The following is a 230,686-nucleotide window of genomic DNA, read 5'->3' as shown; positions in this document are numbered from 1 at the left end:
GCACGTCGTCGCGCCCCCCGCGGACGGTGAGCACCAACTCGGCCCGCGGCCCGCGCACCGGATCCGCGACCATCGCCGTCGGGTCGGCCATCGGCGCGACGGACATGCCCAGCGTGGCGTACCTCACCAAGCCGTCCGCGTCGGGGCCGAAGCGCAGCACCTCGATCCGGTCGGTACCGAGGAAGGTGACCGCCGCCCGGCCACTGGTCTCGCCGAAAGTCGCCAGCAAGCGGGCCTCGACGGCCGCCAGAACGGCCTCGCGGGAGAGCTCGGCGGAACTGCCGGAGGAACCGTCCGAGGGGTCACCGAAGATCGGGAAGTCGTGCGCCATGGCCCGACCATAACCCCCGCCGCCGCCCGGCTCGCGAACACCCCAGCGGTGGTACCCCGTCAGCTGTTAGTGTGTACAGCTGGCCACTGGGGATCCTTACCCTCGGGGCAGCGGCATGAAGGAGGTGGTTGCGGTGGATACCAGCCGACCATGCAGTACCGGCAGCTCTTCCCGGCCGCGTCACCTTCTCCGCACCCTCCTCTGAATCCTCCGCTGACGATTCCGACGAGGTAGCTGAGGCAGCGTCACACCCGGCCGGGAGAGCACCTTCCCCGGAGCCGCGTCGTCCAAACCGCGCCCCAGCAAGGCACTGGACCGAGCGCAGGCACCGGAATCCACTCGGTGTTCCCTGCCGTCGCATCACGGCCTCTCACCGCGCTGCCGTGCGACGGCTCCTGCCCAAGGAGCCCTGCCATGTCGATGATCAACAACCTGCGTGCCGCCGTCCGGCCACACCTCCGCCGCTCCGACGAAGGCCCGTACGACACGCTGCGCCCCGGGCACGGCCCGTCCGCCGTGGTCGACTGCGCCGTCTACCAGGGCGGCAAGCGGCACGGCGAGAGCTGCAGCCCGCGGGAGGCGGCCCAGCGGGTCAAGCGTGCCCGCGAGACGGACGCAGGATCGTTCAGCTGGATCGGCCTGCACGAGCCGACCGAGGCGGAGTTCGAGGGCATCGCCCAGCGCTTCGGCCTGCACCCGCTGGCCGTCGAGGACGCGGTGCACGCGCACCAGCGCCCCAAGGTCGAGCGGTACGACGACGTGCTCTTCGCCGTCTTCAAGACCATCCGCTACGTCGAGCACGACCAGCTGACCCCGACCAGCGAGGTGGTCGAGACGGGCGAGCTGATGGTCTTCGCCGGGCAGGACTTCGTGATCACCGTCCGGCACGGCGGGCACAGCTCCCTGCAGGAGCTCCGGCACCGCCTGGAGGCGGACATCGACGGCACCGGGCTGCTCGCCAAGGGCCCGTCCGCCGTGCTGCACGCGATCGCCGACCAGGTCGTGGACAACTACCTGCTGGTCGCCGACCGGCTGCAGACCGACGTGGACGAGATCGAGTTCGACGTCTTCGCCAACAAGGGCGGCCGGGGCACCGACGTGGGCCGGGTGTACCAGCTCAAGCGCGAGGTGCTGGAGTTCAAGCGCGCGGTGGCACCGCTGCTGCGGCCGATGCAGCAGCTCTCGGAGCCGATGCAGCGCCTGGTCGACCCGGACATCCAGAAGTACTTCCGGGACGTCGCCGACCACCTGGCGAGAGTCACCGAGCAGGTGCATGGCTTCGACGAGCTGCTGAACTCGCTGCTTCAGGCCAACCTGGCGCAGGTCTCGGTGGCGCAGAACGAGGACATGCGCAAGATCACCGCATGGGCGGCCATCTTCGCCGTGCCCACCATGATCACCGGCATCTACGGCATGAACTTCGACTACATGCCGGAGCTGCACCACAAGTACGGCTACCCGATGGTTCTCGGCGGCATCGTGGTCATCTGTATCGGGATGTACCGCGGCTTCCGTCGCAACGGCTGGCTCTGACCGGCCTCAGCGAGGTCCGGGCTCAGCGGGGTCCGGGCTCAGCGGGGTCCGGGCTCCGTCGCGTCCGGGCCCAGCGGCGACGGCCTCAGCGGCGTCCGCCGCGAGCCACCAGCACCAGCCCCAGCAGGATCAGCGCGACCGCCGGGTACGCGGCCACCGGCGGCCACTGCCCCAGCCAGACCGCCGCGATCAGGGCCGCGCCCGGGGTCTCCAGCAGGATCGCCGTCGAAGTGACCGAGGGCCCCAAGGTGCGGACCACCCGGTTGCTCAGCGAGTGCCCGAGCAGCTGAGCCGCCACCATCAGCAGCGCGATCTGCCACCACACACCCGCCGGCCAGCCGGAGAGCCGGGTGCCCGCCACCAGGCAGACACCCAGCAGCGCCACGGCCGTGGTGGCGTAGCAGACCAGCGTGTACGCCGTGGTGCTGACGGTTCGTCGGACCTCGGCGCCCAGCAGCATGTACCCGGCGGCGGCCAGGCCGGCCCCGAGGGCCAGCAGGTCACCGAGCAGCGCCTGCGGGGAGAGCGACATGTCCACCCCGGTCAGCACCAGCACACCGGCGAAAGCCACGATCGTCCCGATCCAGACCGCGCGCGGCGCCCGCTTGCCGAAGAGCCGCATCAGCAGGATCGTCCAGAGCGGCGTGGTGGTGACCAGCGCGGTCGCCGAGGCCACCGAGGTCATCCGCAGGCTGGGCATCCAGAGCGCGAAGTGCACCGCGAGCAGCACACCCGCCGCCATCGCCAGCAGCAGCGCCCGGCGGCCGATCCCGCGCAGCTCGGCGCGGTGCCTGAGCAGCGCGTACGGGCCGAGCACGCCCACCGACATGGTGTTGCGCCAGAACGCGATCGCCAGCGCGGGCGCCGCCGTGGCGCTGATCAGCGGCGCGGAGAGCGAGATGCCCGAGATGGAGACGGCCAGCAGGACCAGGTCGAGCTTGGGGAGGCTGTGCGGGGTGGGCTCGACTGCCACCCGGGCGGGGGCGGCGGTGTCGGGCCGGGCGGCGGTGGGCACAGCTCTCCTCAGGGGGGTCTCGAGGCGATGGGGCGGTACAACGGTAAGGCCTGTTCCACCGTGACGGCACTGTCGTCCTGAGCGGTGAGACACCGCGCGGACGGCATCCGGTGCCGAAGCCGTACGCTGTGGGCCATGGAGCCTACGACGACCGACGCCGCCGACTTCTTCGACCGTGCCCTGCTGGAGGAGGCCGCGAAGAAGTCGGGTCTGCTCTGGGTGCTGGCCGAGGGTCAGCAGCAGAGCCGGGCGCTCTGGCACGCGTGGCACGACGGCGCGGTGGTGGTCGTCGGCGACGGCGCCGAGCAGCCGCTGCACGGGCTGACGGCGGGCTCCACCGCCACGGTGACGGTGCGCAGCAAGGACAAGTGGGGGCGGCTGACCGCCTGGCCCGCACGGGTCGTAGAGCTGACCCCGCAGAGCGGGGCCTGGCTCGGCGCCGTCGAGGAGCTCAAGGGCAAGCGGCTGAACGCGCCCGACACCGACACCATCGGCGACCGCTGGGCACGCGAGTGCCGGGTCCTCCGGCTCGAGCCGGCCGGCCCGCTCACCGAGCAGCCCGGCGCGATGCCGGACGGCTCGCACGCCACCACCCCGATGCCCACCTCGGTGACCACCCGCAAGCCGATCCCGGCCGGGCTGCCGAAGCTCCTGCTGAAGCGCCGCAGGACTCGCTGAGACCACCGCTTGACCATGACACCGTGTCAGGCCTTCGACTGGGACGCATCATGTTCAACATCGGTGACTTCGCCAAGCACGGCCGCGTGTCCGTCCGGATGCTGCGCCACTACGACGCCATCGGGCTGCTGCACCCCGCCCGGGTCGACCCCGTCAGCGGCTACCGCTGCTACGAGGCCGGCCAGCTCGCCCGGCTCAACCGCATCATCGCCCTGAAGGATCTCGGCTTCACGCTCCAGCAGGTGCAGTCGATCCTCGACGAGCAGGTGAACGCGGACGAGCTGCGCGGGATGCTCAGGCTGCGGCACGCGGAGCTGGCGGCGGCGATGGCCGACGCGGCCACCCGGCTGGCCCGGGTCGAGGCGAGGCTCCGGACGATCGAGAGCGAGGGACAGATGCCTTCCGACGACGTGGTGGTCAAGCGCATTCCGGCGGTCCGGGTGGCCGAGCTGACCGGCATCGCCGCCGGCTTCGAGCCGGAGCACATCACCCCGGTGATCGGGCCGCTGTACGAAGAGCTGTGCCGCAAGCTCGCGGAGGCGGGCGTGACCGCGGCCGGCCCGAGCATCGCCTACTACGAGGACTCCCCCGAGGGCGAGGACTCCGTCATCGTCCACGCCGCCGTCACGGTCGCCACGGCACCTCGGGGCGAGTACGGCTTCACGGTCGTGGACCTGCCCGCGATCGAGACCGCCGCGACCATCGTGCACCGCGGCGCCATGGACGACGTCCTGTCCACCGTCCAGACCCTGGCCCACTGGATCGACACCAACGGCCACCGCTCCACCGGCTACGCCCGCGAGCTCTACCTGGAGTGCGAGGGCGACCCCTCCACCTGGGTGACCGAACTCCAGGAGCCGGTCGCCCAGGTCTGACGCTCAGCGGCCCGCCACCGCGGAGGGCACCGCCCCGAGGTCGACCACCTGTGCGGGCGGCGGCGCGGTGACCTTCACGGCCTTGCCGAAGTCGGAGAGGTCCAGGCTCCCCCCGGCGGGCCGGTCGACCCGGACGGGGTACGGCGTGCCCTGCAGGGCGACCTGCAGGGTGCCCCCGCCGGGGCCGCTGACCGCGACCGTACGGCTGTCGCCGACCTCGCCGTAGCCGTCCTTGCGCGGCGGGCCGGCGAGGTCGGTGACGGTGCCCAGCAGGGCCCGGCGGTCCGTCAGCTCCTCCAGGCCCTGGTACGCCGGGTCGTCCGGCGGGACCACCACGTACTTGTCGCGCAGGGTCTCGGCGGCCTCCCGGGAGGTCCCGGTGGTGTCGTACAAGCCCGCCTCGCCCTTGACGTAGAGCCGGCCGTCCACCCGCAGCACCTCGAAGTCCCGTCCGCCGCCGGTCACCCGGCCGACTCCCGCGCCGTCGGTCAGCCGGACGTCCAGGTGGTACAGGGTGCCCCGGCCGGCCACCGTGCCGCTGAGGTGGACGGAGCGGGCGGCCAGCGCGGCCGCCCGGGACTTCGCGGCGATCGCCTCCGGGGTCTGCCGGCCGACGCCGTTGGTCCCGGCATCCGGGTCGGCGGCGCAGCCGGCCGCACCGCCGGTGAGGGCGAGGCCCGCGCCGAGCGCGAGCAGGGTACGGAGCATTGGTCAGCACCGTAGTCCCGTCCGGCCGCCCGGACGGCGTCCTGGCCCGCCCCGCCCGGCGCGTGGCGGACCGTCACACGCCCCGAGCGCGGGCTCGCCCGCTCGTCCCCTTCGCCCCCGCCGCGCCTGCTCCGCCCGGGGCGCCGCTCGGCGGGCTCCGCCGCACCGGCCCAGGTAGCCTTGGCCCCGGAAAGTCGGGAGAGAGAGGGAGTCCATGCCAGGGCCAGGCAGCCGGGTCTTCATCTCGCACCTCGCGGGCGTCGCCGTCTTCGACCCCAACGGCGACCAGGTCGGGCGGGTGCGCGATGTGGTGGTCTCGCTGCGGATCGGCGGCCGCCCGCCGCGCGTACTCGGCATGGTGGTCGAGGTGGTCGGCCGGCGCCGGATCTTCCTTCCGATGACCAGGGTGACCAGCCTGGAATCCGGCCAGGTGCTCACCACCGGCGTGATCAACATGCGGCGCTTCGAGCAGCGCCCGTCCGAGACGCTGGTCCTCGCCGAGCTGCTGGACCGCACCGTCACCCGGGTGAAGACCGGCGAGGAGCTCACCGTCCTGGACGTCGCCATGGTGCAGACCCGGGTCCGCGAGTGGGAGATCAGCAAGGTCTTCGTCCAGATCGGCAGGGTCGGCCGGCTGCGCAAGGCCAAGGGCGAGACGATGACGCTCGACTGGTCGGAGCTCACCGGTTTCTCCCTCACCGAGGAGGGCCAGGGCGCGGCCAACCTGCTGGCCACGTTCGAGCAGCTGCGTCCGGCCGACCTGGCCAACGTGATGCACCACCTCTCCGCCAAGCGCCGCGCCGAGGTGGCCGCCGCGCTGGACGACGACCGGCTCGCCGACGTCCTGGAGGAGCTGCCCGAGGACGACCAGGTGGAGATCATCGGCAAGCTGAAGGAGGAGCGCGCGGCCGACGTCCTGGAGGCGATGGACCCGGACGACGCCGCCGACCTGCTCTCCGACCTCCCCGAGGAGGACGCCGAGCGGCTGCTGCGCCTGATGGAGCCCGACGACGCCGCCTCGGTGCGCCGGCTGCTCTCCTACGAGGAGGACACCGCCGGCGGTCTGATGACCACCGAGCCGCTCGTCCTGGAGCCGGACGCGACGGTGGCCGAGGCCCTGGCCCGGGTCCGGATCGCCGACAACAAGCCGGCGCTCGCCGCCCAGGTGTACGTCTGCCGGCCGCCGAACGAGACGCCGACCGGCAAGTACCTGGGCACCGTCCACTTCCAGCGGCTGCTGCGCGAACCCCCGTACACGCTGGTCGGCTCTATCGTGGACGACGACCTCGACCCGCTGCCGCCGAACACCCCGCTGCCGCTGATCACCAGCTACCTGGCGACGTACAACATGGTCGCCGCCCCCGTGGTCGACGAGGCGGATCACCTGCTCGGCGCGGTCACGGTCGACGACGTGCTCGACCACCTGCTGCCGGAGGACTGGCGCGAGGCCGCGCTGCACGGCGTCGACACACAGGAGAGCGAGACGGCCCGTGGACGCTGACCGCAAGGGCAGGCGGGAGGACACGCCCCGCCAGCGGCTCCAGGGCGAGCTTCGCGAACTCCGGCAGCTGCGCGAACTGCGCGCGCGCGAGGGCAGCCGCATGCAGCGCACCGAGAGCGCGAGCAGCGGCCCCACCCGGTCCCGGCTGGACCAGCCCCGCACCGCCAGGCCCGGGTTCATCACCCTGCCCACGTACGACCCCGAGGCCTTCGGCAAGCTGTCCGAGAAGATCGCGCGCTTCCTCGGCACCGGGCGGTTCATCGTCTGGATGACGGTGGTGGTGATCGTCTGGGTGGGCTGGAACACCCTGCTGCCGTCCGACTGGCGGTTCGACAACTACCCCTTCATCTTCCTGACCCTGATGCTCTCGCTGCAGGCCTCGTACGCCGCGCCGCTGATCCTGCTCGCGCAGAACCGCCAGGACGACCGGGACCGGGTCAACATGGAGCAGGACCGGGCCCGCAGCGACCGCAACATCGCCGACACCGAGTACCTGACCCGCGAGGTGGCCGCCCTGCGGCAGGGCCTGGGCGAGGTCGCCACCCGTGACTTCATCCGCTCCGAACTGCAGGCCCTGCTCAAGGACCTGGACGGCCATCGGGAGACCTCCGACCTGCTGTGACCGGCAGCACGCTACCGACCAGTCCGGGGTCGTTCCGCAGCGCCGTACCATCAAGGCATGGCCAACGAGACAGAGGTTGCGGTCGGCGTGACGGAGGAGTCCGTACGCAAGGCGCTGGCGACCGTCAACGACCCGGAGATCAACCGTCCGATCACCGAGATCGGCATGGTGAAATCGGTCGAGATCGCCGAGGACGGCGCGGTACGCGTCGCGGTCTACCTGACCGTCTCCGGCTGTCCGATGCGCGAGACCATCACCAGCCGGGTAACCGAGGCGGTCGCCAAGGTCCCCGGTGTGACCGGCGTCGAGGTCGAGCTCGACGTGATGAGCGACGAGCAGCGCAAGGAGCTCTCGCAGCTGCTGCGCGGCGGCGCGCCCGAGCGGGAGATCCCGTTCGCCAAGCCCGGCACGCTGACCCGGGTGTACGCGGTCGCCTCCGGCAAGGGCGGCGTCGGCAAGTCCTCCGTGACGGTGAACCTGGCCGCCGCGATGGCCGCCGACGGCCTGAAGGTCGCGGTGGTGGACGCCGACATCTACGGCCACAGCGTGCCGCGGATGCTGGGCGTCGAGGGCCGTCCGACCCAGGTCCAGGACATGATCATGCCGCCGTCCGCGAACGGCGTGAAGGTGATCTCCATCGGCATGTTCACCCCGGGCAACGCCCCCGTGGTGTGGCGCGGGCCCATGCTTCACCGCGCGCTGCAGCAGTTCCTGGCCGACGTCTACTGGGGCGACCTGGACGTGCTGCTGCTCGACCTGCCGCCCGGCACCGGCGACATCGCGATCTCGGTGGCCCAACTGGTGCCGAACGCGGAGATCCTGATCGTCACCACCCCGCAGATGGCCGCCGCCGAGGTGGCCGAGCGCGCGGGCACCATCGCGCTGCAGACCCACCAGAAGATCGTCGGCGTGATCGAGAACATGTCCGGCATGCCGTGCCCGCACTGCGACGAGCTGATCGACGTCTTCGGCACCGGTGGCGGCCAGACCGTCGCCGACGCGCTCACCCGCTCGGTCGGCGCGACCGTGCCGGTGCTCGGCAGCATCCCGATCGACGTCCGCCTCCGCGAGGGCGGCGACGACGGCCGGCCGGTCGTCCTCACCGACCCCGAGTCCCCGGCGGGTTCCGCCCTGCGGACCATCGCCGGCAAGCTCGGCGGCCGCCAGCGCGGCCTCTCGGGGCTCTCCTTGGGCCTCACGCCCAAGAACAAGTTCTGACGGACCCCTCCGGGGCATCCCTGGAGCAAGGGGCAACCACGAGGGGCGCGGGAAACTGCGCGAGGCGGAAGGGCACACGGTGTCGTCTCCCGGATTCGCGCCGTTCCTCGCGCCCCTTGGGGTTGGCCCTGTCCCCAGATCCAGCCGTGGTCAGTGGGCGGTGTAGGCCGTGAGGTCGGGGATGGTGCTGAAGCCCACCCCGTACGCGCTCACGCCGCGTCCGTACGCGCCGAGCAGGACGCCGGGGGCCTCGCCGGCCAGCACCCAGCCGTACTCGGACTCGCGGTAGCGGAAGGGCTGTGGGAGGCCGTTCACCGGGAGGGTGAGCGAGGACCAGCCGGGGCCGTCCAGGTCGTCGGCGAGGTCCCAGGCCAGGGCGGTCTGCTGGTCCATCCAGTCCTGGCGCAGCGCGCGGTCGAGCTGGCCGGGCCAGGTCGCGGCGAGGAGGCCGGAGCCGGCCAGCCAGGCGGCGGAGGAGGCCGAGGTGGCCTCCAGCGTCCCGGTGTTGTCGGCGCTGCGCCGGACGTCACGGCGGGCCATGGTGACCACCACCGCGAAGCGCCGGGCGTCCCGGGCCTCGTAGTGCTTGGCAGGCTCCTCGCCGTGCCCCAGCGTGCCGTAGTCCACGGTGCCGCTCTGGCCCGACCGTCCGGTGCCCGCACCGGCCTGCATCAGCCAGCGGCGGCCCGTCCAGCCGTCGTCCAGGCCGTACCAGGGGAAGTCCGCCGCCAGGTACGGCGTCAGCGGGTCGGCCGGCGGCCCGGCCTGGGCACCGACCGTGGCACCTGCAGCTGCACCCGCTCCTGCCCCGCCCCCGGCCGGCTGCCCCGCCGTGGCCGTTCCCGTCGCACCACTCGTCGCATCCATCCCCGGGCCTCCTCAACGCGCTGTCGCCTGCCAGCACAATAGCGGCGCACATGCCGACGCCCCGCTCAGCCGACCGGGCCGGGCGGGGCGTCGCGCGAAAAAGCTCAGGTCGCGTCGGGGTCGAACGGGGGTCGCTCGCCCGCGCTCAACGGCGCGCCGCCGCCCGTGGCGGGCGCGGGAGCGGTCTTGGTCAGGCTGGTGGGCGCGGCCGGGACCGGGTCGTCGTTCAGCGCGGCCTTGATGTCCAGGCCGTCCCTGATCTCCTTGAAGCCGAGCGGGTCCTCGTCGCCGCCGAGCAGCTGCTTGCGGACGAAGGTCTTCGGGTGCAGGTCCTCGAACTCGAAGTCCTTGAACTCCGGGCCGAGCTCGCTGCGGATGTCCTGCTTGGCGCTGTCCGCGAAGGTCCTGACCTTGCGGACGAAGCCCATCACGTCCTGGATGAGCTTGGGGAGCTTGTCCGGCCCGAAGATCACAATGGCCATGATGACCAGCGTCACGACCTCGAGTGGGCCTATGTCTGTGAACACGTAAGCTCCCAGCTCCTGATGGACGAACCCGATGAGCTCTGCGGACAACGGTCAGTACAGCGTAATGGCCACCGGCCGGTCCATGGCCAACAGCCTGATGAAGCCGTGGCAAAGACCGCCCGGTGGCGTGACCGGATCGCCCTGTCAGCGGAGCTGGTGCTGCAGAGCCGTCGGGCTGTACGTCGTCTCCGGGACCGTGCCCGCGCCGTGTGAGGCCCGGACGGGGTAGACCGGGAAGTCCACCGGCAGCTGGGCCGTCATCGGCACCACCGCATTGCCGCCAGGGCCCCGGACCGGGGTGACCGCGGTGCCGTGCTGGTCCTCACCCGTCACCGAGGAGACGCCGCCGACGCCGCCGAGGGTGACGGCGGCCACCGAGAAGGCACCGGCCGCGGCGAACACGAAGCGCCGGCCGCGCGGCGCGGCCGGGCGGACCGCCGGAGCCTCCGTGAGGGCCGCGAGCGGGCGGGGCATCAGGCTGCGGGGGGCCGTGGTGCGCCGACTGGAGAGGAAGCCCGTGTCCGGCCGCCCGGCCCGCGGGTCGACCCCGGGCAGCGGCGTGTCGGCGCCGAGCGCCCCGCCACCGAACGAGGCCCCGGCCCCGCGGCCGAAGGAGCCGCCGGTCAGCCGGCTGCCGCCGATGGTGCCGGCCACCGCCGTGGCTCCGCCGCCCGGGCCGCCGCTCTGCTCCTCGTCGTCCGGCAGTGCGGCGACGGCGAGCAGCCTGGCCATCAGGGTGGAGGAGGGCGCGGGGGTGCCGGTGTGGGTCAGCAGGTGCTTGACCGCACGGCCCTCGTCGGCCTCGGCGAGGCACTCCGGGCAGGTCGCCAGATGGGACTGGACGCGATCACGCGAGTCGTGGCCGAGTTCGCCGTCGACGAAGGCGGAGAGCCGGTCTCCCAGGTGGTGCTCCTCGGCGGGCGGCTCGGTGCCGCGTACGGCGACGGCCCGCAGCTCGGCGTCGCCCTGCGGCGCGGCCTCGGCGGGCTCACCCCGGCGGCCGAGCTGTGCCCAGCCGGGCCCGCGACGGGCTTTCCCCGCGGACTCCAGCCTGCTTGCTCCCGCCGGACGGCCCGAGCCCGATGGCCGGCCCGATCCCGAAAGGTTGGCGCCGCTCACGAGCGCCCCCGTTCACTCCCGCCGGAGGGGCCGGCCCCTCCACCGGCGGCCTGCGCGGCGACTGCCACCGGCTCCGTGCTGCCACCACGGCGGACCCGCCCGGGGGCGGAGCCGGGGGCACGGTGCTTCAGGGCGGCCCGCAGGTGCGAGCGGCCGCGGTGGATGCGGCTGCGCACCGTGCCGAGCTTGACGCCCAGGGTGGCGGCGATCTCCTCGTACGAGAGGCCCTCGATGTCGCACAGCACCACGGCTGCGCGGAACTCGGGGGCGAGGGTGTCCAGCGCCTGCTGGACGTCGGCGTCGAAGTGGGTGTCGCTGAAGTGCTGGGCGGGACTCGGCTCACGGCTGGGCAGGCGCTCGGCGGCGTCCTCGCCCAGGGCGTCGAAGCGGATCCGCTGGCGGCGGCGGACCATGTCCAGGAAGAGGTTGGTGGTGATCCGGTGCAGCCAGCCCTCGAAGGTGCCGGGGCTGTAGGTGGAGAGCGAGCGGAACACCCGGACGAAGACCTCCTGGGTCAGGTCCTCGGCGTCGTGCTGATTTCCCGTCAGGCGGTAGGCCAGGCGGTAGACACGGGCGCTGTGCGCCTCGACGATCTCCTCCCAGGAGGGAGGCGTCCAGGTCTGCGCGTCGGGGCCCTCGGCGAAGGTCGCGAGCGCGGCGGGGGCCTCGGCCATCGCGGTGTCGGCTGCGGTCGACTTGTCCAGGGGAGAGTGCGCAGGCTGGTTCATCACGGGCTTCGGCGTACGGGCCGACGAGGTGCCGCGGAGTTGCCGCAGCACAGGGACGTCGCCCTCGGCCACACCTCCTCGGTCGGCTCTTCTGCCCAGCAGGGCCACCACCATATCCACCTCACCCGTCAGATCTGGATAAAAGTGCTAGACAGCCACTCCAGGACGGCTACCGCGAGCTCCGCGGAAGCCGTACGTGGGCCGACCGCCCTTTCCCTTACAGAGCAACGGCCGGTCTTCGAACGCGGTTCCCGGTCGGCCAGTAATCTGTGGCTGGAAATATCGACATCAGGTCGCCATCCGGCCGACAGCCGGCGCTCCGAAAGAGGCAGCCATCACCGAGTTCGGGCCCGCGCGTGCGGCCCTCGCCGACACCTACGTCGGCGAGGACGCGGTGCTGACCTACGCCCGGGCCCAGTCCGCGCGGACGGGCATCCGGGCGATCGGGCCGAGCGGCGGGGCCTGCCTGCGGCTGCTGGCGGCGGCGCTGGACGCCAAGGCGGTGGCCGAGATCGGTACCGGGACGGGTGTCTCCGGCGTCTACCTGCTGCGCGGGATGCGCCCGGACGGCGTACTGACCACCGTGGACGCCGAGCCGGTGCACCAGCAGTTCGCCCGCGAGGCGTACCACGCGGCCGGCTTCGCCTCGAACCGCGCACGCTTCATTCCCGGCCAGGCGCTGGACGTGCTGCCTCGGCTCGCCGACGGCCAGTACGACCTGGTCTTCTGCGACGGTGACCCGGCCGAGTCGCAGCAGTACCTTGCAGAATCGTTGCGCCTGCTGCGGCCCGGCGGGATGGTCTGCTTCGAGGGCGTGTTCCAGGAGGGCCGGCTCGCCGAGCCCGAGCACCGGGATCCGCAGACCCACGCCGTACGGGAGCTGGTCCGGGACGTACGGGAGAGCGACCTGCTGCTGCCCGCGCTGATTCCGGTCAGCGACGGGCTGCTCTGCGCCGTCAAGCGGTAGGCGCCGGGAAGGTCGATCAGGTTCGGGCACCCCGGGGCCGTTCGGCTGCCTGATCTGCCGGCGGAGGCTCCGAGCGCGCCCGGATGACACAGAGCCCGGGTCCGGTGTGTCCGGACCCGGGCTCTGCGCGCATCTCCAGGGAGATGGAGGGGAGCACCCGCTGCGTCAGCCGCAGGCCTGCTTCAGGGCCTCGCCCAGGGCGTTGGCCTCATCGGGCGTGAGCTCCACCACGAGGCGCCCGCCGCCCTCGAGCGGAACTCGCATGATGATGCCCCGCCCCTCTTTGGTGACCTCGAGCGGGCCGTCACCCGTCCGCGGCTTCATGGCCGCCATGCTCGTTCCCCTTCCTGCAACCGCTCAGCTACGTACCGGCAGTCCGTCCACCGCCGGTATCGAACGCATTGATCGGAAGCCATTATCCCGCATGCGAAGGCCCGATGACCAACATCACTCTCTCCGCATCCGCGGCCGCACCCGCCCAGACCGCCTCATTACGTGCCAGAAGCCCCATACGTTCGGCACTTCGGACGGCACGGAAAGGTGCCACACCTCACACTCCCCAGCGGACGCGGCACTCGGGCATGCTGACACCGTCCCACCCGACGACACCTCGGATCCACCGAAACCCCCGGGAGCCCTCGCCCATGTCAGATTCCGTGCTGTACGAGCTGGACGGCGGCCTCGCCGTCATCACCATCAACCGGCCCGACGCGATGAACGCCCTGGACACCGCCACCAAGGCGGCCCTGCGCGACACCGTGATCGCGGCGGCGGAGGACACCGCCGTCCGGGCGGTGCTGCTCACCGGCGCCGGGGAGAAGGCGTTCTGTGTCGGCCAGGACCTGAAGGAGCACCTGGGCCTGCTGCAGCGCGCCGAGGAGACCGGTGAGGGGGCGCTGAAGACCGTCGCCGAGCACTACAACCCGCTGGTGCGGGCGCTCGCCGGGATGCGCAAGCCGACCGTCGCCGCGGTCGGCGGAGTCGCTGCGGGCGCGGGCGCGTCGCTGGCCTTCGCCTGCGACTTCCGGATCGTCGCCGACACGGCCGGCTTCAACACCTCTTTCGCCGGGGTCGCACTCACCGCCGACTCGGGCGCGTCGTGGACGCTGCCCCGGCTGGTCGGACACGCCAGGGCGACGGAGCTGCTGATGCTCCCCCGTACCGTCAAGGCGCCCGAGGCACTCACCCTGGGCCTGGCCACCCAGGTCGTCCCGGCCGCCGAACTGGCCGCCACCGCCCGCGCGTTCGCCAAGCAGCTGGCCGAGGGCCCGACGGTCGCGTTCGGCGCCATCAAGGAGTCGCTGGCGTACGGCGCCTCGCACTCGCTGAGCGAGCTGCTCGACAAGGAGGACGAGCTGCAGACCCTCGCCGGGGCGAGCGAGGACCACAGGATCGCGGTCCGCGCCTTCATCGCCAAGGAGAAGCCGGCCTACGTGGGCCGCTGACCCCGCACGTGGCACTCCGCCAGGTGATCGTTGACCAGGCCGCAGGCCTGCATCAGCGCGTACGCCGTAGTGGGGCCGACGAAGCGGAAGCCCTGCTTCTTGAGCTCCTTGGCCAGCGCCGTCGACTCGGGCGTGACGGCCGGTACCTCCTCCAGCGTGCGGGGTGCCGGCCGGTCCGGATCGCCCGCGAAGCGCCAGACCAGCGCGTCCAGACCGCCGGTCAGCTCGAGCGCCGCGCGGGCGTTGGCGATGGTCGCCTCGATCTTGGCGCGGTTGCGGATGATGCCGGTGTCCAGCAGCAGCCGCTCGGCCTCCGCGGGCCCGTACGCGGCCACCTTCGCGATCTCGAAGCCCGCGAAGGCCGCCCGGAAGCCCTCCCGCCTGCGCAGGATGGTGATCCAGGACAGGCCGGACTGGAACGCCTCCAGGGAGATCCGCTCGAACAGGGCGTCGTCGCCGTGCACGGGCCGGCCCCACTCGGTGTCGTGGTAGACGCGGTAGTCGTCCGTCGACTCGCCCCACGCGCAGCGGCGCAGGCCGTCCGGGCCGAGAACCGGACCGGTCACTTCTCCGCCGCCGACCCGTTCGCGGGCTTCTTCTCCACGCTGACGACCTTGGCGAAGTCCTCCAGGCCCGGCAGCGGCTCCTCGCCCTTCACCTCGCCCGGGGTCGCCTCCACCGCGCCGCGGACGGCCGCCGCGGCCTCCAGCTCGGCGATCTTCGAGTCGCGGTACGCCAGTTCGGCACCGAGGCGGTCCAGGACGTCGTCCACCTCGTCCATCCGGTAGCCGCGCACGGCCATCGGCAGCCGGATCTCGTCCACGTCGTGCCTGCTCAGCGGGCGGTCCTGCGGGAGCCGGGCCGCGATCCGGTCGTGCACCGCCTCGGGCAGTACACCGCCTCCACCCAGTGCCACCAGCGCGGCGCCGCCGACCACCACGGCCATCGCCGCCACGATCACCCAGAACACGAGCTGTCCTCCGAACTCCCGGCCGACCCCGGCATTAGTGGGATCATGGTCCGTGAATAGGCCGGGGCCCATCATTGCACCCGGGGAAGCTCTGGAGGAGATACCGGTGGCACTGCGCCTGGGCCCACGCGAGTTCGGCGACGACGAGCTGGTGATCATGGCCATCGTCAACCGCACCCCCGACTCCTTCTTCGACCGGGGCGCCACCTTCGCCGACGAGGCCGCCTTCGCCGCCGCCGACCGCGCGGTGGCCGAGGGAGCCGCGATCCTGGACATCGGCGGGGTCAAGGCGGGCCCGGGCGAGGAGGTCACGGCCGAGGAGGAGCTGCGGCGTACCGTGCCCTTCGTGGCCGAGCTGCGCAAGCGCCACCCCGAAGCCGTGATCAGCGTGGACACCTGGCGCCACGAGGTCGGCGAGGCGGTCTGCGAGGTCGGCGCCGACCTGCTCAACGACGCCTGGGGCGGGGTGGACCCGAAGCTCGCCGAGGTCGCCGCCCGGTACGACGTCGGGCTGGTCTGCACCCACGCGGGCGGCGCCGAGCCGCGCACCCGGCCGCACCGGGTCGGCTACCAGGACGTGATGGCCGACATCCTGCGGGTCACGGTCGGCCTCGCCGAGCGGGCCGCCGGGCTCGGCGTCCGCCGGGACGCCCTGATCATCGACCCGGGCCATGACTTCGGCAAGAACACCCGGCACTCGCTGGAGGCCACCCGCAGGCTGCCCGAGATGACGGCTACGGGCTTCCCGGTGCTGGTCTCGCTCTCCAACAAGGACTTCGTCGGCGAGACGCTCGACAAGCCGGTGGACGAGCGGCTGCTCGGCACCCTGGCGACCACCGCCGTCTCCGCCTGGCTGGGCGCCCAGGTCTACCGGGTGCACCAGGTGGCGGAGACGCGGCAGGTGCTGGACATGGTCGCCTCGATCCGGGGCATCCGCCCCCCGGCGGTCGCCCGCCGAGGCCTGGCCTAGCGGCCCGCACGCGTGTGGGTCCCCCCGGGGCGCGGTGCACCATACGCGTTCGGGTCCCCCCAGGGGCGCGGGGAACTGCGCGACCAGGGCACAACGAAGGTGCACGGTTGCGCGCGCAGTTCCCCGCGCCCCTGTTGTGGTTGCCCTGGCGGTCACGTGCCCCGACGTACCGGGTCAGATCTCGCCGTTGGGGCGGCGGCTCTCCTCGAGGATCTTGAGCACCTCTTCGATCTCGTCCGTGACGTGGAAGAGCTCCAGGTCCGGCGGGGAGGCCTTGCCCTCGGCGACGAGGGTGTTCTTCAGCCACTCGACCAGGCCGCCCCAGTAGGCGCTGCCGAAGAGGATCACCGGGAACCGGGTCACCTTCTTGGTCTGAACCAGCGTCAGCGCCTCGAAGAGCTCGTCCAGCGTGCCGAGCCCGCCCGGCAGCACCACGAACCCCTGGGCGTACTTCACGAACATCGTCTTGCGGACGAAGAAGTAACGGAAGTTCAGCCCGAGGTCGACGAACTCGTTGAGCCCCTGCTCGAAGGGCAGCTCGATGCCGAGACCGACCGAGAGGCCCCCCGCGTCCGAGGCGCCCCGGTTGGCCGCCTCCATCGCACCGGGCCCGCCACCGGTGATGACCGCGTACCCGGCCTCGGCGAGTGCCCGGCCGATCGCCACGCCCGCCTTGTACTCGTCCGAGTCGACGGGAGTCCTGGCGGAGCCGAAGACGCTGATCGCAGCGGGGAGCTCGGCCAGCGCGCCGAAGCCCTCGACGAACTCCGAGGTGATCCGCCAGACCCGCCACGGGTCGGTGTGCAGCCAGTCGGTCGGGCCGGTGGTGTCCAGCAGCCGCTGGTCGGTGGTGCTCGACTCCACCTGATCCCGGCGCAGCAGCACCGGGCCCTTGCGCTTCTCCGGCCAGGCCCTCTTCCGTGCGGGCGCGTCGACCTGCTCGGGACCGTGCCCGTAGTGCTTTTCGTCTCCAGTGCCTGTCATGACGAAACCCTACGCCCGCGATGGCCTTATTTCCGGGAATAGCCGGGGGAACGCCAGGTGACGGTCAGGCGCCGGTCAGCCAGGCCCGCATCCGCTCCTCGACCTCGGCGATCGCACTCAGCGAGCAGTGCTCCTCGCGCTTGTGGGCCAGGTTCGGATCCCCCGGTCCGTAGTTGACCGCGGGCACGCCGAGGGCGCTGAACCGGGCGACGTCCGTCCAGCCGAACTTGGCACGGGCCTGGCCGCCGGTGGCGGCCAGGAAGGCCTGTGCGGCGGGCTGGCCCAGACCGGGCAGGGCACCCGGGGCGGAGTCGGTGACCACGACGTCGTACCCGGCGAAGACCTCGCGCACATGCGCTGCGGCCTCGGCCTCGCTGCGGTCCGGCGCGTAGCGGAAGTTGACGGTCACCACGCACTCGTCCGGGATGACGTTGCCGGCCACCCCGCCGTCGATGCGCACCGCGTTGAGGCCCTCGCGGTACTCCAGGCCGTCGATCTCCACCCGTCGCGGCTCGTACGCGGCGAGCCGGCCGAGCACCTCGGCGGCGTGGTGGATGGCGTTGTCGCCGAGCCAGCTGCGGGCGGAGTGCGCCCGGGTGCCGGTGAGCGTGACCTGCACCCGCAGGGTGCCCTGGCAGCCGCCCTCGACCATGGCGCCGCTGGGCTCCATCAGGACGGCGAAGTCGGCGGCCAGCCACTCCGGGTGCTGGGCGGCGAGGTGTCCGAGGCCGTTGCGGGAGGCCTCGATCTCCTCGCAGTCGTAGAAGACGAAGGTGAGGTCGCGGTTGGGCTCGGGCAGTGTCGCGGCGAGGCGCAGCTGCACGGCGACGCCGGACTTCATGTCGGAGGTGCCGCAGCCGTAGAGCAGGTCGCCTTCGACGTACGAGGGCAGGTTGTCGGCGATCGGCACGGTGTCCAGGTGGCCGGCGATCAGCACCCGCTCCGCCCGGCCGAGCTCGGTGCGGGCGACGACGTTGTTGCCGTACCGGTCGACGGTGAGGTGGGGGTACGCCCGCAGCGCGGTCTCGACGGCGTCGGCGAGCGCCTGCTCGTCGCCGCTGACGGAGGGGAAGTCGACTAGCCGGGCGGTCAGCGCGCCGCCGTCGAGGGTCAGGTCGAGAGGCGTGTCGGGGTTGTTCATGGTCGCCAAGCGTATCGGTGCACCCCGGTTCACCCGCACGTGTCGGAGCGCACCCGCAACCGTCCTCCCCGTACAACCGTCCGACTGGGTACGGTGTGCGAGCGAGAACGCGAGGCGAGAGGGGTTGCTGGTGGCCGGGATGGCAGAGGACGGGCTGGGCGGCTCCGAGTCGACGGGCCGCCGCCGGCGGCGGCCCCTGCGCCTGGTGCTGATCGGTCTGGTGGCGCTCTCCGTCATCGCGGGCGGGGTGCTGTACTTCAACCGCGAGAAGCTGACCGTCCCGCCCGAGGGCTGCAAGATCACCACGGCGGGCGGCAAGGGCACGCTGGATCTCGCCCAGGCGGCCAACGCCGCGACCATCACCGCCGTCGCGCTCTCCCGCGGTCTTCCCGAGCGGGCGGTGACCATCGCCCTGGCCACCGCGATGCAGGAATCCAAGATCCACAACCTGACGGGCGGCGACCGCGACTCCGTCGGCCTGTTCCAGCAGCGCCCCTCGCAGGGGTGGGGCACCGCCCAGCAGATCAGCGACCCGGTGTACGCCACCAACAAGTTCCTGGACGGCCTGGTGAAGGTCCCCGGGTACGCCCGGATGCCGCTCACCGACGCGGCCCAGCAGGTGCAGAAGAGCGGTTACCCGCAGGCGTACGCCAAGCACGAGACCAACGCGACGCTCCTCTCCGCCGTGCTCACCGGCCGCGAGCCCGCCGCGCTGAACTGCGTGGTCCACGAGCTGGCCGCGCCCGCCGCCGACCCGTCCGCCGCATCCACGGCTCCCACCGCCTCCTCCTCACCCGTCTCCGCCGACGGGCAGCAGCCGCCGGACGTCTCCGAGCGGGTGCGCCGCGAGTTCGGCCGTACCGTCTCCGCAGCCCCCGCCGCAAAGGCCGCCAAGGACCCCCGGGCAGTGCTGGCGCTCACGCCGCAGCTGTCCGCCAGCACCGACTCGGGTCCGGGCGCGCAGCGGCAGAGCGGCTGGGCGGTGGCGCAGTGGGCGGTGGCCCAGGCGCAGGAGCTGGGCATCGGTGCGGTGGCGTACGACGGCAAGGTGTGGCGGTTCGACAAGCCGTCGGACGGCTGGCAGCCGAAGGCCGACGGCACCGCGGCGGACCGGGTGCTGGTCACCCTGGGTGCACCGGCCAAGCACTGACGGACCATGACCCTCCGGCGGCGCACACCCGGTTGACGCACTGGTGAGCGAGTGACCGCCCTACGGGTGATTCCCGTCAACGACGGTGGACGGCACCGGACCCCTGCACGGCCGCCCAGGCACAGGATGACGCCCCACCGGGATCCCCTTGCACGCCAAGAGATGTGACGTTTCTTCGGCGAGCTCCGCATTGGGCGAAATGCCCGGAATGTCGGAAAAAAGATCGTCTGATCTTTAGGAACCCTTTACCTTCGCCGCCCGAAACCTTCCAGCTGCTCCAGCGGTAAACACGACGTCCGCCCGGCGGACCGTCTCAACCTCACCTCTTAGGAGCACCATGTCTCTCCCCCTCACGCGCCGGATCGCACAGGTCGCGCTGCTCGTCGCGGCTGGTGCGACTCCCCTGGTCGCGGCCGGGTCTGCGTCCGCCGCCGATCTGGTGCCGAAGACCGACCTGGGGGCCGGCCTGACCCAGCTCGACGCGCCGGACTCGGCCTCGACGGTGCAGGGAGCGACCCACCAGCTCGGCGAGGCCGCCGGTGCCACCGGTGCCGCCACCGTCGCGACGGGCGTACCGGCCGCCTCCGACGCCCTGGGCGGTGCCGTGGCGAACGCCCTGCCGGACGCCAACAAGGCCCTCGGCAAGGCCACCTCGCCCGTCGCCAAGACCGCCGCCACCACCGGCGCGCTCTCCACCGTCGCGGGCAAGGCCGCCCCGGCCCTGGCCGAGCGGCTCGCCCCGGTCGTCACCGACAAGATCCCGGCCCTCCCGGGCACCCGCAGCGTGCCGGCCGCCTCGCCGCTCGGTGCCTCCCCGCTCGGCGGAACCCCGCTCGGCGGCCTGACCCAGGGCCTGCCCACCAGCACCCTCACCAGCGCCCTGCCCACCGGCGGCCTGCCCAACACCGGCGCCGTGACCGGTGCGCTGCCCGGCGGCCTCGGCAAGAGCCTGCCCGGCGCGGACGCCCTCCCGCTCGACTCGGTGACCGGCCACGCCGACGCCCACCGCCTGGGCGGCACCGACGCGCTGGGCGGCCTGCCGCTCGGCCAGGTGACCGGCCTCCTCGGCGGCGTCGGTGGCGGCGGCCTCGGCGGCCTGCCGATCTGACGCACCAACGCCTGACGCACCGCCGTCGGACGACGAAGGGGCCGGGGAGCTCAACAGCTCCCCGGCCCCTTCGTCTGCTTCGTCTGCTTCGTCCGCGCAGCCTCAGCCGCCGAGCCGCTCCACCGCCGCCTGCACCCGCTCGTCGGTCGCCGTGAACGCCACCCGGACGAACCGCTCACCCGCCGGGCCGTAGAAGTCGCCGGGTGCCACCAGGATGCCCAGCTCGGCGAGCTCGGCCACGGTCTCCCAGCACGGCCGGTCCTGGGTCGCCCACAGGTAGAGGCTCGCCTCCGAGTGCTCGATCCGGAAGCCGTACGCCTCAAGAGCCGCCCGCAGCGCGCCGCGCCGCGCCGCGTACCGCGCGCGCTGCTCGGCCACGTGCGCGTCGTCCCCGAGCGCGGCGATGGTCGCCGCCTGCACCGGAGCCGGCACGATCATGCCGCCGTGCTTGCGGATCTCCAGCAGCTCCCGGATCACCACCCGGTCGCCCGCCACGAAGGAGGCCCGGTAGCCCGCCAGGTTGGAGCGCTTGGAGAGCGAGTGCACCACGAGCAGGCCCTCGTGATCGCCACCGCAGACCTCCGGGTGCAGCACCGACGCCGGGTCGGCCTCCCAGCCGAGCTCCAGGTAGCACTCGTCGCTGACCAGCAGCACCCGGTGCTCACGCGCCCACTCCACGGCCCGGCGCAGCTCGGCGACGGACAGCACCCGACCGGTCGGGTTGGAGGGCGAGTTGAGCCAGAGCAGCCGTACCCGCGAAGGGTCCAGCTCGTCCACGGAGTCGTACTCGACCGGCTCGGCGCCGCACAGCCGCGCCCCGACCTCGTACGTGGGGTAGGCCAGGCGCGGGTACGCGACCTGGTCCCCCGGGCCCAGCCCGAGCTGGGTCGGCAGCCAGGCCACCAGCTCCTTGGAGCCGATCGTCGGCAGGATCGCCTCGGGGCCGATCTCGGCGCCGACCCGGCGGCGCAGCCAGCCGGCGATCGCCTCGCGCAGCTCCACCGGCCCCCAGACGGTCGGGTAGCCGGGCGTGTCGGTCGAGGCCGCCAGCGCCTTCTGGATCAGCTCGGGGACCGGGTCCACCGGAGTGCCGACCGAGAAGTCGCAGAGCCCGCCGGGATGAGCCAGCGCGGTCTTCTTGTACGGCTCCAGCTTGTCCCACGGGAAGACCGGAAGAAGGTCCGATACGCGGCGCGCCGCCCCCGGGTGACCCGGGAGCGGCGCGTACGGAGTGTCAGTCGTGCTCACAGCTCAGCTGCCACCGATCAGTGGTCGGCGTTCTGCGGCGGGAGGGCCGCGATGAACGGGTGGTCCTTCTCGATCAGGCCGAGCTTCGAGGCACCACCGGGCGAACCGAGGTCGTCGAAGAACTCGACGTTCGCCTTGTAGTAGTCCTTCCACTCCTCCGGAGTGTCGTCCTCGTAGAAGATCGCCTCGACCGGGCAGACCGGCTCGCACGCGCCACAGTCGACACACTCATCCGGGTGGATGTAGAGGGAACGCTCGCCCTCGTAGATGCAGTCAACCGGGCACTCTTCGATGCACGCCTTGTCCTTGACGTCGACACAAGGCTGCGCGATGACGTAGGTCACGCTGTCGTTCCTCCTCGGAAGGGCTGGCCGCCCAAACTATTTGCTTGCGTGCGCGGGTGAGCGCGGCGTCGTCGATGCCCGCCCCTAGTATCGCGGGTCAGAGACCGCAAATGCACAGGAGGTGCCCTAGATGACGGCTGGAGCCCCCGTCGGCAGCCGCCCCGAGGTGCGGATAGACCGCTCTGACGTGGGAAGACGGGTGTCGGTACGGCGGATCACGGAGATCACGGACGGCCGTCCCGTGTTCCGCGATGTGATCGGCGTGCTCGTATCCTGGGACGATCATGGCCTGACCGTGGTGCCCCGCAGTCTCGAACCGGTCTCGTTCCCCGAGAAGCTGCTGGTCGCGGGCAAGACCGTGCCGCTCTTCCCGGCCCGTCCCGCGCCGATGCCCGGGACCACGCCGGCCGAGCTCCAGCGGATCGCCGCCCGCGGGTGGCCGGCCGTCGAACAGGAGCCGCTCGGCGAGTGGACGCTGCGCGCCTCGTCCGGCTTCACCCGCCGGGCCAACTCCGTCCAGGCCCTCGGCGACCCCGGCCGGCCGCTGCCCGAGGCGCTCGCAGCCGTCCGGGACTGGTACGCCGCCCGCGGTCTGCCCGCCTACGTCGAGGTGATCCGGCCGGGCTCTCCCGAGGACCTCACCGCCGAACTCGACAGGCTCGGCGCCGGTTTCGCCCCCACCCTCGTCCGGACCGCCCCGCTGGCACCGCTGGCCAGGCTCGGCTCCGGGCACGAGCTGGTCCGGCTCTCCCGTACCGCCGACGCGTCCTGGATGTCCGCCTACCGCCGGGTCGGCGACGACCCCGAGCTCGAGCGCGCCGCCGCCCGGGTGCTGCACGGCGGGCCCTCCGTCTGGTTCGCCACCGTGCCCGCACCGGAGGCCGGCCCGCCCCTCGCCATCGGCCGCTGCGTGATCGACGGCCGCTGGGCCTGCTTCGGCGCCATCGAGGTAGTCCCGTACGCGCGCCGCACCGGGCTGGCCACCACCGTGATGGCCGTCCTCGCCGCCCGAGCCGCCGAGGAGGGCGCCACCGGCGCGTACCTGCAGGTCGAGGCCGGGAACACCGGCGCGATCGCCCTCTATGACGGACTCGGCTTCACGACCAGTCACACTTACCACTACGCCCGCCTTCCCCAGCGGTAGTGACCACCCCGGACAGACGAAGGCTGCTGTGACCGAGCAGAGCAGATCACGTTTCCGTACCGAGGCCAGGGCCGAGCACCCCGACCCGGTGCTGCTCTGTGTGCTCGCGGCCGCCGAGCACACCCTGGGCGTGCCCCTGACCGGCGAGGACGCGGAGGAGCCGCCCACCCTGGAGGCCCTGGTGGCGGCCTGCCAGGCGGCGCTGGACCGGCATGCGGCCGCCGTCCGGCTGGCGGTGGCCGAGCGGGCCCCGGCCAACCCGGAGGAGACGGCCGCCCTGCTCGCCGCCGTGCTCGGCGGGCGGGAGCGCTTCCACGGGCGACCCGCGGACTACCGCAGGCTGGAGTCCTCGCTGCTGCCGGACGTGCTGCGGCGCCGGCGCGGGCTGCCGATCATGCTCTCGCTGGTCTGGGAGGCGGTCGCCGCCAGAGCGGGGCTGACCGTCCACGGCGTGGCCCTGCCGGGGCACTTCATCGTCGCGGTCGGCGGCCCCACCGGCGGGAACGAGTACGTGCTCGCCGACCCGTACCACGGCGGCCGACTGCTCGACCTGGACGACGCGGCCCAGCTGGTGACCGCCACCGGCCACCACTTCTCCCCCGAACTCCTCACCCCGGCCCAGCCGTTGGAGATCGTTCTACGGGTGCTCGGCAACATCCGCAGCTGGGCGGCCGACCGCCCCGAGCAGGCCCGGACCCAGCTCTGGGCCACCGAGCTCTCCCTGCTGCTGCCCCGCCACCCGGCCCAACTGCGCCTGGAGCGGGCCGAACTGCTGGTCCGCACCGGGGACTTCCTGCGCGGGGCAGCCGAGATGGAGGCGTACGCGGAGATCCTGGACGCCTTCGACCGCGAGGCCGCGGCCCGGGTCCGCCACGACGCGAGGGCCGCAAGGCATCGCCTCAACTGAGGCGTCGCACCGGGGCGCGCCACCTGCCTAGAGCCAGCCCTTCTCCTTGGCGACCCGTACGGCCTCGGTGCGGTTCCTGGCGGAGGTCTTCTGGATCGCCATCGAGAGGTAGTTGCGCACCGTCCCCTCCGAGAGGTGCAGCCGCCTGGCGATCTCGGCGTTGACCGAGCCGTCGGCCGCCGCCGCGAGCACGTCCCGCTCCCGGACGGTCAGCGGGTTGGCCCCGTCCGCCAGGGCCGCGGCGGCCAGGGTCGGGTCGATCACCCGCTCCCCGCGCAGCACCTGGCGGATCGCCTCGGCGAGTTCGGAGGCCGGGGCGTCCTTGACCAGGAAGGCGTCCGCCCCGGCCTCCATCGCCCGGCGCAGATAGCCGGGGCGGCCGAAGGTGGTGGCGATCACGATCTTCGTCGTGGGCCGTCGCCTGCGCAGCTCGGCGGCCGCCTCGATGCCCGTCAGGCCGGGCATCTCGATGTCGAGCACGGCCACTTCGACCTCGTGCTCGACGGCCGCGTCGGCGACCTCGTCCCCGCGCGAGACCTGCGCGACCACGTCGATGTCGCCTTCCAGCCCGAGCAGCGCGGCAAGCGCCTCCCGGACCATTCCCTGATCCTCGGCCAGCAGAACTCTGATCACTCGTTCACACTATCGGCCGCAACCACCGGGACCGCGCGCAACGGCACCAACGCCCGCAGGCAGAAGCCCTTTCCGCGCAGGCCGCTGCCGGTCTCCAGCCGCCCGCCGACCAGCGCGAGGCGTTCCCCCAGGCCCGAAAGGCCGTTCCCGGGGCCGGACTTACCCGCTCCACGGCCGTTGTCGGCCACCTCCAGGACGGCGTAGCGCTCGCCCTCGCCCTCCCAGGTCTCGTCGATCGACACCCGGCAGACGGTGGCTCCCTCGCCGTGGCGGACGACGTTGGTGACGGCCTCGCGCAGGGCCCAGGCGAGCGCGCCGGCCTCCTCGTTGCCCAGGCCGGGGTGACCGTCGGCCACCGAGGCGTCGGCCACCAGGACGACCTGAGCGGCCGTCAGTGCGGTACGGGCCGCCGCCAGCTCGACCGGGAGGGTGGGCCTGCGGTAGCCGCCGACGGCCTCGCGCACATCGGTCAGCGACTGCCGGGCTACGTTCTCGATATCGGCGACCTGGGCGCGGGCGGCCTCCTGCTTGTCCTGGTCCATCAGGCGGCCGGCCAGCTCGCTCTTGATGGTGATCAGCGAGAGCGAGTGCCCGAGCAGGTCGTGCAGGTCGCGGGCGAGCCGCAGGCGCTCCTCGGCCGCCGCCAGGTGCGCCACGGTGGCCCGAGCCTCGCGCAGCTCCCGCATGGTGGAGACCAGCCGCTGCAGGCCGGTCATCGCCGCCCCGCCGAGGAAGCAGGGCAGCAGGATGCCCCACATGGTGTCCCTGCTCGCATCGATCAGCAGCCCCGCGGCCGCGGCCACCACCGTGACCGCCGCAACCCCGCCCAGTGCCAGTCGCGGCGGCAGCACGGCGCCCACGCAGACCGAGGCGTACGTGAACAGGGTCAGCCACGACTCGCCCAGCCCGGCCGAGGTGGCCATCGCGATCGCCAGCATCACCGCAGGGAGCGGGTACCCGCCCCACCGCCAGTTCTGGTACCTGGAGCGGAAGATGATCAGGCTCAGGTAGGCGCCCAGGAAGACCACCAACGCCACCCAGCCCGCCACCGTCACCACGAGCGAGTGGTGGCCACCCGTCAGATCCTTGGCGGGGTAGACCAGATACAGCATCCACAGCGTCATCCAGCAGAGCTTGACCAGCAACTCCCGCCGGTTCTCGATCGGCGCACCGGGCACGTTGGTGAACGAAACCGGCCCCTGCCACTCCTCCCCGGACTCGTCGGGGCGGTTGGGCAGGAGCGGCTTCGGCATGATCGCCATCATGCCGTCTTGGTGTCCTTGCGGTACAGGTAGGCGGCCGCAGCCACGAAGGCCACCAGGAATCCCGCCATCCCGGCCACCGCTGCGGTGTTGAGGGAGTGGCCCGGCTGAACGAAGGTGGCCAGCTGGTTGTACAGGTAGACCGGGTTGAACTGGGCGAAGTTCTTGAGCGAGCCGCTCACCGGGAACCAGGTGCCGCCGAAGAGGGCCATCAGCATGTAGACGATCATCACGATCGGCTGCACCGCGTCCGGCTGCGCGGCGTACCCGAGGGCGACACCCAGCGCGGCGAAGACGAAGCTGCCGAGCCAGAGCGCACCCGCAAGACCCAGCCACTGCGCGGCGCTGAGCGAGACGCCCTCGATGGCACCGATCGCGAAGACGATCAGGATCGCGGGCAGCGTGGTCACCGCACACGAGGCGATCTTGGCGACGGTGTACGCCCTGCCGGGCAGCGCCGTCAGCCGCAGCTGGCGGACCCAGCCGCTCTTGCGCTCCAGCGAGATCCGCTGCGCACTGCCGGTCAGTACGGCGCCGACCGCGCCGAAGGTGGCCATCGAGACCATGAAGTACGACTTCGCCGGGATGCCGCCCGCCACGTTGCCGCCGTCGTAGGCGCTGATGAAGAAGACGTAAAGCAGGGCCGGGTAGAGGACCGTGAAGAGGAGGTACCGCTTGTTGCGCAGGGTGCGCATGATCTCCAGCTGGATCAGGGTGGTCATCGCGCGCTCTCCTCTTCGGTGTCGGTCTCGTCGTCGGCTTCGCCGGTGATGGTCAGGAAGGCCTGCTCCAGGCCCAGGCTGGTGACCTCCAGGCCGCGCGGGTACAGCCCGGCCTTGTAGAGGCCCGCGACGCCCGCGTCGGCGTCGGTGCTGCGGATCCGTACCGTCCGTACGCCGTCGGCGTGGCCGGTGACGTCCAGGCTCACGGTGCCGGGGAGGGCCCGCAGGGCGGCCTCCTCGAAGAGGCCGTCGGAGGCGTGCAGCTCGAAGGTGATCCGGCGGGCGCCCGCCTTGGCCTTGATCTCGGCGGAGGTACCGTCGGCGATCAGCCGGCCCTTGTGCAGGACGAGGACCCGGTCGGCGATCGAGTCCGCCTCCTCCAGGTAGTGGGTGGCGAAGAGGACCGTGCGTCCCGCGTCGGCCTGGGCGCGCATGGTGGCCCAGAACTGCCGGCGGACGGAGACGTCCATGCCGGTGGTCGGCTCGTCGAGGACGATCAGGTCGTTGGCCCCGGCGATGGCGAGGGCGAAGCGGACCCGCTGTTCCTGGCCGCCGGAGAGCTTGTCGACCTTGCGGTCGGCGATCTCGGTGATGCCGGCGTTGCGCAGCACCTCCTCGACCCGGTGGCCGCGCGGGTGGATGGCGCAGGCGAACTTCACCAGTTCGCGGACCTTGACGTCGCCCATCAGACCGCCGCTCTGCAGCATCGCGCCGACCCGGCCGGCCTCGATGGCCGCGCGCGGGGCGCCGCCGAAGAGCGAGACGCTGCCCCGGTCGGGCTCGCGCAGGCCGAGCAGCAGGTCGAGGCTGCTCGACTTCCCTGCCCCGTTGGGCCCCAGCAGCGCCACCGTCTCGCCGGGGCGCAGCACCAGGTCGAGGCCGTTCACCGCCTTGACCCGGCCGTAGCTCTTGCTGACGTTCCTGAAGGCGGCGACCTCACCGCCCTCGCTCACCCGTGTGCTCATCCGTCCGCGTCCTCTCCTGATCGGCTGATGGCTCAAGATTCCCGCGATCAGGGGGAGCGTCGGCAGTGTGCGCCGTCCCGTCCTCCGTATGACAGATGTCATGCGGGGGACGGGACGACGACGCTCAGAGAGAGCTCTTCAAGAAGTCCACCTGGAGCAGCAGCAGGTTCTCCGCGACCTGCTCCTGCGGGGTCATGTGCGTGACGCCGGAGAGCGGCAGCACGGTGTGCGGGCGGCCGGCTGCGAGCAGGGCGGAGGAGAGGCGCAGGGTGTGCGCGGCCACCACGTTGTCGTCGGCGAGCCCGTGAATGATCATCAGGGGCCGCTCCAGCTTGGGTGCGTCCTCGATCAGCGAGTTGGCGGCGTACACCTCCGGGCGCTCGGCGGGGTGGCCGAGGTAGCGCTCGGTGTAGTGGGTGTCGTAGAGCTGCCAGTCCGTCACGGGTGCGCCGGAGACGGCCGCGTGGAAGACGTCGGGGCGGCGCAGCACCGCTAGCGCGGAGAGGTAGCCGCCGTACGACCAGCCGCGGATGGCGACCCGGCCGAGGTCCAGCGGGAACTCCTCGGCGAGCGCCTGCAGCGCCTCCACCTGGTCGTCCAGGGTGGCCCCGGCGAAGTCGAAGGCGATGGCCTTCTCCCACTCCGGGCTGCGTCCGGGGGTGCCGCGCCCGTCGGCGACGATCACGGCGAAGCCCTGGTCGGCGAACCACTGCGAGGTCAGGTGCGGGTTGTGCGCCTGGACGACCCGCTGGCCGTGCGGCCCGCCGTACGGGTCCATCAGCACCGGCAGTGCCCCGTCGCGCTCGCGGTCGTAGCCGGTGGGCAGGAACACGGCCGTCGGGATCCGTCGCGCGCCCGCGAAGCGGAAGGCCGGCCTGGCGGTGATCAGCGGGGTCTCGGCGCCCGAGGCGATGGTGGCGATCGCCTTGCCGTCGCGGAGCACCTGGACGGTGCTGCCCGCCTGCTCGGCGGAGGTGGTGGAGAGCACCGTGACGCCGCCGGCGTGGACGGCCGAGGCGGCGCCGTCGCCGTTGGGGGCGAACGGGCTGACGCCGTCCCGGTCCGCCTGGAAGAGGCCGGTCCAGCCGGGCGGCAGCTCGGTGTCGGCGGGCCCGGCGGAGGCGGAGAAGAGCACCGCGTCATCGGTGACGGCGAAGACCGACCGGACGTGCAGCGCGTCGCCGGTGACGGCGCGGTCGCCGATCACCAGCGCCCGCACGCCGCCCTCGTCGCTGATCCGGACCAGCTGCCCGTCCGGGGTCCAGGCCGGGACGCCCGGGAAGAGGTCGAGCCAGATCTCGTCCTGCTCCTCCAGCAGCAGCTCGGTGGCCCCCGAGGCGAGGTCGACGGTCCGGATCTGCTGGCTGCGCTGGTCGCGGGCCTGCACCAGCAGCAGCGGCGGGCCACCGGCCGACCAGTGCACCCGGGCCAGGTACGGGAACGCCTCGCGGTCCCACCGCACCTCGGCCCGCGAGCCGTCCAGGCCGAGCAGCCAGAGGCCGACCTCGGCGTTGGGGGTGCCGGCCGCCGGGTACGCGACCTCGGCCGGGGTGCTGCCGGGATTGGCCGGGTCGGCGATCCACCAGCGCTGCACGGGGGCGTCGTCGGCGCGGGCGGCGAGCAGCCGGTCGCTGTCGGGGGACCACCAGTAGCCGCGGTCGCGGTCCATCTCCTCCTGGGCGATGAACTCGGCCTGACCCCACGTCACCCCTTCCTTCTCCGGCTCCGCCAGCGCCCGGTCCTCGCTCCCGTCGGTGCGGCTGAGCCGCAGTTCGCCGGAGGTGGTCGCGTAGGCCACGTACGCGCCGTCGGGCGAGGGCCGCGGGTCCACCAGGGGCCCGGCGGCGGGCAGCTCGCGCGCGGTGCCGGCGACCAGGTCGGCGGTGAAGAGGCGGCCGGAGAGCGCGAAGGCGGCGAGAGCGCCGGCGCCGTCCAGGGCGAAGCCGACGATGCCGGCCGATCCTTCGCGGCTGCGCTCGCGGCGGGCCTTCTCGGCCGGGGAGAGGTCCTCCTCGCCGCCGCCGAGGAGGGCGAGGGGATCGGCCGCGATGCGCTCCCGGCCGGTCCCGGTGTCGAGGGTCCACAGCAGGTTGGCGCGGTCGCTGCCCGAGCGGGAGCGCAGGAAGGCGACCCGGGAGCCGTCGGGTGCGACGGCGAAGGACCGGGGCGCGCCGACGGTGTAGCGCAGGGTGCGCGCGTACTGCCGGGGGAAGGTGTCCGAGGGTGTGTCGGTGCTCATGGCACCAGACCCTAAGGCTTGTGCGCGGCGCCGCTCACTCGTTCGGCGCATCCGCCGGAACTCGCCCCGCAGAGCCCCGGGACCCCCTCCCACCGGGGAATGCGCCCGTCGGACGCCCCCGTGCCCGGGATGTGCGACCTCACGGAAAGTAATGCAATCCTCACCGATCGGGTATCTCTTGAGTCATCGATGCGGAGCCGGAGCGTCCCGTTCATCCGGTGCCGGATCGAGAGCTTGTCCCGCACGTCCCGACCGCCGCCCTCCCCCGAGGGTGGCGCACCCGAGAAGGGGTGCCGTCATGCCTTTGTCCATCTCCGCAGCCGTGCTGATGCTGGTCATCGTGGTGGTGATGATCCGTCGTTCCGGCCTGAAGCTGTCGCACGCGATCGTGTGCGCGCTGCTCGGCTTCTACCTCGCGTCCAGCTCGATCGCGCCGTCGATCCAGCAGGTGACCAGCAACGTGGCAGGGATGATCAATGGCCTGAAGCTCTAGCCCGGCGCCGGTCGCTAGGCTGCTGTCCATGACCGCTGCCGCCGACCAGCCGACCCGCCGCCTGCTGCTGGTGCACGCCCACCCCGACGACGAGTCGATCGGCAACGGCGCCACCATGGCCCGGTACGCCGCCGAGGGCGCCTCGGTCACCCTGGTGACCTGCACCCTCGGCGAGGGCGGCGAGGTGATCCCGCCCGAGCTGGCCCATCTGACGGCCGATCGGGAGGACGCCCTGGGCGAGTACCGGATCGGCGAGCTGGCCTCCGCGATGCGCGAGGTCGGCGTCGCCGATTTCCGCTTTCTGGGCGGGGCCGGGCGCTACCGGGACTCGGGGATGATGGGCGTGCCCGACAACGACGTCCGCCACTGCTTCTGGCAGGCCGACCCGGACGAGGCGGCCGGCCACCTGGTGGCCGTCGTCCGCGAGGTGCGGCCGCAGGTGCTGGCGACGTACGACGAGCAGGGCGGCTACGGCCACCCCGACCACATCCAGGCGCACCGGGTCGCGCTGCGGGCGTACGAGTTGGCCGCCGACGCGGGCTTCCGGCCCGAGCTGGGCGCGCCCTGGCGGATCGCCAAGGTCTACTACAACCGGATGCCGCGCTCGGTGATCGAGCAGGGGCTGGCCGAGACGGCCGCCAAGGCGCCGTTCCCCGGGGTGGCCCAAGTCGGGGACGTGCCGGGGGTGGTGGACGACGAGGTGGTCACCACGGTGATCGACGGTGCGGCGTACGCTGGCGCCAAGGCGGCCGCGATGCGGGCGCACGCCACCCAGATCACCGTCGACGGCGACTTCTTCGCCCTCAGCAACGACCTCGGACAGCCCCTGGTGGCGACCGAGTACTACCAGCTCGTCCACGGTGCTCCCGGGCCCGAGCGGCCCGAGACCGACCTCTTCGCGGGCCTCGGCGCGGAGGTGGTGGCCCGATGAGCCGCAGCCTCCCCGCCAAGGTGCTGGGCAGCCGCAGTGAGCGGCTCTCCGAGCCCCAGCCCCCGCTCGGCGCGCGGATCGCCGCGTATGTGCTGCTCTTCGTGCTCGGTGCGCTGGTGTCGCTGTGCGGATGTTTCGTGCAGGCACTGTGGGCACCGGCCGGGCTGCTGCTGGCCCTGGCCGCGACGGCCGCGGTCTTCTACGGCGGCCTGCGGCTGACCGGGACCAAGCTGGGCGCCGGGGTGCCGATGATCGGCTGGTTCGCGATGCTGCTGGTGCTGATGGCCCCGCGCCCGGAGGGCGACTTCGTCCTGGCAGCCGATCTGACCTCGTACGCCTACATCTTCCTGGGTGCGGTCAGCGGAGTGATCTGCGCCACCCTGCCGACCAGGTACGGCTTCGGATTCGGTGCGCCGGGACCCAAGCGGTGAGCCGTCGGCGACGAGCAGTCAGAGGCCGTCGCCCGTAGTCTCATACCGGAGGAACCCGGACGTATCAGGTTCTATCCGAACCAGTTCGCCCTGCACGTCTTCCCAGTAAGGTGGTGCCGCAGCAGGTCGGCCCCGGTGGGTGCGGACGGAGGACGAGCAGGTACCTTCGCCCAATCGCGAGGCGGGCGGCGTGCCGCAAGCCCACACGTAAAGAAGCTGGTGTCGGAGGGGTTGTCCGGTTCATCGCGCGGCGGCAGTCGCCGCACGACAGCGCTGGCGCCCCACAACCCGCGGTCGCCCGTCCGACGGCGCGGCCGCGAACCCGGAGCAGAGCAGCATTGAGCAGCCGCGAATCTGACAGCGCGTACCCGCCGCCCCGTCGTAAGGGCCCGGACGCCTACCCGTCAGGCACCCCGCCGTACGGCACGGGTGTCCCGAACGGCTTCGGCGCCGACCCCTTCGGTCCGGCCGGTCAGCCCGCGGCGGCCCAGCCAGGGGCGGCCGACGGCGACGACGTACCGAAGACCGAGACCACGCTGACCACCAGGGTCCGGATCAACATCCCCGGCTCCCGGCCGATCCCGCCGGTCGTGGTGCGCAGCACGGTCAAGAACGAGGACGCGCCGGCCGCGCCGGCCGAACCGTCTGGTCCCCGGCACCGCTCGGGAGCTTCGTCCTCGCCCGTGCTCGGGGTGGTCGACGCCGGTTCCCAGAGCTCGACGCCGCCGAACCTGCCGCCCGAGTGGCAGGAGGGCAAGCAGCCCGAGGGCGGCTCCTCGGAGGGCACCGGCGAGTGGTTCCGGCCCCGGCAGAAGACCGGCTCCGGGCCGGCCCCGGTGCCCGCGGGTGCCGGCGCGCCCCGGACGGCTGCCGCGGCCCAGCCCGCACCGACCTCCCGCCCCGCCCAGGAACAGCCGGCTCAGGAGCGCCCCGCTCAGAACCGCCAGGCCTCCGCTCCGCGGCCTTCCGGCGCACCGGCCTCCCCGTTCGCCGCGGGCCGGCAGCCCGGGACGGCCGAGGACCCGTTCGCCGGCAACCCCGGTGCCGGCCGTCGGCCCGGCTTCGGCGCGGGCCCGAGCGGCCCCGGCCCCGGCGGCCCGTCGGGGGATCCGTTCGCGGCCGACCCGTTCGCCACCTCCGGCCCGGGCGCGGCCGACCCGTTCGCCGCCCCCTCGGGTGCGGGCGACCCGTTCCGGCCCGCCGGCGGCGGCGCGGCGCGTCGTCAGCCCGGCCCCCGGCAGCCCCAGCCGCCGCAGGTGGCGGGCGAGCCCGAGGACACCCAGATCGGCGGCTTCGATCCCGTCGGGGACGACTTCCCGCCGGCTGCCATACCCGGCGGCCCGCCCAACGGGAACCTCTTCGGCTCGGCTCCCCCGGCGGCCTCCGGCGCCGACCCGTTCGCGCCGAACCGGCCGGGCGCCGCACAGGACCCCTTCGCCGCCGCCCAGCCGGGCCCCGGCCGCTTCGCCGACGGTCCGTACGAGGCCGCCGCGCCGCTGCGCGAGCCGACCCCGCCGGGCACCGTGCGCCCGGGCCACGTCCGCCCCGACCCCGAGAACGAGATCCTCGACCCCGAGGAGAAGCCCGCCAAGGCCCGTAAGAAGGGCCGCGGGTCCAAGCTGGCCGTGTACGCGGTGGGCGGCCTGCTCTTCGCCGGCGCGGCCGCGTACGGCACCGGTCTGATGCTCAACCAGGCCGACATCCCCAAGGGCACCACGGTGCTCGGCACCGACATCGGCGGTGACACCCGCGACCAGGCGGTCAGCGCGCTGGACGGCTCCGTCGGCAAGGCCGGGCAGCAGCCGGTCAAGCTCAAGATCGGCGAGCAGACGGTCGACCTCGACCCGGCCACGGCTGGTCTGAGCTTCGACACCACGGCCACCGTGGACGCCCTGACCAAGCACAGCTACAACCCGGTCGAGGTGATCGGTTCGCTGGCCGGCGGCAGCAAGGCGGTCGCGCCCGAGGTGAAGGTGGACCGGGCCAAGCTCAAGGCCGCGCTGGACGCGCTGGGTGCCAAGTCCGGCCAGGGCCTGCAGGAGGGCTTCGTCCGCTTCACCGCCGACGGGAAGACCGAGGTGGTACCGGGCAAGGCCGGCCAGGCCGTGGACACCGCCGCCGCCGTGGATCAGGTCGAGCAGGCCTACCGCAGCCGCGCCGCCGGCGAGCAGGACGCCGTACTGACGCTGCCGGTGACCGCCGCTCAGCCCAAGATCTCCGAGGACGCCCTGAAGGCCGCGGCCGACGAGCTCGGCAAGCAGGTGCTCAACGGCAGTGTGATGGTCTGGGCGGGCACCAAGAAGTTCGAGTTCGGCAAGGTCACCGCGAGCAAGGTGCTCACCCTGGTGCCGGACGACTCCGGCAAGGTCGTCCTGAAGTGGGACCTGGACAAGCTGAACGACGCTCTGAACGGCGTGTTCGACAAGTCCAAGTTCAAGAAGAACGGCGCACAGGTCGCGATCACCCCGCAGGACGTCGCGGACGGCATCGCCTCCGTGCTCGACAAGACCGGGACGAAGGACCGCGTGTTCAAGTTCAGCTGATCCGCCGTCAGCTCTCCCGAGGCCGGGGCCTGTTCGCAGGCCCCGGCCTCGTGCGTCCGGGCTCGGCCCGGCTCTGGCGAGTCCTCGCCAATGGCGGTAGATAACCGGACATTCCACCCCGCCCGGCCACCCCCGCCCCCGCGTTACCAATCCTTGATCCGGTGCCCGTCGACAAGCCCGTTTCCCGGTCAGCAAGATGTGCCACCAAGCGAGCCTGGCCCGCTGCCACCCTCGCCTCCGGTCGGGGGCCCCTCATGCCTCTCCTGTAACCCTCGACAGGGAGACCCCCCTTTGAACCAGCCCCGGATCCCGCTCGCCCGCGCCGTCTCGGCCGCGGCCGCCGCGCTCCTGCTCTGCTCCTGCGCCGGCACCGGCGGCGCGGGCGACGGCACCACCGCACCCGCCGTGAACAACGGCGCCCCCAAGATGACCCAGCTGGCCGTCAACGCCAAGGCCCGCAGCCAGCTGAAGCAGGGCGGCACCCTCAACTGGGCGATCGACCAGCTCTCCGCGCAGTGGAACCCGCTGCAGGCGGACGGCTCCGAGGCGTCCACCAACGACGTCATGAAGGCGCTGCTGCCCACCTTCTGGCGCTCGGACGCCGGGGGCACCCAGACCCCCAACAAGGCCTATCTGCTGGACGTCACGGCCGAGACCAGGCGCGGCAAGCAGGTGGTCACCTGGACCCTCAACCCGAAGGCCCACTGGTCCGACGGCAAGCCGATCACCTGGCGGGACGTCGAGGCCACCTGGAAGGCCCTGAACGGTACCGAGAAGGGCTTCAGGACGGCCTCCACCACCGGCTTCGACCAGGTGGAGAGCGTCACCATGGGCGTGGACGACCGCCAGGCCGTGATGACCTTCGCGACCCCCTTCTCGGAGTGGCAGGCGATGTTCAACAACGCCGCCAACGCGCCGCTGCTCCCGGCCGACTACATCGCCACCCCCGAGCTCTTCAACACCTCCTTCCTCGACCGGATCCCGGTCAGTGCGGGGCCGTTCAAGGTGGCGGGTATCGACCGGGACGCGCGGACGGTGACCGTGGTCGCCGACCCCGGCTGGTGGGGGGACAGACCGATGCTGGACCGGATCGTCTTCAAGGCGATCGACACCGGCGCAATGCCCGAGGCCTTCGCCAAGGGCGAGGTCGACTTCTTCAACAACGGCCCCAACGCCGCCGGTTACCGCCGGATCCAGTCCTTGCCGGACGGCGAGGTACGCAAGGCCGGCGGCCCCAACCTGCGCCACCTGCTGCTGAACGGCAAGAGCCCGCAGCTCACCGACGCCAAGGTCCGGCAGGCCCTCTTCCAGGCGATCGACCGCGAGGCGATCACCCGGACCGACCTGGCCGGCCTGGACTGGCCGTACACGCCGATGAACAACCACTTCCTGGTGCCGAACCAGAACGGCTACCGGGACAACTCCGGCGGCCTGAGCCGCTACGATCCCCAGGCGGCTGCGCAGGCCCTGGACGCAGCCGGCTGGAGGCTCGACGGCGACGTCCGCCGCAAGGGCGGCAAGGACCTCGCGCTGCGCTTCGTCATCCCGGCCGGCAACTCCATCGCGCTCAACGAGAGCACGCTGGTCACCCAGCAGCTCGGGAAGGTCGGCATCCGGGTCACGGTCGCGCCCGTGAAGGCGGGCGACTTCTTCGAGCAGTACGTCTACAAGCACGACTTCGACCTGACCGCCTTCGCCTTGCTGGGGACGCCCTTCCCGGCGACCAGCTCGACCGGGAGCTTCCAGCAGGGAGCGGGTTCCAACTACTCCCAGGTGGGCAGTGATGCCCTGGACAGCGCGATGGCCGAGGCCGCCGTGGCCACCAGCGTCGACGGCGAGGACGAGGCCATCAACCGGGCCGATGCCGAGGCCTGGCAGGTGGCGGGACTCGTCCCGCTCTACCAGCGCCCGGCGATCTACGGCGCCCGAAAGAGCGTCGCCAATCTCGGCGCTCCCGGCCTGTCCGACTTCGTCTACGAGAACATCGGCTTCTTGAAGTAGGAGCCGGAAGTAGTCGAGAACGCGGCGAATACTCGCCAGTGGCGTGAAATTGCCAGCAACGGTGGGTGACAACCGATGCGCTTGAATTGGCGCAAGGCGCCCCAAATTCCCGCCGCGCGCCCCCAAAACGGTGCTGTCCGATTATCGGACACACAATTACACCGGACAACTTCGCATGGAACACCCAAATCGGACATCGCGTCTACGCGCGTCACCCGGCCGAACGCCCGAACGGTCTGTCCTGATAGCGGAGTTGCCAAGCTCGAGTTACGGACGCGTGAATCAACTTCGCACGCTTATGTCCGCTTTTGACCGTCTCGCTGACACGCTGTCAAGGAGTGTAGAACTACGAAGTGGTTGACATTCCAACACGAAGCAAGAAATGCACGGCCAGCAACTGAGGAACTCTTGACGTTCGATAAACGACTTGCAAGAGTCCGTGCGATCACCTTTTTGCAGCCGCTACACCCCGGGCGGGAGCTCCAGCACCATGACTAACCCCACTCAGGCCCCGACCGAGGCCGACACTCTCGGGACGGCCGACACCATCAGGCCGACCGACGACGCGTCAGCCCCGGTCTTCCGTGGGCTCTCCCCCGGCCAGCTCATGTGGCGCCGCTTCATGCGCGACCGGACGGGCGTCGTCAGTGCCGTGGTCGTGCTGTTCTTCGTCCTGATCGCCATCGCTGCGCCGCTGATCTCCGTGATCTACGGCAAGGACCCGACGACGACGTACGGGCAGAACAGCCCGGAGCTGCTCACCGACTCGGGGCTGCCGGTCGGCCCCAACGGTGGGATGGACGGCGACTTCTGGTTCGGCCTGGAGCCCGGCCTCGGCCGCGACGTGTTCATGCTGCTGATCTACGGCATCCGCACCTCGCTGCTGATCGCCGTCGTCACCTCGCTGGCCACCACCGTGCTGGGCGTGGCCATCGGTGTCGCGGCCGGCTACCTCGGCGGCAAGACCGACTACTTCGTCGGCCGCGTCATCGACATCCTGATGTCGTTCCCGTCGCAGATCTTCCTGATCGCCACCATGCCGGTGGTCAGCAGCCTGCTGGTGGCCAACAACGAGAAGCAGCCGACCTGGCTGTCGTTCACCGCCGTCACCATCGTCCTGTCGCTGCTCGGCTGGATGGGCCTGGCCCGCATCCTGCGCGCGACCACGCTGTCGCTGCGCGAGCGGGAGTTCATCGAGGCGGCCAAGGTGACCGGGGCCTCGCCGGCCCGCATCATCTTCAAGGAGCTGCTGCCCAACCTGTGGACCCCGATCCTGGTGCAGTCCACCCTGGCGCTCCCGGCCTTCGTGACCGCCGAGGCCGGCCTCTCCTACCTCGGCGTCGGTGTCACCGAGCCCACCCCGGACTGGGGCCGCATGATCGCGGACGCCGCCACGTACCTGCGGACCGACGTCACCTTCCTGCTCTTCCCGGGCCTGGCGATGGTGCTGTTCGTCCTCGCCTTCAACCTGCTCGGCGACTCCGTCCGCGACGCCTTCGACCCGAAGACCAAGCGCTGACGGCCGGCCTTCCTGGTCGAGGCAACCCAGCAGGACCCACAGACTCCGGGGGGATCGGCACGCCCGCCCCGGGCAACCCACCGAATAATCAGGCATCTTCCACACAGGCAGGATGAACATGAACGCTCGTAAGTCACGGCGGCTCGCCGCCGCCGTCATGGTTGTCGGGGCACTGACCGTCACCACGGCCTGCTCCAGCGGCCACTCCAACAGCGACGGCAAGCCGGAGGCGTCGAAGACCAAGGTCGAGGCCACCACCATCACGGTCGGCACCGCCGCCGACTCGACCGGTCCGGCCGTCGCCGAGCCGGGCGCGAAGAAGGGCGGCACGGTCAACATGATCGACCGCGACGACTTCTCGCACCTGGACCCCGCCCAGGTCTACATGAACTACAACAGCGAGGTCTCGCTGCTGCTCACCCGTCAGCTGACGGGCTACAAGTACCTGCCGGACGGCAGCCAGAAGCTGGTCGGCGACCTCGCCACCGACACCGGCACCACCACCGACGGTGGCAAGACCTGGAAGTTCACCCTGAAGGACGGGGTGAAGTGGCAGGACGGCACCCCGATCACCTCGGCGGACGTCAAGTACTCGGTCGAGCGCACCTTCGCGCCGTTCATCAAGTCCGGCCCGACGTACGTCCAGACCTGGCTGACCAACGACAAGTACCGCGACGCGTACCCCGGCCCGTACGAGGGCAAGGAGCTGGACGCGATCAAGACCCCCGACGCCAAGACGGTCGTCTTCACCTTCGCGGACGTCCACCCGGACGCCAACTTCACCCTGGCCATGACCGGTTACGGCGTGGTGCCGAAGGCGCAGGACACCAAGGAGGCGTACGACAAGAAGCCGTTCTCCTCGGGCCCGTACCAGGTCGTCGAGCACGTCACCGACAAGTCGCTGGACCTCGTCCGCAACCCGAACTGGGACGCTGCCACCGACCCGATCCGGAACGCGTACCCGGACAAGTGGCACATGGAGTTCGGCGTCCAGTCGCAGCAGTCGACCGAGCGCTTCATGGCCGACAACGGTGCCGACAAGCTGGCCTTCAGCTTCCACAACCAGGTCCACCCCAGCTTCATCGACCAGGTGAAGGCCGACGAGAAGCTCAAGCCCCGCACGCTCCAGGGCCTGACGCCGTACGTGGACTACTACTACATCAACAACACCCGCATCAAGGACCAGAAGGTCCGCGAGGCCCTGATCCGTGCCTTCCCGCACCAGCAGACCCGTCAGCTGCAGGGTGGCACCAGCTACGGCGACTACGCCACCTCGTACACCAGCCCGACCGTCCTGGGCTACGAGGCGAACGACCAGTACGACATCCTGAAGAAGCCCGAGGGTGACCCGGAGGCGGCCAAGAAGCTGCTCACCGAGGCCAACGCTGTCGGCCAGACGATCGTCTACGCCTACAACAACACCCCGCTCCAGCAGAAGGTCACCGAGGCGATCCGTATCGGCCTCGAGAAGGCCGGCTTCAAGTTCGTCCCGAAGCCGCTCGACGCGAAGACCTACTACGACGCCATCGGCCTCGTGAACAACGAGTACGACCTGTACTGGGGCGGCTGGGGCGCCGACTGGCCGACCGGCTACACCTCGCTGCAGCCGGTGTGGGACGGTGGCGCCATCGCCGACGGTGCGTCCAACTACGCGCACTTCAACGACCCGGCCATCAACCAGGCGATGAAGGACGCGGTCAAGATCGCCGACCCGGTCGCGCAGGGCAAGGCCTGGGCCGCCATCGACAAGCAGGTGCAGGCGAAGGCCGCGTCCATCCCGGACGTGTACCAGCGCTCGCTCAGCCTGTACGGCTCGGGCCTCGGCGGTGTCAAGTTCGACACCCTGTTCGGCCTGCAGTCGCCGCTGAACATCTACGTCAAGTAGTAGTCACCGGCACACCGCAGTAGCCCGCGGTGGGGCACCGGCCTCGACATCCACAGAGGCCGGTGCCCCACCGACCCGGTCCCCTCTGCCCCACCCGCCCTGCTCCGCCCACAGCACTCGCAGCCGGCGCGCCTCGACCAGGAGAGCCCGACCCCATGCTCCGTTTCCTCGTCCGCCGATCCCTCGGCGCACTCGTCATCCTGCTGATCATCAGCATGGTCACCTTCGCGCTGTTCTTCGCCATTCCGGCGGACCCGGCGCGCCTCTCCTGCGGCAAGGTGTGTTCCCCCGACAACCTGGCCCTGATCCGGCACAGCATGGGGCTCGACGAGTCGGTCGCCATGCAGTTCTGGCACTGGTTCAGCGGGATCTTCACCGGCCGTGACTTCGCCGCCGGCCACTGCGACGCCCCCTGCTTCGGGTACTCCTTCGTCAAGCAGGAGATGATCACCGACGTCCTGCTCGACCGGTTCCCGACCACGCTCTCGCTCACCGTCGGCTCGGCAGTGGTCTTCCTGCTCTTCGGTATCGGCACCGGCATGCTGGCCGCCCACAAGCAGGGCAAGGCCCTCGACAAGGTCGCCAGCTCCGCCTCGCTGATCGCCACCTCGATGCAGATCTACGTCGCCGGCCCGCTCGCACTGTGGGCCCTCGTCTACAGCACCGACTGGCTGGACCAGCCCACCTACGTCCCGATCACCGAGGACCCGGTCGGCTGGTTCACCGGCCTGCTCGTCCCGTGGATCGTGCTCTCGCTGATCTGGACCGCCAACTACACCCGTATGACGCGCTCCTCGATGGTCGAGCAGCTCTCCGAGGACTTCGTCCGGACGGCGCGGGCCAAGGGCATGTCCGGCCGCTCGGTCTTCCTCCGCTACGCCTGGCGCGGCGCGATGGGCACCATCGTCACGGTCTTCGGCATCGACCTGGGTGTCCTGCTCGGCGGCGCGATCATCACCGAGACCACCTTCAGCCTGCACGGCCTGGGCCAGCTCGCCATCGGCTCGTACGTCGACTCGGACCTGTCGATGCTGGTCGGCGTCACCATGGTGGCCGCCACCCTGATCGTCGTCTTCAACATCATCGTTGACGCCGCCTACGCTCTGATCGACCCGCGCATCCGCCTGGCCTGACCCGGCCGCCACCCCAGGCCGCCCCAGCCGTTCCGACCTCACGTACCACACCGAGGAGCCCCGTCCATGACCACCCTGGCCAAGTCCGAGGAGGCGGCCGCCCCCAACGGCGGCGACAGCTCGCCCTTCCTCTCAGTCCGCGACCTCTCGGTCCGTTTCAGCACCGAGGACGGCGTGGTCCGGGCCGTGGACAACCTCTCCTTCGAGGTCGAGCAGGGCACCACCCTCGGCATCGTGGGCGAGTCCGGCTCCGGCAAGTCGGTGACCAACCTGGCGATCCTGGGGCTGCACAACCCGGAGAGCACCGACATCACCGGCTCGATCAAGCTGGCCGGCCAGGAGCTGGTCGGCGCGCCGGCCAAGGAGCTGGAGAAGCTCCGCGGCAACACCATGTCGATGATCTTCCAGGACCCGCTGACCGCGCTCTCGCCGTTCCACACCATCGGCAAGCAGATCGGCGAGACCTTCCGCAAGCACACCGGTGCGAGCAAGAAGGAAGCCCGCGACCGCGCGATCGAGATGCTGACCAAGGTCGGCATCCCGCAGCCGACGGTGCGCGTGGACGACTACCCGCACCAGTTCTCCGGCGGTATGCGGCAGCGCGCGATGATCGCCATGTCGCTGGTCTGCAACCCCGCCCTGGTGATCGCGGACGAGCCCACCACGGCCCTGGACGTCACCGTCCAGGCGCAGATCCTCGACCTGCTGAAGGATCTCCAGCAGGAGATGGGCACCGCGATCATCCTGATCACCCACGACCTCGGGGTGGTCGCCAACACCGCCCAGAACATCATGGTGATGTACGCCGGGCGGGCGGTCGAGCGCGGCACCGTGCGCGAGGTGCTGAAGGCTCCTCAGCACCCCTACACCTGGGGCCTGCTCTCCTCGATGCCCAACCTGACCGGCCCGGTCGACGTACCGCTGCGGCCGGTGCGCGGCACCCCGCCGAGCCTGATCAACCTGCCGACCGGCTGCCCGTTCAACCCTCGCTGCGACCACCGCGAGAAGGTCATCGGCGACAAGTGCACCACCGAGCGTCCGCCGCTCTCCCCCGCGACCGGGCACGCCACCGCCTGCCACCTGACCGTCGGGCAGAAGCAGGACATCTTCATCGACCAGATCCAGCCGCGGCTCGGCTGAGAGGGACCGGCGACACACCATGAGCAACGAACTGACCCTCGACAAGCCCAGCAGCCCCGCCCCGGCCGCCGGTGAGCCGCTGCTCCAGCTCTCCGGGCTGCAGAAGCACTTCCCGGTGATGGACGGCTTCCTGTTCAAGCGCCAGGTCGGCGCCGTGCACGCGGTGGACGGCATCGACCTGACCGTGCGCGCCAACGAGTCGGTGGGCCTGGTCGGCGAGTCCGGCTGCGGCAAGTCCACCACCGGCCGTCTGGTGACCCGGCTGCTGGAGCCCACGGCCGGCACGCTGACTTACGCCGGGCAGGACATCACCCACGCCTCGCGCAAGCAGCTGGCGCCGATCCGGTCCGAGATCCAGATGATCTTCCAGGACCCGTACTCCTCGCTGAACCCGCGTCAGACCGTCGGAGCCATCATCGGCGCGCCGATGGAGATCAACGGCATCAACCCGGCGGGCGGCATCCAGAAGCGGGTGCAGGAGCTGCTGGAGACCGTCGGTCTCAACCCGGAGCACTACAACCGCTTCCCGCACGAGTTCTCCGGCGGTCAGCGCCAGCGCATCGGCGTCGCCCGCGCGCTCTCGCTCTCCCCGAAGCTGATCGTCGCCGACGAGCCGGTCTCGGCCCTGGACGTCTCCATCCAGGCCCAGGTGGTCAACCTGCTGCAGCAGCTGCAGAAGGACCTCGGGATCGCGTTCCTGTTCATCGCGCACGACCTCGCGGTGGTCCGGCACTTCTCGCAGCGCGTCGCGGTGATGTACCTCGGCAAGATCGTCGAGATCGCCGACCGCACGTCGCTGTACGAGAGCCCCCGGCACCCGTACACCCACGCGCTGCTGTCCGCCGTGCCCGAGGCCGACCCGGACGACAACCGCGAGCGCATCCGGCTGACCGGTGACGTCCCGTCGCCGATCAACCCGCCGACGGGCTGCCGCTTCCGTACCCGCTGCTGGAAGGCGCAGGACAAGTGCGCCACGGAGGAGCCGCCGCTCGTGCAGCTCTCCGGCAACGCCGACGGTCACCTGACCGCCTGTCACTTCCCGGAGGACGGCACTACGACGGCCGTTCCCGAGCAGCGTGACTCCAAGAACTGACCAGGTATCTGGTTAGGCGCGCACCCCGCAATCAGGGCCCCTCGAAGCAGCTGCTTCGAGGGGCCCTGACGCGTTACTCGGCCTCCGGCTCGGCCTCGCGCTCACTCTCGCGTTGGGCTCTGGCCTGTGCGGCGCGTTCCTCCGCACTGAGCTCGATCTCCCGCTCCTCGGCGAAGTGGCAGGCCGAGTCGTGCGCCGCCGGCCCCTTGAGCCAGTCGTGCACGATCAGGGCCGGCACCTCCACCGTGCACCTGTCCTGCGCCTTCCAGCAGCGGGTGCGGAAGCGGCAGCCGGACGGCGGGTTGGCCGGCGAGGGGACGTCACCGGCCAGCACGATCCGGTCCCGCTGATCCCGCGCCGACGGGTCGGGCACCGGCACGGCGGAGAGCAGCGCCTGGGTGTACGGGTGGGTGGCGTGCTCGTAGATCTGCTCGTCGCTGCCGATCTCGACCATCTTGCCGAGGTACATCACGCCGACGCGGTCGGAGATGTGCCGGACGATCGAGAGGTCGTGCGCGATGAACATGTACGACAGCTCGAAGTCCTTCTGGAGCTGCTCGAGCAGGTTGATCACCTGGGCCTGCACCGAGACGTCCAGGGCCGACACCGGCTCGTCGCAGATGATGATCTCGGGCTTGAGCGCCAGACCGCGGGCGATGCCGATGCGCTGGCGCTGGCCGCCGGAGAACTGGTGCGGGTACCGGTTGATGTACTCCGGATTCAGGCCCACGACGTCCAGCAGATCCTGCACGGCCTTGCGGCGGTCACCCTTCGGCGCCACCTCCGGGTGGATCTCGTACGGCTCGCCGATGATGTCGCCCACCGTCATCCGGGGGTTCAGCGAGGTGTACGGGTCCTGGAAGACCATCTGGATGTTCCGGCGAACGGCCTTCAGCGCAGCGCCCGAGAGCTTGGAGATCTCCTCGCCCTTGTACCTCACCGAGCCGCTGGTGGCGGGCTCCAGGTTCATCAGCACCTTGGCCAGCGTCGACTTGCCGCAGCCCGACTCGCCGACGATGCCGAGGGTCTCACCCTTGATCAGGTCGAACGAGACCCCGTCCACCGCCTTGACCGCACCGACCACCTTCTTGATGACGATGCCCTTGGTCAACGGGAAGTGCTTGACCAGCTCGCGGACCTCCAGGATAGGCTCACCGCCTGACACCTTCTGCTTGAACGCGATCTCCTCCGGCACCGGGGCACCCAGTGCGCTGGACCCGTTATTCGTCATGGAGGGTCTCCTTCCAGAAGAAGCAGGCACTGCCGCGCCCGGCCAGCTCCGCCCCGTCGTCCTCGGTGACCTGGAACAGCTTCGGCACCTCCTGGCGGCAGATCTCCTGGGCACGCGGGCAGCGCGGGTTGAAGGCGCAGCCCGGCGGGATCCGCAGCAGGTTGGGTGGCAGCCCCTTGATCGCGTAGAGCTCCTCGCCCTTCTGGTCCAGCCGCGGGATGGAGTCCAGCAGGCCGCGGGTGTACGGGTGCGCGGGGCGCGCGTACAGCTCGTGGACGGGGGCGGTCTCGACGATCCGGCCGGCGTACATCACCGCGATCTTGTCCGCGACGTCGGCGACCACGCCGAGGTCGTGGGTGATCAGGATCAGACCCATGTGGTACTCGGCCTGGAGCTCGGCCAGCAGGTCCATCACCTGCGCCTGGACGGTCACGTCCAGCGCGGTGGTGGGCTCGTCCGCGATGATCAGGTCCGGCTCCAGGGCCAGCGCCATCGCGATCATGATGCGCTGACGCATACCCCCCGAGAACTGGTGCGGGTAGTCACCCACCCGCTGAGCCGCGGCAGGGATGCGCACCCGGTCCATCAGCTCGATGGCCTTCGCCTTGGCCTCCTTGCGGGAGACGCCCTGGTGCACCCGGTACATCTCGCCGAGCTGCGCGCCGACGGTGTGCACGGGGTTGAGGGAGGAGAGTGCGTCCTGGAAGATCATCGCCATCTGCGACCCGCGGATCTTCCGGCGCTCCTCAGTGCCGAGCTTGAGCAGATCCCGGCCCTTGAACATGACCTCGCCGCCGGTGATGTGGCCGGGCGGGCTGTCCAGAATGCCCATGATCGCCTGCGCCGTGACGGACTTGCCGGACCCGGACTCGCCCAGGACGGCGAGGGTCTCCCCTGCGCGGACCGAGTAGTCGACCCCGTTGACGGCCTTGGCCACGCCGTCCCGGGTCCGGAACTCCACGTGCAGGTCGCGGACGTCGAGCAGGAGCGCGTCCGGGGAGTCGGCGGCGGCTCCTCGCGGATCGGGCTGCGTGCTGCTCACGCTGGTACTCATTGAAGGCCTCTCTCAGCGCAGCTTGGGGTCGAGCGCGTCGCGCACCGCGTCGCCGAGCATGATGAACGCCAGCACGGTGAGGCTGAGCGCACCGGCCGGGTAGAGCAGCATGTGGGGCGCGTTGCGGAAGGTCGCCGAGGCCGACGAGATGTCGATGCCCCAGGAGACCGTCGGCGGTTTGAGGCCCACGCCGAGGAAGCTCAGGGTGGCCTCCAGAGCGATGTAGGTGCCCAACGCGATGGTGGCGACGACGATGATCGGCGCGACCGCGTTGGGCAGGATGTGGCGCAGCATCAGTCTCGAGTTGCCGGCGCCCAGCGCTCTGGCGGCCGTGACGTAGTCCTGCTGTTTGGCTGTGATGACGGCGCCTCGGCCGATGCGGGCCAGCTGCGGCCAGCCGAGGACCACGATGAACGCCACCACGATCCAGATCGACCGGCTCGGGATCACCGACAGGAAGACCAGACCGCCGAGCAGGATCGGGATGCCGAAGAAGATGTCGGCGACCCGGGAGATGACCGAGTCGCCCCAGCCGCCGAAGAAGCCGGCCAGCCCGCCGAGCACGGTGCCGACCAGGGCCGCGCCGAGGGTGGCGCAGACGCCCACGGTGATGGACGCCCGGGCGCCGTGGATCGTACGGGAGTAGACGTCGCAGCCCTGGGTGTCGTAGCCGAACGGGTGACCCGACTCGGCGCCCTGCTGGGACTTCGACAGGTCGCACTTCAGCGGGTCCGTCGAGGTGAAGAGGCCCGGCCAGATCGCCATGACGACCAGGAAGATGATCAGCAGACCGGAGATGATGAAGATGGGGTTGCGCCGCAGGTCGCGCCAGGCGTCCTGCCAGAGACTGCGTGCCACCACCCGCTCGTCGCTCGCGGCGACCTCCGGCTCGTCCTTCAGGCGCTCCGCTTTGATTAAGGTCTGACCTTCCATCGTGCCGAGGTCGAACGTCCGGCTCTCGACCGCGCTCGGCATCTCCTCCTCTTCGGTACCGGCGTCCGCCAGCGGGTCCGAGTGGTTGTACTTCTCCTGGTCAGGCATAACGGATCCTCGGGTCCAGGACCGCGTAGAGCAGGTCGACGAGCAGGTTGGCCGCCAGGTAGATGATGATCAGGATGGTCACGAAGCCGACCACCGTGTTGGTGTTCTGCCGGACGATCCCCTGGTAGAGGTAGTAGCCCACGCCGTGGATGTTGAAGATGCGCTCGGTCACCAGGGCGCCACCCATCAGCGCGCCGAGGTCGGCACCGAGGAAGGTGACGACCGGGATCAGCGAGTTGCGCAGCAGATGGTTGACCACGACCCGGCGGCGCGGGAGGCCCTTGGCCGTGGCTGTGCGCACGTAGTCGGCCTTGGAGTTCTCGGCAACGGTGGTCCGGGTGAGTCTGGCGACGTACGCGAGCGAGACCGAGGCCAGCACGATGGCGGGCAGGATCAGCGAGTCGAGGGTCAGATCCTCACCGGCCGTCGCGGGGAAGATGTCCCACTTCACGCCGAACAGGTACTGGAGCACGTAGCCGGTGACGAAGGTGGGGATGGAGATGACCACCAGGGTGAGGATCAGCACGCCGTTGTCCGACCACCCGCCGCGGCGGAGCCCGCTGATGAGGCCGAAGCCGACACCGAAGATCACCTCGATCGTGAAGGCCACCGCGGTGAGCTTGATCGTCGCCGGGTAGGCGATGGCCAGCAGTGAGGTGACCGACTGACCGTTGAAGGTGTTCCCGAAGTCCCAGGTGAAGAGCTTGCTCATGTACTTGAGGTACTGGAGCCACAGGGGGTCGTTCAGGTTGTACTGCTCGCGGATCTGCTCCGCGATGGCCGGGTCGGGGGCCCGGTCGCCGAAGAGCGCGTTCACCGGGTCGCCGAGCGCGTGGACCATGACGAAGATGAGGAAGGTACTCCCGATGAACACCGGGATCATCTGGAGCAGGCGTCTGATGACGTAGCGTCCCATGCGAACCTCCAGCGGGCCGGAAAGGCGGCGGCCGGACCCGGTGGGCCCAGCCGCCGCCGCCGACTACTTGACGGTGATCTGGTTGTAGACCGGGACGCTGAACGGGTTCAGCAGCACGTTCGAGACCTTGGAGGACCAGCCCACGGTGCCGTTCTGGTACCAGAGCGGGATCGCCGGAAGGTCGGTGATCAGCAGCTTCTCGGCATCCTGGAACTGACCGACCGCAGCCGTCTCGTCCGGGTTCGCGTTGGCCTGGTTCACCAGGCTGTCGAACTGCGGGTTGCTGTAGTGCGAGTCGTTGGAGGAGGCATTGGTGGTGTACAGCGGCTGGAGGAAGTTCTGGATCAGCGGGTAGTCCATCTGCCAGCCGGTACGGAAGGCGCCGGTCATCTGCTTGGTGGTGATCTGGTTGCGGAAGTCCGCGAAGGTGCCGACCGGACGGCCGACGCACGAACTGGTGTTGCCCATGGCGTTGTTGATGCTGTTGCAGACCGCGTCGACCCACTCCTTGTGCGGGCCGTCGGCGTTGTAGCTGATCGTCAGCTGTCCGCCGGGGATGCCGCCGCCCTGCTCGATCAGCTGCTTGGCCTTGGCCGCGTTGAAGGTGCAGACGTCACCGCAGAGGCCCTCCTTGTAGCCGCCCGCGGCACCCAGCACCGGCGAGGTCCAGTCGGTGGCCGGGGTACGGGTTTGGTTGAAGACCACCTTGGTGATGGTGGGCCGGTCGATCGCCATCGAGATCCCCTGGCGGACCATCGCCGCTCCGGGGGTGCTCCACTGCGGCTGGTACAGCGGGAAGGAGATGGTCTGGATGATGCCGGCGGGGGTGTTGAGGAAGCGGCCGTTGAGGTCGGTCTCAATGGTCTTCAGCGCACTGTTCGGGATGCCGTTGTCGACGTCCAGGTTGCCCGCCTGGAGGTCGGCGTACGCGGCGTTGGTGTCCGTGTAGACCTTGAGGTCGACGCCGCCGTTCGCGGGCTTGTCCGTGCCGCTGTAGCCGCTGAACGGACGCAGCTGCATGGACGAGCTCTTGGTCCAGGAGGTGATCTCGTACGGACCGTTGCCGACCGGCTTGTTGAGGTATGCCGCATGGTCGGAGAAGAAGCTCGCGGGCAGCGGGAAGTACGCCGAGTACCCGAGGGTTGCGGGCCAGGTGGAGAACTTCTGGGTGAGCGTGGCGGTGAAGGTGTTGTCGTCGACGACCTTGAGGCCGGACAGGGTCTGCGCCGTGGGATTACCGGACGCAGGCGCCACCTGATCGAAGCCCTGGATGTACCTGAAGAAGCTGCTGCCGAGCTGCTTGTTGGTGGACAGCGCGCCGTAGTTCCACGCGTTCACGTAGGAGCTGGCGGTCACCGTCGTGCCGTCGCTGAACTTCCAGCCCGGCTTGAGCTTGACGGTCCAGGTCTGCTGGTCGGTCGAGGTGATCGAGTCTGCGTTGGCGTTACTGGGTTTGCTGGTCTTGGGGTCGTAGGCGACCAGACCCGTGAAGATCATGTTGAGGACCGCGCCGCCGTTCACCTCGTTGGTGTTCGCCGGCTCGAGCGGGTTCTGCGGGTCACCCCACCACGCCCGGACGATGCCGCCGCCACCACCGCTGGCGCTACCGCCCCCGCCACTGCTCTTACTGCTGCTGCACCCGGTGGCCACCAGAGCCACCGACGTCGCCACGATCACGGCCCAGCGCACTCGGGTGGCTGCAGGCATGGAAGACCTCCTCGGGATGTGTAACGCATCACACCCCATGAGAAGCGCGCGCTTGCGGCGGCGCGACCGTTGTGCGTCCGGATGGGTGGAGGGAGGACGCCGAAGGGCCCGCAGCAGGTGAACGCTGTGGGCCCTTCGGGATGAGGCAGGGTCAGACCGTGGCGGGAACGCGCTCCGCCGCGCTCTGCCCGTTGTCGCGCTCCGCCGCGAAGTGGCAGGCCGACTCGTGCTTGGCCGGGCCGCTCAGCACCTCCGGCACCGCCAGCAGCGGGACCTCGGTCGAGCAGCGCTCCTCCGCCTTCCAGCAGCGGGTGCGGAAGCGGCAGCCGGACGGCGGGTTGGCCGGCGAGGGGATGTCCCCGGAGAGGACGATCCGGTCGCGGGTCTCGCGCGCCGTCGGGTCCGGCACCGGCACGGCCGAGAGCAGCGCCTGGGTGTACGGGTGGGTGGCGTGCTCGTAGATCTGCTCGTCGCTGCCGATCTCGACCATCTTGCCGAGGTACATCACGCCGACGCGGTCGGAGATGTGCCGGACGATCGAGAGGTCGTGCGCGATGAACATGTACGACAGCTCGAAGTCCTTCTGGAGCTGCTCGAGCAGGTTGATCACCTGGGCCTGCACCGAGACGTCCAGGGCCGACACCGGCTCGTCGCAGATGATGATCTCGGGCTTGAGCGCCAGACCGCGGGCGATGCCGATGCGCTGACGCTGACCGCCCGAGAACTGGTGCGGGTACCGGTTGATGTACTCCGGATTCAGGCCCACGACGTCCAGGAGATCCTGGACGGCCTTGCGGCGGTCGCCCTTCGGCGCCACCTCCGGGTGGATCTCGTAGGGCTCGCCGATGATGTCGCCCACCGTCATCCGGGGGTTCAGCGAGGTGTACGGGTCCTGGAAGACCATCTGGATGTTCCGGCGAACGGCCTTCAGCGCAGCGCCCGAGAGCTTGGAGATGTCCTCGCCCTTGTAGAGCACCTGGCCGGCGGTGGCCCGCTCCAGGTTCATCAGGACCTTGGCCAGCGTGGACTTGCCACAGCCGGACTCGCCGACGATGCCCAGGGTCTCGCCGGGCATCAGCTCGAAGCTGATCCCGTCGACCGCCTTGACCGCGCCGACCTGCTTCTTGAAGAGGATGCCCTGGCTCAGCGGGTAGTGCTTGACCAGGTCCTTGACCTCCAGGATCGGCTCAGCCATGGAGGGTCTCCTTCCAGAGGTGGCAGGCGCTGCGGCGGCCGGCGAGCTCGGCACCGTCCTTGTCCATGACCTGGTGCAGCGCGGGGATCTCGGTGCGGCAGAGGTCGGTGGCCGCCTCGCAGCGCGGGTTGAACGCACAGCCGGCCGGGACCTTGAGCAGGTTCGGCGGCAGGCCCTTGATCGCGTAGAGCTCTTCGCCCTTCTGGTCCAGGCGCGGGATCGAGCGGAGCAGGCCCTTGGTGTAGGGGTGCGCCGGGTTGGCGTACAGCTCGTGGACGGGGGCGGTCTCGACGATCCGGCCGGCGTACATCACCGCGATCTTGTCCGCGACGTCGGCGACCACGCCGAGGTCGTGGGTGATCAGGATCAGACCCATGTGGTACTCGGCCTGGAGCTCGGCCAGCAGGTCCATCACCTGCGCCTGGACGGTGACATCCAGGGCGGTGGTGGGCTCGTCCGCGATGATCAGGTCCGGCTCCAGGGCCAGCGCCATCGCGATCATGATGCGCTGACGCATACCGCCCGAGAACTGGTGCGGGTAGTCACCCACCCGCTGAGCCGCGGCAGGGATGCGCACCCGGTCCATCAACTCGATGGCCTTCGCCTTGGCCTCCTTGCGGGAGGCACCCTGGTGCACCCGGAACATCTCGCCGAGCTGGTAGCCCACGCTGAGCACGGGGTTGAGCGAGGACAGCGCGTCCTGGAAGATCATCGCGATCTTGCGGCCGCGGATCTTCCGGCGCTCCTCGTTGGACATCTTGAGCATGTCCTGGCCGCGGAAGAGGATCTCGCCCGAGGTGATGCGCCCCGGGGGCATGTCCAGGATGCCCATGATGGTCTGCGCGGTGACGGACTTGCCGGACCCGGACTCGCCGAGCACTGCGAGCGTCTCGCCCGCCGCGACCGAGTAGTTCACGCCGTTGACGGCCTTGGCGATGCCGTCGCGGGTCTTGAACTCCACGTGCAGGTCGCGGACTTCGAGCAGCGGGGTGCCGGGGACGAGCCGATCGGTCGTCTCGGCCTTCTCAATGACGGTGGTCATGGTGTTCTCCGCCTCTCTCAGCGCAGCTTCGGGTCGAGGGCGTCGCGCACCGCGTCACCGAGCATGATGAACGCCAGCACCGTGATGCTCAGCATGCCTGCGGGGAAGAACAGCGCGAACGGGGCGGTCCGGATGACCTTCTGGGCCGAGTTGATGTCGATGCCCCAGGAGATGGTCGGGTCCTGCAGGCCGATGCCGAGGAAGCTCAGCGTCGCCTCGGTGGCGATGTAGCCGCCGAGCGCGATGGTGGCGACCACGATCACCGGGGCGATCGCGTTCGGCAGGATGTGCTTGAACAGGATCCGGCCGGTGCCCGCACCCAGCGCCTTGGCGGCGGTGACGTAGTCGGCCTGCTTCACGGTGATCACCGAACCGCGCATCACGCGGGTCATCTGCGTCCAGCCGAGTGCGACCAGGGCGAAGACCACGCTCCAGATGGTGCGCGAGGTGAAGGCGTTGAGCACCACCAGGGCGCCCAGCAGCAGCGGGATACCGAAGAAGATGTCGGTGACCCGGGAGATCAGGGTGTCCACCCAGCCGCCGAAGTAACCCGCCAGCATGCCGGTGATGCCGCCGAGGAGGGTGACACCCGCGGTGACGCAGATGCCGACGACCACCGAGGCGCGGGCGCCGTAGATCATCCGGGCGTAGATCGAGCGGCCCTGGCCGTCGTAGCCGAACCAGTCGGGCTGGAAGAAGTGCCCGTAGTTCGGCTTGCTCAGGAAGTGGTGGCGCAGATCGCCGGCCCGCGGGTCCACCGAGGTGAACAGGCTCGGGGCGATGGCGAAGGCGATCAGCAGCAGGATCATCAGCGCCGACAGGATGAAGATCGGGCGGCGGCGCAGGTCGTGCCAGGCGTCCAGGCCGAGGCTTCGCGCCTTCTCCGGCTTCTCGGCGGTCTGCGCGGGAATGTCCGCGCTCTTGGTCTTCTCGAGCAGGTCAGGCATACCGGATCCTCGGGTCCAGGACCGCGTAGAGCAGGTCGACGATCAGGCTGGCGGCGAGGTAGACGAGCACCAGGACGACGACGAAACCGGAGACGGTCGCGCCCTCCTTGAGGTTGATCGCGTGGTACAGCTCGAAGCCGACGCCCTTGACGTTGAAGATGCCCTCGGTGACGATCGCGCCGCCCATCAGGGCGCCGAGGTCGGTGCCCAGGAAGGTGACCACCGGGATCATCGAGTTGCGGAGCAGGTGGGTGCCGATCACCCTGCGCTTCGGCAGGCCCTTGGCCACCGCCGTGCGCATGTAGTCGGCCTTGATGTTCTCCGCGATGGAGGTCCGGGTGAGCCGGGCGACGTACGCCAGCGAGAGCGAGCCGAGCACGATGGCCGGGAGCACCAACTGCCCCATGTTCATGGAGTCCTGGACGGTCGGGGTGACCCACTTCAGCTGCGTGGCGAAGATGTTCTGGAAGATGAAGCCCAGCACCGGAACGGGGATGGAGATCAGCAGCAGCGTGAGGACCAGGGTGCTCTTGTCGAAGGCCTTGCCGCGGCGCAGGCCGGCGAACAGACCGATCGTCACGCCGAGCACCAGCTCGATGGCGAAGGCCAGCAGGGCCAGCCGGATCGTCACCGGCATGGCTGCGGCGATCTTGTCGCTCACCTTGCGGCCGTCCATCGCGACGCCGAAGTCACCGGTGAGCAGCTTGCCCATGTAGTCCAGGTACTGCTGGAACAGCGGTTGGTCGAGCCCTCGCGCGTGCTTGAACGCGGCGAGCTGGGCCGGGTCCACCGCCTTGTCGCCCCACATCGCAGCGACCGGGTCACCCGGCAGAACATGCACCATGAAGAAGATCAGGGTGACGGTGCCCAGGAACACCGGGATCATTTGGAGCAGTCGCCTCGCGACATAGCGCCCCATCGTGCCTCCATCCAATGCTCTGGCGGGCCATCATCCCGATCCAGAGGTACTCGGCGTGACAACGGCCGGTGCCGGTCCACCCTTGTGGGGTGGGAGCGGGCACCGGCCGTGTCGGTTCAAGCCGTGCGGTGCCGACCTGATTACTTCTGCTTGACCTCGACCTGGCTGAACACCGGGTCACCGAAGGAGTCGAACTTCACGTTCTGGACGTTGTTCGAGTAGCCGGAGGTCGTCTTGTAGTACCAGAGCGGGATCGCCGGCATGTCCTTGGCCAGCTGGGCCTCGGCCTGCTGGTACAGCTCGGCGGTCTTCTCGACGGTGGTCGCCTTGTCCGCCTCGGCGGCGAACTTGTCGAACTCCGGGCTGGAGTAGCCGGCGTCGTTGGCCGCGGCACCGCTGCCGTAGACGTCGCGCAGGAAGTTGGCGTTCAGCGGGTAGTCCTGCACCCAGCCGGTCCGCATCATGCTGCTGACCTGCTTCTTCTTGATCAGGTCACGCGAGGTCTTGAAGTCCGGCTTCGGGTCGCCGAGGCACTCCACGCCGGTGGACTGGCGGATGGAGTTGCAGACCGCGTCCACCCACTCCTTGTGGCCGCCGTCGGAGTTGTAGACGATGGTGATCTTGTTGCCGGGGACGCCGCCGCCCTCGGTGATCAGCTGCTTCGCCTTCGCCGGGTCGAACTTGCAGAACTCGCCGCAGGTGCCGGCCTTGTAGCCCATGGCACCCGGCGCGACCCAGCTGTCGGCGGGCTGACGCGAGCCGTTCAGCACGGTCTTGGTGATGGTGTCGCGGTCGATCGCCATCGACAGGCCCTGACGGACCTTCGCCTTGTCCTGGCCCTTCCAGTCACCCTGGTACAGCGCGAAGCTGATGTTCTGGATGGCGCCCTGGGCCTGGTCGACGGCGCGGTCGCCCAGGTCGTTCTTGTACGAGGCCAGGTCGCTCGGGTCGACCTGGTCCAGCACGTCCAGGTTGTCCGAGACCAGGTCCTTGTAGGCCGCCTCGGGCTGGGTGTAGTTCTTGAAGACGATGCCGCCGTTCTTCGCCTTGTCGACGCCCGCGTACTTGTCGTACGCGGCAACGGTGATCGCCTTGTTGTGCTCCCACGAGACGAACTTGTAGGGGCCGTTGCCGATCGGCGACTGGCCGTACTTGGCCGGGTCGGTGAAGAAGGCCTTCGGCAGCGGCGAGAAGGCGGTGTAGCCGAGCTTGTACTGGAAGTACGAGACCGGGCCGGTCAGCTCGATGGTGAAGTGGGTGTCGTCGACGACCTTCAGACCGGACATCTTGTCGGCGGTCGGGTCGCCCTTCTCCGGGTGGACGGCGTCGTAGCCGGCGATGTCCGAGAACCAGTCGGAGTTGATCTGACCGTTCTTGGTGTTGGCCGACCAGTTCCAGCTGTCCACGAAGGACTGGGCGTTGACCGGAGTGCCGTCGTGGAAGGTCCAGCCGGCCTTCAGCGTGACGGTGTAGTTCTTGGCGTCGGTCGTCTCGATCTTCTCGGCGACCTGGTTGCGCAGCTTGCCATTGGCGGGGTCGTAGTCGACCAGGCCCTTGAAGAGCTGCTTGATGATGCGGCCGCCCTGGTTCTCCATGGCGTTGGCCGGCTGCAGCGGGTTCTGCGGCTCCGCGCTCTGGTAGCTGAACACGCCCTGGGCGTTCACAGCGCTGTCCGAGCTGCTGCTCGAAGATCCGCCGCTGCCACAAGCAGTTGCGGCGAGGGCGACAGCAACAGCTGCGACGACCCACTTGGCCTGGCTAGCACCGCGCATGGGGATGCCTCCTGAATCAACGGTTCACGTGGAGAGCACCGCGGAGAATGTCCGGCAATCCGTGCCGGAACGGGCGGTGCTTCCTCGCTCGAGGTTCGGCGCGCACCCCTGCGCGTAACCCTGGACCCGAGCTCGACTTCACCCACTATCGGTCACTCTGGGACACGAACCCGACCATTACCGATCTCAATTTGGTCACATGAAAGACATCTTGACGTCGAGAATCGGACATAGCAGACATACCCAGACAGGTATGAAACGGACACTTGGCATGAATGACGGGTCATCACGTCCGATAACCGAACATCGGCCACTGAAACAAGCTACGCGCGTCGACAGCGAAGAGTGATCAAAAAACCGGCCGGCGTCCCGAAGGACACCGGCCGGTTTCGTTGGTGCAGGTCAGTTCTTCTTGGCGCGCGAAGCCGTACGGCCGCGCTCCTTCTGGTCCAGGACGACCTTGCGGATGCGCACGGTCTCCGGGGTCACCTCGATGCACTCGTCCTCGCGGCAGAACTCGAGGGACTGCTCCAGCGAGAGCTTGCGCGGCGGCACCAGGTTCTCGGTGGTGTCGGAGGAAGCGGCACGCATGTTGGTGAGCTTCTTCTCCTTGGTGATGTTGATGTCCATGTCGTCCTGGCGAGAGTTCTCGCCGACGATCATGCCCTCGTACACCTCGGTGGTGGGCTCGACGAAGAGCGTGCCGCGCTCCTGGATGCCCATCATCGCGAACGGCGTCACGACGCCCGCGCGGTCCGCCACCAGCGAACCGTTGTTGCGCATCCGCAGCTCGCCGAACCACGGCTCGTGGCCCTCGAAGATGCTGTGCGCGATGCCCGTGCCACGGGTGTCGGTCAGGAACTGGGTACGGAAGCCGATCAGGCCACGCGACGGCACGATGAACTCCATGCGGACCCAGCCGGAGCCGTGGTTCGTCATGGTCTCCATGCGGCCCTTACGGGTCGCCATCAGCTGGGTGATCGCGCCGAGGTACTCCTCGGGGCTGTCGATGGTCATCCGCTCGACCGGCTCGTGGACCTTGCCGTTGATGACCTTGGTGACGACCTGCGGCTTGCCGACGGTCAGCTCGAAGAGCTCGCGGCGCATGGTCTCGACCAGGATGGCCAGCGCCAGCTCGCCACGGCCCTGGACCTCCCAGGCGTCGGGACGCTCGGTCGGCAGCACGCGGAGCGAGACGTTACCGATCAGCTCGCGGTCCAGGCGGTCCTTCACCATGCGGGCGGTGACCTTGTGGCCCTTGCCGCCCTTGCCGACCAGCGGCGAGGTGTTGGTACCGATGACCATCGAGATGGCCGGCTCGTCCACCGTGATCAGCGGCAGGGCGACCGGGTTCTCCAGGTCAGCCAGGGTCTCGCCGATCATGATGTCCGGGATACCCGCGACGGCGCAGATGTCGCCGGGACCGGCCACCTCGGCCGGCTTGCGGGTGAGCGCCTCGGTCATCAGCAGCTCGGTGATCTTGACCTGCTGGACCGAGCCGTCGCGCTTCATCCACGCGACCTGCTGGCCCTTGCGCAGCTCGCCCTGCTCGACACGGCAGAGCGCGATACGGCCGAGGAAGTTGTCGGCGTCCAGGTTGGTGACGTGCGCCTGGAGCGGGGCGTTCTCGTCGAACGTCGGGGCCGGGACGTGCTCCAGGATGGTGGAGAAGAACGGCTCCAGCGAGTCGCTGTCGGCCGGCACGGTGCCGTCCTCCGGCTTGGTCATCGAGGCGACGCCGTCCCGCGCACAGGCGTAGACGATCGGGAACTCGATCTGCTCCTCGGTGGCGTCGAGGTCCAGGAAGAGGTCGTAGGTCTCGTTGATGACCTCGTCGATCCGGGAGTCCGGACGGTCGGTCTTGTTGATGCAGAGGATGACCGGCAGCTTGGCGGTCAGCGCCTTGCGGAGCACGAAGCGGGTCTGCGGCAGCGGGCCCTCGGAGGCGTCGACCAGCAGAACGACCGCGTCCACCATCGAGAGACCGCGCTCGACCTCGCCACCGAAGTCGGCGTGGCCCGGGGTGTCGATGATGTTGATCGTGATCGGGGCGCCACCCTCCTTGGGGTGGTACTTGACGGCGGTGTTCTTCGCGAGAATGGTGATGCCCTTCTCGCGCTCCAGGTCGTTGGAGTCCATCATCCGGTCGTCGAGGTGCTGGTGGGCCGCGAAAGCGCCGGCCTGCTTCAGCATGGCGTCGACCAGGGTGGTCTTGCCGTGGTCGACGTGGGCGACGATGGCAACGTTACGGATGTCATTGCGCGTGGGCATGCGGAGCGGATTCTCCCGGATTCGTGGGTTGCGGCGCCCGGCTGCGTGACGCCGACTTGCGATCCCTTTTGATCGCCGCCGCCCGTTCCGCCTGCTACTACCGGTCCACCCGCCGGGCACGACATGCCACGGCTTCCTCCTATGGTACGTGGAACCACCCAACGAAGCAGAAACGGGCAGCTCCGGGCAGGACAGTGGGCCCAAGATCACAATTCCCGGCCGTGCCCGATGCTGCTCGGAAACCGCTCAGAGCCGGTCGACGGCGGACGAATCGGCTCAAGCGCCCTTGCGGAAGCCCAGGTCCTGGAAACGCGGGGAGGTGAAGCCGTAGGCGCCCGCGCCAGCCACGTTGTTGCGGACGGCGACCAGGTCGGGGCGCTGGAAGAGCGGGACGGAGTGGGCGAGCTGCCAGATCCGGGCGTCGGCCTGCTGGAGGAGCCTGTGCTGGGCGGCGGGGTCGAGCTCGGCGGCGGCCCGGTCGAAGAGGTGGTCGATCTCCTCGGTGCCGGTACGGGCGTAGTTGCGGCCGATCACGGGGAGGCCGTCCGGCCCCGGCTGGGGCTTGGCGTAGAGGGCGCGCTCGTCGCCGGCGGGGTAGCCGGTGGCGGGCCAGGAGAACAGGGCGAGGTCGTAGTCCCCGGTCGCCAGGTGGTCCTTGACGAAGCTGCCGACGGCGACCGGCTGCGAGTGGACGGTGATGCCGGCCTCGGCCAGGTTGGCGGTCAGGGCGTCGGCGGTACGGCGGGCGGTGGCGGAGCCGTCGGGGATGAGCAGGGCGAGGCTGAGGTCCTTGCCGTCCTTGGTGCGGGCGGCGGCGCCCGCCTTCCAGCCGGCCTCGTCCAGCATCTTGCCCGCGGCCTCCCCGCCGACCGCCCCGCTGTTGTCCTGGTAGCCCTCCTGGTCGGTCATCAGCAGGTGGTTGCCGAGCGGAACGGCGCTCAGGCCCAGCGGGGAGAGGGCCGCGGTGGCGATCCGCTGCCGGTCGACGGCGCGGGCGACGGCCCGGCGGACGGCGAGATCGGTGAGCGGGCCCCTGGTGGCGTTCAGCGTGAGCTGGGTGAAGGCCGGGGCGGCGGCGCGGTGCAGGGTGAGGCCGGGCAGGGACTCGGCGCGCTTGAGGGCGTGCACGGAGGCCTCGACCATCGCGGCGGCGTCCGGCGGAGCGGCGGCCACCACGCCACCGGGGGCTGCGCGGTCGACCGAGGTGGTGAGCGCGGCGACGTCCAGCTTGCCCTGGTCCAGCGCGTCCAGGCGGTTGGCGGCCGGGGTGGCCAGGAAGTCGATCGCCTCGGCCTTCGGGGCGTCGCCCCACCATCGGGGGTTGCGGGCCAGGGTCGCCTTTCCGCCCGTGCGGTCGTACTCGCGGATCGTGAAGGGGCCCGCCGAGGTGCGGAAGGAGTCGGCGAGCGGCTGGTTGAAGGCGGCCGGGGTGCTGGTCGCGGCCGCCGGGTAGAGCGGGCTGAACAGGGACCGCCAGGGCGCGTACGCCTGCTTGAAGGTCACCTTGACCTCGTGGGCGTCGGCGCCCTGGGCGACGGCGGTGATCGCCGCATAACCGGCCGGGTGATCACTGTGGTACGCCGGGTCGGCGCCGGAGAGGGCGTGCCACTGGGCGGTGAAGTCGGCGGCCGAGATCGGGGTGCCGTCGCTCCAGACGGCCTTGGGATTGAGCCGGTAGGTGACGGTCTGCGGGGTCTGGCCCGCCGGGGTGGACTCCGCCTCGACCAGGTAGTCCGGGTCGGCGTCGGGCCGGGCGTGTCCGTCCAGCCGGAAGAGGCTGGGCAGCAGGGCGCGGGCGAGCAGGCCCGAGTCGTCGGTGGCCTCGGGCTGGAAGACGTTGAGGGTGGCCGGGACGGCGTCCACGGCCCAGCGCAGGGTGCCGCCGTCGCGGACGTCCGCGCGGTTCGCGGCGGTGACGTCGTAGGCGGTGGCGGCGGAGCCGGAGTCGTCGGAGCAGCCGGCCAGTGCGGTGGTGAGGAGCAGTGCGAGGGCCGCGGCGGTGACCTGGTTGGCGCGCATACGCCCTCCCTCAATTCGTCAGCTGACCCGAAGATCTGGGTAGTTGACCACTGAAGGGCATACCGGGCACCCGCGTGCCCGCGACACGGCGGCCGGGTGCCGAGAAGCACCCGACCGGCCTATTCACTCTTCAGAGTGCGAGTTCGAACCAGACGATCTTGCCGTTGGGCGTCCGGCGGCTGCCCCAGCGCTCGGCCAGCAGGCTGACCAGCTGAAGCCCGCGGCCGCCCTCGTCGGTCTCCTGCGCACGGCGCTGCCTGGGCTGCGCGTACCCGTCGTCCCAGACCTCGCAGACCACCGTACGGTCACGCAGCAGACGCAGCCGGATGTCGCCGCGGCCGTGCCGCAGGGCGTTCGTGACCAGCTCGCTGACCAGCAGCTCGGTGGTGTCCACCAGCTCGTCCAGGCCCCTGACCAGCAGCCAGCTGCAGGCCAGCTCGCGGGCCTTGGCCACGGAGGTGGGCTCGGACGGGAGCCTCCAGTCCCCCACCGCGTCCTCGGGGAGGGTCTGCACCTTGGCCATCAGCAGGGCGATGTCGTCCTCGCCGTGGTGCGGGATCAGCTCGTCGAGGACCTCGTCGCAGAGCAGCTCCAGCTCCTTGGAGCCGTTGGAGAGTGCGGTACGGAAGGCCCGCAGGCCCTCGTCCAGCTGGTGCTTGCGGGACTCCACCAGGCCGTCGGTGTAGAGGCCGAGCACGGCGCCGTCCGGGAGGGTGACCTCGACCTCCTCGAAGGGCTCGCCGCCGACGCCGAGCGGAAGGCCGGGCGGGACGTCCAGCATCCTGGCCGGCTCGTCCGGGCTGAGCAGCACGGGCGGCAGGTGGCCGGCGTTGGCGAAGACGCAGCGCTGGGTGACCGCGTCGTAGACGGCGTACACGCAGGTCGCGAGGTACAGCTCGGCGGACTCCTCGCCGGGCGAGCTGGTGTCGCCGCCCAGGCCGCGGGCGATCTCGTCCAGTGCGCTGAGCACCTCGGCCGGGTCGAGGTCGAGCATGGCGAGGGTGCGCACCGCCGTCCGGAGCTGGCCCATCGCGACGGCGGCGCGCAGGCCGCGGCCCATCACGTCGCCGATCACCAGTGCGGTACGGCTGCCGGGCAGCGGGATGACGTCGAACCAGTCGCCGCCGACCTCGGTGTTGTTGTTGCTGGGCAGGTAGCGGCGGGCGATCTCCAGGCCGGTGGCGGCCGGGTTGCCCGGGGGCAGCAGGCTGCGCTGGAGGATCAGGGCGCGCTCGTGCTCGCGGCGGTAGAGCCGCGCGTTGTCGACGCAGACGGCGGCCCGGGCCACCAGCTCCTCGGCGATCGCGACGTCCCGGGCGTCGAAGGGCTCGCTGCCGATCGCCCGGGAGAGCTGGACCAGGCCGAGCACCTGGTCGCGGGCGACCAGCGGGACGACCAGGGTGGAGCGCAGCAGCGGGTCCGGGCCCGGCTGCGGGACGACGCTGCGGCCGGTGCGCAGGGCGCGGGCGTGCGGGGAGCGGCGCGGGTAGCAGAGCGTGCCCCCGGCCTCGGCCACCGGGACGGACCCTTCGGCACCCAGGACGCTCGACGCCCCGCCGACCACGCTGGAGACGGCCACCCGGCGCAGCTCGCCGCAGCCGTCCGAGAAGCCCGCCTGTCCGGAGAGCGGACCCGAGTCGCCCGTGAGCAGGGCGGTGTAGAGGTCGACGGTGGCCACGTCGCAGAACTGCGGGACGATGACGTCGAGCAGCTCCTTCGCGGTGGTCTCCAGGTCGAGCGTGGAGCCGATGTGGGTACTGGCCTCGTTGATCAGGGCCAGGCTGCGGCGCACCCCGGCCGCCTCGCGCTCGGCGACATGGCGGCTGGTGACGTCCAGGACCTGCCCGGCCACGCCCATCGGGCGGCCTGCGGAGCTGTTCAGCCGGTAGAGCGAGATGGCCCACCGTCTGCTGCTGCCGTCCCGGGGAGGGACGGTGGCCGTACGCGGCACGGCGCCGGTGAAGCGCAGGTCGAGGATGGGATCGCCGCCGGCCAGCACCTTGCGCAGCGCCACCATCAGGCGGTCCGCCTCGCCGGGCAGGAAGAGGTCGTACGGGGTGAGCCCGTGGAGCTCGCCGGCCGGGAGCCCGACGCCGGTGGCGAAGGCGTCGTTGACCCGCTGCAGCCGCAGGTCGAGGTCGAAGAGGAAGAAGCCGGTGGGTGTCTGCCCGAAGACGGCCTCCGAGGCGGCCAGATCGGTCTCGATCCGGCGCAGCCTGCCCAGGTCGACGGCGAGACAGGTGGCGCCGGAGGCTCCGCTGTCGGGCATCAGGTAGACCTCGGCGAGGCTCTCGATCCCGTCGGCGTCGCGGTACGGCGCGGTGCCGACCCACTCCTCCCCGGCCAGGATCCGCTCCAACCGGGCCCGGCCGCGCTGCCAGAGCTCCCGGGGGATGAAGGTGGTCACCGCGTCGGCGCCCACCGCCTCCGCGGCCGGCACGCCGAAGAACTCGGCGGCGCGGCCGCTCCACTGGCTGATCCGGCCGTCGGAGCCGATCGCGAAGGTGGCGACCCGGACGTAGTCGTAGATCGAGCCCGGCCTGCCGTGGCCCCACCCGCCCAGTGCGGTGCGCCCGGCGGCATGGTCGGTCGGAGCGCCCAGCTGGCCGGGCACGGCGGCATGGCCGCTGCCACTCGGCGCATTCCGCGCCGGGATGCTGTTCAACGGACCGACCCCTCCAACCCGCGCCCATCCGGATGTCGAGAAGACCGAGTATTCATCATCGGAGCGCAGGCGCACACGCCCCCAACATCACAACATCGAATCGAGGAGGCCTCCCCGGGGGTCCTTACCCGGCCGCGCCTGTTCGAACCGCGCGCAGATCTGACAAGATCGCCTTGCCGTGCGACGCGAGACGACCGGGACGAACCCGTGGCCCGCCGCACGAGCCGCTATCGCGATCGACTCTCGGGGGGCCGTCGTGCGTACCGCACGCATTGCAGGGCTGGCAGCGCTCGTACTCTCGGTGACCGGCGGCCTGCCACTGGCCGGCGCGGCGCAGGCCGACACCGAAAACCTGTTCGTCAACAACGACCCCGCTGCCCACTGCGCGGACTCCGCGGCGGCCGCCGGAAGCGAAGCGGTGCCGTTCTGCACCGTCTCGGCGGCTGCGAACGTGGTCCGGCCGGGCCAGACCGTGCACATCGCCACCGGCGTCTACCGGGAGGACGTGCATCTGACCCGTTCGGGAACGCCCGGCGCACCGGTCACCTTCGTCGGACCGGACCGGTGGGCCGGAGGCAGCGCCGCGACGATCACCGGCGCCGCGCACGCCCTGAGCCTCGAGGGCGTCCACGACGTCACCGTCAGGAACCTGTTCGCGGCCGGCCCGCAGGAAGCCGTACTGGCAACGGACTCCGGCCGGGTCACGCTGGAGGGCCTCACGGTCAACCGGGCAGGCAGTGCCGGCCACTACCCCGGCATCCGGATCACCGGTCGGAGCAGCGAGGTGACGGTGAGCCGCAACTTCGTCATCTCCTCCTTCGGAGACGGCGTCGCCGTGGACCCGGGCGTGGAGCATGCGGTGATCACGACCAACGCCTTCCTGGGCGGCGGCGGCCACGGGGTGTCCGTCACCGACGCGCCGGGCACCGTGGTCACCAGCAACACGGTCGTCTCGACCTGTGGCCCCGGGATCGAGCTGGCGGGAAACTCGTCCGAGTCGTTCGTGGAGAACAACGTCCTGCTGGCCGCCGAGGGCTCCGCCTCCCCGAGCGGCAGCTGCCCGTCCCCGACCCGTGTCGACCTCTCCGTCTCCGCCGCCTCCGCGGCCGGCCTCAAGGCCGACTACAACCTGGTCGGCCCCGGCAGCCACACCCCGTACGCCTGGGCCGGTGAGACCCACCCGGACGTCGCGTCGTACCAGAAGGCCTCCGGCCAGGGCGCCCACGACATCTCCGCGAGTCCCGGCTTCTGGCGCAGTCCCAGCGAGCGGGCCGCGACGATCGACTCGGCCGACGCGAACGCACCCGGCGAGCTGAGCACGGCCCTCGACGGCAAGCCCCGCGTGGACGACCCGCTGGTCGCCAACTCCGGTACGGGCTCCGGCTACTACGACCGGGGCGCGATCGAGGTGCAGGATCCGCTGCGGCTGTGGATGTCCGCCGCCCCGACGGCTGACGACGAGTCACCCCTGGAGGTGACCGTGACCGGCACGCTGAGCTCGCCCTGGGCGGAGATCACCCAGAGCTCGGTGGACTTCGGCGACGGCACCGCTCCGGTGGGCCTGCCGGCCTTCCCCGTGAAGCACACCTACGGGGCACCCGGCACCTACACCGTCACGGCGACCGCCACCAACGGCCTCGGCGCCACCAGGACGAGCACCTCGGTCGTCACCGTGGCGGCCCCCGGGCCGATCCAGCCTCAGCTGACGGTCGTCCGGGACGAGAAGGAGGGCGAGTGGGAGCACCGGCCGCTGCGCGTCCTGGCGGACACCTCCGCCACCAAGAGCCCGTGGCCGATCGCCGGCGTCTCCTACGACTACGGTGACGGCACCCCGGCCGGCAGCTCCACGGACCGCCACACCTATGCCGCGCCGGGCACGTACACCGTCACGGCGACCGTCACCGACATCAAGGGCCGCTCGGCGAAGGCCTCACGCACCGTCACGGTCGGCAGCATCTTCTCCACCGTGGCACCGGCCCGTCTGCTGGACACCCGCAACGGCACCGGATCCCAGCCCGGCGCGGTCGGCCCCGGCGGCGTGCTGAAGCTCCAGGTGACCGGGCGCGGCAACGTGCCCGCCGACGGCAAGGTGACCGCCGTTCTGCTCAACCTCACCGCAACCACGCCCACCGCGGCCGGGTTCGTGACCGCGTATCCGAGCGGGAGCGCCCGGCCCACCGTGTCGAACCTGAACTTCACGGCCGGTCAGACCGTGGCCAACGCCGTGGTGGTCCCGGTCGGCCCGGACGGGACCATCTCGCTCTACAACCACGCGGGACTCACCCAGCTGGTGGCCGACATCGAGGGCTACTACACCGGTGCGGGCGTCGGCTCCTATCTGACGGCCGCGACGCCGACCCGGGTGCTGGACACTCGTGACGGGACCGGTGCGCAGCAGGGCAAGGCCGGGCCCGGCAGCACGCTCCGGTTCAAGGTGCGCGGGCTGGGCGGTGTGCCGTCCGACGCGAGTGCGGTGGTCCTCAACCTCACCGCCACCGAGCCCACCGCCGGCGGCTACGTGACCGCGGCACCCGACGGCAACCCGCCGAGCCACTCCAGCCTGAACTTCTCCGTCGGCCAGACCGTGGCCAACCAGGTCACCGTACCGATCGAGCCGGACGGCACGGTCACGCTCTACAACCGCTCCGGCAACGTCCACCTGATCGCGGACATCCAGGGCTTCTACTCCGTGCCGGCGTCGGGCACGAGCCCGTTCCTGAGCACCACCCCGACCCGGCTCCTGGACACCCGCGGCGCGAAGACGCTCGGGCCCGACAGCATCGTGCAGGTCAAGGTCGGCGGGGTGGCCGGCGTCCCGGCCGGGGCGACCGCCGTGCTGGTCAACCTGACGGCGACCGGGCCGACTACCGGGGGCTACCTGACCGCGTACGCGGCGGGCTCCACCCGGCCGAACACCTCGATCGTCAACTTCACCGCCGGGGCCACCGTGCCGAACCTCGCGCTGGTGCCGGTCTCCGAGGACGGGTACATCGAGGTCTACAACCGCAGCGGCTGGACGGACGTGCTGGTCGACCTGCAGGGCTTCACTGCGGCTGAGTGAGGTCGAGGTCGAGCTCGAACCAGACCACCTTGCCCATGCCCTCCGCCCGCGCGCCCCAGCGCAGGGCCAGGCGGCGGACCAGCTCCAGCCCCCGCCCGCCCTCGTCCGCCTCGGCGGCGTGGCGCTCGCGGGGCGGGTCGGGCAGCGGGTCGGAGATCTCCACGAGCAGGGTGTCGCCGAGCGTGAGCCGTACGCCGATGGGGGCGCTGGCGTACCGGACGGAGTTGGTGACCAGTTCGCTGACCAGCAGCTCGGCGGTGTCGGTGAGCTCCTCGACGGCCCACTCGGCCAGGGTGCCGCGGACCAGGCGGCGGGCTCGCGAGACCGCCGTGGGCTCGGCGGGAAGCGTCCAGCCTGCCGTCGGGATCCCAGCCTGGCCGCGGCCGAGCCGGGCCAGCAGCAGGGCCACGTCGTCGGGCTCGCGGCCCTGTTCCATGGTGTCGAGGACGGCCTCGCAGGCCTGCTGGATCGAGGCGTACGGCTGCTCCAGGACGCTGAGCAGCCGGCCGAGGCCGACGTCCAGGTCCTTGTCGCGGGACTCCACCAGGCCGTCGGTGCACAGGGCCAGCAGGCTGCCCTCGGGAATGTCCAGCTCGATCGACTCGAAGGGGACGCCGCCGACGCCGAGCGGCGCACCGGAGGGCAGGTCCAGGATCTGGCCGACCCCGCCGGGCAGTGAGCTGCCGATCCGGGCGGGCTCCTCGGGCGCCTCCTTGGGGACGATCAGAACGGGCGGGATGTGGCCGGCCTTGGTCGCCGTCAGCCGGCCGGTGGCCGGGTCGAAGACGGCGTAGACGCAGGTGGCCAGCAGGGCCTCGTCGGGGCCCTGGGCCAGGTCGTCGGCGAGCTCGTGGACGTGCCGGAGCAGGACGTCCGGGGGCAGGTCGAGCCCGGCCAGGGTGCGGACGGCGGTGCGCAGCCGGCCCATGGTCGCGGCGGCGCGCAGTCCGTGGCCCATCACGTCGCCGACCACCAGGGCGGTGCGCTCGCCCGGCAGCGGGATGACGTCGAACCAGTCGCCGCCGACCTCGGTGCCGCTGCTGCCCGGCACGTACCGGTAGGCGACCTCGACACCGGCCGGCTGCGGCACCTGCTGGGGCAGCAGGGTGCGCTGCAGGGTGAGCGCGGCGGTCCGCTCGCGAGCGTACAGACGGGCGTTGTCGAGCGAGCTGCCGGCCCGGTCGGCGAGCTCCACGGTGAAGGCCAGGTCGTCACGGTCGAAGCCCTCGCGGTAGCCGGCGCGGCTGACCACCAGCAGGCCGATCACGATGCCCCGGGCCCGTAGCGGGACGACCAGCCGGGAGTGCACGCCCAGCTCGTGGGCGGCCTGCACCTTCGGGTCGCCGGGGTAGCTCAGATCGCTCAACTCCTCGGCCCCGGACAGCAGCTCGGGCACTCCGGTGCGCAGCACCCGGCCGAAGGAGGAGTCCTCGGCGAAGGTGATCCTGGCACCGCGCCTGAGCATCACCTCCACCTCCGGGCCGTCCTGGACGGAGGCCGTGCCGAGCTGGAGCAGTGACGTCCGGCGGTCGTGGCCGTGGCGGGGCAGGTCGTCGCCGTGGGCCACGGCCTGCAACAGGATCACCGCGGCGTAGTCGGACAGCCGGGGCACGACGGCGCTCGCGAGCTCCTGGGCGATCCGGGAGGCGTCGAGCAGGTCGCCGACGCGCGAGCCGAACTCGTTGAGCAGCGAGAGCCGGCGGCGGGCGTGCTCGACCTTGGCCACCGCCCGGTACCGCTCGGTCACGTCCATCACCGTGCCGGAGATCCCGAGCACCTTGCCACTGCGGTCCGTCATCCGGCTGTACGAGATCGAGCGGAAGCCCGAGCGGGCCGTGACCGGGGAGGCGAGCGTGACGTCGATGACCGGCTCACCGGTGGCCAGTACCTGGCGCTGGATCGCGGTGATCTCGTCGGCGGCGCGCTCGGGGAGGGTTTCGCCGGTGGTGCGGCCGACGTGGTCCTCGGCCGCGACGCCGTTCATCTCGGCGAGGGTCTGGTTGACGGCGGTGTAGCGCAGGTCGGTGTCGAGGATGGCGATGCCGAGGGGTGACTGCTCGAACAGCGCGTCCCGGACGGCGAGGTCCCGCTCGACGGCCTGCAACGCACGGGCCTCGGCGAGGGCGACCTGGAGGAACGGCGTACCGTCGCCGTCCACCAGCAGCGAGATCCGCGCCTCGACCGGGACCTTCACGTCCTCCCGGTTCCGCAGCTCGGTCAGGCCGTGCCAGCGGCCGTTGCGCAGGGTGTCCTGGATCGCGGTACGGGTCTGGGCGACCAGCGCCTCGTCAAGGATCAGCTCGTCGATCCGACGGCCGACCAGCAGCTCGCTCGGCCAGCCGAGCAGCTCCTCGGCCGCCGGGCTCCAGAGGACCACCCGGCCGGAGGTGTCGAGGATCGCGATGGCGACCTTGACCACGTCGAACAGGCTGCCCTGGGTGTGCTCGCCGAACTGCTGGGCGGGCCGGACGGCCGTCCCGGGGAAGGGCGCGGCGGGCCCTCCGCGCACCGAGCGGGTGACCGGGGCGCTGTCCACGGTCGGAAGGGAGCTCCCGCGGCGGCGGGCCGGCTCCGGCGAGGTGGCGGCCGGTGGCTTGGGCCGCTGGGGGGCCGAGGCTCGGGCGGTAACGGGCGCGGGCGGCGTACGGCGGCGCAGGCGGGCACGGGCGGCGGCGCTGCCCGCGCTCCTGGCGGCCTTGCCGCCGGTGGCCCCACTCCTGGTCCCGCTGCCGCTCCCGCCGACGCTCCCGCCGCCGCCCATGACGGGGCCGGCCGCGCGCTGCGACCCGCGCCGGGGGAGGCCCTGGGCTCGCCGTTCTCCCCCGCCGTTACCCGTTGTCGACACCGACGGGGCCTCCGGCTCTCGGGCTGCGCACCTCGGCCGGGCGCCGCGGTGCGGGATGGCGTCGGTGAGGTCGCCGGCCCGGCCTCGCCGAGGTGGCCGGCCAGCCTCACCGATGGTGACGAATGCTGCCGAACAGTGACATACCCACCACATAGACAGGCTATCCCGGCATGTGGGTCGTCTTTTCCGATTGACCTACCTGGGCTAAGGGCTGCGCCAGTAGGTCATTCGGACGAGCAACCACACCAGGGGCGCGTGGGGGCACCTCCCGGCCGAAGGCTGGGGGAGAACTGCGCGAAGCGGGAGGCAACGGTCTGCAGCCTCCCGCTTCGCGCAGTTCTCCGCGCCCCTGGGATACCCAATCCTGATCGGAGTTCCTACGGGCGCGGCTCGGCGAGAAGGCGGGCGATGTGCGGGAGGACCTCGCGGTCGTGCTCCAGCCAGTCGACGTCCGCGAGCTCCGTGGGGCCGAGCCAGCGCAGCTCGGAGTGGTCCTCGAGAGGCTGCGGATCGCCGGAGACCAGCTCGGCCGCCCAGATCCGCAGCTCAAGACCGGCCCGGATCGGCCACTGGCCCGGCAGCTGCCGCAACGCGCGGGCCCGTACGCCGAGCTCCTCGTGCAGTTCGCGTTCCAGCGCCTGCTCCTGGGTCTCGCCCGGCTCGGCCTTGCCGCCCGGGAACTCCCAGTACCCCGCCACCTCGGGCGGTGCGCTGCGGCGGGCCGCCAGCACCCGGCCCTGGTGGATGAGGGCGCCGCCCACGACGATCCGGTTCTCCATGCCCCAGACCCTATGCGCCCCGTGCGTCGTCGCGCTCGACCCAGTACATCTGCTTGTGGCCGCGCGCCTCGAACTCGGCGGCCAGCGCCTCGGCTTCCTGCCTGCTGAGGCCCTTGGCCACCAGGTAGCGGTTGCCGTTGTCGTCCTGTCGCATGACCCGGTAGGTCTCCATACCCGGGACGGTAGCGGGCCCGGCCCGGTGGGGGGCGGGCCGGGCCTGGTACCGCTCCCACGCTACGCAGACTCTGCTACCGACGGGTACGCAGGGCGTTAACACCAGGTAAGCCACACCACCGGGCAGAGGGGCCGCCGGCAGGCGAGGCAGCGGGGTAACCGCAGGGGCGCGGGGAACCGCGCGAGGCGGAAGGGCACAGGCCGTTGCCTTCCGTCCCGCGCAGTTCCCCCAGCCTTCGGCCGGGAGGTGCCCCCACGCGCCCCTGGGATGCCCGATCCCGATCGCTTGCCCGACCTCGTCAGACCCGGGCCAGCATCTCCCCGTGCAGCACGGCGAACCAGCCGTCATCGTCGGCGGCCCAGCGCCGCCAGCCGGCCGCGATCCGCTCCAGTTCCTCAATCGTGGCGAACCCCTCGGCGACGGCGGTCTCGGCGATGCCTGACTTCAGGATCCGCTCCGCCCACAGGCCGCCCCACCAGTCCCGCTGCTCGGGTGTGGCGTACGTCCAGGTGGACGAACCGCTCTCGACCGTGGTGAAGCCCGCCGCGCGGGCCCAGGACAGCAGCCGGCGGCCCGCATCCGGTTCGCCGCCGTTGGCCCGCGAGACCCGCTGGTACAGCGCCATCCACTCGGCCAGCTCGGGCAGTTGGGGGTACCAGGTCATCGCCGCGTAGTCGGCGTCGCGGGCCGCGACCACACCACCGGGCGCGGTCACCCGGCGCATCTCCCGCAGCGCGGCCACCGGATCGGTGACGTGCTGCAGCACCTGGTGGGCGTGCACCACGTCGAACTCGCCGTCCGCGTACGACATCCGGTGCACATCGGCGATCTCGAAGACCACGTTGGACAGTCCGCGTTCGGCGACGTACTCGGCGACCTGCGCCAGCACCTCGGCGGAGGTGTCGACAGCGACCACCCGGCCGTTGGAGCCGACCAGCTCGGCCAGGTCGGCGGTGATCGTGCCGGGCCCGCAGCCCACGTCCAACAGCCTCTGGCCCGGCCGCAGTTCGGCCAGCAGATAGCCGGCCGAGTTGGCTGCCGTGCGGGAGCGGTGCGATCGCAGCACGGGCTCCTGATGGCCATGTGTGTAGACAGCCTGACGATCGGTCATGACGACTCCCCTCGCGCCCTCACCGGCTGTTCGCCGACGATTCGAGACTAGCGATCGTCTCGCGTGTCGAGAACATCCGTCTCGAATAACAAGACGACCCGGAATCGACATCCCACTCGAGGAGCCTTTGGCCCACAATCGGACCCATGGGAAAGACTTATGAGCGCATCGACGGGCGCCTGCGGAAGTTCATCGAGAGTCAGCCGGTCTTCTTCACCGCCACCGCACCGCTCGCGGGCGACGGGCATGTGAACGTCTCCCCCAAGGGCCGCTCCGGGACGCTGGCCCTGCTGGACGAACTCACGCTCGCCTACCTGGACTTCGGCGGCAGCACCGCGGAGACCATCGCCCACCTGCGGGAGAACGGCCGGATCACGCTGATGTGGTGCGCGTTCACCGGCCCGCCCACGGTGGTGCGGGTGCACGGCCGCGGGGAGCCGGTCTTCCGGGACGACCCGCGCTTCGCTCAGCTGCTGGCCCACTTCGACCCGTCCGTGGACGGGGCAGGGCTGCGGGCGATCGTCCTGGTCACCGCCGACCGGGTCAGTGACTCCTGCGGCTACGCCGTCCCGTTCATGGACTACCGCGAGGACCGCGAGCTGCACTCGCAGTACTTCGAGCGCAAGGGCGACGAGGAGTTCTCGGCGTACTGCGAGGGCAAGGACTACGTCGGCACCAGCATCGACGGCCTGCCCGCGCTCCCACTGCCGGTGCCGCCCCGGGCGGTCTGATCCCGGGGCGGCAGCTGTGTCGGGCGGGCGTCAGTTGACGGTGAACCAGGTCGAGCGGGACTTCTTCCACTCCGGGTGGGTGAGGTCCTTGGCCGCCGTGCCGTCGCCGTAGAGGTCGGCGGAGCCGTCGTCCGTGATCAGCTGCGCCCGTCCGCCCGGGACGGTGAGGTCGGGGACGTCCACCACGGCCTCCCAGCCGCCGGCGTCGGTGGTCGGCAGGTCGAGCAGCTTGACCGGGGCGTCACCGGCCAGACCCGTCCAGCGGTAGAGCGCGTACGGGTCGGAGTTGTCGTCGGCGGCCCAGGAGCCGGCCACGATCAGGTACTGGTCGGCGGCGTTCTTGCGGATGTCGCGGATGCTCAGGCCGCCGAGGTCCAGCTCGATCGGGCTTCCGAACGTCGCGTGCGCCGAACCGCCCGGCAGCTGCGCGAAGTTGGTGACCGGAACCAGCAGTGCCTTGCCACCGTTCACCGGCGGTGCGAGGGGCGCGCGGAATCCGACGTACGCCGTGGTGGAGCTCCCCGGCGCGAACTCCAGGCCCTCGACGTTGAAGCCGTCGATCTGCTTCGGCGCCTGACCGGAGGCGGCGCCGGCCGCGAAGCCGTACCGGTTGCCGTTGGCCTGGTCCCAGGCGATCAGGTCGGCCCGCAGTCCCTTGTACGAGCCGGCCGGGGTCAGCTGGGTGCTCGCGCCCGAGCCCGTGACGGTGGTGGTGAAGACCGTTGCGCGGTCCGGCCTGAGCGCGCCGTCCTTGTTGTTGCCGAGCGAGCCCGTCCAGTAGACCGTGTTGCCGACCCGGGTCGCACCCTCGATGTCGATCTCCTTGGAGACCCCGAGCGCCGAGCTGAAGTCCCAGGTGCGCACCGGCGCACCGGAGGCGTTGCGGTCGTACAGGCGCAGGACGTTGGACTCGTCGTCCGCGACGATGAGGTAACCGCCGCCCGCGTCCACGGCCGCCGAGGCGTCGCTGGAGCCCGTGAGGTACCGGCTGACGGTCGAGTACTGGACGGCGGGCGAGGCCGCGTAGTGCAGCGTCCTGCTCGCCGTCTTGCCACCGAGGCCGGTGACCTTGACGGTGAGGTCGGTGTACCCCTGGCCACGTGCGGCGACCGCGAGGGTGCGCGTGCCGGCGGTGCCGCTGACCGTGACGTCGGCCGTCCCGGCGACGGAGGTCCTGCTGCTCGCCGAGGCCGCCACGGTCAGCGCCGAGGCGTCCGCACCGCTCTGAGCGATCGTCACGGTGACGGTGGGGTCGCCGGTCGCACCGACGGCGCCCGAGAGGTAGGCGGCCGACAGGGTGATGGTCGGCGTGCCGTAGGTCACCGCCGAGGCGGGGACGCCGAGCGCGGGTACGGCGGCCAGCGTGAGTGCGGCCGCGACGAGACCGAGCGGACGGGGACGGGTCACAGGTGGGCCCTTCGGCTTCGGGTGGGCGGTACGAGGTCTGGACCAGGGTCGGGGCGGCGGGCGAACTGCGCTCGTACGGGGCCGGACCGGTGGACGAACAACGGCCCTCGGGACGTACGGTGACAGCGGATGGCAGCACCGATGACATCGCCGACGGCCTCGCCGGTGGCCGCGCCGACGGGCATCACCGACGGCCTCGCCGATGGCATCACCCGAGAGAACGGAACTCCCCCGTGGCACCTCGCCGCCCCTACGTCCTGTTGAGCGCCGCGATGTCGATCGACGGGTACCTGGACGACGCCTCGCCCGAGCGCCTGCTGCTCTCCGACCCGGCGGACTTCGACCGGGTGGACGAGCTGCGCGCCTCCTGCGACGCCGTCCTGGTCGGCGGCAACACCCTGCGCCGGGACAATCCCCGGCTGCTGGTCAACTCGGCCCAGCGGCGGGCCGCCCGGGTGGCCGCCGGGAAGCCCGAGTACCCGCTCAAGGTCACGCTCAGCGCGAGCGGTTCGCTGGCGGCCGGGCTGAACTTCTGGCACACCGGCGGGGCGAAGCTCGCGTACACCACGCTCGCCTCGGCGCCCCGCCTGCAGGTCGAACTGGGCGGACTGGCCGAGGTGGTCGGCACCGGCGACAGCGTGGAGCTCGGCACGGTGCTGGACGACCTCGGCGCGCGCGGCGTCGGGCGGCTGATGGTCGAGGGCGGGAGCAGCGTCCACACCCAGTTCCTCGCCCAGGGGCTCGCCGACGAGCTGCAGCTCGCCGTCGCACCGCTCCTGGTCGGCCAGCCCGCCGCCCCGCGCTTCGTCGGCGCGGCGGACTTCCCCGGCGGCCCGACGCGTCGGATGCGGCTGCTGGAGGCACGTACGGTGGGGGATGTCGTCCTGCTCCGGTACGCCCCCAAGGAGTCCACGCTGTGACCAGCGGCCCTGTGACCACCGACGCCTTCTGGCTGGCCCGCGCGGTCGAGCTGTCCAAGCTCTGCCCGCCCTCCGAGACCGCGTTCTCGGTGGGTGCGGTGATCGTCGGCACCGACGGGGAGGTACTCAGCGAGGGGTACAGCCGGGAGGCCGACGCGCACAACCACGCCGAGGAGGCCGCGCTCGGCAAGCTGCCCGACGGCGACCCCCGGCTGCGCGGCGCAACCATCTACAGCTCGCTGGAGCCCTGTGGGCAGCGTGCCTCCCGGCCGCGCACCTGTGCACAGCTGATCATCGCGGCGGGCATCCCGCGGGTGGTCGTCGCCTGGCGGGAGCCGGACCTCTTCGTGTCGGCGTGCCAGGGGACGGCGCTCCTGGAGGAGGCCGGGGTGGAGGTCGTGGAACTCCCGGAGCTGGCGACGGCCGCCCGGGCCGTCAATGCGCATCTGCTGGGCTGAGGATTTTGTATTCTGATACAACAAACCTAGCCGCAGGAGCCCGCATGCCCACCGCCCTCACGCTCTCCACCCGAGCCCTGCTGCTCGACATGGACGGCACGCTGGTCAACTCCGACGCCGTGGTGGAGCGCTGCTGGCGACGCTGGGCAGCAGGCCACGGGCTCGACGGGGACGCGGCCATGCGCGTGGTGCACGGCCGCCAGGGCCACCTCAGCATGGCCATCCTGCTGCCGGACCGCCCGATGGAGCTGAACATCGAGGAGAACCGCCGGATGCTCGCCGAGGAGACCGCCGACACCGACGGCGTCGTCGCAATACCCGGCGCACCCGCCTTCCTCGCCGCCCTGGCCGGGCTCCCGCACGCCCTCGTCACCTCCGCCGACGACGCCCTCGCCCGCACCCGGATGGGCGCCGCCGGGCTCCCGCTGCCGCCTGTCATGATCACCGCCGAGTCGGTCGGCGCCAGCAAGCCCGACCCCGAGGGCTTCCTCAAGGGCGCCGCCGCCCTCGGCTTCGCCCCCGCGGACTGCCTGGCCTTCGAGGACTCCGAGGCCGGCATCGCCGCGGCCCGTGCCGCCGGCATGCCCGTCGTCGGGGTGGGCCCCCGCGCCGCCGCCCACCTGCCGACGGTGCACGTCGACACCCTGGAACAGGTCCGGGTCACCGCAGGACCGGACGGGGCGCTGGCCGTCCGCATCGGCTGACCCCACGTGCCCGGCCTCCTCGAGTTCCCGGTCGAGCTGCGACGGCACCCGGCGGATTGAACGATCTGCGCCCTGCACGCGTACCAGTGGGTGGGGCATCGTCCGCATGCCCTCGACCGTGGCCCGAAAGGAGACTCGGATCATGAAGCTCATCACACGTGCGGCGGCCATCCTCGCCAGCGGTGCACTCGCGGTCGCCTCGCAGCCGGCGCGTCGTTCGCCGCCGCCAACCCCAGCGGCACCGGCCAGCCGCCGCAGGAGTGCGGCTCCAGCGCAGCGCCGAACAGGCCCGGCCATGCGGAGCTCGCGCGTGGCTCGGCATTCAACCCCGAAGGCGTCGCCGGCACCCACTACGCCGGCGAGCAGCCGCAGAACTCCCACAACCCCCACTCGGTCTCTCAGTACGACGTGGCCTGCTTCCAGGTCTCCCAGCACTGACCAGTGCTGACGGGCACTGGGCACTGAACTGCACTCACGGGCACTGACGGGCGCGGACTCGCACCGACCTACGCGCCCGTCACTCCCTGCAGATCGTGCATGCGGGCTCCTGCCGCCCGTTGACCCTCGTGCCAGCTACACCTGTGTTCGGGGGTCTCCACGATCGCGGGTGGCGCTGCGCAGGCGAAATCCTGGCTACGGCAGATTTCCTGCCGGAATGACACGAGCCGGGAGTGCCTCCGTGAGCCTGACAGCATTCGCACCAACCTCGTCGCCTGCGCCCCGCCGCCGCAGGCTGCCCCTCGTCGCCGCGCTGACCGTGGCCGCCACGCTGCTGGCCCCGGCCGGCCTTGCGTCCGCGCAGCCCTACGCCGGAGCGGCCCCGTCGGCACCCGGTGAGGCGGTGCATCTGACGCTGCCCGCACCCACCGGGCCGTACCCGATCGGTACGGTCCCCCTCCACCTGGTCGACCGAGCACGCCCCGACCCCTGGTCGGCCTCGCAGCCGTACCGGGAGCTGATGGTGAGTGTTCGTTACCCTGCGCGGGACGCCGATCGATACCCGCTTGCTCCGCAGATGTCGCCCGGTGAGGCGGCCGGGTTCGATGCGATGAACAACCTGGGGGACGTCGTCCCGGCGGGCCGGGTCGACTGGTCGGCGACGTCCACCCACGCCCACCTGGGCGCACCTGTCGACCGGCGTGGCGGCCCGCGCCCGGTCGTTCTCTACTCGCCCGGAGCCGGTGACCCACGCTCACTCGGCACCACGCTCTCCGACGACCTGGCGTCCCACGGCTACATCGTGGTGACCATCGACCACACCTACGAGGCGCCGGCGGTCGAATTCCCGGGTGGGCGGGTGGAGAGGAGCCGCATGCTCGAGGAGTTCACCATGGCCCAGAGCGAGCAGCGCGTTCCCGAACTGCTTCGGAAGGTCACGGCCGTCCGGGTGGCCGACACCCGCTGCGTGCTGGACCAGCTGACCGCCCTTGCCGTCGGCGTGAACCCCGACGCCGAGCACCGGAAGCTGCCGCCGGGCCTCCGTGGCGCGTTGGACCCGGCCCGGATCGGCATGCGCGGCCACTCGGCAGGCGGGTTCACGGCCGTGCAGACGATGCACGACGACGCCCGGATCAAGGCGGGGATCAACATGGACGGCGTGCTCGGGTACGCCCAGGACGACGGCGACCCGTCCAATCCGTCCTCGGCAGCCACCGACGGCCTCGACCGGCCCGTCCTGCTGATGGGCCATCAGGGCAACGACCACCACACCTCGCCGTCCTGGAACGCACTGTGGGAACACAGCTCGGGGTGGCGGCGCGACCTCACCCTGAACGAGTCGCAGCACGCCAGTTTCACCGACGCCGAGTCCCTGCTCCCGCAGATCGCAGGCCCACTGGGTCTCCCGCAGAGCGCCGTCACGGCGAAGATCGGCTCGATCGCCCCGGACCGCGCGGTCACCGCCGAGGAGGCGTACATCTCGGCCTTCTTCGACCGCTGGCTCCGTGGCCGGGACGCCCACCTCCTCGACGGCCCCAGCCCCGACCACCCGGAGGTGCGCTTCGTCCCGTAGCGGCCCGGCGCTGTGGACCGTCGAGGCCGGCGGCGTGGCATCATCCGGCCCGTGATCCCTCCCGTACGGCACCTGACCGCCGCCCGCGTGCTCTTCCTCGCGTACGCAGCCCTGCTCATCGCTCTCGCGATCGGGGCGACCCTCCACCCCTGGACAGACCCCCTCGACGACTCCCAGGCCCTGCCGACGGTGGCCCTCGCCGCCGCAGCCCCGGCCGCCGTGATCCCGCTCGTCGTCGCCGGCGTCGGAGGCGTCCTCGACACCCCTGAGTTCAACGCACTCGTCGTCCTCGTCGCCCTGGCCGAGGTCGCCCTGGTCCACCGAGCTGCGCGGGCCCGTGCCCGTACCCGTCGTTCTGGTGAGGCGATCACAGCGGTGGGATCATGGACGACAGAACCTGACTAAGGAGGCGAAATGTCCGCGATCAAGGAGAGCGTAGACATCTCCCGCCGACCCGAGGACGTCTACTCCTACGTAACCGACCCCTCCCACCTCACCGAGTGGCAGGAGAGCGCCGTGAGCGTCCAGCCGCTCGGCGACACACCGATGGGCGTGGGGTCCCGCATGGTCGTGACCCGGCGCATCGGTCACCGGGAGTTCCCGATGACCATGGAGGTGACCGAGTTCGACCCTCCGCGCACCTGGCACCTCCGCGGCGTCGACGGCCCCGTCAGGGGCAACGTCCACGGCACGGTCGAGCCGCTCGGCGACGGCGAACGGTCCCGCGTGACACTCGACCTCGACTTCGAGGCCCACGGGATGGGCAAGCTGCTCGTCCCACTCATCGTCCGTCCGCACGCACGGAAGGAGATGCCGAGAAACGAGCAGAAGCTCAAGGGCCTGCTCGAGAGCGGCGCTGCATAGGGCTCGGCGCCGCCGCGCCGGGTAAGCCACTGTGTGCGGGCTGACAACCTTGACCACCAAGGCGCGACAGCCTGTCATGGGGCGATGTTGTGGTTCAGACGGAACAGGTTGGTGGGGTCGTACTGCCGCTTGATCGTCGTCAGTCGGTCATAGTTCTGCCGGTAGTTGGTCCGGACCCGGTCCTGGTCGTCCTGGTCCATGAAGTTGACGTACGCCCCCCTCCATCGAGTGCGGCCGCAGTGCCGCTTCGAAGCGGCGCACCCAATCGATGTTCGCCTCGCATTCGGCGCGGGTGGTGCGCGTGGGGCTGAGGGCGGTCGAGAAGTCGGCGTCGCGGAAGGCGAAGGAGGTGACGACTCCGAAGTTGCCGCCTCCGCCGCGCAACGCCCAGAACAGGTCCGTGTTGTGCTCCTCCGAGCAGGTCACGAAGGCTCCGTCGGCCGTGACGACATCGGCCGAGACGAGGTTGTCGCAGGCCAGCCCACAGCGCCGGGCCAGGTGGCCCATGCCACCACCGGTGGTGAGGCCGCCGAGGCCGGTGCTGGACACCACTCCCCCGGTGGCGGCCAGGCCGAAGGCATGCGTGGCGTGATTGAAGTCGGCCCAGGTGCAGCCGCCCTCGGCCCGGGCCGTACGGGCCGCGGGGTCGACCCGGATGCCGCGCATCCCCGCGAGGTCGAGTACCACCCCGTCGTCGCAGGTGCCGTAACCGGAGACGCTGTGGCTGCCGCCACGGACCGCCAGCAGCAGGCCCTGCTCCCGGGCGAAGTTCACGGTGGCGATGACGTCGCCCGCGTCGGCGGCCCGGACGACGGCCGCGGGCCTTCTGTCATGCATCGCGTTGTAGACCCGGCGGGCCTCGTCATAGCCGGGCTCGCCGGGTTGGATGAGGTCGCCGTGCACGGCCACCCGCAACTGCTCCACGAGTGCGCCGTCCAGGGCCGGTGCGAGAGTGCTCATGACCGCCACCGCTTCGTGTCCTCGGAGGTTCGGGTACAGCTCCGTTGTAGGCGCGTCGGCGGGCGCGTTCATCGCCGGATCTGCCCATTCCGCCGGATCGCGGCATGGGCAGAACGGTCCATCCGATCGGTCACAGCAGACCGTGCGTGTACGCGTAGGCCGTGGCGGCGGCCCGCGAGGACACGTCGATCTTGGCGAAGATGTTGTTGAGGTGCCGGGCGACGGTGTGCTCGCTGATCGCGAGCTCGGCGGCGATGGCCCGGTTGGTCCGTTCGGCGGCCACCAGACGGAGCACGTCGATCTCCCGTGCGGTGAGCTCACCCGGCAACCGGAGCAGGGCCGCGGCCCGGCGTGCGTCGGGCACCGCGCACATCGCGTCGTCGAGTACCGCCAGCCCCTCGGCGGCCCGCCCCTCGGCCAGCAGCACGCCCGCTTGCGCCTGGGTGCTCATGGCGAGGAGGTCGGTGCTGCCGCAGCGCCGGGCGATGCCGGCCATCCGACGAGCACAGTCCATGGCCTCGCCGAACGCGCCGCGCTCCTGGGCCTCCTCCACGTCGGTCCAGGCGAGGTAGCACTGCTCGACGCACTCGGGCTCATCCTCCAGCTGCTGCCGCGCACGGCCCATCCAGCCCGCGGCAGCGGCGGTACGTCCGGCCAGCTGGTGCTCGTAGAAAAGCATCCACGCGCAGTAACCGGCCTGCCGGGCATCACCCTTCGCCGTGTAGCCGGCGTAAGCCCTCATCCGCGCCGCGACCGACTCGTCGACACGGCTGGTCCACCAGGCGGCGTCGGCCAGCGCGGCGAAGTCGTCGGCGTCGAGGAGGTCCGGGTCGACTCCGTGCAAGCTGTCGTAGGCATCGCCCCACGCCTCGCGCGCGACAGCTTCCCTGGCCCGCTCGACAGCCCGGCCACTCTCCGCTCCGGCCCACGTCCGCCGGGAACCGCTGATCCGCTCGGCCACGCGCGGCTCCCTTCGCCGGCCCGCCCGCCCCTCTCCCAGGATGACGCCTAAGGAACCGAAAGGCCGCCCAACCCGCTCAGCTGCGGGTCAGGCGGCCTTCACCGTCGATCGGTCAGACGTTGAAGCGGAATGCATCTGCCCTCGCCCTGACCTGCGACGGAGCCTCAATCAGGCTCCTGGCCAGGCCTTCTAGCGTTGGATGACGACGGCGCCAAACGGTGGCTTTCGAGCCTCTTGCGGACTGTCTGCGGACTGGAGGAGCTCGACCGCGTGAAGACTTGAGGACCGCTCTTGGCTCTCGCGATCAGTCCTGGTCCTCGTCAGACGGCAACGGCTGCCGCTGTCGGATGACTCGCCAGATCGCGGCAAGTGACGGGTCCATCTGGTAGCTGGCGACTCCACCGGGAAGCCACTCCACACGGGCCGGCCACTTGTTCTGGGCAAACCCGTTGTTGGGGTTGTTCAACTTCATAGTGAGACCGGCGAGCTGTCCACGGACGGCACCGAGCGTGACCCCAGCGTGTGCGGCGATCTCCTTTACACCGACTCCCCCCGGGTCATCAGCAGAGCAAAGGTCCAGAAGCGCCACAGTCGTCGGGTTGCCTTGCTCGGCCAACCGCCGCAGGGACGGCTCGTCCCAGGGAGCACCCGGGTCGTCGCCTGCGGTCAGGGGCACCTCGGCGCGCCTGCCGATGGTGAACTCCTCGACGTCAGGCACCGGGAAAAGCCTGCTGAATGACACCACCAGCTGTCCGCCCGCCAGCTGATACGGGCGAAAACGGATCAGCCAGATGTCGACTTGCTGCTCGTTGAGCCAGACCACTGAAGCGGTGACCGAGGGCGGGAAGTCGGAGGCGACAAGAGCAATCCTCGGGCGACGGATGGTCTCGGAGGTGAGCAGGAACTCGGTGGTCAGCTTCGTCAAGGCCGACTCGACGTCGATCTCCTGGCCGCGTCGCCTCAGTGTGGCCGCGTAGAGTTCTGCGATGTCCTGCGGCGTGAGGCGACTGACCATCGCGGCATAGTTGATGGCCTGCATGTGGATAGTGTGCGGGGCGACCCCGCGCTTGAGCTCGGCGACGATCAGGTGCCCGTCCGGGGCTACGGCGAGCAGGTCGAGGCGGTCGAGCACCGGATCGCCGGCCGCAGTCTGCCAGCGGTCGTACTCGCTTGTGATGATCTCTACCCCGACCCCGAGGATCTCCGGGTTGGCCAACAGCCATTCCTGCAGGTGCGCCCGCTCCTGAAGCTCCAGATCCGGCAGACTCACCCTGTCGACCGGCGTCGCGGTCTCCCCCTGGATCGTCAAGAGCACCTCGTCGTACACGACACTCCCCCTGTCCCTCTCAGCTCCGGCGGCAGCAAGGCTAGCCCGCTCCCGAGCGTTGCCCACACCCCCGCATGGTCGCTGAGGGCGATGCCCGGGCAGCCGCACAGGAGGCGGGCTCACCCACCGGTGCGGCAGATGAGATCCGTCCGCCGGTTTGCCCGCACCTTGATCTTGGGCCGAAGCCACCGCTATGCACTGCAAACTATGGCGAATTAGCTATACAATGAAGTCATGGCGCATGCCTCAACGCTACAGACCCTGAGCGATCTGTCGGAAGACCAATGGGGAATGTTCACCCGGCGCCAGGCCGAGGCCGTCGGCCTGGCATGGACCACGCTGTCCCGGCTAGCGCACGGAGGCGCGGCAGAGCGGGTAGCGCATGGCGTGTACCGGCTGCGCGGCACTCCGCCCGCTGATCATCTCCTACTGCGCGCTGCCTGGCTGCAACTCGCCCCGGACGTACCAGCCTGGGAGCGGCAGCCTGAACAAGGCGTGATCTCGCACCGTTCGGCAGCAAGCCTCTACGGCCTTGGGCATCTCCCTGCCGATGTCCACGAGTTCATCCTGCCGACACGCCGCCAGTCGCGTCGCTCCGATGTCAGGCTGCATCGATCAATGCTCGCCCCTGGGGAGTGGATCGACCTGCGCGGGCTTCTGGTGACCCGGGCGTCGCGAATTGCCACCGATCTCCTGGCCGATCACGAGGATCCCCAGGCTGTCGGCCATGTGATCGCCGATTCCCTCCGCCAGGTCTTCGACTACCCGGGCACCACCGCTGCGGCGCTCGGCCCACAGGCCAGACGGTTTGGACTTGAGAGCGGCGACGGACTCGCGCTCCTCGCATGGCTGTTGGACCTGACCGGAGCCCCCGAGCGCGACGCATGGCTCGCGGAGGCCCGCGCCTCACTCGCCCGCGAACAGGAAGGCGGCAACCGGTCATGAGTCTCGACTCGCCGCGACCGTACACGACGCCTATGGCATTCCGCCGTGCGGTCACAGACCGGCTCCGCGCGATCGCCGAGCCCCACGGTCCATGGCCTCTTGCCGACCTCCAGCGTCAGTTCGCCTATGACCGCCTTCTCAGCAGGCTGTACCTCCTGGATGACGGCTGGGTCGTGAAGGGAGCCACCGCTCTACTGGCCCGCCGGATCGCCGTCCGTCACACCGTCGACCTGGATGTCTATCGCGCCGCCGAGCGCCAACAGGCCGAGCGCGACCTGCGGTCGGCCCTCGCGCTCGATGCCGGAGATTGGTTCATCTTCGAAGCCGGACGCGGCACACCTGTCGCAGACGGCACGACTGGCGTACGCATCCCTATTGTGGCCCGGATCGGCCCGACACCGTGGGCGAACTTCCACGTCGACGTCGTAGCCGACGGGGTCCGGATGACAGGCGCGCCCGACGAGGTGTCGACCCTCACTGGCATCGAGATCCCCGGACTCGTCCAGCCCCGCTATCTCGCCTATCCGATCACCGATCACATCGCCGACAAGACCTGCGCCACATTCGAGCGCCACGGCCCCGAACAGCGGCCGTCTACGCGCTTCAAGGACCTCGTCGACCTGCAAACCCTCATCGCCGAGGCCCATGTCGACGCCGACGATCAGCGCCGTGCGCTCTCGTCCGAGGCCGGCCGACGGCACCTCGAGCTTCCAGTGCACTTCGACGTGCCCGAGCGGAGAACCTGGGTGGCGGGATACGCAGCCGAAGCCCGCCGCGCCAGAACCCCTGTCGCGCGAACGCTCGACGAGGCCCTCGCGCTCGTCCGCCCTTACCTCGATCCAATCCTCGACGGAACCGGGACGGGAGCATGGCATCCGGAGGACGGGGTTTGGAAGCCGGCGCTTCCATGATGCTCGGCCACGCGCAGCCGGGACAATGCTGGACAACCTTGCCGAGCTCCGGCCACAACGACCCCGCACGGACAGACACCAGGGCCCGGCCTGTCAATGAGCAGGCCGGGACCCATATCTGACTATCCGTCAGACGTTGAAGCGGAACTCCACCACGTCGCCGTCCTGCATGACGTACTCCTTGCCCTCGATACGGGCCTTGCCCTTGGCGCGGGCCTCGGCGACGGAGCCGCACGCGACCAGGTCGTCGAAGGAGATGACCTCGGCCTTGATGAAGCCCTTCTGGAAGTCGGTGTGGATCACGCCGGCGGCCTCGGGGGCGGTGGCGCCCTTCTTGATCGTCCAGGCGCGGGTTTCCTTGGGGCCGGCGGTGAGGTAGGTCTGCAGGCCGAGGGTGTCGAAGCCGACGCGGCCGAGGGTGGCCAGGCCGGGCTCCTCCTGGCCCATCGACTGGAGGAGCTCGAGGGCCTCGGCGTCGTCGAGCTCGATCAGCTCGGACTCGATCTTGGCGTTGAGGAAGATCGCCTCGGCGGGGGCGACCAGGGCGCGCTGGGCGTCCTTGAACTCCTCGTCGATCAGCTCGTCCTCGTCCACGTTGAAGACGTAGAGGAACGGCTTGGCCGTGAGCAGGTGGAGCTCACGGACCGAGCCGGTGTCGAAACCGGCCTCGAAGAGGGTCTTGCCGGTCTCCAGGATCGCCTGCGCGGCCTCGGCGGCGGCCAGGACCGGCGCGGTCTCCTTCTTGAGGCGGGCCTCCTTCTGGAGCCGCGGGAGCGCCTTCTCGATGGTCTGCAGGTCGGCGAGGATCAGCTCGGTGTGGATGGTCTCGATGTCGTCCTTGGGCGAGACCTTGCCGTCCACGTGGACCACGTCCGGGTCGGTGAAGGCCCGGACGACCTGGCAGATCGCGTCCGACTCACGGATGTTGGCGAGGAACTTGTTGCCCAGGCCCTCGCCCTCGCTCGCGCCTCGCACGATGCCCGCGATGTCCACGAAGTCCACGGTGGCCGGGAGCAGCCGCTGCGAGCCGAAGATCTCGGCGAGCGTCTTCAGGCGCGAGTCCGGGACACCGACGACGCCCACGTTGGGCTCGATGGTGGCGAACGGGTAGTTGGCCGCCAGCACGTCGTTCTTGGTCAGGGCGTTGAACAGGGTCGACTTGCCGACGTTCGGCAGGCCGACGATTCCGATCGTGAGCGACATGAAGCGAAGTCCCGTGGGCTTGGAGGGGGCGGAGCGGCACCGTAGGGGCCGATCGCCCAGTCTACGGGTCACGGTCAGGCGGCGGCCGAGGCCTCCAGGAACTCCAGACGGTTGCCGAGCTTGTCGGCGGAGTGGAATCGGCGGAAGCCGGGGAAGTTGTCGTCCCAGACCACCTCGTGGCCGTGCGCCGCGAGCCGGGCGGCCAGTTCGGGCAGGGAACGGACCAGGATGCCCGGGTGCGACCTGGGTGACGGGACGAAGTCGGCCACCACCCCCAGATGGACCTCGACACCGCCGCCCCGGAACCAGCAGCCGCCGCGCGCGGCGAGCACCGGCGGCTTCGCCAGCTCGGTCATGCCCAGCACCCCGGCCCAGAACTCACGGCAGAGGTCCTCCGAGCCGGCCGGGATGTCCAGCTGGACGTGGTGCAGCCGTTCGAATGCGAAGCCGATGCCGGTCACAGCGCCTCCCGATGACCTCCCCGATGATCCGTACGGGACCATCCGTACGGGCCGACGCTACTCCGTTCGGGGACACGGCGAGGGGCCAATTGCGGCCATTACACAGTGTGGCGATGATCGGACCGTACGTTGGGTGGGTGGAGCAGAGCATCCGTACCCAGCCGCCCGGGCCCCGCCGCCGACCGCCAGCCGGCGGCGCCGCCGAGGCCGCCGTACCGGGGCCCGCCACGCCCCCAGAATCCCGGCTGCGGACGGCCTCCGGGGCCCGTCCAGCGCCCCGGCTCCGGCTGAGGCTGCCGCGGCAGCTCGGGGCCGCCCGTGACAGGCCGCGCAGCGGCCGGCCCGCCCGGCTGACGGCCGTGGGCACCGGGGTGCTCGCGGTGGCCGGGACGCTGGCGGTCGCGGCGGTGGACCGGGTGCTGTTCGGGGGGCTGGGAGTGCTCTTCGGGCTCGGCTATCTCGTGGTCTGCTTCCAGCTGGCCGTCCGGGTACGGCTCCCCGACCTGCTGGCCGCCCCAATCAGCGGACCGATCGCCTTCGCGGCAGCACTGCTGCTGCTCGGGCCGGTCTCCGCACCGGGAGTGACGGCGCAGGTCGTGGCGCTGGCGAGCGGGCTCGCGCTGCGGGCCGGGTGGCTGTTCACGGGGACGGGCCTCGCGGCGGCGATCGCAGCGGCGCGGTTCCTGGCGCAGCGTCACATTCGGCGGAGCCGGACAAACAGCTGAGTCGGCGGAGCCGGACAAACAGCTGAGTCGGCGGAGCCGGACAAACTGAGCCGGGCGGAGCCGGACAGACAATTGAGCCGGCGCGAGCAGCGCCACGCACCCGGTCGGCTCACCCCGCCTTGGCGGCCGCCATCGCCGCGCCGACGATGCCCGCGTTGTTGCGCAGCTTCGCGGGTACGACCGCCGCCTCACGATCCTTCAGCAGCGGCAGGAACTTCTCGTGCTTGCGGCTCACCCCGCCCCCCACCACGATCAGCTGCGGCGAGAAGAGCATCTCCACCAGGTCCAGGTACTCGTCGACCCGGGCGGCCCACTCGGGCCAGGTGAGCTGGTGCCGGTCCCGGGCGGCCGAGGAGGCGCGGCGTTCGGCGTCCTTGCCCCGCAGCTCCAGGTGCCCGAGTTCGGTGTTGGGCACCAGTGCCCCGTCCACGAAGAGCGCGCTGCCGATGCCGGTGCCGAAGGTCAGCACCAGCACCACGCCGCCCTGCGCGTGCCCGGCGCCGTAGGCGACCTCGGCGAGGCCGGCCGCGTCCGCGTCGTTGACCACGGTGGCGGGGAGGTCGAGGGCCTCACGGAACAGGCCCTGGGCGTCGAGGCCGATCCAGCCCTTGTCCACGTTGGCGGCCGTACGGGTGTGCCCGGCGACCACGACCCCGGGGAAGGTGAGGCCGACCGGGCCGCGGTGGTCGAAGTGGCGGACGACCTCCGTGACGGCAGTGACCACGGCCTCCGGGGAGGCCGGGTGCGGCGTCAGGACCTTGTACCGCTCCTCGGCGAGCGCGCCGCGTTCGAGGTCGACCGGGGCACCCTTGATGCCCGAGCCACCGATGTCCACGCCGAATACCGTCGCCAATGCCACCGCCGCCCTCCGTTGTCCACAGCCTGTGCACAAAAGTACGGGCGGCCGCCCGCCCCCGCCTGCTGATACCCAGCCCCGGACAGCGCGATGCCCGGGCACCCGTCTCGGCGGGTACCCGGGCATCGACAGCGATCAGAGCTTCCCGGCGGCCTCGGCCCGCAGGTCGCGGCGGAGCTCCTTGGGCAGCGAGAAGATCAGGTGCTCCTCGGCGGTCTTGACGGTCTGCACGTCGCCGTAGCCGCGCTCGGCGAGGTACGTGAGCACGCCCTCCACCAGGATCTCCGGCACCGAGGCGCCGCTGGTCAGGCCGACCGTGGTGACGCCGTCCAGCCAGCTCTCGTCGATCTCGTCGGCGAAGTCCACCAGGTGGGCGGCCTTGGCGCCGTACTCCAGGCCCACCTCGACCAGACGGACCGAGTTGGAGGAGTTCTTGGAGCCCACCACGATCAGCAGGTCGGTCTCGGGGGCGATCTGCTTCACGACCACCTGGCGGTTCTGGGTCGCGTAGCAGATGTCGTCGCTGGGCGGGCTGACCAGCAGCGGGAAGCGCTTCTTGAGCTCGCCGACGGTGGCCATGGTCTCGTCCACCGAAAGAGTGGTCTGGGAGAGCCAGACGACCTTGCTCTCGTCGCGGACCTGCACGTTGGCGACGTCCTCGGCACCGTCCACCAGGTGGATCCGCTCCGGGGCCTCGCCCATGGTGCCGATGACCTCCTCGTGGCCCTCGTGGCCGACCAGCAGGATGTCGTAGTCCTCCTCGGCGAACCGGACGGCCTCCTTGTGGACCTTGGTCACCAGGGGGCAGGTGGCGTCGATGGTCGCGAGCTTGCCGGTCCTGGCCTCGTCGTGGACCGACGGGGCGACGCCGTGCGCAGAGAAGACCACGATCGAGCCCTCCGGCACCTCCTCCGTCTCGTCGACGAAGATCGCGCCCTGCTTCTCCAGGGTCTGCACCACGAACTTGTTGTGGACGATCTGCTTGCGGACGTAGATCGGTGCCCCGTACTGCTCCAGGGCCTTCTCCACGGCGATGACGGCGCGGTCGACGCCCGCGCAGTAGCCCCGGGGGGCGGCGAGCAGGACACGGCGCTGAGCAGTGTTGGACATGGCACCCATGGTACGGGCCCGGCTTCGCCGCGGACTCTCCAGCCGGGCCGCGCCGAGATGTGTGGCGTACCTGCCGGGTCACGTCGGGAGTGCTCAAATTTGGTTCGTGACGGAGCAAGGGGAGTCGAGCGGCCTGCGGCGCAGCCTGGGCGTACGCGATCTGATGGTCTACGGGCTGCTGTTCATCGCCCCGATGGCACCCGTCGGCGTGTTCGGGGTACTGGACGCCAAGAGCCACGGTGCGGTCGCCGCCGTCTATCTGGCGGCGACCGTCGCGATGGGTTTCACCGCGTTCTCGTACGCCCAGATGGTGCGTGCGGTGCCGCAGGCGGGCTCGGTCTTCGCGTACGCGCGGGCCGGGCTCGGCGAGGGGCCGGGGTTCATCGCCGGGTGGATGGTGATGCTGGACTACCTGCTGATCCCGGCGGTGGCGTACCTCTTCTCCGGGATCGCGCTGCACTCGCTGGTACCGGATGTCTCGCGGTGGGTGTGGACGACGTTCGCGGTGCTGGTCACCACGGCGCTCAACCTGGCCGGGGTGCGGACGGCGGCGGTGGTCGGCTTCGCGGTGCTGGCGATGGAGATCGTGGTGCTGGCGGTGTTCATGGTCTCGGCGGTGGTGGTGCTGATCCGGGACGGGGCGGAGCAGGACTGGTGGTCGCCGCTGACGGCCGTCGGCGACTTCTCGCTGACCGCGGTGATCTCGGCGGTGTCGGTCGCGGTGCTGTCGTACCTGGGCTTCGACGCCATCGCGACCTTCGTGGAGGAGGCCGTCGGGGCCTCGGCGGCGGTGGCGAAGGCGGTGCTCTGGTGCCTGGCGCTGGCCGGGGTCCTGTTCGTGGCACAGACGTACCTGGTGGCGCTGCTGGAACCGACGACCCCGCAGCAGCTGCAGGCGGACCCGGCTGCTCAGGGCTCCGCCTTCTACGACACGGTCGAGGCCTCGATCGGGCACTGGCTGCACCAGCTGGTCGCGGCGAGCAAGGCGATCGGGGCGGCCTTTGCGGCGCTGGCCGGGCAGGCGGCGGCGGGGCGGCTGCTGTTCGCCATGGGACGCGAGGGGCGCCTGCCCCGTGCCCTGGCCGCCGTCGAGTCGCACCGCCGGGTACCGCAGCTCGCCCTGCTCACCGCCGCGGTGATCACGCTGGGAGCGGCGGTGTGGGCGGCCCGCCGGGACGACGGGCTCGACAAGCTCACCTCGGTCGTCAACGTCGGGGCACTCACCGCCTTCGCGCTGCTGCAGGCCTCGGTGATCGGCTGGTACGCCGTCAGGCACCACTCGCAGGAATGGCTGAAGCACGTGGTGGTGCCGGTGCTCGGCATCGCGGTGATCGTCGCCGTCCTGATCGAGGCCTCGCACACCGCCCAGGTGGCCGGCGGCATCTGGCTGGCGGTCGGCCTGCTGGTACTGCTCGTACAGGGAACGGCTGTCGGCAGGCGGCGTTAGGGGGTGGCGGGCCGATCAGGCCGGATCAGGGAGCGGCGTCGGGGTGCGCGCATCGCAAGGCGGAGGAGGGAGGAGCAGCGGAGCTGCGGCGACCGACGACAACGCGGCGAGGTGCGTGCCCCAACGCCGCGAGCCCGGCCTGATCGGCCCGCCACCCCCTACCCTCGTACGCATGGCCACTACCAGTTCACCCGAAGCCCCGATTCCGGTCGGCAAGGTCTCCGCGCTGATCGGCGGCTGGATCGACCGGCTGGGCGAGGTGTGGGTGGAGGGGCAGATCACCCAGCTCAGCCGGCGGCCGGGCGCGGGGGTGGTCTTCCTGACGCTGCGTGACCCGGAGCGGGACGTCTCACTCACCGTCACCTGCTTCCGGGCCGTCTTCGAGCAGGTGGCCGAGGACGTGCAGGAGGGCTCGCGGATCATCGTCCACGCCAAGCCCGAGTGGTACGCGGCGCGCGGCCAGCTCTCGCTGCGGGCCTCGGAGATCCGGCTGGTCGGCCTCGGCGAGCTGCTGGCCCGGCTGGAGCACCTGAAGCGCAGACTGGCCACCGAGGGACTGTTCGCGGCCGAGCGGAAGAAGCCGCTGCCCTTCCTGCCGCACTGCATCGGCCTGGTGACCGGCCGGGGCTCGGCCGCCGAGCGGGACGTCCTGGAGAACGCCCGACGGCGCTGGCCGGCCGTCCGCTTCGAGGTGCGGAACGTACCGGTGCAGGGGAACGCCGCGGTCGCCCAGGTCTCGGCGGCCGTCCGGGAGCTGGACGCGCACGCCGAGGTGGACGTGATCATCGTGGCCCGCGGCGGAGGCAGCGTGGAGGACCTGCTGCCCTTCTCCGACGAGGGCCTGATCCGTACGGTGGCCGCCGCCCGGACGCCGGTGGTGAGCGCGATCGGCCACGAGCCGGACCAGCCGCTGCTGGACTTCGTCGCGGACCTGCGGGCCTCGACCCCCACCGACGCGGCCAAGCGCGTCGTCCCGGACGTCGGCGAGGAGCTGACCAAGGTGCACCAGCTGCGCGACCGGGCCAGGCGGCACGTCTTCGGCCGGGTCGAGCGGGAGCTGGCCGGGCTGGCGAGCGTACGGAGCCGGCCGGTGCTGGCCGCGCCGCAGCAGTTGGTGGAGGCGCGGGCGGCCGAGGTGACGGCGCTGCTCGAGCGCTCCCGACGCTGTCTCGGGCACCGGCTGGACGGCGCCGAGTCGGATCTCGGCCACACCCTGGCCCGGGTGGTGGCCCTCTCCCCGCTGGCAACCCTGGAGCGCGGGTACGCGGTTGTGCAGCGGGCGGACGGCCATGTGGTGACGGATGCGGCCCAGGTGACAGCCGGCGAGGAGCTGCACGTCCGGGTGGCCGAGGGCGGCTTCGGCGTGACGGTCGGTCAGTGAGCAGGATCAGTCGTTGATCAGCCGCTGGCGGGACAGCGGGATCGAGTGCTCGTGGAAGCCCAGGCTGCGGTAGAGCGCCTCGCCGCCCTCGCTGGCGTGCAGGTCGATCCGGGTGACCCGGCGCTCGTCGAACCAGGCCACCAGGGCCTCGGTGCAGGCACGCGCATAACCCCGGTGGCGGCTGCCGGGGTCGGTGCAGATGTTGAAGACGAAGCCGAAGCGCCCGTCGGGGTGGCCGGGTGCGGGCAGCCGCCGCTCCAGGGTGCCGACGGCGCACGAGGCCAGGCGGCCGGGGCGCTCCGGGTCGTCCACCACGAACGCGGGCATGGTGGCGGCCTCGGCCGGCGCGGCCAGCCGCTCACGGAGGACGGCCTCGGCAGCGGCCTGCCACGGGCCGGGGCCCAGATCCCCGGCCATGCTCGGCATGGCCTCGAACATCAGGCCGCGCAGGCGGACCAGTTCGGGGGCGTCGGCGGGGGTGGCGGGCCGTACCAGGGTCATGGCCGGAGGCTAGTGGGGGCTTCCGTCCGCGCGCACCCGAATTGTCTGCGCCACCCCATACGCTGGCGCCATGACAGAGCAGCAGAACGGCACCGACGACAGCCTGGGCTACGAGCAGGCCAGGGACGCCCTGTTGGAGGTGGTCCGGCAGCTGGAGGCGGGCGGCGTCTCGCTGGAGGAGTCTCTGGCGCTCTGGGAGCGCGGCGAGCAGCTGGCCAAGGTCTGCCAGCGCTGGCTGGACGGTGCCAGGGCCCGGCTGGATGCGGCACTGGCGGCCGAGGAGGCCGCCGAGGAGAAGTGATGCATATCACATTCGATCAAGGAATGGTTTAACATTCACCCATAGTTGGGTCCTGGTGAACGGCTCCCCGGCCGTACTCGCCTTCCCGTCCCAGCATGAGGTGGACCACCAATGACCCTGGCACTCGACGCTGCCGCGCAGGACCTTCTCTTCCGCGAGGCCCGCACGGCCAACACCTTCACCGACGAGCCGGTCAGCGACGAGCAGGTCCAGGCCATCTACGACCTGGTCAAGTACGCCCCGACCTCGATGAACCAGCAGCCGCTGCGCGTTGTCCTGGTCCGCAGCCCCGAGGCGCGTCAGCGCCTGGTGCAGCACCTGGGTGACGGCAACAAGGCCAAGACGGCCGCCGCCCCGCTGGTCGCCATCCTGGCCGCCGACAACGAGTTCCACGAGGAACTGCCGGCCCTGTTCCCGCACTTCCCGCAGGCCAAGGACGCCTTCTTCTCCGAGCGCCCGGCGCGCGAGGCCTCGGCCGCCTTCAACGGCGCCCTGCAGGTCGGCTACTTCATCATCGGCGTCCGCGCCGCCGGCCTGGCCGCGGGCCCGATGACCGGCTACGACGCCGAGGGCATCAACAAGGAGTTCTTCGGCGACGGCGAGCACTCGGTGCTGGCCGTGGTCAACATCGGCAAGCCGGGCGAGGACGCCTGGTACCCGCGCAGCCCGCGCCTGGAGTACGACGAGGTCGTCACCACCGTCTGACGGTCCTCTCCATGCGAAAGCCCCCGGCTCCGGCCGGGGGCTTTCGTGTCGAGAGTCCTACTTCAGCGACTGCGCGAGCTGCGACAGCTCGTCGTACGAGGCGGTGCCGGTGATCACCGTGGTCGCACTGCCGGTCTGTGCGGCCAGGCCCCGGTAGGGGTCGCCCTGGTAGCGCTGCCAGTCCTGGCCCGCCACGGAGGCGTTGCCGTCGGGCTTCGCGCCGGTCACCACGGCGGCGATCACCTCGTCCCGGCCCGCGTTGCTCTGCTCGACGGCCGCGTACAGGCCGGACGGCGTGACGAAGCCCAGGTGCCAGACCGCGTGGCCCTTGGCGTCCTTCTTGTACTCGACCGAGGTGGCCCGCCACTCGCCGGACAGCCCCTGCGGGCCCAGCACCGGGTAGGGCGCCGCGCGCTTCGCCGAGGCGAGCGCCGAGCGGTAGTCGACCACGTGCACGCCGTCGCCGCCGGAGTGCGGGATGAACAGGTATCCCACGAAGACCACGACGCCGACCGCCAGCATCGACAGGACCATGTCCCGTACCGTCTGCCGGCCCCTCATGCTGCTGTTCCCTGCCACCCCCACATGGTGACCCATCGCGGTCCCGGCCCCGACACCCGGGGTCCCCGCGAGAGGGTGAAACGGCTCAAAACGGCGCGGGATCGCAGGTGAGCGGGAGATGCGCCACAGACAGTCATCTCGGGGACAGATACGATCGCACCACCCTCATCACGGCGTTCGACCAGGCAGTAGTCGGGCGCTCACTGGCCGTCGCGTACAGAGAGGTATCGACGATGACCGCGCAGCAGTACCCGAACAACCTCCCCAGCTCCCTGGTGGTGGCCCCCGAGGCTCCCGACCGGAACCTCGCCCTCGAACTCGTCCGCGTCACCGAGGCCGCCGCCATGGCGGCCGGCCGCTGGGTCGGCCGGGGTGACAAGAACGGCGCCGACGGCGCGGCCGTCAAGGCCATGCGCACCCTCGTCTCGACCGTCTCGATGAACGGCATCGTCGTCATCGGCGAGGGCGAGAAGGACGAAGCACCGATGCTCTACAACGGCGAGCGGGTCGGCGACGGCACCGGCGCCGAGTGCGATGTCGCGGTGGACCCGGTGGACGGCACCACGCTGACCGCCAAGGGCATGGCCAACGCCGTCGCCGTGCTGGCCGTCGCCGACCGCGGCACCATGTTCGACCCGAGCGCCGTGTTCTACATGGACAAGCTGGTGGCCGGCCCCGAGGCCGCCGACTTCGTCGACATCACCGCCCCGGCGGCGGTCAACATCCGCCGGGTCGCCAAGGCCAAGGGCACCGCCGTCGAGGACGTCACCGTGATGGTGCTCGACCGCCCGCGCCACGACGGCCTGGTCCGGGAGATCCGCGAGGCGGGCGCCCGGATCAAGTTCATCTCGGACGGCGACGTGGCCGGCGCCATCATGACCGCCCGCGAGGGCACCGGCGTCGACCTGCTGATGGGCATCGGCGGCACCCCCGAGGGCATCATCGCGGCCTGCGCCATGAAGTGCATGGGCGGCGTCATCCAGGGCCGGCTGTGGCCCAAGGACGCGGCCGAGCGGCAGAAGGCGCTGGACGCCGGCCACGACCTCGACCGGGTGCTCACCACCGACGACCTGGTCAGCGGCGAGAACGTGTTCTTCGTCGCCACCGGCATCACCGACGGTGAGCTGCTGCGCGGCGTCCACTACCGCCAGGAGACCGCCACCACCAGCTCGCTGGTGATGCGCTCCAAGAGCGGCACGATCCGGGAGATCCACTCCACCCACAAGCTCTCCAAGCTGCGGGCGTACAGCGCGATCGACTTCGACCGGGCCAACTGACGCACGGACGGACCACGGCGCGGCCTCGGGGAGTACCTTCCCCGGGGCCGCGCGCCGTTGAGGGCCGTCCGGCTTCAGCCGGCTATCCGCCGCGGTGCGCCGACCCGGCGGGCCTCGCGCAGCTCGGTCTCCCGGCGCCGCCGCCGGGCCAGGACCACCCGCCGCTCGGCCGCCGTCAGCCCGCCCCACACGCCGTACGGCTCCGGCTGGGCCAGCGCGTGCTCCCGGCACTCCAGCAGCACCGGGCAGCGTGCGCAGACCTGCTTGGCCTGCTCCTCCCTCGCGAGCCGGGCTGCGGTCGGCTCCTTCGAAGGTGCGAAGAACAGCCCCGCCTCGTCGCGGCGGCAGGCCGCCCCGGTGTGCCAGGGGTTGTCCTCGGGGTGGTCGAGCTGCTGCGTCCCGGCGCCGGGGGCGGGACTGCGCCGCGCCACCACGTTGGCACTGCGGGCGCTGGACTCGATCGGATGCAGCACGGCGTACTCCTGACGAGGCTCGAGACTCGGGGGAAGGCTCGCATCACTGCCCGGCTGCCCCGTGCCCCACCCCGTTCGGCGTCGGCCAGCTCGGCGTCGGCCGCCTCCGGGGTCACAGCCGTACAAGAAACGATGTGCGAGAGGAACTACCCCGCCGTATCCCGATTCATGCACACCGCACGCAATCGACTACGGAGTGCACTCGTCACAACGTCAAGTGCCTGAGCAGGAGTTGACGGAGCGTGAGGTCGCCCGTCCGCCTACGACCCCGCGCCGCACTACTGGTCGAGCTGCTTGCGCACCCACTCGCGCAGCTTCTTGCCCCGGCGCGGCTTCGCCTCGCAGCCGCCGAACACGGCCGCGCCCTTCACCCGTACCACCGGCGCGTACGGGTCGGCCGCGGTCTGCTCCTTGACGTCGAAGCCGCCGAAGATGCCGACGCCGCCGCCGTGCAGGCTCACGTTCTCCGGCACCTTGATGTCCACGCCGCCGAAGACCGCCGCCACCTCGATGACCACCTCGGGCGACTCGAAGACGGCGTCCGTGAGGTCGATCTCCACCCCGCCGAAGACCGCCACCGCGCGCAGGTGCGAACCCACCCGCCAGCGGCCCTTGCGGCTCGCCCCGCCGAAGATGGCGACCATCGACGGCGACTCCTGCCGCGCCGGGGGCAGCGGCGGCCGGACGTCGGCCAGGGGCGGCTTCTCCATCGAGATCGGACGGTGCGCGGGCAGGTCCCTGGTCAGCGGGGCCAGCTCGCCGAAGGTCTTGGCGTTGTAGGCCGCCTCGATCCGCTCGGAGTGCTCCTCCATCGTGAGCCGGCCCTCGGCGTACGCGTCGCGGAGCAGGTCCGCCACCCGCTCGCGGTCGGCGTCCGAGGCGCGCAGCTCGGCCTCGGCGACCGGCGTGGTGTGGGGCCGGGGCTCGGGCTTGAGCTCGGGCTTCGTCATGGGTACGGGCACCTGGCCCTGGTCGTCCTGCGACGGCGAGTTGTCCACGGGGCAAGACTAGCCACCGAGCCCCGTCCCGAACGGCAGTTCCCACGACTCGGCTTCATGGGGCTCGGCTCGCCTCCGGGCGCTCTGACCCGGTGCCGACACTCTCCCTCCTTGCCCGCCCTCGGGCAGGAGGGGCCCAGGCTCCCGCGGTCTCCCTCCTTGCCCGCCAACGGGCAGGAGGGGCCCACCGCTCCCTTCCTCGCTCCTCCCTTTCGGCACCGGCGCGCCCTTCGGTTCGCTCGCGATCGTGAGCTCGGTCACGCAGGCTCACCTGGGCGCGGTACGGGGTTCCCCGGCACCTACCCTTGAGGGTGCTTCGTCGACGCAGCCGGATCAGTTAAGGACCTCCCCCATGGCTCCCACGCCAGAGTTCGCCTACTCCGACCTCCTCCCCCTCGGTGCCGACCCGACCCCGTACCGGAAGCTGACCTCCGAGGGCGTCAGCACCTTCGAGGCCGGCGGCCGCCGCTTCCTGCAGGTCGAGCCCGAGGCCCTGCGGCTGCTCACCGCCGAGGCGATGCACGACATCTCGCACTACCTCCGGCCCGCCCACCTGGCCCAGCTGCGCCGCATCCTGGACGACCCGGAGGCCAGCCCGAACGACCGCTTCGTGGCGCTGGACCTGCTGAAGAACGTCAACATCTCGGCCGGCGGCATCCTGCCGATGTGCCAGGACACCGGCACCGCGATCGTGATGGGCAAGCGCGGCCAGAACGTGCTCACCTCGGGCCGGGACGAGGCCGCCATCGCCCGTGGCGTGTACGACGCGTACACCAAGCTCAACCTGCGCTACTCGCAGATGGCCCCGGTCACCATGTGGGACGAGAAGAACACCGGCTCCAACCTGCCCGCGCAGATCGAGCTCTACGCGACGGACGGCGACGCGTACAAGTTCCTCTTCATGGCCAAGGGCGGCGGCAGCGCCAACAAGTCGTACCTGTACCAGGAGACCAAGGCGATCCTGAACGAGGCGAGCATGCTCTCGTTCCTGGAGCAGAAGATCCGCTCGCTGGGCACGGCCGCCTGCCCGCCGTACCACCTGGCGATCGTGGTGGGCGGTACCAGCGCCGAGTTCGCGCTGAAGACCGCCAAGTACGCCTCGGCGCACTACCTGGACGAGCTGCCGACCTCAGGCGACGCCGCCACCGGCCACGGCTTCCGCGATCTGGAGCTGGAGGCGAAGGTCACCGAGCTGACCCAGAAGATCGGCATCGGCGCGCAGTTCGGCGGCAAGTACTTCTGCCACGACGTGCGGGTCATCCGCCTGCCGCGCCACGGCGCCTCGCTGCCGGTCGCGATGGCCGTCTCCTGCTCGGCCGACCGCCAGGCGCTCGGCAAGATCACCGCCGAGGGCATCTTCCTGGAGCAGCTGGAGACCGACCCGGCGAAGTACCTGCCGGAGACGCTCGATGAGGACCTCGACGACGAGGCGGTGTTCATCGACCTCAACCGGCCGATGGCCGACATCCGCAACGAGCTCTCCAAGTACCCGGTGAAGACCCGCCTCTCGCTCACCGGCACGCTGGTCGTGGCCCGCGACATCGCGCACGCCAAGATCAAGGAGCGGCTGGACGCGGGCGAGGGCATGCCCCAGTACCTGAAGGACCACCCGGTCTACTACGCCGGCCCCGCCAAGACCCCCGATGGCTTCGCCTCCGGCTCCTTCGGCCCCACCACGGCGGGCCGGATGGACAGCTACGTCGACCAGTTCCAGGCGGCCGGCGGCTCGATGGTGATGCTCGCCAAGGGCAACCGCTCCAAGCAGGTCACCAAGGCCTGCGCCGAGCACGGCGGCTTCTACCTCGGCTCGATCGGCGGCCCGGCTGCGCGGCTGGCGCAGGACTGCATCAAGAAGGTCGAGGTCCTGGAGTACGCCGAGCTCGGCATGGAGGCGGTCTGGCGCATCGAGGTCGAGGACTTCCCGGCCTTCATCGTGGTCGACGACAAGGGCAACGACTTCTTCGCCGAGGTCACCGACGGCCCGCTGATCACCAACCTGCGGGTGCGCTCGGCCGAGTAGGACCGGAAACGACTGTGCCCCGTGCCACCGGTGGTGGCGCGGGGCACTCGCGGAATTCCGTTACGGGCGGCTGGTGATGGTACCGAGCGGCTCGAAGGTGCGGCCCGGGTCGGTGTCCGCGGGCTTCTGCTCGACGGTCGTCGGCTCGGCAGCCAGCTCGGCGTCGTCCGCGTCGAGGCCGGTCAGTACGTCCAGGAGGGAGGCGTCGTCCGCAGCGGGCACGGCGTGCTCGACGGGCTGCGCTTCGACGACCGGCTCGGCGACGGCCGGGGCCGTGGTGCTGGTGCTCTCGTTGTCGGCCATGGTCTGGGCCGCCTTTCGGTTTGTCAGATCTCATCAAACCCACCCCGATCCGTCAGGGCGCCCGGACAGTATCGTAGAGGTCGTTAAATGTCCTATAAACATCGCGCCGCCTGTGCTCTTCTCCAACGTTTGCTCGCTTCCCCATAGGCTGACGCACTGCGACGAACCATCAAGTAGCGCTCGGGAAGCACCACCACAGGCCATCGGGGGATTTCATGGAGCTTCGGGAAACGCCGCACACCCATGCGCTGCGCTTCCAGGTGCTCGGTCCTGTCCAGGCCTGGCGTGGAGACCAGGCCCTCGCCCTCGGGTCACCACAGCAGCAGGCCGTCCTCACCATGCTGCTGCTCCACCACGGCCGGCCGGTGACGACCCAGGACCTGGTGGACGGGCTCTGGGGCGACCGTCCCCCACCGCAGGCCGTCGCCGCTCTGCGGACCTACATCTCCCGGCTGCGCGGCGTCATCGAACCGAACCGCGAGGTGCGCGCGCCCGCCGAGCTACTGGTCTCCGTCAGCGACGGCTATGCCCTGCGCATCCCGTCGGACGCCGTCGACCTGCCGGTGTTCGACACCGCGTGTGCCGAGGCCGCGAAGGCTCGGACCGCCGGTGAGCTGCACACCGCGCACCGCCTGCTGGCCTCCGCGCTGGCCCTGTGGAGCGGCCGCCCGCTGACCGGTGTCCCCGGGCCGTACGCCGATGCACAGCGGCTCCGGCTGGCCGAGCGGCAGGTCACCGCCGAGGAGGAACTCTGCGCCACCGCCCTGGACATCGGGCTGCACGCCGAGGTGGTCGCCGAACTGAGCTCTCTCGCCGCCGAACACCCGCTGCGCGAACGGCTGCGGGAGCTGCTGATGCTCGCGCTCTACCGATGCGGGCGCCAGGCGGAGTCGCTCGGCGTCTACGCGGACACCCGCAAGCTCCTGATCGAGGAGCTCGGGGTCGAGCCGGGCACGCGGCTGGCGACGATGCACTCCCGGATTCTCGCGGCCGACCCGGCGCTGATGCCCGAGCCCTCGCGCGGATCACGCCCGGCCGAACCGGACGAAACCATTCCGTTCACCCCCCCTGCCCAACTTCCGGCAGATGTCTCGGACTTCAGCGGTCGGGCCGAACTCGTCGGCGAACTGCGGGATGTCCTGCGCAGTGCGGCGGGACAGGCCGTCGTGGTCACTTCTCTGGCCGGAATCGGAGGGGTCGGCAAGACCACTCTTGCCGTGCATGTGGCCCACAGCGTCCGGACGGAATTCCCCGACGGCCAGCTCTACGTCGACCTGCGGGGTGCCGGCGCCTCGCCCGCCGATCCCGCCGTGGTGCTCGGGGACTTCCTCTATGCGCTGGGAGCGCCGGAGACCCCGGACTCGCTGGAGCAGCGGGCGGCGCTGTACCGCTCTCTGCTCGCCAACCGGCGCATGCTCATCCTGCTGGACAACGCCCAGGACGCCGAGCAGTTGACGCCGCTGATCCCCGGTGTCGCCGGGTGCGCCGTGCTGGCCACCAGCCGCTCCCGGCTCGCCGGGCTGCCGGGTGCACACCTGGTCGACGTCGAGGAGCTGACGCCGGAGGAGGCGCTGGCGCTGTTCTCGGCCATCGTCGGCGAACAGCGGGTCGCGGCCGAGCCCGAGGCATCCCTTGCGGTGGTCAGGGCCTGCGGCTTCCTCCCGCTCGCGGTCCGGATCGCCGCCGCCCGGCTGGCAAGCCGCCCTCGCTGGAGTGTGTCCGACCTGGCCCGTCGGTTAGCGGACCAGCGGCGGCGGCTGGACGAGTTGCAGCTCGGAAATCTCGCGGTGGAGACCACCATCGGCCTCGGCTACGCGCAGCTGCGGCCCGAGGAGCAGCAGGCCTTCCGGCTGCTGTCGCTGGTGGACTCCGCCGATCTCCCGCTGGAGGCGGTGTCGGCACTGCTCGGTGTCGACGAGCGGCGGGCGGAGCAACTGGCCGAGGCACTGGTCGAGGCCAACATGCTGGAGTGCTTCACCCCGGGCCGGTACCGGTACCACGACCTGCTCCGGCTGTTCGCCCAGCGGCAGAGCGAGAAGGCCAAGGCGGCCGAGGAGGGGCAGGCCGCCGAGGAGCAGCAGGCCGCGCTGCTGCGCCTGCTGGACCTGCTGCTCGCGATCCTGCGCAACATCGCCCAGACCATCGAACCGGACGACGTCCTGCCCGAGCCGCTGCACAGCCCGACGGCGACAGCGCTGACCTTCGACGGCCCGGACGCGGCCCACGACTGGCTCAGGGCCGAACTCGGGCTGCTGCTGAGCAGTGTCGAGGCGGCCGCCCAGGAGCCGTCCGAGCTGCTTCGGCCGGCCGTGGACGTGCTGATCGTGCTGAACACCCTGGTGGAGGACTCCACGCACGGGCAGCGCATCCGCCGGATCCTGCAGATCGCCGGGACGAACGCCAAGTCGCACGGAGATTCCGCGGCGCTCGCCCGGATCCGCTTCGCCCAGGGCTTCCTGCAGCACCTCACGGGCGAGTTCCAGGAGGCGGAGATCTCCCTGCGGGAGAGCCTGGAGCTCCAGGGCACGGGCGGTGACACCATGCTGCGCCCGACGGTCTCCAACCTGCTCGGCATCGTGCTGAGTTTCGCCGACCGCTCGGCGGAGGCCCTGCCGTTCTTCGAGCAGGCGTACACCATGAGCCGCAGCATCGGCGCCACCGTCAGCGAGGCTCGACTGCTGGGCAACATCGCCCGGGCCCATCTCGACATGGGCCAGCCCGAAGCCGCGGCCCGGTCGGCGCACGATGCGGTGACGACCGCCCGCGCGTCCGGCAACGGACCGTGCCTCGCCGACACCCTGTACCAACTCGGCGTCGTCCTGGGATCGACCGGCTCGCCCTCCGACGCCGCCGCACACCTGCGCGAGGCCCACGAGATGTACGGGTCCCAGCAGAACCAGCTCCGGGCCGGCTACTCGCTCGCCCGGCTGGCGCCCTGCCTGCTGGCGGACGGCCAGTTCTCCGAGGCCGCCGAAGCGGCCGAGGAGTCCCTGGCGATCGCGCAGGAGCTCGACGCCGCGTACTGCCAGGGCCTCGCCAATGCGGCGCTCGGCGAGGCGCTCCTGAAGTTGGGTCAGCCCGCTCGCGGGCTGGCCTGCCTCCAGGAGGCGCTCGCCGTGTTCACGCGGCTCGGTGTGCCCGAGGCCCTCCCCGTACAGGACCTCATCGAGCAGCAGCACACCGAGCCCACCGCACCCCCCGCGCCGTGACCTCCGTCCCCCGACAGGAGGTCCCCCCGTGCGTCGGCGCTCCCGCAGCCCCCCGGCTGCGGGAGCGCCTCGACGCTTCCCCGGCGCTGATGCAACTGTGGCAGCCACCGATTGACGTTCGATAAACGTTGCGCAACACGGCGTCACCGCAGGTGAGCGCCGCTCACCCGGGCGCGCCCCGCGGCGCGGGACCGGCGCCCGCGCCACCCCGCCCGCCCCGTCGTGCTCCCGCGATCCCGGCCATATTCGTCCCAACAACCACGAGTTGGCCGGAAAGGGACCCCATCGCCGAGTGATCACGCCTATTGTCGGATGCCAGTGCAGTCTCACCAGTGGAACGGCAGCAGGACCGACACAGCACGGAGTGACGCGGGGAGCGTGACGGACCGCAGCAGGCAGTAGGCCATGGGCCCGGGGTCATCCGCCCAGTACTGCCGGCCGTCGGCCAGGGTGGAAAGGTGCCTCTCAATCGTGACGACCGGACAGATATCCGATCCCGCCCGGGGCCACGGGCCCGCCCCCGCCGACCAGCAGGTCTGCCGCCGCCGCGCCGAGCGTGCCCTGCAGGCCGTCGCCTTCGACACCATCGGCGCCCGCTACGGCGAGGCGTTCCCCGCCAAGGCCGGTCAACTGGAGTGCGGCGGCTGGCTGCTGCGTCAGCTGGAGCCCGGCGCTCCGGTGCTCGACGTCGGGTGCGGCACCGGCGATCCGACGATCCTCCAGCTGACCCAGGGCGGCCTGCGGGTCACCGGCATCGACCTCTCCGACGGCATGTTGAGACTGGCCCGGCGGACCGCGCCGGCCGCCGCCTACCACCGCATCGACATGTACGACCTGGCCACCCCGCGGGCCGAGATGGCCTGGGGAGCACCACAGCTGGGCCCGGCCGCGGCCGGGAGCTTCGCCGCGGCCACCGCCTTCTTCTCACTGATCCTGCTGCCCCAGGACGAGATCCCGGTGGTCCTCGGCCGGATCCGCGAGCTGCTGCGGCCCGGCGGCCTGCTGGCGCTCGGCATGGTCGAGGCGGACCTCGACCACGCGCCGCTGCCCTTCCTCGGTCACGAGATCAAGATAAGCGGGTACCTGCGCGAGGAGTTGGAGCAGACGCTCGCCGGGGCGGGCTTCGCCGTCGAGGATCACTCCGGCCACCCGTACGCCCCCGCCAGCACCGCGCTCCCTCCGGAGGAGCAGTTGTTCCTGCGCTGTCGGCGGATCGACTGACGCCACCTCGCACCCACCTCGACCTCCCAGAACGGGCCGCCTGTGCGTGACCATCCCGAGCTCCAGGCAGGGCAGCCGCCTGCCGTCCCCACCCAGCGCCGTCCGTCGTCGGCGCCGGGCGCGGACGGGCGGCCCCGGATCGCCGAACGTCTGGCGTACCTGGACAGCGCGACCCGTCGGATCAACAGCTCGCTCGACCTGGCGGCCACCCTGCGCAACCTCGGCAAGGTCCTCGTCCCCGCCCTGGCCGACGCCGCCGTCGTCCACCTGCGCGACCCGCTGCCCAACATCGAGCGCGACCCGGGCTGCCCCGTCGCGCTGACCATCCACCATGCCCACGGCACCCGCCTCGGCCGCCGGTCCCGGACCCGGCAGGTCCGGCCGGGCGGCGCACTTGCCGCCGTCCTCGGCCGGCAGCTGCCGACCGGCCCGGTGGTGCTCGGCACGCCGTCCGCCGCCCGGCTCCGCCCGCTGCTGGAGGAGCTGTACGGCGCCCGCACCCTCGGCCGGCTCGCCGCCGGCACGGCGCTCCTCGCCCTGCCGCTGCGCGGCCGCAAGGCCGTGCTCGGGCTGCTGCTGCTGATCCGCCGCCCGGGCAAGGACTCGCTCACCGACTCGGCCTCCGACCCGACCTCCGAGAGCACCGCCTTCGAGGACACCGCCTCCGGGGACACCGCCTTCGACTCGACCGACGCCGCCACCGCCGCGCACCTGGCCACCCAGGCAGGCCTCGCGGTGGACACCGCGCTGCGCTACTCCCGCGAGTGGGAGATCGCCGACGAGCTGCAGCGCAGCATGCTGCCGACCCATCTCCCGCAGCGGCACGGCGTCCGCCTGGCCCACCGCTACCTCCCCGGCGAGAGCGGCGCCCAGGTCGGCGGAGACTGGTACGACTCGGTGCCGCTGCCCGGGAACCGGGTCGCCCTGATCGTCGGTGACGTCATGGGCCACTCCCTCACCTCGGCCGCCATCATGGGCCAGCTGCGCACCAGCGCGCAGACCCTGGCCGCCCTCGACCTGCCGCCGCACGAGGTGCTCTACCACCTCGACGAGCAGGCCCAACGACTCGGCCGGGAACAGCACCTGGCGACCTGCGTGTACGCGGTCTACGACCCGATCGCCAACCGGGTGGTGCTCGCCAACGCGGGCCACGTCCCGCCGGTGCTGGTCCAGCCGGACGGCCGTACCGAACTGCTCGAGCTGCCGTCGGGTGCGCCGATCGGGGTCGGCGGGGTGGACTTCTCCTCGGTCGAGCTGCCTGCACCTCCCGGGTCCGCCCTGCTGCTCTTCACCGACGGCCTGGTGGAGTCGAGGCGACGCTCCCTGAGCACCGGGCTCGAGCTGCTCCGCAGCCGGCTCAGCACCGCACACCGGCACTCCCCGGAACACCTGTGCCAGGAGGCCCTGCGGATCCTCCCGCCCGGCGACCGGGGCGACGACATCGCCCTGCTCGCCGCCGCCTTCGACGGCATCCCGGCCGAGGACGTCGCGTACTGGTACCTCCAGCCCCGCCATGAGACGCCGGGCCGGGCGCGCCGGCTCGCCGGGCACGCGCTCCGCCGCTGGGGGCTCGAACGGCTGGCGGACAGTACCGAGTTGATGGTCAGCGAGCTGGTGACCAACGCGATCCAGCACGCCACCCGCCCGGTGACGCTCCGGCTGGTCCGCACCTCGGTGCTTCGCTGCGAGGTCGGCGACGACAGCGCACTGCTGCCTCGCGCCCGCCGGGCCGGGCCGGACGACGAGCGGGGGCGAGGTCTGCAGATAGTGGCCAGGTGCGCCGAGCGCTGGGGCGCGACCAGACTCGGGGCGGGCAAGGTGGTCTGGTTCGAGCAGCGCCTGCCGTAGGGGTCCGCGAGCTCAGCGGAAGCGCGGGTCCTCGCGGGCCAGCGCCTGCAGCGCGGTGAAGGCGTCGGGGCCGAGGACGGTCGCCGCCAGGGCCGGGGTGCGGGCGAGCCTGACGACCGCGCGCAGCACGTCCGCCTGCCACAGCATCCGGAGCGAGTCGGCGACCTCCTGGCCGGTCGCCGGGTCACCGCGCCTGGACTGGGTGTGCCACTCCCGCAGCAGGGCCTTCACCACGGTGAAGGCCAGCCTGCGCCCCCGGACCAGCTCGGCGCGGGCGTTGAGGGCGAAGACGTCGATGGTGGCCTCGCCCTTGGGGGTGAGGCCCTCGTAGGAGCCCGACTCCAGGTAGAGCAGCAGGTGGTCCGCCGGGTCCTCGCGGGCCGGGTCTATCAGCAGGTGGGCACCGGTGACCGGGTCGCAGGGGAAGCGGTCGCGCTTCTGGTTGCTGTTGCAGAAGGCGCAGGCCAGCAGGTGGTTGTGCCAGTCGAAGGTGCGCAGCGGGGCGCGGGCGATCGGCTCGAAGTGGTCGATGTCGGTGCCAAGGTTGTCGCCGCAGTACATGCAGCGGACCAGGCCGGGTGCCATCCGGTGCAGCAGCACCCGCAGCCGGGCCTTGGGTTCACGGGCGGTGCGCCAGGCGGCCCGGCCGGTGGCGGTGCTGGGCCCGGCGGCCCGGATCGCCTCGGTACGGCGCGCCAGGTCGGCCGCCAACTGTGCCTGCAGCTGGGGCCGTTGGAGCGGAATCACCGGTCACCGCCCTGACGCGCTCGCACCTCGTCCACCCGGGCGCTCAGCGAGCTGTTGAGCTTGGCGCCGAGCTCCTGGTACTCGGCGACCTCGGAGCGGGAGGCCTGGCCCGCGTACAGCTTCCGCTCCAGCGCGATCAGCAGCCGGCGCTCGGCCTCGGCCTGCGGCGAGTACGGGCTGCCGAGGCCGAAGAGCTCGGAGAGCGCGGCATCGTCTCCGCTGCCGTAGACGATGCGCTGGTGGAGGTCGTCGTCCAGGATGCGCGGCGGCGCCTGCTCCTGCGGGCCGGCCAGCCGGATCAGGCCGCCCGGGTCCGCGGCCTGGCAGATGTACGGGCTGTGCGTGCTGACGATGAACTGGACGTTCGGGAAGTGCGCCACCAGCCACTCACCGAGGCGCTGCTGCCAGCCCAGGTGCAGGTGCGCCTCCGCCTCGTCGATCAGGACGACTCCGCCCACCGGGACCGTGGGCACCTCGCCGACGACGACCAACTCGGCCTCTTCGTCCACCTGTTGGGCATGCCGGACCAGGCCGAGCACCAGGGCTGCCACCGCCCTGGCCCCGTCGCCCAGCTCGCCCAACGGGAACTCCGCCCCGCCCTGGGCGACCCAGAGCCCGTCGGAGTCGACCCGGGCCACGCGGTGCCCCTCGGGCAGCAGTCCGTCGTCCAGCAGAGCCGTGATGCCTCGGAGCAGCTCGGCGGCGCCGGACCGCCGTTCGAGCCGGAGCAGGTGCTGCTCGGCCAGCCAGCCGGTGATCTCGCCGATGTCCTCGCGGTGGGGTCCGAAGCTCGCGCAGAGCCCCCGGTCGCCGGAGGAACGCTGCTCGGTGACGCCGTCCTCGGTGCGGGTGAGCCACCACCGGTGCTCCCCGGCCCGCACCCCGCCCTCGGCCGCGCCGGTGTGCAGCCAGGACGCGCACCCGTCTCCGGCCCCTGCGCCGAGCGCCAGCGCGATCGCCCGCAGCAGCGTGGACTTTCCGGACGCGTTGGGCCCGGCCAGCACCGTCCAGCCCGCGTACGAGCCGTCGGGCCTGGTCAGGTCGAGATCGACGTTCCTGGCTCCGTGGAATCCCCTGATGTTCTCGACGCTGAGCCTGGAGACGTACATGGCCACCCCCTTGGCACGTAGTCCTAGGTACTGACTCCCCCTCGCTCCACGATTCGAACCGGCAGCTCGCGCAGCACCTCGCGCAGTGAGTCGGCGAAGCGGTCGTACTCGGCGCTGCGCGCCGAGCCGGGCCGGGTGGCGAGGCCGATCCGGCGGCCGGGGGCCGGGGCGGCGAAGCGTACGGCGGCGAGCCGGTCGGTACGGCCGGCCTCGACGTCGAGCGCGGTGGCGGGCAGCAGGGTGACGCCGAGGCCGCCGGCCACCAGCTGGACGAGGGTGGAGAGGCCGGCGGCGCGGGTCGTACCGCCCGAGGGGTCGGCGCCGACCTCGCGGCAGATGTCGAGGGCCTGGTCGCGCAGGCAGTGGCCCTCCTCCAACAGCAGCACGTCCAGGTCGAGCAGCACGTCGCGCGGCACGTCGATCCGCCCGGCGAGCTCGTGCTCGGGTGGGGTGACCAGGACGAAGTCCTCGTCGAAAAGCGGAATGTCCCGGGTGGGCGAGGCGCCGCCCGCGGGGAGGGCGAGCAGCAGGACGTCCAGGCGCCCGCCGGCCAGCCCCTCCAGCAGGGAAGGGGTGCGCTCCTCGTGGACGTGCAGCTCCAGGTCCGGGTAGCTGTCGCGGACCAGTCGCAGCACGGTCGGCAGCAGGTACGGGGCCACGGTCGGGATCACGCCGAGGTGGAGCGGGCCGGTGAAGGGGCGGCGGGCCGCCTCCACCTCCTCGGTGAGAGCATGCAGGGAGGCGAGGACCCGGCGCGCGTGATCGGCCACACGCTCACCCAGTGGAGTGATGATGACCTTTCGCGTCGTACGCTCGACCAACTGCGCGCCGAGCGTCTCCTCCAGCGCGGCGACCGCGCCCGAGAGCGCGGGCTGGCTGGTGCCGATCGCCGCCGCGGCGTCCCTGAAGTGGCGGTGCTCGACGACCGCGACGAAGGCCTTGAGCTGGGCGACCGACGGGGTGCGGGGCCCCCGGGGTCTGGGTTGGTGCGTATTGATAGCTCTCTCCGATCAGATGCATCGAGTCTAGCTATTTCCCCGATCAGTCCACTATGTGGAACTCTTGGGCGTCCGCAATCCGGACAGACACCCTCACGCCTCACCTCAGGAGAAGCGAACGTGCTCACGATCGGTGACAAGTTCCCCGAGTTCGAACTCAACGCCTGCGTCGACCTCGACGCCGCGAACGCCTTCGCCGAGATCAACCACAAGACCTACGAGGGCAAGTGGAAGATCGTCTTCTTCTGGCCGATGGACTTCACCTTCGTCTGCCCGACCGAGATCGCCGCGTTCGGCAAGCTGAACGAGGAGTTCGCCGACCGCGACGCCCAGATCCTCGGCGTCTCCGGCGACTCCGAGTACGTCCACCACGCCTGGCGCAAGGACCACGCCGACCTGCGTGACCTGCCCTTCCCGATGCTGGCCGACGTCAAGCACGACCTCATGCGCGCCTGCGGCGTCGAGGCCGCCGACGGCACCGCCCAGCGCGCGGTGTTCATCGTCGACCCGAACAACGAGATCCAGTTCGTCATGGTGACCGCGGGCTCCGTCGGCCGTAACCCCAAGGAGGTCCTGCGGGTGCTGGACGCCCTGCAGACCGACGAGCTGTGCCCGTGCAACTGGAACAAGGGCGAGGCGACCCTTGACGCCGAGCAGCTGCTGGCCGGCTGATCATGGCGCTTGACGAGCTGAAGGCAGCCCTCCCCGACTACGCCAAGGACCTCAAGCTCAACCTGAGCGCGGTCATCGGCAACTCCGACCTCCCGACGCAGCAGCTCTGGGGCACCGTGCTGGCCTGCGCGATGGCCACCCGCAGCCCCTCCGTGCTGCGTGAGCTGGAGCCCGAGGCCAAGGCCAACCTGAAGCCCGAGGCGTACAACGCCGCCAAGGGCGCGGCGGCCGTCATGGCGATGAACAACGTCTACTACCGGACGCTGCACCTGCTCTCCGACAAGGAGTACAGCAGCATGCGGGCGGGTCTGCGGATGAACATCATCGGCACCCCGGGCGTGGAGAAGGCCGACTTCGAGCTCTGGTGCTTCGCGGTGTCCGCGATCAACGGCTGTGGGCAGTGCCTCGACTCGCACGAGGCCGTACTGCGCAAGGCGGGCGTCGAGCGCGAGGTCATCCAGGCCTCGATGAAGATCGCCGCGGTCGTCCAGGCCGTCGCCGCGACCCTCGACTCCGAGGCGCTGCTGCCGTAACGCAACCGGCGAACCTCTAGGGGCGCGGGGAACTGCGCGGGATCGGAAGGCTCAGGCCGTCATCTTCCGACTTCGCGCAGTTCCTCGCGCCCCTGGTGGTTTGCCACCTGCGCCGTCCGACGCAACCGGCGAACCTCTAGGGGCGCGAGGAACTGCGCGACCAGGCATCCACGTAGCTGCACGGTTGCGCGCGCAGCACCTCACGCTCCTGCTGTGGTTGCTCTAGCGGGCAGAGCGGGCGGCCTCGAGGGCCTCGAAGACCTCCTGGCCGGCCGCGTTGCGGCGCCGCAGGTGGGAGACCACCGTGTTGGTGACGGCGATCAGCGGTACGGCGACGATCGCGCCGCCGATCCCACCGACGATCGACCCCGCCGCCACACCCAGCACCACGCCCAGCGGGTGCACCCGCACCGCCCGGCCCAGGATCAGCGGCTGCAGCAGGTGCCCCTCGATCTGCTGCACGGCGACCAGCACCACCAGCACCATCAGCGAAGTGAACGGCCCCTGCGTGACCAGCGCGATCAGGACCGCGATGGTCCCGGTGACCAGCGCGCCGACCAGCGGCACGAAGGCCCCCAGGAAGATGATCACCGCCAGCGGCAGGGCCATCGGCACCCCCAGCAGCTGGATGCCTATGCCGATGCAGAGCGCGTCGATGAAGGCCACGCACACCGTGCCGCGCACGTACGCGGTAAGCGTCGCCCAGGCCTTGGGGCCGGCGCCGGCCATCGCGTAGCGGGAGTGCCGGGGCAGGCCGCGCAGTGCCCAGCTCCAGATCCTGGCTCCGTCGTAGAGCAGGAAGAAGGTGGTGAAGGCGGTCAGCACCACACCGGTGAGCACCTCGACCGCGATGGTCACCCCGGTGAAACCGGCCGAGGTGATCTGCTCCGAGTTGGTGCCGATCGCGGTCGAGATCTGCTTGGCGAAGTCGCTGATCTGCTGGGTCGTCAGATGCAGCGGCCCGGTCACCAGCCAGTCCTTGAGCCGGTTGACCCCCTCCTGGACCTTGCCCGTGACGGAGGAGAGGTTGGTGGTCACCTGCCAGACCACGAACCAGCCGACCAGGCCGATGCCCGCCACCCCGGCGAGGAAGGTCCCGGCGGCGGCGAGCGAGCGCGGTACGCCGTGCCGCCTCAGCCAGGAGACGGTCGGCTCAAGCAGCGCGGAGATCAGCAATGCGGCGAGGACCGCGAAGGCGACCAGCCGGAGCATGTCGACCACCCGGAAGAGCAGGTAGAGCGCCGCCGCGAGAAGCAGCAGGCGCCAGGTCGACTCGGCGGCCACCCGCAGGCTCCACGGCACGGCCTCGGCCGGCGTCGCGGGGCGGCCCGGGTGGTACTCGCGGCCGGACGGTACGGGCAGCGGGCGTTCCGGTGCCGGTCGCTCGACGTCCGGGCGGGGCTTGCGCGGTGCCGGGACGAGCTCGGCGGCCTCGGCCTGCTCCTCCGGCTCGGCCACGGCGGCCCGGCGCCGCTCCTCCATCGCGGCCACCGCCCGGGAGGCGAGCCCACCCACCCAGGACACCGCCTGCAACGCTCTCGTGCCCCGCGCCACTTCTGACACCCGCTCCCCGCTCGGCTGCTGTGCCGTGGGGTCCCACCACGGCCGTCGGGGACGACGCTACCCGTCCGCCCGCGCCGGATTCCGGCGGGCCCGTCAGCTGGTGCGGCGAATCGGCAGGCAGGCTCTCGGACGAAACGGATGAATCGGCATGAACACGTTGGTTTCAGACAGCAGGTCGAGGGGGAGGGGCCAGATATCACGGACCAACTGTCGGCGGACCGGCCGGTGCCGGAGCAACCAGGACCCTCTCCGGCGCCCCGCGTCCGCACCCAGGACCGCACCGCCCGCAGGCGCACTGGTCAGCGCAGCCCGGGCGGCGCGGCCCGCCCTTAGCTGGACAGCAGAGAGGCCCCCGACCGAAGTCGGGGGCCTCTCGCGTGCAGTCTCGAGCTACCGGTCTCTAGTACCAGTGGTGCGACTGCCAGAAGGACCACGCGCCGCACGGGCTGCCGTAGCGGCTGTTCATGTAGTTCAGGCCCCACTTTATCTGCGTCGCGGGGTTGGTCCGCCAGTCGGCGCCGACCGAGGCCATCTTGGAGCCGGGCAGCGCCTGCACCAGACCGTACGCGCCGGAGCTCGCGTTGGTGGCGGTGTAGTCCCAGCCGCTCTCGCGCTTCACGATCTGGCTGAAGCACTGGAACTGGGCGTCGTCGCCGATGATCTGGAGAGCCATCTCCTGGACCGAGCCCGGGCTGACGGCGGCGAGCACGGAACGCGCCTTGGCGCGGTTCGCGGCCTCCTCGTCGGCCTTCCGCTTCTCCTCGGCGGCCTTGGCCGCCTTCTCCGCGTCCGCCTTGGCCTGCGCGTCGGCAGCGGCCTTCTGGCGCGCTGCCTCCTCGGCGGCCTTCTTGGCGGCCGCGTCGGCGGAGGCCTGCTGAGCGGTGGCCTGATGCCTGAAGTTGTCGCTGATGGTCTGCGCGTGGCCGCCCGTCGGGAGTTCGGCGAGCAGGGTGGCGCCTGCGACGTCGACCGTCTGGGTGTTGGTGCCCTCGCTGCCCGAGGCCACACCCACGACGGCACCGACAGCGGTGACCGCGGTGGCGGAGGCCACAGCAACTCCCCGGACCGAGATCCGAGTCACATGGTTTCCTTCCAGCATCGCCCACGCGTGACCGTCCGGACGCAACATGCCCCTTGGCACTGGCCTCCGTCGGTACATGGTCACGGGAGGCGCTGGCCCGGCGCAGGACCGAGGTGAGTCGGAACGGCGTTTGAATCGGGCGGCGTACGAATCGTTCTTCAGTTGTCGGCCCGTCAACCGGAGTTGCCGGGCGTGATTGTCGTACGCGGGGCCTGACAGAACCCTCACCATGCCGCACCGGGACGTGTCTACGCAATTCCCGGTTGCGTGGCGCATCTCACAATCTTCGCGAGCTGGGCGTTTGGAGGTCCGGCGGAGAAGAGACAGTCAGATGTGATGACAGACAAGGAGCCTGCCGCTATACGGCAGGCTCCTTGACGGCTTTTTAGGGCGATTTGCCCCGGTTCATTCTCAGGGCTGGATGTCCTCCAGCATCTCCGTGACCAGCGCGGCGATCGGCGAGCGCTCGGAGCGGGTCAGGGTGATGTGGGCGAACAGCGGGTGTCCCTTCAACTTCTCCACCACCGCGACCACGCCGTCGTACCGACCCACCCTCAGGTTGTCCCGCTGGGCCACGTCGTGGGTGAGCACCACCCGCGAGCCCTGGCCGATCCGGGACAGCACGGTGAGCAGCACGTTCCGCTCCAGGGACTGCGCCTCGTCCACGATCACGAAGGCGTCGTGCAGCGAGCGCCCGCGGATGTGGGTGAGCGGCAGGACCTCCAGCATCCCGCGGGAGAGCACCTCCTCGATCACGTCCGGGGTGGTGACGGCGGAGAGGGTGTCGAAGACCGCCTGCGCCCAGGGGCCCATCTTCTCCGCCTCGGAGCCGGGCAGGTACCCCAACTCCTGGCCACCGACCGCGTACAGCGGGCGGAAGACCATCACCTTGCGGTGCTGCTGCCGCTCCAGCACGGCCTCCAGTCCGGCGCAGAGCGCCAGCGCGGACTTGCCGGTGCCCGCCCGGCCGCCCATCGAGACGATGCCGACCTCGGGGTCGAGCAGCAGATCCAGCGCCACGCGCTGCTCGGCGCTGCGGCCGCGCAGGCCGAACGCCTCCCGGTCGCCGCGCACCAGCCGGACCCGGCCGTCGCCGGACACCCGGCCGAGCGCCCGGCCGCGCTCGGAGGTGAGCACCAGCCCGGTGTGGACCGGCAGCTCCTCCGCGCCGTCCACCTCGACGGCGGCGTCGTGGCCGGCTCCGAAGAGCGCGTCCACCTGGTCGCCGGAGACGTGCAGTTCGGACATGCCCGTCCAGCCGGAGGTGATCGCGAGCTCGGCCCGGTACTCCTCCGCCAGCAGGCCCACCGAGCTGGCCTTGATCCGCATCGGCAGGTCCTTGGAGACGACGGTGACGTCGTACCCCTCCGCCTGCAGGTTGCGGGCGACCGCCAGGATGCGGGTGTCCGCCTCGCCTCCGACCCGGTAGCCGGCCGGAAGGACCGAGGTGTCGGAGTGGTTGAGCTCGACCCGGATGCTGCCGCCGACCTCCCCGACCGGGATCGGCTCATCGAGCCGTCCGTGCCTGATCCGGTAGTCGTCCAGCAGGCGCAGTGCCTGGCGGGCGAAGTAGCCCAACTCCGGATGGTGCCGCTTGGCCTCCAACTCGGTGACCACCACCACCGGGAGGACGACCTCGTGCTCCTCGAAGCGCGTCATGGCGAGGGGGTCTGCCAGGAGCACGCTGGTGTCGAGAACGTACGTGCGCCGGTCTGGTGTCCGGCGGCTCTTGGTACTGACCACTAGGCCTCCAGAGCGGATGACCCTGCGTCACCCGCGGCATACCGGTCCCCGCGACCCCGGTGGCCGGGATACCGGTCTGACTGGGGTATTCCCAGGCGACCCGTGGTGCATACCCGTCAGAACGAACTGACGGATCATTGTTGGAGAACGTTTACCTGCAAGACCGTCAGGGCCCGAACGACCCGAGCGTCAGAGGCCCGACCTTGCCGGGAGAGCCGACCCAGGGCCCGCGTGTCAGAGCCCCAGGCGGCGGTGGCGCAGCTGGTAGTCGCGCAGCGCCCGCAGGAAGTCGACCTTGCGGAAGGCCGGCCAGTAGGCCTCGCAGAAGCAGGCAGCTTCACTGCGGGGGACGACCCCCGCACCCCCAGCCAACCCCCGCCGGGGCGAGCCGACCCAGGAAGCCGACCGTCAGAGCCCCAGACGGCGGTTGCGCAGCTGGTAGTCGCGCAGCGCCCGCAGGAAGTCGACCTTGCGGAAGGCCGGCCAGTAGGCCTCGCAGAAGTAGAACTCGCTGTGGGCGCTCTGCCAGAGGAGGAAGCCCGAGAGGCGCTGCTCGCCCGAGGTGCGGATCACCAGGTCGGGGTCGGGCTGGCCCTTGGTGTACAGGTGTTCGGCGATGTGCTCGACGTCGAGGATCTCGGCGAGCTCCTCGATCGAGGTGCCCCGGCCGGCGTGCTCCTGGAGGAGGGAGCGGACGGCGTCGGCGATCTCGTGCCGGCCGCCGTAGCCGACGGCGACGTTCACCGTGACGCCCTGGATGTGGGCGGTGGCCTGCGCGGCCTCCTTGAGCACATCGGCGGTCTGCTGCGGCAGCAGGTCGAGCGCGCCCACCGGGTGGACCTTCCAGCGGCGGGTCTCGGCGAGGCCGCGGACGGTGTCCTCGATGATCCCCAGCAGCGGCACGAGCTCCTCGGCCGGCCGGGAGAGGTTGTCGGTGGAGAGCATCCAGAGGGTGACCACCTGGACGTGCGTCTCGTCGCACCAGCCCAGGAACTCGCTGATCTTGTCCGCGCCGCGCTGGTGCCCGTAGGCGGTGGTGCCGCCGGTGGCCTTGGCCCAGCGGCGGTTGCCGTCCAGGATCACGCCGATGTGGTGCGGGGTGTTGGCCAGGTGGACCTCGACCCGGCGGCCGTAGAGCCGGTAGGCCTTGTCCAGCAGGGTACGCAGACCCGGCGTGCCCTCGACGACATCGCGCAGACCCATGACGTTCGGCCCCTCCGTGCTCGGTCCCCCGGGTGCGAAATACCCTCGCGCAGCCTACCTCCGGCGCGGTCCGCCGCAGTAAAGCCGCAGGTACCGAAGCTGTCACAGTCACCTCAGGGCACCGGTCGACCACGGGTGGTCACGTCACGACGGCTCGGACACGGAACGGTCACCGCTTCCTTAAATGACCCGTAAGCGGGGCTCCGGGTGCTTGACGACCCCTATTGGTCTAGTCCAGCTTGTGACCGAGGGCAGCGCGGCACCCCGGGCCGCCCGTCCCCGAAGCACCACTGCGGACCTCCCCTCCCCCACGCGGAGCCGCCGTGACCCCCACCGCGGCGGCTCCTCCCTCCTCCCCACAGGAGCGCATCCATGGCCCGTACGCTGCAGCAGCCGTCCCACCGGCGCCGGCGAAGCACCGTCCCCGCCGTCCTCGCGGCCGGCACCACCGCCCTCGCCCTGGCCGGCACCGGCCTGGCCCTCTTCGCGGGCGGCGCCAACGCGGCGGTGGGCAACCTGGTGAACAACGGCGGCTTCGAGGCCGGGAACCTCTCCGGCTGGAGCTGCGTCGGTGCCGCGAGCGCGGTCGCGTCCCCCAAGCACGCGGGCTCGTACGCGCTGAGCGCCGCCCCGAGCAGCTCGGACACCGCGCAGTGTCAGCAGACCGTCAGCGTGCTGCCCAACACCAGCTACACGCTGAGCGGTTGGGTCCAGGGCCCGTACGTCTACCTGGGCGCGAGCGGCACCGGCGGGACCGACCCGAGCACCTGGTCGAGCCAGACCTCCTGGAACCAGCTCAGCACCACCTTCACCACGGGTGCGAGCACCACCAGCGTCACCCTCTATGTGCACGGCTGGTACGGCCAGGGCGCCTACAACGCGGACGACATCACCCTCACCGGCCCGGCGGGCACCGCCTCGCCGACCCCGACGGCCACGCCGACCGCCACACCCACGGCCACCCCGACCGCCACGCCGACGCCGACGGCCACCCCCACCTCGACGCCCACCAGCACCCCGACGTCGACCCCCACCACCACCCCGCCGGCCACCGGTCTGCCGAAGCACGTCCTGACCGGCTACTGGCAGAACTTCGACAACGGCGCCACCGTCCAGAAGCTCAAGGACGTCCAGAGCGCGTACGACATCATCGCGGTCTCCTTCGCCGACGCCGACGCCGGCAAGCCCGGCGGCATCACCTTCACGCTCGACCCGAAGCTCTCGACCGCTCTCGGCGGCTACACCGACGCCGACTTCAAGGCGGACATCGCCACCAAGCACGCGGCCGGCAAGAAGGTCGTCCTCTCCGTCGGCGGCCAGAACGGCGCGATCAGCGTGGCCAATGCCACCGCCGCCGCCAACTTCGCGAACAGCGCCTACGCGCTGATCCAGCAGTACGGCTTCGACGGTGTCGACATCGACCTGGAGAACGGCGTCGACGCGACGTACATGGCGCAGTCGCTGCACACCCTGCAGAGCAAGGTCGGCTCGGGCTTCGTCCTGACCATGGCTCCCGAGACCATCGGGATGTACAACACCTCCGGTGCGTACTTCCAGCTGGCGCTCAACACCAAGGACATCCTGACCGTCGTCAACACCCAGTTCTACAACTCGGGTTCGATGAACGGCTGCGACGGCAACGTCTACTCGCAGGGCACCATCGACTTCATCACCAGCCAGGTCTGCACCCACATCCAGGGCGGCCTGCGCCCCGACCAGGTCGGCATCGGCGTCCCGGCCTCCACCAGGGGCGCGGGCAGCGGCTACGTCTCCCCGACGGTCGTCAACAACGCGCTGGACTGCCTGGCCACCGGCACCCACTGCGGCACCTTCGTCCCGCCGGCCAAGTGGCCGACCATCCGCGGCGCGATGACCTGGTCGACCAACTGGGACGCGGCCAACGCCAACGACTTCTCCAACAACGTCGGCGCCCACGTCCACGCGATGCCGTGACCCCCTGACAGCACCTCCCCTTGAGGCGGGGAAGGTGCAGCACACGAGGCCCGCCATACCGTCTGGGGTACGGCGGGCCTCGTCCACCTACCCGGCCGCGAGCACCGCGAGCAGTGCGCCCAGCAGCATCCACGGGCCGAAGGGCAGCTCGCCTCCGCGCGCGGTCCGGCGGGTCAGCAGCTGGAAGCCTCCCCAGAGGCCGGCCAGCAGGAAGCCCAGGAAGAAGCCGGACAGCACCGCGGCCCAGCCGTACCAGCCGAGCACCGCTCCGAGCGTCGGCGCCAGTTTGACGTCGCCGAGACCCATCGGGGCCACCAGGGCGAGTCCGCCGTAGACCGCGCCCAGGACCAGGGCTGCGTAGAGGCAGCGCAGGAGGACCTCGCCTCGGTGCTCCGCCAGCAGGAGCAGGGCCGCGGTGCCCAGGCCGAGCGGCAGGGTGAGCGCGTCCGGCAGCCGGAAGACCGCCGCGTCGACGAAGGCCAGCACCACGCCGAACAGCCCGACCCAGCCGAGCACCGTCACCAGCGGCCAGTGCGCCGCCGAGCCGAGTGCCGCGCCCGTGCCCGCGGCGACCAGGGCGACCGGGCCCAGGCCCTGCCCCGGTCCCGTTCCGGGCGGCTCGCCGTACGGCACCGCGTACCGCACCACGGCCGCCCGCAACAGCGGCGCGGCCGCCAGCCCCGTCGCCGCCCCGGCCAGCAGTCCGATCACCACGCCCCCTCCGTTCACGGTCCGCTCGAGCCTAGGACGCGGGTGACCTGTGTCCAAGAGCACGTGATGATCTGCGTAACAGCGCCGTAAAGTAGTCAGGCATGCAGGTCATCCAGTCCAGCAAGCTCGCCAATGTCTGTTACGACATCCGCGGCCCGGTGCTCGACGAGGCGATGCGACTGGAGGACCAGGGGCATCGCATCCTCAAGCTGAACACCGGCAACCCGGCCGTCTTCGGCTTCGAGGCGCCCCCGGAGATCCTCCAGGACATCCTGAAGAACCTCTCCAGCGCGCACGGGTACGGGGACTCGAAGGGCCTGCTGTCCGCCCGCCGCGCCGTGGTCATGCACTACGAGGAGCGCGGCCTGCACGGGCTGAGCGTCGAGGACGTCTTCCTCGGCAACGGCGTCTCCGAGCTGATCCAGCTCGCCATGACCGCGCTGCTGGACGACGGCGACGAGGTGCTCGTCCCGGCGCCGGACTACCCGCTCTGGACGGCCTCGGTCAGCCTGGCCGGCGGCACCGCCGTGCACTACCGCTGCGACGAGCAGTCCGAGTGGTACCCCGACCTGGCGGACATCGAGGCGAAGATCACCGACCGCACGCGCGCGATCGTGGTGATCAACCCCAACAACCCCACCGGGGCGGTCTACCCGCTCGAGGTGCTGGAGGGCATCGTCGAGATCGCCCGGCGGCACAGGCTGGTGATCTACGCGGACGAGATCTACGACAAGATCCTGTACGACGACGCGGTGCACATCCCGCTCGCGACGCTGGCTCCGGACCTGTTCTGCGTGACCTTCAACGGCATGTCCAAGTCCTACCGGGTGGCCGGCTTCCGCTCGGGCTGGATGGTGCTCTCGGGCGACCGGCACCGGGCGGGCAGCTACATCGAGGGGCTGACCGTGCTGGCCAGCATGCGGCTCTGCGCCAACATGCCGGCGCAGCACGCGGTGGCGGCGGCGCTGGGCGGCCGCCAGTCCATCAGGGATCTGGTGCTTCCGGGCGGGCGGCTGCTGGAGTCCCGCGACGCGGCGTACCAGCTGCTGAACGACATCCCGGGCATCAGCTGCGTGAAGCCCAAGGGCGCGCTGTACGCGTTCCCGAGGCTCGACCCGCGGGTGTACAAGATCAAGGACGACGCCCAGATGGTGCTCGACCTGCTGCGGGCGCAGCGGATCCTGGTCGTCCAGGGCACCGGCTTCAACTGGCCCGAGCCGGACCACTTCCGTCTGGTCACCCTGCCGCGGCCGGAGGAGATCACCGACGCGGTCACCCGGATCGGCGACTTCCTGTCGGGCTACGCACAGCCTTAGGCAGAGGGGCACCCCCCAGGGCACTGTGCAATGAGGGGCACCCCCCCAGGGGCGCGGGGAACTCCGCGACCAGGCATCTACATAGGTGCACGGTTGCGCGCGCAGTTCCCCGCGCCCCTGGGGGGTGCCCAAGTGCGTCCGGTTCCCCGCGGCGCTCAACGACTACGGCCGGAGTCCCGACCCGGGCGATCTCACTCCTGGTCGGGGTGAGATCGTCCGGCCGAGGCTCCGGCCGTAGCGGTTTGTCGACTAACCGAGGCGCTTCACCAGTGCGCGGTACTCGTCCCACAGCTCGGTGGGCGTGTGCTCGCCGAACAGCTCCAGGTGCGAGGGCACCAGGGCCGCTTCCTGACGCCAGATGTCGGCGTCCACGGAGAACAGCAGGTCGAGGTCCTCCTGCGGGATGTCCAGGCCCTTGAGGTCGAAGCCGTCGACCGTGGGCAGGACGCCGATCGGCGTCTCGACACCCGCGCCGAGGCCCTCGAGACGCTCGACGATCCACTTGAGCACGCGGCTGTTCTCGCCGTAGCCCGGCCACACGAACTTGCCCGCGCTGTTCTTGCGGAACCAGTTCACGTAGTAGATCTTCGGGAGCTTCGAGGCGTCGGCCTGCGCACCCAGCTTCAGCCAGTGGCCGAAGTAGTCGCCCATGTTGTAGCCGCAGAAGGGCAGCATCGCGAACGGGTCGCGGCGCAGCTCGCCCACGGTGCCCTCGGCGGCGGCGGTCTTCTCGGAGGCGATGTTCGCGCCCAGGAAGACACCGTGCTGCCAGTCGAAGGACTCGGTCACCAGCGGGACGGCGGTGGCGCGGCGGCCACCGAACAGGATCGCCGAGATCGGCACACCCGCCGGGTCCTCCCACTCCGGGGCGATGGTCGGGCACTGCGAGGCCGGGACGGCGAACCGGGCGTTCGGGTGGGCGGCGGGGGTGCCGCTCTCCGGCGTCCAGTCGTTGCCGCGCCAGTCGGTCAGGTGCGCCGGGGGCTCCTCGGTGAGGCCCTCCCACCAGACGTCACCGTCGTCGGTCAGCGCGACGTTGGTGAAGACGGTGTTGCTGTGCAGGGTGTCGATGGCGTTGGCGTTGGTGTCCACGCCGGTGCCCGGGGCGACGCCGAAGAAGCCGGCCTCCGGGTTGATGGCGTAGAGCCGGCCGTCGGCGCCGAAGCGCATCCAGGCGATGTCGTCGCCGATCGTCTCGACCTTCCAGCCCGGGATGGTGGGCTGGAGCATGGCCAGGTTGGTCTTGCCGCAGGCGGACGGGAAGGCGGCCGTGACGTACTTGGCCTCGCCGCCGTTCGGCGGGGTGAGCTTGAGGACGAGCATGTGCTCGGCCAGCCAGCCCTCGTCGCGGGCCATCGTGGAGGCGATGCGCAGCGCGTAGCACTTCTTGCCGAGCAGGGCGTTGCCGCCGTAGCCGGAGCCGAAGGACCAGATCTCGCGGGTCTCCGGGAAGTGCGAGATGTACTTGGTGGTGTTGCACGGCCACGGCACGTCGGCCTCGCCCTCGGCCAGCGGCGCACCCACGGTGTGCACGGCCTTGACGAAGTCGCCGTCCTCGCCGAGCTGGTCGATGACGGCCTGGCCCATGCGGGTCATCACGCGCATCGACACGGCGACGTAGGCGGAGTCGGTGATCTCGACGCCGTAGGCGGCCAGCGGGGAGCCGACCGGGCCCATCGAGAAGGGCACGACGTACATCGTGCGGCCCTTCATCGCGCCCTTGAAGAGGCCGGTCTCGCCCTGGAAGATCTCCCGCATCTCGGCGGGGGCCTTCCAGTTGTTGGTCGGGCCGGCGTCCTTCTCCTGCTCGGAGCAGATGTAGGTGCGGTCCTCGACACGCGCCACGTCCGTCGGGTCCGAGGCGGCGTAGTAGGAGTTGGGCCGCTTCGCCGGGTTGAGCTTCTTGAAGGTGCCCTGAGCGACCAGCAGGTCCGCGAGGCGCTGGTACTCCTCGTCGGAGCCGTCGCACCACTCGATGCGGTCGGGCTGGGTCAGCTCGGCGATCTCGGCGACCCAGGCCAGCAGACGCTTGTGGCGGGTGGGCGCGGACTCGGCGAGCGCAGAGTTCGAAGACGACACGATCGCTCCGTTTCACACCATCTCGGCCAGGAGACGGCATCGCGGGGGTTGAGGGTGCTTACACCGTAGCTCCGGCCTCAAGCCCCGAACACGGCGCCTTGTCGGTTTTGACGTAAGTTTTGCGCCATTCCGTCGAAGTACTGGCGAGTAACAAGGCAATCCAGGCCCTCCCGGAACCCTCGAACACCGGCCCCGAACACTCCAGAACGTCCAAAAGTGACCATCACCACTTCCTACGGACTAGTAACCTACGCTGCCGTAGGTAGCATGTTGGCCATGACTGCGGAGCGCACCACGGACCCCGAAGCCCTGGTTCTCGACCCCCACACCGGGCTCGTCAAGCCGAAGTGGCGGGGGTGGCTTCATGCGGGGATGTTCCCGGCCTCGTTGGCGGCGGGAATCGTGCTGATCTGCCTGGCCGACTCGACACCCGCCAAGATCGCCTGCGCGGTCTACTCGGTCAGCGCCTGGCTGCTGTTCGGCATCAGCGCGGTCTACCACCGCTTCACCTGGGGTCCGCGCGGGGACGCGATCCTGCGCCGGCTCGACCACGCGAACATCTTCCTGATCATCGCGGGCTCGTACACGCCGTTCACGATCCTGCTGCTGGACGGCGGCAACCGGCAGCTGCTGCTCTGGCTCGTCTGGGGCGGCGCGCTGGCCGGGATAGCGTTCCGGGTCTTCTGGGTCGGCGCACCGCGCTGGCTCTACACGCCCTGCTACCTCGCGCTGGGCTGGGCCGCCGTCTTCTTCCTCCCCGACTTCCTGAAGGCGGGCGGCGCCGCGGTGATCACCCTGATGATCGTCGGCGGCGTGCTCTACAGCGCGGGCGGCGTGGTGTACGGCCTCAAGAAGCCGAACCCGTCACCGCGCTGGTTCGGGTTCCACGAGGTCTTCCACGCCTTCACCCTGGGGGCCTTCATCGTGCAGTACGTCGGCGTCTCACTGGTTGCGTACAGCGTCGCCAACTGACCCCGACCGCATCTCCAGGCGCTCCTGGGCCCGGCGGCAGCGCTCGCAGTGAGCGGCGTCCGGGCCTTCGCCGATCGTCCGGACGTGGGCCTTGGAGCGGAAGCGCCAGGCCACGTGCGCCATCACCAGGATCACCTCGACGGCGGCCACCGCCCAGACCAGCCGGGCCCCGTCGAGCAGATAACCAGCGACCACGGCCAGCGCGGCCGACACCGCCGCCACCGTTCCCCATCGCACACCGCGCATCGGCGCCCCCCTTCGGCCGGATCACCACGTGCCGCACCCTCTCCACCGAGCGTGACATGCGCGGTGCGGGCCGCAGGCGAACGGGGGATCAACGCTCCGTCAATTGTTGGAGCTGCCATGCACACGAGTCCCGGCGCACACGAAGGAGCGGCCCGGCAGTAGCCCGCCGGACCGCTCCTCACTCACCCGGTCTCAGCCCCGGGCCCGGCGGCGGACGGCCAGCCCCGCCCCCGCCAGTGCGGTGACGGTCAGCGCCGCGCCCGCCGTGAGCAGAGGCGCCCGGTCGGCCGACCCGGCCGGCGCCGCGGCCGTGTCGAAGCCACCGCCCTTGCCGGCCCGGTCGTACGCCGAACCGGGCAGCTTGTCGCCGTACCGCTGGTGCACCAGCTTCTGGTACGCGGCAACGCTCACCCCGGCCGCACCGACCGAGCGGCGGGCCGCGTCGTCCAGCGGCAGCACCTTCTCCCCGCGCAGCACGTACCAGGCACCCAGCTGCGGCTCACGGAAGGCCGTACCGCCGCCGGTGCTCGCGGCCCGGGCTGCGTAGTCGGTCTCGTCACCGCCGGAGGCGATGTTGACCACCCGCCAGCCGCGGCCGTCCTTGACCGTCCAGACCTCGGCGACCTGGCCGTCGGAGGCGACCACCTTGCTGGCCACGAAGTCGGGTCCGGCCACCGGCGCACCTGCCGTACCGGCGACGAAGCCGGCATCCAGGGTGTAGACCGGCACGGTGGCGCCGGTCAGCTGCGGAGCGGCCTGGCTCGCCGCACGGGCCTCATCGGCCGCGCCGATCGCCAGCGGCTGGGTCGGCGGGACGCCCTTGCGGGCGAAGAAGTGACCCAACTGGTCGAGCACCGAAGGGCTTTGAGCGGCGCTGCGAGCCGCTGCCAGCTCGCCGGGCGCCACCGGTGCGGGGCCCTCGGCGGCATGGGCGAGCGGTGCGGCGGCCACCCCGAGGGCGACGGCGAACAGTGCGGTGACGGCGGCTTTCCTGATGTCGGTCATGGTCGTCTCCTCACGCGCCGATCCGGTACAGGGAGTGGGTCCAGGAGAACGAGCTGTTGCTGACGTAGTACCAGTAGTCCGCCCAGTTGTAGCGGTAGTTGGACGGCCACGGGTCACCCCAGTAGACCCAGTTGTTCCCGGTGTCGTAGCCGTACAGCACCTGCATGTGGCCACCGCCCGAGCTCCACTGGATGCGGGTCTCGACCGGGCGGTTGGCGTCGATCTCGGTCTGCACGGTGGTGTAGCGCAGGTAGCCGTTGACGTACGAGCCCGGGTTGATCCCGATCCAGCTCAGCCCGTTCTGGACATCGCCCAGCGTGGCCTGGCTGTTCGGGCAGGTGGAGTCGGTGGAGCGGCCGAAGGCGGCGTTGCAGAACTGGTTCTGGCTGTAGTTGTAGCCGTAGTAGGTGGCGATCGTGTTGCCGCTCGCCGCCCAGCACCAGTTGGTGTTCTGCTGTTGCTGCATGGTGATGTTGAGCTTCCGCCAGGTGCCGGCCGCGAGGGCGCTGTGCGGCTGGGTCCGGGTCTGGGTCAGGCTCTGGATGTGGGGGACGGACTGTGCCTGGGCCGGGGTGGTCGCGGCGACCGTGAGGGCCGGTGCGAGCACACCGAGCGCGAGAGCGGCGACCGCCCGACGCAGGCGTATCCGGGTTTCTGACATGACGTCTCCTCCTTGCGAATCCGCAGGAGAGGGGGTGTGGGGGGACGCGTCCGGACGCGTTGCGAGTCAGCATCGGGCCGTTGACCGAGGGTGGTCAACGGACCTCGGACCGGGCAGGGAGCAGGTGTGAACGGCACGTCGAGCCTGTGAACGGAACGATGCCCCGCAGCCCGCCGATCGTCAGGACTGGTGACAATCGACTGCTCCCATGTGAATATTCACGGTCAACCGGGCAGACAGACGGGGAGCCGGCCATGCAGCAGAGCGTCCAGCCCGACCTCGCGGTCGCACTCAGAACCGGCCCCTTCCACCTGGCCCTGCGCACCGCCATCGCCGCCCGCGGCCTGGCCCTGCACCGCGTGCAGCAGCACCTGGCGCAGCGAGGGGTGCATGTCGGGGTGACCAGCCTGAGCTACTGGCAGCAGGGCCGCCGCCGGCCCGAACGCACCGAATCGCTGCGTGCGGTACGGGCGTTGGAGGAGGTGCTCGAGCTGCCCGCGCACTCGCTCACCCGACTGCTCGGCCCCAGACAGGCCCCGCCGGGCCCGGCGACCCCCGCCACCCGGCCGTACCGGGACCTGATCGCCCCGGCCGCCGCCGTCGACGGCCTGCTCGCCACCATCGCGGGCCCGCCCGACACCGGTCTGCACACCATCGCCCACATCGAGCGGATCCGGGTCGGCGCCGACCGCCAGCTCCTGCGCCGCGACTCCCAGCACGCCCTGCGCGCCCACCGCGACGGCATCGACCGCTACCTCGCCATCCACCAGGGCGACCCCGGCAGCGACATCTCCCTGGTCACCGTACGGGCCGAGGAGAACTGCCGCCCCGGCCGGATCCGGCGCGACCCGGCCGCCAACCTGCTGGTCGCCGAACTGCTCCTGGACCGCAGGCTGCGCACCGGAGACACCCATCTGCTCGGCTACGGCTTCGACGACGCCCCGGCGCCCGTGCCCAGCTGCGAGTACGTCCGCGGCTTCAACTCCGGCGCGGGCCAGTATGTCCTCCAGGTCACCTTCCACCCCGACGCCCTGCCCGTCCGCTGCCACCGCTTCGCGTGCCACTCCCCGGGCGAGGAGCCGTACGAGACCGAGGAATTGACCCTCGACGGGCACCACTGCGTCCACCTGGTGGCGAGCGGACTCCGGCCCTGCCTACTGGGCATCCGCTGGGACTGGGAATGAGCTGCACCATCAGGGGCGCGGGGAACGGCGCGAAGCGGTAGGGCACAGGTCGTTGCCTTCCGATCTCGCGCAGTTCCCCGCGCCCCTGGATAGTGCACCTAGAAGTCGAGTGTCACGCAGTCCGCCACCGGCCGGTAGCCGAGCTTCTGGTAGATCGAGTTGCTGGTGGGGTTGGCCAGGTCGGTGTAGAGGAGCACCTCGTCCGCGCCCTGGGCGAGGGCGTGGGCAGAACCTGCCGCGACGACCCCGCTGGCGTAGCCACGTCCGCGCAGCTCCGGCGGGGTGAAGACGGGGCCGACCCGGGACATGCCCGCGATCACCGGGCTGACCCCGGCGAGGGAGACCGGGCGGCCGTCGACCTCCCAGATGTGCAGGTCCCCGTCGGCGGTGCGGCGGTCGACGACGGCGGCAAGGTCGGGGCTGGGGTGGTCGATCTCGGCCAGGAAGGCGTCGAACCAGGCGATCAGCAGCTCGCGGTCGGCCGCCGTCGCCGGCCGGGCCCGGCCGTCGGGCACGGGGCTGGGGTCGGTGAGCTCGCCCAGCCGGTAGAGTCGCTCGTTCACGTGGACGGTCGCGCCGCAGCCGGCCGCCTTCTGCCAGACCTCCACGAAGGCCCAGGTCGGCGCCTCGCCACCCGCTATCCCGGGCAGCTCGACACCGTCCGCGTGCAGCGCGGCCGCCAGTTCGGCTCCGGCCTCCGTCGGCATCCGGCCGAGCCGCGGCGAAAACGGCGGGGTCTGCAGGAAGGCTCCTGCGACCTGCGCCTCCGGCCCCGGACGCCACCAGCCGAAGCGGGGCGCCTCGGGGCCGAAGGCGTTCAGGCCGAGCTTGGCGAGGCGGTCCACCAGCGTGAGCAGCACGGTGTTCTCGGCGGGGTGGGCGGCCAGGAAGTCGCCCGTCTCCGCCCGGAATTCGTCCAGAGAGGACGTCAGGGTCCAGGTCATGCCACATCCTGTCCGACGTCCGGTGTCCAGTGCACCCGGATTACTGCCGGGCCCCCAGGCTCTCCGCCAGCGCCGCCCGCTCGGCCGTCGGGGCGTCGCAGGTGAAGTGGCGGCAGACGTACGCGGCCGCCCGCCCGCCGAGCAGGGGACGGTCCGCCAGCAGCGGGACCTCCGTCGTGCCGGGCTCGCCGACGGCGACGACCGCGCCCGGGGCGGTGCCGAGCAGCGCGGTGCGGTGGAGCGCCGCGGTGGCCGGGTCGTCGGCGGGGCCGACCACGGCGACCTCGCGCGGGCCGTCCGCCAGGGCCTCGGCCGCGGCCAGGCCCCAGCCGATGAAGCGCGGGGCCCGCGGGGCCAGCGCCCCGACGATGCCGAGGGCGCGCTCGGCGGCGGTGCGGTGGAGGGCCGATCCGGTGTAGGCGGCGTATGTGAGCAGGGCGTTGGCGGCGGCCGTCCAGCCGGAGGGCGCCGCATTGTCGGTCGGGTCCTGCGGACGCCGGATCAGCTCCTCGGCGTCGTCCGCGGTGTCGTACAGCGCACCTGACTCGGCGTCGGCGAAGTGGACCAGCACCGTGTCGAGCAACCCGCCCGCCAGCCCGAGCCATTCGGCGTCGCCGGTGACGGCGAAGAGGGCGAGGAAGCCCTCGGCGGTGTCCGCGTAGTCCTCCAGGACACCGGCGTTCTCGCCCGCCCGTCCGTCCCGCGAGGTGCGCAGCAGCCGGCCGTCCGCGGTGAGGTGGACGGCGAGCAGCAGGTCGGCCGCGCGGACCGCGGCCTCCACCAGGTCGGGGCGGTCGAGCAGCGCGCCGGTCTCGGCGAGGGCGGCGATGGCGAGGCCGTTCCAGGCCGCGACCACCTTGTCGTCGCGGGCGGGCGCGGGCCGCTCGGCGCGCGCCTCGAACAGCCGGGCCCGGATCCGCTCGTACGCCTCGGTGTCGGTGGGGTCGCCGAGCAGCTGCAGGACGGAGGAGCCGTGCTCGAAGGTGCCGGTGACCTCGAAGAGCGAGACGGCCAGGGCGCCGTCCTCCTCACCCAGGACGGCGGTCAGCTGCTCGGGCGTCCAGGCGTAGTAGGCGCCCTCGGTGGACTTCCCGGTCGCCGGGTCGAGGCTGTCGGCATCCAGCGCGGAGGCGAACCCGCCCTCGGGAGTACGGAGTTCACGCAGCAGGAAGTCGGCGGTCTCCAGGGCGACACGCCGTGCCTGCTCGCCGCCGGTGGCCCGCCAGAGGTGCAGGTAGACCCGGAGCAGCAGGGCGTTGTCGTAGAGCATCTTCTCGAAGTGCGGCACCACCCACTCGGCGTCCACCGAGTAGCGGGCGAAGCCGCCGCCGAGCTGGTCGTAGATGCCGCCGCGGGCCATGGCCTCACAGGTCCGCCCGGCCATCTCCAGGGCGGCCTCGGAGCCGGTGCGGGCGTGGTGCCGGAGCAGGAACTCGACCGTCATGGACGGCGGGAACTTGGGTGCTCCGCCGAAGCCGCCGCGCTTCTCGTCGAAGCTGCGGCTGAGCGCGACCAGCGCCTGGTAGAGGTCCTCCTCGGCGGGCGGGCGGAGCACACCGGCGCCGACGTCGTACACGGCCGCCCGCTCGGCCAGGTCCGCCCGGATCCGGGCGGCCACCTCGCCGACCTCCTCGCGGCGGTCGCGCCACGCGGCGTACACGCCCTCCAGCACCTGCCGGAAGCCGGGCATGCCGTGCCGGGGCTCGGGCGGGAAGTAGGTACCGAAGTAGAACGGGTCCTTGTCGGGCGTGAGGAAGACCGTCATCGGCCAGCCGCCCTGCCCGGTGGCGGCCTGAACGGCCTCCATGTACACCGCGTCGACGTCCGGCCGCTCCTCGCGGTCGACCTTGATCGAGACGAAGTGCTCGTTGGCGTACGCGGCGACGGAATCGTCCTCGAAGGACTCGTGGGCCATCACATGGCACCAGTGGCACGCCGCGTACCCGACCGACAGCAGCACCGGCACGCCCCGTCGCCGCGCCTCATCGAAGGCGTCCGGCCCCCAGGGCCACCAGTCCACCGGGTTGTCGGCGTGCTGCAGCAGGTACGGCGAGGTCGCGTCCGCGAGACGGTTCGGCATGCCCCCATCCTTGCGCATCTGCGACGCGCGGGAGGCGCTGCCTCACTCCTTCGGGGCTTCGGGCTCCTCGACGAAGTCGACGCGCTTGAACTGCTTGTTCATCGACTTGACCAGGAACCACGTGGCCACGCCGAGGGCGGCGAAGACGATGAAGCCCAGCAGGCCGGGGGTCACCTTGGTCTCGTCCAGGGCGAGGGCGGCGGCGAGGTTCACAGGAGTGCTCATTTCTCCATGGTGACCCGGCCCTGTGCGGGCCGGGTCACCGGGGTGGTGCATGTCTCTCGAAGGCGGTGCGGGGTCAGGCCGTCCGGCTGGGGACGCGCAGACCGGCGAAGAGGTCGTCCTCGGGGAGGTCGGTGTCGATCAGCGAGCGGGCGAGCTCGTAGTCCTCGGTCGGCCAGACCTCGCGCTGGACGTCGAGCGGGACGCGGAACCAGGGCCCGTCCGGGTCGATCTGGGTGGCGTGGGCGATCAGCGCCTTGTCCCGGATCTCGAACCAGTCGTCGCACTTCACCCGGGTGGTGATCTCGCGCTCCTTGCGGCCGCTCTTCTCCCAGCCCTCGATCCACTCGCCGTACGGGGAGTCGTGCCCGTTCTCGGTGAGGTACGCGTGCAGCGCCCGGATCCGGCCCATCGGGAAGCCGTGGTTGTAGTACAGCTTGGACGGCTGCCAGGGCGTCCCGGCCTCGGGGTACGCGTCCGGGTCACCGGCGGCGTCGAAGGCCACCATGCTGATCTTGTGGGTCATGATGTGGTCGGGGTGCGGGTAGCCGCCGTTCTCGTCGTACGTCGTGATGACGTGCGGCCGGAACTCGCGGATCAGCTTCACCAGCGGCTCGGCCGCAGCGGCCACGTCCTGAAGGGCGAAGCAGCCCTCCGGCAGCGGCGGCAGCGGGTCCCCCTCGGGAAGCCCCGAGTCCACGAAACCGAGCCAGGCCTGCTGGACGCCCAGGATCTCGCGGGCCGCGTCCATCTCCTTCCGGCGTACCTCGTGGATGTTCTCCTCGACCCACGGATCGCCCTGGAGCTTGGGGTTGAGGATCGACCCGCGCTCCCCGCCCGTGCAGGTGGCGACCAGGACGTCCACGCCCTGGGAGACGTACATGGCCATCGTGGCGGCGCCCTTGCTGGACTCGTCGTCCGGGTGGGCATGCACTGCCATCAGTCGCAACTGCTCAGTCAACGCCTGGTTTCCTTCCGGGAATGTCCGGTTCGTCGGGACGGCTCCCCCGCCGCCTCCGGCGCGGACGTGCCCCTCCTATAGTGACTGACCGAAGGGCTCGTCCATTCCCTCCGTCGACCGACGGCCCCTCGGCGAAAGGACTGAGCCGCACCATGGACTCCGGTACTACGACCGCCTCCACCACGGCCGGGAACCCCGAGGACCGCTACGGCAGGCTCAGCAACCGCGAGGCGGACCGCCGGCTGAAGCTGGTGGGTGCGGTCTGCGGTGTGCTGTTCCTGGGCCTGGTGGCCTGGCTGGGCGGCTCGTACCTGCTGCGCGAGACCGCGATGAACGGCACCGTGCCGACCTTCGAGGTGGTCTCCGACAGCGCGGTCCAGGTGCATCTGTCGGTCCGCAAGAGCGACGGGACGGGTGGGATCTGCACGGTCCGCTCGCAGGCCGCGGACGGCTCGGTGGTCGGACTGTACGACTTTCCGGTGCCGGCGGCCGGTGACAGCTACGACGAGGTCGTCACACTGAGGACCACAGCCCGGGGCACCACCGCCGAGCTGCTCGGCTGTACGCCGGCCAAGTAGCCCGTCCGGGCGCATATTCGACACGCCCGGCGGGAATCCGTATCGGGGAGTCCCGGCAACCTGCCCGCCACCGTGCGTCAAGGCCTTGTCCACGCCCCTCCCGTTCGGGATCGGAAATTGTTAGGCTCGTGGTTTCGCCCATTCCGAGCCGGACGGCACGGGAGCGGGCGTTGATTTGTAGTACGACAGTTGTCACCACCTGCTGACGATCAACCCTCAGCACAGCCCAGCACCGACGAGGAGCACCTGTGACCCAGACCAGCGACAACGTGACCTGGCTCACTCAGTCCGGCTACGACAAGCTCAAGGCCGAGCTGGAGCACCTGACCGGCCCCTGGCGCATCGAGATCGCCCAGAAGATCGAGGCCGCGCGCGAAGAGGGTGACCTCAAGGAGAACGCCGGCTACCACGCGGCCAAGGAGGAGCAGGGCAAGACCGAGCTGCGCATCCGCCAGCTGACCCAGCTCCTGGAGCGCGCCAAGGTGGGCGAGGCCCCCGCCGACTCCGGCGTGGTGGCCCCCGGCATGGTCGTGACCGTGGCCTTCGACGGCGACCTCGACGACACCATGGAGTTCCTGCTCGGCTCCCGCGAGGTGGCCGGCGACGACCTGGACATCTACTCGCCGCAGTCGCCGCTCGGCCGCGCCATCGACGGCAAGAAGATCGGCGAGAACGCGACGTACGAGCTGCCGAACGGCAAGCAGGCCAGCGTGAAGATCATCGAGGCCAAGCCGTACACCGGCTGACCCCCAGCGCATGACGGAGGCGGCCGTGGCTCCCGGCCACGGCCGCCTCCGGTGTTCCGGTCGGCTTCGCTCAGCCGTTCGCGGAGCGGTACTTCCGGACGGAGAGCCAGGAGAACACCGCCATGATGATCAGCGACCAGACCACCGACACCAGCGTCGCGTGCTGCATCGGCCAGGCCGAGTCCACCGGACCGACCTGGTTGCCGAAGAGGTTGCGGCAGGCCTGAACGGTGGCGCTGAACGGGTTCCAGTACGCGATGCCCTGCAGCCAGCCCGGCATGGAGCTGACCGGGACGAAGGCGTTGGAGATGAAGGTCAGCGGGAAGAGCCAGATCAGACCGGCCGAGGTGGCCGCCTCCGGGCTCCGCACCGACAGACCGATCAGCGCGCCGATCCAGGAGAAGGCGTAACCCAGCAGGAGCAGCAGCGCGAACGCTCCGAGCGCCTTGAGGAAGCCCTCGTGGATCCGCCAGCCGACCAGCAGCGCGACCAGCGCCAGCACCAGCAGGGTGAAGGCGGTCTGGACGAGGTCGGCCAGCGTACGGCCGACCAGCACCGCCGAGCGGGCCATCGGCAGCGAGCGGAAACGATCCACCAGGCCCTTGGTCATGTCCTCCGCGATACCGGCCGAGGCGCCGGCCACCGCGAAGGTGACGGTCTGGGCGAAGATGCCCGCCATCAGGAACTGCGTGTACGCGTCCGCGCTGGCCGTCGTCCCGGGGATCTGGATCGCCCCGCCCATGACGTACGAGAACAGCAGGACGAACATCACCGGCTGCATCAGGCCGAAGACCACGATCTCCGGGATGCGGGTCATCCGGCGCAGGTTGCGCTTGGCGACCACCCAGGAGTCGTGCAGCGTGGCGGCCACGCCGTAGCGCTGACGGGGGACGGCTGCGCCGATGGCGTGCTCGGTGGCCGTGGTCGTCGTCATCTCAGGCGTCCTTTCCGTGGCTGTCACGGCCGTGGCTCTTGCGCCCCTTGGCGGGCTGGGGTGGCTCCTCGCCGTTCTCCGAGACCTCGGTGGCGTGGCCGGTCAGCGAGAGGAACACGTCGTCCAGGGTCGGGCGGCGCAGACCGATGTCGTCGATCTCGATCGACCGGGCGTCCAGCTCGCGGATCACGTCGGCGAGCACCTTGGCGCCGCCGCTGACCGGAACGGTGATCCTGCGGGTGTTCTTCTCCACCGCCGGGTCACCCTTGGCGTACGGAGAGAGCGCGGCGAGCGCCTCGGTGACGTCGTCGCTCCGGTGGACCACGACCTCGACCCGCTCACCGCCGATCTGGGCCTTGAGCTCGTCGGCCGTGCCGCGGGCGATCACCTTGCCGTGGTCGACCACCGCGATGTCGTTGGCGAGGCGGTCCGCCTCCTCCAGGTACTGGGTGGTGAGCAGCAGGGTGGTGCCCTGCTCGACCAGGGTCTCGATGACCTCCCAGAGCGCCAGCCGGTTGCGCGGGTCGAGGCCGGTGGTCGGCTCGTCCAGGAACATCACGGGCGGCCGGACGACCAGCGCCGCCGCGAGGTCGAGCCGGCGGCGCATACCGCCCGAGTACGTCTTGGCGGTGCGGTCCATGGCCTCGCTGAGGTTGAACCACTCGAGCAGCTCCAGGGCGCGGGCCTTGGCGTCGCGGCTGCTCATCTGGTAGAGCTCGCCGACCATCTGGAGGTTCTCACGGCCCGTCAGGTACTCGTCGACGGCCGCGTACTGACCGGAGAGGCCGATCAGGCTGCGCACCTGGTTGGGGTGCTTCAGCACGTCGACTCCGGCGACCACGGCATGGCCGGAGTCGGGGCGGAGCAGGGTGGTGAGGACGCGGACGGTGGTCGTCTTGCCGGCGCCGTTGGGGCCGAGCAGCCCGAGCACCGTGCCTTCGGGGACGTCGAGGCTGACGCCGTCGAGGGCTCGTACGTCACCGAAGGTCTTGACCAGGTTCTCGGCTTGGATGGCTGGCGCCATGGGCCTGCCTCATCTCCTCTGACGATTTGGGCGTTATGTTCACTGTGACCCGGAACGGGCCCCGGAGCGACCAGCCACACGCCCCCGAAGGGCATGCGACGACAGGGCCGCAACGCGATACATCGCGAGAATGACAGCTCGCGATATATCGCGTCAAGGCCCGCGCCTGCGGCCGAGCCGGACACGACAGGACTCCGGATCGCACAGCCTCTCAGCCACCACTGACAACCGCCCACTCATTTACTGCGAGACGACGTACCCCGCATCCCGGAGCTCGCCCACCACGGCCGCGCAGTGCTCCGGGCCCTTGGTCTCCAGATGCAGATCCACCTCGACCTCGGTCAGCCCGAGCTTGGGATCGATCCGGACGTGCGCCACGTCCAGCACATTGGCGTCCACCTGCGTCAGCACCCCCAGCAGGTTCGCGAGCGAGCCGGGCCGGTCCGCCAGCCGCACCCGCAGCGAGAGGTAGCGTCCGGCCGCCGCCAGGCCGTGCCGCAGCACCCGCTGCATCAGCTGCGGGTCGATGTTGCCGCCCGACAGCACCGCGACAACCGGGCCCTCGAACCTCTCCGACTGGTCCAGCAGCGCCGCGATCGGGCTCGCCCCGGCCGGCTCGACCACCAGCTTGAGGCGCTCCAGGCTCAGCAGCAGGGCACGGGAGAGTGCCTCCTCGGAGACCGTACGGACGCCGTCCGCCAGGGTGTTGACCACCTCGAAGGGGATGTCGCCCGGCCGGCCGACCATGATGCCGTCGGCCATGGTGCTGAAGTGCTCCAGCGAGACCGGGCGGCCGGCCGCGAGCGAGGGCGGGTACGCCGCGGCACCGGCCGCCTGCACGCCGATCACCCGGACGTCCGGCCGCAGCGGTTTGACCGCCGCCGCGATCCCGGCGATCAGCCCGCCGCCGCCCACCCCGACCAGGATGGTGCGGACCTCCGGGCACTGCTCCAGGATCTCCATGCCCACGGTGGCCTGACCGGTGATGATGTCCCAGTGGTCGAAGGGGTGGATGAAGACCGCCCCGGTCGTCTCGGAGTACCGCTGGGCGGCCAGCAGCGCCTCGTCGACGGTGGCCCCGTGCAGCCGGACCTCGGCGCCGTAGTCCCGGGTGGCCGCGACCTTCGGCAGCGGCGCGGCGACCGGCATGAAGACCGTGGAGCGCACGCCCAGCAGCGAGGCCGCCAGCGCCACGCCCTGCGCGTGGTTGCCCGCACTGGCCGCGACCACCCCGCCCGCCCGCTGCACCGGGGAGAGCCCGGCGATCCGGACGTACGCGCCGCGCAGCTTGAACGAGCCGGTGCGCTGGAGGTTCTCGCACTTGAGGTGGACGGGCGAGCCGGCCAGCGCGGAGAGGTGCCGGCTGCTCTCCATCGGGGTGACCCGGGCGACCCCGGCGAGCATCTTGTGGGCACCCCGGACGTCGTCCACGGTGATCGGCCAACTCTGCATGCGGCCAGCGTACGGCCGTCACCTGGCGGAAAGCCGGAACGCCGGTCCTGTTCCCGGCTCAGCCCGGCACGCGTACGCTGCTGAACCTGAGCCACCCTCACCGCACCCCGATCGTGAGCCGCGATGACGACCACCTCGCCCCGGGCCGCCGCCAGTTCAGACCCCCTGTACGCCCAACTCCAGTACCAGGTCGCGGTGTTCGCCCGTCGGGCGGAGCAGGCCAGACTGGCCGCCGTCGGCTCGCTGGACCGGGCCGCCTACCTGCTGCTCGACCACCTGCACCGGCACGGCCCGGCCAACGTGAAGGCCCTCGCGGAGGCCCTCGGCATCGACTCCTCCACCGTCACCCGGCAGGCCGCCCCACTGGTCGAGGCCGAGCTGGTCGGCCGCGTCCCGGACCCGGCCGACCGCCGGGCCGTCCACCTCGCCCTGACCCCGCTCGGCGGCCGCCGGCTGGACGAAGTCCGCGCCGGACGGGAGGAGTTGATGCGACGCCTGACCGCGGACTGGCCGGCCGACGAGCAGCGGGCGTTCTGCGCCCTGCTGGCCCGCTTCAACCACTCCCTGGAGTCCTACTCGGCGGACCACGGGCTGGAGACCGACGCCGTCGCCCGCGAAATGAGCCCGGACTGACCAGCGCCCCTGCCCTCGGCCCAGCCCCGCCCCGCCCCGCCGCACCGAGGCCGCAGACCCGCAGGCCCGCAGGCCGCTCACGCTCTGCGACCACCAGGGGCACCATCCCGAGCCCATCGGAGGGACTCGTGCTCGTGCGCATCCTCGGCGACAGCATGCTCACCGCAGGCGGGTTCGCCACCTGCTACGGCACCACGGTCGCCGTCGTCTCGGTGACGGCGGTCGCGGCCCGCAGCCCTGAACGGCGGCGCGACGCCCGCGACGTGCTCAGGATCCTGCTGCGCCGCCGGCCCCGGTGAGCGGCGGGCCCCCGGCACACGCATGCCGGGGGCCCGTCGGTATCAGCCCAGGGCGTGCTGGAGGTCGGCCAGCAGGTCGTCGATCGACTCGATGCCGACCGAGACGCGCACCAGGTCGGCGGGCACCTCGAGGGCCGAGCCGACCACCGAGGCGTGCGTCATCCGGCCCGGGTGCTCGATCAGCGACTCGACGCCGCCGAGCGACTCGCCGAGAGTGAACAGCTCGGCCCGGTTGCAGACCTCGACCGCCGCCTCCTCGCCGCCCTTCACCCGGAACGAGACCATGCCGCCGAAGGCCTTCATCTGCTTGGCCGCGATGTCGTGCCCGGGGTGCTCGGGCAGACCCGGGTACAGCACCTGACTGACCTTCGGGTGGCCGGTGAGCAGCTCGGCGACCTTCTCCGCGTTGGAGCTGTGCCGGTCCATCCGGACGCCGAGCGTCTTGATGCCACGCATCACCAGCCACGCGTCGAACGGTCCGGAGACCGCGCCCATCGCGTTCTGGTGGTACGCGATCTCCTCGCCCAGCCCGGCGTCGGCCGCGACCAGCGCGCCGCCCACCACGTCCGAGTGCCCGCCCATGTACTTGGTGGTCGAGTGCACCACCACGTCCGCGCCGAGCGCGATCGGCTGCTGCAGGTACGGGCTGGCGAAGGTGTTGTCCACGACCAGCAACGCGTTCGCGGAGTGCGCGATCTCGGCGAGCGCGGCGATGTCGGCGATGCCCAGCAGCGGGTTGGACGGGGTCTCCACCCAGACCGCGCGGGTGTTGGACCGCAGCTGCGAACGGACGGACAGCAGGTCCCGCATGTCGGCGACGGAGAACTCCACGCCCCAGCGGGTCAGGACCTTGGCGAACAGGCGGAAGGTGCCGCCGTACGCGTCGTTCGGGATGACGATGTGGTCGCCCGGCTTGAGCACGGTGCGCAGCAGGGTGTCCTCGGCCGCCAGGCCGGAGGCGAAGGCGAGGCCGCGGCTGCCGCCCTCGATCGCGGCGAGGCACTCCTCCAGCGCAGTACGGGTGGGGTTGGCGGAACGGCTGTACTCGTAGCCGTTCCGAAGGCCGCCCACACCGTCCTGCTTGTAGGTGGACACCTGGTAGATCGGCGTGACGACGGCCCCGGTCTGGGGGTCTGCTTCCTGACCCGCGTGGATGGCGAGGGTCTCGAAGCCCTGGGGAAGCTGGTGCTCGGTCATACCGCTGAGCCTAGTCGGCCCGCCCGGTGCCGGCCGTGCACGCGATCCTCGTCGCCCGGTGGAAAATCCCGGGGCGCGCTCTCCCTGCGAGCTGCTCTGCCCGGAGCGCCGCACCCCTACGTGCCGAGCCTCGACCACGACTCACGGACGGTGATGGAATCCGGGGGCGCCGGCGAGCGTTGAACCTGCCGCGACCCTCCCCGAGCCACCTGGAGCAGGCCTTGCTGTTCAACCGCCACAAGAGCGAGCTCGTCACCGCCGACCAGGCCCTGCCCGGGCGGCAGGCGCCGCCGTTCACGCTCTCCGAGCCGCACACCGTGCTCGGCAACCCGCTCAGCGGCCCGTACCCGGCCGGGCTCGAGGTCGCCGACTTCGGGCTGGGCTGCTTCTGGGGTGCCGAGAAGAAGTTCTGGCAGCTGCCGGGCGTCTGGACGACGCTCGTCGGGTACCAGGGCGGGCACACCCCCAACCCGACCTACGAGGAGGTGTGCAGCGGGCTCACCGCGCACACCGAGGCGGTCCGGGTGGTCTTCGACCCGGCCGTGGTCTCCTACGAGACCCTGCTCAAGACCTTCTGGGAGGCCCACGACCCGACCCAGGGCTTCCGCCAGGGCAACGACCAGGGCACCCAGTACCGCTCCGCCGTCTACACCCACTCCCCCGCACAGCTCGCCGCCGCCGAGGCGAGCCGGGCCGCCTTCCAGCCCGCCCTCACCGCCATCGGCCTCGGCCCCATCACCACCGAGATCGCCCCGGCCGGCCCCTTCTACCCGGCCGAGCCCTACCACCAGCAGTACCTCTCGGACGCCAAGAACCCCAACGGCTACTGCGGCCTCGGTGGTACGGGCGCAAGCTGCCCGATCGGCGTCGCCAAGGCCGATGGCTGAGCAACTCGCCAGGTTCGTCACGGACCGCCGGGGGTGGAGCGTAGCTCCCTGCACCGGGCCCGACTCGGCCGTACACAGAGCTGCCCCGCACTCCCTGGCAGGGTGCGCGGGGCAGTTCGGGTGGGGGGTCAGCTCTTGAGGGCCAGCATGTCCTTGATGTCCTGGTAGCCGAGGCCGCCGGCGTTCATCATCTTGATCTGGGCCTCGCTCATGCCGCTCCTGGCGAGCTCCTTGATCTGAGCGTCGGTCAGGGGCTCGGCCGGGGTGACACCGTTGCCGCCGGGGCCCTTCGCGAAGGACGTCATGATGCTCTCGATGTCCGAGGTCTTGATCTCGGTGGCGCCGGTGGGCGCCTGCGGGGCCGCCGCGTCCTTGCTGAAGGCGGCCTTGACGGGCAGGTGGACGCCCGGGCCGGCCTTCTCGTCGAGCTGGGCGAGGTCGAAGGTGACCGAGGACAGCGCGCCGTCCTTGAGGTAGACGTCGACGCCGATCTTGGTGTCGGGGACGTCGGTCGGGGCCGCCGTGGGGAGCTTGCCGAAGCTCGGGACGTCCTTGGAGAGCGGCTTGAAAGCCTTCAGCAGGTCGTTCACCAGCCCGCGTGCGGGGGCGGAGACGACGACGTGGTCGAGGCCGTCCTTGGTCCCCTTGTCGTCGAAGGTGAGGTTGCGGGAGAAGACGTCCTTGACCGAGTTCATCAGGTCCTCGGCGACCTTGGGGTCCACCGACGGGGTCGCCGACGGCGTGGAGCTCTTGCCCTTCGGCGCCTTGTTCAGCTCCTGGAGGAGCTTCGGGTCGAAGGTGAGCCACTTGCCGGCCAGGGCGTCCTTGAACACCTTCAGCTCGGCCGGCATCTCGTCGGCCATCGCGCGGACCTCGGACGGGTCCTCGCCGGCCAGCTTGGCGATGCCCTCGGCGTCGATCTTCAGGTAGGTCTTGGCGTCGACCTGCCGCATGTCCGCATAGACCTTGCCGTCCTTGCCCGCCAGGACGTACTCGAGGGCGAGGCTCTTGTCGTCGGCGAGCTTGTCGAGCTCACCCTTCTTGACGGCGCCGAACTCCTTCAGCGGCCTGTCGGCACTGACCGAGACGGCCAGGCTGAGCCCCGCGAGGGCCTCGGCCGCGGGCCGCTCGATCGGGTCACCGGTCGCCTTGCCGAAGCTGACGAGCTGGTCCGCGGTGGCCTCGACGGAGAGCTCGACCTTGAAGGTCTTCCCATCACCCAGCTTTCCGAAGGCCTTCGAGACCTTGTCCGCCGCGCTGAGCTGCTGGACGGTGCCGCAGGCTGCCAGGCCGCCTGCCAGCACCACGGTGCAGGTGGCAGTGGCGAGAGCGGTCCTGCATATGGTGGTGTTGATGGAGTTCTCCCGTGGAACAGCGCCCCGGACTTTGGCAGTTGGGCGACCGAATGTCGATGTGCGTCGAGGTACAGGCAAGCACTGATCGCCCACCTCGGCATGCGAATTTCGCCCCCGCCCGGAGGCTCGAAGGCGCCCACAAGGTATCCCAACGGGCCGACAACCTCCGATGCCGGGTCAGGCTCGCCCGACCTCGTGCATGAAGCAGCCGAAGGCGAGCGCACGGACGTGCACCACGGCGACCTCCTGGTCTCCCAGCAGCTCGACCGCCGCCGCCTCGGCGGTCTCCGGCTCGACCGGGACACCGCGGAGAATGCGGCCCTCCCGGTCGTACGCGCGGAGCACCCGGGCACCGGTGTGGAAACCGGTCGGCCAGCCCTCGGCAGGTCCGGTGCACTCCTCGGCGTGGAGGAAGACCGGCCCGCGTTCGTCGTACGGGCCGGGTTCGGCGCCCGTCTCGGCGGCCCAGCGGTGTAGCGGTGCGTACGAGACCAGGGCGATCCGGTCCCCGGGCAGGGCCCGGGTCAGGCAGCAGCGCAGCGGGGCGCCGCCCGTCTCGTCGACGGAGAGGACGGGCGGCTGCCCCGCGTCGTCGCACTCGCGGAGCTGCTTGCAGACGTCGGGGGCGATGGCGTTGATGCGCAGGGTCGTCATGACCCCCAGCCTGCTCGGAGCGGAGCACGGAGTCCGGCGGAAATCGGACGTCGCGTCAGGCGGATCCGCGGTGCGTCAGGCGGTCTGCAGACCGGCCCGCAGTGCCGCGACCAGCCAGTCGAAGGCAGGCCCGAGGCTCGGGCCGACGGGCCAGCCGTTGATCACCGCGATCAGCTGCCAGTACCGCTCGTACCGCGGGTCGTTGCCGGTCACCATCCGCTCCAGCAGCCAGGCCCGGAACTCGGGGCCGTCCGCGCGGCCGAAGAGTTCCGCGAAGGATCCTGCGAGCTCGTCGACCACCGGCCGGGCCGCCTCGGCAGCCGGCTCGATGCCTGCCTCCCGGGCCACGCCGGTCCGCTCCAGGACCAGCTCCACCAGCTGCCGGTCGGCGCCCGTGCCGGTCTGTACGCCCTCGGCACGCTCCCTGGCCTGGTACGAGGCCGCCCTGCGGATGCCGGCACGGAAGTCCCGGTCCTGGACGAGTTCGGCCAACTCGACCCAGGCGTCGGCCTGTTCGGGAGACGGGTCGTCGGGCAGCTCGGGCATCGCACCGCGCATCTTGGCCACGAACTCGGGCCCGACGTCGAGCCCTTCGAAGGCCTCGTCGATGAAGTCGTTGATCAGGCGGCGGCGTTCCTGATCGGAGAGCTTGGCGAGCTTGTGCATGAGTTCCATCTCCTCCGGTGTGGACCCACGCCTGGCAACCGCTCGCAGGACGGCCCGGCGCAGCCGCAGGGTGCGGATCTGCACGTCCAGGGCCTCGGCGTGCGCTGCCGCGACCTCGGCGACGGTGACCTCGCGCTCCAGCACCCGCTGGATGGTGGCGAGGTCGACGCCGAGGTCGCGCAGCGTTCGGACGAGGTCGAGGCGGGCCAGCGCGTCACGGCCGTAGAGCCGGTAGCCGGCGGGGGTGCGGTCGGTCGGCGGCACCACTCCCGCATCGGACCAGAACCGGATGGTCTTGACCGTCAGGCCGGTCAGCCGGGCCAGGTCCCCGATGGTGCGGAGGGTGTCGTCGTCCATGTCCGCCACCTTGGGGTCTCCCGTCACTGGAGACTCAAGCCTAGGACGCGGAGCACGGCTCATCTGGCTGATGTTTCAAGCAACTTGTGGCGACATCACCGGATTGCACCGGGGTGGCCGCAGGCTCACGATGGATGGGAAAGCGCAGAACGGAACGAGGTGCACCCGGCAGCCAACGCGGGACCAGCCGTACGCATGGGACTCGAGGAGGACTCATGTCGGGCAGAAAACCGAAGGTGCTGGAGGACGTGGCCGGCCGGAACCGGTCGTCCTGGCGTCAGCGGTGTGCCTCGTCGATCGCCGAGCTCCAGTCCCAGCTGGACAGGATCGACAAGAACAGCGGCGGCCTGCCCTCCGGTGACAAGGCCATCGCAGACATGGCCCGGAAGCACCTGGGCGCCGCCCGGGAGGCGGTGGAGGAGTCGCGCGGACTGGGGGCCGTGTGGATGGGCTCGGCCGTCGACCGGGCTTGGCCGAACATCCACAAGGCCGAGGAGGCGGTCCTGCGGCTCTCGCCCGAGGACGAGCTGTGCTGGTGGGGTGCGACCGTACTCGCCAAGGCCGAACAACATCTCGGCGAGAGCGACCCGCGCCGGGCCCTGCTGGCGGAGCACCTGGAGAACAACGACCACCGGCTCCACAAGGACTTCAAGGATCTGGCGGTCCGGACCTTACAGGCGGCCAACGAGTGTGCCGACGCGGAGCGGGCCAAGGTGCGCACGTTCCGTAACTTCCTGCTGGCATCGGTTCTGGCGCTGGCCACCCTGGCCATGCTCGCCTTCGTCTGGGGGCTGGTGAGCCCCGAGACGATCGCCGAGAAGATGTGCTTCTACCCCAACAGCATCCGGACCTGTCCGGCAGGCAGCGGAACGGCCTACGTCCCCTCGGCCAACGATGTCCTGCTCGTCGAGTTCGTGGGAATGTGCGCGGCAGCGCTGGCCGGAGCCATCTCCCTCCGGAACATCCAGGGCACCTCGACGCCCTACATGGTGCCGATGGCGCTGATGCTGCTCAGGCTTCCGGCCGGAGCCCTGTCGGCGTTCATCGGCATTCTGCTCATCCGGGGCGGCTTCATCCCCGGCCTCACCAATCTGGACTCCGGCACCCAGATTCTGGCGTGGGCGGCGTTCTTCGGCATCGCCCAGGAGTCCATCACCCGCCTGATCGACCAGCAGGGGAACAGGGTGCTGGAGAACGTGCGGAGCTCGATGCGCGGGTTCGACGCCGAGCCGGAGGCCGGGAGAGCCGAGAAGTGACCGGCCTCAGCCTCAGACGGCGCTGCCGGCGTTCCAGTCGGCCCAGGACAGGTTCCAGCCGTTCAGGCCGTTGGACGGGTCGACCGTCTTGTCGCCCGAGTTGATCACCTCGACGACGTCGCCGGCCATCGAGCTCCGGTAGAACTTCGCACCGTTGGTGTTCGGATCCGCCGCGCCCTTGACGTCCTGGAGCGCGATGCAGCCGTGGCTGAGGTTGGCCTTGCCGAAGGCCGAGGCGGGCGCCCAGTAGTTGCCGTGGATGAAGGTGCCAGAGGCGGTCAGGCGCTGGGCGTGCGGCACGTCGGGGATGTTGTACTCGTCGCCGAGGCCGACCGTGGTGGAGTCCATCTTGGTCTGCGGGAACTGCTCGGAGACGACGAGCTTGCCGGCCCAGGTCCGGTGCTCGGGGGCGCCGCCGATGATCGGGTAGGTCGCGGTGACCTGGCCGTCGGTGGTGACCGTCAGGGTGCCGGCCTTGAGGTCGGCGACGCTGGTCTGGCTGCGGCCGACGGTGAATCGCACGTCCTTGGACTGGGTGCCGTAGACGCCCTTGACGCCCTCGACGTCCTTCAGGCGCAGCTTGAGCGTCACCCTGGTGCCCTTGGCCCAGTACGTCTCGGGCCGGAAGTCGAGCCGGGTGCTGGAGTACCAGTGGCCGACTATCTCCACGCCGGGCTCGGCGACCACGGTTATCGCCTCCTGCACGGCCTGCCGGTCGGTGACCGCCTTGTTGAAGCGGATCGAGACCGGCATGCCGACGCCGACGGTCGAGCCGTCCTCCGGGGTGAAGTACCCGACGAAGGTGTTGGCGGGCGTGGCGGTGGCGAAGCTGGTGTTGGCGTCCGCCTCCAGCTTGTCGCGGTCGGCGGCGACCGCGGCGACGGTGTACTTGGTGCCGCTGGCCAGCGGGCCGCTGGAGGTCCAGCTGCCGGCGTCGGCGGACAGCTGCCCGGGTATCGCCTTGCCGGTCGAGTCGGTGACCCCGACGGAGCCCAGCTTCCCGTCGGCGACGGTGACCCTGACCGGTTCGGTGAACGAGGCGTCGGTGGTGCCGTCGGCCGGAAAGACGGTGATCTTGGCGACCGAGGTCTTCGGGGTGCTGCCGCCACCGCTCCCCTTGTCGGAGGAGTCGCTGCTGCACGCCGCCATGAGCAGCACCGGGGCGCCGAGCAGGCCCGCGAGCACGCCACGACGGCTCCAGTTCCCCCCGGCGGGGCGATGCTTCTTCTCCGGTGCCGTCACTCGTGATCTCCCTGCTGTCCACCTGTCGGCGTTACGGATACAAACAACGCAATCCAGGACGAAGCGGTTCCGTCACCAAACGGTTGAGATCGTACGAGAGTACTGAACATCCCGCCATAACGGACAAAACCGCCCGGTCCGGAGGGGTCCGGGCCGGGCGGCGGTGTCGTACCTCACACACGAGGTCCTACTCGACGTTGTACTCGTCCCAGGTCTCGTCGGCCGGGTCGAACTCGGTCTGCGCGGACTCCCAGGTGGCGGAGGTCAGCTCGACCCCGGGGACGTCGCCGAGCAGTGCGACCGGGTCGATGAAGTGGGCGAGCGAGCCGGACGGGTCCACCTCGATGGCCTCGACGGACTGGGCGCGCTCCTCGTCGTCGAGGTACTCGTCACCCTCGACCTGAGCGAGGGCGGCGGCCTTGAGGGCCTGCTCATCGGTGATCTCGGCGATGAGCTCGATGGTGAGGCGTACGTAACGCGGGGCGTCCTGCTCGGGCAGGTCAGTGCTGGTCATGTGTGCGAGCGTAGGCGAGCCGGAGGCGTGCGACGAACCAGCACCGGCACCGGCGACGAGTGAGCGCGGAGAAAACGGCGGGAAAACGGGGAGGGCCGGCCCTCGGATGACGAGGACCGGCCCTGCCGTCTCCGCCCGGCTCCCCCACCCGGGAGCCGCGGAGACGCGCCTTTCGGCGCGATGGGTGCCGCGGGGGCCGCCGCACCCTGTTGATCGGACCCGGCCGGAGCCGGGGCCGAACAGGGGCGGGACGACGGCAACCCCCGCGGGCAGGACACGGTGGGCCGGGTCAGGGCCGACCGACGTGTCCGTGGTGACCGCGGTGCCGGGGAGCCGCTCCCGACCTCTGCTGTCACCATGCTCGGCGTCTTGCCGTTGACCAATACGATGCACGACCGTTGTTAACCACGTGATGCGTGGACGTGACGCCGGTGTACCACTTCGTGGGAAGACGAGTCTTCACACTGTTGGCGCATCAGTACTGCTGACGGATCCTCACGCCGGGCACGGCCGCAGCGGCGGACGGCTCAGTGACCGGCCCGGCTGGTCAGGAAGGCCAGCAGGTCCTGGCCGGTGACGATGCCCTGGGGCTTGCCCTCCACCAGCACGACGGCGGCGTCGGCCTTCTCCAGGACGGCCATCAGGCTGGTCACGGTCTCGCCCGAGCCGACCACCGGCAGCGGCTTGGACATCACCTTGTCGAGGGTGTCGGTGAGCTGGATGCGCTGCGAGAACAGCCCGTCCAGCAGCTCGCGCTCGACCACCGAGCCGATCACCTCGCCCGCCATGATGTCCGGGTGCCCGGCGCCCGGCGAGACGACGGGCATCTGCGAGACGCCGAAGTCGCGCAGCACCCGGACGGCCTCGGCGACCGTCTCGCTCGGGTGCATGTGGACGAACTGCGGGATGCCCTCGTGCTCGATGGCGTCCTTACGGGCCAGCACCTCACCGATGTGCGCCTCGTCGGTCCCGGACGGCAGGAAGCCGTAGTCGGCCATCCAGTCGTCGTTGAAGATCTTCGAGAGGTAGCCGCGGCCGCCGTCCGGCAGCAGCACGACGACCACGTCGTCCGGGCCGAGCCGCTTGGCGACCTCCAGCGCGGCCACCACGGCCATCCCGCAGGAGCCGCCGACCAGCAGGCCCTCCTCCTTGGCCAGGCGGCGGGTCATCTGGAAGGAGTCCTTGTCGGACACGGCCACGATCTCGTCGGCCACCGTGCGGTCGTAGGCGGTCGGCCAGAAGTCCTCACCGACACCCTCGACCAGGTACGGGCGGCCGGTGCCGCCCGAGTAGACCGAGCCCTCGGGGTCGGCTCCGATGACCTGGACCTTGCCGCCGGAGGCGTCCTTCAGGTACCGGCCGGTGCCGGAGATGGTGCCGCCGGTGCCCACGCCCGCGACGAAGTGGGTGATCTTCCCGTCGGTCTGCTCCCACAGCTCCGGGCCGGTGGAGTGGTAGTGCGAGGCCGGGTTCTCCGGGTTGGAGTACTGGTCCGGCTTCCAGGCGTTCGGGGTCTCCCGGACGAGGCGGTCCGAGACGTTGTAGTACGAGTCCGGGTGCTCCGGCGCGACGGCGGTCGGGCACACCACGACCTCGGCGCCGTACGCGCGCAGGGTGTTGATCTTGTCGGTGGAGACCTTGTCGGGGCAGACGAAAATGCAGTGGTAGCCCTTCTGCTGCGCCACGATGGCCAGGCCGACACCGGTGTTGCCCGAGGTCGGCTCGACGATGGTGCCGCCCGGCTTGAGGGCGCCGGAAGCCTCGGCGGCCTCGATCATGCGCATCGCGATGCGGTCCTTGACCGAACCACCGGGATTGAAGTACTCGACCTTCGCCAGCACGGTGGCACTGATGCCCTCGGTGACCTTGTTGAGCTTCACCAGTGGCGTGTTGCCGACCAGGTCGATGATCGAATTGTGGTACCGCACGGGGGTCCTCCCGGTCTGGGCGATGCGACTGCTATGGGTAATCCAAAGCCTAGGCCCACGGATGGCCGATGCTCACCGATAGCCACGTGCCGCAGAGGGGTACCAAGGTAAGGAGAGGCACTGGGAAGCCCCACAAGGGCTCAGGTGAAGGGGGTCCGGGGTGACAGGCTCACAGGAGTCACGAGCCCGGGTGGCCCGGCGGATCGCCACGGCCGCCGCATACGGCGGAGGCGGTCTCGGCCTGCTCGGGGTCGGCGTGGTCGGGCTGCTGCTCACCGAGAGCAAGCTGGCGATCAGGGCGGTCGGCCTGCTGGAGGGCGACCCGCCGAGGGCGGACGGGGTCTACGGCGATGCGTTCGCCGATCCGCGCACCGCCGAACCCCCGATGGTGCTGGTCTTCCTCGGTGACTCCACCGCCGCCGGGCTCGGGGTGACCCGCGGGCAGGAGACCCCCGGGGCCCTGCTGGCGGCGGGCCTGGCCTCGGTGGCCGAGCGTCGGGTGCAGCTGCTCAACGTGGCCAAGTCGGGCGCCCGCTCCGCGGATCTCGCCCGACAGGTCGAACTGGCTCTGCCGCACCGGCCCGGGCTGGCGGTGATCATGATCGGCGCCAACGACGTCACCCGGCACAGTCCGGCCGTGCAGGCCGTACGGCAGCTGGGCGAGGCCGTCCGGGCGCTGAAGGCGGCCGGCTGCGAGGTGGTGGTCGCCACCTGCCCTGATCTCGGGACCATCAAGCCCGTCCGGCCGCCGCTGCGCTGGGTGGCCAGGCGGCTGAGCCGCCAGCTGGCCGCCGCCCAGACCATCGCGGTGGTGGAGAACGGCGGCCGTACCGTGTCGCTGGGCTCACTGCTCGGACCCGAGTTCGCCGCCCGGCCCGAGATGTTCGCCTCCGACCGCTACCACCCCTCCGCGCAGGGGTACGCGACGGCGGCGATGGCGATGCTTCCCTCGCTCTGCGCGGCGCTGGACCTCTGGCCCCAGGACGAGCGCCCGGAGGCCCCGGCCCAGGGCGACGCGGTGCTGCCGGTGGCGGTGGCCGCGGCGGCCGCGGCGGGCCGGTCCGGCACCGAGGTGGCGGCGGCCGATCCCGACGCCGGACGGCGGTGGGCCCTGGTCAAGCACCGGCTGCGGCTCGGCCTGCCCGGCACGGTACCTCCGGCGCAGACGTCGGCGGAGATGTCGGGGGAGACCCCGGGGAAGACGTCCGCACAACCGTCCGCAGAACCGTCCGGTCAGACGTCGGCGAACTCACACGCGGGCACAGGTGACGTTCGAGCTACTTAGCGGTAACTTTCCTCCCGAGCGTCCCACTTGGCCGAGCCCGGTTCTAAGTGAATGCTTGATAGCCAGTCCGGGTAACTCAGCGAGGAGCCACCATGCCCGAAGCCGTCATCGTCAGCGCCGCCCGTTCGCCGATCGGCAGGGCCTTCAAGGGCTCGCTCAAGGACGTCCGCCCGGACGACCTGACCGCCCAGATCATCGCCACCGCGCTGGCCAAGGTGCCCCAGCTCGACCCGCGCGAGATCGATGACCTGATGCTCGGCTGCGGCCTCCCGGGCGGCGAGCAGGGCCACAACCTGGCCCGCATCATCGCCGTCCAGATGGGCATGGACTACCTGCCCGGCGCCACCATCACCCGCTACTGCTCCTCCTCACTGCAGACCACGCGGATGGCACTGCACGCGATCAAGGCGGGCGAGGGCGACGTCTTCATCTCGGCCGGTGTCGAGACCGTCTCGCGCTCCGTCAACGGCACCTCGGACGGCATGCCGGGCACCCAGAACCCGCTCTTCGCCGACGCGCTCGCCCGTACCGCCAAGCGCGCCGAGGAGGGCGGCGGCGAGTGGCACGACCCGCGCGAGGACGGGCTGCTCCCGGACGCGTACATCGCGATGGGCCAGACCGCCGAGAACCTGGCCGCGCTCAAGGGCATCACCCGCGCCGACCAGGACGAGTTCGGCGTCCGCTCGCAGAACCTCGCCGAGGCCGCCATCAAGGCCGGCTTCTGGCAGCGCGAGATCACCCCGATCACGACCCCCGACGGCACCGTGGTCTCGGCCGACGACGGCCCGCGCGCGGGCGTCACGCTGGAGGCCGTCTCGGGCCTCAAGCCGGTGTTCCGTCCGGACGGCACCGTGACCGCCGGCAACTGCTGCCCGCTCAACGACGGCGCCGCCGCCCTGGTGATCATGTCCGACACCAAGGCCCGCGAGCTCGGCATCACCCCGCTGGCCCGGGTGGTCTCCACCGGCGTCAGCGGCCTCTCCCCCGAGATCATGGGCTACGGCCCGGTGGAGGCCTCCCGCCAGGCGCTGAAGCGGGCCGGCCTGACCATCGACGACATCGACCTGGTCGAGATCAACGAGGCCTTCGCGGCCCAGGTCATCCCGTCCTACCGGGACTTGGGCATCGACATCGACAAGCTGAACGTCAACGGTGGTGCGATCGCCGTCGGCCACCCCTTCGGCATGACCGGCGCGCGGCTCACCACCACGCTGATCAACTCGCTGCAGTGGCACGACAAGCAGTTCGGTCTGGAGACCATGTGCGTGGGCGGCGGCCAGGGCATGGCGATGGTCATCGAGCGCCTGAGCTGAACCACGGGCTCTGTCAACCCCCCATTTGGCGGTGACATAGCGTAATTGAGGGCCGGATCACATTCCGACGGTGATCCGGCCCTCGATTTGTGCCCGGAAGGCCGTTTTGTCGACGCCCCGAAGTCGGTCAACTCCGCAGCGTAGAACGACCCTACCTAACAATTTGAGGACAAGACAGAAAGTTCCGGACAAATAGGACATCTGCCACTGCAGTAACGGGCCGCGATACGGCAATGTGGAGAGGTAACCCCGTTCCACTCCTCGCTAGGAGTACGTTCTGTGAGCGCTGTCCACACCGTTCTACTGCTGGTCCTGATCGCCGTGTGTACCGCCGTCCTGCTCCACGTACGCGGGCTCGCCCGGCGTCTGGAGGAGCAGCGGACCGCCCCAACCGCCCCCGCACCGGCTGCCCTTGACGAGACCGTCATACGCCGGGCCGTGACCGAGGCCCTCGCGGCCGACCGGGAGCGGGAGATCGCCGAGGCCCGGGCGTTCTGGGCCGAGCAGGAGGCCCGCGCGGCCGAGGACGCGCCACTGTTCGACACCCCGCTCACCGGCACCGGCCTGACCGTCGCCGAGGAGTGGCCGCTGTTCTTCCCGCGCCCGACCGGCCCGCAGGACGCCGCGGACAGCGCGGGCACGATGGACCCGGAGTTCGGGGAGGCGCTGCGGTCCGCGCTGGAGGAGCTGATCAACGACGGCGACGGCACCGGCGGCGGGATCCGGCCCGGCCATCCGGCGCACGGCCACCCCGCCCACGGCGGCGTGACGGCCGAGAGCAGCGGCGAGGCCAAGGCCCGCCGCGAGGCGGACCTGCTCGCCACCGGCCTGGAAGCCGGCCTGCTGGACGCCGAGGCGGCGGTCGACGCCGAGCCGGTGGCCGCGCCCGACCCGCGCCGCCACCCCTCGCACCCGGACTTCGTCCCCAGCCAGGCCCCGTCCCGCGAGTGGACCGACACCCGGCTGACCGCCCTGGCCGACGAGCGCATCGCGCTCACCGACGTCCGGCCCGGCCCGCTGGGCACCCTCGACGTGTACGCCTTCGCCGACGGCACCACCCTGTGCGTGGCCCCGGGCGACCGCGAGGCGGCCTACCGCCTGATCGACGCCGTCCGGGCCGGAGAGGACGTCCGGCTGCTCGGCGGCTCGCGCTTCTCGGGCTCGTACTCGCTGACCTTCTCGACGGACGACGACGCCGTGTACGTCCTGGCCGACCGGGTGGTCGCCAGCATCTGACGGATCAGCAGCAGCACCGCCGGGAAGGCCGGCCGAGTGCTGGGGTTACGACTCGGCCGGCCTTTCCTGCGTGTTGCAGAGCCTCCGCCAGGTCAGGCCGCGGGCCAACCACAGGGGCGCGGGGAACTGCGCGAGACCGGAAGGCAACGGCCTGAAGCCTCCCGCTTCGCGCAGTTCCCCGCGCCCCTGCGGTACCCGACCCTGTTCGGCACACCTACCGGGCATCGGGACGCCGTCGCAGCGCGGGCCGACACCTCCCGCTTCGCGCAGTTCCCCGCGCCCCTGCGGTACCCGATCCTGTTCGGCGCACCTACCGGCGGAGCCTCTCAGATGGTCAGGTCCGCCACGGCCTCCACGGCCGCCAGTGCCTCGGCCAGCGCCCGGGCGTCGCCCACGGCCGCCAGCTCGTGGCCTGCCACGGCGAGCTGGTCGCCGACCGCGAACGCCCCGGCGTCCGGGAACTCGTGCGGCTCCTCGCCGGCCGCCGCGAGCGCAGCAGCGGCCAACCGCCGCGCCAGCTCCAGCCCGGCGGCGGCCCGGGACGGGTGTCCGGGCACCGCGCCCAGCAGCCGGCTCTGCGGCATCGAGCGGAAACGATCCGCCAGGCGGTCCACGGCGTCCAGCAGGGTCTTCGGTTCAACCATGGCCCCGAGGGTATCTCCGGAACGGCCTCGGGCCCCGGAGCGGGTGCTCCGGGGCCCGAGAGGCAGCTGGACGGATCTGACCCGAGGTCAGTCGTCGCCGCGCAGGATCGCGATCAGCCGCAGCATCTCCAGGTAGATCCAGACCAGCGAGAGCGTCAGCCCGAAGGCCGCCCGCCAGGACTCCTGCTGCGGGGCACCGCCGCGGATGCCCTCCTCGATCTCCGCGAAGTCCAGAGAGAGGAAGAAGGCGCCGAGGCCGATGCCGATCAGGCCCACCACGATGCCCAGCGGGCCGGACCGCAGGCCCATGTCGGCGCCGAACATCGAGGCGACCAGGTTGATCAGCATCAGGAGGACGAAGCCCATGGCCACGGCCAGGCCGATCCGGGTGTAGCGCGGGGTGACCCTGATCCGGCCGCTCTTGTAGGCGACCAGCATCGCGGCGAAGACCGCGGCCGTGCCCAGCACCGCCTGGAGGGCGACGCCCGGCCACATGATGTTGAAGACCTTGCTGATGGCACCGAGGAAGAAGCCCTCGAGACCCGCGTAGGTCAGGATCAGCGGGGCGCTGACGCTCCGCTTGAACGTGATGACCATGGCCACCACGAAGGCGGCCAGGGCCGCCGCCGAGGCGATGCCGAAGTTGGCCACGGGCAGCGCGAACCAGGCGAGAGCACCGCCGGCCACCAGGGTGAGCAGCGTGAGAGCCGTACGGGCGACCACGTCGTCCATGGTCATCCGGCCGGTCTGGAGCGGGCCAGCCGACGGGGCCTCGTACATCGAGGCCAGCTGCTCGTCGGTGAGCTGCTGGCCGTAGGGCTGCTGGGCGTAGGGGTTGTTGCCGTACGGGTTGCCGGCGTACGGGCTCCCGGCCTGCGGCTGTTGGGTAGTCCCGCTGCCCTGAATGTGGTGGGGGGCCGCGTATCCGGTGTCGCGGGTGAAGGACCCCTCCCGCGAGAAGACCGGGTTGCTGCTTCTCATTGCTCATTCCCTCCGGGGCGGCAAGGCACCACCCACGATGGACCAGGGTAATGCCTTGGCAAAGGGAAGTACCTACGCCGCGAGGATGATCTCGCAGCCGACCGAACGGCAGAACGCGGCCGTACGACGGAGTTGGTGCCCGGGGCCGGACTCGAACCGGCACGGCCTCACGGCCAAGCAGTTTTAAGCTGCCCGTGTCTGCGTTCCACCACCCGGGCGTACTGCGACAACACCCGTTGCCACGGCCGGAGAATGCTCCGCCCCTGTACGGGCTACCCCTGAGACTAGTCGCCCGACTCCCCCTTTCGCATGTTCCGAGCCAGGGAAGTTGTCATGTTTCCTTGCCATCTGACGAACAGTCTGTGATTCGGCCACCTCAGGAACGCTAATCGGACAGCGCCCGTCCCTCAGGGTCCGTGTCATACCGCAGGAGGAGACCACCGAGCTGATGTACGCCCAGCGGCGGTAGGCCCAACCGTCCCCCCGGGCGACAGAAACCATGATCACGCGGCGGACCATGGAAGAGCGGCCGGTGCTGTGGGCACCGGCCGTCCAGATCTCTTCCACCCGGCACTTCCGACAGGAGCACCCCGTGACCACGACGACCGCAACCGCCGTCCGCACCGGCCAGGCGGCCGCCCGCGCCACCGGCCTCAACAAGGTCTACGGGGAGGGCGAGACGCGCGTCGTCGCCCTGGACAACGTGAGTGTGGTGTTCCCGCAGGGCGAGTACACCGCCATCATGGGCCCGTCCGGCTCCGGCAAGTCGACCCTGATGCACTGCATGGCCGGGCTCGACACCGTCTCCTCCGGCTCCTCGCTGATCGGCGACACCGAGCTGGTCGGGCTGAAGGACAAGCAGCTCACCAAGCTGCGCCGGGACCACATCGGCTTCGTCTTCCAGACCTTCAACCTGCTGCCGACGCTGACGGCGCTGGAGAACATCACCCTCCCGATGGACATCGCGGGCCGCAAGGTCGACAAGGAGTGGCTGGACCGCGTGGTCGACACCGTCGGCCTCTCCGGCCGCCTCTCGCACCGGCCGAGCCAGCTCTCCGGCGGCCAGCAGCAGCGCGTCGCCTGCGCCCGCGCGCTGGCCTCCAAGCCCGACATCATCTTCGCCGACGAGCCCACCGGAAACCTCGACTCCCGCTCCGGCGCCGAGATCCTCTCCTTCCTCCGCAACTCCGTCCGCGAGCTCGGCCAGACGGTGGTCATGGTGACCCACGACCCGGTCGCCGCCTCGTACGCCGACCGCGTGGTCTTCCTGGCCGACGGCCGGATCGTGGACGAGCTGACCGGCCCCACGGCCGACAGCGTCCTGGACCGGATGCGCCGCTTCGACGCCAAGGGCCGGACGAGCTGACGCCCCGCCAGTAGCCGCGTAGCCGCCCGCCCCGACTTCCCCAGGACGCATCCATGTTCCGCACCGCACTGCGCAATGTGCTGGCCCACAAGGGCCGACTGCTGATGACGGCGCTCGCCGTCATGCTCGGCACGGCCTTCGTGGCCGGCACCATGGTCTTCTCCGACACGCTCGGCCAGGCCATGAAGAACAGCTACTCCAAGAGCTACTCCGACGTCTCCGTCCTGGTCTCCGACCGCGACGCGGGCGCGGGCGCGAGCCCCCGCCAGAAGAGCGAGCGGAGCACCGCCCGGCTCGACGAGGCGACGGTCAAGCAGATCGCCGCACTGCCCGGCGCCGAGCAGGCCCGCGGCGTGGTCTCCGGCTTCACCGCCGTGGCCGACCGCAAGGGCAACCTGATCGGCGAGTCCTGGAGCGCCAAGGGCGGCAACTACGTGCCCGACGGCTCCGGCAAGGATTCGCGCTACCCGATGGCCGACGGCCGCGGCCCGCAGAAGGCCGGCGAGATCGCCCTCGACAAGGAGACCGCCAGGAAGGGCGGCTACCAGGTCGGCGACACCGTCCGGATCGCGTCGAACGGCCCGGCCGTGGACGCCAGGCTGACCGGTGTCTTCACCACCGACGACCCCGAGGTGAGCTCCGGCAGCACGCTCACGCTCCTCGACACCGCCAGCGCACAGAAGTTCCTGCTGACGCCCGGTCAGTACAGCAGCATCTCGGTGAAGGCCAAGCCGGGCACCTCCGAGAGCGCCCTGCTGAGCGAGGTCGAGGCCAAGCTGCCGAGCGGTGACCGGTTCCGCACCGAGACCGGTCGGCAGCTGACGGACGAGCAGACCAAGATGATCGCCGAGGGCACCGGCAGCATGAAGACCATGCTGCTCGTCTTCGCCGCCATCTCGCTCTTCGTGGGCATCTTCATCATCGCCAACACCTTCACCATGCTGATCGCCCAGCGCACCAAGGAGCTGGCGCTGCTCCGCGCCGTCGGCGCCAGCCGCCGCCAGGTCACCGACTCGGTGCTGGTCGAGGCGCTGCTGATCGGCGCCACCGCCTCGGTCGCGGGCCTGGTCGCGGGCGTCGGGATCGGTGCCGGGATGCAGGCGCTGATCCGCGCACTGACCCCGAGCATGCCCACCGGCCCGCTGGTCATCGCCCCGGTGACGATCGTGGTGGCCGTCGTGGTCGGCATCCTGGTGACCGTCCTGTCCGCCGTGCTCCCCGCCATCCGCGCATCCCGGATCGCCCCGGTGGCCGCGATGAGCAGCGGCGACCAGCCGGCGACCCAGAAGAGCCTGCTGATCCGCAACATCATCGGCTCGCTGATCGCGGCCGGCGGCCTGGCCCTGATCGCGGTCGGCGCCTCGACCGGCAACAGCGACGGCCGGATGCCGGTCGCGCTCGGCGCGGGCCTGGCCCTGATCGGCATCTTCATCCTGCTGCCGCTGCTCTCCCGCCCGGTGATCGCCCTGGTCGGCCCGCTGCTCGCCAAGCTGGCCGGCACCCCCGGCAAGCTGGCCCGGCAGAACGCGGTGCGCAACCCGCGCCGTACGGCCGCCACGGCCGCCGCGCTCACCATCGGCCTGACCCTGGTCAGCGCGCTGACCGTGCTCGGTGCCTCGATCGGCGGGGCCGTCGACCGGGCCGTGACCAGCGCGATGAAGGCGGACTTCAACGTCACCATGGCCAACGGGCGGGACATGTCCCCCGAGCTGGTCTCGCAGATCACCAAGGCCCCCGGGGTGGCCGCCGCCAGCCCGCGGCTGCAGAGCTACCTGAGGATCGACGACTCGTTCACCTCGGTCGACGGCTTCGACGCCGACAGCTTCGACCAGCTGGTCCGGCCCACCATGACCGGTGGTTCGGCCTCGGTGCTGAAGCAGGGTCAGGTCCTGGTCGACAGCGCCATCGCGAAGAAGAGCAACCTGTCCGCCGGCAGCACCGTCAAGGTGAGCTACCCGGACGACCGGACCGGCACCCTGACGGTCGGCGGGGTGTTCGAGAAGAGCGAGATGATCTCGGGTGTGATCATGGCCAACGCCGAGGTCGCCAAGCACGACCCGAACCCCTCGGTCAACGACATCCTGGTGAAGGGCACGGACGGTGCGAGCAGCACCGTCAAGCAGTCCATCAAGGACGCCACCGGCAACAACCCGGTGATCGACGTCAAGACCAAGCAGGACATGAGGGACGAGTTCAGCAAGATGATCACCTTCGCCCTGAACATGATGTACGGCCTGCTGGCCATGTCGGTGCTGGTGGCGATCCTCGGCGTGATCAACACGCTGGCGATGTCGGTCTTCGAGCGCAAGCGCGAGATCGGGATGCTGCGGGCGATCGGCCTGGACCGCGGCGGCATCAAGCGGATGGTCCGGCTGGAGTCCGTGGTGATCTCGCTCTTCGGCGCGGCGATCGGCGTCCTGCTCGGCTGCTTCATGGCCTGGGCGGTCAACGGCACCCTGGAGTCCAGCATCGCCGGGCTGACCACGGTGATCCCGTACGGCAAGATGCTGGTCTTCCTGGCCCTGGCCGGTCTGGTCGGCCTGGTGGCCGCGATCTGGCCGGCCCGCCGGGCCTCCAGGCTGGACATCCTGGCGAGCATCAAGACCGACTGACCGTCGGACACGAGAAGGCCCCTGCCGGAGGGTTCGTTCGGCAGGGGCCTTCTTCGTCACTGCTGTACTTCGCTACTGCTGTACTCCGCCCGGTCGCACGGCCGGCTGAGCACCACGGAGGTCGTGGTCCGGCGACGCTGCCGGGCGGAGAGCCTCCGACTCATACCCCGACGGGGGCTGGTCGTTCCTACTTGCTGGCCGCGAGCTCGTTGGCGGGCTCGACGACAGCGGTGGCAGCGACGGGCTTGGGAGCGGGAGCCGCGGCCTCCTGGAAGGCGTCGAACGGCTTCTCCATCTCCGACAGGCCCACGGTCTCGCGCTTGAGGAACATCGCGAGCGTCCAGTCGGTGAAGACCCGGACCTTGCGGTTCATCGTCGGCACCCGGCTGCCGTGGTACAGGCGGTGGAACCACCAGGCCGGACGGCCCTTCAGCTTGTACTTGCCGAAGAGGATCGCCACGCCCTTGTGCAGGCCGAGGCCGGCGACCGCACCGAGGTTCTTGTGCTTGTACTCCTTCTGCGGGAAGCCCCGCATGCCGGAGATCACGTTGTCGCCGAGGACGAGCGCCTGACGGACCGCGTGCTGCGCGTTCGGCGGGCACCAGGCGCCCTCGCCGACGGCGAGGTCGGGTACCTGGGCGTTGTCGCCGGCGGCCCAGACGTAGTCGAAGCCCTGGACCTGCAGGGTCGGCGCGGTGTCCACGTGGCCACGCGGGCCGAGCGGCAGGCCGAAGTGGTTCAGGACCGGGTTGGGCTTGACGCCCGCCGTCCACACGATGGTGGAGGCATCGGCCTCGACGCCGTTCTTCAGCACCACGTGCTGGTCGACGCAGGAGTCCATCGAGGTCTCGATGTAGATCTCGATGTTGCGCTCTTCGAGCTTCTCCTTGGTCCACAGACCGAGGTCCGGGCCCATCTCCGGGAGGATGCGGTTGGCCGCCTCCACCAGGATGAAGCGCATGTCGTCACGGCTGACGGTCTTGTAGATCTTCGCCGCGTCCCGGGCCATGTCCTCGACCTCGGCGATGGTCTCGACGCCGGCGAAGCCGCCGCCGATGACCACGAAGGTGAGGGCCTTGCGACGGACCTCGGGGTCCGTCGTGGACTCGGCCTTGTCCAGCTGCGCCATGACGTGGTTGCGGAGGCTGATCGCCTCTTCGACCGTCTTCATGCCGATGCCGTGCTCGGCCAGGCCGGGGATCGGGAAGGTGCGGGAGACCGAGCCGGTCGCGACGACGAGGTAGTCGAAGGGCAGCTCGTAGGCGTCGCCGGCCAGCGGCGCGATGGTGGCGACCTTGCGGGCGTGGTCCACACCGGTCACGTGACCGGTGAGCACCTCCGCCTTCTTGAGGGCGCTGCGCAGCGGGGCAACGAGGTTGCGGGGCGCGACGTTGCCGCCGGCCGCCTCGGGAAGGAAGGGCAGGTACGTCATGTACGACCGCGGGTCGACGACCGTGACGGTCGCCTCCCCGTAGCGCATCTTCTTGAGGATGCGCATCGCGGCATACAGGCCGACGTAACCACCGCCGACAATGAGGATGCGAGGACGCTCCGTGGTGCTCATATCCGAAAGTATCCACCCCCGTTCGGGCCGCCCTTCGTGAGGCCCGTCACAGCCCTCTGGACACCCTCTGCTACACTACGCGGCCACATCTGCCGGGGGTGGCGACCGCCTCACGGGCGCCGGGCGCAGCCGGTGAGCATCCGGACGCAGAGGGCACCGCTGAGCAGCAACGTTCCTTGTCCCGCCCGAGTTCCCGCTCGCCATTTCGATTCCGTCACCCGAGCGGGAGCCCTGCCTGCGATCCAGCGGGCGGGCGCTGAAGTCGACCTTCGGTCCCACATATCGGACGTAGCGGGCGGCTCGGTGCGACGAAAGGCTGGATCGCCATGTGAAGAAATTCACGAACTTTCTCGCGACTCGCCGTACAGGCCTCGGCCCCGGGCGCGCCGAGGGCGCTCCGGGGCCGATTCCGTAAGGGGTGTCGGGGGTTCAGACCGCCATACTCCAGGCGATCCCGTCGAGGATGTCGTGCTCGCTGACGACCACCTCGGCGGCGCCCGTCCGCTCCATGATCTCCAGCAGGACGAGGGCACCGGCCGCGATCACGTCCACCCGGCCCGGGTGCATCACGGGGATGGCCGCGCGCTGCTCGTGGGTCGAGGTCAGCAGCCGACCGGTCACCTCCCGCACGTCCGCCACCGGGATCCGCGAGTGGTGGATCGCCTCGGAGTCGTACGCGGGCAGGTCCAGGGCGATGCCGGCCACCGTGGTGACCGTACCGGCGAGGCCGACCAGCGTGGCGGCCTCGTTCAGCGGGACGACCTCCGCGGCCCGGTCCAGCGCGGCCCGGATGTCCGCCTTGGCGGCGGAGATCTGATCGGGCGTCGGCAGCTCGGTGCCGGCGAAGTGCCGCTCGGTCAGGCGGACACACCCGATGTCGACCGAGCGGGCCGCCTCCACGTCGTCCGTGCCGAGCACGAACTCGGTGGAACCGCCGCCCAGGTCGAAGACCAGGTACGGGGCCTCGAAGGCGCCGCCGGTGAGCTCCTTGGTGGCGCCGACGAAGGAGAGGTGGGCCTCCTCCTCGCCACTCACCACCTGGGGCTCGACGCCGAGGATCTCGCGGACGCCCTTGGTGTACTCGTCGCTGTTCTCGGCGTCCCGGGAGGCCGAGGTGGCGACGAAGCGGATGCGGTCCGGGCCGACGCCGTACTCGGCGATCACGGCGGCGTACTCGCGGCAGGCCGCGAAGGTCCGCTCCAGCGCCTCGGGGGCCAGCCGGCCGGTCCTGTCCACGCCCTGGCCGAGCCGGTTGATGATCATCCGGCGGTCGAGGTCGGCGATCTGGCCGGTGGCGGGGTCGAGGTCCGCGATCAGCAGGCGGATGGAGTTGGTGCCGCAGTCGATCGCGGCGACTCGCGTGGTGGTCATTCGGTCTCCTCCTCGGCCTGGCGCTTCTTCGCCGCACGCTCGGCGGCCTTCTGCTCCTTGGCGGCGATCACGGCGGCGTGGTCCTCGGCCTGCGCCCGCTGCTCGGCCACCTTCGCCAGGTTCTCGTCGACCTCGGCGGCGGAGACGCACGGGCCCTTGGCCCACCAGTCCTCCAGCATGCCGATCGCCTCGTCACCCAGCGGGTTGACGCCGGGCCCGGCCGCCAGTGAGTGGCCGACCAGCACGTGGAGGCACTTCACCCGGTCCGGCATACCGCCGGCGCTCGGGAAGCCCTCCAGCACCTCGATGGCGTCCCGGCGGGCGATGTAGTCCTCGTGCGCCTTCCGGTACGAGGCGGCGAGCTCCGGGTCCTCGGCGAGCCGGGCGGTCTGATCCTTCATCACACCGTCCGCCTCCAGGGTGCCGATCAGCGAGGCGGCCTTGGGGCAGGTCAGGTAGTACAGGGTGGGGAACGGCGTACCGTCCGGCAGCCGGGGCGCCGTCTCGACGACGTCCGGGTTGCCGCACGGGCAGCGGTGGGCCACCCCGCGCAGGCCGCGCGGGACGCGGCCGAGCTGGGCCGCGATGGCGGCGACGTCGTGGTCGGAAACGGCAGAGTTCTCAGTGGTCATGGGGAACTGTCTCTAGCGGGAGGCGGGGGCGGGGGTGGAGTCGGCCGCGTCGACCGAGTCCCAGATGCTGGTGTACCAGGGCTGGGCGGCCTTGGCCGCCTGGGCGGGCGCCGTGCCGCCCGAGGAGGGCTTGGGGGTGGCGGGCGGGCTCGGATCGACCGAGACGAACGGGGTCTCGCCGGGCATCGCGTAGTGCAGCCGCTCGCGGGCCTGCGCCTTCACGTACTCGGGATCCTGCCAGCGGGCCCGCTCCTTGCGGAGCTGCTCGACCTGCTGCTTGGCGTGGTCGGCCTTGGCGCGCTGGGCGGCGATGTCGGAGCGCTGCGAGATGAACTGCCGGGTGGGGTACGCGAGGATCGCGACGAGCGAGCAGAGGACGAGCACCAGGACGGTCGCCCGGCTGGTGAAGCGCGGCCTCGCGGCCATGCCCGGGATCTTCCACCTTGCCATCTCTCGTACCCCCTGCTGATCGCACCGGTGCCCCGGCCCCACCCTACGGGGTGAGAGCCGGGGCACCGGTACTACAGCTGTGTGTCAGCCCTCGTACTTGCCGTGCTTACTGGTCCGCAAAGCGGAACCGCGGGAACGCGCCACGCCCGGCGTACTCGGCGGCGTCGTCGAGGATCTCCTCGATGCGCAGCAGCTGGTTGTACTTGGCGACGCGCTCGGAGCGGGCCGGGGCGCCGGTCTTGATCTGGCCGCAGTTGGTGGCGACTGCGAGGTCGGCGATGGTGACGTCCTCGGTCTCGCCGGAACGGTGCGACATCATGCAGCGGTAGCCGTTGCGCTGGGCCAGCTCGACGGCGTCCAGGGTCTCGGTCAGCGAGCCGATCTGGTTGACCTTCACCAGCAGCGCGTTGGCGGTGCCGGTCTCGATGCCCTTGGCCAGGCGCTCCGGGTTGGTCACGAACAGGTCGTCACCGACCAGCTGGACCTTGGCGCCGAGCTTGTCGGTCATGGCCTTCCAGCCGTCCCAGTCCGACTCGTCCAGCGGGTCCTCGATGGAGACCAGCGGGTACGCGGCGACCAGCTCGGCGTAGTAGTCGATCAGCTCGGCGGAGGTGAGCGCCTTGCCCTCGAACTGGTACGCGCCGTCCTTGTAGAACTCGGAGGCGGCCACGTCCAGCGCCAGCGCGACGTCCTTGCCGGGCACGTAGCCGGCCTTCTTGATGGCCTCGGTGATGAGGTCCAGCGCCTCGCGGTTGCTGTCCAGGTTCGGGGCGAAGCCGCCCTCGTCGCCCAGGCCGGTGGAGAGGCCGCGCTCCTTCAGGACGCCCTTGAGGGTGTGGTAGACCTCGACGCCCCAGCGGACGGCCTCGGAGAAGGACTCCGCGCCGATCGGAGCGATCATGAACTCCTGGATGTCCACGTTGGAGTCCGCGTGCGAACCGCCGTTGAGGATGTTCATCATCGGGACGGGCAGCACGTGCGCGTTCGGGCCACCCAGGTAGCGGAACAGCGGGAGGTCGCTGGCCTCGGAGGCGGCGTGCGCCACGGCGAGGGAGACACCGAGGATCGCGTTGGCGCCGAGCGAGGACTTGTCCGGGGTGGCGTCCAGGTCGAGCATGGCCTGGTCGATCAGGCGCTGCTCGGTGGCGTCGTAGCCGACCAGCTCCGGGCCGATCTGCTCGATGACGGCGAGGACGGCCTTCTCCACGCCCTTGCCGAAGTAGCGGTTCTTGTCACCGTCGCGCAGCTCAAGGGCCTCGAAGGCACCGGTGGAGGCGCCGGACGGGACAGCGGCACGACCGGTGCTGCCGTCGTCGAGGCCGACCTCGACCTCGACCGTGGGGTTGCCGCGCGAATCGAGAATCTCACGGGCTACGACGACATCAATGGACGGCACGAGCATCTCCTTGCGGAAGCAGGGTCCTGCGGACAGGGGTGGAGTCTGCGGGGACGATTGCGGAGTCGTTACGACCAGAGCCTAACCGCACCGGCGCTCCGGGCCACGCTGCCCTTGGCCCCGTCTCACCGTGTGGCCCGGCTACTCGCCGGTAGTTCACCTGAATGACCGCGAAAGGGGGCGTTCCGGCCGCCGCCGGAACGCCCCCTGGTCCACGCCGCGGTCTCAGCCGAGGTGGAGCACCTGGCCGGGGAGGATCAGGTCCGGGTTGCCCCCGACGGTCGACCTGTTGCCGTCGTACAGCTTGTGCCAGCCGCCCGAGAGGTGCTGGTCGTGGGCGATGTCCGACAGGGTGTCACCCGGCACGACGGTGTAAGTGTTGCCGACCGCGGACGTGCTCTGCTGGACGGGGGCGGCCTGCGGGGCCGGGGCCGCCGGAGGAACCGGGACCGGGACCGCCTGAGGGATCGTGACCTCGGGGGTCGCCGGGGCTGCCGGGGTCGCCGGGGTGGACGGCGTCGCGGCAGGGGTCTGCGCGAACTGGTTGTAGATCTCCTCGTGGCTGGTCCAGTACCAGTTGCCGTCCTTCTGGTACCAGTACTTGCCCGAGGCCTCGTCGTAACCGGCCTTGCCGGGGAAGACCGGGACCACGGGCGCCTGGGCGGCGTCCTGCTCGCCGGCCTTCTTGGAACCCTGGATGGTGCCGGCGGCGCTGGCCGCACTGTCGCTGTCGACCTGGGCGGCCGAACCGCCCTTGGTCAGACCGGCCTTGACGGAGCAGACGGGCCAGGCGCCGGGACCCTGGGAGGCGAGCACCTTCTCGGCGACGGCGATCTGCTGGCCCTTGCTGGCCTGGTGGGCCTGCGCGGCGTACTGGGCGCCGCCGTAGGCCTTCCAGGTGCTGTTGCTGAACTGCAGGCCGCCGTAGAAGCCGTTGCCGGTGTTGATGCTCCAGTTGCCGCCGCTCTCGCACTCGGCGACCTTGTCCCAGGTCGACACGGGGGCGGCGTGGGCGCCGGTGGCGGTGAGCAGCGGCATGGCGAGACCGACTCCGGCCACGCCTGCGACGGCGATGGCCTTCTCGGTCTGCGTACGACGGCGGTGACGGCCCGAACCGGTGAAGAGCATGAAGACGTCCCTCTCCGCACGCCTGCGAGGTGAGCTGTCGGGTTCGGACCGGGAGGTGGCCCGGCCGCCTGCCGCAGGAACGGTCCTGCGTGGGCGGCTTCACCCCAAGCCGTGGGGGAACGGCAACTGACCTGGGTCCCCCGCCCCTGCCCAAGGGTCTGGTCGGTGTCCCGGCAGCGCGGCGGGCAGGACTCGGCGTTCCGCGCACGGGGTTCGCAGCTGCGAACTTCAGGGAGAGTAAACAGATGAGCCCACCGATCACAAGCTCATACCGCCTGCATCACAAGGGAATTACGGTCCGTCACCGATCGTCTACAAACGATCCAACTTTGTCCATATTGATGCGTATTCGGATCGTTGCTGGACAGAGCCGGTCAACACGCCGTCAGACGGCCGTGAACGACACCGGCAACTCCCGGAGCCCGCGCATGATCAGGCCACCGCGCCAGCGCAGGTCCGCCGGGTCCGCCGCGAGTCGGAGGTCGGGAAGGCGGGTGAGCAGCGTGGCCAGGGCGGCCTGGCCCTCCAACCGGGCCAGCGGGGCACCGATGCAGTAGTGGGTGCCGTGGCCGAAGCCCAGGTGCGGGTTGTCCTTGCGGGCCAGGTCGAGGGTGTTCTCCTCGGCGAAGCGGGCCGGGTCGCGGTCGGCCGCCGCGAGCACCACCAGGACGGGGTCGCCGACCGGGATGTCCACACCGCCGATGGTCAGCGGCCGGGTCGCGAACCGCCAGGTGGCAAGCTCCACCGGGCCGTCGAAGCGCAGCAGTTCCTCGACGGCCGTGGCCAGCAGGCCGGTCTCGCCGCGCTGGACTGAGGCCTGGAGGAGGGCCCGCTGCTCCGGGTGGCGGAGCAGGGCGAAAAGTCCGTTTCCGATCAGGTTCACGGTGGTCTCGAACCCGGCGAAGAGAAGGATGAAGGCCATCGCGGCCGCCTCGTTCTCGGTCAGGTGCTCGCCGTGGTCGCTCGCCCGGATCAGGCCGGAGATCAGGTCCTCGCCGAGGTCGGCCCGCTTGCGGTGGATCAGCTCCAGGAGGTAAGCCCGCATCTTCTTCACGGCGCGGGCCACCCCGCCGCGCGGGCCGCCGCCATGTCGGATCATCATCCCGGCCCAGTCCCGGAAGTCGTCCTGGTCCTCCGGCGGGACGCCCAGCAGGTCGCAGATCGCGTAGATGGGGAGCGGGAAGGCGAACTCGTGGATCAGGTCGGCCGAGCCGCGGGCCGCGAAGGAGTCGATCAGCCGGTCGGTGAGCTGCTGCACCCGGGGCTCGAACTCGGCCACCCGGCGCGGGGTGAACGCCTTGGAGACCAGCCGGCGCAGCCGGGTGTGGTCCGGCGGGTCGATGTTCAGCAGGTGCGTCATCAGGTCCGCCTGGCGTTCGCCCGGGATACCGACCCGGCCGGTGCGGTGAGCCTGCTCGCTGTGGTGGGCGGGGTTCTTGGACAGCCTGCCGTCGGCCAGCGCCTGCCGGGCGTCCGCGTACCGGGTGACCAGCCAGGCGTCCACCCCGCTGGGCAGCGTGGTGCGGTGCACGGGAGCGTGCTCGCGCAGCCATGCGTACGCGGGGTAGGGGTCGGCGGCGAACTCCCAGGTGAAGAGTTCCGGCTGGCTGGTATCGGGCGTTTCCGGCATGTCATGACCGTAACCGGTGCCGCGGAGGCGTGAGTCTGGTCACCTGGCGGGTAATTGCTGTTGCGGAGGGTCGCTACGTGCCTACGATCCTCCGATATGCCTTTGGTGGGCGCCGGTGCGGTGTCGTCCACAGAGCTCTGAAGGAGGAGCAGGCCATGCGAGTAGCCGGGGCAGTGGTGGTCATCGCGGTACTCAGCGGCGGATCGGGGGCCGACCTGGCCCGCCGGTTCGCCGCCGCGGGCGCGGCCGGGATGCTGATCGCCGACCAGCACCCGGGTGTTGCCGAGGACCTGGCCGCCGAGCTCGACCGTCCCGGCTGTCCGGTGGTCGGGGTGTGCAGCGACGTCCACCAGCCCAGCGACGTGGCCGCGCTGGTGGACACCGCGGGCAAGCACATCGGCCCGATCGACCTGTTCTGCGTGGCCGGGCCCGACGGCGAGCGGATCGTCTCGCTGGACGAGCTGCCCGACCACCTCGACCCGCTGGCCGAACTGCTCGCCCTCGTCGGAGACGCGATCAGCGAGGTCGTCCCGCAGCAGCGTCAGCCCTCCCCGAGCCCCGCATCGAGCCCCTCCGCCGCCCGCACCGCGCTCCGGTAGCCGCGCGCGGCCGCCCGGAGCGCCGCGTCCACATCCACATCCGCGTCGTGCGCCCGCTGCGCCACGGCGAGCAGCAGCGTGCCCACCGACTCCGGGGTCAGCTCGGCGGGCAGCTCGTACGGGGCGTCCGGCACGCCCGTGAAGCCCGCCCGGCGGACCCGCGAGACCAGCTTGGCGGCGTACGCGAGGGCGGGCAGCCCGGCCGGAACGCCGTCCAGCACCGACTCGCGCTGCTTCTCGGCGGCCTTGAGCTGCTCCCAGTTGGCCTCGACCTCGGCGGACTCGGTGGCCTCGACGTCGCCGAAGACGTGCGGGTGGCGGTACATCAGCTTCTCGACGATGTCGCCGGCCACGTCGTCGATGCTGAACGGGTCCTCGGGGTGCTCCTCGGCGATCCGGGAGTGGAAGAAGACCTGGAGCAGCACGTCACCGAGCTCCTCCCGCAGGGTCTCCCGGTCGCCCTCCTCGATCGCCTCGACCAGCTCGAAGGCCTCCTCGACCAGGTACTTCACCAGGGAGGCGTGCGTCTGCTCCGCGTCCCAGGGGCAGCCCCCCGGCGAGCGGAGCCGGTCCATCACCGAGGCCAGGTCGAGCAGCCGCGCGCCCGGCAGGTCGTACGAGCCCGGCAGCACCTCGATCTCGGGGACCTGCCCCGCCTCCTCCACGGCGAGCCGCGCCAGCGCGTCGGTAAGGCCCGGATCGCCGTCGGGGCTGCCCAGCCAGACTGTTACGCGCCCACTCGCCTCCGGGCGCTCGTACCCGGCGCCGACACTCCTCGCTCCGGCACTCCCTCCTTCGTCGGTCGCTTGTCGCTCGTCGCTTTCGGCACCGGCGCGCCCCGAGCCGTAGGGAGCGCGTGCCGGCGCCGCCTCGAGCAGCCGGCGGGCGAGTGCCGGGGCCGTGCCGCGCTCGACGAGCTCGACCTCGACACCGGCCTGCCGGACGGCGGGCAACTGCGGGTGCGCCGGGTCGGCGGCCAGCACACGGGCCGCTCCTCGCAGGGCCTCCCAGGCGGGCCAGGAGAGCAGGCCGGGGGCGACGCGGTGGGTGGTGGTGAGCAGGATCAGCTTCGGAGTGTCCACACCTTTGAACCTACCTGGTGGGCGGTGCGGCGCCGCGAGGAACGGCGAGCTGCCGTCAGGCCGCGACGGCCGTCTGGGGCAACCACTCGGTGACGGTGTCGGTGAGGGTGACCTGCTTCGGGTCCCAGTGCCCGTAGCGGGGGTTGACCTCGATCCTGAGCTTGGTGCCGGCCTCGGCCAACGCCGCCCGCACCACGGCGTCGCCCTCGGCCGTACGGGCGTCCTGCCCCTGGGCCGCGGCGAGCTTGTGGATGCCCAGCTGCTGCCGGTAGAAGGCGTCGATGTCGCCCGCGGGCACGCTCTGCTTGAGCAGCAGCTCGCGCTGGAGCTCGTTCTCGCCGCCGAGCATCCTGGTCTCCGCGTCCCGGGCCTGGTCGATCTCCCCGTCGGAGACGGTGATCCGGCGGTCCGCGAGGGCCTGGGCCACCACCTGGTTGAGCACCAGCTCGGCGACCGTCCGCCTGATCAGCCCGGCCCGTTCGGTGCGCGGCCCGCCCGGCTGGGCGGCGGCGGCCGTCCGCAGCTCGGCCACCCTCGACTCCACGGTGGCGATGGAGATCGGCCGGCCCCCGACCACGGCTGCCGCCCCCTGGTGGGCCGTACCGCCGCTGCACGCGGTCAGGGCGGCCGCGGCGAGCAGGGCGCCGACGGCGGTGCGGGTGCGGCGGGCGGCGGGGCTGGTGCGGATCACGTGGGGCCTCCGAGTCGTGGGCGGGGCTGGGTGCGGTGTCCGGTGCTGTGGGAGACCGGTGGGTTCTCCCGACGGGAACCGACAATAGGGAGCCGCGCAGCGCCTTGCCCAGACCTTGCGCCGAACGGGTGTGCCGATGGCCGGTCTCCGCCGGTTCGGTGTCCGGCGGCCGCGACAGCAGGACGGCGGCCCCGGGCACTTGAGCCCGAGACCGCCGTCCGCTGGCTGCACGCTACTTCTTCGATCCCGCCAGGTCGTCGAACATCGTGGTGAGGAACTCCGTGCACCAGGTGAGCAGTTCACGCCCGACCAGCGGCTTGCCGCCGATCCGGCCGGTGCTCGGCCGCGGCACCAGCAGTTGCTGGGCCGCCGCCTTCACCTGGCTGCGCGGGTAGAGCCGGTTCAGCCGCAGCTGCTGCGACTCCCGCAGCTCGACCGGGCCGAAGCGGATGTTGGCCCCCTGCAGGGTGATGTCGCCGATCCCGCAGCGCCGCGAGTACAGCCGCAGGGCAGCCACCAGCAGCAGGTTCTCCACCGGCTCGGGCAGCTTGCCGTAGCGGTCGGTGAGTTCCTCGCGGACCTGGACGATGTCCTCCTCGGAGTTGACCGCCGCGATCGAGCGGTAGGCCTGCAGCCGCAGCCGCTCGCCCGGGGCGTAGTCGTGCGGCACGTGGGCGTCCACGGGCAGCTCGATCTTCACCTCCAGCGGCTCCTCCTCCGGCTCCCCGCCACCGCTCGCCAGCGACTCGCGGAACTCCGCCACCGCCTCGCCGACCATCCGCATGTAGAGGTCGAAGCCGACGCCGGCGATGTGCCCGGACTGCTCGCCGCCGAGCAGGTTGCCCGCCCCGCGGATCTCCAGGTCCTTCATCGCCACGTACATACCCGCGCCCATTTCGGTGTGCTGGGCGATGGTCGCGAGCCGCTCGTGCGCCGTCTCGGTGAGCGGCTTCTCCGGCGGGTACAGCATGTACGCGTAGCCGCGCTCGCGGCCACGGCCGACGCGGCCGCGCAGCTGGTGCAGCTGGGAGAGGCCGAAGGTGTCGCCGCGCTCGACGATCAGGGTGTTGGCGTTGGAGATGTCGATGCCGGACTCCACGATCGTGGTGGAGACCAGGACGTCGAACTCCTTCTCCCAGAAGTCGACGACGACCTTCTCCAGCAGGTTCTCCCCCATCTGCCCGTGCGCGGTGGCGACCCGCGCCTCGGGCACCAGGTCCTTCAGCCGGGCGGCCGCCTTGTCGATCGACTCGACCCGGTTGTGGATGTAGAACACCTGGCCCTCGCGCAGGAGTTCACGCCGGATCGCCGCCGAGATCTGCTTCTCGTCGTACGGGCCGACGAAGGTCAGCACCGGGTGCCGCTCCTCCGGCGGGGTGGTGATGGTCGACATCTCGCGGATGCCGGTGACGGCCATCTCCAGCGTTCGCGGGATCGGCGTCGCCGACATGGTCAGTACGTCCACGTTGGCGCGGAGCTTCTTCAGCTGCTCCTTGTGCTCGACGCCGAAGCGCTGCTCCTCGTCGACGATGACCAGACCGAGGTCCTTGAACCTGGTCTCCGAGGAGAACAGCCGGTGGGTGCCGATCACGACGTCCACCGAGCCGTCGAACAGCCCCTCCAGGACGGCCTTCGCCTCCGAGTCGGTCTGGAAGCGCGACAGCGCCTTCACGATCACCGGGAAGTTGGCGTACCGCTCGGCGAAGGTCGAGAAGTGCTGCTGCACCAGCAGCGTGGTCGGCACCAGAACGGCCACCTGCTTGCCGTCCTGCACCGCCTTGAAGGCCGCCCGGACCGCGATCTCGGTCTTGCCGTAGCCGACGTCGCCGCAGATCAGGCGGTCCATCGGGACGGACTTCTCCATGTCCGCCTTGACCTCGGCGATGGTGGTCAGCTGGTCGGGCGTCTCCGCGTACGGGAAGGCGTCCTCCAGCTCGCGCTGCCAGGGGGTGTCCGGGCCGAAGGTGTGGCCGGGGGCCGCCATCCGGGCCGAGTACAGCTTGATCAGGTCGGCGGCGATCTCGCGTACGGCCTTCTTGGCCCGCTGCTTGGTCTTCGCCCAGTCCGCGCCCCCGAGCCGGTGCAGGGTGGGGGCCTCGCCGCCGACGTACTTGGTGACCTGGTCGAGCTGGTCGGTCGGCACGAACAGCCGGTCGCCGGGGTGCCCCTTCTTGGCGGGGGCGTACTCCAGGACGAGGTACTCGCGGGTCGCGCCCTGGACGGTGCGCTGCACCATCTCGACGTACTTGCCCACCCCGTGGGCCTCGTGGACGACGTAGTCGTCGGCCTGGAGGGCCAGCGGGTCGATGGCGTTGCGCCGGCGCGAGGGCATCCGGCGCATGTCCTTGGTGGAGGACTTCTGGCCGGAGAGGTCGGTCTCGGTGATGACGGTCAGCTTGAGCGTCTCGTCCACGAAGCCGTGCTCGATCGAGCCGGTCGCGACGTGGACGACGTCGCGGGTGGGCGCCTCGGCGAGGTCGGCGACCAGGCGGGCCGGGATGCCCTCGTTGCCGAGCACCTCGGCGAGCCGGGCCGCCGGGCCGTGGCCCTCCGTCACCATGACGACCCGCCAGTCCGAGGCCAGCCGCTCCTTGGCGTCGGCGATGGCGCGAGCGGTGTCGCCCCGGTACGCCTCGACGGCGTGCATGCCCAGGGTGAGGGTGTTGGCATCGCCGGGCCAATCAGCGGCTCCGCCGCGGGCGAGCACCTCGGTCACCGAGGAGTCGCTGGTTGCGAACGGGCTGACGGACCACCAGGGCAGGCCGATCTCGGCCGCGTGCTCGCGGACGTCGGCCAGCGACCAGAGCGAGGCGGCGGAGACGTCGATGGACTCCAGGTCGATCGGGCGGTCCGCACCGGCTGCGGCCGCGACCCAGGAGGCGTGGAGGAACTCCTGGCTGGTGGCGACCAGGTCGGCGGCCCTGGTCCGGACCCGCTCCGGGTCGCAGACCACGGCGATCGAGCCGGTCGGCAGGACGTCCATCAGGAGTTCCATCTCGTCCACCAGCACGGGGGCGAGGGACTCCATGCCCTCGACCGCGATGCCCTGGGCGATCCGGTCCAGGATCTCCGCCAGCTCGGGGTGCTCCTCGGCCAGCGCGGCGGCCCGGGCCCGGACCTCGTCGGTGAGCAGCAGCTCGCGGCAGGGCGGCGCCCAGAGACCGTGCTCGGCGATCTCCAGGGACCGCTGGTCGGCGACCTTGAAGTACCGGACCTCCTCGATGTCGTCGCCCCAGAACTCCACCCGCAGCGGGTGCTCCTCGGTGGGCGGGAAGACGTCCAGGATGCCGCCGCGCACGGCGAACTCGCCGCGCTTCTCGACCAGTTCGACCCGGGAGTAGGCGGCGGCCGAGAGCTTCCTGGCCACCTCCTCCAGGTCGTGCTGCTCACCGCGCAGCAGCGCCACCGGCTCCAGCTCGGCCAGGCCCTTGACCTGCGGCTGCAGCACCGAGCGGACGGGGGCCACGATCACCTGGACCGGCCCGGCGGCCGGGTCGTCGGCGCGCGGGTGGACGATCCGGCGCAGCACGGCCAGGCGGCGGCCGACCGTGTCCGAGCGCGGCGAGAGCCGCTCGTGCGGCAGCGTCTCCCAGGCCGGGAAGTCGGCGACCGCGTCGGCGGGCAGCAGGGAGCGGAGGGCGGCGGCGAGGTCCTCGGCCTCCCGGCCGGTCGCGGTGACGGCGAGTACGGGCCGCCCTCGCTCGCCGGCCTGCCCGGCCAGCGAACGGGCCAGTGCGGCGATCGCGAACGGCCGGGCCGCGGGCGGCCCCACCAGGTCGAGGTGCTGCCGGTGCCCGGCAGCCGCCGCCTCGATCGCCTCGGCGAGGGCGGCATCCCGTACGACGACATCGAGCAGTCCGGACAGGCTCATCGAGTCTCTTCTTCGTCCCGTGGCTGGAGTGCCCGGGCGCCGGAGAGACCGGCCGGGCAACGCGAACGGCCCGGCACGCGGTGCGCCCGGGGGCCTCCAGCCTACGCCGCACGGCCGACACGCACGCGGTGCGACCGGCTGTGCGGCCGAGCGAGTCCGGTTCGATCACGCTTCGGAGATCACACGAACTGGACATACTCCTGTCACTGTCCGTCCATGGTCGGCGCGCAGGATGGTGCCTGTGCCCGCCGCACCCAACCGTGGGGGATGGCTGTGGTGGCGCAGACGCACCCCGATGGGGGTCGGGAGTGCGTGGCCGGGCGGCCCTGGGTGGGGGCGCCCGCGCCCCTTTGTCGGGAGTCGTGGCGCCCTTTCCTGGAGGGCGCCACGGGTCCTGGCCTATTTGTCTGAAGTGCCACGCTTGGGATCGGCTCTCCGTACTCTCTTGTGAAGACGGTGTGGGGACACCGTCATCGCGATGGAGGGGGTACTTCGTCATGCGCGTCGTCATCGCAGGTCAGGGGTATGTCGGGCTGCCACTGGCCGTCCGGGCCGCCGAGGTGGGGCACCAGGTGGTCGGCTACGACGTGGACGAGCGGCGGATCAAGCGGCTGGCCGTCGGCGAGTCGTACGTCGAGGACATCCCGGCCGAGCGGCTGCGCCCGCTGCTGGACGGCGGCGCCTACCTTCCGTCCGCCGACCCGGCCGACGTGGCGGGCTTCGACGTCGCGGTGATCACCGTGCCGACCCCGCTGCGGGACGGGGTGCCCGACCTCTCGTACATCGAGGCCTCGGCGCGGCTGCTCGGCCGGCACCTGCGGCCCGGCGCCACGGTGGTGCTGGAGTCGACCACCTACCCGGGGACGACCGAGGAGCTGCTGGCGCCGCTGCTGGAGGAGGGCTCCGGGCTGAGGGCGGGTACGGACTTCCACCTCGGCTACAGCCCAGAGCGGATCGACCCGGGCAACCCGACCTGGCGGCTGGAGAACACACCCAAGGTGGTCTCGGGCATCACCCCGGCCGCCCTCTCGGCGGTCGAGGGCTTCTACGGGCAGCTGGTCGAGCGTACGGTGCCGGTCTCCTCGTGCAAGGAGGCCGAGCTGACCAAGCTGCTGGAGAACACCTTCCGGCACGTGAACATCGCCCTGGTCAACGAGCTGGCGATGTTCGCCCACGATCTCGGGATCGACGTCTGGGAGGCCATCGACGCGGCCTCCACCAAGCCCTTCGGCTATCTGCGCTTCACCCCCGGCCCCGGCGTCGGCGGGCACTGCCTGCCGATCGACCCGTCCTATCTCTCCTGGCGGGTGGAGCGGGCCCTCGGGCAGTCGTTCCGCTTCGTGGAGCTGGCGAACGACGTGAACAGCCACATGCCCGACTACGTGGTGCGCCGACTGGTGGAGGCGCTGAACGACCGTCAGCGCTCGGTCAAGGGCTCGCGGGTGCTGCTGCTCGGGCTCGCCTACAAGAAGAACACCGGCGACGCCCGGGAGACCCCGGCGGCCCGGGTCGCCGAGCTGCTCACCAGGATGGGCGCCGAGGTACGCGCCGCCGACCCGCACGTGGTGGTCGGGGTGCACGTGCCCGAGCCGGTGATCCCCGGCCAGCGCACGCCCGAGCAGGACGCCCACGGCGACCCCTTCGCAGCCGTACGGCGGGTCGAGGCCACCCCGGAGGAACTGGCGGCGGCGGACGCGGTGGTGCTGCTGGCCGACCACGACGAGTTCGACTACGAGGCCGTGGTCGCGCACGCCCGGTACGTGCTGGACTGCCGCCGGCGGCTGGCGGGCGCGGCGGTCGAGGTGCTCTGAGACACCGGTGTCGGCCCCTCCCGAAGGGGCCGACACCGACGTCCGACCTGTAGTACTCGGACTGCCACGGGAATGGGCGATTCCGATTCCGGATCCGACGCCCCGGGAGATTTCCGCAGCCACGGCGGAATGCCGTGATGGAGCTCACCTTCCTTCGTCACCGAACCGGTGGCCAAGGCCGGACCGCCCGGCTAGTGTCCGGTTCTGGCGCGGCCACGCCACCCACCCCCACGCCGCGCGGACAGGAATTCCAGCGTGGACGCATCCGCCCGCAGATACCGACGCGCAGGATTGGCGCTGCTCGCAACGCCGGCGGTACTGATCTCCGGCTGCTCGTCCCCGGCAAAGGCCCCGGAAACGAAGCTGACGCCGCCACCGATATCCGGAACCCCGCAGGCTCCGGCTTCCGGGCGCGGCGGAATGACCGGGCTTCCGCTCTCCGCCTACAACTGGGGCGACCAGGACATTCAGCGGGACGCGCAGCTCCGCACGTCACTGGCCGTCTCCTGTATGCACAAGGCCGGGTTCGCCGGCTTCAGCGGCGACAACTACCAGGGCACCGAACCGCCCGACAACGCCACCGCACTGCCCGCCGGCGCCTGGGGGTACCTGGGCGCCGACATCGCGGGCGTCCAGGGGTTCCACCCGCCCAAGCGCAGCCAGGTACGGACGGCGCCCGCCGGGACGGACGACTCCGAGGCCTTCGTGACCGCCCGCGTCGACTGCGACCGGCAGATCGCCGAGCAGCTCAAGCCGCCCAGCCCGGCCGGGACGGAGCTGGTCAACCGCCTGTTCAGCGAGTCCCTCCAGGCCACCGGCCGGGACTCCCGGGTCACGGAGGCCACCCGGAGCTGGGCCGACTGCATGGCGAGGTCCGGATACCGCGTCGCCGATCCCACCACGCCGCTCCAGCAGTACCGCGGCCCCGGCAGCCCGACCGCCGAGGAGCTGGCGACCGCGCGGGCGGACGCCGACTGCACCACCCGCAGCAACCTCGCGGGCGTCTGGTTCGCCGTGCTCACCGGGTACCAGAAGCAGCAGATCGACCAGAACGCCACCGCCCTGGCCGCCCAGCAGAAGGCGGTCAAGGACCAGGCCGAGCGGATCGCCAGGCTCCTCGCGGGCTCGGGCACCTCCTAGGCCTAGGCCCGCCGCACCACCGAGCTCGGGTACTCGGAGCCGTCGTCCACGATCACGATCTTGGGGATGATCTTCGTCTCGGCGTCCGGCACGGGGGCCGGAGGGTCCGCCGGCTTCGGCGGCACAGGCGGCATGACGGTGGTCTCGGCCTCCGCGGGCGCCGGTGCCTCGGGGGGAGGCCCTGCCGTGGGCTCCTCGGGGACGGGCTCGATCGCACCGACCGCCGCGCCCGTGAGGGCCGCGAGGGTCCCCTTGATGTGGTCGAGGTGCTTCTGCACCTCCTCCTGCCGGACGGCGAACTCCTGCTGCTCGCGCTCGCTCGCCGCGTGGATCCTCTCGGCCTTGCGGCGGCCCTGCTCCATCACCTGGTCCGCCTTGGCCCGGGCCTCGGCCTCCCACTGCTTGATCTTCGCCAGCACGTCCTGGCGGTGCTGCTCGGCCTCCTTGAGCCGGTTCTCGGCCATGGCGGCGATCTTGGCGTCCTCGGCAACCGCCTGCGCCTCCGCGGCGGCGAACGTCTCGTCCGCCCGCCGGCGCAGCTCGGCGAGCTTGGCCTCGGCCTGCTCCTCCGCCTCCGCGGCGCTCACCCGGGTCTTCGCCGCGTCCGCCGTCGCGGTGTCCCGCACCGTACGGGCGTCGCGGTCGGCCTCCGCGCGCAGCTTCTCGGCCTCGGCGCGCGAGCGCTCGTCCGTCCGGCGGACGGCCTGCTCGGCGTCGCTGCGCGCCGTGGCGGCGTACTCCTTGGCCGCCGTGGCGATGTCCTGGCCCGCCTCGTACGCCCGGTCGCGGGCGTCCTCCGCGGCGCGCTCGGCCCGCGTCCGGACGGCCAGTGCCTCGGCGTCGGCGATCGCCATCAGCTTGGCGGCCTGCTCGCTGAGCACCGCGAAGTCCGGTTCGGGGGCGTCGGCCGCGGACCGGACGATGTCGGCGAGCCGCTTCTCCATCTCGCGGATGCCCGCGCCGAGCACGCTGAGCCGCTCCCACGCCTCGTCCCGCTCGGCGGTGAGGGCGGCCAGCGCCCGGTCGACCTGCTCGGGCGCGTAGCCCCGCCGGGCAGCGGTGAAGCCGTGCTGGGAGACGGCGTCGCTCATGGGCTCTTCCCCTCGTGCTCGCGGGCTGCGCAGCCCATTGTCGGACGTCATCGAGGTGGATGCGGGTAGACCCATCCTCTTGACCTATTTTGCGCAGATAAGGTCGAAACCCAAACAACGCAGCGCCGCACGGCAGCACGAAGGGGCCGTACCGGTGGTCCGGTACAGCCCCTCCGACCTGCGACAGGCCCGCTACATCACGCCGTCCCAGAACTGCTCGAGCAGGACGGCCCACCAGGTCTCGGGCGTCTGCAGCGCCGCCGGGTCGATGGCGGCCAGCTGAGCCTGGAAGTCGGTCGTCCAGCGGCCGGCCTGATCCGGCGTCAGCCCGTACCGCAGGCGCCACATCCGCCCGAGCAGCGCCAGGCTGCGGACGAACTCCGGCACGCCGGTGTTGACGAAGCGCGGGGCCTCGCCGCCGCCCTCGATGTCGACCGCGACCACGGCGGCCGTGCCGTACTGCACGCACAGCTGGCGGCCGTAGTCGTTGCCGAGCACCAGGTAGCCGCCGAAGTCCGGCCCCGGCGGCAGGCCGCGCTCGGCGGCCAGCTCGGCGAGGGTCGGGATCGGCCTGCCCTCCTGGGCCTGGGCCCAGAAGAACGGCGCGAAGTCGCGCGGCAGCCCGGCCCACATCAGGGTCTGCGCCACCGGCTCCGGCACGCCCTGACGGGAGACCGCGCGCTGCTCGAAGCGGAACACCATCGGCCCGAAGGCCTGGCCCAGCTCGGCGGCCAGCTGCTGCGGGGCGAGCGGCGGCAGCGGCGGGACCATGCCCGGCGCGGGCAGCGGCACCCGGACGGGGCGCGGGCGCTGCGGCGCGGCGGCCAGCTGGTGCAGCTGGTCGACGTGGTCCAGCAGCAGCGCCATCCCGGCCTGCCTGGCCTGGTAGTCCCGGCCGTACGGGGCGGTGTGGCTCAGCCGCGCGTTCGGCCAGGAGGCGCGGACCATCCGGGCGCAGTAGCCGCCGGGCAGGTCGCAGCACTCCAGGTCGGTGTGCAGCTCCAGGACCTGGTCCGGCGGGACGTTCAGCCGGCGCAGCTCCTGCAGGGCCTTCCACTCGGGGTGGGGGGTACCCGGCTCGCTGTGCTGGATGAGCTTCTGCTCGGAGCCGTCCGGCCCCCGGTAGCTGATCACGGCGATGCTGCCGGGCCCGATCGAGGGCACGCCGGACGGCACCGGCGCGACCGGCGGCTGGGGCGCGGGCGGCGGGACGGCGGGCACGGCAGGTGCGGGCGCACCGGCCGAGGCAGCGCCGGCGGGGTAGCCGTAGCCGACCGGCGGAGCGCCCGGCACCGGGACGGCACCCGGCGGGGGCGGCGGAGGCATGCCGGGGCCACCTTGCGGCGGAGCGCCGGGGATGCCGGGGCCGCCGAGGCCGCCAGGGGGCATCTCGATGGCGTGCGCCAGCTGGGTCGCCTCGTACGCGATCCCGGCCGCGCCAGCGGCCTGTGGGGCGGCGGGCGCCTCCGCTCCGCCGAGCAGCTCGCCGGGCGGCGGGGGCGGCGGGACACCGGGGCCGGAACGGCCGCCGGCACTGGGTGCGGGGTGGCCGCCGGGTGCGTGACGGAGCTCGGCGGGCGGGGGCGGCGGCGGGGCGCTCGGGCCGCGCCCGGCTCCGCCCGGGCCGTGCGGCGCGGCACCCGGCCCGCGGAGCTCGGCCGGTGGCGGGGGCGGCGGGGTGCCCGGGCCGGAGCGGCCGAGGCCGCCGGCCGGGGCCGGGCTGCCGGGTGCCCCGGGTGCGCCGGGCAGGCCCATCAGCCCCGGTGCGCCGTCGGTGGCGAGCATGGTCGGGGCGTACGCGATTCCGGGCGAGCCGGCAGGCGGTGCAGGCGGTGCGGGCGGGACGGGCGCGGCGGGCGCACCCGGTACCGGCACCCCCGGCGGGGGCGGCAGCGGCACGGGCGTGGCGCCGGGCGGTGGCGGGGGCGCGGCGGCGAAGCCCGGCGCCCCCGCCAGGACCCCGTCCGGCAGCGGCACGGTGGCGCCCTCCGGCGGCACCGGACCGTGCGGCAACGGCAGCGGGGTGGAGCCGGGCGGCGGGGTGTGGCCGGGCGGCGGGGCGGCCAGGCCGTACGAGGGTGCGGCGTCGCCCGAGGGCGGGGCGAGCATGGTGGGGGCGTCCCCGGCCGGCCGGTCGGAGGCGGGCGGCGCGGTGAGCACCACCGGCGCGGCGCCGGAGGCGTCGGGCGCGGCCGGTTCGCCGAGGCGGGCCGCCTCGGCCGCGATCGCCGCCGCCCCGGCCTCCTGGAGCCACTGCGGCGGGCTGAGCAGGAAGGACGTCGCCTCGACCGCCCCGGGCACCGGCTTCGCGGCACCGGCCGGGTTGGGCGCGACCGGACCGCCGTACGTCTCCTCGTACTGCCGGACCACCTCGTTGACGGGCAGCGGCGGCCAGAGCGTGCTGGCCCCGCTGTCCCGGGCGATCACCATCCGGGCCTCGCCGGCCGGGCCGTCCGAACCGCCGTCGGCGTCCTGGCCGTCGGCCCTGTCCACGGCCCAGCAGACGAAGCCCAGGTCGAACTCCCGCACCCGTACCTCGCGCTGCTGCGAGCGCGGCACCCCGGCGTTGATCCAGTCCTCGGCGAGCTCCTGCGCCTGCGCGTACGTCACCACGCCCGGTCCACCCCTTCTGTCCTGCGGCTGCGCATCAGTTGACCGGTACGGCCCGGGCGAACCCGCCGTCCACCATCATTCCCGCCACGGTCTCCAGCTCCGGAGGGCTGCCGGCCAGCCGGAGCAGGAACTGGTCGAAGTCCGCACCGCAGGGCAGCAGAAGCCGCGCGACGCGCTCCTCGGGGGTCTCGGGCCCGCCGGTGTCCCGGGCGTCGTCGTAGAGGCAGAACCAGACCGAACCGGTCTGCTCGCCACGCACCTTGAGCGCCAGGATGCCGCCCTGCACGTAGGCGATGCCCAGGTAGTCCTTGGTGAGGTGGTCGCGCAGGCACTTGTTCGCGTAGACCAGGTCCTGGACGCCGTACTCCTCACTCACCGTCATGAACGGCTGGTCGAGCAGCAGTCCGAGCTCGGTGTCGAGCGCGACGCCGACCGGGGCCCGGCCGCCCGCCACCTTGAGGAAGCTGCGGTACGCGCCGGGGAGCCGGTGGCCCAGGCGCTGCTCCGCGTTCTGCACCAGGTCCTCGGTGACGCTCAGCGGGTCGCCGCCGTCCTTGGCCAGCGAGAAGTGCGCCGGGCGGTGCTCCTGGAGCGGGCGGGTGCCACGCCGGTTGTGGTCGGCGCTGGAGCGGGCCAGGCCGCCGTGGTGCCGGAGCAGGGCCTTGACCTCGACCGGGACGAGTTCCATCCGGCGCCAGCCGGGCGCCGCCCGGCCGACGGAGTGGTGCCAGGTCCAGCCCGGCGGGGTGGCCACGGCGGTGTCCAGGTCCGCCCAGAGCTCATGGCCCTGGGTGAACAGCGCGGCGTTGGCCGACACGTAGTCGGTCAGCCGCAGCTCGTCCACGCCGAAGCCCTCCGGCGGGTCCGCGACCTCGGCGGCGGCGACCGCGTACGCGCTGAAGTCCGGGTAGCCGTACTCGTCCACCCGCACCCCGGCGGGGTGCTTCGCGGACCGTACCGGGTCCGGGAACTGCACCACCTGGCCCGCGTACGCCCCGTTGGGCGCCGCGGCGGTGCCGGGCCGACCTGTCGTCATCTGGGTGCCCCCACTGGCTGCTGAAACATTGTCCATGGGTGAATGCTGGACACCAGCGTAGGGGGTGCAGGTCGGCCCCGGTCGCCCCGCCTGGAGGTTGCTTCGACCGGACACCATCGGCACGGGCCGTCTTCGGGGTTTGACCGGTTCTTGGCCGGTTCTTGGTCAAATCTTGGTGAGTGCCTTCGCCAGCGCCTCGGCGACCCTGCTCTGCTGATCCTCCGTGATCTGCGGATAGAGCGGCAGCGTCAGGATCCGGCCCGCCGCCCGCTCGGTGACGGGGAAGCTGCCCTCGGCGTACCCGAGCCCGCGGAAGGCGGGCTGCAGATGGACGGGGACGGGGTAATGGACACCGGCACCGATCCCGGCGGCCTGCAGTTCGGCGAGGACCTCGTCCCGGCCGCGCTCGACCTGCACCGCGTAGAGGTGCCAGACGTGTTCGTTGCCCGGCAGGGTGCGGGGCGTGCTGAGCCCGTCCAGGCCGGCGAGCAGCCGGTCGTAGCGGGCGGCGGCGGCGCGGCGGGCCTCGTTCCAGGCGGGCAGGCGGCGGAGTTTGGCGCGCAGGACGACGGCCTGCAGGGTGTCCATCCGGGAGTTGAAGCCGAAGCGCTCGTGGACGTACTTGCGGCCGGAGCCGTGGTCGCCGGTCAGCCGGACGGCGGTGGCCAGCTCCTCGTCGTCGGTGACCACCGCGCCGGCGTCGCCGTACGCGCCGAGGTTCTTGCCCGGGTAGAAGCTGGTGGCGGAGATCCGGCCCCAGGAGCCGGAGAGCCGGCCGTCCTGCCTGGCTCCCTGCGACTGGGCACCGTCCTCGACCACCGGACGGCCCTCGGCCAGGTCCAGCAGCGGCCGCATCGGGGCGAGTTGGCCGTTGAGGTGGACGGGCAGCAGGGCGGCGGCGCCCGGCAGTGCCTCCGCGACGCGGGCCGGGTCGATCAGGAGGTACTCCGGGTCGGCGTCGACCAGGACGGGCCGTAGCCCGGCCCTGACCACCGCCTCGGCGGTGGCGACGAAGGTGTTGGCGGGCAGCACCACTCCGGCGCCGGGCGGGAGTTCGAGAGCGCGCAGGGCGAGCTCCAGGGCGTCGGTCCCGTTGGCGGTGCCGACGGCGTGCCGGACGCCCGAGAAGGCGGCGTACTCGGCCTCGAAGGCGGCCACGTCCGGGCCCTTGATGTACGCACCGGAGGCGAGCACCCGGTCGAAGCCCTCGCGCACCTCCTCGGCGACCTCGGCGTGGGCGGCTTGCAGGTCGACGAGCGGGATGGCGGTCATGCGGATGGCCTCTCAGCTGGTTCGATGTGCAGGGAGAGGGCCCCGCCGGAGACGCAGGCCCCGGTGGTGGTGTCCCACTTCCAGTGGTGGCGGGGGCACTCCACGACCCCGCCGGTGATCTCGGCGTGACTCAGGTCCTCGCCGGCGTGCGGGCAGTAGCGCTGCAGCCGCAGGCCGTCCCGCTCGATGGTCTCCACCGGACCGGCCCGCTCGCGCACCAACTGCCGGGTCTGGGCGGGCTGATGACCGTAGCGGAGCAGGCTGAGCATGGTGAGGTCGAAGACGTCCGGGTCGCGGTGCAGGCTGAGCCGCATCGAGAGCAACGCCTCCTCCCAGCCCGCCCGGCCGTCCAGGACGGCCCGCAGCGCGCGGGGCGGGATGCGGATCACATACGCCGGGTCGACCGGTTCGTCCTCCAGCTCGACCTGTGCCGCCAGGCCGCCCAGGGTGAGGCCCCAGGCGGTGCCTCCGGTCTCCAGGCGCAGATCGCGCCGGTAGTCGGCGAGCAGCGGGCGGTTGAGCCGCTGGAGCCGGGCGAAGTGCGCCTCGACCTCCTCGGCCGTGACGGGGGCGGGCTCGCCCTCGTGGTACGCCTCCCAGTCGGCGCAGCGGCGCTCGCGGTAGTCGGCGAGGTAGCCGGCGGGGTCGGTGAACCAGCGGCCGGGCGGGGCCGGGGCGGCGACCAGGTCGCCGGGGGCGGTGCGGACGACCCGCGTCTCCGGGCAGACGGCGGCGAACACGGGTGCGACGTCCTCCCAGTGCGGGAAGATCGTCGCGTCGCGGTCGTTGAAGCGGTCCAGCTCGGGGTCGAGGAAACAGGCCGGGCCGGCCGACGGGAGGTAGGCGCGGGCGCCGGTGAGCTTGACCTTGCGGGCGAGGGTGTCGAGCAGGTCGGACCGGACGGCGGCGGTCTTGGCGGCCATCATCTCGGCCGGGTAGTCGTAGGCGTTCGGGTACCACATGGCGCCGGAGTACTGGGCGGCCAGCAGGTCGACGTCGCCCGGGAGTTCGGACATCGGGGTGTTGCAGTCGTTGAGGTCGAGGAAGCGGTAGCCGCCGAGGTCGAGCAGCAGCCCGCTGTCCTCCTTGTGGCTGGTGTCCAGCAGCATCGTCGCCGTGCTGTCGGGCCCGAGCCGGTGTTCCTCGCGGTGCCCGAGCAGCACCTGCTGCCCGAAGCCGAGCGCGGCGAGGCTGCGGCTCAGCGACTTGGTGCGATAGCGCGGCACCAGGACGGTGACGTCCCTGGAGAGCTGGGCGAGCAGCCGCCGGTCGAAGTGGTCCTCGTGGGTGTGCGAGATGTACAGGTAGTCGTAGCGGCCCGCGACCACCTCGGGCAGCAGGTCCCGGTTGTCCGGGTAGGGGAACCACGCCTCCAGGAAGGCCGGGTGGAACCACGGGTCGATCAGGATGCGCAGCCCGGCGTGCTCGACCACGAACCCGGCGTGGCCGAGGTGTCTGATCGAAGGGATCACCCGATCAACTCCCGGAGTCCGGCGATCACCCGGTCCTGCTGGTCCTCGGTGAGCGAGTGGTAGAGCGGCAGTATCACCGAGCGGCCGGTGATCAGCTCGGTGACCGGCAGCGGGACGCGCGCCGTGCCCTTGTACGGGGCCTCCAGGTGGGCCGCCATGATGCCGCGACGAGCGGAGATTCCGACGGCTGCAAGGCCGGCCAGCAGCTCGGTGCGGTCGAGGGCGCCGTCCGGCAGCAGCAGCCAGCAGGCCTGGAAGTTGCCGGTACCGTGCTCCGGGTCGGCCACCAGCCGCTCCCCGAGCGGCCCGAGCAACTCGCGGTAACGGTCGGCGAGTTCACGGCGGCGCCGGACCATGGCGGGCAGCTTGCGGAGCTGGACCAGGCCGACGGCCGCCTGGATGTCGGTCATCCGGTGGTTGAAGCCGATCTCGTCGTACGTCTCCAGCACACTCGCACCGCCACCCGCGGCGTGCCGGTCGGACGCCGAGACGCTCATCCCGTGCTCGCGCAACCGCCGCAGCCGGGCGGCGACCTCGCCGTCCTGACAGGTGACCATGCCGCCCTCGCCGGTGGTGAGCAGCTTGCGCGGGTGGAAGGAGTACGCGGCGAGCTGCGCCGTACTGCCCACCGGGCGGCCCCGGTAGAGCGAGCCCGCGCCGCAGGCGGCGTCCTCGACGACGGTCGCGCCGAGCGGCTCCACCAGCTCCCTGATGGCGTCCAGGTCGACCGGGACACCGCCCTGGTCGACGGCGATGACCGCCCTGGTGCGGGCCGTCAGCAGCGGCGCGACGGTCTCGGCCGTGAGGTTCCCGGTGGCGAGCTCGACGTCGGCGAAGACGGGCGTGGCGCCGACGTAGGTGACGGCGTTGGCGGTCGCGATGAAGGAGAGCGAGGGCACCACCACCTCGTCGCCGGGGCCGACGCCCGCACCGATCAGGGCCAGGTGCAGCGCGGTGGTGCAGGAGGAGACGGCGACGGCGTGCGGGACGCCGAGATGGGCGGCGAAGGCCCGCTCGAACTCGGCGACCCGGGGCCCCTGGGCGACCCAGCCGGAGCGTACGGCGTCCGCCGCGGCCTGGGCCTCCTCCTCGCCGAGCCAGGGGATCATGACGGGGATCGTGGACACGATGAGCTCCGAACTCGTATGGGTACCCCCGGGGGCGCGGGGAACTGCGCCACCAGGGCACGACGTTGGTGCACGGTTGCGCGCGCAGTTCCCCGCGCCCCCGCAGGTTGGCCGAACGTGATTGGCTGACCTACTGCTCGCGCCACCAGGCGACCAGCTGGCGCAGGCCCTCGTCGAGGCCGAGCTCGGGCTTCCAGCCGAGGTCGCGTTCGGCCGCCGAGATGTCGGCGAGGCGCCGGACCACGCCGCCCGCCGTGCCCCGGGCGGGGCCGTGCTCGACGTCCAGGTCCGCCCGGTCCATCGCCTGCAGCAGGGCGTCCGCGAGCCCCCGCAGCGAGACCTCGGTGCTGCTGGCGATGTTGTAGACCCGGTCGGTGACGGGCGCCGTGGCGGCCAGAAGGTTGGCGCGGGCGATGTCCTCGGTGTGGACGAAGTCCATGGTCTGCGCGCCGTCGCCGAAGATCAGCGGTGGCTGCCCGGCGGCGATCCGCTCCATCCAGCGGATGAAGACCTCGGTGTACCGGCCGTGCACGTCCATCCGGGGCCCGTACACGTTGAAGTAGCGCAGGGCGACGTAGTCCAGCCCGTACATCGCGTGGAAGCTGCGCAGCAGGCCCTCGTTGAAGACCTTGGCGGCGCCGTAGAGGGTGTCGTTGTTGTAGGGGTGCTGGGTCTCGGGGGTCGGGAAGGTGTCGGCGAGGCCGTAGACCGAGGCGGTGGAGGAGGCGATGACCTTCTTCACGCCCTTCTCGACCGCTGCCTCGACCACGTCGAAGGTGCCGTCCACCATGATCTCCAGGGCCAGCCGGGGTTCGGTGGCGCACTGGGTGATCCGGATCGCGGCGAGGTGGAAGAGCAGGTCGGTGCCCGGGTCCAGCAGCTCGCGCAGTAGCGTACGGTCGCGGATGTCGCCGTCCACCACCCGGAGTTGGCCGGGCTCGGCGATCTCCTGGGCGTGGGCGAGGTTCTCCGTCCGGCCTCGGACGAAGTTGTCCAGGACGACGACCTCGCGGGCCCCGCCCTCGATCAGCCGGTCGACCACGGTGGAGCCGATGGTGCCGGCTCCGCCCGTGACCAGGCAGCGGGAGCCCTCAATGGCGACAGCGTTCATCGGGCGGAGGCCCTCTCCTGAGCGGTGATCAGTTCCATGTCCGAATCGGTGTCCACCGGCACGGTGGCGCCGCCGAGTTCGAGGCTGCGGGAGGCCGCGTGCAGCAGGCGCAGCACCCGCAGTCCGGAGCGCCCGTCGGTGAGCGGCGCGCGCCCCTCGGTGATGGCGGCGGCGAACTCGGCCATCACGTTGCGCAGCGCCTCCTGCTCGACCAGCGCCGGGGCGACCATCTCGCCGACCCGGTACGAGATCAGCGCCTGGTGGCGGATCGCGTCGGTCAGCTCGTCGGGCGGGGTGAGGTCGACGCCCCGGTCGTGGACGGCGAGGCGGGCCTGCGGGTTGAGGTCGTCCCAGACCAGGGTGCGGCGGGAGCCGCCGATCAGGGTGGTCCTGACCTTGGTCGGGGAGAGCCAGTTCACGTGGCAGTGGGCCAGCGCGCCGTTGCTGAGGCGCACCGTGAGGTACGCCACGCAGGCGCGGCCGGCGCCGATCGGGTCGGCGCCCTGGGCGCTCACGCCGACCGGCTCCACGCCGGGCGGCAGGACGAAGTCGAGGATGGAGAGGTCGTGCGGGGCGAGGTCCCAGAGCACGTCCACGTCCGGCTGGACCAGGCCGAGGTTGATCCGGACGGAGTCGAAGAACTGGATGTCGCCGATCTCCCCGCCGTGCACCAGCTCGCGGATCCGGCGGACCACCGGCGTGTAGCAGAAGGTGTGGTCGCACATCAGCACCAGGTCGTTGGCCTCGGCCAGCTCGACCAGCTCGGCGGCGTCCTCGGCCGAGGTGGTGATCGGCTTCTCGACCAGGACGTGCTTTCCGGCCTCCAGCGCGGCCCGCACCAGCTTGTAGTGGGCGGCGGCGGGAGTGGCGATCGCCACGGCCCGTACCCGCTCGTCGGCCAGCACCTCCTCGAAGGAGGTGGTCGACCGGACGGTGCTGTACTCGCCGAGCACCCGGCGGGACTTCGCCTCGTCCAGGTCGCAGAGCCAGTGCAGCCGCAGCCCGGCCGTCTGCTGGGCGTTGCGGACCAGGTTCGGCCCCCAGTACCCGGCGCCGACCACCGCCAGTCCGATCCGCTCGGCGGGCCGTGGCTCCGGCGCTCCCGGCGTCGGTACGTGTTCGCCCGGTGCTTCGTGAGCCACGTCACCGGATCCGTCACTGGGTGCATACGTCATCGCAAGACCCCCCTTGCTCGGCGCCGAGGCCTCCTCGCCCCGGCTGCCCCGACTGCCTGTCGAGCCAGGGCGGAACCGCCCCCCGCAGTTCAACTCCCCTGGCCTCGCTGCTGGAACGCTACCGGCCGCCACCACCGGCCGGGGCCCGAATCCGGAAACCGATTGCACGACTTGTGCCCAACCGGGGGGCGCGCGCACACCGTCCGTACACCCCGGCGCTGCGTGTGTCGGCGACGTTTGGCAGGCTTGCCCCCTACCGTGTGTTGTCACCGACCGTCAGCAGAATCCCGGCAGCCGAGAACCGCCGGCCAACAGAGAGTGAGGAGCAGCAGTGGACCCTTCGGAACAGCCCGGCGCGACGCCGCTGCTGCGCCACCACCGGGACAGCCTGCTGCCCGCCGTCGCGGCCGCGCTCTCGCTCAAGAACGGCGAGGTGCACACGCTGGCCGGCGACAAGTCGGACGCGCTGCCCGCGCTGCACCCGCTGGTCGGCGAGTTCCTGGCCGAGCTGCCGGCCGAGCACCGCGAGCGCTTCCTCGGCCGCTGCCCGGAGGCGGTACTGCTCTCGCAGTACCTGGCCACGGTGGACACCGGCCGGTCCAAGCGCGCCGCGCGCAAGCCGCTGAGCCTGCAGGACGCCCGCAAGGCGCTCAAGGGCTCCCGGCTGACCACCGTCCGGATCCGCGAGGAGGGCGACCCGGCCCACGGCACCCATGCGCCGCCGTGCCGGTCCTGCGCTCCGCTGCTCGACCACCTGAACGTCGCGAGCGTCGCCGTCGGGCCGTCGGCGCGCTGAGCCGCCGCCGAGCGCCCGCCGTCCTGTCCCCCAGCCTCTGGAGCACGCCCTGAACCCGTCCGCCGTCCGCACCCAGCCCCGCTTCCCGGCCGAGGTCGCCGCCGCCCTCAAGCAGGCCGGCTGGCATCCCGGTCGCTGGCAGATCCGCCAGGCCGAGGAGTGGGCGGACGTCCTGGTCGCCCACGGCGACGCCCAGGGCGTCGGGCACTCGGTGTTCCCGGCCGCCATCGAGGCATGGGCCGAGTTCGGCGGGCTCTCCTTCGACCTGGCCGGCGCCGGTCGCGGGATGGCTCGTACGCCGTTCCTGCTCGACCCGCGCTGCGGGCTGCACCAGCCGCGTACGCTGGCCGACCTCGGCCGCGCCCTGGGCAGCCGGATCGCCCCGCTGGGCGAGGAGTTGTACGGTCAGGCGCTGCTCGCGATCGACGAGGAGGGCCGGGTGTTCAGCCTGGACCACACCGGCGAGTGGTACCTCGGCGGCTCCATCGACAAGGCGGTGGCCACCCTGGTGCTGGGCGTGCCGCCCGAGCGGCTGCGGACGAGTACCGCGTGACTGTTTTGTCCAATCCCCTGCCGGGCCACCCTCGTTGACGCCACACTGAGCCCCACCTGAATGTGGAGCTTTCGAGGGGACAAGTGGGGGGATTCGCGATGAGCGTCCAGACGGCCGCAGCGCCGGCACCGTCCGTCACCCAGGTCCGGTCCGAACGCCAACCACTGTTCGACAACGCCAAGTTCGCCGCTGTCGCCCTGGTGGTCTGCGCCCACACCTGGATGCCGCTGCTGGAGGTCAACCGCACCGTCGCGGCCACCGTGCTGACCATCGCGGCCTTCGCGATGCCGGTGTTCGTCACCCTGTGCGGCTACTTCGCCCAGCCGAGACCGGGCCGCCCGCAGGTCGACGGCGCCCGGCTGATCGGCCAGATCGCCGTGCCGTACCTGATCTTCCAGGTGCTCTACAACCTGGTCGGCATGGCCCTGGAGCAGCGCGTCCAGCCGATCCGGCTGCTGGAGCCGCGCTGGCTCACCTGGTTCCTGCTCTCGCTGCTCGTCTGGCGGCTCACCGTCCCGATCTGGACGGCCCTGCGCCACCCGCTGCCGGTCGCGGTCCTGATCGCCGCCGGCTCGGGTGCGGTGCACGCCTATCCGGCGGAGCTGGCACTCGGACGGACCCTCAGTTTCCTGCCCTGGTTCGTCCTCGGCCTGGTCCTGCGCCCGCACCACTTCACCGCGCTGCACCACCGGACGGTCCGCCGGATCGCGCCGCTCGGCCTGCTGGCCGCCTTCGCCGCGATCTGGCTGGCCGCACCCAAGCTGCTCAACCCGGCCTGGGTCGAGTACACCCAGAGCGCCGAGCAGCTGCACGTCGGCTACCCGGTCTGGCTGGGCGTCAGAGCGGCCTTCGGTCTGCTCTCGCTGGTCGCGTCCGCGTCCTTCCTGGCGCTGCTGCCGGCCCGCCGCACCCGCTACACCGCACTCGGCGCCGCCTCGCTGTACGTGTACCTGCTGCACGGGCTGCCGCTCAAGCTGGTCCAGGCATCGGGTATCTACCACGCCCGCAAACTGCACCACGCGTACACCGCGCTGCCGCTGCTCGGCGCCTTCGCCCTGACCCTGGCCGTGGTGCTGAGCCTGCCGCCGGTCGTGCGGGTGCTCACGCCGCTGGTGCAGCCCCGGCTCGACTGGCTGCTGCGGAGCGAGCGGTCAGGAAAGCCGCTCGGCCTGCACCGCGAGGCGTGACGGCAGCACCGCCTCGACCCGGAAGCCCCCGCCCTCGTCCGGACCCGCCGCGAAGGTACCGCCCAGGGCCAGCACCCGCTCCTCCATCCCGACCAGGCCGTTGCCACCACTGGGCAGCACGACCTTCTCCCCGCCGCCGGAGCAGTCGTTGACCACGGCGACGCGCACCCCGTTCGGCACGTATGCCAGCAGGACGGCGACCTGCGCGCCACCCGCGTGCTTGTGCGCGTTGGTCAGGCCCTCCTGGACCACCCGGTACGCGGTCTGCTCGGCCTCGGTGCTGAACGGCCTGCGGGTGCCGCTGACCGTCAGGGTCACCCGCATCCCCGCCGCCTCGGACTGCTCCACCAGCCGGGGCAGCTCGGCCAGGCTGTCCAGGTGCCCGTCCACGGTCTCGGACATCCGCAGCACCCCGAGGATCTCGCGCAGCTCGTTCAGCGCCTGGCGGCCCACCTCACCCATCAGCTTGGCGCTCTGCTGCGCCTTCTCCGGGTCCTTGGCGACGATCCGCTCCAGCGCCCCGGCATGCACCACCATCAGGCTCACCCGGTGCGCCACGACGTCGTGCATCTCCCGGGCGATCCTGGTCCGCTCCTCCAGCCGGGCCCGCCTGGCCCGCTCCTGGGCCTGCTCGGCCAGCAGGTCCAGCTCGGTCTCCAGACCGTGCGCCCGGTCCTTGAGCGACTCGACCAGGCGGCGGCGGGCGCCCACGTACAGGCCCGTGACCACCGGCGGCACCGTGAGGCCGACCGCGACCAGCACCGCCAGCAGGACGAACAGCCAGGTCGGCGGCAGCGTCTCGCCCGGCTGCGCCTCGGTGTTCAGGAAGGAGAAGAGGACCATGCCCAACGACTCGACGAAGGCCAGCGCCGACAGCCCCACCACCCGCCGTCGCCGCGACGGCCACTCCCAGGTCGCCGCCAGGCTGTACAGCGACACCACCAGCAGCACCACGCCGAACAGCCCCGGTACGAAGACCAGCGCCACGACCACCGGCACGGCCGGCCAACGCCGCCGCACCACCAGCGTGGCCCCCGCCAGCGCGCCCAGCACCGCCGCCGTCACCGCGGCCGGGAAGCCCCAGTGCAGCCGGCTCCCCACCATCGTGTACGCGCCCACGGCGCACTCCAGGCCGGCCAGTGCGGCCAGGCCGATGTCCAGCAACGCGCTGCGGCGCCGCTCCCACCACCACAGTGGCCGGGCCGGCCCGCCCCCCTCAGGCGACTTGCTCATGAGGAACAGCCTACGCACGCGGCCAACGCTTTTACGGCACAGGCAGGCACCGCCTTCGGCGCGCAGACGGGCACGCCTTCAGGACGCAGGCGGGCACGCCTTCAGGGGCGCGGGGAACTGCGCGAAACGGGAGGGCACCACGGTCAGCCGGGCGCACCGAGCAAGGTGCAACTGGCTCCCGCTGAACAGGTGCCGCGTGGAGTCTTCCGATTCGCGCAGTTCCCCGCGCCCCTGGAGGTGCCCATCAGCGGATGCTCGCCGCCGGCGTGTCCGGCATCCGGCCACGTCTCGGACCGGGCACCCCGTGACACCTATGCTGGTCGCGTCGGACAGCGCGGTCCGAGAGCCGTTGCCGAACCCCACCACCAGAGGGAGCCAGCCGTGACCGCTCCGGTCCCCACCCCGGCGGACAGCCCCAACCCGATCGCCGACAACGCCGCTCTGCGCGCGGACATCCGGCGCCTCGGCGATCTGCTCGGCGAAACCCTGGTACGCCAGGAGGGCCCCGAGCTGCTGGGCCTGGTCGAGCAGGTCCGCCTGCTCAGCCGTACGGATGGCGAGGCGACCGCGCAGCTGCTCGCCGAGATCGACCTGGACACAGCCGCCAAGCTGGTCCGGGCCTTCTCCACCTACTTCCACCTGGCGAACGTCACCGAGCAGGTGCACCGAGGCCGCGAGTTCGCCACCCGCCGGGCCCGCGAGGGCTCGCTGCTCGCCCAGACCGCCGACCAGCTCTCGGACGCCGACCCGAAGCACCTCGCGGACACCCTGGCCCACCTGGCCGTCCGGCCGGTCTTCACCGCGCACCCGACCGAGGCCGCCCGCCGCAGCGTCCTCAACAAGCTCCGCCGGATCGGCGAGCTGCTCGAACGCATTCACCGTGAGCACGTCGCCTCCGGCCTCTCCACGTCCGACCCGGTGCGCCACTCCTCCGCCAAGCGCCAGGCGGACCGCCGCCTCGCCGAGGTCATCGACCTGCTCTGGCAGACGGACGAGCTCCGCATCGCCCGCCCCGAGCCCACCGACGAGGCCCGCAACGCCGTCTACTACCTGGACGAGCTCTACCGCGAGGCCGTCCCCGAGGTGCTGGAGGAGCTGCACGAGGAGCTCTCCCGGGTCGGCCTCACCCTCCCCGAGGGCGTCCGCCCGCTGACCTTCGGCACCTGGATCGGCGGCGACCGCGACGGCAACCCGAACGTCACCCCGCAGGTCACCTGGGACGTCCTCAACCTGCAGCACGAGTACGGCATCAAGGACGCCCTGGCCGCCGTCGACGACCTGCGCAACTCGCTCTCCACCTCGGTCCGCCTCGCCGGCGCCTCCCCCGAGCTGCTCGAGTCCCTGGACGCCGACCTCAAGCTGCTCCCCGAGCTCAGCCCGCGCTACAAGCGGATGAACGCCGAGGAGCCGTACCGCCTCAAGGCCACCTGCGTCCGCCTCAAGCTGGAGAACACCCGCGAGCGCCTGGCCGCGGGCACCCCGCACCTCCCCGGCCGCGACTACCTCGGCACCCGCGAGCTGGTCGCCGACCTGAAGCTCATTCAGGACTCGCTCCGCAGCCACCGCGGCGGGCTGATCGCCGACGGCCGACTGGCCCGCGCCATCCGCACCGTCGAGGCCTTCGGCCTGCAGCTCGCGACGATGGACGTCCGCGAGCACGCCGAGGCCCACCACCACGCGCTCGGCCAGCTCTTCGACCGCCTCGGCGAGGAGGCCTGGCGCTACGCGGACATGCCGCGCGAATACCGCCAGAAGCTGCTCGCCAAGGAGCTCCGCTCCCGCCGTCCGCTCGCGCCCACCCCGGCGCCCCTGGACGCGGCCGGGACCAAGACCCTCGGCGTGTTCAACACCATCCGCGAGGGCTTCGACCGCTTCGGCGACGAGATCGTCGAGAGCTACATCATCTCGATGTGCCAGGGCGCCGACGACGTCTTCGCCGCCACCGTGCTGGCCCGCGAGGCAGGGCTGATCGACCTGCACGCCGGGATCGCCAAGATCGGCATCGTGCCGCTCCTGGAGACCACCGACGAGCTGCAGCAGGCCGACCGCATCCTCGACGAGATGCTCTCCGACCCCTCCTACCGCCTGCTGGTCTCCCTGCGCGGGGACGTCCAGGAGGTCATGCTCGGGTACTCGGACTCCTCCAAGTTCGGCGGCATCACCACCTCCCAGTGGGAGATCCACCGCGCCCAGCGCCGCCTGCGCGACGTGGCCCACCGCTACGGCATCCGGCTGCGGCTCTTCCACGGCCGCGGCGGCACCGTCGGCCGCGGCGGCGGCCCCTCGCACGAGGCGATCCTCGCCCAGCCCTGGGGCACCCTGGAGGGCGAGATCAAGGTGACCGAGCAGGGCGAGGTGATCTCGGACAAGTACCTGCTGCCCTCGCTGGCCCGGGAGAACCTGGAGCTGACCCTCTCCGCCACCCTCGCCGCGTCCGCCCTGCACACCGCCCCGCGCCAGGCCCCCGAGGAGCTGGCCCGCTGGGACGCCGCGATGGACCAGGTCTCCGAGGCCGCGCACACCGCGTACCGGGCCCTGGTCGAGCAGGAGGACCTGCCGAAGTACTTCTTCGCCGCGACCCCCGTCGACCAGCTCGCCTCGCTGCACCTGGGCTCCCGCCCGTCCCGCCGCCCGGACTCCGGTGCGGGCCTGGACGGCCTGCGGGCCATCCCGTGGGTCTTCGGCTGGACGCAGTCCCGCCAGATCGTCCCGGGCTGGTACGGCGTCGGCTCCGGCTTGGCCGCCGCCCGCGAGGCGGGTCTCGGCGACGTGCTGGACGAGATGCACGGCCAGTGGCACTTCTTCCAGAACTTCCTGTCCAACGTCGCCATGACGCTGGCCAAGACCGATCTGCGCATCGCCCGCCACTACGTCGAGCAGCTCGTCCCGGCCGAGCTGCACCACATCTTCGACCAGATCGTGGCCGAGCACGACCTCACCCTGAAGGAGGTGCTCCGCCTCACCGGTGAGAGCGAACTCCTGGAGCACAACGAGGTGCTGAAGCAGACCTTCACCGTCCGCGACGCCTACCTCGACCCGATCTCCTACCTCCAGGTCGCCCTGCTCCGCCGCCAGCGCGACGAGGCCGACCGCGGCCGCCCCGAGGACCCGCTGCGGGCCCGCGCCCTCCTCCTGACCGTCAACGGCATCGCGGCGGGCCTGCGCAACACCGGCTGACACCAAGCACATCGGGCCCGCACCTCCTCGAAGGTGCGGGCCCGACATGCTCGAGCGGCTCCGACCTACTGGTCCTGGGTCAGCACCTTGGCGACGTACGGCTTGTAGCGTTCCATGACCTCCTGGCGCACCTTGTCGGCCCAGGGGCTCCGGAGGAGAAGCCCACTCCCGTCCGGCAGCACATAGACGTCGGGGATCGCCACGCCCTTCGAGTTCCAGTACGTGTCTGCCTTGATCTGCTCCACCGCCGGCTGAAGCTGCTTCCGCGTGAACTTGGCGTCGATGAAGACAAGCGTGACACCGGGCTTCTTCAGCCGCCTGGTCAGCTCGGCGTCGAAGTAAAAAAGTGGGGCCGACCGTTGCCGGTCAGCCCCACTCTGCGAGAACTCGCTCAGTGAATCGTCACCTTGCCCGTACGCTTGCGCCGCAGCCACATCGCCGCACCGCCCGCGACCACCACCAGCCCGCCGCCGACGGCGTACAGGCCCGCCGAGTCGTCGATCCTGCCCGTGACGGGCGGAGTCAGCTGAGCGGCGGCCGGCTCGGGCGAGCTCACCGGGCCCGCCGTCGAATCGGCGGCCTGCGCCGCCGGTGCACCCAGTGCGGTGACGGCGACGACCAACGCTGCGCCACCGACAGCACGCCCCACCAGGACGCGATGTGACCGAACCACGGCCCCTACCCCCAGATCCAACCCCTCAACCCTATGAGTACGGTCAGACCGTATCGGAGAAGTCGGGTCGTTCCCATACCGTTTCGGCGCCACCGGCCAAGCGTTGTACGACCGTTGCGCAAGGGCATTCGAGAGGCTGACGGTGAGTCAGGAGTTGTACGTGCTCTGTGCTCTCTCCAGACCCTCCGTCAGCAACGCCTCGACCGCGTCGGCCGCACGGTCGACGAACCAGTCGAGCTCCTTGCGCTCCGTCGAGGAGAAGTCCTTGAGCACGAAGTCCGCCACCTCCATCCGGCCCGGCGGGCGGCCGACCCCGCAGCGCACCCGGTGGTACCCCGGGCCCAGCGACTTGGTGATCGACTTCAGGCCGTTGTGGCCGTTGTCGCCGCCGCCGAGCTTGAGCCGCAGCGTCGCGTAGTCGATGTCCAGCTCGTCGTGGACCGCCACGATCGCCGAGGTGGGTGCCTTGTAGAAGTCGCGCAGGGCGGTGGTCGGGCCGCCGGAGAGGTTCATGAAGGACATCGGCTTGGCCAGCACCACCCGCTGCCCGCCGATCCGCCCCTCGGCCACCTGGGCGCGGCTCTTGTGCGCCTTGAACTTGGCGCCGATGCGCTGCGCCAGCAGATCGACCACCATGAAGCCGATGTTGTGCCGGTTGCGGGCGTAGCCCTCACCCGGATTGCCCAGGCCGACGACCAGCCAGGGGCCTGTGTACTCCTCGTCGCTCATCGAGCGCTCCTCACTTCCGACGACGCCATCATCCCGGACACACCGCTGCCCCGGCCTCTCCATCGCGGAGCGGTCGGGGCAGTGGTCAAGCAGAGCGTGAGGCTCAGGCCTCGGCGCCGGCCTCGGCCTCGGCGGCCTCGGCGTCGGCGTCGGCCTGCGAGGCCTGGGCGCCGATGATCTGCAGCACGACGGCGTCGCCGTCGACGGCCAGGGTGGTGCCCTTCGGCAGGGTGATGTCCTTGGCGTGGATGGAGGCGCCGGCCTCCAGGCCCTCGACCGAGACGGTGACGGACTCGGGCAGGTGGGTGGCCTCGGCCTCGACCGGGAGGGTGTTCAGCACGTGCTCGACCAGGTTGCCACCGGGGGCCAGCTCGCCCTCGACGTTGACCGGGATCTCGACGGTGACCTTCTCGCCGCGCTTCACCAGCAGCAGGTCGACGTGCTCGATGGTGCGCTTGATGGCCTCACGCTGCACGGCCTTCGGCAGCACGAACTCGTCCTTGCCCTCGATCGGCACGACCAGCAGGGCGTTCGGGGTCTTCAGGGCCATCATCAGGTCGTGGCCGGGCAGGTTCAGGTGAACCGGGGCGTGGCCGTGGCCGTAGACGACACCGGGGACGAAGCCGGCACGGCGGGCGCGACGGGCGGCACCCTTGCCGAACTCGGTGCGGGTCTCGGCGGCAAGGCGGATCTCGGACATGCTGCACTCCTGGAGGAAACGGGTGCAGAAGCGAAAAAACCGCCGAAACCACACCCTCAAGTACTTGGGGCAGCTCGGCGGATATAGATCCAGCGCGTCGATAACGGAGCGCAGATGGCATCCCTCGCCGAGCAGTCTCACGAGTCTAACCGCAGCCGTCGTCAACCAAGAAATCGGCCCCCGGTGCCGAACGCAGCACCGGGGGCCGATCTCCGCGTACGAGGATCAGTGCACGCCCTCGAAGAGGCTGGTGACCGAGCCCTCCTCGAAGACCTCGCGGATCGCCGCGGCGATCGACGGGGCGATGGAGAGGGTGGTGACCTTGTCGAGCTGCAGCTCGGCCGGGGTCGGCAGGGTGTTGGTGAAGACGAACTCGCTGACCCGGGAGTTCTTCAGGCGGTCCGCGGCCGGGCCGGAGAGCACGCCGTGGGTCGCGGCCACGATCACGTCGGCGGCGCCGTTCTCGAACAGCGCGTCGGCGGCGGCGCAGATCGTACCGGCGGTGTCGATCATGTCGTCGACCAGGACGCAGACCCGGTCCTTGACGTCACCGACGACCTCGGCCGACAGGATGGTGTTGGCCTGGCTCATGTCGCGGCGCTTGTGGATGATCGCCAGCGGGGCGCCGAGCCGGTCGCACCACTGGTCGGCGACCTTCACCCGGCCGGCGTCCGGCGAGACGATGGTCAGCTTGGAGCGGTCGACCTTCTCACCCACGTAGTCGCAGAGCAGCGGCAGCGCGAACAGGTGGTCCACCGGGCCGGAGAAGAAGCCCTGGATCTGCGCGGTGTGCAGGTCCACGGCCATGATCCGGTCGGCACCGGCCTGAGCCAGCAGGTCGGCGACCAGACGGGCCGAGATCGGCTCGCGGCCCAGGTGCTTCTTGTCCTGCCGGGCGTACCCGTAGAACGGCAGGATCGCGGTGATGCTCTTGGCCGAGGCCCGCTTCAGAGCATCGATCATGATCAGCTGTTCCATGATCCACTGGTTGATGGGAGCCGTGTGGCTCTGCATCACAAAGCAGTCCGCGCCACGCGCGGACTCCAGGAAGCGGACGTAGATCTCGCCGTTGGCGAAGTCCAGGGCCTTGGTCGGAACCAGCTCGGTGCCCAGTGCCGCGGCCACCTCCTTCGCCAGCTCCGGGTGGGCACGGCCGGAGAAGAGCTTCAGCTTCTTCTCACCCGACGTCGTGATCCCGCTCACTGCACCGTCTCCTCGTGTTGCTGACGCACATGAACCCGCCGCGCCGCACCCAGAGCAGCCGAGCTGCTCGGGCCGGTGGTCAACGGGGGATTGGGAGTACGCCCAGGCACGGGCCTTAAGCCCAATGGCGCACGTATGTACACCAGGTTACGCGCCCGAGCCGGAAGCGTCCGCCCCGGGACCACTCCTCAAGATCCCCCCTGGGCCGTTCAGGCCTCCTTGGGCCCGGCAGCCTCGGCCGCCACGCGCGCGGAGTCCGTACCCGGCCGCTTGCGCTCCACCCAGCCCGCGATGTTGCGCTGCTGCGCCCGCGCCACCCCCAGCGAACCGGCCGGCACGTCGTTGGTGATCACCGAACCGGCCGCCGTGTAGGCGCCGTCCCCGACCGTCACCGGTGCGATGAACATGTTGTCCGAACCCGTGCGGCAGAAGGACCCGATGACCGTCCGGTGCTTGTTCACCCCGTCGTAGTTCACCGTGACGGACGCCGCACCGATGTTGCTGCCCTCGCCGATCGTGGTGTCCCCGATGTAGGACAGGTGCGGGACCTTGGAGCCCTCGCCGATCTCCGAGTTCTTGATCTCCACGTACGTCCCGGCCTTCGCCTTGCGGGCCAGCCTCGTCCCCGGACGCAGGTACGCGTACGGGCCCACCGAGGCCAGCTCGCCGATCTCCGCGCCGATCGCCGTGGTGTTGCTCACATGGGCGCCCGCGCCGACCGTGGTGTCGGTCAGGGTGCAGTTCGGACCGACCTCGGAGCCTTCGCCCAGGTGGGTGGCGCCCTGCAGCTGGGTGCCCGGCAGCACCACCGCGTCCGGCTCGTACGTCACCTGCACGTCGAACCAGGTCGACGCCGGGTCCACCACCGTCACGCCCTCGCGCATCGCCCGCTCGACCAGCCGGGCGTTCAGCGTCCGCCGCGCCTCGGCCAGCTGCACCCGGTCGTTGATGCCCAGGATGTCGCGGAAGTCACCCGCGACCACGGCGCCGACCCGGTGGCCGGCCGTCCGCAGGATCTCCAGGGTGTCGGTGAGGTACTCCTCGCCCTGCACGTTGTCCGTATCGAGCCGGCCCAGCGCCTCGGCCAGCAGCTCGGCGTCGAAGGCGAAGACCCCCGAGTTGATCTCGGCGATGGCCCGCTGCGCGTCGGTCGCGTCCTTCTCCTCGACGATCGCGGCGACCGCGCCGTCGAACTCGTCGCGCAGGATCCGCCCGTACCCGAAGGCGTCCGGGACGACCGCCGTGAGCACCGTCACGCCGTTGCCCTGCGCCGCGTGCTCCCCGACCAGCGAGGCCAGCGTCGCCCCGGTCAGCAGCGGCGCGTCACCGGTGGTGACCACCACCGTGCCGTCCAGCTCCACCCCGTCGGCCGCCAGCGCCTCCAGCGCCGTACGCACCGCGTGGCCCGTACCGTTCTGCTCCACCTGCACGGCGGTGCGCACCCCGGGGTACAGCTCCGCCAGGTGCGCCTGCACCTTCTCGCGCATGTGTCCGACCACCACGACCAGCTGCTGCGGCGTCAGCTCCTGCGCCGCGGCCACCGCGTGCCCCACCAACGACCGCCCGCAGATCGAGTGCAGCACCTTCGGCAGGCTCTTGGACTTCATCCGAGTCCCGCCACCAGCGGCGAGCACGATCACGGCAGCGGGGTTGTTGGCACTCACGCGGGAGGCTCCTCGGTCGTCGCACAGGGAGGGGAGGGTCGGCCCGGTCCGCAGTCGCACATCCGGGCCCGGGCAGCTCCGAGGATAGTGCGGCGAGGCCGGTCCAGCAGTCAGCCCCCGGCCCGCTCTAGCCGGGCCGGGGGCTGCTCATCGTGCTCCCGGAGGAGGATTCGAACCCCCATAAGCTGGACCAAAACCAGCTGTCCTGCCCTTAGACGATCCGGGACGGACGTTCTCCGCGCCGCCCGCCGACCGGCAACGCGGTCCATAGCCTACGGGGTGCGGGCCCCCCGCATCCACCACCATTCCGGGCCGCCCGTGCGACACGTCTTCCCATCGGGGGCCGCAGTACCTACGATGCCGTAAGTTACGGATACGTAGGTACTGCTCCTCCCCTCAAGGACGCCCCCATGACCATGCAGGCCAGCGAAGCGCGCCCCGGGGCCGCCGAGGTCGATCTCTCCCGGATGTCCGCCACCAGAGGTGGCGAGAAGCAGGGTCTCGCCGAGCGGGTCACGCTCGGCTTGTTCATCGGGGTGCCGTTCCTGGCGCTGCTGGCCGCGGTGCCGGTGGCCTGGGGCTGGGGGCTCGGGTGGGTGGATCTGTCGATCGCGACGGTGATGTACTTCCTCGCCTGCCACGGGATCACCATCGGCTTCCACCGGTACTTCACGCACGGCTCCTTCAAGGCCAACCGCGCCCTCACGCTCAGCCTGGCGATCGCCGGCAGCCTGGCCATCGAGGGCCCGCTGGTGCGCTGGGTGGCCGACCACCGCAAGCACCACCGCTTCAGCGACAAGGACGGCGACCCGCACTCGCCGTGGCGCTACGGCGAGAGCGTGCCCGCGCTCATGAAGGGCCTGTGGTGGGCGCACATGGGCTGGCTCTTCGACGAGGAACAGACCCCGCAGCTGAAGTACGCCCCCGACCTGGTGAAGGACCCGGCCATAAGGCGGATCTCCCGCCTGTTCTGGCTCTGGACGCTGATCTCGATGCTGATCCCGCCGCTGGTCGGCGGCCTGCTGTCGATGTCCTGGCACGGCGCACTGACCGCCTTCTTCTGGGGCTCGCTGGTGCGGGTCGCACTGCTGCACCACGTCACCTGGTCGATCAACTCGATCTGCCACGCGATCGGCGAGCGGCCGTTCAAGTCGCGCGACAGGTCGGGCAACGTGTGGTGGCTGGCGGTGCTGTCCTGCGGTGAGTCCTGGCACAACCTGCACCACGCGGACCCGACCTCGGCCCGGCACGGGGTGCTGCGCGGACAGGTCGACTCCTCGGCCCGGCTGATCCGCTGGTTCGAGCTGGCGGGGTGGGCGAAGGACGTCCGCTGGCCGGACGCGGAGCGGATCGCCGCCCGCCGCGCCGCATGAGGCGGTCACTGCAGCATGATGTAAGGGTGAACGGGAGCAACGGAGACAGCGCAGGCGGCCATCAGACCTCGCGAGCGGGGGCCGCGGGCGGGGCAGGCCCCCGTACGCGCTCCGCTGCGCCCGGCAGGCCTGCCAAGGGCGGCCGGGTCCGGATGACCGGCAAGCAGCGGCGCGAGCAGCTGCTCGACATCGGGCGCACGGTCTTCGCGGAGCGCGGGTACGACGGCACCTCGGTCGAGGAGATCGCCGAGCGGGCGGGCGTGTCCAAGCCGGTGGTGTACGAGCACTTCGGGGGCAAGGAGGGGCTGTACGCGGTGGTGGTCGACCGCGAGATGCAGCTGCTGCTCGACATGGTGACCGGGGCGCTGACCGGCGGGCACTCGCGGGAGCTGCTGGAGCAGGCCGCGTTCGCGCTGATGGACTACATCGACACCTCCACGGACGGCTTCAAGATCCTCGTCCGGGACTCCCCGGTGGCCCAGTCGACCGGCTCGTTCGCCTCGCTGATCAGCGACATCGCGGTACAGGTCGAGGACATCCTGGGGCTGGAGTTCAAGGCCCGCGGTTTCGACTCCCGGCTCGCCCCGATGTACTCGCAGATGCTGGTGGGCATGGTCGCGCTGACCGGGCAGTGGTGGCTGGAGGTGCGCAAGCCCAGCAAGGCGGACGTGGCCGCGCACCTGGTCAATCTGGCCTGGCACGGCCTGGAGGGCATGGAGCGGCATCCGACGCTCGTGGGCGAGCGCAAGCAGTAGTGCCAGCTGCGCCGGGGGAAGTCTTGACGTCAAGAGGCTTCATATCGACACATCCCCCGATACACTGATCCACATGGAGGACGAGGTCGACCGCCTGGTCGCAGCATGGCGCCGTGAGCGCCCGGACCTCGACGTGGAACCGCTCGAGGTGCTCAGCCGGGTCAGCCGGCTCGCCCGGCACCTGGACCGCGCCCGCCGTACCGCCTTCGCCGAGCACGGTCTGGAGCCCTGGGAGTTCGACGTGCTGACGGCCCTTCGCCGGGCCGGTTCCCCCTATCAGCTCTCCCCCGGCCAGCTGCTCACCCAGACCCTGGTGACCTCCGGCACCATGACCAACCGGATCGACCGTCTCACCGGCAAGGGCCTGGTCAAGCGCCTGCCCGACCCGGACGACCGCCGAGGCGTACTCGTCCGGCTCACCGATGACGGGCGCGACCGCGCGGACCAGGCGCTCGCCGGGCTGCTCGCGCACGAGCGTGCCCTGCTCGCCGAGCTCTCCGCGGGCCAACAGGGCGAGCTGGCAGGGCTGCTGCGGCAGCTGGTGGCTCCGTTCGACAACATCCCGGGCTGAGGGCATCCGCCAGTAGGCAGCGCAGCCAGTTGCACTGTCCAGAGGCGCGTGGGGGCACCTCCCGGCCGAAGGCTGGGGGAGAACTGCGCGCAGCGGTAGGGCACAGGTCGTTGCCTTCCGTCTCGCGCAGTTCCCCGCGCCCCTTGTGGTTGGCCCGTTGCGCCGGTCCGGTGTCGGCCGAGCGGGCGATCCCGCCGCCGGGCGTACCGCATGACAGCCTGTCAGCGGCTCGGCTCTCACCCGAATGCGTCCGGCCCCCGACGGGTGGCCCGGCCTTCGGCGTGCTCTGCTGAAAGCCCGGCCGGGTGTCCCGGGTCTGTGGCCGGTTCTCGACACCCGGCGCACCCCGCAGAGGAGACACCTTGCTCCGCCTCACCCGCCTCACCCGAGTCGCCGGGATCGGCGCCGCGTCCGCCGCCCTGACCCTGCTCGCCTCGGCTCCCGCCGTGTCGGTGGCCCCTCCGCTGTCCGACCCGCACGTCGTCAAGCACTTCGACTTCAACGCCGGCCAGACTGCGGAGAACCTCGTCCTCGAGCCGGACGGCTCGGCCGACGTGACCTTCGCGGTCAGCCGGCAGGTCGCCAGGGTCGGTCTCGACGGCCACACGGACATCCTGGCCGAACTGCCCGCCCCGGCCGTGGCGTCCACCCCGAAGATCGGCTTCGCGGCGGTCACCGGCATCGCCCGGGCCGGGGACGGCACCCTCTACGTCAACTACGCCACCGGCGACAAGCTGACCGGCATCTGGCGGATCGTCCCCGGCGGCACGCCCGAGCAGATCGCGGCCCTCCCGCCGACCGGGCTTCCCAACGGCCTCACCCTCGACCGCCGGCACGGCCTGCTCTACTCCGCCGACTCGGAGCTGGGCACCGTCTGGCGGGTCCCGGTGCACGGCGGTGCACCGACCGCCTGGGCCACCGGGACCGAGCTGGAACCGCTCACCTTCATCGGCGCCAACGGCATCAGGAACCACAACGGCGCCATCTGGGTGGCCAACTCCGACCGGGGGACGGTGCTGCGCATCCCGATCTGCCCGGACGGGTCCGCCGCACCGATCGAGACCCGGGCCACCGGGCTCGACGGCATCGACGACTTCGGCTTCACCGGGCACCGCGACGACCTGTTCGCCGCCCTGAACGCCCCCAACGAGGTCGACTTCGTGACCTCCGACGGCGCCCACTCGGTCGTGCTCACCCAGCAGGACGGGCTGGCGGACCCCACCTCCGTGGCGGTGCGCGGCGACCGCGTGTACGTCACCAGCGCGTCCTTCCCCACCACCGTCAAGGACCCGAACCTGCTGCTCGCCCACTTCGAGCGGCACTGGTGACCGGGCCGCGCCGTCAGAAGCCGTCCGGGTACGGCGTGCTCAGCGCCGGTTCGGGCAGCTCCTCGGGGGTGCGGTAGCCGGGCAGGAGCTCGGCGAGGCGGCGGCGGACCTCGGCATCGCTGTTGCCCGCCGCCGCCTCGTACAGGCCGGTCAGACCGCCCGCCAGGTCCTCGGGGCCCGCGGAGGGTTCGGCGAGGGTGGCGTAGATCCTGGCGTGCGCGGTGGGCAGGCGTTCCTCGCCCTCCGAGAACAGCGCCTCGTTGAGCTTCTCCCCCGCGCGCAGACCGGTGTAGCGGATCTCCACGTCCTCGGCGCCGAGCTGCACCTGCCGGGCGAAGTTGTGCACCAGGTCGACGATCCGGACCGGCTCGCCCATGTCGAGTACGAACACCTCTCCGCCGTGGGCCATCCGCCCGGCTTCCAGGACCAGGCCGACGGCCTCCTCGATGGTCATGAAGAAGCGGGTGACATCGGGGTGGGTGACCGTCACCGGGGTGCCGCTGCGCAGCTGTTCGGCCAGGACCGAGAGCAGCGAGCCGCGCGAGCCGAGCACGTTGCCGAAGCGGACGGCGGAGAACACCCCGGTGCCGAGGTTGCGGGCGTCCCTGGCATTGGCCTGGACGATCAGCTCGGCCAGCCGCTTGCTGGCGCCGAGCACGGAGGTCGGGTCGGCGGCCTTGTCGGTGGAGATCAGCACGAAGCGCTCGACGCCGGTGGCCAGCGCCGCCTCGACCAGGTTGTCGGTGCCGAGCACATTGGACTTCACCGCCTCGGACGGGTGGCGCTCCAGCAGCGGCAGGTGCTTGTGGGCGGCGGCGTGGAAGACCACCTCGGGCTTGAGGTCGCGGAAGATCTGCTGGATCCGCGGGCGGTCCCGGATGTCGGCGATGACCAGGGAGTCGTCGGTGAGCAGGGCCTCGCCCCAGATCTCCAGCTGGAGCCGGTGCAGGTTGGACTCGTCGTGGTCGAGCATGTAGAGCTCGGACGGGCCGAAGGCGTGGACCTGGCGGCAGAGTTCACTGCCGATCGATCCGCCGGCGCCGGTGACCAGTACCCGGCGGCCCTCGATCACGGCCCGGACGTCGGACGAGACGACGTGCACCTCGTGCCGGCCGATCAGCTTGTTGACGTCCAGGCTGCGCAGGTCGGAGCCGACCACCTCGCGGCGCAGCGCGGAGAGGAAGGAGGGCAGGTAGCGTACGGCGGCGCCGGCTGCGGCGGCCGCGGTGGCGAGGGTGCGGACCTTCTGGTGGGCGAGGCCCGGGATGGCCAGCACGACGACCTGGGCGCGGTGTTCGACGGCCAGCTCGGTCAGGTCGGCGAGGGCGCCGAGGACCGGTACGGCGTCGACATGGCTGCCGGCCTTGGCGGGGTCGTCGTCGAGCACCCCGACGGCGGTGAGGCCGAACTCGGGCGTGCGGCCGAGGTCGCGGACCAGTGCGGTGCCGGCGGCCCCGCCTCCGACCACGAGGGTCCGCAGGCCTGATGCACCATCAGCCCGCCTCGGCAGCCGGCTTTCGAGCGGATTCAGGCGTGCGGCATTGCTGTACGGCGACATCTGTCCTCCGGATTCCCTGACCTGACGGAGTCGGTACCTGGGTGTGAGGGGGGCCGGTCAGCCGGCGCCGGGGCCTGGGGTCGAGGCGACGGTCGGCGTGGTGGGTTTGGCGGGCGCCGGTGAGGGCGCCGGGGGTTCGGAGGGGCTGACACCCGCCCGTCGGGCCACGGCGACGGCGGCGAGGGTGGAGTGCACCCCCAGCTTGCCGAGGACGTTCTGCATATGGGTGCGCACCGTGTGCGGCGAGAGGTAGAGCCGCTCGGCGACCGCCTGCCGGCCGAGGCCGGCGACCATACAGCGCAGCACCTCCTCCTCGCGGGGGGTGAGCGTCTCCACCAGCCGTTCGCTCTCGGTGCGGTCGCGTCGGGCTGCGGTCAACTCCCGTACCACTCCGGTGAGGAGGGCCGGCGGGAGGTGGGTCTCATCGCGCAGCACACCGCGGACCACGGCCATCAGCCGAGGGAGTGAGCTGTCCTTGGCGACCCAGCCGAGCGCGCCGGCCTGCAGGGCGCGTACGGCACGGCGGGGGTCGTCCTCGGTGGCGAGCACGACGGCGCGCAGCGCGGGGTGGCTGCGGCAGACGCGGGCGAGCAGGGCGAGGCCGTCGGCGCTGGTGGCGCCCTGGCCTGCGAGTACGGGCGACCGCTGTGCCGCGGTCTGCGCGAGGAACGGCGGGCGGCGGGGCACCGGCAGGACGGGCGGCGCGGCCAGGCGGCGCTGGTCGGCCTCGGCGAGCGGGCGCGGCCTGCGCGGCGGTACCGGGTTGCCCGGGCCCAGGTCGGCGTCGATGAGGATCACGTCGAACGCGCGGCCCTCGGCAGCGGCGCGCTCCAGGGCGCGTTCGGCCGCGGGCGCGCTGCCGGCTGCGCCGACCTCGACGTCCGGCTCTGCGGCGAGTGCCGCCGCGAGTGCCTCGGCAAAGATGCGGTGGTCGTCGACCACCAGGACGCGAATCCGCCCCATGCTGTCGTCCCCCCTGCTCAGGTGCCGACCCCCACCGGTACCGGACTCAGCGTACGGGCTAGGGGGCGACTCGGTGGGGGTTTGGTGAAGTTTCGTCCATGCCTGAGGAGTTGGCTCTTCACAGCAGTCCGCCCGACCCGACGGAGCGTCAGCTCTGCGGGCCGGGCGGGCGGGGTGGATCAGCTGATGCGACGGGCGCCCGCGGCGGGGGTGGCGGCGAAGGTCCGGGGGGCGGCGTAGCCGGCCTCGGTGAAGGCGGTGGTGACGGCGGCGGCGACCTGGTCGAGCGCGCCGTCCTCGACCAGGGCGAGCACGGAGCCGCCGAAGCCGCCGCCGGTCATCCGGGCGCCGAGTGCGCCGGCCTGCACGGCGGTGGCCGCCGCGAGGTCGGTCTCGGGGCAGGAGACCCGGTAGTCGTCCCGGAGCGAGGCGTGTCCGGCGGTCAGGATCGGGCCGAGGCCGGCCAGGTCCCCGGCGTCCAGCAGGGCGACGGCCCGCTCGACGCGGGCGCCCTCGGTCACCACATGCCGTACCAGCGGCCGGAGTTCGGCGGGGAGCCGGTCAAGGGCGGTCTCCAGCCTGGCGGCCGGGAGGTCGCGCAGGGCGCGCAGACCGAGCAGCTCCGCGGCCCGCTCGCAGCCGGCCCGCAGTTCCGCGTACGCGCCGTCGGCGAGGTCGTGCTTGACGCGGGTGTCGATGACCAGCAGCCGCAGGCCGTGCCCGGCGAGGTCGAGCGGCACCTGGCGCTGGGAGAGGTCGCGGGTGTCGAGGAAGAGCGCGCCGCCCTCGGCACAGCACATGGAGGCCATCTGATCCATCACGCCGCACGGAACGCCGACGAAGGCGTTCTCGGCGCGCTGCGCGATCAGGGCCAACTCGGGCGCGGTGAGGCCGAGTTCGTGGAGGTCGTTGTAGGCGGTGGCCACCACGCACTCCAGGGCGGCGGAGGAGGAGAGCCCCGCGCCGGTGGGGACGTCGCTGTCGATCCAGAGGTCGGCCCCGCCGACCTCGTGGCCGGCCTCGCGCAGGGCCCAGACCACGGCGGCAGGGTACTTGGCCCAGCCGTCGACCGCGCCGGGCGTGAGCTCGGCGACCCCGAGTTCGGTGACCGTGCCGTCGCCCTGCTCGCTGTGGAGCCGCAGCAGGCCGTCGTCGCGGCGGCGGACAGCAGCACGGGCGGTGTGCGGGAGGGCGACGGGGAGGACGAAGCCGTCGTTGTAGTCGGTGTGCTCGCCGATCAGGTTGACCCGGCCGGGCGCCGCCCAGCCCCCTGCCGGGGCGGCGCCGAACACGGACTGGAAATCAGTCAAGGTGCTTCTCCAGAGTGAACTTCCAGGCATCGGCGACGATGTCGTCGAGCTCCGGGCGGCTTGGGCGCCAGCCGAGGGCGTCGTGGGCGCGCTGCGCGGAGGCGACCAGGACGGCGGGGTCGCCGGGGCGACGCTCGGCGGTGACGACGGGGATCTCACGGCCGGTCACGCGGCGGACGGACTCGATGACCTCGCGGACCGAGAAGCCGCTGCCGTTGCCGAGGTTGCAGATCAGGTGCTCGCCGGGCTTGGCGGCGCCCAGGGCGAGCAGGTGGGCCTCGGCGAGGTCGGCGACGTGGATGTAGTCGCGGATGCAGGTGCCGTCGGGGGTCGGGTAGTCGTCGCCGTAGACGGCGATGTGCGGGCGCTGTCCGAGGGCGGCCTGGAAGACCAGCGGGATCAGGTGCGACTCCGGGTCGTGGCGCTCGCCGTACTTTCCGTAGGCGCCGGCCACGTTGAAGTAGCGCAGCGAGACGGCGGCCAGGCCGTGGGCGACGGCCTCGCTGGTGATGAGGTGGTCGACGGCCAGCTTGGTGGCGCCGTACGTGTTGGTCGGGGAGGTGCGGGCGGTCTCGGCGATCGGGACCACCTCGGGCTCGCCGTAGACGGCGGCGGTGGAGGAGAAGACCAGCTTGCGCACGCCGGCCTTGCGCATCGCGCCGACCAGCTCGAGGGAGCCGGCCACGTTGTTGCGCCAGTACTTCTCCGGGTCGGCGACGGACTCGCCGACCTGGGAGGAGGCGGCGAAGTGCAGGACGCCGTCGAAGGAGGCGTCGAGCACGTCGGAGGCGTCCTGGATGCGGCCCCGGACGAACTCGGCGCCGGCCGGGACGCCCTCGCGGAAGCCGGTGGAGAGGTCGTCGAGCACCGTGACCTGGTGGCCGGCCTCCAGCAGGTGTGCGGCGACGACACTTCCGACGTAGCCGGCGCCACCCGTGACCAGGTACTTACTCATCTTGCGACCTCCCGCAGGCGCTGTGCCGCCGCCTCGGGCGACACATCGTTGACGAACGCGTCCATGCCGGATTCGACCCCGGCGAGGAACTTGAGCTTGCCTACCGTACGACGGATCGTGAACAGCTCCAGATGCAGCGCCAGCTCCTCCCCTCGGAGGGCCGGAGCCTGGTGCCAGGCTGCGATGTACGGCGTCGGTGCGGCCTGGGCATTGTGACCCGCCTCTGTGAACAGACGGTCAAAGCGGCGGAGCAGTTCGAGGTAGACCCGGGGGAATTCGGCGCGTTCCGCGGCGGTGAGGCGGGTGAGGTCGGCGACCCGGCGGTTGGGGTAGAGGTGAACCTCGTACGGCCAGCGTGCGGCGTAGGGGACGAAGGCCGTCCAGTGTTCGCCCGCGATGACCACCCGGACGGGGTCGGCCAGCTCGGCGGCGAGCAGGTCCTCGAAGAGGTTGCGGCCGGTGCGTGCGCGGTGGGCCTCGGCGGCGCCGATCATCTTGGTGGTGCGCGGGGCGACGAAGGGGAAGGCGTAGATCTGGCCGTGCGGGTGGGCCAGGGTCACGCCGATCTCCGCGCCGCGGTTCTCGAAGCAGAAGACCTGCTGGACGCCGGGGAGGGCGGAGAGTTCGGCGGTGCGGTCCGTCCAGGCCTCCAGGACCAGGCGGGCCTTGGCCTCGGTGAGGTCCGCGAAGGAGGCCCCGTGGTCGGCGGTGAAGCAGACCACCTCGCAGCGGCCGGCGCCGGGGGCGCGGGTCTGCAGGGGGTCGTCGCTGCCGGTGACGTGGGCGGCGGCCTCGGAGGCGAGGGAGGGGAAGCGGTTCTCGAACACCGCGACGTCGTAGTCCGGGGCCGGGATCTCGCTGCGCCGGCCGTCCCGGGACGGGCAGAGCGGGCACTCGTCGGCCGGGGGGTGGTAGATCCGGCCCTGCCGGTGGGCGGCGATGGTGACCCAGTCGCCGGTCGCCGGGTCGCGGCGGATCTCCGACAGGGCGGTGGTGGGCTCCAACGGGCGCAGGTCGGTGGAGTCCCTGGCGGCGGAGTCGTCCGCGTCGAAGTAGATGAGCTCGCGGCCGTCCGCGAGCTTGGTCGTGGTCTTCTTCACGGCCTCCGCCTTCCCTGTCCTCTAACGGGAACATAATCAAACAGAAACCACCATGAGTCAACACCGAAGGGCATGCCGAAGCACCACGGGGCGGGAAAGCTGAGGCGGCGGGCCAACCACAGGGGCGCGTGGGGGCACCTCCCGGCCGAAGGCTGGGGGAGAACTGCGCGAGGCGGGAGGCTACAGGCCGGTGCCTTCCGATCTCGCGCAGTCCTCGCGCCCCTGGGATACCCCTGTCGGTGCAACCAGCGGCGGGGCCGCTAGGCCCGGTGGACCCGGTCGAGGAGGCCGGTTCGGGCGGCGACGGCGGCGGCTTCGAGGCGGGTGCGGGCACCGAGCTTCATCAGGACGCGCTGGACGTGGGTACGGGCGGTGCTGGAGGCGATCCCCATCCCGGCCGCGATGGCGGCGGTGTCCTCGCCCTCGGCGATCCGGGCCAGCACCTGGATCTCACGGCGCGTCAGCACCCGCAGCAGCCGGAGGGCGTCGTCGTCCGGCTCCACCGGCGGCCGCAGCAGCCGCTCGAACGCACCCTGGAGCACCTCGACGGCAACCGCCGCCTCACCGGTGCGGACCCGGACGATCGCCCGCTCGACCACCTCGATGCGCTCGTCGCTGCGCACGTACCCGGCGGCGCCGGCCGCGAACGCGGCGGCCACCCGGCCGGGTTCGCCGACCGGGCCGAGCACGACGACGGCGATCTCGGGGCGCTCCCGCCGCAGCCGGCGTACGGGTTCGAAGACGTCCGGCTCCCCCGGTCCGGCCACCCCGAGCACACAGACCTCGGGCCGCCGGCCGATGACCAGCTCGCCGATCGCGCGGGACGGCGAGCCCAGTGCGAGCACCCGGTGGCCGCGCAACTGCAGGGCCGTGGCCAGTGCCTCGGCCAGCAGCCGGTGGTCGTCGACCACCACGAGCCGAACGCCCATGGCGCCCTCCCAGTCCCGTCCGGCCCGCCCGTACGCCCCGCCACCACGGCGGGCCGTCATTGACGCACCATCACAGCGCAAACCGGGCCCGGCCCGCTAGGCCGCGTAGGCCCGCCGCGTGGTCCGATCCGGAAACACAGAAGGCCCCCGCCTTTCGGCGGGAGCCTTCGTACTGTGGAGCCCCCATGCGGAATCGAACCGCAGACCTTCTCCTTACCATGGAGACGCTCTACCGACTGAGCTATAGGGGCGAACCGGTCGAACGAGGAAGACATTACATGGTCATCGGCCGGAACGTGAAATCGGCCGGCCCCCGGGCTCAGCCGCCCACGCCGCCGCCGTGCACCTCGTCGAAGCCCGCCCGCGCGGCCAGCACCGCCGGGCTGTTGGCCTCGACCCAGTCCCCGATGGGCACCACCCGCTCGGCCAGCGTACGGCCGAGCGGCAGCAGGCCGTAGACCACCCGCGGCGGCGTCTCGGGGTGGACGGTGCGCAGCACCAGCCCGTCCCGCTCCAGCGTGCGCAGGGACTGGGTGAGCATCTTGCGGCTCACCCCGCCGACCGAGCGCTGCAGCTCGGAGAAGCGCTGCTCACCGAGCTTGTAGAGGCTCGCCAGGAGCAGCAGCGACCACTTGTCGGCGAGTTCCGCGAAGACGTCCCGGCCGGGACAGAACGCGGCGAAGACGTCGAACTCGGAATCCTGCTGCTGCGTGGTCATGACTCCAGAGTAACGGGACAGGTCTCCATTCGCCCCCTGGTAACCAATAGAGACTTGGTCTATATTGGAGACCGCCAGCCCGGGCCTGCAGCCCGGGCACCCACCTCTTCCCAGGAGTCACTCCGCCATGACCACCACCCGCCCCACCGTCGCCATCGCCTTCCACTCCGGCTACGGCCACACCGCCGTGCTCGCCGAGGCGGTCGCCCGCGGTGCCGCCGCGGCCGGCGCCGAGGTCGTCCAGGTCGCCGTGGACACCATCACCGACGAGCAGTGGGAGCAGCTGGACGCCGCCGACGCGATCATCTTCGGCTCGCCCACCTACATGGGCACCGCCTCGGGCGCCTTTCACACCTTCGCCGAGGCGACCTCCAAGCGCTGGTTCACCATGGCCTGGAAGGACAAGGTCGCGGCCGGCTTCACCAACTCCGCCTCCAAGAGCGGCGACAAGCTGCACACCCTGCAGTTCTTCACCGTCCTCGCCGCCCAGCACGGCATGCAGTGGGTGAGCCTCGGTCTGCACCCGGGCTGGAACTCCTCCACCGCCTCCGAGAACGACCTCAACCGCCTCGGCGTCTTCCTGGGCGCCGGCGCCCAGACCAACCAGGACGCGGGCCCGGACGGTGTCCACAAGTCCGACATAGCCACCGCCGAGCACCTGGGCGAGCGGGTCGCCAAGCAGACCGCGGTCGTGGTCGCCGGGCGCGCCGCGCTCGCCGTCTGACTCCTCGTCACCCCTCGTCACCCCTCGTACGCCGCGCCCGCGCCCACCGCGCGGGCGCGGCGCTCGCGCACCCGCGACAGGTCGCTGCCGCGGGTCTCCGGCAGCGCCCACAGACAGAGCAGCGACACCAACCCGACCCCGGCCAGGTACCAGCCGACCGGCTCGGCCGTGCCGTACGCCCCGGTCAGCCGGGTGGCCACCAGCGGCGCCGTCGCCCCGCCGACCACCCCGCCGATGTTGTACGTGAGCGCCGCACCCGTGTAGCGGACCCGGGTCGGGAACAGCTCCGGCAGGTACGCCGCCACCGGACCGAACAGGCAGCCCAGCACCGCCATCGCGCCCACCAGGGCGAGCGCCACCAGCGGCGTCCGTACCGTCTCCAGCAGCGGGAACAGCACCAGCGCCCACGCGGTCGCCAGCACGGTGGCGGCCTGCAGCCCGCGGCGCCGGCCCCAGCGGTCGCTGCGCCCCGCGGTGAACCAGGCCGCCGCCCCCTTGGCGACGGCGCCCACCATCAGCAGCCCCAGCACCAACCCGCGCGCCGCACCCAACCCGGCGGTCGCGTAGGCGAGGGCATAGGTGGTGGTCAGGTAGAACAGCGCGTACCCGACCATGATCGCGCCACCGCCCAGCAGCACCGTGCGGCCGTGCTCGCGCAGCACGTCCAGCGCGGGGGCCTCGGCCCGTTCGGCCTCCTCGCGGAACACCGGCGTCTCGGTGATCCGCAGCCGGACGAAGAGCCCGACCGCGACCAGCCCCAGCGAGGCCAGGAACGGCAGCCGCCAGCCCCAGCCCGTGAAGGCCGCCTCGCTGAGCCCCTCCGACAGCGCCAGGAACACCCCGGTCGCCAGGAAGAACCCGGCGCAGGGCCCGAGTTGCAGGTACGCGCCGTACCGGCCGCGCCGCTCGGGCGGGGCGTGCTCGGCCAGCAGCAGCGCGGCCCCGCCCCACTCCCCGCCGAGGCCCACGCCCTGGCAGATCCGCAGCAGGACCAGCAGGAGCGGTGCCCAGATCCCCCAGTCGCGGTACCCGGGCAGCAGCCCGACCGCCGCCGTCGAGACGCCCATCAGCAGGAGCGAGACCACCAGGGTCGCCTTGCGGCCCAGCCGGTCGCCGAAGTGGCCGAACAGCAGCGCGCCGAGCGGCCGGGCCAGGAAGGCCACGGCGTAGACGGAGAAGGCCGCGAGCAGGGCACCGGTGGCGCCGAGCTCGGGGAAGAAGACCGGACCGAAGACCAGGGCGGCGGCGGTGCCGTAGATGAAGAAGTCGTAGAACTCGATCGTGGTGCCGATCAGCGCGGCCGCCGCGACCCGGCGCAGGCCAGGGCCCGCGGCGACCGCCGATGAGGTGTCAGATGTCATGCCGCCCACACTGGCGGCGTCCTGACCTGCGCCGACAGCACGCACACGGGTGATTCGGGAGCGTACGACCTGACGTCCGCCGGGGGTGGTGCGCGGCCCGGCCGAGGGCGCTATTGTGTGCGCTCCCGGCCAGGAAAGGGCGAGCATGGAAGACCTGTTCGACGCGGATGCGTCCGATCACGGCGGCGTCTTCGACAAGGTGTTCGCGGTGTCCTGCCTGGCGCTCAACCTCTTCCTGCTGGACCTCGGTGTGACCCAGCACCGCGAGGGCGGATCGATCGGCTGGGCCGTCGCCGGCGGGGTGCTGGTGCTCCTCTCCTGCTGCGAGACCGTCCGCCGGTTCCGCCCCAGGCGCTGAGGGCGCCGCGCGGCTGTCGTGACGGGGCGGCGCGGCCTACGGAAGGCATGTGATCCCTTGTCAGCCCCCGGCCGCTCCCCCGCCTGGTGGGCCCGCGCCGCCCGGCCGGCCAGACCGCCGCTGCCCCGCGCCCTGATGGTCCGGGCCGCCCTGGGCATGGCGACCCCGCTCTTCCTCGGCCTGCTCACCGGGCGCCTCGACCTCGGCGTCTTCGCCGGGCTCGGCGCGATGCACGCGACCATGAACGACCGCGTCGAGCCGATCCACCTCCGGGCCCCGCGGATCGCCTCCGCCCTGCTCGCCTCCGCCCTGGGCATGCTGATCGGCGCCGCACTCCAGCACCACCGCTCCGGCCCGCTCACCGTCGGCCTGGCCCTGACCACCGTCGCCTTCGCCTCCGGGGCCGTCAGCGCGACCGGTCCGCGCGGTTCGGCCGCCGGGATGCTGCTGCTGGTCTCCGCCTCGCTGGGCGGCGGCATGGCACTGCCGCACCCCTGGTGGGCCGCGCCGCCGATGATGCTGCTCGGCGCCGCGTACGTGGTGCTGCTCGGCCTGCCGTACCGTCCCCGCCCGCAGGCGGACCCGCGCCGCCGGGCGCTGGCGGCGGCGTACGACGCCCTCGGCGGCATGCTCGCGACTCTCGGCACCCCGCAGGGCGCCAGGTCGCGGCAGCTGCTGACCGCCCGGCTCAACCAGGTGCAGGACCTGCTCCCGCACCTCCGCCCCGGCCGCCAGGAACCGCCCCACGTCGGGCAGTTGCGCCGGAGCTACCACGCGGCGCTGGCCGCGACCGAGGCCGCCAGCGGGCTGCTCTGGGCCTGGCGGCCGGTACCTGCCGAGGTCGCCGCCCTCCCCGGCGAGCTCGCCCGGGCCGTGCTGGGCGGCCCCCAGCCCGAGTACCCCGTCTGGGAGCCCGGCACCCCCGCCCTCAAGGCCCTGGACGTCGCCCTGCGGGCCGCCGCCGACACGGTCGCGGGCCGCCCGGCCGTCCTCGACACCGCCTCGGCCCCGCCCCCCGACCCGTGGCGGCTGCGGGTCCGGCTGCTCTCCGGCGGCTCCGTCCGGTACGGCCTGCGGGTCGCGCTCTGCATCGCGGTGGCCGAGGCGGTCACCGCCGGGCTCCCGCTGAGCCGGAGCTACTGGGTGCCGATGACGGTCGCGTTCGTACTCAAGCCGGACCTCGGTTCGGTCTTCCTACGGGCCGTCAGCCGCTCGGTCGGCACGGTGCTCGGGGTGGCCGTCACGGCGGCGCTGCTCCTGCTCACCACCGACCAGTGGGCGCTGGCCGCGATCGCCTCGGTCTGCGTCGCCCTGCTGCCGTGGTCGGCCGCCGCGCACTACGGGCTGAACACGGCCGTGATGACCCCGATGGCGCTGGTCCTGGTCCAACTCGGCGGCGGGAGCGGGGCGGCGGAGTTCTGGCCGCGCGTCCTGGACACCACGCTGGCCAGCGTGATCGTGCTGGTCTTCGGCTACGTGCTCTGGCCCGAGCGGCCCCCGCACCGGATCGAGCCGCGGATCGCGGCCGCCACCACCGCGCTGCGCGAGTACCTGGCCTCGGTGGTCGAGGAGCGCCGGGCGCCGGTCGCCGAGGTCTGGCTGCGGCGGACGGCGTACCGGGCGCTGGCCGACGCCCGCCAGGAGGTGCAGCACGGGCTCACCGAACCGCCGCCCGCCGGGCGCCTCGCCGAGCAGTGGCTGCCGGCGACCGCGGCGCTGGAGCGGCTGAGCGGCGCGGTCGCCGCGTACGCCGCGCAGATCCGCTACGGCGGCCGCGAACCCGAACCCGCCGAAGCGGCACGGGTGTTCGCCGCACTCGACCACCTCACCGGGGCCGCCCGGGCACACCGCCCGCCCACCGGCCTCGCCGCACGCCCGGCCGGCCCGCACGACCCGGCGCTCAGCGCACTGGCCCGTGCGGCACACGAACTCGAGATCCTGCTGAGGGCGAGTCCCTAGGGCTACGCAGTTGCGTCAGCCCTGCTCGACCTGCTCGGCGAGCTCCATCCAGCCGAGCTCCAGCTCCTCCTTCTCCTCCTTGACCTTGCGCAGCTGGGCGTCCAGCTCCGCGACCTTGGAGAAGTCGGCGGCGTGCTCGGCGAGCTGGGTGTGCAGCTTGGACTCCTGCTGGTCCAGCTTGGCGATCTGCCGCTCCAGCTTCTGCATCTCCTTCTTCGCCAGCCGGGTGTCACCGGCGGGCTTGGCCGCAGCCGGCGCGGCCAGCGCGGGCACCGCCGCCTCGGCGATCCTGGCCCGGCGCTCCAGGTACTCGTCCACGCCGTTCGGCAGCATCCGCAGGCGCTTGTCGCCGAGCAGGGCGTGCACGGTGTCCGTGGTCCGCTCGATGAAGAACCGGTCGTGGCTGATCACGACCATCGAGCCCGGCCAGCCGTCGAGCAGGTCCTCCAGCTGGTTGAGGGTCTCGATGTCGAGGTCGTTGGTGGGCTCGTCGAGGAACAGCACGTTCGGCTCGTCCATCAGCAGGCGCAGCAGCTGCAGCCGGCGGCGCTCGCCACCGGAGAGGTCGCCGACCGGCGTCCACTGCTTGTCCTTGCCGAAGCCGAACTGCTCGCAGAGCTGACCGGCACTCATCTCCCGGCCCTTGCCGAGGTCGACCCGGCCACGGATCTGCTCGACCGCCTGCAGCACCCGGGTCGCCGGGTCGAGCTCCGCGATCTCCTGCGAGAGGTACGCCAGCCGGACGGTCTTGCCGACCTTGATCACACCGGACGCGGGCTGCACGTCGCCCTCGGTTGCGAACGCGGCCTGCATGGCCCGCAGCAGCGAGGTCTTGCCGGCGCCGTTGACGCCGAGCAGGCCGATCCGGTCACCGGGGCCGAGGTTGAAGGTGAGGTGCTCCAGGAGCAGCTTGGGCCCGGCCTTGATCGTGACGTCCTCGAGCTCGAAGACGGTACGGCCCAGGCGTGCGTTGGCGAACTTCATCAGCTCGCTCTTGTCGCGCGGCTCCGGGACGTCGGCGATCAGCGCGTTGGCGGCCTCGATCCGGTACCGCGGCTTCGAGGTACGGGCGGGGGCGCCGCGGCGCAGCCAGGCGAGCTCCTTGCGGGCCAGGTTCTGCCGCTTGGTCTCCTCGGTGGCCTCGATCCGCGAGCGCTCGGCGCGGGCGAAGACGTAGTCGGAGTAGCCGCCCTCGTACTCGTGGACCTCGCCGCGCTGGACGTCCCACATCCGGCTGCAGACCTGGTCCAGGAACCAGCGGTCGTGGGTCACGCAGACGAGGGCGGAGCGGCGGTTCTGCAGGTGCTGGGCGAGCCAGGCGATGCCCTCGACGTCGAGGTGGTTGGTGGGCTCGTCCAGGACGATCAGGTCGGGCTCGCCGAGCAGCAGCTTGGCCAGGGCGATCCGGCGGCGCTCGCCACCGGAGAGCGGGCCGATCACGGTGTCCAGGCCCTGGTCGAAGCCCGGCAGGTCGAGACCGCCGAAGAGGCCCTGGATGATGTCCCGGATCCGGGAGTCGCCGAGCCACTCGTGGTCCGCCCGGTCGGCGATCACCTCGTGGCGGATGGTGGCCTTCGGGTCGAGCGAGTCGTGCTGGGTGAGCACGGCCATCTGCAGGCCGCCGGAGTGGGTGATCCGCCCGGTGTCCGGCTCCTCCAGCTTGGCGAGCATCCGGATCAGCGTGGTCTTGCCGTCGCCGTTGCGCCCGACAACCCCGATCCGGTCGCCCTCGCTGACCCCGAGGCTGACCCCGTCGAGCAGGGCACGAGTGCCGTAGACCTTCGTGACGGACTCGATGGTGGCAAGATTGACGGCCACTGCTGCTGCGCTCCTGGGATCGGATGACGTCGGGGAATGCCCCGATCTTCCCAAGAGTAGTGGGAGTGGTCGGCCCGCGAGTTCGCCGTCTCGGTCCGGCCCGGACCAGTCGAAGGTGATGGTCTTGCTGGACCGGCCCTCCCGGTTCCGGTTGAAGCCGAAGGCGTCGACCCGGTCGGTGAGCGCGCGGCCCCAGGTGGCGAGCTGGCCGGGGCCGGTCTCGCATCCCGGCAGGCCGGTGCTCTGGACGCGGACACCCCCCGGGCGTCGTCGGTCCGGTGAGCGCCTCGGCCCGCGGGGCCAGGGCGGCCGGTCAAACGCCGGGCTGAACCTGTGCGCCGGGGACGGGGCCGTACGTTGCATGGGCAGTGCGGCAGGTGCCGGAGCCGGTGAGGGCCTTGGCGATGGCGGCCGCCGCTTCGGCGTCCTTGGCGAGGAAGGCGCAGGTGGGGCCGGAGCCGGAGACCAGCGCGCCGATGGCACCGGCGTCGGTGCCCGCGCGGAGGGTGTCGGCGAGGGCCGGGCGCAGGGAGAGGGCGGCGGGCTGGAGGTCGTTGGTGAGAGCAGCCGCGAGGGCGGCCGGGTCACCGTCGGCGAGGGCGGCGAGCAGGGCGGCGTCGGCGTCCGGGGTGGGGACCTCGGTGGCGGCGGAGCCCGACCCCGCCCCCTGGTCGGCAGAGCCGACAAAGGCCTCGTCGCGGAGGCGGTCGCACTCGCGGAAGACGGCCGGGGTGGAGAGGCCGCCGTCGGCGACGGCGAAGACCCAGTGGAAGGTGCCGGTGACGGGCAGCGGCTCCAGGATCTCGCCCCGGCCCCGGCCCAGCGCGACGCCGCCGATCAGGGCGAAGGGGACGTCGGAACCGAGCTCGGCGGCGAGGTCGAGGAGGACGTCCATGGGCGTGTTCAGGCCCCAGAGGGCGTCGCAGGCGACCAGGGCGGCGGCCCCGTCGGCGCTGCCGCCCGCCATGCCGCCGGCCACCGGGATGGACTTGGCGATGTGCAGGTGGACGCCCGGCTCGATGCCGTGGTGGGCGGCGAGCAGGCGGGCCGCGCGGGCGGCGAGGTTGGTGTCGTCCAGCGGGACGCTCGCCGCGTCCGGGCCCGTGCAGGAGAGGGTGACGCCCTCGCCCGGGGTGGCGGTCACCTCGTCGCCGAGGGCGACCGCGAAGAAGACGTTGGCCAGGTCGTGGAAGCCGTCGGCGCGCAGTCCGCCGACGCCGAGCTGGACGTTGACCTTGGCGGGGACCCGAACAGTGATCACAGGACCGGTACCTTCGGCTTGTGCTCGGCGATGGCGGCGAACTGTTCCACCGTCAGCATCTCGCCGCGCAGCTTGTGGTCGATGCCGGCGGCGGCCAGCGCCTGCTCGGCGGCGGCCGGGGAGCCCGCCCAGCCGGCCAGCGCGGCCCGCAGGGTCTTGCGGCGCTGGGCGAAGGCGGCGTCCACGACCGCGAAGACCTCCTGGCGGGTGGCCGAGGTCGCGGGCGGCTGCCGGCGCACCAGCGAGACCAGACCGGAGTCGACGTTGGGCGCGGGCCAGAAGACGTTCCGGCCGATGGCCCCGGAGCGCTTCACGTCCGCGTACCAGTTGGCCTTGACCGAGGGCACCCCGTAGACCTTGTTGCCGGGCTTGGCCGCGAGCCGGTCGGCGACCTCGCTCTGCACCATCACCAGCGTGCGCTCGATGCTGGGGAAGGTCGCCAGCATGTGCAGCAGCACGGGGACGGCGACGTTGTAGGGGAGGTTGGCGACCAGCGCGGTGGGCGGCGGGCCGGGGAGTTCGGTGACCTCCATGGCATCGCTGAGGACGAGGTCGAAGTCCTTGGCGCGCCCGGGCATCCGGGCGGCGATGGTGGTGGGGAGGTGCTGCGCGAGCAGCGGGTCGATCTCCACCGCCGTCACGTGCGCCGCGACCTCCAGCAGCGCGAGGGTGAGCGAGCCGAGCCCGGGGCCGACCTCGACCACCGCGTCCTCGCCGGTCACCTCGGCGGCCCGGACGATGCGCCGGACCGTGTTGCCGTCGATGACGAAGTTCTGCCCGCGCTGCTTGGTCGGCTTCACGCCCAGCGTGGCGGCCAGCTCCCGGATGTCGGAGGCGCCCAGGAGGTGGCTGTCAGGGGTGGGATCGGTGCTGCTCACCCCGCAAGGATACGTGCGCCTCAGTACCCGAAGGCGCGCGCCGTGTTGGCGGCGATCGCCGTGGCGAGCTCGTCCTCGTGCAGCCCGAGGGTCTCCGCCATCGACCGCAGCGTGACCGGGATCAGGTACGGGGCGTTGGGGCGGCCCCGGTACGGGTGCGGGGTGAGGAAGGGGGCGTCGGTCTCGATCAGCACCCGGTCGAGCGGGGTGACGGTGAGGGCGTCGCGCAGCGGCTGGTTGGCCTTGAAGGTGACCGGCCCGGCGAAGGAGAGGTACCAGCCGTGCTCGGCGCAGATCTTGGCCATCTCGGCATCGCCGGAGTAGCAGTGGAAGACCGTGCGCTCGGGGGCGCCCTCCGCCAGCAGCAACTCGATGACGTCCTGGTGGGCGTCCCGGTCGTGGATCACCAGCGCCTTGCCGTGGCGCTTGGCGATCTCGATGTGGCGGCGGAAGGACTCCTTCTGGATGTCCACGCCCTCGGGCCCGGTGCGGAAATAGTCGAGCCCGGTCTCGCCGACGGCCTTCACCTGCGGCAGGGCGGCGAGCGCGTCTATCTCGGCGAGCGCGGCGTCCAGCGCCTGGTGGCCGCCGGGCGTGCGCTTCCTGCCCGACCAGCCGTCGGGGTCACCCAGGACGAGGCGGGGCGCCTCGTTGGGGTGCAGGGCGACGGCCGCGTGCACGGCGTCGAACTCGGCCGCCAGCGAGGCGGCCCAGCGCGAGCCGGGCACGTCGCAGCCCACCTGGACGACCGCCGTCACGCCGACCGACGCGGCCTTGGCGAGGCTCGCGGCCGGGGTGCCGGACTGCATGTCCAGGTGGGTGTGCGAGTCGGCCACCGCCACCGCCAGCGGGGCGGGCAGCGGCGGTGGGGTCGACCGGTCGTCGGGGGAGGCCATCAGGCGGTCGGCTTCTCTTCGAGGCGCGGGAACAGGATGTCGCCCTTGGTGACGGTGGAGCCCACCGGCAGGCGGCCCCAGTCGGCGACGGCGGCGATGGTCTGGTCGGCGAGCGAACCCAGGCCCGCCTCCGCACCCAGCGAGTCCCACAGCTTCTGGGCGGCCGTCGGCATCACCGGGTTGAGCAGCACGGCCGTCGCCCGCAGCGCCTCGGCGGCGGTGTAGAGGATGGTCGCGAGGCGCGCCTGGCCCTCGGCCGACTCGTCCTTGGCGACCTTCCACGGCTCCTGCTCGGTGAGGTAGCCGTTGACCTGCTTGATGAACTCGAAGATCGCCGCGATGCCGCCGGCGAAGTCCAGGTCCTCACCGATCTTCCGGTCGGCCACCCGGACCGCGGTCACCAGACCGTCGGCGACGGCCTGCTCGGCGTCACCGGCGGCGGTGGCGGCCGGCAGCGAGCCCTCGAAGTACTTGCCGACCATGGCGGCGACGCGCGAGGCGAGGTTGCCGAAGTCGTTGGCCAGCTCGGAGGTGTACCGGGCGCCGAAGTCCTCCCAGGAGAAGGAACCGTCGGTGCCGAACGGGATCGCCCGCAGGAAGTAGTAGCGGTAGGCGTCCACGCCGAAGTGCGAGGTGAGGTCCTGCGGCGCGATGCCGGTCAGGTTGGACTTGCTCATCTTCTCGCCGCCGACCATCAGCCAGCCGTTGGCGACCACGCGCTTGGGCAACGGCAGCCCGGCGGCCATCAGCATCGCCGGCCAGATCACCGCGTGGAACCGCAGGATGTCCTTGCCGACCAGGTGCACCGAGGCCGGCCACAGCTCGGCGAAGCGCTCCGGGTCCGCGCCGTACCCGGCGGCGGTGATGTAGTTCTGCAGTGCGTCCACCCACACGTAGAGGACGTGCTTCTCGTCCCAGGGCAGCGGCACACCCCAGTTGAAGGTGGAGCGGGAGATCGAGAGGTCCTGCAGGCCCTGCTCGACGAAGCGCAGCACCTCGTTGCGCGCCGAGGCGGGCGCGATGAAGTCGGGGTTGGCGGCGTAGAACTCGAGCAGCTTCGGGCCGTACGCGGAGAGACGGAAGAAGTAGTTCTCCTCCTCCAGCCACTCGACCGGCTTCTTGTGGATCGGGCAGAGCTTCTCGTCGTCCGTCGCACCGGGGAGCAGCTCGTTCGGGAGCTTGTACTCCTCGCAGCCGACGCAGTACGGGCCGGAGTAGCCGCCCTTGTAGATCTCGCCCTTGTCGTGCAGGTCCTGGACGAACTCCTGCACGCGGGCGGTGTGCCGCGGCTGGGTCGTCCGGATGAAGTCGTCGTTGGCGATGCCCAGGTGCTGCCAGAGCGGCTTCCAGGCCTCCTCGACCAGCTTGTCGCACCACTCCTGCGGGGTGACGCCGTTGGCCTCGGCCGTCCGCAGGATCTTCTGGCCGTGCTCGTCCGTACCGGTGAGGTACCACACCTTCTCGCCGCGCTGGCGGTGCCAGCGCGTGAGCACGTCGCCCGCGACGGTCGTGTACGCGTGGCCCAGGTGCGGGCGATCGTTCACGTAGTAGATCGGGGTGGTGACGTAGTACGCCGAGTTCGAAGCCCCGGTGGTGCTGTGGTCTGCAGTGGCCGCCATGGTCAGAAATCTTAGCCGCGCGAAGGAACCACCCTCGACCCATTACTTCGGGGGTGGTTCCCGCGCTCGGGCTCAGGCGCTCTTGCCGAGCTTGGACTGCAGCCAGGACCTGACCGAGCGGTGCTCGGTGCGGGCCTGCGGCCTGGGCTGCTCGGGCGTGGCGGGTTCGGCGTGGGGCGCGAAGCCCGGCGCCGGGACCGACGAGCTCTCGGCGGTGGCCACGCGGCCCTCGCGCATGATCCGCACGGTGTGTCCGCCGCAACCAGGGCAGGTCGGCTTGAGCAGCGGTGAGGGCACTCGGACACCGTTGGCGTAGTACTCGATCACCATGTGTCCGTCCCGGGCCATGCGGTGCTCGATGTCGTACGCCTGCTCCCACCCGTAGCCGCAGCTCAGGCAGGCGAAGGAGTACGCCTCCCGGACGGTCTCCACGGGGGCCTGCGGCCGGGTGGTCAGTCCGAGGCCGCTCGGCGCGGTGTCGCGCACTGCATTGCCACTCAGAGGGCTACCGATCGTCTCGCTCATAGCCGTCTCCCAGCGCCCGCCGGACGGTCGCCCGGCTCGGGTCTTTCCATCCCAGGGAATGCCCAGGAGCTGCACTCCGCCACCCGGCTTGCCAAGACTTGGCGGCGAATTGGGGATGCCTGTACGAAGTCGGGGCCAAAGCTTCAGCTCAACCGGCGTTTAGGGAGTGCTCCTCTCCACGGTACGCGTCTCCCACCTCACCGGCACCCACGCTCAACTGCGGGTCTTCGCCGCCACGACCGCATCGAAGACCTCCCGCTTGGGCAGCCCCAGCTCCGCCGCGACGGCCGCGATGGCCTCCTTGCGGCGCTCCCCCGCCTCCTCGCGGACGGCGACCCGGCGGGCCAGCTCCTCGGGGGTCAGCGACTGCGGAGCGGCCGGCGGGGCGCCCGCGACGACGACGGTGATCTCGCCCTTGACGCCGCCGGCCGCCCACGCGGCGAGCTCACCGAGCGGGCCGCGCTTGACCTCCTCGTACGTCTTGGTCAGTTCGCGGCAGACGGCGGCGGGGCGCTCGGGGCCGAAGGCCTCGGCCATCGCGGCGAGGGCCTCGGCGATCCGGTGCGGGGCCTCGAAGAAGACCATGGTGCGGGGCTCGGCGGCGACCTCGGCGAGCTGGCGGGCGCGGTCACCGGTCTTGCGCGGCAGGAAGCCCTCGAAGGTGAAGCGGTCCACCGGCAGCCCGGAGAGGGCCAGTGCGGTGAGCACGGCGGAGGGGCCGGGCACGGCGGTGACCTTGATGTCGGCCGCGACGGCCGCGTCCACCAGCCGGTAGCCGGGGTCGGAGACCGAGGGCATCCCGGCGTCGGTCACCAGCAGCACGCGCGCCCCGCCGAGCAGCGCTTCGATCAGCTCCGGGGTGCGGGCCACCTCGTTGCCCTCGAAGTAGGAGACCACCCGGCCCACCGGGGTCACTCCGAGCGCCTGGGTGAGGCGGCGCAGCCGCCGGGTGTCCTCGGCCGCGATCACGTCCGCCGAGGCCAGTTCGGTGAGCAGCCGGGGCGGGGCGTCCGAGACGTCGCCGATGGGGGTCCCTGCGAGTACGAGTACACCTGTCACGGGCCCATCCTCGCAGCAAGCAAGAGCCGCAGGGGGCGCCGGTGCCGAAAGTGACGAGCGACAAGAGACCGACGAAGGAGGGAGCGCCGGAGCGAGGAGCGCCGGCGCCGGGTCAGAGCCCCCGGAGGCGACCGGAAGAAGCGCGGGGGTGCCTGGGCAATGGTGACGAACCGGGCAGCTTGCGAGGAGAGCATTGCCCGCTCATGAGCCGCCCCTACGATGTGGCGGGTGAGCGGCGACATGGCACCTGAGACGCCTACTGGCGTGGACCACACCGAGCAGGGTGGCGTGGGTCTGCTGAGCGTGGGCACGGCCGACGGGCCGACGGCGGAGTCCGTCGTACCGGCGCCGCGCGAGGCCGGGCCGGTGCGCTCCGCCTGGCAGCGCGGCCTGGCCAGGTACGGCTACCGGGCGCCCGAGCGGCCGGACCTGGCCGAGCAGCTGATGCCCCCCATGCCGGACGGCCCCGGGGTGACGCCGCGCCGGGTGGAACCGTCACCGCTGCTCGCCGGGTGGGGCATCGTGCTCCCGGCCGCGCTCTGGTCCTGGCTCTGCCGCTGGTCGGGCTGGCTCGGGCCGCTCGCTGTGGCGCTCTTCGGCGGGGTACTGCGCTTCAGCAACCTCGGCGAGCCGAGCGCACTGATCTTCGACGAGACGTACTACGCCAAGGACGCCTACGCGCTCTGGCACGGCGGCTACGAGATCGCCTGGCCGGACGACGCCAACGCGAAGATCATGGCCCCCGACCAGTCCATCCCGTTCCGGACCGACCCGTCGTACATCGTCCACCCGCCGGTCGGGAAGTGGCTGATCGGGCTGGGCGAGCAGCTGTACGGGATGAACCCGTTCGGGTGGCGGTTCATGATGGCGGTGCTCGGCACGCTGTCGATCCTGATGATCGCCCGGATCGGGCGGCGGCTGTTCCGCTCCACCCTGCTCGGCTGTGTGGCCGGGCTGCTGCTGTCGGTGGACGGCCTGCACTTCGTGATGAGCCGGGCGGCGCTGCTCGACCTGGTGGTGATGTTCTGGTGCCTGGCCGCCTTCGGCTTCCTGCTACTGGACCGCGACCGCACGCGCGGCCTGATCGCCCGCCGGCTGGAGACGGAGCCGGGCGGGGAGTGGCTCTTCCTCGGCTGGCGCCCGTACCGGCTGGCTGCGGCGGTCTGCATCGGGCTGACCTGCGCGACCAAGTGGAGCGGCCTGTACATGCTGGCGGCCTTCTGGCTGCTCGGTGCCCTCTGGGACGCGAGCGCACGGCGGCTGGCGGGGGCGAGGCGCTGGCTGGCCTTCGGGATCTGGGACGCGTCCCTGGCCCTGCTGGTGATGCCGCTGGTGGCCGCCTCGGTGTACCTGGCCTCCTGGACGGGCTGGTTCCTCAGCAGCAGCGTCCCCGGCCAGGGCGGCTACGGCCGCGACTGGGCGGTGCACCGGGCGGGGCTGTCCCCGGAGTACGTCCAGGGCATCAAGATGCCGTTCCAGGTGGACATGACCTGGGTGCCGGACGCGCTGCGCAGCCTCTGGCACTACCACGCCACGATGTACGACTTCCACACCCACCTGACCAGCCCGCACACCTACCAGTCGAACCCGTGGAGCTGGCTGGTGCTGGGCCGGCCGGTGTCGTACTTCTACGAGTCGCCGAAGTCCGGCCAGCCCGGCTGCCGGGCGAGCGAGTGCGCCCGCGAGGTGCTCGGGATCGGCACGCCGCTGCTGTGGTGGGCGGGCGTCGTGGCGCTGCTGTACTGCCTGTACCGCTGGGCGCTGCGCCGGGACTGGCGAGCAGGGGCGATCCTGTGCGGCCTGGCGGCCGGGTACCTGCCGTGGTTCATGTACCAGCAGCGGACGATCTTCCTGTTCTACGCGGTGGCCTTCGTCCCGTTCCTGGTGCTCGCCGTGACCATGATGATCGGGGCCCTGATCGGCCCGGCGAACGCCTCGCGGGACCGGCGTGTGATCGGCGCCACAGGAGCCGGGCTGCTGATTCTGGCTGTCATGTGGAACTTTCTGTACTTCTACCCGCTGTATACGGGAGAGACGATTCCGATGGACGACTGGCGGGCCCGGATGTGGTTCACCAGTTGGATCTGACGCTCGCGGCCCGGGGTGACCGGGTCGGCCATCGCATTACCCATGGGGGGGAACGGCACCATGAACAAGGGCGTGAAAATAGGCATCGCCACCGTCTGTACCGGCATGCTCGCGGTCGGGGGGTACGGGGCGTACAACATCGCCACCGCACTGACCGGGGGCTCCGAGTCGAAGTCCGGACCGCCCAAGCCGCGGACGGTGGTGGCCGAGGCGCCCACCGCGGACCAGGCGGCGGCCGGGGCCAAGGCCTTCCTGGACGCCTGGGCCAAGGGCGATCTGTCGGGTGCCTCCGCGCAGACCGACAAGCCGGACGCGGCCCTCCTGGCGCTCACGGGTTTCAAGGACAAGGTCAAGCCGAGCGCGATCTCCCTGGCCGCCGGTGGGCCGGGCACCGCGTCCGCCGCCAACCAGGTGTCGCTCACCTTCAAGGCGAAGGTCGAGTTCGCCGAGACCGGGAACCCCTGGACGTACGACGGCCTGCTCGGCCTGGTGAAGATGAGCGACGGCAAGGCCGCCGTGCACTGGGCGCCGAGCGTGATCCACCCGAAGCTGGACGCCGGCGAGACCATCTCGGTGAAGCCCGTCTACGCCGCGTCCGGCACGGTGCTGGACCGCAACAGCAAGCCGCTGAACTTCCCCTCGCTGACCCCGCTGCTCACCTCCCTCAAGGAGAAGGCCGCCGGCAACCCGGGCGACGCCGGGACCGGCGTGGTGATCAGCGACGACGCCGGGGCGAAGCCTGCCGAGCAGCTGTTCACGATCAAGGACCCCAAGGCCGGGCAGTCCCTCAAGCTGACCCTGGACGCCGGGCTGCAGGCCCAGGCCGAGAAGGCGGTGCAGCAGGCCTCCGCGGGCGGCAGCCGGCCCGCCTCACTGGTCGCCATCGAGCCCAGCACCGGCAACATCCTGGCCATCGCCAACGCGCCGACCACCGGCCAGAACCGCGCCTTCCTGGGCGCCACCGCCCCCGGTTCGACCATGAAGGTGCTCACAGCCGCCGCGCTGCTGGAGGCCGGCGTCAGCGCGGACGCCGCGATGTCCTGCCCTGATGACCTCACGGTGATGGGCCAGCACTTCAAGAACGACTTCGACGGCGGCCACGAGGACTGGAGCATGACGAAGGACTTCGCCCAGTCCTGCAACACCGCCTTCATCAGGGCCGGGATGGCCAACCTCAAGGGCAGCGAGCTGGAGGACACGGCGAAGCAGGTCTTCGGCCTCGGCCCGGCCTGGAAGACCGGCCTGGTGCTGGCTCCCGCGAAGGTGCCCGCCCCCGCCAACCCCAACCAGCGGGCCGCCCAGTTCATCGGCCAGGGCAGCATCACGATGAGCTCGCTGTCGATGGCCTCCGTCGCCGCCACCGTGCAGAACGGGACCTTCCACCAGCCGATCCTGATCCCCGGCTCGGAGCAGATGTCCGCCGAGCGGAAGCTCTCCTCGGGCACCCTGCAGGCGCTGCGCCAGATGATGCGCCAGACCGTCACCAGCGGCACCGCCGCCAAGATCGACGGCATTCCGGGTGACGCCGGGGCCAAGACCGGCACCGCGCAGGTCAACGGTCAGAACGACAACAGCTGGTTCACCTCCTTCCGCGGGAATCTGGCCGTCGCCGTGGAGGTCGGCGGCGGTGGCCATGGTGCAGACGCGGCCGGTCCTGCGGCGGCGCTGGTGCTGCAGGCCGGCAACCGCGGCTAGCCGTTGGCGGGCAGGTTGTCATTGGCGGGGTGGGCCTTCGCCGCCGGCCCGGCGGCAAAGGCCCTGAGCAGGTTCTCGGTGACCTTCCGGGTGAGCTCCCCGGCCCTGGCGTCCATCCCGTGGTCGGCCTTGGAGCCGCCCGGGCCGTGGGCGTCCAGCGCCTCGACCCAGCGCATGGTGCCACTCGCGAAGACCCCGGCACCGCCGGGCGTGGTGTAGTACGCCGAGTCGGCGAAGCTGTGCCGGCCCTCGCAGACCACCGGGGAGTGCGCCAGGATCTCGATCGGCCGGGGCGTCGGAAAGCTCGTGATCACCCGGTCGTACTCCACGCCGACCAGGTGCGGGAAGCTGTCGCCGCTCTTCACCCCCGTACCGGCGAAGAGCCAGTGGCCGGGGTTGGTAACCACGTACGGGGCGTCCACCGGGTACCCGTCGTAGATCACCCCGAGCAGCGAGCTCTCCGGATCGGCGCCGGGCTGGGCGCGGAAGTCGGTGGTGGCGGGCTTGCCGGCGCGGTAGCCGGGGTCGTCCGCGTACGCGCCCTTGTAGCAGACCACGGTGCGGTCGGGGCCCAGCTCGGACGGCTCGAAGCGGACCCGGCGGTAGCAGCAGTTGGCCCCCAGGATCGCCACGTTGGTCCCGGCGTCCCGGGCGGCGGTGACGTGCTGCCGCTGCTCGGGGGACCAGTACTCGTCGTGGCCCAGCGAGACCACGGCCGCCGCGCCGTGCAACAGCTCGGGCTCGCGGGCGAGGTCCACGCCGGTGGTGTACGCGAGCGGGATGCCGAGCCGCTCGGCCAGGGCGATCAGCGGGGCCTCGTACACCAGGAAGAGCCCGGCGCCGTCGTCGTACTTGTACGGGCGGTCGAAGGTGACCTCCAGCGAGCGGGTCGCCAGGCCGCCGGTCGGGCCGTTGTACAGGTTGTAACCGCCCCACTCGTTGTAGGCCTGCCAGGTGGCCACGGCGTTCACGATCACGGTCTTCCCGGTGGTGGAGCGGGAGCGGACGGTGATCGGAACGAACCGCTGGCCTGCCCCGCCCTCGGCGTCCAGGCGCAGCAGGTAGCTGCCCTCGGGCCAGCCCTTGGTGTCGACGGTGGTGGTCCGCGCCCAGCCGGTGCGCACCGTCCGGGTGCGCTGGTCGACGGTGGCGTCCGGCTGCCTGCTGCCGGGCACCCGCTCCGAGCGCCAGACCAGGCGGGCCCGGGCGCCGCCGTACCAGCCCATCCGGTACGCCGAGACGGTGAAGCCGGGTGCGGTGGTGGAGACGTGCAGGCCGAACTGCTCGCCGGGGAGCACGCTCACCCGGTCGGCGAAGCCCTCGACGGCCTGCTGCGGGCCTGCGGCCGAGACGCCCCAGTCGGCGTTGCCCGGGCGCTCGTTCTCGGCCTGGGTGGCGGACGGGCTCGGTCTCGGGGTGACGGCGGAAGGCTGGGTGCCGAGCTCGGCGGCCGCCGGGCCGGCCGGGCGGCCCCCGCCCGGGCCGCACGCGCTCAGCGCGGCCGCCGTACCGACCGCCAGCCCGAGAAACCGCCGCCGGTTGGTCCCCGAACCCTGCTGCTCACCCATGCCACGACTCCCACGCCACCCGCACCTGTCCGTCCGGGCCATCGTCCCGTACCGGACGGCTGAGCCGGTGTCAGGCCACGCAGGTACGGCAACCCCAGGGGCGCGGGGAACTGCGCGAAGCGGTAGGGCACAGGTCGTCGCCTTCCGATCTCGCGCAGTTCCCCGCGCCCCTGGACAGTGCATGGCCGGCCGCATGCCCAAAAGCTAGAGCTGTATCCCCGTCAGGGTGGTGACCGGTGGCCGCGGTGAGCGGGGTGGCCGGCGGTGGAACGGGAGGGCGCCCGCGGCGAGGCGGGGCCAGAGGACCAGGACGGTCGGCAGTGCGAGGTACCCGAAGCGGCCCGCCGGGGCGAGCATGAAGGCCACGGTGAGCCCGGCGGCCAGCAGGTCGCAGGCGGCGACCGCCGAGGTCGGCGGGTAGGCCAGCAGCCAGAGGGCGACGGCCAGGCCCCCCAGACAGAGCAGGGTCAGCGAGATGGTGTGGCCGATCGGGCCGAAGCCGGCCAGTATCTTGCCGGGCAGCGGGCTGCCCGCCGGGGTGTGCACGGCCGTCAGGCCGAGCGGGAAGCGGACCACCTGCTCGCGCAGGGCCTGGGCCTGGGTCAGGACGAACGGCAGGATCACGGCGGTGCTCACCGCGACGGCGGTGAGGGTGGCGCGGGCGGCCGGGCGCCGCCCGTACAGCCGCCAGAGCAGCAGGACGGCCACCGGCAGGGCCGGCCAGGCCGTCCACTTAAGGGTGCAGGCGAGGGCGAGGACCAGCCCTGCCGGGACGGCCCGGCCCCGGGCGGCCAGCGCCATCGCCAGACAGCAGACCCCGATCAGCGGCAGGTCGACCCCGCCGACGGCCAGGGTGAGGCCGATCAGCGGTGAGGCGGTCAGGGCCGCCAGCGACAGCAGGGCGGACCCCTCCCCGCTCGGGCGCAGCAGTCGCCAGCAGACCAGCAGACAGCTCAGGAAGGTCAGCGCGAACCAGATCCGGGCGTCGCCGGCCACCAGGGCGACCGGGTTCGAGCTGCCCAGCGCCGCCCGCGGAAGGCCGAAGAGCGTCATCGCGGGCAGGTACGGGTTGTAGTCGGTGACCACGACCGGGTCGGGCAGGTACGGCGTTCCGGTGTGCAGCAGCAGGTGGGCCGAGCGTTCGACCACCATCACCTCGGACTGGTGCAGGCCGCGCAGGGCCAGGACCACCAGCGGGACCAGGACGGCGCCGAGCAGGGCCACGGCGGCGGCCGCCCGGTAGGCGATCCGGCGCGGCAGGGTCAGGCAGAACAGGCCCGCCAGGGCGTACGCGGGGGCGGCGGTGGTGCCCCAGAAGACCTGGTTGGGGATGTCGGAGACGAGCGGGAAGGCCTCCGCCCAGCCGGCCGCGACGGCGCAGCCGAGCGCCGGCACGGATCTTCGCCCGAGCAGGCGGCCGGCACGGCCGGGGCGGTACCGGAGGAACCACCACCAGGAGCCGCGTCCGGGCTCCCACACGTCGAAACGGGTGCTTCCCGCCCGCTCCGGGACGTCGGACGTACGGGTGCTCACCATGGTGGAAGGTTAGGGCGTCATATGTGTGCTGTCGTGGGAGGCAGAGCGCTTGTTGTGTGCAGCTCTTGCGTGCGGGCTGCCAAGAACATCCTCGGCAGCCCGCACGGCAGGGGTCAGGCGACCTTCGCGAGCTCGGGCTCGGGCTGGTTCAGCCGGGAGTGCTTGATGCTGTAGCCGAAGTAGACGGCGGCGGCCAGGGCGAGCGCGATCCCGAAGAACAGGTAGGTCAGCGGGTGCAGCCCGTAGATCAGGTAGGCGCAGAAGCCGACGCTGAGCAGCGGGACGACCGGGTAGCCGGGCACCTTGAAGCCGCGCGGCAGGTCCGGCTGGGTGCGGCGCAGGATGATCACGCCGACCGAGACGACCGAGAAGGCGACCAGGGTGCCCAGGCTGGTCAGGTCGGTCAGGATGTCCAGCGGCACGAAGGCGGCCAGGACGGCCACGGCGATGCCGACCACCACGGTGTTCCAGACCGGCGTGCCGGTACGCGGCGAGACCTCGGCGAACTTCTTGGGCAGCATGCCGTCGCGGCCCATCGAGTACAGGATCCGGGTCTGGCCGTAGATCACGACCAGGGTGACGCTGAAGATCGAGATGATGGCGCCGATCGCGAACAGCATGGCCGGCCAGGTCTGACCGGTGATGTCCTGGAGGATCTGGGCGAGCCCGGCCTCCTGGCCGTCGAACAGCTGCCAGTGCTGGGCGCCGATCGCGGCGAGCGCGACGCCGACGTACAGCAGGGTCACCACGACCAGCGAGATGATGATCGCCAGCGGCAGGGTGCGGCGCGGGTTCTTGACCTCCTCGCCGGCGGTGGACACGGCGTCCAGGCCGATGAACGAGAAGAAGATGCTGGACGCGGCCACCTGCACGCCGCCGAAGCCCAGCGGCATGAAGTCGCGGAGGTTGCCGGAGTGGAAGCCGGTCAGGCCGATCGCGATGAAGAGCACCAGGATGACGATCTTGATGCCCACCATGGTCGCGTTGACCTTGGCCGACTCGCCCACGCCGCGGATCAGCAGGAAGACCACCATGGCCACCAGGATCACGGCCGGCAGGTTGAAGTAGCCGCCGTCGCCGGGCGGGGCCGCCATCCAGTCGGGGATCTGGAAGCCGAAGGCCAGGTCGAAGAACTTGTTGAGGTACTGCCCCCAGCTCACCGCGATCGCGGAGGCCGAGACGCCGTACTCGAGCAGCAGGCAGACGCCCACCCCGAAGGCGACGACCTCGCCCAGGGTCGCGTAGGCGTACGAGTACGAGGAGCCCGAGACCGGGATGGCGGAGGCCATCTCGGCGTAACAGAGGGCGGTGAGGCCGGCCGTGACGGCGGCGATCAGGAAGGACAGGATGACCGCGGGGCCGGCCTCGGGCACCGCGCTGCTCAGCACGAAGAAGATCCCGGTGCCGACCGTCGCCCCGATACCGATCGAGGAGAGCTGCCACAGCCCGATCGATCGGCGCAGATGGATCCCGGAGCGGCCGCCCTCCTCGGGCGCCCCGGCGGGCAGGGCGTCGGCGGCCCCGCTCTCGGCGATGAGACTGGCGACCGGCTTCCGTCTGAACAGACGCTCACCGAGGGAGCTGTGGGAGGTCAACGCGGTGGTTCCTTCTAGGCGGGGGAGGGTGTCCTAGCGGCTGCTCCGCAGATGCCTCGTGGGGAGACAACGCGGACCAACCGAACAAAGATGGGACAGTACCCCGCGAATGCACCAGTCACGCAAACGGTTGCACCCCGCAGTCCGCCTTGTACGAATCGTCATACGGCTCTGGACAAACCGGACAGTTCGCAGGCGGCGCAGCGGGGCGCGGCAGGCTAGGTCTCAGCCCCGGAAGAGGTTGTGGCCCACATCGGAGGGCACCACGTCCTGGACCGGCACGCTGTCCGGGCCCGGGACGTGGACGCCCGGGACGGGTTCCGTACCGGTCCGGTGCAGCAGCACCACGCCGTCCTCGGCCCAGATCTGCCGGTAGCCGTGGGCCAGCAGCAGGTCGATCCGCGCCGCCTGCTCCCGGTCGGTGGCGAAGGGGAACGAGCGCTTGTCGGACCTGGTCAGGACGTACTCGCGGCCGCGCGGGGTGCCGTCGACCAGCACGACGTCCGTGCGGGCGGTGAGGCGGGGCGCGGCCTGGTTGTCCGCCTCCACCGAGGCGCCGTCGGGGATCTGCGCGGCCGCTCGGACCAGCGCCGCCTCGCCGGCCTTCGGCTGCCACTGGGACGGCGTGAACAGGCCGACCAGCCCCAGCGGCACGGCGGCCGCCAGCGCGAGTCCCGCCACGGCCACGCCGAGCCGGCGCGAGGTACGGCGGGTGCGCTCGTCGGCGTACAGCCGGCCGAGTGCCTCCAGCGCGGCGGTGAGCAGGATGGGCCAGAGGAAGGCGTCGTAGTGGCGGGCGATCGACCAGTGGTTGGGGTTGTCGGAGAGTATTCGCTCGGCGATCAGCGGCGCGGCGCAGAGCACCGTCGCCGAACGCAGCGGCAGGGCGAGCGTGGTGCCGACGAGCCAGAGCAGCAGCAGGGGCTTGAGCGGTGCGCCGAAGGCCGCCTGCACCAGCAGCAGCGGGTCACCCAGGACGTGGGCCGCGGCCGAGCCGGCGTCGGGCCCGAGCTCGCCGTAGTTCCAGTAGTAGCCGGGCTGCCCGCCCATGGCGGGTATCAGCCACCGGATGGCGGCCACCGCCGCGAGCGGACCGCCGAGCAGCAGGCCCAGGCCGTACGCGAGGCCACGCCGGTCGTGGCTGCGGCGGGCCCTGAGGATGAGGACCAGCCCGAAGGCGCCGACCATCAGCCCGAGGTCTTCCTTCGTGCAGCACAGCAGAACCGCCGCGACGGCCGCCGTGGCGTACCGGCGCGCCTGGCCGCGTTCGAGCATGAGCAGTGTGAGGGGCACGGCAAAGGCGACCTCGTGGAAGCCGCCCCGGGCCGCGATCAGCAGGGGCCAGCCGAGCCCGTACACCAGGCCGGCCAGATCGGTGGCGCGACGAGTGGTGCGCGCGTCGGCCGCCGCGAAGCTGCGTGCGGCGATCCGGCGGATCAGCGGGACACCGGCCGCGAAGAGCAGCGCCTGACCGAGGATCAGGGAGCGCGGGTCGTCCCAGAGCCAGTACAGCGGCGCCAACAGGGCCAGGACCGGCGAGAAGTGGTCGCCCAGCAGGGAGAAGCCCGGCGGGAACTCGTGGTGGAAGCTCTTCAGCGCCGAGGTCGGCAGCCCGAAGTGCGCGTAGCCGCGCACACCCTGGTCGAAGATGCCGAGGTCGAAGCCGCCCAGCTGGACGGCGGACCACTTCTGCAGGCCGATGGCGAGGCTGACGGCGAAGCAGAGCAGCGTCAGCAGAAGGGTGCGGCGACGGGCGGGCGGGAGGACGGCCACGACCCGGCTGCGGATCACCACAGCAGGGGCGGGCCTGAGGTCTGACTGGAGTGTCACGTCATATCTGCTTGGTCAGGGGGCGGTCGGCGGGCAGGCCTGCGGTGATCAGTGCCGCATCGGCGAGGACCGGCTGCAGCTGCCGGCTTCTGCGGTACGCCCGGCGCAGGCGGACGGCCGCCAGCCCGAGCACGGCCAGGCCCGTCAAGGCGTAGACGGAGGCGACGGGTTGCCAGTACGGCTCGATGCCCAGCCCCGACCTCTTCGGGACGGACCAGAGGGCGTGGGAGAGGAACACCGCCGCCACCAGCGCCAGGGTCGTCCGCCAGGGCCGGCGGCGCCCGGGTACGGACCGTGCCGCCTCCTGGGCCGCTTCGGCGCAGAGCAGCACCAGCAGGGGTACGCACCAGACCCAGTGGTGGGTCCAGCTGATCGGCGAGACCAGCACCGCGGTGATCGCGGTGCAGACCACGCCCCAGGCCTCGGGCCGGCGCAGGAACCGCCCCGACCGGGCGGCGAGTACGGCCACCGTCAGCCCGGCCACCGCGACGGCTGCCCCGGCCGCGGAGGCGAGCAGGCCCGGGTGGTTGGTGGAGAACAGCCGGGCCAGGGCTCCGCGCAGCGACTGGTTGTCCACCAGCTCGGTGATGCCGACCCTGCGGGAGTCCCACAGGTACGTGGTCCAGAACCCGTACGAGTCGCCGGGCAGGGCCAGCCCGCCGAGCACCACCGTCGCCAGGAAGGTCGCTCCGGAGAGCAGGGCGGCCCGGACGCGGCCGGTGAGCAGCAGGTAGACGGCGAAGGCCCCCGGCGTGATCTTGATACCCATGGCGAGGCCGATACCGACGCCCTTGAGGCGGTTGGCGTCGGAGCGGGTCAGGTCCCACATCACCAGGCAGGCGATGACCAGGTTGACCTGCCCGTACTGGAAGGTCGTGTAGACGGGCTCCAGGAAGACGCCGAGCCCGGTGGCGAGCAGTACCGCCGCCGCCCGGTGCCCGCGCCGGGGCCAGCCGACGAGCCGGAAGGAGAAGTGCGCGAGCAGGGCCAGCAGGGCGACGTTGACCAGGGTCACCAGCAGGCGCAGGGTCGGGACGGCGAACCAGGTGGTCGGCACGAAGAGGATCGCCGCGAAGGGCGGGTAGGTGGCCGGCAGGTCCCACCCCGGCAGCCGCATCGCGTAGAGGTCCTGACCGCCCGTGACCGCCTCCCCCTCGGCCTGGTACACCAGCATGTCGACCATCGAGAAGCCGTGGAAGTGACGGACGATCGCGAAGAGGGCCAGCAGCAGCGCCGCAGCGACACCGGCCGTGGCCGTGGGGGCCCGGAGTATCGTCCGCAGCCGTCCGCCCGGTGCCAGGTCAGCCATGCCGACCCGCCGTGGCCGCGCGAACAGATGTCCCATGCGGTTGCGTGGGCATGGCAGTTGACCCCCCGGTGATCGATCGCGTCAGGTGACGCGAGCCGAAGGTCCACACGCTAGCCGAGCCGCTTCGCACAAGGTGTGACGCCCATCACCTCGGCAGTCACGGTGCTGTCACATCTCACGGTCCGGGCACGGCGGCGGCTCGGCGGGGACCCCCGCTCGGCCGAGGGGGGCTCAACTCCCCTTCAGGACCGCCTGCATCACCGATCTGGCGATCGGCGCCGCCAGCCCGCCACCGGTGACGTCGGTCGCCTCACTGTCCGCGATCACCACGGCGACGGCGACCGGCGGAACACCGCCGGAGCCGCTCGGCTTGGCCCAGGAGATGAACCAGGCGTACGGGGTGGCCGAGTTGGCCACCCCGTGCTGGGCGGTGCCGGTCTTGCCGCCGACGGTCGCGCCGCTGATCCGGGCGTTCCGGCCGGTGCCGTTCTCCACCACGTCGGTCATCAGCTGCTGCACCTCGGCCGCGACCGAGGCGCTCATCGCCTGCTTGTACGTGACGGGCTTCATGACCTGGACGGCGCTGCCGTCACTCTTCGTCAGCTTGTCCACAAGCTGTGGATACATCACCTTGCCGTTGTTGGCGACGCCCGCCGCGACCATGGCCATCACCAGCGGCGTGGCGGCGGTGTCGAACTGCCCGATGGAGGACAGCGCGACCTGCGACCGGTTCATCTTCGTGTCGAAGTTGCTGCGCGCGGCCCGGACGGGGATGTCCAGCTTGGCGTCGTTGAAGCCGAGGTTCTCCGCCATCGACACCATCTTGCCCAGGCCGACCTGCACACCGAGATAGCCCATGACGCTGTTGCAGGAGAGCACCATCGCCGTGTCGAGCGAGAGGTTGGGCCGGTCGCAGGCGGTGGTGTCGTTGACCAGCTCCGTCGTGGTGCCCGGCATGATGTACGGGTACGGAGCGCCGGTGCCCGCGTTGATGTCGGCGACCACGCCGTTGGCCAGCGCGGCCGCGGCCGTGACCACCTTGAAGGTGGAGCCGGGCGGGTAGATCTGACGCAGCGCCCGGTTGAGCATCGGCTGGTTGGTGTCGGCCTGCAGCTTGTTCCAGGCCTCCTGGTCCGCGGCCGAGGAGCCGGCGAAGGAGCCCGGGTCGTACGAGGGGGTGCTGGCCAGCGCGAGGATCTTCCCGGTGGCCGGCTCGATCGCGGCGACGGCGCCCTTCTGGCTGCCCAGGCCCTTCATGGCGGCCTGCTGGGCGGCCTTGTCGATGGTGGTCCAGACGTCGCCGCCGGGGTTCTGCTTGCGGGCGATCTCGTCCCAGACCGCCCAGCTCGCGAGGCGGCTGTCGGTGCCGCTGAGCAGGTCGTCCTCGATGCCCTCGATCTGGGTGTTGCCGTAGGTCTGCGAGGAGTACCCGGTGACAGCGGCGTACTGGGGGCCGTCCGTGTAGGTGCGCTTGTAGTTATAGCGGCCGCCCGTGGGGGTGGAGCCGGTGACCGGCTCGGCGCCGGCCAGGATGTTGCCGCGGGGCTGGTCGTACCGCTGGATGGTGAGCCGCTGGTTGGCCGGGTTGTGGTCGAGCGAGTCGGCCCGGAACACCTGGACCCGGGTGGCCTGCACGGCCAGCGCGACGATCAGCAGCAGGCAGAAGGTGCCGGCCCGGCGGCCGGTGGCGGAGATGCCGGGCAGGCCCTGCGGGCCGTTGGTCGAGGCCTTGGGACCCGAGCGCTTCACGGCATCGCCTCCGGCAGCGGGCGGCGGGCGAGGTCGCTCATCCGGACCAGCAGCGCCACGATGATCCAGTTGGTCACCACCGAGGAGCCGCCCTGGGCGATGAACGGCAGCGTCATCCCGGTCAGCGGAATGAGGTCGAGCACGCCGCCGGCGACCACGAAGACCTGCAGGCCGACGATCGCGGCCAGGCCGATCGCCAGCAGCCGCCCGAACGGGTCCCTGAGTGCGATCCCGGTACGGAAGCCGCGCGAGACCAGGAGGGCGTAGAGCAGGAAGACCGCCACCAGGCCGACCAGACCGAGCTCCTCGCCGATGGTGGCGAGGATGAAGTCGGACTTGGCGGCGAAGCCGATCAGGATCGAGTGGCCCACGCCCAGCCCGGTCCCGAGAATGGCGCCCCAGGCGAAGGCGAACAGCGACTGGGCGATCTGGTTGGCCCCCTGGCCCGCGGCGATCGAACCGAGCGGGTCGAGCCAGTCGGTGACCCGGCTGTGCACGTGCGGCGAGAGCCAGCCGACGCCGACGGCCGCCACCGCCGCCAGGAACAGGCCGATGGCGATCCAGCCGCTGCGCGCGGTGGCCACGTACAGCATGATCACGAAGAGCCCGAAGAACAGCAGCGAGGTGCCGAGGTCGGTCTCCAGCACCAGGACGCCGACGAAGGCCGCCCAGATCAGCAGCACCGGGCCCAGCACCCGGCCCAGCGGCAGCTGGAACCTCCAGATCCGGCGGCCGGTCAGTGCGAGCGCGTCCCGGTGCACCGCGAGGTACGCGGCGAAGAAGACCGCCAGCAGGATCTTGGCGAACTCGCCCGGCTGGAACGACAGCGGCCCGATGGTGATCCAGATCCGTGAGCCGTAGACCGGCGGGAAGAAGATCGGCAGGACCAGCAGGACGAGGGCGACCAGCGCGCCGATGTAGGCGTACCGCTGCAGGATCTTGTGGTCGCGCAGCAGGAGGACGACAGCGATGTAGAGGGCGACCCCGAGGGTGGACCAGAGCAGCTGGGTGGGCGCCGCCTCGCTGCCGGGGGTGGCCCGGTCCAGCCGGTAGATGACCACCAGTCCGATGCCGTTGAGCAGGATCCCGATCGGCAGCAGCAGCGGGTCGGCGTACCGGGCCTTCCAGCGGGTCACCCCGTGCGCGAGCAGAGCGAGCACCCCCAGGGCGACCCCGTACCCGACCGCATCCGAGGGAGCCTTCCCGTCGATGTTGGCGCCGACCTCGACGTAACCGAAGGCGGAGATCAGCACGGCGGCGAGCACCAGCACGAGTTCGGTGTTGCGGCGGCTCTTGACCGGGCGGCTCGGCGCGCCGGCCCTGGCTACTGCGGAGGGTGA

Annotated in this window: 199 protein-coding genes, 3 tRNA genes, 2 pseudogenes and 1 riboswitch (2 of these 205 running past the window's edge); of the genes and pseudogenes, 76 read left to right on the top strand and 128 right to left on the bottom strand. The window is 71.4% G+C overall.

The window, feature by feature from the left end; translation table 11 throughout:
* On the bottom strand, positions 1-331 hold the 5' portion of the coding sequence (locus FB465_RS21950) for a suppressor of fused domain protein (RefSeq protein ID WP_145793060.1). It extends 320 nt beyond the left edge of the window; the window shows 331 of its 651 coding nt (coding positions 1-331); the start codon lies at positions 329-331; the stop codon falls past the left edge of the window.
* A gap of 414 nt (positions 332-745) precedes the next feature.
* Here FB465_RS21950 and corA point away from each other — a divergent pair, with 414 nt between their 5' ends.
* Positions 746-1,864 (top strand): magnesium/cobalt transporter CorA, encoded by a 1,119-nt coding sequence (corA, locus tag FB465_RS21945; RefSeq protein ID WP_145793058.1) that lies wholly within the window; start codon positions 746-748, stop codon positions 1,862-1,864.
* An 85-nt stretch (positions 1,865-1,949) separates the two neighbouring features.
* On the opposite strand, the gene FB465_RS21940 is transcribed toward corA, so the two are convergent.
* On the bottom strand, positions 1,950-2,879 hold the full coding sequence (locus FB465_RS21940; protein WP_145793056.1) for a DMT family transporter: 930 nt from the start codon (positions 2,877-2,879) through the stop codon (positions 1,950-1,952).
* Positions 2,880-3,014: 135 nt separating this feature from the next.
* Here FB465_RS21940 and FB465_RS21935 point away from each other — a divergent pair, with 135 nt between their 5' ends.
* Both FB465_RS21935 and FB465_RS21930 read left to right on the top strand, forming a co-directional pair.
* Positions 3,015-3,557 carry a pyridoxamine 5'-phosphate oxidase family protein gene (locus FB465_RS21935; RefSeq protein ID WP_145793054.1) on the top strand — a complete coding sequence of 181 codons (543 nt, stop codon included), beginning with the start codon at positions 3,015-3,017 and terminating at the stop codon, positions 3,555-3,557.
* A 50-nt stretch (positions 3,558-3,607) separates the two neighbouring features.
* Entirely contained in the window at positions 3,608-4,432 is an 825-nt protein-coding gene (locus tag FB465_RS21930) for a MerR family transcriptional regulator (protein WP_145797505.1), read from the top strand.
* A gap of 3 nt (positions 4,433-4,435) precedes the next feature.
* Here the strand turns inward: FB465_RS21930 and FB465_RS21925 are convergent, their stop codons facing one another.
* Positions 4,436-5,140: a hypothetical protein gene (locus tag FB465_RS21925; protein ID WP_145793052.1), complete on the bottom strand. Its 705-nt coding sequence runs from the start codon at positions 5,138-5,140 to the stop codon at positions 4,436-4,438.
* A gap of 214 nt (positions 5,141-5,354) precedes the next feature.
* Between FB465_RS21925 and FB465_RS21920 the strand changes: the two genes are divergently transcribed.
* The 3 genes from FB465_RS21920 (at position 5,355) to FB465_RS21910 (ending at position 8,481) form a co-directional block, all read left to right on the top strand.
* Positions 5,355-6,641, top strand: coding sequence for a magnesium transporter MgtE N-terminal domain-containing protein (locus tag FB465_RS21920; RefSeq protein WP_145793050.1), 1,287 nt, complete (start codon positions 5,355-5,357; stop codon positions 6,639-6,641).
* A gap of 100 nt (positions 6,642-6,741) precedes the next feature.
* A complete protein-coding gene (locus FB465_RS21915) occupies positions 6,742-7,263 on the top strand; it encodes a DUF1003 domain-containing protein (protein WP_145797504.1) in 522 nt (173 codons plus the stop codon).
* Between the two features lie 57 nt (positions 7,264-7,320).
* Positions 7,321-8,481, top strand: a complete 1,161-nt coding sequence (locus FB465_RS21910) for an Mrp/NBP35 family ATP-binding protein (RefSeq protein ID WP_145793049.1) — start codon at positions 7,321-7,323, stop codon at positions 8,479-8,481.
* Positions 8,482-8,631: 150 nt separating this feature from the next.
* On the opposite strand, the gene FB465_RS21905 is transcribed toward FB465_RS21910, so the two are convergent.
* The 4 genes from FB465_RS21905 to sigE all read right to left on the bottom strand — a co-directional run bounded on the left by FB465_RS21905 (position 8,632) and on the right by sigE (position 11,668).
* Positions 8,632-9,348 carry a hypothetical protein gene (locus FB465_RS21905; protein ID WP_246192771.1) on the bottom strand — a complete coding sequence of 239 codons (717 nt, stop codon included), beginning with the start codon at positions 9,346-9,348 and terminating at the stop codon, positions 8,632-8,634.
* Between the two features lie 104 nt (positions 9,349-9,452).
* Positions 9,453-9,875 (bottom strand): sec-independent translocase, encoded by a 423-nt coding sequence (locus tag FB465_RS21900; RefSeq protein ID WP_145793047.1) that lies wholly within the window; start codon positions 9,873-9,875, stop codon positions 9,453-9,455.
* Positions 9,876-10,019: 144 nt separating this feature from the next.
* On the bottom strand, positions 10,020-10,994 hold the full coding sequence (locus tag FB465_RS21895; RefSeq protein WP_145793045.1) for a zf-HC2 domain-containing protein: 975 nt from the start codon (positions 10,992-10,994) through the stop codon (positions 10,020-10,022).
* A complete protein-coding gene (sigE, locus tag FB465_RS21890; protein ID WP_211785996.1) occupies positions 10,991-11,668 on the bottom strand; it encodes an RNA polymerase sigma factor SigE in 678 nt (225 codons plus the stop codon). The genes FB465_RS21895 and sigE overlap by 4 nt, the downstream gene beginning before the upstream one ends.
* Before the next feature lie 352 nt (positions 11,669-12,020).
* Between sigE and FB465_RS21885 the strand changes: the two genes are divergently transcribed.
* On the top strand, positions 12,021-12,689 hold the full coding sequence (locus FB465_RS21885) for an O-methyltransferase (protein ID WP_425461256.1): 669 nt from the start codon (positions 12,021-12,023) through the stop codon (positions 12,687-12,689).
* Between the two features lie 165 nt (positions 12,690-12,854).
* On the opposite strand, the gene FB465_RS21880 is transcribed toward FB465_RS21885, so the two are convergent.
* Positions 12,855-13,022 (bottom strand): DUF3117 domain-containing protein, encoded by a 168-nt coding sequence (locus FB465_RS21880; RefSeq protein WP_145793043.1) that lies wholly within the window; start codon positions 13,020-13,022, stop codon positions 12,855-12,857.
* Positions 13,023-13,333: 311 nt separating this feature from the next.
* On the opposite strand from FB465_RS21880, the gene FB465_RS21875 reads away from it, so the two are divergent.
* Entirely contained in the window at positions 13,334-14,134 is an 801-nt protein-coding gene (locus FB465_RS21875) for an enoyl-CoA hydratase-related protein (RefSeq protein WP_145793041.1), read from the top strand.
* Here FB465_RS21875 and FB465_RS21870 read toward each other — a convergent pair.
* Complete coding sequence (locus FB465_RS21870) at positions 14,119-14,700, bottom strand: DNA-3-methyladenine glycosylase I (protein ID WP_145793039.1); 582 nt, start codon at positions 14,698-14,700, stop codon at positions 14,119-14,121. The genes FB465_RS21875 and FB465_RS21870 overlap by 16 nt on opposite strands.
* On the bottom strand, positions 14,697-15,104 hold the full coding sequence (locus FB465_RS21865) for a DivIVA domain-containing protein (RefSeq protein WP_145793037.1): 408 nt from the start codon (positions 15,102-15,104) through the stop codon (positions 14,697-14,699). Before FB465_RS21865 ends, FB465_RS21870 begins: the two co-directional genes overlap by 4 nt.
* A 157-nt stretch (positions 15,105-15,261) precedes the next feature.
* Between FB465_RS21865 and folP the strand changes: the two genes are divergently transcribed.
* Entirely contained in the window at positions 15,262-16,074 is an 813-nt protein-coding gene (gene folP, locus FB465_RS21860) for a dihydropteroate synthase (RefSeq protein WP_170290813.1), read from the top strand.
* Between the two features lie 174 nt (positions 16,075-16,248).
* Here folP and FB465_RS21855 read toward each other — a convergent pair whose 3' ends face one another.
* Positions 16,249-17,058 (bottom strand): LOG family protein, encoded by an 810-nt coding sequence (locus tag FB465_RS21855; protein ID WP_145793035.1) that lies wholly within the window; start codon positions 17,056-17,058, stop codon positions 16,249-16,251.
* A 64-nt stretch (positions 17,059-17,122) separates the two neighbouring features.
* Positions 17,123-18,199 (bottom strand): succinyl-diaminopimelate desuccinylase, encoded by a 1,077-nt coding sequence (gene dapE, locus FB465_RS21850; RefSeq protein WP_145793033.1) that lies wholly within the window; start codon positions 18,197-18,199, stop codon positions 17,123-17,125.
* Between the two features lie 139 nt (positions 18,200-18,338).
* On the opposite strand from dapE, the gene FB465_RS21845 reads away from it, so the two are divergent.
* Both FB465_RS21845 and FB465_RS36370 read left to right on the top strand, forming a co-directional pair.
* A complete protein-coding gene (locus tag FB465_RS21845) occupies positions 18,339-19,349 on the top strand; it encodes a VldE C-terminal domain-containing protein (RefSeq protein WP_145797500.1) in 1,011 nt (336 codons plus the stop codon).
* Positions 19,350-19,686: 337 nt separating this feature from the next.
* The gene (locus FB465_RS36370; RefSeq protein ID WP_211785832.1) at positions 19,687-20,457 is read left to right on the top strand and encodes a hypothetical protein; all 771 of its coding nucleotides are present in this window, start codon (positions 19,687-19,689) and stop codon (positions 20,455-20,457) included.
* Between the two features lie 102 nt (positions 20,458-20,559).
* On the opposite strand, the gene dapC is transcribed toward FB465_RS36370, so the two are convergent.
* Together dapC and fdxA are read right to left on the bottom strand one after the other, a co-directional pair.
* On the bottom strand, positions 20,560-21,705 hold the full coding sequence (gene dapC, locus FB465_RS21835) for a succinyldiaminopimelate transaminase (RefSeq protein ID WP_145793032.1): 1,146 nt from the start codon (positions 21,703-21,705) through the stop codon (positions 20,560-20,562).
* Positions 21,706-21,722: 17 nt separating this feature from the next.
* The gene (gene fdxA / locus FB465_RS21830) at positions 21,723-22,049 is read right to left on the bottom strand and encodes a ferredoxin (RefSeq protein WP_030275917.1); all 327 of its coding nucleotides are present in this window, start codon (positions 22,047-22,049) and stop codon (positions 21,723-21,725) included.
* Positions 22,050-22,179: 130 nt separating this feature from the next.
* Here fdxA and FB465_RS21825 point away from each other — a divergent pair, with 130 nt between their 5' ends.
* Positions 22,180-23,193, top strand: a complete 1,014-nt coding sequence (locus FB465_RS21825; protein ID WP_145793030.1) for a GNAT family N-acetyltransferase — start codon at positions 22,180-22,182, stop codon at positions 23,191-23,193.
* A 28-nt stretch (positions 23,194-23,221) separates the two neighbouring features.
* The gene (locus FB465_RS21820) at positions 23,222-24,100 is read left to right on the top strand and encodes a transglutaminase family protein (RefSeq protein ID WP_246192769.1); all 879 of its coding nucleotides are present in this window, start codon (positions 23,222-23,224) and stop codon (positions 24,098-24,100) included.
* A 27-nt stretch (positions 24,101-24,127) separates the two neighbouring features.
* Here the strand turns inward: FB465_RS21820 and FB465_RS21815 are convergent, their stop codons facing one another.
* From FB465_RS21815 to FB465_RS21795, 5 genes are all read right to left on the bottom strand, one after another.
* Positions 24,128-24,700 (bottom strand): response regulator transcription factor, encoded by a 573-nt coding sequence (locus tag FB465_RS21815; RefSeq protein WP_246193279.1) that lies wholly within the window; start codon positions 24,698-24,700, stop codon positions 24,128-24,130.
* 29 nt (positions 24,701-24,729) lie between these two features.
* Entirely contained in the window at positions 24,730-25,986 is a 1,257-nt protein-coding gene (locus FB465_RS21810) for a sensor histidine kinase (RefSeq protein ID WP_145793024.1), read from the bottom strand.
* An 8-nt stretch (positions 25,987-25,994) separates the two neighbouring features.
* Positions 25,995-26,717 (bottom strand): ABC transporter permease, encoded by a 723-nt coding sequence (locus FB465_RS21805; protein ID WP_145793023.1) that lies wholly within the window; start codon positions 26,715-26,717, stop codon positions 25,995-25,997.
* On the bottom strand, positions 26,714-27,682 hold the full coding sequence (locus FB465_RS21800) for an ABC transporter ATP-binding protein (protein ID WP_145793021.1): 969 nt from the start codon (positions 27,680-27,682) through the stop codon (positions 26,714-26,716). The genes FB465_RS21805 and FB465_RS21800 overlap by 4 nt, the downstream gene beginning before the upstream one ends.
* Before the next feature lie 124 nt (positions 27,683-27,806).
* Positions 27,807-29,921: a S9 family peptidase gene (locus FB465_RS21795; protein WP_145793019.1), complete on the bottom strand. Its 2,115-nt coding sequence runs from the start codon at positions 29,919-29,921 to the stop codon at positions 27,807-27,809.
* A gap of 298 nt (positions 29,922-30,219) precedes the next feature.
* Here FB465_RS21795 and FB465_RS21790 point away from each other — a divergent pair, with 298 nt between their 5' ends.
* The 10 genes from FB465_RS21790 to FB465_RS21745 all read left to right on the top strand — a co-directional run bounded on the left by FB465_RS21790 (position 30,220) and on the right by FB465_RS21745 (position 43,090).
* Positions 30,220-30,414: a DUF2304 family protein gene (locus tag FB465_RS21790; RefSeq protein ID WP_145793018.1), complete on the top strand. Its 195-nt coding sequence runs from the start codon at positions 30,220-30,222 to the stop codon at positions 30,412-30,414.
* 28 nt (positions 30,415-30,442) lie between these two features.
* Complete coding sequence (gene mshB / locus FB465_RS21785) at positions 30,443-31,345, top strand: N-acetyl-1-D-myo-inositol-2-amino-2-deoxy-alpha-D-glucopyranoside deacetylase (protein WP_145793016.1); 903 nt, start codon at positions 30,443-30,445, stop codon at positions 31,343-31,345.
* Complete coding sequence (locus FB465_RS21780) at positions 31,342-31,776, top strand: DUF6113 family protein (protein ID WP_145793014.1); 435 nt, start codon at positions 31,342-31,344, stop codon at positions 31,774-31,776. The genes mshB and FB465_RS21780 overlap by 4 nt, the downstream gene beginning before the upstream one ends.
* A gap of 338 nt (positions 31,777-32,114) precedes the next feature.
* Complete coding sequence (locus FB465_RS21775) at positions 32,115-34,319, top strand: peptidoglycan binding domain-containing protein (RefSeq protein ID WP_211785831.1); 2,205 nt, start codon at positions 32,115-32,117, stop codon at positions 34,317-34,319.
* A 291-nt stretch (positions 34,320-34,610) separates the two neighbouring features.
* Positions 34,611-36,320, top strand: a complete 1,710-nt coding sequence (locus FB465_RS21770) for an ABC transporter family substrate-binding protein (RefSeq protein WP_145793011.1) — start codon at positions 34,611-34,613, stop codon at positions 36,318-36,320.
* Positions 36,321-36,810: 490 nt separating this feature from the next.
* Entirely contained in the window at positions 36,811-37,839 is a 1,029-nt protein-coding gene (locus FB465_RS21765) for an ABC transporter permease (protein ID WP_145793009.1), read from the top strand.
* 118 nt (positions 37,840-37,957) lie between these two features.
* Positions 37,958-39,724, top strand: coding sequence for an ABC transporter substrate-binding protein (locus FB465_RS21760; protein WP_145793007.1), 1,767 nt, complete (start codon positions 37,958-37,960; stop codon positions 39,722-39,724).
* A 155-nt stretch (positions 39,725-39,879) separates the two neighbouring features.
* Positions 39,880-40,857 (top strand): ABC transporter permease, encoded by a 978-nt coding sequence (locus FB465_RS21755; RefSeq protein WP_145793006.1) that lies wholly within the window; start codon positions 39,880-39,882, stop codon positions 40,855-40,857.
* 66 nt (positions 40,858-40,923) lie between these two features.
* Positions 40,924-41,997, top strand: coding sequence for an ABC transporter ATP-binding protein (locus FB465_RS21750; RefSeq protein ID WP_145793004.1), 1,074 nt, complete (start codon positions 40,924-40,926; stop codon positions 41,995-41,997).
* A 19-nt stretch (positions 41,998-42,016) separates the two neighbouring features.
* Entirely contained in the window at positions 42,017-43,090 is a 1,074-nt protein-coding gene (locus FB465_RS21745; protein ID WP_145793002.1) for an ABC transporter ATP-binding protein, read from the top strand.
* Between the two features lie 73 nt (positions 43,091-43,163).
* Here FB465_RS21745 and FB465_RS21740 read toward each other — a convergent pair whose 3' ends face one another.
* The 13 genes from FB465_RS21740 to FB465_RS21680 form a co-directional block, all read right to left on the bottom strand.
* Positions 43,164-44,321 (bottom strand): ABC transporter ATP-binding protein, encoded by a 1,158-nt coding sequence (locus tag FB465_RS21740; protein ID WP_145793000.1) that lies wholly within the window; start codon positions 44,319-44,321, stop codon positions 43,164-43,166.
* Positions 44,311-45,375, bottom strand: a complete 1,065-nt coding sequence (locus FB465_RS21735) for an ABC transporter ATP-binding protein (protein ID WP_145792999.1) — start codon at positions 45,373-45,375, stop codon at positions 44,311-44,313. The genes FB465_RS21740 and FB465_RS21735 overlap by 11 nt, the downstream gene beginning before the upstream one ends.
* A gap of 12 nt (positions 45,376-45,387) precedes the next feature.
* The gene (locus FB465_RS21730; RefSeq protein ID WP_425461200.1) at positions 45,388-46,416 is read right to left on the bottom strand and encodes an ABC transporter permease; all 1,029 of its coding nucleotides are present in this window, start codon (positions 46,414-46,416) and stop codon (positions 45,388-45,390) included.
* Entirely contained in the window at positions 46,409-47,332 is a 924-nt protein-coding gene (locus FB465_RS21725) for an ABC transporter permease (protein WP_145792997.1), read from the bottom strand. The genes FB465_RS21730 and FB465_RS21725 overlap by 8 nt, the downstream gene beginning before the upstream one ends.
* Before the next feature lie 63 nt (positions 47,333-47,395).
* Complete coding sequence (locus FB465_RS21720; protein WP_145792995.1) at positions 47,396-49,039, bottom strand: peptide ABC transporter substrate-binding protein; 1,644 nt, start codon at positions 49,037-49,039, stop codon at positions 47,396-47,398.
* A gap of 151 nt (positions 49,040-49,190) precedes the next feature.
* Positions 49,191-50,234, bottom strand: coding sequence for an ABC transporter ATP-binding protein (locus FB465_RS21715; protein ID WP_145792994.1), 1,044 nt, complete (start codon positions 50,232-50,234; stop codon positions 49,191-49,193).
* Complete coding sequence (locus FB465_RS21710; protein ID WP_145792992.1) at positions 50,227-51,276, bottom strand: ABC transporter ATP-binding protein; 1,050 nt, start codon at positions 51,274-51,276, stop codon at positions 50,227-50,229. The genes FB465_RS21715 and FB465_RS21710 overlap by 8 nt, the downstream gene beginning before the upstream one ends.
* 17 nt (positions 51,277-51,293) lie before the next feature.
* Positions 51,294-52,223, bottom strand: a complete 930-nt coding sequence (locus FB465_RS21705; protein ID WP_145792990.1) for an ABC transporter permease — start codon at positions 52,221-52,223, stop codon at positions 51,294-51,296.
* Positions 52,216-53,142 (bottom strand): ABC transporter permease, encoded by a 927-nt coding sequence (locus FB465_RS21700; protein ID WP_145792988.1) that lies wholly within the window; start codon positions 53,140-53,142, stop codon positions 52,216-52,218. The genes FB465_RS21705 and FB465_RS21700 overlap by 8 nt, the downstream gene beginning before the upstream one ends.
* Before the next feature lie 140 nt (positions 53,143-53,282).
* Positions 53,283-54,914: a peptide ABC transporter substrate-binding protein gene (locus FB465_RS21695; RefSeq protein ID WP_145792986.1), complete on the bottom strand. Its 1,632-nt coding sequence runs from the start codon at positions 54,912-54,914 to the stop codon at positions 53,283-53,285.
* Positions 54,915-55,316: 402 nt separating this feature from the next.
* Positions 55,317-57,185, bottom strand: coding sequence for a translational GTPase TypA (typA, locus tag FB465_RS21690; protein ID WP_145792983.1), 1,869 nt, complete (start codon positions 57,183-57,185; stop codon positions 55,317-55,319).
* 276 nt (positions 57,186-57,461) lie between these two features.
* The gene (locus FB465_RS21685) at positions 57,462-59,204 is read right to left on the bottom strand and encodes an ABC transporter family substrate-binding protein (RefSeq protein WP_145792982.1); all 1,743 of its coding nucleotides are present in this window, start codon (positions 59,202-59,204) and stop codon (positions 57,462-57,464) included.
* A gap of 130 nt (positions 59,205-59,334) precedes the next feature.
* The gene (locus FB465_RS21680) at positions 59,335-61,869 is read right to left on the bottom strand and encodes a SpoIIE family protein phosphatase (RefSeq protein ID WP_425461199.1); all 2,535 of its coding nucleotides are present in this window, start codon (positions 61,867-61,869) and stop codon (positions 59,335-59,337) included.
* 256 nt (positions 61,870-62,125) lie between these two features.
* On the opposite strand from FB465_RS21680, the gene FB465_RS21675 reads away from it, so the two are divergent.
* Entirely contained in the window at positions 62,126-64,930 is a 2,805-nt protein-coding gene (locus FB465_RS21675; protein WP_170290659.1) for a PKD domain-containing protein, read from the top strand.
* Here FB465_RS21675 and FB465_RS21670 read toward each other — a convergent pair.
* From FB465_RS21670 to FB465_RS21655, 4 genes are all read right to left on the bottom strand, one after another.
* Complete coding sequence (locus tag FB465_RS21670) at positions 64,914-67,775, bottom strand: SpoIIE family protein phosphatase (RefSeq protein ID WP_145792978.1); 2,862 nt, start codon at positions 67,773-67,775, stop codon at positions 64,914-64,916. The genes FB465_RS21675 and FB465_RS21670 overlap by 17 nt on opposite strands.
* Before the next feature lie 377 nt (positions 67,776-68,152).
* Positions 68,153-68,554: a (deoxy)nucleoside triphosphate pyrophosphohydrolase gene (locus tag FB465_RS21665; RefSeq protein WP_145792977.1), complete on the bottom strand. Its 402-nt coding sequence runs from the start codon at positions 68,552-68,554 to the stop codon at positions 68,153-68,155.
* 10 nt (positions 68,555-68,564) lie between these two features.
* The gene (locus FB465_RS21660; RefSeq protein ID WP_145792975.1) at positions 68,565-68,726 is read right to left on the bottom strand and encodes an SPOR domain-containing protein; all 162 of its coding nucleotides are present in this window, start codon (positions 68,724-68,726) and stop codon (positions 68,565-68,567) included.
* Between the two features lie 301 nt (positions 68,727-69,027).
* Positions 69,028-69,840, bottom strand: coding sequence for a methyltransferase domain-containing protein (locus tag FB465_RS21655; protein ID WP_145792973.1), 813 nt, complete (start codon positions 69,838-69,840; stop codon positions 69,028-69,030).
* Between the two features lie 146 nt (positions 69,841-69,986).
* Here FB465_RS21655 and FB465_RS21650 point away from each other — a divergent pair, with 146 nt between their 5' ends.
* Complete coding sequence (locus tag FB465_RS21650) at positions 69,987-70,571, top strand: pyridoxamine 5'-phosphate oxidase family protein (protein WP_145792971.1); 585 nt, start codon at positions 69,987-69,989, stop codon at positions 70,569-70,571.
* Between the two features lie 30 nt (positions 70,572-70,601).
* On the opposite strand, the gene FB465_RS21645 is transcribed toward FB465_RS21650, so the two are convergent.
* On the bottom strand, positions 70,602-71,978 hold the full coding sequence (locus FB465_RS21645) for a hypothetical protein (protein ID WP_145792969.1): 1,377 nt from the start codon (positions 71,976-71,978) through the stop codon (positions 70,602-70,604).
* 233 nt (positions 71,979-72,211) lie between these two features.
* On the opposite strand from FB465_RS21645, the gene FB465_RS37725 reads away from it, so the two are divergent.
* The 6 genes from FB465_RS37725 (at position 72,212) to FB465_RS21615 (ending at position 76,935) form a co-directional block, all read left to right on the top strand.
* On the top strand, positions 72,212-72,898 hold the full coding sequence (locus FB465_RS37725) for a RibD family protein (protein WP_342791823.1): 687 nt from the start codon (positions 72,212-72,214) through the stop codon (positions 72,896-72,898).
* Positions 72,895-73,356 (top strand): deaminase, encoded by a 462-nt coding sequence (locus FB465_RS37720; RefSeq protein ID WP_342791822.1) that lies wholly within the window; start codon positions 72,895-72,897, stop codon positions 73,354-73,356. The genes FB465_RS37725 and FB465_RS37720 overlap by 4 nt, the downstream gene beginning before the upstream one ends.
* Before the next feature lie 44 nt (positions 73,357-73,400).
* Positions 73,401-74,060 (top strand): HAD-IA family hydrolase, encoded by a 660-nt coding sequence (locus FB465_RS21630; RefSeq protein WP_145792967.1) that lies wholly within the window; start codon positions 73,401-73,403, stop codon positions 74,058-74,060.
* Between the two features lie 679 nt (positions 74,061-74,739).
* Positions 74,740-76,071, top strand: coding sequence for an alpha/beta hydrolase family protein (locus FB465_RS21625; RefSeq protein ID WP_246192768.1), 1,332 nt, complete (start codon positions 74,740-74,742; stop codon positions 76,069-76,071).
* Between the two features lie 51 nt (positions 76,072-76,122).
* Positions 76,123-76,476 carry a hypothetical protein gene (locus tag FB465_RS21620; protein ID WP_145792963.1) on the top strand — a complete coding sequence of 118 codons (354 nt, stop codon included), beginning with the start codon at positions 76,123-76,125 and terminating at the stop codon, positions 76,474-76,476.
* A 9-nt stretch (positions 76,477-76,485) separates the two neighbouring features.
* Positions 76,486-76,935 (top strand): SRPBCC family protein, encoded by a 450-nt coding sequence (locus FB465_RS21615; protein WP_145792961.1) that lies wholly within the window; start codon positions 76,486-76,488, stop codon positions 76,933-76,935.
* A gap of 74 nt (positions 76,936-77,009) precedes the next feature.
* On the opposite strand, the pseudogene FB465_RS21610 reads toward FB465_RS21615, so the two are convergent.
* The 3 genes and pseudogenes from FB465_RS21610 to FB465_RS21600 form a co-directional block, all read right to left on the bottom strand.
* Positions 77,010-77,895, bottom strand: a pseudogene (locus FB465_RS21610) (FAD-binding oxidoreductase).
* Between the two features lie 130 nt (positions 77,896-78,025).
* Complete coding sequence (locus tag FB465_RS21605; protein WP_145792960.1) at positions 78,026-78,856, bottom strand: helix-turn-helix transcriptional regulator; 831 nt, start codon at positions 78,854-78,856, stop codon at positions 78,026-78,028.
* A 304-nt stretch (positions 78,857-79,160) separates the two neighbouring features.
* Positions 79,161-80,183 (bottom strand): PDDEXK family nuclease, encoded by a 1,023-nt coding sequence (locus FB465_RS21600; RefSeq protein WP_145792958.1) that lies wholly within the window; start codon positions 80,181-80,183, stop codon positions 79,161-79,163.
* A gap of 234 nt (positions 80,184-80,417) precedes the next feature.
* On the opposite strand from FB465_RS21600, the gene FB465_RS21595 reads away from it, so the two are divergent.
* Complete coding sequence (locus FB465_RS21595) at positions 80,418-81,128, top strand: type IV toxin-antitoxin system AbiEi family antitoxin domain-containing protein (protein WP_145792956.1); 711 nt, start codon at positions 80,418-80,420, stop codon at positions 81,126-81,128.
* A 32-nt stretch (positions 81,129-81,160) separates the two neighbouring features.
* A complete protein-coding gene (locus tag FB465_RS21590; RefSeq protein ID WP_170290658.1) occupies positions 81,161-82,039 on the top strand; it encodes a nucleotidyl transferase AbiEii/AbiGii toxin family protein in 879 nt (292 codons plus the stop codon).
* A 129-nt stretch (positions 82,040-82,168) separates the two neighbouring features.
* Here the strand turns inward: FB465_RS21590 and ychF are convergent, their stop codons facing one another.
* Both ychF and FB465_RS21580 read right to left on the bottom strand, forming a co-directional pair.
* Complete coding sequence (ychF, locus tag FB465_RS21585) at positions 82,169-83,242, bottom strand: redox-regulated ATPase YchF (protein ID WP_145792952.1); 1,074 nt, start codon at positions 83,240-83,242, stop codon at positions 82,169-82,171.
* 74 nt (positions 83,243-83,316) lie between these two features.
* Complete coding sequence (locus FB465_RS21580; protein WP_246192767.1) at positions 83,317-83,703, bottom strand: VOC family protein; 387 nt, start codon at positions 83,701-83,703, stop codon at positions 83,317-83,319.
* A gap of 137 nt (positions 83,704-83,840) precedes the next feature.
* On the opposite strand from FB465_RS21580, the gene FB465_RS21575 reads away from it, so the two are divergent.
* Positions 83,841-84,428 carry a DUF6542 domain-containing protein gene (locus FB465_RS21575; RefSeq protein WP_145792949.1) on the top strand — a complete coding sequence of 196 codons (588 nt, stop codon included), beginning with the start codon at positions 83,841-83,843 and terminating at the stop codon, positions 84,426-84,428.
* Positions 84,429-84,537: 109 nt separating this feature from the next.
* On the opposite strand, the gene ppgK is transcribed toward FB465_RS21575, so the two are convergent.
* Both ppgK and FB465_RS21565 read right to left on the bottom strand, forming a co-directional pair.
* The gene (gene ppgK, locus FB465_RS21570) at positions 84,538-85,281 is read right to left on the bottom strand and encodes a polyphosphate--glucose phosphotransferase (RefSeq protein ID WP_246193271.1); all 744 of its coding nucleotides are present in this window, start codon (positions 85,279-85,281) and stop codon (positions 84,538-84,540) included.
* 138 nt (positions 85,282-85,419) lie between these two features.
* The gene (locus tag FB465_RS21565; protein WP_145792945.1) at positions 85,420-86,403 is read right to left on the bottom strand and encodes a 4-hydroxy-3-methylbut-2-enyl diphosphate reductase; all 984 of its coding nucleotides are present in this window, start codon (positions 86,401-86,403) and stop codon (positions 85,420-85,422) included.
* Positions 86,404-86,557: 154 nt separating this feature from the next.
* Here FB465_RS21565 and FB465_RS21560 point away from each other — a divergent pair, with 154 nt between their 5' ends.
* Both FB465_RS21560 and xseA read left to right on the top strand, forming a co-directional pair.
* On the top strand, positions 86,558-87,841 hold the full coding sequence (locus FB465_RS21560; protein WP_246193269.1) for an APC family permease: 1,284 nt from the start codon (positions 86,558-86,560) through the stop codon (positions 87,839-87,841).
* A 172-nt stretch (positions 87,842-88,013) separates the two neighbouring features.
* Positions 88,014-89,222, top strand: coding sequence for an exodeoxyribonuclease VII large subunit (xseA, locus tag FB465_RS21555; RefSeq protein WP_145792943.1), 1,209 nt, complete (start codon positions 88,014-88,016; stop codon positions 89,220-89,222).
* Positions 89,223-89,228: 6 nt separating this feature from the next.
* Here xseA and FB465_RS21550 read toward each other — a convergent pair whose 3' ends face one another.
* Positions 89,229-89,723, bottom strand: coding sequence for a GNAT family N-acetyltransferase (locus tag FB465_RS21550; protein WP_145792941.1), 495 nt, complete (start codon positions 89,721-89,723; stop codon positions 89,229-89,231).
* A 70-nt stretch (positions 89,724-89,793) separates the two neighbouring features.
* Between FB465_RS21550 and FB465_RS21545 the strand changes: the two genes are divergently transcribed.
* Positions 89,794-90,024, top strand: a complete 231-nt coding sequence (locus tag FB465_RS21545; protein ID WP_145792939.1) for an exodeoxyribonuclease VII small subunit — start codon at positions 89,794-89,796, stop codon at positions 90,022-90,024.
* 111 nt (positions 90,025-90,135) lie between these two features.
* A complete protein-coding gene (locus FB465_RS21540; protein ID WP_145792937.1) occupies positions 90,136-90,729 on the top strand; it encodes a malonic semialdehyde reductase in 594 nt (197 codons plus the stop codon).
* Between the two features lie 57 nt (positions 90,730-90,786).
* Here the strand turns inward: FB465_RS21540 and FB465_RS21535 are convergent, their stop codons facing one another.
* Entirely contained in the window at positions 90,787-91,290 is a 504-nt protein-coding gene (locus tag FB465_RS21535; RefSeq protein WP_145792936.1) for a DUF4245 domain-containing protein, read from the bottom strand.
* A gap of 233 nt (positions 91,291-91,523) precedes the next feature.
* Between FB465_RS21535 and glpX the strand changes: the two genes are divergently transcribed.
* Positions 91,524-92,567: a class II fructose-bisphosphatase gene (glpX, locus tag FB465_RS21530; RefSeq protein ID WP_145792934.1), complete on the top strand. Its 1,044-nt coding sequence runs from the start codon at positions 91,524-91,526 to the stop codon at positions 92,565-92,567.
* 74 nt (positions 92,568-92,641) lie between these two features.
* Here glpX and FB465_RS21525 read toward each other — a convergent pair whose 3' ends face one another.
* On the bottom strand, positions 92,642-93,040 hold the full coding sequence (locus tag FB465_RS21525) for a WhiB family transcriptional regulator (RefSeq protein ID WP_145792933.1): 399 nt from the start codon (positions 93,038-93,040) through the stop codon (positions 92,642-92,644).
* A gap of 278 nt (positions 93,041-93,318) precedes the next feature.
* Complete coding sequence (locus FB465_RS21520) at positions 93,319-94,038, bottom strand: DUF1707 SHOCT-like domain-containing protein (protein ID WP_425461198.1); 720 nt, start codon at positions 94,036-94,038, stop codon at positions 93,319-93,321.
* A 352-nt stretch (positions 94,039-94,390) separates the two neighbouring features.
* Here FB465_RS21520 and FB465_RS21515 point away from each other — a divergent pair, with 352 nt between their 5' ends.
* Complete coding sequence (locus tag FB465_RS21515; RefSeq protein WP_145792931.1) at positions 94,391-96,058, top strand: fumarate hydratase; 1,668 nt, start codon at positions 94,391-94,393, stop codon at positions 96,056-96,058.
* 60 nt (positions 96,059-96,118) lie between these two features.
* Here the strand turns inward: FB465_RS21515 and FB465_RS21510 are convergent, their stop codons facing one another.
* Positions 96,119-96,361 (bottom strand): hypothetical protein, encoded by a 243-nt coding sequence (locus FB465_RS21510; protein WP_145792929.1) that lies wholly within the window; start codon positions 96,359-96,361, stop codon positions 96,119-96,121.
* A gap of 215 nt (positions 96,362-96,576) precedes the next feature.
* On the opposite strand from FB465_RS21510, the gene FB465_RS21505 reads away from it, so the two are divergent.
* From FB465_RS21505 to FB465_RS21495, 3 genes are all read left to right on the top strand, one after another.
* Complete coding sequence (locus tag FB465_RS21505) at positions 96,577-99,570, top strand: AfsR/SARP family transcriptional regulator (protein ID WP_145792927.1); 2,994 nt, start codon at positions 96,577-96,579, stop codon at positions 99,568-99,570.
* Positions 99,571-100,131: 561 nt separating this feature from the next.
* Positions 100,132-100,791: a class I SAM-dependent methyltransferase gene (locus FB465_RS21500; protein ID WP_246193268.1), complete on the top strand. Its 660-nt coding sequence runs from the start codon at positions 100,132-100,134 to the stop codon at positions 100,789-100,791.
* 42 nt (positions 100,792-100,833) lie between these two features.
* On the top strand, positions 100,834-102,639 hold the full coding sequence (locus FB465_RS21495; protein WP_145792924.1) for an ATP-binding SpoIIE family protein phosphatase: 1,806 nt from the start codon (positions 100,834-100,836) through the stop codon (positions 102,637-102,639).
* 12 nt (positions 102,640-102,651) lie between these two features.
* Here the strand turns inward: FB465_RS21495 and FB465_RS21490 are convergent, their stop codons facing one another.
* Genes FB465_RS21490 through FB465_RS21480 form a run of 3 tightly spaced genes read right to left on the bottom strand, consistent with a single transcriptional unit; the run spans position 102,652 to position 105,493 of the window.
* On the bottom strand, positions 102,652-103,386 hold the full coding sequence (locus FB465_RS21490; RefSeq protein ID WP_145792922.1) for an HNH endonuclease family protein: 735 nt from the start codon (positions 103,384-103,386) through the stop codon (positions 102,652-102,654).
* On the bottom strand, positions 103,383-104,495 hold the full coding sequence (locus tag FB465_RS21485; protein ID WP_145792921.1) for an AAA family ATPase: 1,113 nt from the start codon (positions 104,493-104,495) through the stop codon (positions 103,383-103,385). The genes FB465_RS21490 and FB465_RS21485 overlap by 4 nt, the downstream gene beginning before the upstream one ends.
* A 23-nt stretch (positions 104,496-104,518) precedes the next feature.
* Positions 104,519-105,493: a LysR substrate-binding domain-containing protein gene (locus FB465_RS21480; protein ID WP_145792919.1), complete on the bottom strand. Its 975-nt coding sequence runs from the start codon at positions 105,491-105,493 to the stop codon at positions 104,519-104,521.
* A 120-nt stretch (positions 105,494-105,613) separates the two neighbouring features.
* Between FB465_RS21480 and FB465_RS21475 the strand changes: the two genes are divergently transcribed.
* On the top strand, positions 105,614-106,165 hold the full coding sequence (locus tag FB465_RS21475) for a peroxiredoxin (RefSeq protein WP_145792918.1): 552 nt from the start codon (positions 105,614-105,616) through the stop codon (positions 106,163-106,165).
* Positions 106,166-106,167: 2 nt separating this feature from the next.
* Complete coding sequence (locus FB465_RS21470) at positions 106,168-106,698, top strand: alkyl hydroperoxide reductase (RefSeq protein WP_145792916.1); 531 nt, start codon at positions 106,168-106,170, stop codon at positions 106,696-106,698.
* A gap of 222 nt (positions 106,699-106,920) precedes the next feature.
* On the opposite strand, the gene FB465_RS21465 is transcribed toward FB465_RS21470, so the two are convergent.
* The 5 genes from FB465_RS21465 to FB465_RS21445 form a co-directional block, all read right to left on the bottom strand.
* The gene (locus FB465_RS21465; protein ID WP_246192766.1) at positions 106,921-108,222 is read right to left on the bottom strand and encodes an AI-2E family transporter; all 1,302 of its coding nucleotides are present in this window, start codon (positions 108,220-108,222) and stop codon (positions 106,921-106,923) included.
* A 439-nt stretch (positions 108,223-108,661) separates the two neighbouring features.
* Positions 108,662-109,342, bottom strand: coding sequence for an aggregation-promoting factor C-terminal-like domain-containing protein (locus FB465_RS21460; protein WP_145792914.1), 681 nt, complete (start codon positions 109,340-109,342; stop codon positions 108,662-108,664).
* Positions 109,343-109,753: 411 nt separating this feature from the next.
* The gene (gene phoH2 / locus FB465_RS21455; RefSeq protein ID WP_145792913.1) at positions 109,754-111,085 is read right to left on the bottom strand and encodes an RNA 5'-3' helicase PhoH2; all 1,332 of its coding nucleotides are present in this window, start codon (positions 111,083-111,085) and stop codon (positions 109,754-109,756) included.
* 234 nt (positions 111,086-111,319) lie between these two features.
* The gene (locus FB465_RS21450) at positions 111,320-111,457 is read right to left on the bottom strand and encodes an undecaprenyl diphosphate synthase family protein (protein WP_425461197.1); all 138 of its coding nucleotides are present in this window, start codon (positions 111,455-111,457) and stop codon (positions 111,320-111,322) included.
* Positions 111,458-111,493: 36 nt separating this feature from the next.
* Complete coding sequence (locus tag FB465_RS21445; protein WP_145792911.1) at positions 111,494-112,288, bottom strand: isoprenyl transferase; 795 nt, start codon at positions 112,286-112,288, stop codon at positions 111,494-111,496.
* Between the two features lie 372 nt (positions 112,289-112,660).
* On the opposite strand from FB465_RS21445, the gene FB465_RS21440 reads away from it, so the two are divergent.
* Positions 112,661-114,241, top strand: coding sequence for a chitinase (locus tag FB465_RS21440; RefSeq protein ID WP_145792910.1), 1,581 nt, complete (start codon positions 112,661-112,663; stop codon positions 114,239-114,241).
* Positions 114,242-114,328: 87 nt separating this feature from the next.
* On the opposite strand, the gene FB465_RS21435 is transcribed toward FB465_RS21440, so the two are convergent.
* Positions 114,329-114,955: a prepilin peptidase gene (locus FB465_RS21435; protein ID WP_246192765.1), complete on the bottom strand. Its 627-nt coding sequence runs from the start codon at positions 114,953-114,955 to the stop codon at positions 114,329-114,331.
* Positions 114,956-115,053: 98 nt separating this feature from the next.
* Here FB465_RS21435 and FB465_RS21430 point away from each other — a divergent pair, with 98 nt between their 5' ends.
* Entirely contained in the window at positions 115,054-116,268 is a 1,215-nt protein-coding gene (locus FB465_RS21430) for a pyridoxal phosphate-dependent aminotransferase (RefSeq protein ID WP_145792906.1), read from the top strand.
* A 249-nt stretch (positions 116,269-116,517) separates the two neighbouring features.
* On the opposite strand, the gene FB465_RS21425 is transcribed toward FB465_RS21430, so the two are convergent.
* A complete protein-coding gene (locus FB465_RS21425; RefSeq protein WP_145792905.1) occupies positions 116,518-118,347 on the bottom strand; it encodes a phosphoenolpyruvate carboxykinase (GTP) in 1,830 nt (609 codons plus the stop codon).
* 276 nt (positions 118,348-118,623) lie between these two features.
* Here FB465_RS21425 and trhA point away from each other — a divergent pair, with 276 nt between their 5' ends.
* The gene (trhA, locus tag FB465_RS21420; RefSeq protein ID WP_145792904.1) at positions 118,624-119,319 is read left to right on the top strand and encodes a PAQR family membrane homeostasis protein TrhA; all 696 of its coding nucleotides are present in this window, start codon (positions 118,624-118,626) and stop codon (positions 119,317-119,319) included.
* Here trhA and FB465_RS21415 read toward each other — a convergent pair.
* From FB465_RS21415 to FB465_RS21405, 3 genes are all read right to left on the bottom strand, one after another.
* Positions 119,290-119,565, bottom strand: a complete 276-nt coding sequence (locus FB465_RS21415; RefSeq protein ID WP_145792902.1) for a hypothetical protein — start codon at positions 119,563-119,565, stop codon at positions 119,290-119,292. The two genes, trhA and FB465_RS21415, sit on opposite strands and share 30 nt — an antisense overlap.
* Before the next feature lie 192 nt (positions 119,566-119,757).
* Positions 119,758-120,570 (bottom strand): hypothetical protein, encoded by an 813-nt coding sequence (locus FB465_RS21410; RefSeq protein ID WP_145792900.1) that lies wholly within the window; start codon positions 120,568-120,570, stop codon positions 119,758-119,760.
* 10 nt (positions 120,571-120,580) lie between these two features.
* Entirely contained in the window at positions 120,581-121,231 is a 651-nt protein-coding gene (locus tag FB465_RS21405; protein WP_145792899.1) for a papain-like cysteine protease family protein, read from the bottom strand.
* A 254-nt stretch (positions 121,232-121,485) separates the two neighbouring features.
* On the opposite strand from FB465_RS21405, the gene FB465_RS21400 reads away from it, so the two are divergent.
* Positions 121,486-122,415 carry a hypothetical protein gene (locus FB465_RS21400; protein WP_145792897.1) on the top strand — a complete coding sequence of 310 codons (930 nt, stop codon included), beginning with the start codon at positions 121,486-121,488 and terminating at the stop codon, positions 122,413-122,415.
* Positions 122,416-122,513: 98 nt separating this feature from the next.
* Here FB465_RS21400 and FB465_RS21395 read toward each other — a convergent pair whose 3' ends face one another.
* The 4 genes from FB465_RS21395 to mca form a co-directional block, all read right to left on the bottom strand.
* Positions 122,514-123,359 (bottom strand): GNAT family N-acetyltransferase, encoded by an 846-nt coding sequence (locus FB465_RS21395; protein ID WP_145792895.1) that lies wholly within the window; start codon positions 123,357-123,359, stop codon positions 122,514-122,516.
* Between the two features lie 40 nt (positions 123,360-123,399).
* Complete coding sequence (locus FB465_RS21390; RefSeq protein ID WP_170290657.1) at positions 123,400-125,439, bottom strand: thioredoxin domain-containing protein; 2,040 nt, start codon at positions 125,437-125,439, stop codon at positions 123,400-123,402.
* Positions 125,440-125,481: 42 nt separating this feature from the next.
* Positions 125,482-125,664: a hypothetical protein gene (locus tag FB465_RS21385; protein ID WP_145792892.1), complete on the bottom strand. Its 183-nt coding sequence runs from the start codon at positions 125,662-125,664 to the stop codon at positions 125,482-125,484.
* Between the two features lie 73 nt (positions 125,665-125,737).
* Complete coding sequence (gene mca, locus FB465_RS21380) at positions 125,738-126,622, bottom strand: mycothiol conjugate amidase Mca (RefSeq protein ID WP_145792890.1); 885 nt, start codon at positions 126,620-126,622, stop codon at positions 125,738-125,740.
* Between the two features lie 152 nt (positions 126,623-126,774).
* Here mca and FB465_RS21375 point away from each other — a divergent pair, with 152 nt between their 5' ends.
* On the top strand, positions 126,775-127,200 hold the full coding sequence (locus FB465_RS21375) for a DUF4307 domain-containing protein (RefSeq protein ID WP_145792888.1): 426 nt from the start codon (positions 126,775-126,777) through the stop codon (positions 127,198-127,200).
* A 248-nt stretch (positions 127,201-127,448) separates the two neighbouring features.
* Positions 127,449-127,946 carry a transcription elongation factor GreA gene (gene greA, locus FB465_RS21370; protein ID WP_145792886.1) on the top strand — a complete coding sequence of 166 codons (498 nt, stop codon included), beginning with the start codon at positions 127,449-127,451 and terminating at the stop codon, positions 127,944-127,946.
* A 70-nt stretch (positions 127,947-128,016) separates the two neighbouring features.
* On the opposite strand, the gene FB465_RS21365 is transcribed toward greA, so the two are convergent.
* The 3 genes from FB465_RS21365 to ilvA form a co-directional block, all read right to left on the bottom strand.
* Positions 128,017-128,880, bottom strand: coding sequence for an ABC transporter permease (locus FB465_RS21365; protein WP_145792884.1), 864 nt, complete (start codon positions 128,878-128,880; stop codon positions 128,017-128,019).
* Position 128,881: 1 nt separating this feature from the next.
* The gene (locus FB465_RS21360) at positions 128,882-129,904 is read right to left on the bottom strand and encodes an ATP-binding cassette domain-containing protein (protein ID WP_145792882.1); all 1,023 of its coding nucleotides are present in this window, start codon (positions 129,902-129,904) and stop codon (positions 128,882-128,884) included.
* 240 nt (positions 129,905-130,144) lie between these two features.
* A complete protein-coding gene (gene ilvA / locus FB465_RS21355; protein WP_145792881.1) occupies positions 130,145-131,356 on the bottom strand; it encodes a threonine ammonia-lyase in 1,212 nt (403 codons plus the stop codon).
* Positions 131,357-131,479: 123 nt separating this feature from the next.
* Between ilvA and FB465_RS21350 the strand changes: the two genes are divergently transcribed.
* Together FB465_RS21350 and FB465_RS35930 are read left to right on the top strand one after the other, a co-directional pair.
* The gene (locus tag FB465_RS21350) at positions 131,480-131,989 is read left to right on the top strand and encodes a MarR family winged helix-turn-helix transcriptional regulator (RefSeq protein ID WP_145792879.1); all 510 of its coding nucleotides are present in this window, start codon (positions 131,480-131,482) and stop codon (positions 131,987-131,989) included.
* Between the two features lie 128 nt (positions 131,990-132,117).
* Positions 132,118-132,288, top strand: coding sequence for a hypothetical protein (locus tag FB465_RS35930; RefSeq protein ID WP_170290656.1), 171 nt, complete (start codon positions 132,118-132,120; stop codon positions 132,286-132,288).
* A 42-nt stretch (positions 132,289-132,330) separates the two neighbouring features.
* Here the strand turns inward: FB465_RS35930 and FB465_RS21345 are convergent, their stop codons facing one another.
* The gene (locus FB465_RS21345) at positions 132,331-133,485 is read right to left on the bottom strand and encodes a cystathionine gamma-synthase (protein ID WP_145792877.1); all 1,155 of its coding nucleotides are present in this window, start codon (positions 133,483-133,485) and stop codon (positions 132,331-132,333) included.
* Positions 133,486-133,706: 221 nt separating this feature from the next.
* On the opposite strand from FB465_RS21345, the gene msrA reads away from it, so the two are divergent.
* Complete coding sequence (gene msrA, locus FB465_RS21340) at positions 133,707-134,372, top strand: peptide-methionine (S)-S-oxide reductase MsrA (RefSeq protein ID WP_145792875.1); 666 nt, start codon at positions 133,707-133,709, stop codon at positions 134,370-134,372.
* 128 nt (positions 134,373-134,500) lie between these two features.
* On the opposite strand, the gene FB465_RS21335 is transcribed toward msrA, so the two are convergent.
* The 3 genes from FB465_RS21335 to FB465_RS21325 all read right to left on the bottom strand — a co-directional run bounded on the left by FB465_RS21335 (position 134,501) and on the right by FB465_RS21325 (position 137,404).
* A complete protein-coding gene (locus FB465_RS21335) occupies positions 134,501-135,679 on the bottom strand; it encodes a hypothetical protein (RefSeq protein WP_145792874.1) in 1,179 nt (392 codons plus the stop codon).
* A gap of 225 nt (positions 135,680-135,904) precedes the next feature.
* Positions 135,905-136,381 carry a DUF1203 domain-containing protein gene (locus FB465_RS21330; protein WP_145792872.1) on the bottom strand — a complete coding sequence of 159 codons (477 nt, stop codon included), beginning with the start codon at positions 136,379-136,381 and terminating at the stop codon, positions 135,905-135,907.
* Positions 136,382-136,456: 75 nt separating this feature from the next.
* Positions 136,457-137,404, bottom strand: coding sequence for a MerR family transcriptional regulator (locus tag FB465_RS21325; protein WP_145792870.1), 948 nt, complete (start codon positions 137,402-137,404; stop codon positions 136,457-136,459).
* 215 nt (positions 137,405-137,619) lie between these two features.
* On the opposite strand from FB465_RS21325, the gene FB465_RS21320 reads away from it, so the two are divergent.
* Positions 137,620-138,660 (top strand): hypothetical protein, encoded by a 1,041-nt coding sequence (locus FB465_RS21320; RefSeq protein ID WP_145792868.1) that lies wholly within the window; start codon positions 137,620-137,622, stop codon positions 138,658-138,660.
* A gap of 12 nt (positions 138,661-138,672) precedes the next feature.
* Here the strand turns inward: FB465_RS21320 and FB465_RS21315 are convergent, their stop codons facing one another.
* The 3 genes from FB465_RS21315 to FB465_RS21305 form a co-directional block, all read right to left on the bottom strand.
* Positions 138,673-139,809, bottom strand: coding sequence for a L,D-transpeptidase family protein (locus FB465_RS21315; protein ID WP_145797492.1), 1,137 nt, complete (start codon positions 139,807-139,809; stop codon positions 138,673-138,675).
* Between the two features lie 280 nt (positions 139,810-140,089).
* Positions 140,090-140,416, bottom strand: a complete 327-nt coding sequence (locus FB465_RS21310; protein ID WP_145792866.1) for a hypothetical protein — start codon at positions 140,414-140,416, stop codon at positions 140,090-140,092.
* A 527-nt stretch (positions 140,417-140,943) separates the two neighbouring features.
* Entirely contained in the window at positions 140,944-142,344 is a 1,401-nt protein-coding gene (locus FB465_RS21305) for a cystathionine beta-synthase (protein WP_145792865.1), read from the bottom strand.
* Between the two features lie 160 nt (positions 142,345-142,504).
* Here FB465_RS21305 and FB465_RS21300 point away from each other — a divergent pair, with 160 nt between their 5' ends.
* The 3 genes from FB465_RS21300 (at position 142,505) to FB465_RS21290 (ending at position 146,178) form a co-directional block, all read left to right on the top strand.
* Complete coding sequence (locus tag FB465_RS21300; protein ID WP_246192763.1) at positions 142,505-143,629, top strand: SGNH/GDSL hydrolase family protein; 1,125 nt, start codon at positions 142,505-142,507, stop codon at positions 143,627-143,629.
* 92 nt (positions 143,630-143,721) lie between these two features.
* Positions 143,722-144,942 (top strand): acetyl-CoA C-acetyltransferase, encoded by a 1,221-nt coding sequence (locus FB465_RS21295; protein ID WP_145792863.1) that lies wholly within the window; start codon positions 143,722-143,724, stop codon positions 144,940-144,942.
* 279 nt (positions 144,943-145,221) lie between these two features.
* A complete protein-coding gene (locus FB465_RS21290) occupies positions 145,222-146,178 on the top strand; it encodes a hypothetical protein (protein WP_145792861.1) in 957 nt (318 codons plus the stop codon).
* A gap of 326 nt (positions 146,179-146,504) precedes the next feature.
* On the opposite strand, the gene FB465_RS21285 is transcribed toward FB465_RS21290, so the two are convergent.
* The 3 genes from FB465_RS21285 to FB465_RS21275 form a co-directional block, all read right to left on the bottom strand.
* Positions 146,505-146,822, bottom strand: coding sequence for a hypothetical protein (locus tag FB465_RS21285; protein ID WP_145792859.1), 318 nt, complete (start codon positions 146,820-146,822; stop codon positions 146,505-146,507).
* 87 nt (positions 146,823-146,909) lie between these two features.
* Complete coding sequence (locus FB465_RS21280) at positions 146,910-147,803, bottom strand: Bax inhibitor-1/YccA family protein (protein WP_145792858.1); 894 nt, start codon at positions 147,801-147,803, stop codon at positions 146,910-146,912.
* Between the two features lie 133 nt (positions 147,804-147,936).
* Positions 147,937-148,021, bottom strand: a tRNA-Leu gene (locus FB465_RS21275).
* A 299-nt stretch (positions 148,022-148,320) separates the two neighbouring features.
* On the opposite strand from FB465_RS21275, the gene FB465_RS21270 reads away from it, so the two are divergent.
* Positions 148,321-149,169 (top strand): ABC transporter ATP-binding protein, encoded by an 849-nt coding sequence (locus tag FB465_RS21270; protein WP_145792856.1) that lies wholly within the window; start codon positions 148,321-148,323, stop codon positions 149,167-149,169.
* A gap of 53 nt (positions 149,170-149,222) precedes the next feature.
* Positions 149,223-151,781 (top strand): ABC transporter permease, encoded by a 2,559-nt coding sequence (locus FB465_RS21265; protein ID WP_145792854.1) that lies wholly within the window; start codon positions 149,223-149,225, stop codon positions 151,779-151,781.
* 187 nt (positions 151,782-151,968) lie between these two features.
* Here the strand turns inward: FB465_RS21265 and FB465_RS21260 are convergent, their stop codons facing one another.
* The 7 genes and pseudogenes from FB465_RS21260 to FB465_RS21230 all read right to left on the bottom strand — a co-directional run bounded on the left by FB465_RS21260 (position 151,969) and on the right by FB465_RS21230 (position 159,952).
* Positions 151,969-153,345, bottom strand: coding sequence for an NAD(P)/FAD-dependent oxidoreductase (locus FB465_RS21260; RefSeq protein WP_145792852.1), 1,377 nt, complete (start codon positions 153,343-153,345; stop codon positions 151,969-151,971).
* Between the two features lie 429 nt (positions 153,346-153,774).
* A complete protein-coding gene (locus tag FB465_RS21255; protein ID WP_145792850.1) occupies positions 153,775-154,716 on the bottom strand; it encodes a Ppx/GppA phosphatase family protein in 942 nt (313 codons plus the stop codon).
* Between the two features lie 125 nt (positions 154,717-154,841).
* Positions 154,842-155,348, bottom strand: a pseudogene (locus FB465_RS21250) (DUF501 domain-containing protein); the annotation flags it as partial.
* 12 nt (positions 155,349-155,360) lie between these two features.
* The gene (locus FB465_RS21245; protein ID WP_170290655.1) at positions 155,361-155,774 is read right to left on the bottom strand and encodes an FtsB family cell division protein; all 414 of its coding nucleotides are present in this window, start codon (positions 155,772-155,774) and stop codon (positions 155,361-155,363) included.
* Positions 155,775-155,904: 130 nt separating this feature from the next.
* Positions 155,905-157,194, bottom strand: coding sequence for a phosphopyruvate hydratase (gene eno / locus FB465_RS21240; protein WP_211785829.1), 1,290 nt, complete (start codon positions 157,192-157,194; stop codon positions 155,905-155,907).
* A gap of 225 nt (positions 157,195-157,419) precedes the next feature.
* Complete coding sequence (locus FB465_RS37550; protein WP_281292352.1) at positions 157,420-158,322, bottom strand: LysM peptidoglycan-binding domain-containing protein; 903 nt, start codon at positions 158,320-158,322, stop codon at positions 157,420-157,422.
* A 5-nt stretch (positions 158,323-158,327) separates the two neighbouring features.
* A riboswitch (cyclic di-AMP (ydaO/yuaA leader) is annotated at positions 158,328-158,496 on the bottom strand.
* Between the two features lie 211 nt (positions 158,497-158,707).
* Positions 158,708-159,952, bottom strand: a complete 1,245-nt coding sequence (locus FB465_RS21230; RefSeq protein WP_145792843.1) for a cytochrome P450 family protein — start codon at positions 159,950-159,952, stop codon at positions 158,708-158,710.
* Positions 159,953-160,107: 155 nt separating this feature from the next.
* Between FB465_RS21230 and FB465_RS21225 the strand changes: the two genes are divergently transcribed.
* Positions 160,108-160,551, top strand: coding sequence for an SDR family NAD(P)-dependent oxidoreductase (locus tag FB465_RS21225; protein WP_145792841.1), 444 nt, complete (start codon positions 160,108-160,110; stop codon positions 160,549-160,551).
* On the opposite strand, the gene FB465_RS21220 is transcribed toward FB465_RS21225, so the two are convergent.
* The 3 genes from FB465_RS21220 to mfd all read right to left on the bottom strand — a co-directional run bounded on the left by FB465_RS21220 (position 160,494) and on the right by mfd (position 166,195).
* Positions 160,494-161,633: a nucleoside triphosphate pyrophosphohydrolase gene (locus tag FB465_RS21220; protein WP_145792839.1), complete on the bottom strand. Its 1,140-nt coding sequence runs from the start codon at positions 161,631-161,633 to the stop codon at positions 160,494-160,496. The two genes, FB465_RS21225 and FB465_RS21220, sit on opposite strands and share 58 nt — an antisense overlap.
* Positions 161,634-161,688: 55 nt before the next feature.
* Positions 161,689-162,324, bottom strand: a complete 636-nt coding sequence (locus tag FB465_RS21215) for a SurA N-terminal domain-containing protein (RefSeq protein WP_170290654.1) — start codon at positions 162,322-162,324, stop codon at positions 161,689-161,691.
* A gap of 232 nt (positions 162,325-162,556) precedes the next feature.
* Entirely contained in the window at positions 162,557-166,195 is a 3,639-nt protein-coding gene (mfd, locus tag FB465_RS21210) for a transcription-repair coupling factor (protein ID WP_145792836.1), read from the bottom strand.
* Between the two features lie 497 nt (positions 166,196-166,692).
* On the opposite strand from mfd, the gene FB465_RS21205 reads away from it, so the two are divergent.
* Positions 166,693-168,006 (top strand): nucleotide sugar dehydrogenase, encoded by a 1,314-nt coding sequence (locus FB465_RS21205; RefSeq protein WP_145792834.1) that lies wholly within the window; start codon positions 166,693-166,695, stop codon positions 168,004-168,006.
* Positions 168,007-168,426: 420 nt separating this feature from the next.
* The gene (locus FB465_RS21200) at positions 168,427-169,146 is read left to right on the top strand and encodes a hypothetical protein (protein WP_145792832.1); all 720 of its coding nucleotides are present in this window, start codon (positions 168,427-168,429) and stop codon (positions 169,144-169,146) included.
* A gap of 2 nt (positions 169,147-169,148) precedes the next feature.
* On the opposite strand, the gene FB465_RS21195 is transcribed toward FB465_RS21200, so the two are convergent.
* From FB465_RS21195 to FB465_RS21160, 8 genes are all read right to left on the bottom strand, one after another.
* On the bottom strand, positions 169,149-170,237 hold the full coding sequence (locus FB465_RS21195) for a hypothetical protein (RefSeq protein WP_145792830.1): 1,089 nt from the start codon (positions 170,235-170,237) through the stop codon (positions 169,149-169,151).
* A gap of 192 nt (positions 170,238-170,429) precedes the next feature.
* The gene (locus tag FB465_RS21190) at positions 170,430-172,850 is read right to left on the bottom strand and encodes an SUKH-4 family immunity protein (protein ID WP_145792828.1); all 2,421 of its coding nucleotides are present in this window, start codon (positions 172,848-172,850) and stop codon (positions 170,430-170,432) included.
* Positions 172,851-172,884: 34 nt separating this feature from the next.
* A complete protein-coding gene (locus tag FB465_RS21185) occupies positions 172,885-173,886 on the bottom strand; it encodes an SMI1/KNR4 family protein (protein WP_145797490.1) in 1,002 nt (333 codons plus the stop codon).
* 165 nt (positions 173,887-174,051) lie between these two features.
* Positions 174,052-175,158, bottom strand: coding sequence for a DegT/DnrJ/EryC1/StrS family aminotransferase (locus tag FB465_RS21180; RefSeq protein ID WP_145792826.1), 1,107 nt, complete (start codon positions 175,156-175,158; stop codon positions 174,052-174,054).
* A complete protein-coding gene (locus tag FB465_RS21175; RefSeq protein ID WP_145792825.1) occupies positions 175,155-176,630 on the bottom strand; it encodes an MBL fold metallo-hydrolase in 1,476 nt (491 codons plus the stop codon). The genes FB465_RS21180 and FB465_RS21175 overlap by 4 nt, the downstream gene beginning before the upstream one ends.
* Complete coding sequence (locus tag FB465_RS21170; RefSeq protein ID WP_246192761.1) at positions 176,627-177,757, bottom strand: DegT/DnrJ/EryC1/StrS family aminotransferase; 1,131 nt, start codon at positions 177,755-177,757, stop codon at positions 176,627-176,629. The genes FB465_RS21175 and FB465_RS21170 overlap by 4 nt, the downstream gene beginning before the upstream one ends.
* A 130-nt stretch (positions 177,758-177,887) precedes the next feature.
* The gene (locus FB465_RS21165) at positions 177,888-178,868 is read right to left on the bottom strand and encodes an NAD-dependent epimerase/dehydratase family protein (RefSeq protein WP_145792823.1); all 981 of its coding nucleotides are present in this window, start codon (positions 178,866-178,868) and stop codon (positions 177,888-177,890) included.
* Positions 178,865-180,010: a Gfo/Idh/MocA family protein gene (locus FB465_RS21160; RefSeq protein WP_246192760.1), complete on the bottom strand. Its 1,146-nt coding sequence runs from the start codon at positions 180,008-180,010 to the stop codon at positions 178,865-178,867. The genes FB465_RS21165 and FB465_RS21160 overlap by 4 nt, the downstream gene beginning before the upstream one ends.
* Positions 180,011-180,374: 364 nt before the next feature.
* Here FB465_RS21160 and FB465_RS21155 point away from each other — a divergent pair, with 364 nt between their 5' ends.
* The 3 genes from FB465_RS21155 to FB465_RS21145 all read left to right on the top strand — a co-directional run bounded on the left by FB465_RS21155 (position 180,375) and on the right by FB465_RS21145 (position 182,579).
* Positions 180,375-180,839: a YwqJ-related putative deaminase gene (locus FB465_RS21155; RefSeq protein ID WP_246192759.1), complete on the top strand. Its 465-nt coding sequence runs from the start codon at positions 180,375-180,377 to the stop codon at positions 180,837-180,839.
* Between the two features lie 37 nt (positions 180,840-180,876).
* A complete protein-coding gene (locus FB465_RS21150) occupies positions 180,877-181,392 on the top strand; it encodes an SUKH-3 domain-containing protein (RefSeq protein ID WP_145792819.1) in 516 nt (171 codons plus the stop codon).
* Between the two features lie 98 nt (positions 181,393-181,490).
* Complete coding sequence (locus FB465_RS21145) at positions 181,491-182,579, top strand: acyltransferase family protein (protein WP_145792817.1); 1,089 nt, start codon at positions 181,491-181,493, stop codon at positions 182,577-182,579.
* Here the strand turns inward: FB465_RS21145 and FB465_RS21140 are convergent.
* Positions 182,544-183,812, bottom strand: a complete 1,269-nt coding sequence (locus FB465_RS21140) for a sensor histidine kinase (RefSeq protein ID WP_145792815.1) — start codon at positions 183,810-183,812, stop codon at positions 182,544-182,546. The genes FB465_RS21145 and FB465_RS21140 overlap by 36 nt on opposite strands.
* A gap of 381 nt (positions 183,813-184,193) precedes the next feature.
* Between FB465_RS21140 and ppc the strand changes: the two genes are divergently transcribed.
* Complete coding sequence (ppc, locus tag FB465_RS21135) at positions 184,194-186,989, top strand: phosphoenolpyruvate carboxylase (RefSeq protein ID WP_211785828.1); 2,796 nt, start codon at positions 184,194-184,196, stop codon at positions 186,987-186,989.
* Between the two features lie 65 nt (positions 186,990-187,054).
* Here the strand turns inward: ppc and FB465_RS21130 are convergent, their stop codons facing one another.
* From FB465_RS21130 to FB465_RS21100, 7 genes are all read right to left on the bottom strand, one after another.
* Positions 187,055-187,423 (bottom strand): hypothetical protein, encoded by a 369-nt coding sequence (locus FB465_RS21130; protein WP_145792813.1) that lies wholly within the window; start codon positions 187,421-187,423, stop codon positions 187,055-187,057.
* Positions 187,381-187,638: a hypothetical protein gene (locus tag FB465_RS21125; RefSeq protein ID WP_145792811.1), complete on the bottom strand. Its 258-nt coding sequence runs from the start codon at positions 187,636-187,638 to the stop codon at positions 187,381-187,383. Before FB465_RS21125 ends, FB465_RS21130 begins: the two co-directional genes overlap by 43 nt.
* A gap of 171 nt (positions 187,639-187,809) precedes the next feature.
* Positions 187,810-188,391, bottom strand: coding sequence for an aminoacyl-tRNA hydrolase (gene pth, locus FB465_RS21120; protein WP_145792809.1), 582 nt, complete (start codon positions 188,389-188,391; stop codon positions 187,810-187,812).
* Between the two features lie 103 nt (positions 188,392-188,494).
* Entirely contained in the window at positions 188,495-189,091 is a 597-nt protein-coding gene (locus FB465_RS21115; RefSeq protein ID WP_145792807.1) for a 50S ribosomal protein L25/general stress protein Ctc, read from the bottom strand.
* Between the two features lie 225 nt (positions 189,092-189,316).
* On the bottom strand, positions 189,317-190,294 hold the full coding sequence (locus FB465_RS21110; protein ID WP_145792805.1) for a ribose-phosphate diphosphokinase: 978 nt from the start codon (positions 190,292-190,294) through the stop codon (positions 189,317-189,319).
* A gap of 209 nt (positions 190,295-190,503) precedes the next feature.
* Entirely contained in the window at positions 190,504-191,958 is a 1,455-nt protein-coding gene (gene glmU, locus FB465_RS21105) for a bifunctional UDP-N-acetylglucosamine diphosphorylase/glucosamine-1-phosphate N-acetyltransferase GlmU (RefSeq protein WP_145792803.1), read from the bottom strand.
* A 155-nt stretch (positions 191,959-192,113) separates the two neighbouring features.
* Positions 192,114-192,184 (bottom strand) — tRNA-Gln (locus tag FB465_RS21100).
* 184 nt (positions 192,185-192,368) lie between these two features.
* On the opposite strand from FB465_RS21100, the gene FB465_RS21095 reads away from it, so the two are divergent.
* The 4 genes from FB465_RS21095 to FB465_RS21080 all read left to right on the top strand — a co-directional run bounded on the left by FB465_RS21095 (position 192,369) and on the right by FB465_RS21080 (position 195,985).
* Positions 192,369-193,331: an acyl-CoA desaturase gene (locus tag FB465_RS21095; RefSeq protein WP_145792801.1), complete on the top strand. Its 963-nt coding sequence runs from the start codon at positions 192,369-192,371 to the stop codon at positions 193,329-193,331.
* A 152-nt stretch (positions 193,332-193,483) separates the two neighbouring features.
* Positions 193,484-194,086: a TetR/AcrR family transcriptional regulator gene (locus FB465_RS21090; protein WP_246193262.1), complete on the top strand. Its 603-nt coding sequence runs from the start codon at positions 193,484-193,486 to the stop codon at positions 194,084-194,086.
* A gap of 73 nt (positions 194,087-194,159) precedes the next feature.
* Positions 194,160-194,657, top strand: a complete 498-nt coding sequence (locus tag FB465_RS21085; RefSeq protein WP_145792798.1) for a MarR family winged helix-turn-helix transcriptional regulator — start codon at positions 194,160-194,162, stop codon at positions 194,655-194,657.
* Between the two features lie 362 nt (positions 194,658-195,019).
* Positions 195,020-195,985, top strand: coding sequence for an SMP-30/gluconolactonase/LRE family protein (locus FB465_RS21080; protein WP_145792796.1), 966 nt, complete (start codon positions 195,020-195,022; stop codon positions 195,983-195,985).
* 13 nt (positions 195,986-195,998) lie between these two features.
* On the opposite strand, the gene FB465_RS21075 is transcribed toward FB465_RS21080, so the two are convergent.
* The 8 genes from FB465_RS21075 to FB465_RS21040 form a co-directional block, all read right to left on the bottom strand.
* Positions 195,999-197,453 carry a polysaccharide biosynthesis protein gene (locus FB465_RS21075; protein WP_246192758.1) on the bottom strand — a complete coding sequence of 485 codons (1,455 nt, stop codon included), beginning with the start codon at positions 197,451-197,453 and terminating at the stop codon, positions 195,999-196,001.
* A 147-nt stretch (positions 197,454-197,600) separates the two neighbouring features.
* Positions 197,601-198,506 (bottom strand): LuxR C-terminal-related transcriptional regulator, encoded by a 906-nt coding sequence (locus FB465_RS21070; RefSeq protein WP_145792792.1) that lies wholly within the window; start codon positions 198,504-198,506, stop codon positions 197,601-197,603.
* Between the two features lie 179 nt (positions 198,507-198,685).
* Positions 198,686-199,846 carry a galactokinase gene (gene galK / locus FB465_RS21065; RefSeq protein ID WP_145792790.1) on the bottom strand — a complete coding sequence of 387 codons (1,161 nt, stop codon included), beginning with the start codon at positions 199,844-199,846 and terminating at the stop codon, positions 198,686-198,688.
* The gene (gene galE / locus FB465_RS21060) at positions 199,809-200,771 is read right to left on the bottom strand and encodes a UDP-glucose 4-epimerase GalE (protein ID WP_145792788.1); all 963 of its coding nucleotides are present in this window, start codon (positions 200,769-200,771) and stop codon (positions 199,809-199,811) included. The genes galK and galE overlap by 38 nt, the downstream gene beginning before the upstream one ends.
* Positions 200,768-201,871 carry a galactose-1-phosphate uridylyltransferase gene (galT, locus tag FB465_RS21055; RefSeq protein WP_145792786.1) on the bottom strand — a complete coding sequence of 368 codons (1,104 nt, stop codon included), beginning with the start codon at positions 201,869-201,871 and terminating at the stop codon, positions 200,768-200,770. Before galT ends, galE begins: the two co-directional genes overlap by 4 nt.
* 260 nt (positions 201,872-202,131) lie before the next feature.
* Positions 202,132-202,800 carry a LuxR C-terminal-related transcriptional regulator gene (locus FB465_RS21050; protein WP_145797486.1) on the bottom strand — a complete coding sequence of 223 codons (669 nt, stop codon included), beginning with the start codon at positions 202,798-202,800 and terminating at the stop codon, positions 202,132-202,134.
* A 175-nt stretch (positions 202,801-202,975) separates the two neighbouring features.
* Positions 202,976-203,051: transfer RNA gene (locus FB465_RS21045), tRNA-Thr, on the bottom strand.
* 68 nt (positions 203,052-203,119) lie between these two features.
* The gene (locus FB465_RS21040) at positions 203,120-203,518 is read right to left on the bottom strand and encodes a winged helix-turn-helix transcriptional regulator (RefSeq protein ID WP_145792785.1); all 399 of its coding nucleotides are present in this window, start codon (positions 203,516-203,518) and stop codon (positions 203,120-203,122) included.
* Between the two features lie 127 nt (positions 203,519-203,645).
* On the opposite strand from FB465_RS21040, the gene FB465_RS21035 reads away from it, so the two are divergent.
* Positions 203,646-204,242 (top strand): flavodoxin family protein, encoded by a 597-nt coding sequence (locus tag FB465_RS21035; RefSeq protein ID WP_145792783.1) that lies wholly within the window; start codon positions 203,646-203,648, stop codon positions 204,240-204,242.
* 17 nt (positions 204,243-204,259) lie between these two features.
* Here FB465_RS21035 and FB465_RS21030 read toward each other — a convergent pair whose 3' ends face one another.
* Entirely contained in the window at positions 204,260-205,603 is a 1,344-nt protein-coding gene (locus FB465_RS21030; protein ID WP_145792781.1) for an MFS transporter, read from the bottom strand.
* 145 nt (positions 205,604-205,748) lie between these two features.
* Here FB465_RS21030 and FB465_RS21025 point away from each other — a divergent pair, with 145 nt between their 5' ends.
* The gene (locus tag FB465_RS21025; protein WP_145792779.1) at positions 205,749-205,961 is read left to right on the top strand and encodes a hypothetical protein; all 213 of its coding nucleotides are present in this window, start codon (positions 205,749-205,751) and stop codon (positions 205,959-205,961) included.
* 57 nt (positions 205,962-206,018) lie between these two features.
* Positions 206,019-207,920: an FUSC family protein gene (locus tag FB465_RS21020; protein ID WP_145792778.1), complete on the top strand. Its 1,902-nt coding sequence runs from the start codon at positions 206,019-206,021 to the stop codon at positions 207,918-207,920.
* A gap of 15 nt (positions 207,921-207,935) precedes the next feature.
* Here the strand turns inward: FB465_RS21020 and FB465_RS21015 are convergent, their stop codons facing one another.
* The 7 genes from FB465_RS21015 to rsmI form a co-directional block, all read right to left on the bottom strand.
* A complete protein-coding gene (locus tag FB465_RS21015; protein WP_145792776.1) occupies positions 207,936-209,738 on the bottom strand; it encodes an ABC-F family ATP-binding cassette domain-containing protein in 1,803 nt (600 codons plus the stop codon).
* Between the two features lie 313 nt (positions 209,739-210,051).
* Complete coding sequence (locus tag FB465_RS21010) at positions 210,052-210,999, bottom strand: 4-(cytidine 5'-diphospho)-2-C-methyl-D-erythritol kinase (RefSeq protein WP_145792774.1); 948 nt, start codon at positions 210,997-210,999, stop codon at positions 210,052-210,054.
* Entirely contained in the window at positions 210,996-211,877 is an 882-nt protein-coding gene (gene rsmA / locus FB465_RS21005; RefSeq protein ID WP_145792772.1) for a 16S rRNA (adenine(1518)-N(6)/adenine(1519)-N(6))-dimethyltransferase RsmA, read from the bottom strand. The genes FB465_RS21010 and rsmA overlap by 4 nt, the downstream gene beginning before the upstream one ends.
* Before the next feature lie 20 nt (positions 211,878-211,897).
* On the bottom strand, positions 211,898-212,773 hold the full coding sequence (locus FB465_RS21000; RefSeq protein ID WP_145792770.1) for a TatD family hydrolase: 876 nt from the start codon (positions 212,771-212,773) through the stop codon (positions 211,898-211,900).
* Positions 212,773-214,392, bottom strand: a complete 1,620-nt coding sequence (gene metG / locus FB465_RS20995) for a methionine--tRNA ligase (protein ID WP_145792768.1) — start codon at positions 214,390-214,392, stop codon at positions 212,773-212,775. The genes FB465_RS21000 and metG overlap by 1 nt, the downstream gene beginning before the upstream one ends.
* 72 nt (positions 214,393-214,464) lie before the next feature.
* Positions 214,465-214,917 (bottom strand): hypothetical protein, encoded by a 453-nt coding sequence (locus tag FB465_RS36355; RefSeq protein WP_211785827.1) that lies wholly within the window; start codon positions 214,915-214,917, stop codon positions 214,465-214,467.
* A 213-nt stretch (positions 214,918-215,130) separates the two neighbouring features.
* Positions 215,131-215,976: a 16S rRNA (cytidine(1402)-2'-O)-methyltransferase gene (gene rsmI, locus FB465_RS20985; protein ID WP_145792767.1), complete on the bottom strand. Its 846-nt coding sequence runs from the start codon at positions 215,974-215,976 to the stop codon at positions 215,131-215,133.
* A 240-nt stretch (positions 215,977-216,216) separates the two neighbouring features.
* Here rsmI and FB465_RS20980 point away from each other — a divergent pair, with 240 nt between their 5' ends.
* Together FB465_RS20980 and FB465_RS20975 are read left to right on the top strand one after the other, a co-directional pair.
* A complete protein-coding gene (locus tag FB465_RS20980; protein ID WP_145797485.1) occupies positions 216,217-218,064 on the top strand; it encodes a dolichyl-phosphate-mannose--protein mannosyltransferase in 1,848 nt (615 codons plus the stop codon).
* A gap of 60 nt (positions 218,065-218,124) precedes the next feature.
* Entirely contained in the window at positions 218,125-219,759 is a 1,635-nt protein-coding gene (locus FB465_RS20975) for a penicillin-binding transpeptidase domain-containing protein (protein WP_170290653.1), read from the top strand.
* Here the strand turns inward: FB465_RS20975 and FB465_RS20970 are convergent.
* The 7 genes from FB465_RS20970 to FB465_RS20940 all read right to left on the bottom strand — a co-directional run.
* On the bottom strand, positions 219,756-221,327 hold the full coding sequence (locus FB465_RS20970; RefSeq protein WP_246192756.1) for a N,N-dimethylformamidase beta subunit family domain-containing protein: 1,572 nt from the start codon (positions 221,325-221,327) through the stop codon (positions 219,756-219,758). The genes FB465_RS20975 and FB465_RS20970 overlap by 4 nt on opposite strands.
* Before the next feature lie 204 nt (positions 221,328-221,531).
* A complete protein-coding gene (locus FB465_RS20965; protein WP_145792761.1) occupies positions 221,532-222,863 on the bottom strand; it encodes a glycosyltransferase 87 family protein in 1,332 nt (443 codons plus the stop codon).
* Positions 222,864-222,976: 113 nt separating this feature from the next.
* Positions 222,977-224,458, bottom strand: coding sequence for an amino acid permease (locus FB465_RS20960; RefSeq protein ID WP_246192755.1), 1,482 nt, complete (start codon positions 224,456-224,458; stop codon positions 222,977-222,979).
* A gap of 225 nt (positions 224,459-224,683) precedes the next feature.
* Positions 224,684-226,288, bottom strand: a complete 1,605-nt coding sequence (locus FB465_RS20955; RefSeq protein WP_145792760.1) for a DUF2079 domain-containing protein — start codon at positions 226,286-226,288, stop codon at positions 224,684-224,686.
* A gap of 1 nt (position 226,289) precedes the next feature.
* A complete protein-coding gene (locus FB465_RS20950; RefSeq protein ID WP_145792758.1) occupies positions 226,290-227,597 on the bottom strand; it encodes a glycosyltransferase 87 family protein in 1,308 nt (435 codons plus the stop codon).
* Between the two features lie 231 nt (positions 227,598-227,828).
* Positions 227,829-229,292 (bottom strand): penicillin-binding transpeptidase domain-containing protein, encoded by a 1,464-nt coding sequence (locus FB465_RS20945; protein ID WP_246193260.1) that lies wholly within the window; start codon positions 229,290-229,292, stop codon positions 227,829-227,831.
* 50 nt (positions 229,293-229,342) lie between these two features.
* Positions 229,343-230,686, bottom strand: partial view of an FtsW/RodA/SpoVE family cell cycle protein gene (locus tag FB465_RS20940; protein ID WP_145792754.1) — the 3' portion only. Its footprint extends 6 nt past the window's final position; only the last 1,344 of its 1,350 coding nucleotides appear in the window; its start codon lies off the right edge, out of view; its stop codon occupies positions 229,343-229,345.

It is taken from the genome of Kitasatospora atroaurantiaca (genome assembly GCF_007828955.1).
Lineage (GTDB): Bacteria > Actinomycetota > Actinomycetes > Streptomycetales > Streptomycetaceae > Kitasatospora > Kitasatospora atroaurantiaca.
Note: the sequence above shows the minus strand (reverse complement) of the source record. Positions and strands in the feature narration are given on the sequence as shown.

Bases quoted from the DNA above. Each gene is read 5' to 3' on its own strand.
- FB465_RS21415 (WP_145792902.1), bottom strand. From the start codon at position 119,565: ATGCGCGGTGTGCGATGGGGAACGGTGGCGGCGGTGTCGGCCGCGCTG.
- corA (WP_145793058.1), top strand. From the start codon at position 746: ATGTCGATGATCAACAACCTGCGTGCCGCCGTCCGGCCACACCTCCGC.
- FB465_RS21935 (WP_145793054.1), top strand. From the start codon at position 3,015: ATGGAGCCTACGACGACCGACGCCGCCGACTTCTTCGACCGTGCCCTG.
- FB465_RS20950 (WP_145792758.1), bottom strand. From the start codon at position 227,597: ATGGCTGACCTGGCACCGGGCGGACGGCTGCGGACGATACTCCGGGCC.
- FB465_RS21545 (WP_145792939.1), top strand. From the start codon at position 89,794: ATGACAGAGCAGCAGAACGGCACCGACGACAGCCTGGGCTACGAGCAG.
- FB465_RS36355 (WP_211785827.1), bottom strand. From the start codon at position 214,917: ATGAGCGAGACGATCGGTAGCCCTCTGAGTGGCAATGCAGTGCGCGAC.
- FB465_RS20975 (WP_170290653.1), top strand. From the start codon at position 218,125: ATGAACAAGGGCGTGAAAATAGGCATCGCCACCGTCTGTACCGGCATG.
- FB465_RS21030 (WP_145792781.1), bottom strand. From the start codon at position 205,603: ATGACATCTGACACCTCATCGGCGGTCGCCGCGGGCCCTGGCCTGCGC.
- trhA (WP_145792904.1), top strand. From the start codon at position 118,624: ATGACTGCGGAGCGCACCACGGACCCCGAAGCCCTGGTTCTCGACCCC.
- FB465_RS21565 (WP_145792945.1), bottom strand. From the start codon at position 86,403: ATGGGTGCCATGTCCAACACTGCTCAGCGCCGTGTCCTGCTCGCCGCC.
- FB465_RS21180 (WP_145792826.1), bottom strand. From the start codon at position 175,158: ATGACCGCCATCCCGCTCGTCGACCTGCAAGCCGCCCACGCCGAGGTC.
- FB465_RS21510 (WP_145792929.1), bottom strand. From the start codon at position 96,361: ATGGCCGACAACGAGAGCACCAGCACCACGGCCCCGGCCGTCGCCGAG.
- FB465_RS21760 (WP_145793007.1), top strand. From the start codon at position 37,958: ATGAACGCTCGTAAGTCACGGCGGCTCGCCGCCGCCGTCATGGTTGTC.
- FB465_RS21560 (WP_246193269.1), top strand. From the start codon at position 86,558: ATGGTCTACGGGCTGCTGTTCATCGCCCCGATGGCACCCGTCGGCGTG.
- FB465_RS21375 (WP_145792888.1), top strand. From the start codon at position 126,775: ATGGACTCCGGTACTACGACCGCCTCCACCACGGCCGGGAACCCCGAG.
- glpX (WP_145792934.1), top strand. From the start codon at position 91,524: ATGACCGCGCAGCAGTACCCGAACAACCTCCCCAGCTCCCTGGTGGTG.
- FB465_RS21685 (WP_145792982.1), bottom strand. From the start codon at position 59,204: ATGCGCGCCAACCAGGTCACCGCCGCGGCCCTCGCACTGCTCCTCACC.
- FB465_RS21350 (WP_145792879.1), top strand. From the start codon at position 131,480: ATGACGACCACCTCGCCCCGGGCCGCCGCCAGTTCAGACCCCCTGTAC.
- FB465_RS21040 (WP_145792785.1), bottom strand. From the start codon at position 203,518: ATGACCACGCAGCAGCAGGATTCCGAGTTCGACGTCTTCGCCGCGTTC.
- FB465_RS21400 (WP_145792897.1), top strand. From the start codon at position 121,486: ATGCAGCAGAGCGTCCAGCCCGACCTCGCGGTCGCACTCAGAACCGGC.
- galK (WP_145792790.1), bottom strand. From the start codon at position 199,846: ATGCCTGGAAGTTCACTCTGGAGAAGCACCTTGACTGATTTCCAGTCC.
- FB465_RS21805 (WP_145793023.1), bottom strand. From the start codon at position 26,717: ATGACCACCCTGATCCAGCTGGAGATCATGCGCACCCTGCGCAACAAG.
- FB465_RS21390 (WP_170290657.1), bottom strand. From the start codon at position 125,439: ATGCCGAACCGTCTCGCGGACGCGACCTCGCCGTACCTGCTGCAGCAC.
- FB465_RS21440 (WP_145792910.1), top strand. From the start codon at position 112,661: ATGGCCCGTACGCTGCAGCAGCCGTCCCACCGGCGCCGGCGAAGCACC.
- FB465_RS21360 (WP_145792882.1), bottom strand. From the start codon at position 129,904: ATGGCGCCAGCCATCCAAGCCGAGAACCTGGTCAAGACCTTCGGTGAC.
- FB465_RS21025 (WP_145792779.1), top strand. From the start codon at position 205,749: ATGGAAGACCTGTTCGACGCGGATGCGTCCGATCACGGCGGCGTCTTC.
- FB465_RS21810 (WP_145793024.1), bottom strand. From the start codon at position 25,986: ATGCCGAAGCCGCTCCTGCCCAACCGCCCCGACGAGTCCGGGGAGGAG.
- FB465_RS21730 (WP_425461200.1), bottom strand. From the start codon at position 46,416: ATGCCTGACCAGGAGAAGTACAACCACTCGGACCCGCTGGCGGACGCC.
- xseA (WP_145792943.1), top strand. From the start codon at position 88,014: ATGGCCACTACCAGTTCACCCGAAGCCCCGATTCCGGTCGGCAAGGTC.
- FB465_RS21255 (WP_145792850.1), bottom strand. From the start codon at position 154,716: ATGACCACCACGCGAGTCGCCGCGATCGACTGCGGCACCAACTCCATC.
- FB465_RS21740 (WP_145793000.1), bottom strand. From the start codon at position 44,321: ATGACGAATAACGGGTCCAGCGCACTGGGTGCCCCGGTGCCGGAGGAG.
- FB465_RS21245 (WP_170290655.1), bottom strand. From the start codon at position 155,774: ATGGCCGCGAGGCCGCGCTTCACCAGCCGGGCGACCGTCCTGGTGCTC.
- FB465_RS21285 (WP_145792859.1), bottom strand. From the start codon at position 146,822: ATGGTTGAACCGAAGACCCTGCTGGACGCCGTGGACCGCCTGGCGGAT.
- FB465_RS21745 (WP_145793002.1), top strand. From the start codon at position 42,017: ATGAGCAACGAACTGACCCTCGACAAGCCCAGCAGCCCCGCCCCGGCC.
- FB465_RS21090 (WP_246193262.1), top strand. From the start codon at position 193,484: ATGACCGGCAAGCAGCGGCGCGAGCAGCTGCTCGACATCGGGCGCACG.
- FB465_RS20965 (WP_145792761.1), bottom strand. From the start codon at position 222,863: ATGGTGAGCACCCGTACGTCCGACGTCCCGGAGCGGGCGGGAAGCACC.
- FB465_RS21410 (WP_145792900.1), bottom strand. From the start codon at position 120,570: ATGACCGACATCAGGAAAGCCGCCGTCACCGCACTGTTCGCCGTCGCC.
- FB465_RS21705 (WP_145792990.1), bottom strand. From the start codon at position 52,223: ATGCCTGACCTGCTCGAGAAGACCAAGAGCGCGGACATTCCCGCGCAG.
- FB465_RS21445 (WP_145792911.1), bottom strand. From the start codon at position 112,288: ATGGGTCTGCGCGATGTCGTCGAGGGCACGCCGGGTCTGCGTACCCTG.
- FB465_RS21755 (WP_145793006.1), top strand. From the start codon at position 39,880: ATGCTCCGTTTCCTCGTCCGCCGATCCCTCGGCGCACTCGTCATCCTG.
- mfd (WP_145792836.1), bottom strand. From the start codon at position 166,195: ATGAGCCTGTCCGGACTGCTCGATGTCGTCGTACGGGATGCCGCCCTC.
- FB465_RS21715 (WP_145792994.1), bottom strand. From the start codon at position 50,234: ATGGCTGAGCCGATCCTGGAGGTCAAGGACCTGGTCAAGCACTACCCG.
- FB465_RS21205 (WP_145792834.1), top strand. From the start codon at position 166,693: ATGCGCGTCGTCATCGCAGGTCAGGGGTATGTCGGGCTGCCACTGGCC.
- FB465_RS21665 (WP_145792977.1), bottom strand. From the start codon at position 68,554: ATGGAGAACCGGATCGTCGTGGGCGGCGCCCTCATCCACCAGGGCCGG.
- FB465_RS21225 (WP_145792841.1), top strand. From the start codon at position 160,108: ATGCGAGTAGCCGGGGCAGTGGTGGTCATCGCGGTACTCAGCGGCGGA.
- FB465_RS21200 (WP_145792832.1), top strand. From the start codon at position 168,427: ATGACCGGGCTTCCGCTCTCCGCCTACAACTGGGGCGACCAGGACATT.
- FB465_RS21145 (WP_145792817.1), top strand. From the start codon at position 181,491: ATGAGCGTCCAGACGGCCGCAGCGCCGGCACCGTCCGTCACCCAGGTC.
- FB465_RS21920 (WP_145793050.1), top strand. From the start codon at position 5,355: ATGCCAGGGCCAGGCAGCCGGGTCTTCATCTCGCACCTCGCGGGCGTC.
- FB465_RS21395 (WP_145792895.1), bottom strand. From the start codon at position 123,359: ATGACCTGGACCCTGACGTCCTCTCTGGACGAATTCCGGGCGGAGACG.
- FB465_RS37550 (WP_281292352.1), bottom strand. From the start codon at position 158,322: ATGCTCTTCACCGGTTCGGGCCGTCACCGCCGTCGTACGCAGACCGAG.
- FB465_RS21270 (WP_145792856.1), top strand. From the start codon at position 148,321: ATGGAAGAGCGGCCGGTGCTGTGGGCACCGGCCGTCCAGATCTCTTCC.
- FB465_RS21310 (WP_145792866.1), bottom strand. From the start codon at position 140,416: ATGACCAGCACTGACCTGCCCGAGCAGGACGCCCCGCGTTACGTACGC.
- FB465_RS21195 (WP_145792830.1), bottom strand. From the start codon at position 170,237: ATGAGCGACGCCGTCTCCCAGCACGGCTTCACCGCTGCCCGGCGGGGC.
- FB465_RS21650 (WP_145792971.1), top strand. From the start codon at position 69,987: ATGGGAAAGACTTATGAGCGCATCGACGGGCGCCTGCGGAAGTTCATC.
- FB465_RS21700 (WP_145792988.1), bottom strand. From the start codon at position 53,142: ATGGGGCGCTATGTCGCGAGGCGACTGCTCCAAATGATCCCGGTGTTC.
- FB465_RS20980 (WP_145797485.1), top strand. From the start codon at position 216,217: ATGGCACCTGAGACGCCTACTGGCGTGGACCACACCGAGCAGGGTGGC.
- FB465_RS21910 (WP_145793049.1), top strand. From the start codon at position 7,321: ATGGCCAACGAGACAGAGGTTGCGGTCGGCGTGACGGAGGAGTCCGTA.
- FB465_RS21320 (WP_145792868.1), top strand. From the start codon at position 137,620: ATGTCGGGCAGAAAACCGAAGGTGCTGGAGGACGTGGCCGGCCGGAAC.
- FB465_RS21590 (WP_170290658.1), top strand. From the start codon at position 81,161: ATGGCATTCCGCCGTGCGGTCACAGACCGGCTCCGCGCGATCGCCGAG.
- pth (WP_145792809.1), bottom strand. From the start codon at position 188,391: ATGAGCGACGAGGAGTACACAGGCCCCTGGCTGGTCGTCGGCCTGGGC.
- FB465_RS21800 (WP_145793021.1), bottom strand. From the start codon at position 27,682: ATGAGCACACGGGTGAGCGAGGGCGGTGAGGTCGCCGCCTTCAGGAAC.
- FB465_RS21230 (WP_145792843.1), bottom strand. From the start codon at position 159,952: ATGCCGGAAACGCCCGATACCAGCCAGCCGGAACTCTTCACCTGGGAG.
- FB465_RS21615 (WP_145792961.1), top strand. From the start codon at position 76,486: ATGTCCGCGATCAAGGAGAGCGTAGACATCTCCCGCCGACCCGAGGAC.
- dapE (WP_145793033.1), bottom strand. From the start codon at position 18,199: ATGAACAACCCCGACACGCCTCTCGACCTGACCCTCGACGGCGGCGCG.
- FB465_RS21790 (WP_145793018.1), top strand. From the start codon at position 30,220: ATGCCTTTGTCCATCTCCGCAGCCGTGCTGATGCTGGTCATCGTGGTG.
- FB465_RS21265 (WP_145792854.1), top strand. From the start codon at position 149,223: ATGTTCCGCACCGCACTGCGCAATGTGCTGGCCCACAAGGGCCGACTG.
- FB465_RS21915 (WP_145797504.1), top strand. From the start codon at position 6,742: ATGCAGCGCACCGAGAGCGCGAGCAGCGGCCCCACCCGGTCCCGGCTG.
- FB465_RS21365 (WP_145792884.1), bottom strand. From the start codon at position 128,880: ATGACGACGACCACGGCCACCGAGCACGCCATCGGCGCAGCCGTCCCC.
- FB465_RS21930 (WP_145797505.1), top strand. From the start codon at position 3,608: ATGTTCAACATCGGTGACTTCGCCAAGCACGGCCGCGTGTCCGTCCGG.
- FB465_RS21140 (WP_145792815.1), bottom strand. From the start codon at position 183,812: ATGAGCAAGTCGCCTGAGGGGGGCGGGCCGGCCCGGCCACTGTGGTGG.
- FB465_RS21710 (WP_145792992.1), bottom strand. From the start codon at position 51,276: ATGACCACCGTCATTGAGAAGGCCGAGACGACCGATCGGCTCGTCCCC.
- FB465_RS21880 (WP_145793043.1), bottom strand. From the start codon at position 13,022: ATGGCGGCCATGAAGCCGCGGACGGGTGACGGCCCGCTCGAGGTCACC.
- FB465_RS21795 (WP_145793019.1), bottom strand. From the start codon at position 29,921: ATGAGCACCGACACACCCTCGGACACCTTCCCCCGGCAGTACGCGCGC.
- ychF (WP_145792952.1), bottom strand. From the start codon at position 83,242: ATGTCGCTCACGATCGGAATCGTCGGCCTGCCGAACGTCGGCAAGTCG.
- FB465_RS21905 (WP_246192771.1), bottom strand. From the start codon at position 9,348: ATGGATGCGACGAGTGGTGCGACGGGAACGGCCACGGCGGGGCAGCCG.
- FB465_RS21655 (WP_145792973.1), bottom strand. From the start codon at position 69,840: ATGACCGATCGTCAGGCTGTCTACACACATGGCCATCAGGAGCCCGTG.
- FB465_RS21085 (WP_145792798.1), top strand. From the start codon at position 194,160: ATGGAGGACGAGGTCGACCGCCTGGTCGCAGCATGGCGCCGTGAGCGC.
- sigE (WP_211785996.1), bottom strand. From the start codon at position 11,668: ATGGCCGAGGCCCCCGCCGCGCTCGCGACCTTCGCCGAGGGCCCCGAC.
- FB465_RS21735 (WP_145792999.1), bottom strand. From the start codon at position 45,375: ATGAGTACCAGCGTGAGCAGCACGCAGCCCGATCCGCGAGGAGCCGCC.
- galE (WP_145792788.1), bottom strand. From the start codon at position 200,771: ATGAGTAAGTACCTGGTCACGGGTGGCGCCGGCTACGTCGGAAGTGTC.
- FB465_RS21515 (WP_145792931.1), top strand. From the start codon at position 94,391: ATGGCTCCCACGCCAGAGTTCGCCTACTCCGACCTCCTCCCCCTCGGT.
- FB465_RS21720 (WP_145792995.1), bottom strand. From the start codon at position 49,039: ATGCCTGCAGCCACCCGAGTGCGCTGGGCCGTGATCGTGGCGACGTCG.
- FB465_RS21470 (WP_145792916.1), top strand. From the start codon at position 106,168: ATGGCGCTTGACGAGCTGAAGGCAGCCCTCCCCGACTACGCCAAGGAC.
- FB465_RS21330 (WP_145792872.1), bottom strand. From the start codon at position 136,381: ATGACGACCCTGCGCATCAACGCCATCGCCCCCGACGTCTGCAAGCAG.
- FB465_RS21185 (WP_145797490.1), bottom strand. From the start codon at position 173,886: ATGACGACAGGTCGGCCCGGCACCGCCGCGGCGCCCAACGGGGCGTAC.
- FB465_RS21925 (WP_145793052.1), bottom strand. From the start codon at position 5,140: ATGCTCCGTACCCTGCTCGCGCTCGGCGCGGGCCTCGCCCTCACCGGC.
- FB465_RS21765 (WP_145793009.1), top strand. From the start codon at position 36,811: ATGACTAACCCCACTCAGGCCCCGACCGAGGCCGACACTCTCGGGACG.
- FB465_RS21115 (WP_145792807.1), bottom strand. From the start codon at position 189,091: ATGTCCGAGATCCGCCTTGCCGCCGAGACCCGCACCGAGTTCGGCAAG.
- FB465_RS21550 (WP_145792941.1), bottom strand. From the start codon at position 89,723: ATGACCCTGGTACGGCCCGCCACCCCCGCCGACGCCCCCGAACTGGTC.
- FB465_RS21725 (WP_145792997.1), bottom strand. From the start codon at position 47,332: ATGGGACGCTACGTCATCAGACGCCTGCTCCAGATGATCCCGGTGTTC.
- FB465_RS21540 (WP_145792937.1), top strand. From the start codon at position 90,136: ATGACCCTGGCACTCGACGCTGCCGCGCAGGACCTTCTCTTCCGCGAG.
- FB465_RS21050 (WP_145797486.1), bottom strand. From the start codon at position 202,800: ATGGGCGTTCGGCTCGTGGTGGTCGACGACCACCGGCTGCTGGCCGAG.
- FB465_RS21095 (WP_145792801.1), top strand. From the start codon at position 192,369: ATGACCATGCAGGCCAGCGAAGCGCGCCCCGGGGCCGCCGAGGTCGAT.
- FB465_RS36370 (WP_211785832.1), top strand. From the start codon at position 19,687: ATGTCTCTCCCCCTCACGCGCCGGATCGCACAGGTCGCGCTGCTCGTC.
- metG (WP_145792768.1), bottom strand. From the start codon at position 214,392: ATGGCGGCCACTGCAGACCACAGCACCACCGGGGCTTCGAACTCGGCG.
- FB465_RS21000 (WP_145792770.1), bottom strand. From the start codon at position 212,773: ATGGCCTCCCCCGACGACCGGTCGACCCCACCGCCGCTGCCCGCCCCG.
- FB465_RS21780 (WP_145793014.1), top strand. From the start codon at position 31,342: ATGAGCCGCAGCCTCCCCGCCAAGGTGCTGGGCAGCCGCAGTGAGCGG.
- FB465_RS21325 (WP_145792870.1), bottom strand. From the start codon at position 137,404: ATGGACGACGACACCCTCCGCACCATCGGGGACCTGGCCCGGCTGACC.
- FB465_RS21385 (WP_145792892.1), bottom strand. From the start codon at position 125,664: ATGAGCACTCCTGTGAACCTCGCCGCCGCCCTCGCCCTGGACGAGACC.
- FB465_RS21875 (WP_145793041.1), top strand. From the start codon at position 13,334: ATGTCAGATTCCGTGCTGTACGAGCTGGACGGCGGCCTCGCCGTCATC.
- FB465_RS21035 (WP_145792783.1), top strand. From the start codon at position 203,646: ATGACCACCACCCGCCCCACCGTCGCCATCGCCTTCCACTCCGGCTAC.
- FB465_RS21345 (WP_145792877.1), bottom strand. From the start codon at position 133,485: ATGACCGAGCACCAGCTTCCCCAGGGCTTCGAGACCCTCGCCATCCAC.
- FB465_RS21165 (WP_145792823.1), bottom strand. From the start codon at position 178,868: ATGAACGCTGTCGCCATTGAGGGCTCCCGCTGCCTGGTCACGGGCGGA.
- FB465_RS21260 (WP_145792852.1), bottom strand. From the start codon at position 153,345: ATGAGCACCACGGAGCGTCCTCGCATCCTCATTGTCGGCGGTGGTTAC.
- FB465_RS21280 (WP_145792858.1), bottom strand. From the start codon at position 147,803: ATGAGAAGCAGCAACCCGGTCTTCTCGCGGGAGGGGTCCTTCACCCGC.
- FB465_RS21750 (WP_145793004.1), top strand. From the start codon at position 40,924: ATGACCACCCTGGCCAAGTCCGAGGAGGCGGCCGCCCCCAACGGCGGC.
- typA (WP_145792983.1), bottom strand. From the start codon at position 57,185: ATGCCCACGCGCAATGACATCCGTAACGTTGCCATCGTCGCCCACGTC.
- FB465_RS21405 (WP_145792899.1), bottom strand. From the start codon at position 121,231: ATGTCAGAAACCCGGATACGCCTGCGTCGGGCGGTCGCCGCTCTCGCG.
- FB465_RS21595 (WP_145792956.1), top strand. From the start codon at position 80,418: ATGGCGCATGCCTCAACGCTACAGACCCTGAGCGATCTGTCGGAAGAC.
- FB465_RS20970 (WP_246192756.1), bottom strand. From the start codon at position 221,327: ATGGGTGAGCAGCAGGGTTCGGGGACCAACCGGCGGCGGTTTCTCGGG.
- FB465_RS21295 (WP_145792863.1), top strand. From the start codon at position 143,722: ATGCCCGAAGCCGTCATCGTCAGCGCCGCCCGTTCGCCGATCGGCAGG.
- FB465_RS21660 (WP_145792975.1), bottom strand. From the start codon at position 68,726: ATGGAGACCTACCGGGTCATGCGACAGGACGACAACGGCAACCGCTAC.
- folP (WP_170290813.1), top strand. From the start codon at position 15,262: ATGGCCATCGTCAACCGCACCCCCGACTCCTTCTTCGACCGGGGCGCC.
- FB465_RS21695 (WP_145792986.1), bottom strand. From the start codon at position 54,914: ATGCGCGGTGCTAGCCAGGCCAAGTGGGTCGTCGCAGCTGTTGCTGTC.
- FB465_RS21630 (WP_145792967.1), top strand. From the start codon at position 73,401: ATGCCCACCGCCCTCACGCTCTCCACCCGAGCCCTGCTGCTCGACATG.
- FB465_RS21430 (WP_145792906.1), top strand. From the start codon at position 115,054: ATGCAGGTCATCCAGTCCAGCAAGCTCGCCAATGTCTGTTACGACATC.
- FB465_RS21315 (WP_145797492.1), bottom strand. From the start codon at position 139,809: ATGGCGGCGTGCAGCAGCGACTCCTCCGACAAGGGGAGCGGTGGCGGC.
- mshB (WP_145793016.1), top strand. From the start codon at position 30,443: ATGACCGCTGCCGCCGACCAGCCGACCCGCCGCCTGCTGCTGGTGCAC.
- FB465_RS21485 (WP_145792921.1), bottom strand. From the start codon at position 104,495: ATGTACGTCTCCAGGCTCAGCGTCGAGAACATCAGGGGATTCCACGGA.
- FB465_RS21855 (WP_145793035.1), bottom strand. From the start codon at position 17,058: ATGACAGGCACTGGAGACGAAAAGCACTACGGGCACGGTCCCGAGCAG.
- FB465_RS21815 (WP_246193279.1), bottom strand. From the start codon at position 24,700: ATGGTCCGGGAGGCGCTTGCCGCGCTGCTCGGGCTGGAAGGCGACATC.
- FB465_RS21505 (WP_145792927.1), top strand. From the start codon at position 96,577: ATGGAGCTTCGGGAAACGCCGCACACCCATGCGCTGCGCTTCCAGGTG.
- FB465_RS21535 (WP_145792936.1), bottom strand. From the start codon at position 91,290: ATGAGGGGCCGGCAGACGGTACGGGACATGGTCCTGTCGATGCTGGCG.
- FB465_RS21070 (WP_145792792.1), bottom strand. From the start codon at position 198,506: ATGGGGCGGATTCGCGTCCTGGTGGTCGACGACCACCGCATCTTTGCC.
- FB465_RS21845 (WP_145797500.1), top strand. From the start codon at position 18,339: ATGGCAGAGGACGGGCTGGGCGGCTCCGAGTCGACGGGCCGCCGCCGG.
- FB465_RS21825 (WP_145793030.1), top strand. From the start codon at position 22,180: ATGACGGCTGGAGCCCCCGTCGGCAGCCGCCCCGAGGTGCGGATAGAC.
- ilvA (WP_145792881.1), bottom strand. From the start codon at position 131,356: ATGCAGAGTTGGCCGATCACCGTGGACGACGTCCGGGGTGCCCACAAG.